229 protein-coding genes, 2 tRNA genes, 2 pseudogenes and 3 other annotated features (2 of these 236 cut by a window edge) are annotated in these 230686 nt (G+C 39.4%); of the genes and pseudogenes, 37 read left to right on the top strand and 196 right to left on the bottom strand.

Going from position 1 to position 230686, the window contains the following annotated elements:
- On the bottom strand, positions 1-802 hold the 5' portion of the coding sequence (locus tag ACYSNU_RS02580) for an MFS transporter (protein WP_461735653.1). The gene continues 482 nt to the left of window position 1, outside the view; the window shows 802 of its 1284 coding nt (coding positions 1-802); it begins with the start codon at positions 800-802; its stop codon lies beyond the left edge, outside the window.
- A gap of 142 nt (positions 803-944) precedes the next feature.
- Here ACYSNU_RS02580 and ACYSNU_RS02575 point away from each other — a divergent pair, with 142 nt between their 5' ends.
- Positions 945-1937 (top strand): AraC family transcriptional regulator, encoded by a 993-nt coding sequence (locus ACYSNU_RS02575; RefSeq protein ID WP_461735652.1) that lies wholly within the window; start codon positions 945-947, stop codon positions 1935-1937.
- Between the two features lie 169 nt (positions 1938-2106).
- Here the strand turns inward: ACYSNU_RS02575 and ACYSNU_RS02570 are convergent, their stop codons facing one another.
- From ACYSNU_RS02570 to ACYSNU_RS02555, 4 genes are all read right to left on the bottom strand, one after another.
- The gene (locus ACYSNU_RS02570; RefSeq protein ID WP_461735651.1) at positions 2107-3528 is read right to left on the bottom strand and encodes an MFS transporter; all 1422 of its coding nucleotides are present in this window, start codon (positions 3526-3528) and stop codon (positions 2107-2109) included.
- Between the two features lie 147 nt (positions 3529-3675).
- Positions 3676-5115 carry a cellulase family glycosylhydrolase gene (locus ACYSNU_RS02565; protein ID WP_461735650.1) on the bottom strand — a complete coding sequence of 480 codons (1440 nt, stop codon included), beginning with the start codon at positions 5113-5115 and terminating at the stop codon, positions 3676-3678.
- Positions 5116-5817: 702 nt separating this feature from the next.
- A complete protein-coding gene (locus tag ACYSNU_RS02560; RefSeq protein ID WP_461735649.1) occupies positions 5818-8292 on the bottom strand; it encodes a glycoside hydrolase family 95 protein in 2475 nt (824 codons plus the stop codon).
- Positions 8293-8657: 365 nt separating this feature from the next.
- Positions 8658-9227, bottom strand: a complete 570-nt coding sequence (locus ACYSNU_RS02555) for a TetR/AcrR family transcriptional regulator (protein ID WP_461735648.1) — start codon at positions 9225-9227, stop codon at positions 8658-8660.
- A gap of 238 nt (positions 9228-9465) precedes the next feature.
- Between ACYSNU_RS02555 and ACYSNU_RS02550 the strand changes: the two genes are divergently transcribed.
- Both ACYSNU_RS02550 and ACYSNU_RS02545 read left to right on the top strand, forming a co-directional pair.
- A complete protein-coding gene (locus ACYSNU_RS02550; protein ID WP_461735647.1) occupies positions 9466-10701 on the top strand; it encodes an aminopeptidase in 1236 nt (411 codons plus the stop codon).
- 203 nt (positions 10702-10904) lie between these two features.
- Positions 10905-12200, top strand: coding sequence for an ISL3 family transposase (locus ACYSNU_RS02545; RefSeq protein ID WP_461735646.1), 1296 nt, complete (start codon positions 10905-10907; stop codon positions 12198-12200).
- A 223-nt stretch (positions 12201-12423) separates the two neighbouring features.
- On the opposite strand, the gene ACYSNU_RS02540 is transcribed toward ACYSNU_RS02545, so the two are convergent.
- A tRNA-Arg gene (locus ACYSNU_RS02540) sits at positions 12424-12495 on the bottom strand.
- 92 nt (positions 12496-12587) lie between these two features.
- Here ACYSNU_RS02540 and ACYSNU_RS02535 point away from each other — a divergent pair.
- A complete protein-coding gene (locus tag ACYSNU_RS02535) occupies positions 12588-13532 on the top strand; it encodes a DUF7916 family protein (RefSeq protein WP_461735645.1) in 945 nt (314 codons plus the stop codon).
- A gap of 133 nt (positions 13533-13665) precedes the next feature.
- On the top strand, positions 13666-13836 hold the full coding sequence (locus ACYSNU_RS02530) for a hypothetical protein (protein WP_265455317.1): 171 nt from the start codon (positions 13666-13668) through the stop codon (positions 13834-13836).
- 228 nt (positions 13837-14064) lie between these two features.
- Here the strand turns inward: ACYSNU_RS02530 and ACYSNU_RS02525 are convergent, their stop codons facing one another.
- The 12 genes from ACYSNU_RS02525 to sfsA form a co-directional block, all read right to left on the bottom strand.
- Positions 14065-15249 (bottom strand): GNAT family N-acetyltransferase, encoded by a 1185-nt coding sequence (locus tag ACYSNU_RS02525; protein WP_461735644.1) that lies wholly within the window; start codon positions 15247-15249, stop codon positions 14065-14067.
- 316 nt (positions 15250-15565) lie between these two features.
- Entirely contained in the window at positions 15566-16936 is a 1371-nt protein-coding gene (locus ACYSNU_RS02520) for a glycoside hydrolase family 1 protein (protein WP_461735643.1), read from the bottom strand.
- A gap of 298 nt (positions 16937-17234) precedes the next feature.
- Positions 17235-17648, bottom strand: coding sequence for a DUF3284 domain-containing protein (locus ACYSNU_RS02515; RefSeq protein ID WP_265455323.1), 414 nt, complete (start codon positions 17646-17648; stop codon positions 17235-17237).
- Positions 17648-17836: a DUF3188 domain-containing protein gene (locus ACYSNU_RS02510; protein WP_461735642.1), complete on the bottom strand. Its 189-nt coding sequence runs from the start codon at positions 17834-17836 to the stop codon at positions 17648-17650. Before ACYSNU_RS02510 ends, ACYSNU_RS02515 begins: the two co-directional genes overlap by 1 nt.
- A 27-nt stretch (positions 17837-17863) precedes the next feature.
- Positions 17864-18085, bottom strand: a complete 222-nt coding sequence (locus ACYSNU_RS02505) for a hypothetical protein (protein WP_461735641.1) — start codon at positions 18083-18085, stop codon at positions 17864-17866.
- 110 nt (positions 18086-18195) lie between these two features.
- Positions 18196-19635, bottom strand: a complete 1440-nt coding sequence (locus tag ACYSNU_RS02500; RefSeq protein ID WP_461735640.1) for a PTS sugar transporter subunit IIC — start codon at positions 19633-19635, stop codon at positions 18196-18198.
- 81 nt (positions 19636-19716) lie between these two features.
- On the bottom strand, positions 19717-20034 hold the full coding sequence (locus ACYSNU_RS02495) for a PTS lactose/cellobiose transporter subunit IIA (protein WP_461735639.1): 318 nt from the start codon (positions 20032-20034) through the stop codon (positions 19717-19719).
- Positions 20035-20055: 21 nt separating this feature from the next.
- Positions 20056-20376, bottom strand: coding sequence for a PTS sugar transporter subunit IIB (locus ACYSNU_RS02490; RefSeq protein WP_265455331.1), 321 nt, complete (start codon positions 20374-20376; stop codon positions 20056-20058).
- Between the two features lie 128 nt (positions 20377-20504).
- A complete protein-coding gene (locus ACYSNU_RS02485; RefSeq protein WP_461735638.1) occupies positions 20505-23225 on the bottom strand; it encodes a sigma 54-interacting transcriptional regulator in 2721 nt (906 codons plus the stop codon).
- Positions 23226-23386: 161 nt separating this feature from the next.
- Positions 23387-24520 carry a DEAD/DEAH box helicase gene (locus ACYSNU_RS02480; RefSeq protein WP_461735637.1) on the bottom strand — a complete coding sequence of 378 codons (1134 nt, stop codon included), beginning with the start codon at positions 24518-24520 and terminating at the stop codon, positions 23387-23389.
- Positions 24521-24581: 61 nt separating this feature from the next.
- The gene (locus ACYSNU_RS02475; protein WP_461735636.1) at positions 24582-25577 is read right to left on the bottom strand and encodes a Gfo/Idh/MocA family protein; all 996 of its coding nucleotides are present in this window, start codon (positions 25575-25577) and stop codon (positions 24582-24584) included.
- A 20-nt stretch (positions 25578-25597) separates the two neighbouring features.
- Positions 25598-26320 (bottom strand): DNA/RNA nuclease SfsA, encoded by a 723-nt coding sequence (gene sfsA / locus ACYSNU_RS02470; protein WP_461735635.1) that lies wholly within the window; start codon positions 26318-26320, stop codon positions 25598-25600.
- 182 nt (positions 26321-26502) lie between these two features.
- Here sfsA and ACYSNU_RS02465 point away from each other — a divergent pair, with 182 nt between their 5' ends.
- Positions 26503-26865: a DUF4828 domain-containing protein gene (locus ACYSNU_RS02465; RefSeq protein WP_461735634.1), complete on the top strand. Its 363-nt coding sequence runs from the start codon at positions 26503-26505 to the stop codon at positions 26863-26865.
- A 140-nt stretch (positions 26866-27005) separates the two neighbouring features.
- Here the strand turns inward: ACYSNU_RS02465 and hisE are convergent, their stop codons facing one another.
- From hisE to gltB, 12 genes are all read right to left on the bottom strand, one after another.
- Entirely contained in the window at positions 27006-27317 is a 312-nt protein-coding gene (hisE, locus tag ACYSNU_RS02460) for a phosphoribosyl-ATP diphosphatase (protein ID WP_461735633.1), read from the bottom strand.
- A 14-nt stretch (positions 27318-27331) separates the two neighbouring features.
- Positions 27332-27655 carry a phosphoribosyl-AMP cyclohydrolase gene (hisI, locus tag ACYSNU_RS02455; protein WP_265455343.1) on the bottom strand — a complete coding sequence of 108 codons (324 nt, stop codon included), beginning with the start codon at positions 27653-27655 and terminating at the stop codon, positions 27332-27334.
- Positions 27652-28407: an imidazole glycerol phosphate synthase subunit HisF gene (hisF, locus tag ACYSNU_RS02450; RefSeq protein ID WP_461735632.1), complete on the bottom strand. Its 756-nt coding sequence runs from the start codon at positions 28405-28407 to the stop codon at positions 27652-27654. Before hisF ends, hisI begins: the two co-directional genes overlap by 4 nt.
- The gene (gene hisA, locus ACYSNU_RS02445) at positions 28397-29116 is read right to left on the bottom strand and encodes a 1-(5-phosphoribosyl)-5-[(5-phosphoribosylamino)methylideneamino]imidazole-4-carboxamide isomerase (RefSeq protein WP_461735631.1); all 720 of its coding nucleotides are present in this window, start codon (positions 29114-29116) and stop codon (positions 28397-28399) included. The genes hisF and hisA overlap by 11 nt, the downstream gene beginning before the upstream one ends.
- Positions 29094-29720, bottom strand: coding sequence for an imidazole glycerol phosphate synthase subunit HisH (gene hisH, locus ACYSNU_RS02440; protein WP_461735630.1), 627 nt, complete (start codon positions 29718-29720; stop codon positions 29094-29096). Before hisH ends, hisA begins: the two co-directional genes overlap by 23 nt.
- Positions 29721-30305 (bottom strand): imidazoleglycerol-phosphate dehydratase HisB, encoded by a 585-nt coding sequence (gene hisB / locus ACYSNU_RS02435; RefSeq protein ID WP_461735629.1) that lies wholly within the window; start codon positions 30303-30305, stop codon positions 29721-29723.
- Entirely contained in the window at positions 30305-31594 is a 1290-nt protein-coding gene (hisD, locus tag ACYSNU_RS02430) for a histidinol dehydrogenase (RefSeq protein ID WP_461735628.1), read from the bottom strand. Before hisD ends, hisB begins: the two co-directional genes overlap by 1 nt.
- Entirely contained in the window at positions 31591-32226 is a 636-nt protein-coding gene (hisG, locus tag ACYSNU_RS02425; RefSeq protein ID WP_461735627.1) for an ATP phosphoribosyltransferase, read from the bottom strand. The genes hisD and hisG overlap by 4 nt, the downstream gene beginning before the upstream one ends.
- Position 32227: 1 nt before the next feature.
- Positions 32228-33403: an ATP phosphoribosyltransferase regulatory subunit gene (locus ACYSNU_RS02420; RefSeq protein ID WP_461735626.1), complete on the bottom strand. Its 1176-nt coding sequence runs from the start codon at positions 33401-33403 to the stop codon at positions 32228-32230.
- Positions 33403-34728, bottom strand: a complete 1326-nt coding sequence (gene hisS / locus ACYSNU_RS02415) for a histidine--tRNA ligase (RefSeq protein WP_461735625.1) — start codon at positions 34726-34728, stop codon at positions 33403-33405. The genes ACYSNU_RS02420 and hisS overlap by 1 nt, the downstream gene beginning before the upstream one ends.
- An 84-nt stretch (positions 34729-34812) precedes the next feature.
- Positions 34813-35051 (bottom strand) — a binding site (T-box leader).
- Between the two features lie 49 nt (positions 35052-35100).
- Positions 35101-36540, bottom strand: coding sequence for a glutamate synthase subunit beta (locus ACYSNU_RS02410; RefSeq protein WP_461735624.1), 1440 nt, complete (start codon positions 36538-36540; stop codon positions 35101-35103).
- A 1-nt stretch (position 36541) separates the two neighbouring features.
- A complete protein-coding gene (gene gltB / locus ACYSNU_RS02405) occupies positions 36542-41053 on the bottom strand; it encodes a glutamate synthase large subunit (RefSeq protein ID WP_461735623.1) in 4512 nt (1503 codons plus the stop codon).
- Positions 41054-41269: 216 nt separating this feature from the next.
- Between gltB and ACYSNU_RS02400 the strand changes: the two genes are divergently transcribed.
- Together ACYSNU_RS02400 and zwf are read left to right on the top strand one after the other, a co-directional pair.
- Entirely contained in the window at positions 41270-41917 is a 648-nt protein-coding gene (locus ACYSNU_RS02400) for a metal-dependent transcriptional regulator (protein WP_461735622.1), read from the top strand.
- A 47-nt stretch (positions 41918-41964) separates the two neighbouring features.
- Positions 41965-43485, top strand: coding sequence for a glucose-6-phosphate dehydrogenase (gene zwf, locus ACYSNU_RS02395; protein WP_461735621.1), 1521 nt, complete (start codon positions 41965-41967; stop codon positions 43483-43485).
- A gap of 262 nt (positions 43486-43747) precedes the next feature.
- On the opposite strand, the gene ileS is transcribed toward zwf, so the two are convergent.
- The 17 genes from ileS to ACYSNU_RS02310 all read right to left on the bottom strand — a co-directional run bounded on the left by ileS (position 43748) and on the right by ACYSNU_RS02310 (position 61860).
- Complete coding sequence (gene ileS / locus ACYSNU_RS02390) at positions 43748-46546, bottom strand: isoleucine--tRNA ligase (RefSeq protein ID WP_461735620.1); 2799 nt, start codon at positions 46544-46546, stop codon at positions 43748-43750.
- 262 nt (positions 46547-46808) lie between these two features.
- Complete coding sequence (locus tag ACYSNU_RS02385; RefSeq protein WP_461735619.1) at positions 46809-47531, bottom strand: DivIVA domain-containing protein; 723 nt, start codon at positions 47529-47531, stop codon at positions 46809-46811.
- An 18-nt stretch (positions 47532-47549) separates the two neighbouring features.
- Positions 47550-48332, bottom strand: a complete 783-nt coding sequence (locus tag ACYSNU_RS02380) for a YlmH family RNA-binding protein (RefSeq protein WP_461735618.1) — start codon at positions 48330-48332, stop codon at positions 47550-47552.
- A gap of 27 nt (positions 48333-48359) precedes the next feature.
- Positions 48360-48632 carry a YggT family protein gene (locus ACYSNU_RS02375; RefSeq protein ID WP_461735617.1) on the bottom strand — a complete coding sequence of 91 codons (273 nt, stop codon included), beginning with the start codon at positions 48630-48632 and terminating at the stop codon, positions 48360-48362.
- 17 nt (positions 48633-48649) lie between these two features.
- A complete protein-coding gene (locus tag ACYSNU_RS02370) occupies positions 48650-49252 on the bottom strand; it encodes a cell division protein SepF (RefSeq protein WP_461735616.1) in 603 nt (200 codons plus the stop codon).
- Between the two features lie 13 nt (positions 49253-49265).
- The gene (locus ACYSNU_RS02365) at positions 49266-49943 is read right to left on the bottom strand and encodes a YggS family pyridoxal phosphate-dependent enzyme (protein WP_461735615.1); all 678 of its coding nucleotides are present in this window, start codon (positions 49941-49943) and stop codon (positions 49266-49268) included.
- Between the two features lie 18 nt (positions 49944-49961).
- Positions 49962-51209, bottom strand: a complete 1248-nt coding sequence (gene ftsZ, locus ACYSNU_RS02360; protein WP_461735614.1) for a cell division protein FtsZ — start codon at positions 51207-51209, stop codon at positions 49962-49964.
- Between the two features lie 21 nt (positions 51210-51230).
- Entirely contained in the window at positions 51231-52580 is a 1350-nt protein-coding gene (gene ftsA / locus ACYSNU_RS02355; protein WP_265455374.1) for a cell division protein FtsA, read from the bottom strand.
- Between the two features lie 168 nt (positions 52581-52748).
- A complete protein-coding gene (locus ACYSNU_RS02350; protein ID WP_461735613.1) occupies positions 52749-53813 on the bottom strand; it encodes a cell division protein FtsQ/DivIB in 1065 nt (354 codons plus the stop codon).
- 17 nt (positions 53814-53830) lie between these two features.
- Positions 53831-54916 carry an undecaprenyldiphospho-muramoylpentapeptide beta-N-acetylglucosaminyltransferase gene (gene murG / locus ACYSNU_RS02345; RefSeq protein WP_461735612.1) on the bottom strand — a complete coding sequence of 362 codons (1086 nt, stop codon included), beginning with the start codon at positions 54914-54916 and terminating at the stop codon, positions 53831-53833.
- Positions 54917-54928: 12 nt separating this feature from the next.
- Positions 54929-56290, bottom strand: coding sequence for a UDP-N-acetylmuramoyl-L-alanine--D-glutamate ligase (murD, locus tag ACYSNU_RS02340; RefSeq protein WP_461735611.1), 1362 nt, complete (start codon positions 56288-56290; stop codon positions 54929-54931).
- A 40-nt stretch (positions 56291-56330) separates the two neighbouring features.
- Positions 56331-57293 (bottom strand): phospho-N-acetylmuramoyl-pentapeptide-transferase, encoded by a 963-nt coding sequence (mraY, locus tag ACYSNU_RS02335; RefSeq protein WP_461735610.1) that lies wholly within the window; start codon positions 57291-57293, stop codon positions 56331-56333.
- Between the two features lie 28 nt (positions 57294-57321).
- On the bottom strand, positions 57322-59499 hold the full coding sequence (locus tag ACYSNU_RS02330; protein ID WP_461735609.1) for a penicillin-binding protein: 2178 nt from the start codon (positions 59497-59499) through the stop codon (positions 57322-57324).
- A gap of 5 nt (positions 59500-59504) precedes the next feature.
- Positions 59505-59933: a cell division protein FtsL gene (gene ftsL / locus ACYSNU_RS02325; RefSeq protein ID WP_461735608.1), complete on the bottom strand. Its 429-nt coding sequence runs from the start codon at positions 59931-59933 to the stop codon at positions 59505-59507.
- Between the two features lies 1 nt (position 59934).
- The gene (rsmH, locus tag ACYSNU_RS02320; RefSeq protein WP_461735607.1) at positions 59935-60897 is read right to left on the bottom strand and encodes a 16S rRNA (cytosine(1402)-N(4))-methyltransferase RsmH; all 963 of its coding nucleotides are present in this window, start codon (positions 60895-60897) and stop codon (positions 59935-59937) included.
- 17 nt (positions 60898-60914) lie between these two features.
- Positions 60915-61346 (bottom strand): division/cell wall cluster transcriptional repressor MraZ, encoded by a 432-nt coding sequence (gene mraZ, locus ACYSNU_RS02315; protein ID WP_461735606.1) that lies wholly within the window; start codon positions 61344-61346, stop codon positions 60915-60917.
- 145 nt (positions 61347-61491) lie between these two features.
- Complete coding sequence (locus ACYSNU_RS02310) at positions 61492-61860, bottom strand: DUF3397 domain-containing protein (RefSeq protein ID WP_461735605.1); 369 nt, start codon at positions 61858-61860, stop codon at positions 61492-61494.
- Positions 61861-62210: 350 nt separating this feature from the next.
- Between ACYSNU_RS02310 and ACYSNU_RS02305 the strand changes: the two genes are divergently transcribed.
- Positions 62211-62327, top strand: a complete 117-nt coding sequence (locus ACYSNU_RS02305) for a DUF4044 domain-containing protein (RefSeq protein ID WP_265455392.1) — start codon at positions 62211-62213, stop codon at positions 62325-62327.
- Between the two features lie 68 nt (positions 62328-62395).
- Here ACYSNU_RS02305 and recN read toward each other — a convergent pair whose 3' ends face one another.
- The 10 genes from recN to ACYSNU_RS02255 all read right to left on the bottom strand — a co-directional run bounded on the left by recN (position 62396) and on the right by ACYSNU_RS02255 (position 71493).
- On the bottom strand, positions 62396-64075 hold the full coding sequence (gene recN / locus ACYSNU_RS02300; RefSeq protein ID WP_461735604.1) for a DNA repair protein RecN: 1680 nt from the start codon (positions 64073-64075) through the stop codon (positions 62396-62398).
- Between the two features lie 27 nt (positions 64076-64102).
- Positions 64103-64552 carry an arginine repressor gene (locus ACYSNU_RS02295; protein ID WP_461735603.1) on the bottom strand — a complete coding sequence of 150 codons (450 nt, stop codon included), beginning with the start codon at positions 64550-64552 and terminating at the stop codon, positions 64103-64105.
- A 394-nt stretch (positions 64553-64946) separates the two neighbouring features.
- Positions 64947-65762 carry a TlyA family RNA methyltransferase gene (locus tag ACYSNU_RS02290; RefSeq protein WP_461735602.1) on the bottom strand — a complete coding sequence of 272 codons (816 nt, stop codon included), beginning with the start codon at positions 65760-65762 and terminating at the stop codon, positions 64947-64949.
- Between the two features lie 12 nt (positions 65763-65774).
- Entirely contained in the window at positions 65775-66662 is an 888-nt protein-coding gene (locus ACYSNU_RS02285) for a polyprenyl synthetase family protein (RefSeq protein WP_461735601.1), read from the bottom strand.
- Positions 66655-66879, bottom strand: a complete 225-nt coding sequence (locus ACYSNU_RS02280; protein ID WP_461735600.1) for an exodeoxyribonuclease VII small subunit — start codon at positions 66877-66879, stop codon at positions 66655-66657. The genes ACYSNU_RS02285 and ACYSNU_RS02280 overlap by 8 nt, the downstream gene beginning before the upstream one ends.
- Positions 66860-68215, bottom strand: coding sequence for an exodeoxyribonuclease VII large subunit (xseA, locus tag ACYSNU_RS02275; RefSeq protein ID WP_461735599.1), 1356 nt, complete (start codon positions 68213-68215; stop codon positions 66860-66862). Before xseA ends, ACYSNU_RS02280 begins: the two co-directional genes overlap by 20 nt.
- 9 nt (positions 68216-68224) lie before the next feature.
- A complete protein-coding gene (locus tag ACYSNU_RS02270) occupies positions 68225-69073 on the bottom strand; it encodes a bifunctional methylenetetrahydrofolate dehydrogenase/methenyltetrahydrofolate cyclohydrolase (RefSeq protein ID WP_461735598.1) in 849 nt (282 codons plus the stop codon).
- Between the two features lie 332 nt (positions 69074-69405).
- Positions 69406-69843 carry a transcription antitermination factor NusB gene (nusB, locus tag ACYSNU_RS02265; RefSeq protein WP_461735597.1) on the bottom strand — a complete coding sequence of 146 codons (438 nt, stop codon included), beginning with the start codon at positions 69841-69843 and terminating at the stop codon, positions 69406-69408.
- The gene (locus ACYSNU_RS02260; protein WP_461735596.1) at positions 69836-70267 is read right to left on the bottom strand and encodes an Asp23/Gls24 family envelope stress response protein; all 432 of its coding nucleotides are present in this window, start codon (positions 70265-70267) and stop codon (positions 69836-69838) included. Before ACYSNU_RS02260 ends, nusB begins: the two co-directional genes overlap by 8 nt.
- A gap of 161 nt (positions 70268-70428) precedes the next feature.
- Positions 70429-71493, bottom strand: coding sequence for a M24 family metallopeptidase (locus ACYSNU_RS02255; RefSeq protein WP_461735595.1), 1065 nt, complete (start codon positions 71491-71493; stop codon positions 70429-70431).
- 197 nt (positions 71494-71690) lie between these two features.
- Between ACYSNU_RS02255 and ACYSNU_RS02250 the strand changes: the two genes are divergently transcribed.
- Positions 71691-71945: a hypothetical protein gene (locus ACYSNU_RS02250; RefSeq protein ID WP_461735594.1), complete on the top strand. Its 255-nt coding sequence runs from the start codon at positions 71691-71693 to the stop codon at positions 71943-71945.
- Between the two features lie 135 nt (positions 71946-72080).
- Here ACYSNU_RS02250 and ACYSNU_RS02245 read toward each other — a convergent pair whose 3' ends face one another.
- The 17 genes and pseudogenes from ACYSNU_RS02245 to ACYSNU_RS02165 form a co-directional block, all read right to left on the bottom strand.
- Positions 72081-72464 carry a DUF956 family protein gene (locus ACYSNU_RS02245; RefSeq protein WP_461735593.1) on the bottom strand — a complete coding sequence of 128 codons (384 nt, stop codon included), beginning with the start codon at positions 72462-72464 and terminating at the stop codon, positions 72081-72083.
- 179 nt (positions 72465-72643) lie between these two features.
- Complete coding sequence (locus tag ACYSNU_RS02240; protein ID WP_461735592.1) at positions 72644-73555, bottom strand: PTS system mannose/fructose/sorbose family transporter subunit IID; 912 nt, start codon at positions 73553-73555, stop codon at positions 72644-72646.
- A gap of 18 nt (positions 73556-73573) precedes the next feature.
- Positions 73574-74389 (bottom strand): PTS mannose/fructose/sorbose transporter subunit IIC, encoded by an 816-nt coding sequence (locus tag ACYSNU_RS02235; RefSeq protein ID WP_461735591.1) that lies wholly within the window; start codon positions 74387-74389, stop codon positions 73574-73576.
- Between the two features lie 27 nt (positions 74390-74416).
- Complete coding sequence (locus ACYSNU_RS02230) at positions 74417-75403, bottom strand: mannose/fructose/sorbose PTS transporter subunit IIA (protein WP_461735590.1); 987 nt, start codon at positions 75401-75403, stop codon at positions 74417-74419.
- Between the two features lie 75 nt (positions 75404-75478).
- Positions 75479-75976, bottom strand: a complete 498-nt coding sequence (locus ACYSNU_RS02225) for a PTS system mannose/fructose/N-acetylgalactosamine-transporter subunit IIB (RefSeq protein ID WP_461735589.1) — start codon at positions 75974-75976, stop codon at positions 75479-75481.
- Between the two features lie 200 nt (positions 75977-76176).
- Positions 76177-79005 carry a sigma-54-dependent transcriptional regulator gene (locus ACYSNU_RS02220; protein ID WP_461735588.1) on the bottom strand — a complete coding sequence of 943 codons (2829 nt, stop codon included), beginning with the start codon at positions 79003-79005 and terminating at the stop codon, positions 76177-76179.
- 331 nt (positions 79006-79336) lie between these two features.
- Complete coding sequence (locus tag ACYSNU_RS02215) at positions 79337-79657, bottom strand: P-II family nitrogen regulator (protein WP_265455426.1); 321 nt, start codon at positions 79655-79657, stop codon at positions 79337-79339.
- Positions 79658-79705: 48 nt separating this feature from the next.
- Complete coding sequence (locus ACYSNU_RS02210; protein WP_461735587.1) at positions 79706-80017, bottom strand: hypothetical protein; 312 nt, start codon at positions 80015-80017, stop codon at positions 79706-79708.
- A 21-nt stretch (positions 80018-80038) separates the two neighbouring features.
- Positions 80039-81604 carry a DUF1538 domain-containing protein gene (locus ACYSNU_RS02205; RefSeq protein WP_461735586.1) on the bottom strand — a complete coding sequence of 522 codons (1566 nt, stop codon included), beginning with the start codon at positions 81602-81604 and terminating at the stop codon, positions 80039-80041.
- A gap of 122 nt (positions 81605-81726) precedes the next feature.
- Positions 81727-82479, bottom strand: a pseudogene (locus tag ACYSNU_RS02200) (nucleotidyltransferase domain-containing protein).
- A 446-nt stretch (positions 82480-82925) separates the two neighbouring features.
- Positions 82926-83126 (bottom strand): DUF805 domain-containing protein, encoded by a 201-nt coding sequence (locus ACYSNU_RS02195; protein ID WP_461735585.1) that lies wholly within the window; start codon positions 83124-83126, stop codon positions 82926-82928.
- 590 nt (positions 83127-83716) lie between these two features.
- Entirely contained in the window at positions 83717-84004 is a 288-nt protein-coding gene (rpmA, locus tag ACYSNU_RS02190; protein WP_265456646.1) for a 50S ribosomal protein L27, read from the bottom strand.
- Between the two features lie 12 nt (positions 84005-84016).
- Positions 84017-84358: a ribosomal-processing cysteine protease Prp gene (locus ACYSNU_RS02185; RefSeq protein WP_461735584.1), complete on the bottom strand. Its 342-nt coding sequence runs from the start codon at positions 84356-84358 to the stop codon at positions 84017-84019.
- Positions 84359-84382: 24 nt separating this feature from the next.
- Complete coding sequence (rplU, locus tag ACYSNU_RS02180) at positions 84383-84691, bottom strand: 50S ribosomal protein L21 (RefSeq protein WP_265455437.1); 309 nt, start codon at positions 84689-84691, stop codon at positions 84383-84385.
- 19 nt (positions 84692-84710) lie between these two features.
- Positions 84711-84785, bottom strand: a sequence feature (ribosomal protein L21 leader region).
- A 94-nt stretch (positions 84786-84879) separates the two neighbouring features.
- Entirely contained in the window at positions 84880-85194 is a 315-nt protein-coding gene (locus ACYSNU_RS02175; protein WP_461735583.1) for a hypothetical protein, read from the bottom strand.
- A 46-nt stretch (positions 85195-85240) separates the two neighbouring features.
- The gene (locus ACYSNU_RS02170) at positions 85241-86254 is read right to left on the bottom strand and encodes a GNAT family N-acetyltransferase (protein WP_461735582.1); all 1014 of its coding nucleotides are present in this window, start codon (positions 86252-86254) and stop codon (positions 85241-85243) included.
- Entirely contained in the window at positions 86238-86588 is a 351-nt protein-coding gene (locus tag ACYSNU_RS02165; protein WP_461735581.1) for a GNAT family N-acetyltransferase, read from the bottom strand. Before ACYSNU_RS02165 ends, ACYSNU_RS02170 begins: the two co-directional genes overlap by 17 nt.
- 459 nt (positions 86589-87047) lie before the next feature.
- On the opposite strand from ACYSNU_RS02165, the gene ACYSNU_RS02160 reads away from it, so the two are divergent.
- Positions 87048-87121: transfer RNA gene (locus tag ACYSNU_RS02160), tRNA-Arg, on the top strand.
- A 366-nt stretch (positions 87122-87487) separates the two neighbouring features.
- Positions 87488-87964: a hypothetical protein gene (locus ACYSNU_RS02155; RefSeq protein ID WP_461735580.1), complete on the top strand. Its 477-nt coding sequence runs from the start codon at positions 87488-87490 to the stop codon at positions 87962-87964.
- A 20-nt stretch (positions 87965-87984) separates the two neighbouring features.
- Here ACYSNU_RS02155 and ACYSNU_RS02150 read toward each other — a convergent pair whose 3' ends face one another.
- Entirely contained in the window at positions 87985-88149 is a 165-nt protein-coding gene (locus ACYSNU_RS02150) for a hypothetical protein (RefSeq protein WP_461735579.1), read from the bottom strand.
- Positions 88150-88205: 56 nt separating this feature from the next.
- Here ACYSNU_RS02150 and ACYSNU_RS02145 point away from each other — a divergent pair, with 56 nt between their 5' ends.
- Entirely contained in the window at positions 88206-88586 is a 381-nt protein-coding gene (locus ACYSNU_RS02145) for a PH domain-containing protein (RefSeq protein ID WP_461735578.1), read from the top strand.
- Positions 88587-88813: 227 nt separating this feature from the next.
- Here ACYSNU_RS02145 and ACYSNU_RS02140 read toward each other — a convergent pair whose 3' ends face one another.
- The 5 genes from ACYSNU_RS02140 to ACYSNU_RS02120 all read right to left on the bottom strand — a co-directional run bounded on the left by ACYSNU_RS02140 (position 88814) and on the right by ACYSNU_RS02120 (position 93673).
- Positions 88814-90337, bottom strand: a complete 1524-nt coding sequence (locus tag ACYSNU_RS02140) for a helix-turn-helix domain-containing protein (protein WP_461735577.1) — start codon at positions 90335-90337, stop codon at positions 88814-88816.
- A gap of 758 nt (positions 90338-91095) precedes the next feature.
- Positions 91096-91701 (bottom strand): C40 family peptidase, encoded by a 606-nt coding sequence (locus tag ACYSNU_RS02135; RefSeq protein WP_461735576.1) that lies wholly within the window; start codon positions 91699-91701, stop codon positions 91096-91098.
- Positions 91702-91933: 232 nt separating this feature from the next.
- Positions 91934-92155, bottom strand: coding sequence for a hypothetical protein (locus ACYSNU_RS02130; RefSeq protein WP_461735575.1), 222 nt, complete (start codon positions 92153-92155; stop codon positions 91934-91936).
- A 5-nt stretch (positions 92156-92160) separates the two neighbouring features.
- The gene (locus ACYSNU_RS02125; protein ID WP_461735574.1) at positions 92161-93300 is read right to left on the bottom strand and encodes a M56 family metallopeptidase; all 1140 of its coding nucleotides are present in this window, start codon (positions 93298-93300) and stop codon (positions 92161-92163) included.
- A gap of 1 nt (position 93301) precedes the next feature.
- Positions 93302-93673 carry a BlaI/MecI/CopY family transcriptional regulator gene (locus ACYSNU_RS02120; protein WP_461735573.1) on the bottom strand — a complete coding sequence of 124 codons (372 nt, stop codon included), beginning with the start codon at positions 93671-93673 and terminating at the stop codon, positions 93302-93304.
- A gap of 239 nt (positions 93674-93912) precedes the next feature.
- Here ACYSNU_RS02120 and ACYSNU_RS02115 point away from each other — a divergent pair, with 239 nt between their 5' ends.
- A complete protein-coding gene (locus ACYSNU_RS02115; protein ID WP_461735572.1) occupies positions 93913-94848 on the top strand; it encodes a GIY-YIG nuclease family protein in 936 nt (311 codons plus the stop codon).
- A gap of 208 nt (positions 94849-95056) precedes the next feature.
- Here ACYSNU_RS02115 and ACYSNU_RS02110 read toward each other — a convergent pair whose 3' ends face one another.
- From ACYSNU_RS02110 to ACYSNU_RS02100, 3 genes are all read right to left on the bottom strand, one after another.
- Complete coding sequence (locus ACYSNU_RS02110; protein ID WP_461735571.1) at positions 95057-95674, bottom strand: hydrolase; 618 nt, start codon at positions 95672-95674, stop codon at positions 95057-95059.
- Positions 95675-96035: 361 nt separating this feature from the next.
- Positions 96036-96587 (bottom strand): DUF3267 domain-containing protein, encoded by a 552-nt coding sequence (locus ACYSNU_RS02105; RefSeq protein WP_461735570.1) that lies wholly within the window; start codon positions 96585-96587, stop codon positions 96036-96038.
- A 155-nt stretch (positions 96588-96742) separates the two neighbouring features.
- Positions 96743-97030, bottom strand: coding sequence for a hypothetical protein (locus ACYSNU_RS02100; protein WP_461735569.1), 288 nt, complete (start codon positions 97028-97030; stop codon positions 96743-96745).
- 831 nt (positions 97031-97861) lie between these two features.
- On the opposite strand from ACYSNU_RS02100, the gene ACYSNU_RS02095 reads away from it, so the two are divergent.
- Positions 97862-99052 carry an amidohydrolase gene (locus tag ACYSNU_RS02095; protein WP_461735568.1) on the top strand — a complete coding sequence of 397 codons (1191 nt, stop codon included), beginning with the start codon at positions 97862-97864 and terminating at the stop codon, positions 99050-99052.
- Between the two features lie 180 nt (positions 99053-99232).
- Here ACYSNU_RS02095 and ACYSNU_RS02090 read toward each other — a convergent pair whose 3' ends face one another.
- Both ACYSNU_RS02090 and ACYSNU_RS02085 read right to left on the bottom strand, forming a co-directional pair.
- Entirely contained in the window at positions 99233-100327 is a 1095-nt protein-coding gene (locus ACYSNU_RS02090) for an ABC transporter permease (RefSeq protein WP_461735567.1), read from the bottom strand.
- Entirely contained in the window at positions 100324-101052 is a 729-nt protein-coding gene (locus tag ACYSNU_RS02085) for an ABC transporter ATP-binding protein (protein WP_461735566.1), read from the bottom strand. Before ACYSNU_RS02085 ends, ACYSNU_RS02090 begins: the two co-directional genes overlap by 4 nt.
- A 379-nt stretch (positions 101053-101431) precedes the next feature.
- On the opposite strand from ACYSNU_RS02085, the gene ACYSNU_RS02080 reads away from it, so the two are divergent.
- A complete protein-coding gene (locus ACYSNU_RS02080) occupies positions 101432-102508 on the top strand; it encodes an NCS2 family permease (protein ID WP_461735565.1) in 1077 nt (358 codons plus the stop codon).
- A gap of 2 nt (positions 102509-102510) precedes the next feature.
- On the top strand, positions 102511-103080 hold the full coding sequence (locus ACYSNU_RS02075; RefSeq protein ID WP_461735564.1) for a phosphoribosyltransferase family protein: 570 nt from the start codon (positions 102511-102513) through the stop codon (positions 103078-103080).
- Between the two features lie 68 nt (positions 103081-103148).
- Here ACYSNU_RS02075 and ACYSNU_RS02070 read toward each other — a convergent pair whose 3' ends face one another.
- From ACYSNU_RS02070 to ACYSNU_RS02015, 12 genes are all read right to left on the bottom strand, one after another.
- The gene (locus ACYSNU_RS02070; RefSeq protein ID WP_461735563.1) at positions 103149-103391 is read right to left on the bottom strand and encodes a hypothetical protein; all 243 of its coding nucleotides are present in this window, start codon (positions 103389-103391) and stop codon (positions 103149-103151) included.
- 169 nt (positions 103392-103560) lie between these two features.
- On the bottom strand, positions 103561-103953 hold the full coding sequence (locus ACYSNU_RS02065; RefSeq protein ID WP_461735562.1) for a PTS sugar transporter subunit IIB: 393 nt from the start codon (positions 103951-103953) through the stop codon (positions 103561-103563).
- Positions 103954-103990: 37 nt separating this feature from the next.
- Positions 103991-104770: an HAD family hydrolase gene (locus ACYSNU_RS02060; RefSeq protein WP_461735561.1), complete on the bottom strand. Its 780-nt coding sequence runs from the start codon at positions 104768-104770 to the stop codon at positions 103991-103993.
- A 54-nt stretch (positions 104771-104824) separates the two neighbouring features.
- Positions 104825-106996 carry a YfhO family protein gene (locus ACYSNU_RS02055; RefSeq protein WP_461735560.1) on the bottom strand — a complete coding sequence of 724 codons (2172 nt, stop codon included), beginning with the start codon at positions 106994-106996 and terminating at the stop codon, positions 104825-104827.
- 590 nt (positions 106997-107586) lie between these two features.
- Complete coding sequence (gene lepB / locus ACYSNU_RS02050) at positions 107587-108459, bottom strand: signal peptidase I (RefSeq protein ID WP_461735559.1); 873 nt, start codon at positions 108457-108459, stop codon at positions 107587-107589.
- Complete coding sequence (locus ACYSNU_RS02045) at positions 108456-109139, bottom strand: hypothetical protein (protein ID WP_461735558.1); 684 nt, start codon at positions 109137-109139, stop codon at positions 108456-108458. The genes lepB and ACYSNU_RS02045 overlap by 4 nt, the downstream gene beginning before the upstream one ends.
- Positions 109140-109172: 33 nt before the next feature.
- Positions 109173-110213, bottom strand: a complete 1041-nt coding sequence (locus ACYSNU_RS02040; RefSeq protein ID WP_461735557.1) for a DUF916 and DUF3324 domain-containing protein — start codon at positions 110211-110213, stop codon at positions 109173-109175.
- A gap of 190 nt (positions 110214-110403) precedes the next feature.
- Positions 110404-111243 (bottom strand): WxL domain-containing protein, encoded by an 840-nt coding sequence (locus tag ACYSNU_RS02035; protein ID WP_461735556.1) that lies wholly within the window; start codon positions 111241-111243, stop codon positions 110404-110406.
- A 69-nt stretch (positions 111244-111312) separates the two neighbouring features.
- A complete protein-coding gene (locus ACYSNU_RS02030) occupies positions 111313-112119 on the bottom strand; it encodes a WxL domain-containing protein (RefSeq protein ID WP_461735555.1) in 807 nt (268 codons plus the stop codon).
- On the bottom strand, positions 112116-112451 hold the full coding sequence (locus ACYSNU_RS02025; RefSeq protein ID WP_461735554.1) for an LPXTG cell wall anchor domain-containing protein: 336 nt from the start codon (positions 112449-112451) through the stop codon (positions 112116-112118). Before ACYSNU_RS02025 ends, ACYSNU_RS02030 begins: the two co-directional genes overlap by 4 nt.
- 14 nt (positions 112452-112465) lie before the next feature.
- Positions 112466-115573 (bottom strand): L-type lectin family protein, encoded by a 3108-nt coding sequence (locus ACYSNU_RS02020; protein ID WP_461735553.1) that lies wholly within the window; start codon positions 115571-115573, stop codon positions 112466-112468.
- Between the two features lie 429 nt (positions 115574-116002).
- Positions 116003-116665, bottom strand: a complete 663-nt coding sequence (locus ACYSNU_RS02015; protein ID WP_461735552.1) for a winged helix-turn-helix domain-containing protein — start codon at positions 116663-116665, stop codon at positions 116003-116005.
- Between the two features lie 750 nt (positions 116666-117415).
- Here ACYSNU_RS02015 and ACYSNU_RS02010 point away from each other — a divergent pair.
- Positions 117416-118705: a helix-turn-helix domain-containing protein gene (locus tag ACYSNU_RS02010; protein WP_461735551.1), complete on the top strand. Its 1290-nt coding sequence runs from the start codon at positions 117416-117418 to the stop codon at positions 118703-118705.
- A gap of 90 nt (positions 118706-118795) precedes the next feature.
- On the opposite strand, the gene ACYSNU_RS02005 is transcribed toward ACYSNU_RS02010, so the two are convergent.
- Positions 118796-120097, bottom strand: a complete 1302-nt coding sequence (locus ACYSNU_RS02005; protein WP_461735550.1) for a helix-turn-helix domain-containing protein — start codon at positions 120095-120097, stop codon at positions 118796-118798.
- Between the two features lie 1059 nt (positions 120098-121156).
- Here ACYSNU_RS02005 and ACYSNU_RS02000 point away from each other — a divergent pair.
- Positions 121157-121600, top strand: a complete 444-nt coding sequence (locus tag ACYSNU_RS02000) for an NUDIX hydrolase (protein ID WP_461735549.1) — start codon at positions 121157-121159, stop codon at positions 121598-121600.
- A gap of 220 nt (positions 121601-121820) precedes the next feature.
- Here ACYSNU_RS02000 and ACYSNU_RS01995 read toward each other — a convergent pair whose 3' ends face one another.
- From ACYSNU_RS01995 to ACYSNU_RS01960, 8 genes and pseudogenes are all read right to left on the bottom strand, one after another.
- Positions 121821-122312: a pyridoxamine 5'-phosphate oxidase family protein gene (locus tag ACYSNU_RS01995; protein ID WP_461735548.1), complete on the bottom strand. Its 492-nt coding sequence runs from the start codon at positions 122310-122312 to the stop codon at positions 121821-121823.
- Between the two features lie 16 nt (positions 122313-122328).
- A complete protein-coding gene (locus ACYSNU_RS01990) occupies positions 122329-122943 on the bottom strand; it encodes a DUF6273 domain-containing protein (protein ID WP_461735547.1) in 615 nt (204 codons plus the stop codon).
- A gap of 63 nt (positions 122944-123006) precedes the next feature.
- Complete coding sequence (locus ACYSNU_RS01985) at positions 123007-123492, bottom strand: effector binding domain-containing protein (RefSeq protein ID WP_461735546.1); 486 nt, start codon at positions 123490-123492, stop codon at positions 123007-123009.
- Between the two features lie 365 nt (positions 123493-123857).
- The gene (locus ACYSNU_RS01980) at positions 123858-124931 is read right to left on the bottom strand and encodes an iron-containing alcohol dehydrogenase family protein (RefSeq protein WP_461735545.1); all 1074 of its coding nucleotides are present in this window, start codon (positions 124929-124931) and stop codon (positions 123858-123860) included.
- On the bottom strand, positions 124900-125871 hold the full coding sequence (locus tag ACYSNU_RS01975; RefSeq protein ID WP_265455484.1) for a bile acid:sodium symporter family protein: 972 nt from the start codon (positions 125869-125871) through the stop codon (positions 124900-124902). The genes ACYSNU_RS01980 and ACYSNU_RS01975 overlap by 32 nt, the downstream gene beginning before the upstream one ends.
- 822 nt (positions 125872-126693) lie before the next feature.
- A complete protein-coding gene (locus tag ACYSNU_RS01970; protein WP_461735544.1) occupies positions 126694-127722 on the bottom strand; it encodes an acyltransferase family protein in 1029 nt (342 codons plus the stop codon).
- Positions 127723-128007: 285 nt separating this feature from the next.
- A pseudogene (locus tag ACYSNU_RS01965) lies at positions 128008-128418 on the bottom strand (HAD hydrolase family protein); the annotation flags it as partial.
- A 54-nt stretch (positions 128419-128472) separates the two neighbouring features.
- A complete protein-coding gene (locus tag ACYSNU_RS01960) occupies positions 128473-128976 on the bottom strand; it encodes a hypothetical protein (protein WP_461735543.1) in 504 nt (167 codons plus the stop codon).
- Between the two features lie 294 nt (positions 128977-129270).
- Between ACYSNU_RS01960 and ACYSNU_RS01955 the strand changes: the two genes are divergently transcribed.
- Positions 129271-129681: a hypothetical protein gene (locus ACYSNU_RS01955; RefSeq protein ID WP_461735542.1), complete on the top strand. Its 411-nt coding sequence runs from the start codon at positions 129271-129273 to the stop codon at positions 129679-129681.
- A gap of 497 nt (positions 129682-130178) precedes the next feature.
- Here the strand turns inward: ACYSNU_RS01955 and ACYSNU_RS01950 are convergent, their stop codons facing one another.
- From ACYSNU_RS01950 to ACYSNU_RS01915, 8 genes are all read right to left on the bottom strand, one after another.
- Positions 130179-130604: a hypothetical protein gene (locus ACYSNU_RS01950; RefSeq protein ID WP_461735541.1), complete on the bottom strand. Its 426-nt coding sequence runs from the start codon at positions 130602-130604 to the stop codon at positions 130179-130181.
- A 9-nt stretch (positions 130605-130613) separates the two neighbouring features.
- Positions 130614-131072 carry a hypothetical protein gene (locus ACYSNU_RS01945; RefSeq protein ID WP_461735540.1) on the bottom strand — a complete coding sequence of 153 codons (459 nt, stop codon included), beginning with the start codon at positions 131070-131072 and terminating at the stop codon, positions 130614-130616.
- A 345-nt stretch (positions 131073-131417) separates the two neighbouring features.
- Positions 131418-132242 carry a helix-turn-helix domain-containing protein gene (locus tag ACYSNU_RS01940; RefSeq protein WP_461735539.1) on the bottom strand — a complete coding sequence of 275 codons (825 nt, stop codon included), beginning with the start codon at positions 132240-132242 and terminating at the stop codon, positions 131418-131420.
- Between the two features lie 4 nt (positions 132243-132246).
- Positions 132247-134229, bottom strand: a complete 1983-nt coding sequence (locus ACYSNU_RS01935; RefSeq protein WP_461735538.1) for a HelD family protein — start codon at positions 134227-134229, stop codon at positions 132247-132249.
- 473 nt (positions 134230-134702) lie between these two features.
- Positions 134703-134939 carry a hypothetical protein gene (locus ACYSNU_RS01930; RefSeq protein ID WP_461735537.1) on the bottom strand — a complete coding sequence of 79 codons (237 nt, stop codon included), beginning with the start codon at positions 134937-134939 and terminating at the stop codon, positions 134703-134705.
- Between the two features lie 371 nt (positions 134940-135310).
- Positions 135311-135763, bottom strand: coding sequence for a hypothetical protein (locus tag ACYSNU_RS01925; protein ID WP_461735536.1), 453 nt, complete (start codon positions 135761-135763; stop codon positions 135311-135313).
- Between the two features lie 531 nt (positions 135764-136294).
- Entirely contained in the window at positions 136295-137764 is a 1470-nt protein-coding gene (lysS, locus tag ACYSNU_RS01920; RefSeq protein ID WP_461735535.1) for a lysine--tRNA ligase, read from the bottom strand.
- Between the two features lie 564 nt (positions 137765-138328).
- Positions 138329-139345, bottom strand: a complete 1017-nt coding sequence (locus ACYSNU_RS01915; RefSeq protein ID WP_461735534.1) for a linear amide C-N hydrolase — start codon at positions 139343-139345, stop codon at positions 138329-138331.
- A 766-nt stretch (positions 139346-140111) separates the two neighbouring features.
- Here ACYSNU_RS01915 and ACYSNU_RS01910 point away from each other — a divergent pair.
- The gene (locus ACYSNU_RS01910) at positions 140112-140252 is read left to right on the top strand and encodes a hypothetical protein (RefSeq protein WP_461735533.1); all 141 of its coding nucleotides are present in this window, start codon (positions 140112-140114) and stop codon (positions 140250-140252) included.
- A 281-nt stretch (positions 140253-140533) separates the two neighbouring features.
- Here the strand turns inward: ACYSNU_RS01910 and ACYSNU_RS01905 are convergent, their stop codons facing one another.
- The 16 genes from ACYSNU_RS01905 to ACYSNU_RS01830 form a co-directional block, all read right to left on the bottom strand.
- Positions 140534-140938, bottom strand: a complete 405-nt coding sequence (locus tag ACYSNU_RS01905; RefSeq protein ID WP_461735532.1) for a VOC family protein — start codon at positions 140936-140938, stop codon at positions 140534-140536.
- Positions 140939-141053: 115 nt separating this feature from the next.
- A complete protein-coding gene (locus ACYSNU_RS01900; protein WP_461735531.1) occupies positions 141054-141506 on the bottom strand; it encodes a GNAT family N-acetyltransferase in 453 nt (150 codons plus the stop codon).
- Between the two features lie 357 nt (positions 141507-141863).
- Complete coding sequence (locus ACYSNU_RS01895) at positions 141864-142700, bottom strand: Cof-type HAD-IIB family hydrolase (protein WP_461735530.1); 837 nt, start codon at positions 142698-142700, stop codon at positions 141864-141866.
- A gap of 96 nt (positions 142701-142796) precedes the next feature.
- Positions 142797-143768, bottom strand: coding sequence for a tagatose-bisphosphate aldolase (gene lacD / locus ACYSNU_RS01890; RefSeq protein WP_461735529.1), 972 nt, complete (start codon positions 143766-143768; stop codon positions 142797-142799).
- 18 nt (positions 143769-143786) lie between these two features.
- Positions 143787-144716: a tagatose-6-phosphate kinase gene (gene lacC / locus ACYSNU_RS01885; protein WP_461735528.1), complete on the bottom strand. Its 930-nt coding sequence runs from the start codon at positions 144714-144716 to the stop codon at positions 143787-143789.
- A 17-nt stretch (positions 144717-144733) separates the two neighbouring features.
- Positions 144734-145249: a galactose-6-phosphate isomerase subunit LacB gene (lacB, locus tag ACYSNU_RS01880; protein WP_461735527.1), complete on the bottom strand. Its 516-nt coding sequence runs from the start codon at positions 145247-145249 to the stop codon at positions 144734-144736.
- Between the two features lie 14 nt (positions 145250-145263).
- The gene (gene lacA / locus ACYSNU_RS01875; RefSeq protein WP_461735526.1) at positions 145264-145692 is read right to left on the bottom strand and encodes a galactose-6-phosphate isomerase subunit LacA; all 429 of its coding nucleotides are present in this window, start codon (positions 145690-145692) and stop codon (positions 145264-145266) included.
- 34 nt (positions 145693-145726) lie between these two features.
- Entirely contained in the window at positions 145727-146503 is a 777-nt protein-coding gene (locus ACYSNU_RS01870; RefSeq protein WP_461735525.1) for a DeoR/GlpR family DNA-binding transcription regulator, read from the bottom strand.
- A gap of 113 nt (positions 146504-146616) precedes the next feature.
- On the bottom strand, positions 146617-148023 hold the full coding sequence (lacG, locus tag ACYSNU_RS01865; RefSeq protein WP_461735524.1) for a 6-phospho-beta-galactosidase: 1407 nt from the start codon (positions 148021-148023) through the stop codon (positions 146617-146619).
- A gap of 16 nt (positions 148024-148039) precedes the next feature.
- Complete coding sequence (locus ACYSNU_RS01860; protein WP_461735523.1) at positions 148040-149734, bottom strand: lactose/cellobiose PTS transporter subunit IIB; 1695 nt, start codon at positions 149732-149734, stop codon at positions 148040-148042.
- A gap of 31 nt (positions 149735-149765) precedes the next feature.
- The gene (locus ACYSNU_RS01855; protein WP_461735522.1) at positions 149766-150083 is read right to left on the bottom strand and encodes a PTS lactose/cellobiose transporter subunit IIA; all 318 of its coding nucleotides are present in this window, start codon (positions 150081-150083) and stop codon (positions 149766-149768) included.
- A 26-nt stretch (positions 150084-150109) separates the two neighbouring features.
- The gene (locus tag ACYSNU_RS01850; RefSeq protein WP_461735521.1) at positions 150110-150943 is read right to left on the bottom strand and encodes a PRD domain-containing protein; all 834 of its coding nucleotides are present in this window, start codon (positions 150941-150943) and stop codon (positions 150110-150112) included.
- A gap of 291 nt (positions 150944-151234) precedes the next feature.
- A complete protein-coding gene (locus ACYSNU_RS01845) occupies positions 151235-152080 on the bottom strand; it encodes an aldo/keto reductase (RefSeq protein ID WP_461735520.1) in 846 nt (281 codons plus the stop codon).
- A gap of 16 nt (positions 152081-152096) precedes the next feature.
- Positions 152097-153443, bottom strand: coding sequence for an MFS transporter (locus tag ACYSNU_RS01840; protein WP_461735519.1), 1347 nt, complete (start codon positions 153441-153443; stop codon positions 152097-152099).
- Positions 153444-153492: 49 nt separating this feature from the next.
- Entirely contained in the window at positions 153493-154338 is an 846-nt protein-coding gene (locus ACYSNU_RS01835; protein ID WP_461735518.1) for an aldo/keto reductase, read from the bottom strand.
- Positions 154339-154409: 71 nt separating this feature from the next.
- The gene (locus tag ACYSNU_RS01830) at positions 154410-155258 is read right to left on the bottom strand and encodes an aldo/keto reductase (protein ID WP_461735517.1); all 849 of its coding nucleotides are present in this window, start codon (positions 155256-155258) and stop codon (positions 154410-154412) included.
- A gap of 126 nt (positions 155259-155384) precedes the next feature.
- On the opposite strand from ACYSNU_RS01830, the gene ACYSNU_RS01825 reads away from it, so the two are divergent.
- From ACYSNU_RS01825 to ACYSNU_RS01815, 3 genes are all read left to right on the top strand, one after another.
- A complete protein-coding gene (locus ACYSNU_RS01825; RefSeq protein ID WP_461735516.1) occupies positions 155385-156278 on the top strand; it encodes a LysR family transcriptional regulator in 894 nt (297 codons plus the stop codon).
- A gap of 79 nt (positions 156279-156357) precedes the next feature.
- A complete protein-coding gene (locus ACYSNU_RS01820; RefSeq protein ID WP_461735515.1) occupies positions 156358-156753 on the top strand; it encodes an AAA family ATPase in 396 nt (131 codons plus the stop codon).
- 10 nt (positions 156754-156763) lie between these two features.
- Entirely contained in the window at positions 156764-156892 is a 129-nt protein-coding gene (locus ACYSNU_RS01815) for a hypothetical protein (RefSeq protein ID WP_461735514.1), read from the top strand.
- A 183-nt stretch (positions 156893-157075) separates the two neighbouring features.
- Here the strand turns inward: ACYSNU_RS01815 and ACYSNU_RS01810 are convergent, their stop codons facing one another.
- The 5 genes from ACYSNU_RS01810 to ACYSNU_RS01790 all read right to left on the bottom strand — a co-directional run bounded on the left by ACYSNU_RS01810 (position 157076) and on the right by ACYSNU_RS01790 (position 162330).
- The gene (locus ACYSNU_RS01810; RefSeq protein WP_461735513.1) at positions 157076-158542 is read right to left on the bottom strand and encodes a hypothetical protein; all 1467 of its coding nucleotides are present in this window, start codon (positions 158540-158542) and stop codon (positions 157076-157078) included.
- On the bottom strand, positions 158539-159081 hold the full coding sequence (locus ACYSNU_RS01805; RefSeq protein WP_461735756.1) for an RNA polymerase sigma factor: 543 nt from the start codon (positions 159079-159081) through the stop codon (positions 158539-158541). Before ACYSNU_RS01805 ends, ACYSNU_RS01810 begins: the two co-directional genes overlap by 4 nt.
- A 351-nt stretch (positions 159082-159432) precedes the next feature.
- Positions 159433-160473, bottom strand: a complete 1041-nt coding sequence (locus tag ACYSNU_RS01800; RefSeq protein WP_461735512.1) for a zinc-binding alcohol dehydrogenase family protein — start codon at positions 160471-160473, stop codon at positions 159433-159435.
- A 134-nt stretch (positions 160474-160607) separates the two neighbouring features.
- Entirely contained in the window at positions 160608-161432 is an 825-nt protein-coding gene (locus ACYSNU_RS01795) for a prenyltransferase/squalene oxidase repeat-containing protein (RefSeq protein WP_461735511.1), read from the bottom strand.
- Between the two features lie 37 nt (positions 161433-161469).
- Entirely contained in the window at positions 161470-162330 is an 861-nt protein-coding gene (locus ACYSNU_RS01790; RefSeq protein WP_461735510.1) for a LysR family transcriptional regulator, read from the bottom strand.
- A 149-nt stretch (positions 162331-162479) separates the two neighbouring features.
- Between ACYSNU_RS01790 and citD the strand changes: the two genes are divergently transcribed.
- The 3 genes from citD to citF are packed head-to-tail and all read left to right on the top strand — an operon-like array spanning position 162480 to position 165220.
- Positions 162480-162776: a citrate lyase acyl carrier protein gene (gene citD, locus ACYSNU_RS01785; RefSeq protein WP_461735509.1), complete on the top strand. Its 297-nt coding sequence runs from the start codon at positions 162480-162482 to the stop codon at positions 162774-162776.
- Positions 162777-163670 carry an aldolase/citrate lyase family protein gene (locus tag ACYSNU_RS01780; protein ID WP_461735508.1) on the top strand — a complete coding sequence of 298 codons (894 nt, stop codon included), beginning with the start codon at positions 162777-162779 and terminating at the stop codon, positions 163668-163670.
- Entirely contained in the window at positions 163667-165220 is a 1554-nt protein-coding gene (citF, locus tag ACYSNU_RS01775) for a citrate lyase subunit alpha (protein WP_461735507.1), read from the top strand. Before ACYSNU_RS01780 ends, citF begins: the two co-directional genes overlap by 4 nt.
- Here citF and ACYSNU_RS01770 read toward each other — a convergent pair.
- The 11 genes from ACYSNU_RS01770 to ACYSNU_RS01720 all read right to left on the bottom strand — a co-directional run bounded on the left by ACYSNU_RS01770 (position 165210) and on the right by ACYSNU_RS01720 (position 173564).
- Positions 165210-165728: a DUF2922 domain-containing protein gene (locus ACYSNU_RS01770; RefSeq protein WP_461735506.1), complete on the bottom strand. Its 519-nt coding sequence runs from the start codon at positions 165726-165728 to the stop codon at positions 165210-165212. The two genes, citF and ACYSNU_RS01770, sit on opposite strands and share 11 nt — an antisense overlap.
- A gap of 136 nt (positions 165729-165864) precedes the next feature.
- Positions 165865-167253 carry a gluconokinase gene (locus ACYSNU_RS01765; RefSeq protein ID WP_461735505.1) on the bottom strand — a complete coding sequence of 463 codons (1389 nt, stop codon included), beginning with the start codon at positions 167251-167253 and terminating at the stop codon, positions 165865-165867.
- 75 nt (positions 167254-167328) lie between these two features.
- On the bottom strand, positions 167329-168747 hold the full coding sequence (locus ACYSNU_RS01760; RefSeq protein ID WP_461735504.1) for a glycoside hydrolase family 1 protein: 1419 nt from the start codon (positions 168745-168747) through the stop codon (positions 167329-167331).
- A gap of 15 nt (positions 168748-168762) precedes the next feature.
- Positions 168763-170058 carry a PTS sugar transporter subunit IIC gene (locus ACYSNU_RS01755; RefSeq protein WP_461735503.1) on the bottom strand — a complete coding sequence of 432 codons (1296 nt, stop codon included), beginning with the start codon at positions 170056-170058 and terminating at the stop codon, positions 168763-168765.
- A gap of 67 nt (positions 170059-170125) precedes the next feature.
- The gene (locus tag ACYSNU_RS01750) at positions 170126-170836 is read right to left on the bottom strand and encodes a FadR/GntR family transcriptional regulator (RefSeq protein ID WP_461735502.1); all 711 of its coding nucleotides are present in this window, start codon (positions 170834-170836) and stop codon (positions 170126-170128) included.
- A gap of 194 nt (positions 170837-171030) precedes the next feature.
- Complete coding sequence (locus tag ACYSNU_RS01745; protein ID WP_461735501.1) at positions 171031-171198, bottom strand: KOW domain-containing RNA-binding protein; 168 nt, start codon at positions 171196-171198, stop codon at positions 171031-171033.
- Positions 171199-171218: 20 nt separating this feature from the next.
- Entirely contained in the window at positions 171219-171578 is a 360-nt protein-coding gene (locus tag ACYSNU_RS01740; protein ID WP_461735500.1) for a hypothetical protein, read from the bottom strand.
- Positions 171571-171780, bottom strand: coding sequence for a helix-turn-helix transcriptional regulator (locus tag ACYSNU_RS01735; RefSeq protein WP_461735499.1), 210 nt, complete (start codon positions 171778-171780; stop codon positions 171571-171573). Before ACYSNU_RS01735 ends, ACYSNU_RS01740 begins: the two co-directional genes overlap by 8 nt.
- Positions 171781-171976: 196 nt before the next feature.
- On the bottom strand, positions 171977-172273 hold the full coding sequence (locus ACYSNU_RS01730) for a hypothetical protein (protein WP_461735498.1): 297 nt from the start codon (positions 172271-172273) through the stop codon (positions 171977-171979).
- Between the two features lie 157 nt (positions 172274-172430).
- Complete coding sequence (locus tag ACYSNU_RS01725) at positions 172431-173042, bottom strand: superoxide dismutase (protein ID WP_265455576.1); 612 nt, start codon at positions 173040-173042, stop codon at positions 172431-172433.
- 87 nt (positions 173043-173129) lie between these two features.
- Complete coding sequence (locus tag ACYSNU_RS01720) at positions 173130-173564, bottom strand: GtrA family protein (RefSeq protein ID WP_461735497.1); 435 nt, start codon at positions 173562-173564, stop codon at positions 173130-173132.
- Positions 173565-173833: 269 nt separating this feature from the next.
- On the opposite strand from ACYSNU_RS01720, the gene ACYSNU_RS01715 reads away from it, so the two are divergent.
- On the top strand, positions 173834-174643 hold the full coding sequence (locus tag ACYSNU_RS01715) for a DUF1189 domain-containing protein (RefSeq protein ID WP_461735496.1): 810 nt from the start codon (positions 173834-173836) through the stop codon (positions 174641-174643).
- A gap of 468 nt (positions 174644-175111) precedes the next feature.
- Positions 175112-176062 (top strand): NAD(P)-dependent oxidoreductase, encoded by a 951-nt coding sequence (locus tag ACYSNU_RS01710; protein ID WP_461735495.1) that lies wholly within the window; start codon positions 175112-175114, stop codon positions 176060-176062.
- Between the two features lie 56 nt (positions 176063-176118).
- Here the strand turns inward: ACYSNU_RS01710 and ACYSNU_RS01705 are convergent, their stop codons facing one another.
- From ACYSNU_RS01705 to ACYSNU_RS01695, 3 genes are all read right to left on the bottom strand, one after another.
- Positions 176119-177072, bottom strand: a complete 954-nt coding sequence (locus ACYSNU_RS01705) for a glycosyltransferase family 2 protein (RefSeq protein ID WP_461735494.1) — start codon at positions 177070-177072, stop codon at positions 176119-176121.
- Positions 177073-177195: 123 nt separating this feature from the next.
- Positions 177196-177486: a HesB/YadR/YfhF family protein gene (locus ACYSNU_RS01700; RefSeq protein WP_461735493.1), complete on the bottom strand. Its 291-nt coding sequence runs from the start codon at positions 177484-177486 to the stop codon at positions 177196-177198.
- Positions 177487-177500: 14 nt separating this feature from the next.
- Positions 177501-178172 (bottom strand): potassium channel family protein, encoded by a 672-nt coding sequence (locus ACYSNU_RS01695; RefSeq protein WP_461735492.1) that lies wholly within the window; start codon positions 178170-178172, stop codon positions 177501-177503.
- A 220-nt stretch (positions 178173-178392) separates the two neighbouring features.
- On the opposite strand from ACYSNU_RS01695, the gene ACYSNU_RS01690 reads away from it, so the two are divergent.
- Together ACYSNU_RS01690 and ACYSNU_RS01685 are read left to right on the top strand one after the other, a co-directional pair.
- Entirely contained in the window at positions 178393-179052 is a 660-nt protein-coding gene (locus tag ACYSNU_RS01690) for a GOLPH3/VPS74 family protein (protein WP_461735491.1), read from the top strand.
- A 254-nt stretch (positions 179053-179306) separates the two neighbouring features.
- Entirely contained in the window at positions 179307-180371 is a 1065-nt protein-coding gene (locus tag ACYSNU_RS01685) for an AbrB family transcriptional regulator (RefSeq protein WP_461735490.1), read from the top strand.
- Positions 180372-180445: 74 nt separating this feature from the next.
- Here ACYSNU_RS01685 and ACYSNU_RS01680 read toward each other — a convergent pair whose 3' ends face one another.
- The 3 genes from ACYSNU_RS01680 to liaF are packed head-to-tail and all read right to left on the bottom strand — an operon-like array spanning position 180446 to position 182879.
- The gene (locus ACYSNU_RS01680; RefSeq protein WP_265455596.1) at positions 180446-181081 is read right to left on the bottom strand and encodes a response regulator; all 636 of its coding nucleotides are present in this window, start codon (positions 181079-181081) and stop codon (positions 180446-180448) included.
- A complete protein-coding gene (locus tag ACYSNU_RS01675) occupies positions 181078-182148 on the bottom strand; it encodes a sensor histidine kinase (protein ID WP_461735489.1) in 1071 nt (356 codons plus the stop codon). The genes ACYSNU_RS01680 and ACYSNU_RS01675 overlap by 4 nt, the downstream gene beginning before the upstream one ends.
- Complete coding sequence (liaF, locus tag ACYSNU_RS01670) at positions 182145-182879, bottom strand: cell wall-active antibiotics response protein LiaF (RefSeq protein ID WP_461735488.1); 735 nt, start codon at positions 182877-182879, stop codon at positions 182145-182147. The genes ACYSNU_RS01675 and liaF overlap by 4 nt, the downstream gene beginning before the upstream one ends.
- 358 nt (positions 182880-183237) lie before the next feature.
- Between liaF and ACYSNU_RS01665 the strand changes: the two genes are divergently transcribed.
- The gene (locus tag ACYSNU_RS01665) at positions 183238-183861 is read left to right on the top strand and encodes a CPBP family intramembrane glutamic endopeptidase (protein ID WP_461735487.1); all 624 of its coding nucleotides are present in this window, start codon (positions 183238-183240) and stop codon (positions 183859-183861) included.
- Positions 183862-183943: 82 nt separating this feature from the next.
- On the opposite strand, the gene greA is transcribed toward ACYSNU_RS01665, so the two are convergent.
- The 18 genes from greA to ACYSNU_RS01575 form a co-directional block, all read right to left on the bottom strand.
- Positions 183944-184423: a transcription elongation factor GreA gene (greA, locus tag ACYSNU_RS01660; protein ID WP_461735486.1), complete on the bottom strand. Its 480-nt coding sequence runs from the start codon at positions 184421-184423 to the stop codon at positions 183944-183946.
- 152 nt (positions 184424-184575) lie between these two features.
- Positions 184576-185772: an endolytic transglycosylase MltG gene (gene mltG / locus ACYSNU_RS01655; protein WP_461735755.1), complete on the bottom strand. Its 1197-nt coding sequence runs from the start codon at positions 185770-185772 to the stop codon at positions 184576-184578.
- 672 nt (positions 185773-186444) lie between these two features.
- Entirely contained in the window at positions 186445-187032 is a 588-nt protein-coding gene (locus ACYSNU_RS01650) for a VanZ family protein (RefSeq protein ID WP_461735485.1), read from the bottom strand.
- 25 nt (positions 187033-187057) lie between these two features.
- The gene (locus ACYSNU_RS01645; protein WP_461735484.1) at positions 187058-188224 is read right to left on the bottom strand and encodes a nucleotide sugar dehydrogenase; all 1167 of its coding nucleotides are present in this window, start codon (positions 188222-188224) and stop codon (positions 187058-187060) included.
- Between the two features lie 71 nt (positions 188225-188295).
- Positions 188296-189717, bottom strand: coding sequence for a flippase (locus tag ACYSNU_RS01640; protein ID WP_461735483.1), 1422 nt, complete (start codon positions 189715-189717; stop codon positions 188296-188298).
- Entirely contained in the window at positions 189710-190309 is a 600-nt protein-coding gene (locus tag ACYSNU_RS01635; protein WP_461735482.1) for an acyltransferase, read from the bottom strand. The genes ACYSNU_RS01640 and ACYSNU_RS01635 overlap by 8 nt, the downstream gene beginning before the upstream one ends.
- Before the next feature lie 38 nt (positions 190310-190347).
- Positions 190348-191592, bottom strand: coding sequence for a rhamnosyltransferase WsaF family glycosyltransferase (locus ACYSNU_RS01630; RefSeq protein WP_461735481.1), 1245 nt, complete (start codon positions 191590-191592; stop codon positions 190348-190350).
- A gap of 9 nt (positions 191593-191601) precedes the next feature.
- Positions 191602-192924 (bottom strand): O-antigen polymerase, encoded by a 1323-nt coding sequence (locus ACYSNU_RS01625; RefSeq protein WP_461735480.1) that lies wholly within the window; start codon positions 192922-192924, stop codon positions 191602-191604.
- 49 nt (positions 192925-192973) lie between these two features.
- Positions 192974-193936 (bottom strand): glycosyltransferase, encoded by a 963-nt coding sequence (locus ACYSNU_RS01620; RefSeq protein WP_461735479.1) that lies wholly within the window; start codon positions 193934-193936, stop codon positions 192974-192976.
- Complete coding sequence (locus ACYSNU_RS01615; RefSeq protein ID WP_461735478.1) at positions 193911-194900, bottom strand: stealth family protein; 990 nt, start codon at positions 194898-194900, stop codon at positions 193911-193913. Before ACYSNU_RS01615 ends, ACYSNU_RS01620 begins: the two co-directional genes overlap by 26 nt.
- Before the next feature lie 6 nt (positions 194901-194906).
- Positions 194907-196214, bottom strand: a complete 1308-nt coding sequence (locus ACYSNU_RS01610; RefSeq protein WP_461735477.1) for a glycosyltransferase — start codon at positions 196212-196214, stop codon at positions 194907-194909.
- Positions 196214-197389: a beta 1-4 rhamnosyltransferase Cps2T gene (cps2T, locus tag ACYSNU_RS01605; RefSeq protein ID WP_461735754.1), complete on the bottom strand. Its 1176-nt coding sequence runs from the start codon at positions 197387-197389 to the stop codon at positions 196214-196216. The genes ACYSNU_RS01610 and cps2T overlap by 1 nt, the downstream gene beginning before the upstream one ends.
- Positions 197390-197398: 9 nt before the next feature.
- Entirely contained in the window at positions 197399-198100 is a 702-nt protein-coding gene (locus tag ACYSNU_RS01600; protein ID WP_461735753.1) for a sugar transferase, read from the bottom strand.
- Positions 198101-198144: 44 nt separating this feature from the next.
- Positions 198145-198846, bottom strand: a complete 702-nt coding sequence (locus tag ACYSNU_RS01595) for a CpsD/CapB family tyrosine-protein kinase (RefSeq protein ID WP_461735476.1) — start codon at positions 198844-198846, stop codon at positions 198145-198147.
- A gap of 9 nt (positions 198847-198855) precedes the next feature.
- Positions 198856-199704: a YveK family protein gene (locus tag ACYSNU_RS01590; RefSeq protein ID WP_461735475.1), complete on the bottom strand. Its 849-nt coding sequence runs from the start codon at positions 199702-199704 to the stop codon at positions 198856-198858.
- 35 nt (positions 199705-199739) lie between these two features.
- Positions 199740-200600 carry a hypothetical protein gene (locus ACYSNU_RS01585; protein ID WP_461735474.1) on the bottom strand — a complete coding sequence of 287 codons (861 nt, stop codon included), beginning with the start codon at positions 200598-200600 and terminating at the stop codon, positions 199740-199742.
- A 316-nt stretch (positions 200601-200916) separates the two neighbouring features.
- Entirely contained in the window at positions 200917-201678 is a 762-nt protein-coding gene (locus ACYSNU_RS01580; RefSeq protein ID WP_461735473.1) for a tyrosine-protein phosphatase, read from the bottom strand.
- Positions 201679-201795: 117 nt separating this feature from the next.
- Positions 201796-202320, bottom strand: coding sequence for a GNAT family N-acetyltransferase (locus ACYSNU_RS01575; protein WP_461735472.1), 525 nt, complete (start codon positions 202318-202320; stop codon positions 201796-201798).
- 186 nt (positions 202321-202506) lie between these two features.
- On the opposite strand from ACYSNU_RS01575, the gene ACYSNU_RS01570 reads away from it, so the two are divergent.
- Positions 202507-203187, top strand: coding sequence for a TVP38/TMEM64 family protein (locus ACYSNU_RS01570; protein ID WP_461735471.1), 681 nt, complete (start codon positions 202507-202509; stop codon positions 203185-203187).
- Positions 203188-203250: 63 nt separating this feature from the next.
- Here ACYSNU_RS01570 and tsaE read toward each other — a convergent pair whose 3' ends face one another.
- The 4 genes from tsaE to ACYSNU_RS01550 all read right to left on the bottom strand — a co-directional run bounded on the left by tsaE (position 203251) and on the right by ACYSNU_RS01550 (position 206376).
- On the bottom strand, positions 203251-203736 hold the full coding sequence (gene tsaE / locus ACYSNU_RS01565) for a tRNA (adenosine(37)-N6)-threonylcarbamoyltransferase complex ATPase subunit type 1 TsaE (RefSeq protein WP_461735752.1): 486 nt from the start codon (positions 203734-203736) through the stop codon (positions 203251-203253).
- A 207-nt stretch (positions 203737-203943) separates the two neighbouring features.
- A complete protein-coding gene (pta, locus tag ACYSNU_RS01560) occupies positions 203944-204924 on the bottom strand; it encodes a phosphate acetyltransferase (protein ID WP_461735470.1) in 981 nt (326 codons plus the stop codon).
- A 148-nt stretch (positions 204925-205072) separates the two neighbouring features.
- The gene (locus ACYSNU_RS01555) at positions 205073-205753 is read right to left on the bottom strand and encodes a uracil-DNA glycosylase (protein WP_461735469.1); all 681 of its coding nucleotides are present in this window, start codon (positions 205751-205753) and stop codon (positions 205073-205075) included.
- Positions 205750-206376 (bottom strand): DUF1361 domain-containing protein, encoded by a 627-nt coding sequence (locus tag ACYSNU_RS01550; RefSeq protein WP_461735468.1) that lies wholly within the window; start codon positions 206374-206376, stop codon positions 205750-205752. The genes ACYSNU_RS01555 and ACYSNU_RS01550 overlap by 4 nt, the downstream gene beginning before the upstream one ends.
- Before the next feature lie 178 nt (positions 206377-206554).
- On the opposite strand from ACYSNU_RS01550, the gene ACYSNU_RS01545 reads away from it, so the two are divergent.
- Positions 206555-207424, top strand: coding sequence for a Cof-type HAD-IIB family hydrolase (locus ACYSNU_RS01545; RefSeq protein ID WP_461735467.1), 870 nt, complete (start codon positions 206555-206557; stop codon positions 207422-207424).
- A 31-nt stretch (positions 207425-207455) separates the two neighbouring features.
- Positions 207456-207974, top strand: a complete 519-nt coding sequence (locus ACYSNU_RS01540; RefSeq protein ID WP_461735466.1) for an LURP-one-related/scramblase family protein — start codon at positions 207456-207458, stop codon at positions 207972-207974.
- 78 nt (positions 207975-208052) lie between these two features.
- Here ACYSNU_RS01540 and ACYSNU_RS01535 read toward each other — a convergent pair whose 3' ends face one another.
- The 6 genes from ACYSNU_RS01535 to ACYSNU_RS01510 all read right to left on the bottom strand — a co-directional run bounded on the left by ACYSNU_RS01535 (position 208053) and on the right by ACYSNU_RS01510 (position 210481).
- Positions 208053-208616 (bottom strand): GNAT family N-acetyltransferase, encoded by a 564-nt coding sequence (locus ACYSNU_RS01535; protein ID WP_461735465.1) that lies wholly within the window; start codon positions 208614-208616, stop codon positions 208053-208055.
- 48 nt (positions 208617-208664) lie between these two features.
- Positions 208665-208841 carry a hypothetical protein gene (locus ACYSNU_RS01530; protein ID WP_461735464.1) on the bottom strand — a complete coding sequence of 59 codons (177 nt, stop codon included), beginning with the start codon at positions 208839-208841 and terminating at the stop codon, positions 208665-208667.
- 33 nt (positions 208842-208874) lie between these two features.
- Positions 208875-209255, bottom strand: a complete 381-nt coding sequence (gene gloA2 / locus ACYSNU_RS01525; RefSeq protein ID WP_461735463.1) for an SMU1112c/YaeR family gloxylase I-like metalloprotein — start codon at positions 209253-209255, stop codon at positions 208875-208877.
- Between the two features lie 217 nt (positions 209256-209472).
- Positions 209473-209685: a DUF2922 domain-containing protein gene (locus tag ACYSNU_RS01520; RefSeq protein ID WP_461735462.1), complete on the bottom strand. Its 213-nt coding sequence runs from the start codon at positions 209683-209685 to the stop codon at positions 209473-209475.
- Between the two features lie 22 nt (positions 209686-209707).
- Complete coding sequence (locus tag ACYSNU_RS01515; protein WP_461735461.1) at positions 209708-209917, bottom strand: hypothetical protein; 210 nt, start codon at positions 209915-209917, stop codon at positions 209708-209710.
- A gap of 84 nt (positions 209918-210001) precedes the next feature.
- Complete coding sequence (locus ACYSNU_RS01510; protein ID WP_461735460.1) at positions 210002-210481, bottom strand: sigma-70 RNA polymerase sigma factor region 4 domain-containing protein; 480 nt, start codon at positions 210479-210481, stop codon at positions 210002-210004.
- 488 nt (positions 210482-210969) lie between these two features.
- Between ACYSNU_RS01510 and ACYSNU_RS01505 the strand changes: the two genes are divergently transcribed.
- Positions 210970-211728, top strand: coding sequence for a hypothetical protein (locus ACYSNU_RS01505; protein WP_461735459.1), 759 nt, complete (start codon positions 210970-210972; stop codon positions 211726-211728).
- Between the two features lie 314 nt (positions 211729-212042).
- Here ACYSNU_RS01505 and ACYSNU_RS01500 read toward each other — a convergent pair whose 3' ends face one another.
- The gene (locus tag ACYSNU_RS01500) at positions 212043-212975 is read right to left on the bottom strand and encodes an LCP family glycopolymer transferase (RefSeq protein WP_461735458.1); all 933 of its coding nucleotides are present in this window, start codon (positions 212973-212975) and stop codon (positions 212043-212045) included.
- Positions 212976-213061: 86 nt separating this feature from the next.
- Positions 213062-214129 carry a dual-specificity RNA methyltransferase RlmN gene (gene rlmN, locus ACYSNU_RS01495; protein ID WP_461735457.1) on the bottom strand — a complete coding sequence of 356 codons (1068 nt, stop codon included), beginning with the start codon at positions 214127-214129 and terminating at the stop codon, positions 213062-213064.
- A 256-nt stretch (positions 214130-214385) separates the two neighbouring features.
- Here rlmN and ACYSNU_RS01490 point away from each other — a divergent pair, with 256 nt between their 5' ends.
- A complete protein-coding gene (locus ACYSNU_RS01490; protein WP_461735456.1) occupies positions 214386-214559 on the top strand; it encodes a hypothetical protein in 174 nt (57 codons plus the stop codon).
- Positions 214560-214618: 59 nt separating this feature from the next.
- On the opposite strand, the gene ACYSNU_RS01485 is transcribed toward ACYSNU_RS01490, so the two are convergent.
- From ACYSNU_RS01485 to thiI, 14 genes are all read right to left on the bottom strand, one after another.
- A complete protein-coding gene (locus tag ACYSNU_RS01485; RefSeq protein WP_461735455.1) occupies positions 214619-216445 on the bottom strand; it encodes an ABC transporter permease in 1827 nt (608 codons plus the stop codon).
- Positions 216435-217184 (bottom strand): ABC transporter ATP-binding protein, encoded by a 750-nt coding sequence (locus ACYSNU_RS01480; protein WP_461735454.1) that lies wholly within the window; start codon positions 217182-217184, stop codon positions 216435-216437. The genes ACYSNU_RS01485 and ACYSNU_RS01480 overlap by 11 nt, the downstream gene beginning before the upstream one ends.
- A gap of 379 nt (positions 217185-217563) precedes the next feature.
- The gene (locus ACYSNU_RS01475; RefSeq protein ID WP_461735453.1) at positions 217564-218577 is read right to left on the bottom strand and encodes an electron transfer flavoprotein subunit alpha/FixB family protein; all 1014 of its coding nucleotides are present in this window, start codon (positions 218575-218577) and stop codon (positions 217564-217566) included.
- Between the two features lie 19 nt (positions 218578-218596).
- Complete coding sequence (locus ACYSNU_RS01470; protein ID WP_461735452.1) at positions 218597-219379, bottom strand: electron transfer flavoprotein subunit beta/FixA family protein; 783 nt, start codon at positions 219377-219379, stop codon at positions 218597-218599.
- A 19-nt stretch (positions 219380-219398) separates the two neighbouring features.
- Positions 219399-220538 carry an acyl-CoA dehydrogenase gene (locus tag ACYSNU_RS01465; protein ID WP_461735451.1) on the bottom strand — a complete coding sequence of 380 codons (1140 nt, stop codon included), beginning with the start codon at positions 220536-220538 and terminating at the stop codon, positions 219399-219401.
- A 650-nt stretch (positions 220539-221188) separates the two neighbouring features.
- The gene (locus tag ACYSNU_RS01460; protein ID WP_461735450.1) at positions 221189-222025 is read right to left on the bottom strand and encodes a hypothetical protein; all 837 of its coding nucleotides are present in this window, start codon (positions 222023-222025) and stop codon (positions 221189-221191) included.
- Positions 222026-222285: 260 nt separating this feature from the next.
- Entirely contained in the window at positions 222286-222486 is a 201-nt protein-coding gene (locus ACYSNU_RS01455) for a cold-shock protein (protein ID WP_071862327.1), read from the bottom strand.
- A 149-nt stretch (positions 222487-222635) separates the two neighbouring features.
- Positions 222636-223343 carry a RadC family protein gene (gene radC / locus ACYSNU_RS01450; RefSeq protein ID WP_461735449.1) on the bottom strand — a complete coding sequence of 236 codons (708 nt, stop codon included), beginning with the start codon at positions 223341-223343 and terminating at the stop codon, positions 222636-222638.
- 55 nt (positions 223344-223398) lie between these two features.
- Complete coding sequence (locus tag ACYSNU_RS01445) at positions 223399-224058, bottom strand: HAD family hydrolase (protein WP_461735448.1); 660 nt, start codon at positions 224056-224058, stop codon at positions 223399-223401.
- The gene (locus ACYSNU_RS01440) at positions 224045-225367 is read right to left on the bottom strand and encodes a bifunctional folylpolyglutamate synthase/dihydrofolate synthase (RefSeq protein ID WP_461735447.1); all 1323 of its coding nucleotides are present in this window, start codon (positions 225365-225367) and stop codon (positions 224045-224047) included. Before ACYSNU_RS01440 ends, ACYSNU_RS01445 begins: the two co-directional genes overlap by 14 nt.
- A 127-nt stretch (positions 225368-225494) precedes the next feature.
- A complete protein-coding gene (locus tag ACYSNU_RS01435; protein WP_461735446.1) occupies positions 225495-228140 on the bottom strand; it encodes a valine--tRNA ligase in 2646 nt (881 codons plus the stop codon).
- A gap of 77 nt (positions 228141-228217) precedes the next feature.
- Positions 228218-228459: a binding site (T-box leader), on the bottom strand.
- 46 nt (positions 228460-228505) lie between these two features.
- Positions 228506-228997 carry a thiol peroxidase gene (locus tag ACYSNU_RS01430; RefSeq protein ID WP_461735445.1) on the bottom strand — a complete coding sequence of 164 codons (492 nt, stop codon included), beginning with the start codon at positions 228995-228997 and terminating at the stop codon, positions 228506-228508.
- Between the two features lie 125 nt (positions 228998-229122).
- Complete coding sequence (locus tag ACYSNU_RS01425; protein ID WP_461735444.1) at positions 229123-229776, bottom strand: redox-sensing transcriptional repressor Rex; 654 nt, start codon at positions 229774-229776, stop codon at positions 229123-229125.
- Positions 229777-230000: 224 nt separating this feature from the next.
- Positions 230001-230686, bottom strand: the 3' portion of a protein-coding gene (gene thiI / locus ACYSNU_RS01420) for a tRNA uracil 4-sulfurtransferase ThiI (RefSeq protein WP_461735443.1). It continues 517 nt past the right edge of the window; the window shows 686 of its 1203 coding nt (coding positions 518-1203); its start codon lies off the right edge, out of view; the stop codon is at positions 230001-230003.

Below are 230686 nucleotides of genomic sequence, written 5' to 3'. Positions count from 1 at the left end.
CCTGTGTCTGAGTTGCCCCAGCATTTGTTAAAGCGTATGTTTGAAATTGTCCCCAAGTATTAGCTAATAAATTCCAACATACATAAAATGTTAAGATAGCAAGGAAAAATCCAAGATAGCGATTGCTTTTACTGAATAGAACTTCTTTGACAGATTGTTTCGGACTGTCTTTAGTCACATTTTTAGCTTGGCGCAGGATACCTTCTTCATGGAAAGCTTTGAATTTTTTGGAAGTTGTCCGCCAAATCCAAGTGATGAGAGAAAAAACTGTCAATATTGCAAAAACAATCCGAGCTCCTAAAACGCCTTCAATTCCAGATAATAAAAATGAACAAATATATGAAATAAAAATCCCAACCTGCCAGAAAATCTGGGTTGAAGAAACTAACCGTGCAGAAACTTGTTCATTTGGCGCATCATGGGAAACAACTGTTAAACTAATCGGCAAATCGGCTCCTGATGCAATCCCCATCACCGTTACTCCGATAAGTAACATAACAAAACTGTTCGAAAAGACACAACAGCCTGCACCAATGGCGTAAAAAAGATTTAACCAATTAAATGATTTGAATAAACCAAACATTTTAGAAATTTTACCAGCAAATAACGAACCAAAGGCAATAGCAAAAGTTAAGACTCCAGAAATAATACCAACCTGGCCAGCTGACAAATCAAGACCTCTTTGCCAAACGGGAATTGTGGCAGATAAGCCAACAATAACTCCTGATCCCAGCATGGAACCTATCCCAGCAGCAGTTGATAGTGGTGCATATTTTTTATAAAGTTTTGTTGAGTTTTCCATTTCGTAAACCCCTTCTTTCTTTGTTGACCTTATATTAACCGTTTTCATAATTTGCGACAATTTCAAAAGTTTAGTAAAATAGTATCAAATCTACAGGTTTCCGAATTAAACCTAATTGAAATACTTCAATGGAGATAAAGAGATGGAAGAATTGAAGCTGTTATTAGAAAAAGAAGATGCGGTTGAAATCTTACAAAGACAAACCGGGAAAAATATCAATGAGATGAATCTAGATTATTCTCATTCGATTGTTCCAGAGATTCCCAATGAGGACTTTTTTAAAAAAAGTAATATTTTTATCAATAAACATCATCGCTATTCCTATACTCCCGCACATACCCATAGCTTTGTAGAGTTTAATTATGTCTACCAAGGTACTTGTCGCCAAATTGTAAATGGCGAGGAGGTCTCATTAGCATCTGGACAGGTAATTTTGATGGACAAAAATATAATTCAGCAGATTGACACTGTTGGTGAGGAAGATTTGATTGTAAATATTCTATTGAATTCAGCTACTTTAACGAATGACGTTCTGGATAACTTGGGAATGCGAGATAGTTTGATTAGTTTGTTCTTTATCGAAGCCAGCCAACAAAACAGCACCCATAATAGTTTTATGGTTTTCGATTTAAATGATCTGCCCATTGCAAAAAAAATTTTAGAGATCCTAATTGAAAAATATTTGATTGCTAAAAATCCGAATCTTGGAACTCTAAATTTCTTGCTTGCTTCTTTTTTGATGGAACTGACTGAAGCAGAAAGTGTTTACATAAACAAACTTTTTCCTGCAAAAAAAAATCAACTTTACCAGATTTTAAATTATCTAAATGAACATTATACTGACACCTCGTTAACGGATTTATCTAAAAAATTTGGTTATAATAAAAACTATTTAAGTAATTTAATTAAGGAAAAAACTGGTAGTAGTTTTCAGGAATTACTAGACACGAAAAGATTAGCCGTAGCTCAAAAATTATTGTCTGAGGGCGACTTAACAATTAGCGAGATCTCTGAAAAACTTGGTTATAAAAGTATCCCCTCTCTTTTCAAATTATTTAAAAACAAGATGGGCATCACGCCAAAAGAATTTCAGCATCATCACTTTAAAAAAAATACAATTGAAGTTAAATCTTAGTAGTAAAAAACAAGCAAAAAAGACAAGCAATTTTTAGCAATTGCTTGTCCAACTTTTTTCTATTTTATTTAACAAAGAAATAATAGATTTCTCCTTTAGAGCAGCACAATAAGCTACTCTCTCCTAACTAAATCAAAAGCAACTATCTGATTTTTTCAAATCAAACTTGTTAATCACTAGTATCCAGCCCCCGCATGCGGCGGCTTTCAGCCGAAATTTCTTGTTCTCTTTTGCGATTAAAGGGATATAAAATCATCGGAATGATGCCCAGCCAAATACAAATCAATGGCAGTATTCCGGTGGCAAAGCGCAGGCCGCGAACTGCTTCTGCTGATTGAACGGCTAAAGTGCCGTCGTAACCGGTGGCTGCCATGACATTTGTATACATAATCATAAACACACTGCTGAGGGCTGTGCCGAACAAAGTAAACATCCCATTAAACAAGCCCGTTTTTCTGATGCCGGTGCGCCACTCATCTTCATCGATAATCAAACTATTCATAATGGCCGTTGATGTGGCAAAGTGAATCGTGCAAATAACCACTAAACCAAAGGCAATTGATACCTGCCACAATTCCGACGCAAAGGTCAGACCTAAATACCCCAAAGTCGCCGGCAACATACCGATGAAAACATTGATTCGTGTGCCGAGGTTTTTGACTGAATAATTACTGACGGGCATAATTCCCAACGCAACCAGATGGGTGACGAAGTTAATAATGGTCGCCTGAGAACCTGTCGCCTGAATAACCGAATCCATATAATACAAATAGGCCGTTGAATAATAACGAAAGGCACTCATCGCAATCACACCGTAAAGCACCGTTGTCAAAAACGGTCGCGTCTTAATAATTTTCCAAGCTTCCGCCACCGTTTTTTTCACACTACTTTTGTCATGATGGAGATTGGCATACATCTCAGGAGTATCCTTTAAACCCCGCAGCGCTAAAACAAAAATAATTGTCTGCACAACTAAGACACCCATTAATATTGGAATAAATAAAGCCCGATTGCCATCACCAATTAGTAATAATGTTGGAATCATGGTCGCCATAAAAGATAACGCATAGGTCAAATAATTTCCGATTGTTCCGATGTCCAAGCGCTCTTCTTTTGATGGGGCGGCTAGTTGCGTATAGGAAGTATAAGCAATCCCATAAGCCGTCGAAGCAGTGTCGAAAAAGAATAGTTCAATGCTAAAGACGATAAAAATGGTCCATTGACTCCATGATGGACTGCTTAAAGCCATAAAAAAGGTCGCCAGCATCATAAAAGGCACAGTCACCTTCATGATATATGCATATTTGCCCCGCTTTGGATTATATGGTTTATGATCCAACCACGAACCAATTAGCGGATCGTTGACGGCATTCCAAATATTATAAAGCACATAAACCCAGCCCACCCACGCAGCACTTAGACCGATTACATCCGTGTAGTATTTGATAAAAACTTGATGAATAATAACTTGACTGACAGATAAAATCGGCGCCGGTAAGGAGAGTTGAAATTTTTTCCAAAAGGAAAGTCCGCTGCTTTTAAACGCAAAAGATTCCTTTAAAATTTGTAGGAGATTAAGTTTTGACTTCATGCTCATTTCCTCCATGTGACATTTGGCGGCAGACACAAAAAAGAGTTTTGAAGAAAGCTAACATAATGAAGGCTTTACTTAAAAGGGCAAAGCTTTTCACTGTGCCCTTTTAAATAAATTTTGCTTTAAAAACTCTTATTTCAACGCTTATAAATTTAGTTCTAGTTCAACTAATTCATCCTCTGAAGCCGTAATCATTAAGCTACCACCAGCGCTGTTGTCATGAGCGTGTAACTCAGCAGTTAAGCCCATTTCTGTAAATAATTCTAAATTAACTTTGCTTAAATCTGGCAGGTAAATAACACTTTCCCCCGCTTTCGCTTGATAGCGCAGAGTGAATTTTTGGTTTTGATAATCGTAGTGATAACGCTCAATTACACCAGCAACCATTTGTGGATACGGCCGGTTTAAGACGGCCGCCGTTGGACTTTCAAAATACCCATGATAATAACTCCAATAAGTATGGCCCCAGAGATAGTTTTCAAAGTATTCGATATGAATTTGACTGATACGTTGAGTTTCCGGATCTTGGAAATATGCCCCCCACTCTCCTAAAACCACAGGAACATTTTGTTCTTTTTGGACTTCACGGTGAACCATCAAAGTATTTTCAATGCGCTCGGTACTATAATTTTCAAAATGCGTAGTGTCGAAAACTAAATCATAGGCATGGGGTGCAAAAACCTCCTGCTGATTGTCTTTAAAGGTTAAAGCACTGGGAATGCCGATATTATTAAAGAAGCTAGTTTCTAAGAAAATTAATTTGCCATCAATCAGTGGCAGCAAAGCCGTCTCCAATTTATCAAAAAAGGGTTGTAAAATATTTTTTTCAAACTCCTGCACAATTGGTGTCAATAAACCCAATGCTTGTTTGTAAATATCTAAGTCAGCCAAAGTGCCCAATAATTCCTGTTTAGCAGCATCATCCAGCCATTTGGCCATCAATTCCTCCGGCGATAATTGGAAACGATGCATAAACAAGCCAATCAGCTGGTCCCGCACCTGCGTTCCTGAAGAACCAGGATAAGGCTCATTCATCAAATCAAATCCGATGACATTTTCTTCATCCTTAAAGAAGTTGGCAACAAATTTCCACATTTCAGTATAGTGATCCTGCAGGCCGATGCCGTCAGCGGCTGGCGCATTTTCCCAAAAATGATCGATGGCCCGATTCAAGCCTTCACTCAGTTGATACGTGTCACTCCATAATTGGCCAGCCACATGGGGAAGGCCATCATCCAACGTGGCCCACAGCGGCGCACCGTCGCCAAATTTTTCACTATACAGATCTTGATGCATATCAATAAAGACATAAATACCAGCATTCTTAGCCCAACGCACCTGCTCTTTTAGCTTTTCTAAATAGACTAAATCAAATTCATTCGGCTTTGGCTCAACTGCTTTCCAAAACAGACCCAAACGAATTAAATTAATCCCATTATTTCCTAATTGTTGGAATAATGCTTCACCGCCAGGCGTGATGTGTCCCAACTCACGATTTTTTTCAACTAGATTTAAGCCATTAAAAATAACTTCTTTTCCACTCTCAGTTAGAAATTTCTGGCCTTTGATTTTAATTTTTTCCATAGTGTCCCTCTTTCTTTCAAAAAAATAGTTCAACAGATAACGCTTTCAATTTTTCGATAAATAAATAACTTTATTAAAAAAATACTATACAAAAATTTTAGCATATTTCCCCAAATAATTACATGATTAATTGCGGATTTTTTGCTAAAACGAAGAATGTTATTTATTTCCTCCCCTTTGAAACAGAAAAAATAAATAACATAATCAATAACTATCTTGATAAAAAAGTATTAGATTTTCTCTAACGGATTCCATTTTTTATTTCAAAGTATTTGATACCGATGGTAATATTCAGTTAATTATTATTTTTGTAGTAGCCAAAGATATTTCTGGTTTTTTAAAAAGCTCTCGGAATTTTGTGAGCTATTTTTTTAAGCTGCTACTAGCTTCAGTAAATTCACTCTGAAGTTTTGTTTGAGTTTGGTAAATTTATCTTTACTTAAGAGCAAATAATAAGGTTTTAAAAGTTGATATTGGAATTTAACTTAAAAAGAATCCCTTCTTATCACGATTCAGTTATCGTCATAAGAAGGGAGCCTCTAAATGTTGAGTAAAATTTCAGTATTATCAAAAACTTTTGAAACTCATCTGAAGGGTTAGCTTAAACTAGTAGCTTCAAATCAGCTACACTATGGCATTCCCAATAAATGCCAACGAAATACAAAACAACCACCTCATGCTTTTAAAGTCAATACTGAAAAGTTACTTTTGCTTTAATACTACTCGATACTTATGCTCCGCTGCCCCTTCAAAAGAAATTGTATCCTGATTAATCCTTTGAAAAGAAAGCTGCTGATTTTTATCATCGTAAACCTTGGCATTGGCTAAATTAGGATAGCGAAGCTTCACCACTTGCTTGATATTTGGTTTGACAGTTGTCTCAATCAAAACTTTTTCCTGCCAAGTCAAACAGATTTCAACATTTCCCCGAGCCAGTAACCCTTTTACGAAACCATCCGACCAAATATCCGGCAATGCCGGTAACAATTGAATAAAGCCTAAATTGCTTTGCATCAGCATTTCTGTCACACCAGCGGTATACCCAAAGTTGCCATCAATTTGAAAGGGAGGATGCGCATCCCATAAATTTGGATAGAGCCCATCTTTAAATAATTTTTGAATCAGCTGGTGTCCCCGATTACCATCTCCGACTCGAGCCCAAGCGTTAATTAGCTGACCCATACCCCAGCCGGTGCTTTCATCCCCTCGATCATTTAGTGAAATAATCGCTGCTTCCAACAATTCTGGTGTCTCTATCGAAATTAAATTCCCCGGAAATAATCCTAATAAATGTGAAAGATGGCGGTGATTTTTTTCGCCAAGACTTCCCAAAGTTGTTTCGTTGTACCATTCCTTAATTTGTCCATCTTGACCGATTTCAATTGGTCTTAGCTGTGCTTGCGTTTTTTGCCAGCCACTAATTTTTTCCGTGTCTTGACCAAGTACTTTTGCTCCAGTGATGATTGCTTGATAAAGCTGCCAGATTAGCGATTGTTCGTAAGTATTTCCTGCTGTAATCGGCCCATGCTCTGGTGAAAATGTCGGCGCGGTTTCTAAGCGACCAGTTTTTGAATCTTTGATTAACAACTGATCGTACAAAGCCACAGATTCCCTCAATAACGGATAAATCTGCTCTCTCAAAAAGTCATCATCCAAAGTATATTCGTAATACTCCCAGACATTTTGCAAAATCCACGGCACTGCTGCCGGTGACCAACCCCAATCAAAGGACCAGCCGGGAGCTGTAAAACCATAAGGCGTATTTTGGGTGTGGGCAGTAAAGCCACTGGTAACGCCAAAATAAATTTCTGCTGAAACTTTGCCCGGCGCCACCAAAGAATTTAAATAATCAATCAACGGATAAGCTGTTTCGACTAAATTTCCGTTGTAGGTTGACCAATAGTTCATCTGCAAATTGACATTCATATGAAAATCAGCGCCCCACGGCACACGTTCAGCATCCCCCACCCGATTTTGCCACACTCCCTGCAAATTCGCCGGCAAGTCGCCCTTTCTAGAAGAGGCGATGGCTAGATAACGACCATATTGATAAAGTAACACTTCCAGCTGTCTTGCTTCAGCATCCGTAGCAAGACCTTCATTATAATTTTTTAGCAGCTGATCTGTCGGTAAAGGAGCAGTTGTCTGCCCCAGCTTTAACTGAACCCGTTCAAATAACTGCTGATAATCCTTCAAGTGGTCTGCTTTAATTTTTTGATACCCTTTTTTGACCGCCGCTGTTAAAATCTTTGCAACCCGTTCGTTAAGTTGTTGGCTAGTTTCTCCGGTTCGATAGTCGGGATAGATATTTTGGTAATCTGTACTAGCTGTGACAAAAATCGTCACGAAAGTTGCCTCTCTGACAGCTAGTGTTTCTCCGTCTTTTACAAAAACTTTTCCATCAGTCTCACCAATTTGCAATTGGCTGTTTAACAGCAGTTGATTATCCTGCAGACTTCCGCTGACAGTTATGTTGTTTCCAAAAACGCTAGTTGAAACTTCCTTACCTAAGTTTTTCTTTAGAATCTTTTCCTCATTATGAATCGGAAAGCGTATATCAAAATTCATTTTTCCGTTTTTAGCTGTGTACTGAAAAGCAATGACGTTATCAGGGTAACTAGCCAAATATTCTCTTGAAAAAGTCCCGCCTTGATAATCAAAAGAAACCGTTGCTAGCCCTTTGGTTAAATCCAATGAGCGAAGATAATTTTCCACCTGCGATTCATCTAGCAGAAAATCAACGTAAATATTTCCCCACGACTGATAAGCGCCATAACCGTTTGCCTCACCAACCAATTGTTGCGCTAGCTCAGCTGCTTGCTCATTTTGATTTGCTTGATACAACTCAATAACTTTTTGATATACAGCTGACATTTTTAGCCCATTTTCAGCAATGGGCTTATTGCCGCCATTATAATTAGGACGCCTCGTACTGGGACCACCATTCCAAAGAGTTTTCTGATTGAAGGTCAGCCGCTCTTGGCTAATCTCTCCATAGATATTAGCACCCATGCTGCTGTTGCCGATTGGCAAAGTAAATTGCTGCCACAAATTGTCTTCTTCAGTCGTATTAAAAGCTCCAGGGGATAAGATTGTCTTACCTTTGGAGGCAGGTTCGGTGTACCACAAAGTCAGGGGATTTAAAGGCTGGCGTTGCATTTCCAGTTTTGTTTTCATAGGCAAACTCCTTAAGAATAGACTTCTGCTTAGAGTCAATAATAAATTCTGAATAACTCAGGTATTTACAAATCATTCACCAAAAATATGATTTCTTGTGACAATCACTTCCTAAAAGCGATTGGATTGGTTATTTTCAAGTTTCCAGATAGACTGGGATTATTAAAAAAACAGCACTGAAATAACAAATATTTGTCATTCAGTACTGTTGATACATCTCATCTGTTTAAAAGATAATTGATAAAGAAACTATTCTTCGTTTGGAGTTGTGTCCATAATGACAGTATCTTATTTTGGTCGAAATCCATCCATTTAAAAGACAAATTACATCCCAAAATAAAGTCAAAAATTATTTCAAACTACACCTAATCCAAATCAATCCGCACATCATCTTTTAAGATATTATCAATTGTCAGTTGCATGAGGCTGATAATCTGCTCATCAGTCGGTTTGATAATCGCCGAAGACATCAATGAGGCAATTCCGGTAGCAACCACCCAACAGCCCATATTTAGAGACTGAATCTGCTCTGGAGAAAGATTTTCATAGCTGGGATCCTTTGAAGCCAACTCAGCAAAAAGACTATTAGAAAATGCCTGCATTTTATTGCCAAAACCTGATTCCTCCAAGTAAAGCGCCCGGTAAAGTTGTTTTTCCCGTTCAGCAAAATGGATGTAATTCAGCGCTAAATCAATCAGCGGCTGACGAGTATGTTCCACCATAAAAACTTCATCCGCCAAATAAGCATAAAGCTGGTCCAATAATGCTTCCTTCAGGTCGTTCATATTTTTAAATTCCAAATAGATTGGTTGGGTCGAACAACCCATCTTAGCAGCAATATTCCTGGCGGTAAAACGTGAGAATCCTTCGGTTGCGACAACTTCGTATGCAGCTTTTAAAATTTGTTCTTTTGTTATTGTTTTCTTGCGGGCCATGATGATTCCTCCCTGTCTGGCGTCGGTAACAACGTTTTCAATCTCTGTTATATTTACATTTTACCACGTTTTATTTAAAGTGCAAAACTCTTTTTAGATAAGCTTTCAATTATGACCATGTAATTTAATTAAACCTTCAATAAGTTATCAAAACAAATGTTTCCAGTGGTAATAATTGTTTTTAGGATTTGCAAATGCTATCATATTTCATGTAATTAAAAATAAGGGGGATATCCTGATGTCAAGTGAATTTCAAGCAGAATTAAAAAAATATGCTCAGCTGATTACCGAAGTCGGTGTAAACGTTGAAAAAGGACATACAATTGTGGTGCAAGCCAGTGTCGACCAAGCACCATTAGTCCGTTTGATTACCGAACATGCCTACAAATTAGGAGCCGCTGAAGTCATTGTCCAATGGAACGATGATTTTATCCAAAAAGAATTTTTAGCCAATGCTGACAGTGAACGTCTGGAAAATATTCCACAATATGTCGTTGACCGCTCAGATGATTGGGTGGCCAAAGGTGCTAGCCGCATCAGCATTGTTTCAGCAAACCCTGATTCATTGGCCGGTGTCGACGCTGACCGTGTGGCTACTTACCAAGCAGCCGCCGGAAAAGCCATGGCGAACCTCAGAAAAGCAACCCAAGCCAATAAAGTCAGCTGGACCGTTGTGGCGGCTGCCGGTAAAGAATGGGCAGCAAAAGTCTTTCCAGATTTAGACTCACCTAAAGAACAAGTTGAAGCCTTGTGGTCAGAAATTTTTAAAACGACCCGCATCGACCAAGCAGATCCTGTTCAAGCTTGGAAGGATCACGATGCCAAATTAGCCTCAAAAGCTGCTGAATTAAATAAAGAACAATTTACTGCGCTGCATTATACTGCTCCGGGGACTGATTTGATTGTTGGCTTGCCAAAAAATCATCTTTGGGAAGGCGCCGGCAGTTTCAATGCCCGCGGCGAAAAATTTATGGCCAATATGCCAACTGAAGAAGTCTTTACCGCTCCTGATGCAAATCGCGTTGATGGCGTTGTTTCCAGCACTAAGCCATTAAGTTATGCTGGCACTACCCTTTTAGGTATGAAATTTACCTTTAAAGATGGCAAAGTTGTTGATTTTTCAGCCGAACAAGGCCAAGAAGTTTTAGCAAAATTATTGGCAATTGACGAAGGCGCCAAACATTTAGGCGAAGTCGCTTTAGTGCCTGACCCTTCACCAATTTCCCAATCTGGTATTACTTTTTACAATACTCTATTCGATGAAAATGCTTCAAATCATTTAGCCTTAGGTTCAGCCTATGCCTTTAGCATCGAAGGCGGCACCGAAATGTCCGAAGAAGAATTAATTGCTGCCGGTTTAAACCGCAGCCACACCCACGTCGACTTCATGATTGGCTCCTCGCAGATGAACATCGACGGCATCAAAGCCGATGGCACCCGCGTACCTGTTTTCAGAAATGGTGATTGGGCGTAAATAAACGCTTTCGATTGCTTAAAAAAGAAAATGCGCTGTCGGATAAAATCCACAGTGCATTTTTTTCGGCTCTATAATTTATGGGACTGATGAATCAAAATTGATTCCTCAGCCCCATTTTTATTTTTAGGTATTAAAAAACATATCGTTCTCTAGTATGATTAAATCACGACAAATAATTAACTGAGAGGACGATATGCTCTATGAATAATTCTATCAAAAAAATGCTTCGGATTACAGATAAACATTTAGAGATTACAGATATTTCTTACGAAACATTAAAGGACAAACAACACATAGTGATCGAAGCGACGCTTTCTCCTCCACCTCATGCTTGTAAAAATTGTGGCTCTTCTGTGACAGATGGTGAAGGTAATATGATTATCGTTAAAAATGGCAAGAAGAAGACAAGGATTCGTTTTGATGAATTCAATCATCTTCCTATGGTCATGCGTTTGAAAAAGCAACGCTATACATGCAAAAATTGCCATAGTCACTGGACCGCACAAAGCTATCTGGTGGCGCCGAGGCATTCCATAGCGAATCATGTAAAGTATAAAATTATCGCTCTATTGGCTGAGGAGGTTTCCTTAACCTTTATCGCTAAGTTTTGTCACGTCTCTTTATCAACTGTTATTCGTATCTTAAAAGAGCTGAAATGCTACTTACCTAATCATTCAAAAAGGCTCCTTCCGCAAGTTCTCATGGTGGATGAATTTCGTTCCCACACCTCGACTGAAGACAAAATGAGTTTCATTTGTGCCGATGGCACAGATGGCAAGTTAGTGGATATTTTATCCACACGCAAGTTGCCACAGCTAACTTCTAATTTTGAAAAATGTGTCAATCCAGAAGAAGTAAACTATTTAGTGACGGACATGAATGCAGCTTACTTCCAGCTCACAAAAAAGGTTTTTCCAAATGCAAAATTAGTCATTGATCGTTTCCATATCGTCAAACATATGAATCAAACATTCCAAGATTTTCGTATTCAATCAATGAAAAAACTAATTGATACAGGTCATAAAGCTGAAGCACAAAAGTTAAAAACAAACCGGCGCGATCTTACAAAAGATAGACAGACAATTAATCATTTTGAATATAAATCTTGGCGTAGTTTTCGTTTGCCTCGGTATCCTTATCTCACAGAGGCAATGATGATTGACCGATTACTTTCCTGTTCACCGTCTCTTAAAGAAGCTTATGAAGCTTTTCATGAACTACAAGATGCCTTTCGAGGCAAGGACCATGAATTGTTTTTCACTTTATTAAAAGGGCTGCCTGAAACATTGGATCAAGAATTCAGGCTAAAACTTCAAAACCTTCTTAACTATGAGGAAGGCATTCGTAACGCCATGATTTATCTCTATTCTAATGGTAAAATCGAGGCAAAGAATACGCATATTAAAACACTGAAACGTGTATCTTATGGATTTAAATCATTTGAGAATATGAAAATAGGAATCTTTATGATGAATCAGTTGATTAAAGTAAAATAACAAAAAATCCAAAGTAGAAAGAGTCTGCTCCCTACTTTGGATTCATTTTAATCGAACTCATCAGTCCTTATTGACAAAGAGCCATTTTTTCTAGAACTTTTGGCTCTTTTAAAGCAATCTCCATTAAAAAGCTGAAAAAAGCTCAATCACTTTATCGTATAAAATATTTGGCACATTTTGTACACAAAAAGCCTTTAAATCAACGTTTAAAGGCTAATTTCTACGTCCCCTGCCGGAATCGAACCAGCAACTAATCCTTAGGAGGGACTTGTTATATCCATTTAACTAAGGGGACAAATACTTTACTATTTTATCTTTGCAAAATGTTTATGTCAAACGCTTTTAAGGTTATAATGATATAGTAATTAAAATTTTGGAGGTTTTAAAATGGTAAAAAGATTAATTAGCGCATTTTCTAGCGAAATCGCTAACATGACAGCAGCTGAGTTGAAACAATCAATTAAAGCTAGTGAAGGCCGGACAATTGCGGTAGAAAATGTTGTCTTGGCTTCACCGGCAGCTGGCGATATTACTAATGCAGAAGTGGTTAGTGCCTATGGAGCCGATTTAATTTTGCTAAACGCCTTTGATTGTTTCCGTCCGATTGTTTTTGGGATGCCTGGCACTACTGTTGAAGGTTCTTTTGCACAATTGATGAATCCAGATGCGGAAGTTGAAAATCCGATTCCTACTTTGAAAAAATTAACGGGTCGACCAATTGGAATCAATCTTGAACCAATTGCTTTTTCAGATCATATGCTAAGCGAACGAATTTCAATTAGCTCTGGTCGAACTAGCTCACCAGAAACAATCCAAAAAGCTGAGGAAATGGGCGTTGATTTCATTTGTTTTACTGGAAATCCTGGAACTGGTGTGACCAATGCAGCGATTGCGGATGCTGTTAAAGTTGCTAAACAACATTTCAGCGGCTTAATTATTGCTGGTAAAATGCATTCGGCCGGCTCAAGTGAACCTGTTGTGACACCCGAAGCTGTTGAAGCTTACGCAAAAGCTGGCGCAGATATTTTATTACTGCCGGCTGTCGGAACAATTCAAGGTTTCACAGAAAAACATTTAATTGAAGCTGTTGAAATTGCGAAAAGCTATGACTTGTTAACGATGACAGCAATCGGAACTAGTCAAGAAAGTGCCCGTCCGGAAACCATTCGTCAGATGGCGATTGTTAATAAAACTTGTGGCGTCGATATCCAACACATCGGGGATGCCGGTTTTGGCGGAATGACTTTACCAGAAAATATTTACGAAATGTCAATTGCTATCCGCGGATTGCGCCATACAATTAATCGTATCGGCCGTTCAGTAAATCGTTAAAATTCTTTAAGAATAGGCAAAAAACTTTTAATCTGACTCTTCAGTTGCTATCATAATTACAAGGACCAAAAAAATTTGAACAGTCTTGCTCCTTCATCACGAGTGAGGTAACTGAAATTAGGAGTGATCGAAGATGAAAAAAACGTCAGAAGAAATCTACGCTAAACGTTTCCATCAGTCAAAAGTCAGTCGCGAGTTAGTTATCAAGGCCGCTCTCAAAAATTTCCACGAAGATCCTGAAAATCAACGTCCCAAAACCAAAATTCGTTATAAATTAACCAAATCAGCTCGACTTTTTGAGTAATTTGCTTTCTTTTAAAACTAAATAGTTCCAAATAAAAAAACGTCGATTTGCCTCAACAGCAGTCGACGTTTTTGATTTTCTCAGAAATTTATAAACAAGAGAAAAAATAGAATATTCCTAGTGATTTTACTGTTTTGTATTAGAGCTTTTAGATTTTGTTTTTACATCTAGTAAAAGCTAAAATTTTTTCAAGCATAAAAACTAATCCCAACTATAAGAAACCCCTGCTTAAAAATAATCCTCCAAAATTGGTTTTTGCGGCAAAATGCGTTGGTCCAAATCAGCTAATAAATCTTCTGGAGCTTGAATTTTCTCGAAAAATTTTAGCTCCTCACCAGAACGAAAACCTAGCATCAATTGCGTCAAACCTTGAATATCACAGGTCAAAGTACTGAGTTCAGCCTGCAGATTGTCAGAAACAATCTGGCAGTCCCCATTAGCAGAAATCGTGATTTGATATTTACCAGTATTCCAAGGAGCGTAGCGATCTTCAGTCAGCTCCAAAATAAAATTTAAGTTCGTTGCCGCCGCTAAAAAAGGATATTCCTCTAAGAAATTAGCTGCATTGACGATTCTACCCATCATTTCTGGTCGAATCGACACCTGCAACGCTGGTTTAGCAAAAAGAAAATTTAAGTTGCTATCACTTTTTCCAGTTTCATAATGAAATTTTTCAAAGGAATCGCGATGACTGCCACAATAATTCGCCAAGCTCCAAAAAGCCGCTGCCGTCAAATATTCCCATTCGATAATCGTGAACTGACCTTCATCAAAACGATAAGCCAGATAGCCTTTAGCTAGGCCCTCTTCATCAAAATAGACCGCATATTGACTATGGTGATGCATCTCAAACTTGTATTGATACCACCAGTCTGCTCTTTTTACTGGGCCCACTTGATTTGCCATAACTGCTTCATAAACATTTTTGATATCAGCCTGAGCCTCTTGAAAATTTAGCCGCTTCACTGTGCCCACTTGATTATTTGCTTTCGGCCAATCTGAACCGGCAATCTCGTAAATTGTTTTTTCAAACAAATACTCATAACCATAACGACGATAAAAGGGATAGGAAAATGGCGCTAAATAAGTTAAAGCCACACCCGCTTGATTCAAGTCATTCAGCATTTTTTCCATCAACTTGTTAATGCCCCCCTGACCACGATATTCTGGATAAGAGGAGACCGTGCCGATACCGGCCATCTTGAACAATTTAGGGCCAATCCAAATATCAAAAGGCGTCGCTTGTAACTGACTGGCCAAAACATCATCGACCAAATGCCCATAATTCCACGAATGCTCAACCAGGCAATCAAAGCGCTGCCGAACTTCCGGTGTATCTGTTGAACGAAACGCATATTTCCCCAGCTCAAACATTTCTCGGTTACGATTTTCAATCAAACCTGTAGTCTCCATAAGTCACCTCGTAAAAATTTTTCTGCTACTTCAGTAATTAAATTCCCTTTTATTCTAACATAAAGCACAATAAGAAGATTCCATACAACAAAAAAGAGCCTATAACGATAGTTACTTAACAGATATTTTCGAATAAATAGCTAGCGCTGCTTACTTCTGGGGTCAAGTAAAGGCTCATGCTTGCCTCCCTATTTGCCTTTTAGCAAGTAGAGCTCGATAAATTTAATCTGTATTTACTAATGTTATAGTCTCTCCTTGAAAACTATTCGAGCTTATTTACAATAGAATTCAATTGTATTACTGCTCTCATAAAAACTTAAAAACCATTATTTTCTGTTAGTTCCTTAAACCACAACCCACTCTTTTTCAAAGAACGAGCAAAATTGTTTTCTAAATCTACTCGATAAAACCCATAACGATTTTTATAGGCATTTAACCATGACCAACAATCAACAAAAGTCCATGTATGGTAACCAAAACAATTACTACCTTCAGTAATTCCTCGATGTAACTCAGCTAAATGTTCCTCCATAAATTCAATTCGATAATCATCTTGTACCATACCATCTTGAATAAATTTTTCTTCACCTTCGACACCCATGCCGTTTTCTGATACATACCATGGAATATTTCCATATTCATTTTTAATTAACATAGCCATATCGTATAATGCTTTGGGATAAATTTCCCATCCTCGATAAGGATTCATTCGGCGTTCTGGCCAAATATATGGTTCAAATAAATCTTCGAGCGAAGTGATTGGATAATTAGGATTACTTGGAGCCTGAACCCGCATCGGTTGATAATAGTTTAATCCAAGAAAATCAACAGGATATTCTTTAATTAGCGTTTTATCCCCTTCTTGAGTTTGTGGTGTCAATCCAGCTGCTTTAATCAAGTCAATTAGCTTGTTAGGTATCTCTCCTAGAACACAAGGATCAATAAAACTTTTAATTGCAATCAAATCTGCATATTCTTTTGCTTGTAAATCTTCAGCACTTTTACTTCTTGCATAAGCGGGAGTGACATTCAAGATAATTCCAATTTCGCCAGTTTTCCCAGACTCACGAAATGCCTTCACCGCTTCAAAATGCGCTAATAAAGTATGATAACCAACTTGAACAGCTTTTTTTATATCGTGAATAGCAGGATAGTGAAACTCTTGCAAATAAGCTGCTTCAATATGAACTAATGGCTCATTAAAGGTTGACCAGCGATGAACTAAATCGCCAAACTCTTCAAAGACTGTTTTTGCATAAAAGCCAAAAGCATTGACAGATTCACGAGTTTCCCAGCCACCTTTTTCCATCAACCACCAAGGCATGTCAAAATGAAACAAATTCATGACAGGTTCAATCCCATTATCTAAAAGACATTGAAAATAGCTTCGATAAAAATCTACAGCTTCTGGATTCAGTGTTTTTCCGTCGGGCAGTAACCGGGCCCATGAAATAGATGTCCGATAAGAATTCATCCCAATGTCTTTCATCCGGCTAACATCTTCTTGATACATATCATAAACATCTGATGTATCCTCTGGCCCAATCTGATTAAAGAATTTTTCGGGAGCCATTTCAAACCATTTATCCCATGTGGTCGGGCTTTTACCATTTTCCGAACCATGTCCCTCTGTTTGTGGCGCAGATGCAGCTGCACCCCATAAAAAATTATCTGGAAATTTTTTCATTTCTGTTCCTCCTCAAATAGTTAAGAATGCTCAGTTGCTTTAATAGTTTGAAAATTATCAAGTTAATTAAGCGAATCAGTCGTATATTCTCTTCAACCTACCGCTTTGTAAAGTAAATCAAATAAAAAAGTGGCTTCATTTGGCTTTTTCAGTACCGTCACGACGGTCTTATTAAAGCTACAAAGGAATCGCCACCAATTCAAAGCTGCATTTTTTCTTATAATGATTAATGGAATAAAAATATACATTGCGTAAAAAACATTTACTAATTTTCATAGCTGCTATCAATAGAGATATTCTAATAAGATTCTTCCATCATTTGTAACATCTTTTTAAAATGACGTTTCTTAAAAAAAGTCATCAGTGATCCTATTAAAAGGTCATTTAAACGTTGGAATAAACCATAAGAGACCATAGATTCTTTATAAACTAGCTGACAGGTTTCATCGTTAACAGGAATAATCGTATATTCTGTAACAAAATCGTTCTTGGTAGTAGATGTTCGAAAGCGATAAATAGAATTTGTTTCAGCTTCTTCAATTTTGATTTTTGCACTAATGTTGCGGGAAAATTTTTTAACATATTCAAAGTCTTTTAATTGCTTTTCGTTCACAATTTTCCCAGTAACTGAATGAATATCATACAACACTGAATCAATAATTTTTTTATAAAAAATATCTGCAGGTATCTTCATTTGTCGTTTGACTTCCATTATTTTTTAGCCCCCTTGGTTTTCTTCTCTTCCTTTTTTTTTCCTTTGAAGTAAAAATAGGCACCAACACACACTAAGGTAATTCCGGTAGTAAGGCTTAAAAAATCATAGCTGGCAGTTATTGGATTCATTGCATACACAATGATTAAAAATCCAATACTACATAAAAACAGTCCATTTTTTAACATTTCGAACACTTCCTTTCCTTTGATCGACTACGCAGGTGTCACCTGAAAGTATAAGACAGAGCCCCAAGGTTGTGCTTTGATTAAAGCCTTAACTGTTTTAGCCGCTGCATCCAAATCGGTTGCTGTAGTTGTAAAAAATAATTTGATACCTTGTTTTTCTTTGTATGTAAAACTCACATCTGCTTCATTATATGCTTCAAGTAACTCAATAATTTTATCCTGTTGCATCGCACTTGCAATTGAAATCATTCGATACACTCCTCTTTTTTATTTATCATCTCATAAAACGGTTAAAATATAAACTAAAAAATGAGACTGCTTCCCCCTCCTACAGAAGCGTTAGCAGTCTCAATCAAGAATTAATCTTCCCCTAAACCTGGATCGATTTTATTCGCAGCAATAACGAATGGTGTGAAGATTAAGAAAGCTACAATCATACAGATAATCGTGACTATTGGTGCACGCCAGTCAGCTCCTGTTGCTAAGAAGGAGAGGAGAACTGGTGGCACTACCCAGACTACCGCCTGTGATACTGGATTCACCCAACCCATGATTGTTGCAAAGTAACCAATACCAGTTGTCACAAGTGGAGCGACAATGAATGGAATGAACATAATTGGATTTAATACAATTGGCAAACCAAACATTACCGGTTCATTGATATTAAAGATACCAGGTCCAATTGATAATTTAGCAACTGTCAAGTAATCAGCCCGTTTTGCAAATAGTAAGATTGCAATCAGCAGCACAATTGTTCCACCAGAACCACCAAACATAGTGTACGCATCGAATGAACCACGCACCCAGTAATATGCTTTGCCGTCTTGAATGGCGTCAATAACAGCAGCAGCACCAGTTTTTCCATTATAACCTTCTTGGAAAATATTAATATTGATTAATTGTGCTTGTCCCCAAATACCTTCTAAAACTGGTGCCATTACGTTGGTACCATGAATTCCGAAGAACCAGAAGATTTGGATAAACAACTGAACTAATACTAATGCACCGAAGCCCTGCGACAGTCCTAGGAACGGCTCCGCAATGTATTTCTGAATTAAATCGATTAATAATTGACCATCAGTAACTAAGCTAACAATATAATTGATGATAGCAACAACATATAAGGCAATTGTCGCAGGTAAAATAGCTGCGAAAGCTGTTGATACAGCTGGTGGTACTTGTTCTGGCATTTTAATCGTAATGTTTGCCAACATCAGTTTACTATAAATAATTGTCGCTAATGCCCCAATAATCATAATAGTAAAGTAACCATTGGCATTCAAGTGGTCAAGTTTTAACCATCCCCACAAGCCAACGCTTAAGCTACTTCCATCAACTGTTGCACCAATTGCAGCATTGTTAATGGCATCTGCAATGTTACTTGGTACATTCACACCAAGATCAGCAGAAAAAGCTGGACCAAAAGAAATCCCTTGAATAAAGGCAGCTAGTGAAACAATCCCCCCAGCTAAATCATTTACTCGATAAGCCCGAGCAAGGTTAAAGCCCCAAGAAAAGGCAAAAATTAACCCGGCAATTGCCAAGGTCCCATTCCAAACAAAACCATTCACTCCAATAATTTGTTTGATGACGGGAATAGCATTTCCGTCATAGCTCGGGTTGAACTGAGTAGGTAAATCACGAATAATTGCGTTGATCATTACGGCAATGGAACCCGCCATTGTTGCTGGCATTGTACCAATAAAAGCATCCCGTAAGGCAACAAGATGTTTTTGTGCACCAATCTTTGCAGCAATCGGTAGGATGTAACGTTCCATCCATGCAGTTAAAGCATCCATGTTTTTTCCTCCTATTTAATTAAATTTATAAAAAGTAAAGTCTCTCCCCAAAAATGAGATTTTACTTAATACCAAAAACACTTATTTGTCGAGACGACGATATAAATCAATAATTTCTTTTGCTAAATCAGTAAAGGCGATGGCTGTCATCAAGTGATCTTGTGAATGAACAGTCAACAGGGTGACTTGCATGTGATTGCCCTGTGCTTCTTGGGTTAGCATGTTTGTTTGTGAATGATGGGCCTGTACTAAGGAAGCTTCCGCATCGACGATTTTTTGGTCTGCTAATTCAAAGTCGCCGGTTTTGGCTGCTTGAATGGCTTCCATTGCATCGCTTTTGGCGTTACCGCCGTACATAATTAAACCCATGATTGCTTCTAAATTTTGTTGATCTTCCACTTGAAAAATTCCTCCAACTATTTACTTGGCCATCAAAGTTTCAGCTTGATCTAAAACTTTTTCGCCATTCATCATGCCGTAATCTGCCATGTTAATGACATCCAATGGAATGCCTTTAGGCGCAAGTTTTTGCTCAAATTGAGCTTTCATGAAGCGGACTTGCGGTCCCAAAAGTAGTACATCAACATTTTTGTTCTCAAGATTGTTGTCGGCTTCTGATGCGGAAACTGCAAAAATTTCTGCATCGACCCCACGAGATTCTGCTGCTTGCTGCATTTTAGTGACTAACAAACTGGTACTCATCCCTGCTGAACAAACTAACATAATCGTTTTCTTTGCCATTCGATTCACTCCCTCTAATTTATTTCTTACACTCTTATACAAAGCAAGAAGCGTGCCAAAAAAAACAAAAGGAGAATGCTTGAATAACAAGCATTCTCCTTTTGTTTTTGTGTGCACACACTAACAAATTACTGCACACTGTAGATTTTATGTGCGTTGTCGTGGGGATTAATTTGATTATTACGGATCATTTGGACAATAAACGCCACTTCATCATCTGGAATAATCACAGAATGACTCTTTTCAACTGGCAATAAACTAGTTTTTAGTAGGTCCATTTCCAAGCGATTCTCTTTAATAAATTTAGACAAATCTTTAAATTTACGGGGTTTCTGGCCTTTTTTCAAACTATTAATCATAAATGCAATATGAATAATAATGCCCGCTGTGACTTCCGGCTCCAATAATGCGTGCAGCTCGGATTCAACATGCTGCAAATTCAGCTGTAATGTTCTGACTAAAGCCGGCAGCATCTCAACTTGATCCAATTCCTTACTCAAGGTCTGGACAATTTTATCTGTTGGAATTTCATCGCTGACCATTCGTTTTAAGACTGCTAATTTATCATCGTTAAAAATATCATAGGCAGAGAAGAAGGGAATGTTTTGGTAATCGACATCCACTGTCCCAGCAATTGCCTTAATTTCGTATTTATCCAGTAAACCGTCAATGTGTTTACGAAACATTCGCTTTTCAATAAACTGCATCTGAATCAATTCGACTTGATTGGTATCAATGACCGGCTCAATACGCTGATAAAGCCGGGCAGCGACCCCTTCACCAGTAAAGCAAGTAACAATAACAGCTTTTTTCTTCGGCTCCATTTCTTCTTCCAGAAATTGTTCTCGGACCATCATTTCAAAGGAGACTTGAATATTTTGATACATGTCTTCTAAGCTGCGACCAGAAATCGCCATTCGCAAGGCTTCTAGGACAATCATTGTACTAGTCATTGAAATCGCCTTAGTCGGAATACCAGTTTCTTCAAAGATTAGGCTACCAAAGGAATTCAATGAACCCATATCCGTTAATAGCAAAATGCCATTGGAAAAATGTTCCTGATTGTTTTTAATATATTTGCTCAGCTGATTGTACATATTTTGGACTTCCATCGTCAGTGGCATATTAAAGGCTTTGCCGGTGGTGGTGCCCAGTAAATCCTGCGCTGTCTCCAACATACTGCTTGCTGTTGTGCTGCCGTGCATTAATAAAATCACGGCGACTGGATTTTCTTTGAAGGGTTGTTTTTCATCCACATCAATGGCTAAAAACATACTCAAGAAACCAATTTCATCAAAAGGAATCTCAATGTCTTCGCTATCTTCAATTAAATTGGATAAATCAATAGCCACCTTGAATTCATTATTGTAGTCTTTACGAATATTATTTAAATCGGGATGGACAATCATATGACCGTCTTTAATCCGCTCTAAGGTGCTTTGCAGGTGTAAGGCCAAAGCAAAACGTGTTTGTTCATTATAATGGCGATTCAAGCGTTCTTCGGCAATGTCATAGAGTTGATTGGTCAAGGCCCAAATATTATCAGGAATTAATTCTTTATGGATGCTGGCCTTAGCCAATTCTTCTACATAAGTTTCAAAGTAAGCATCGACATCTTTAGCAATCAACGCCTCTAAGTCAACTGTCTCAATACCATCTTCCGTCAATGATGAATACTTTTCTTCAATATCATTATAGACCTGCATGTTTCGCTCAGGGTCTTGAGACCAGACCACTTCCGCAGTCCCTGGTTCAAAGGTCAGGTACTGGCTTTTATTTCCAAAGAAACGCTCGACACTTTCGGGAATTTCTTTGATTTTTAACAGGCCTTTTTGAACCTGCAGTGATAAATCTTTTTGGCGAATCGTTAAATCCCGCTCGCCGTGTGTTCGATAATGTAAAAAAGATTTGGCGCAGACTAATTTCAAATCCCGTTTTACCTGACCGATGTTCCCCTCAGCATCATAGAGCATAAAGGCCAAGACGGCATCTTTTTCAACAACAATCCGCTGATTCAGCCGAAAAGCCTCCTGTTTAATAAAGCGAGTGATGATGCTGTAACGCTCATCGATGGAACGACTCGCTAAATTGGGGAGGGTGATAGCCATTGGAATTCGGCGATTAAAGGTTGTCAAAAAACTGTCGGATGATTCAGTCGTCGCTCCAATAATTTGCACAGAAGCCTCGTATGTTTGACTGCTTTCCCCTAAAGGACGGTAAATGCCTTTATCAATGAAGGTAAACAGCATTTCTTGTCCCTCTGGTGGCAAACGATGAATTTCATCTAAAAATAAAATTCCACCATCTGCTGCTGCCATTAATCCGGGGCTGTCCTCACCAGCTCCGGTATAAGCTCCTTTACGAATACCAAAGATATGGCCAAAAAGCAGCTGCGGATTCTGGGCATAGTCAGCACAGTTAAAGGAGATAAAAGGCGCATCTGCCGGTAAAGTTCCTGATTCTACGGCGAATGAGTACATACATTCCGCAAACATCGACTTGCCGGTACCAGTTTCTCCAAAAATAATTGTATGTAACCCCCGCGGCGGATATAATATCGCCGCTTTAGCCTGTTGGATGGAAACTTTTAATGAATCATTTTCTCCAACTAAATTGGTAAACGTCATCTCAGCAGAATTATCGACATGGACCTGAGTCTCTGAATTTAAACTGCTATAGACAACTGGCCGGCCAGAGGATTTTGTAATTTTATGTTCTTTATAAAGATCGCTTAAATAACGACTGGCACTGCTACGGTCAATCTGCAGCAGGTCGGCTAAAGCAGTGGCTGTCAAGCCGGTTGGTTTATCCTGTAAGACCTTTAGAATATCATCTTTTCGTGACTTCATCGAATCCCCCCTATCAGAAAACGATCCCCTTTTATCATAACACAAAGTTATTTTGAATTGTCCTTCCTATTGAGAAATGTAATAAAAAACAACGGTTACTTAAGTTTACGTACTTTTTTTCGTCCTTTATTTTTTTCTTTTTGATTATATTTTGTATTTTTTTAACTTCTTTGCTTATTTTCTGCAGAAGCTTCCTGATGTAAGGCAGCTCCATAAAGAAAAATCTCGTGACCGTCGACACCAACACTTTTTAATAAGCGCTGAAAATCTCTGAAATTACTGTCATGGACAAAGGTAATCACCTGACCTTTTTTCCCCATGCGACCAGTTCGGCCAGCCCGATGTAAATAGCTTTCTTCACTAGTTGGAATATCGTAGTTAATGACTAGGGGCAGATTTTCGATATCTAAGCCCCTAGCGGCTAAATCCGTTGTGAGTAACAAAGTCAGCTGTTGCTTTTTAAAGTTTTCAATGGCGGCTTTCCGCAGTAATTTATTTTGATCGGAGGCTAAAGACGCCACCGGCAGCTGCCGATAAAGGAGTTTTTCTTCGGCATCGCCTAAATCGCTAAGCTCGTTGAAAAAGACTAAGCTCTGCATCTCAGGGACGTTCGCCAGTCGTCTTAATTCTTCGCCTCTTTTTCTGGGAGTGACTTTTAAATAGTAATGTTCCAGCCCACTAGTTGATTGATCATTTTGGCTGACATCAACAATTTGAATAGCTGGTCGCAATTCTTTGACCTCAGGGATTACCTTTTGACCAGTAGCCGAAAAGAAGGCAAATTGGCTTTGCTGGTTGACGGTTTTGATGATCTGTTGGGGCAGCGCTTCGCCTAAAAGCTGATCGGCTTCATCAAAAATCAAGGTTTGAATTTGATGGGCTTTTAATTTTTTTTGCTTGATTAATTCTAACACCCGTCCCGGTGTTCCCACCAAGACTTCTGGCCGTTCTTTAAGCTTTTCAATTTGCCGTTTGACATTGGCACCACCAATTACCGCCTGGGTCTTTAACCCAAGGGCTTCTCCCCACTCTTTAGCTACCTCAAAAACCTGTATGCTTAACTCTTGCGAAGAAGTTAAAATCAATAGCTGCATCCCTTGCCCAGCTGTTACTCTTTGCAGTGTTGGCAATAAATAGGCCAAAGTTTTGCCTGAGCCTGTCGGGGAAATGCCTAAAAGATTTTCGCCGTCTTTTAACGGTTGGTAGGCCTGACTTTGGATGATGGATGGTTCGCTAAAGCCCTTTTGTTGCCAAAGGGCTTGCCATTTTTCTGGTAATTCTGTAATAAAACTCATTTATTTTCCTCGTTCTTACTTTTATAGTTACATCACTTTAGCCCGATAAAATTTTAAACTATTATTTATCCGCATCAAAGGTGATATCGGCTTGCTTTCTTAAAGCATAGATGACTTCGTTGACATTGCGGGCTAATTCAACCCATTCTTGATAGGCTTCACCTAAATCAGGATCGCTAGGATTTTGGATGATTTTTGCAAAATCAGTCGCCTGATCAAACATCGGCATTTTTTCTCCTTGATCAAATAAGACTGTCGTTTTTTTAGTAGCACGATGATAAAACTCCGCTTTTTCAAAGGCGCTAACACCACTTAAAATCAAAGTGCCATCTTCAAAATATATTTCAGAAGGCAAAAAGGAATCCCCAATTTTACCAGTCTGCAATGCGACATCAAAATCTTCATAGCGAAGGACGCCTAGGCCCAAACCATCAACACCCGTCGAAATTTTTTGGGCAAAATAATACTGGCTGCGGGGCATTCCAAACCAGCCTAAAGCAGCATAAACTAAGTACACCCCTAAATCCATGATGGTGCCGCCGGAAAAATGCGGCGAAAAGATATTCGGCTCTTCTCCGTCTAAAACAGCGTCATAGCGGGAAGAATATTTCATATAAGTGAAGCTAGCACCAATCACCTGTTTATCACAAAGGTAATCGACAATTTTTTTAAAGCCAGATTCATGGATATTGCGGGCCGCCTCAAAGAAAAAGACCCGTTTTTGATTGGCCAGCAGAATTATTTCCGCCATCTCATCCGGCGTTGAAAAAGCCGGTTTTTCGACAATCACATTTTTGCCAGCCAGAATAGCTGCCCGTGCCTGTTCAAAATGCAGGCTATTTGGTGAAGCAATATAGACCGTGTCCATGTGTTCAAGTTCAAAAAAAGTTTTTAGATCCGTTGCGATCTCGACATCGCTAAAATCCTCCACAAATTTTTGAGCGGTCTCTAACCTGCGGGAATATACAGCCGTCAATTCGTATTCTCCCGTGGCTAGCGCTGCATTGATAAAGACGCGGGTAATCCAATTAGTACCAATAACACCTAAGTTAATCATCTGAACTTCCTCTTTTCTTTTTAATTAGGATCGATAAATGAAAAATCTAAATCAAAAGGAATGGCTTCCTTTAAAGTCACTTGATTGGGGCTTACCTGACAATTATAAGCCAAAACCTGAACTCCCGCCTCAATTGCTTCGGCGAAGGCATCCCGTAAGGCCGGCTGCATGGCGGTATGAATCGTTGCCACTTTAACCGGCTGAAATTCAACGACAAAAATGACATAGCTAAGATACCCCTCAGCTAAAACAGCCGTCAATTCAGAAACATGTTTCAAGCCTCGTAAGGTCGGGGCATCTGGAAAGGCTGCTACATTAAAATTTTCCAGCGTCACGCCTTTGACTTCAATAAAAAATTTTTCGCCAGCTGCCGTTTCGCCATAAAAATCAAATTTTGAATGCAGATGCTTGACTTCAGGTTTAATCAGATTAATTTTGCCTGTCAGCTGTGGCAAATGAATCTGACCATTTTTTAAACCTTCCGCCACCAATTTATTGGGTAGCTGACTGTCAATATTAATCCAAAAATCAGCCTTTTTCACCGCAATCAAATCATATTTGGTTTTGCGGGCAGGACTATCTTGATAACTAATGGCGACGAGTGCGTCGGCAATTAATAACTCTGTGCCCCGTCCGGTATTTTTCACATGCACAATCACCAGCTCATCTTCTAATAAACACTCAGCAATAAAGCGATTGACCCTGCGGACAAATCGAGCTAAATAAATATTTTGATACTCCATTTTTTCACCTGCTTCTTTAGCATCTTACCATAATTTATGGGCTTTCACTATCGTTTTCAATGGAAGCATAATGCTGCTAAGTAACAGAAACCTTACAATTTTTTTACAGAAAAGAATTCCGCTATCATCTGTGACAGAATCGTGGTACTCTATTTTTGAAAAGGTTAAAAAGGTGGATAACAATGAGAAAAAAATGGCCTCTGGTATTAGGTGCGTCTCTTCTGACCGGCTTGGTTGGTTTGGCAACTTTTCCCAAAAAAGCCCCCAAGACAAAAGATGATGTCTTAAACAGCTATGTTGGTAACTGGCAGTTTAATGATCATCGCAAACAGACCCACAGTTTGAAAATTGAATCGACATTTTCCATCACGATTGATGATAAACTTTTAAAAGCGGTCTTAATTGAATTGACCAAAGAAAAATTAGTCTTACGGGATGAGTATGGTTACCATATCGTTGTTCAGCTTTTAGGTGACGGTCAGGCAACTTTGTATGATGAGGCAGAAGATAGAGTAATTGAGTTGCAACTAGAGAGTAATAAATAAAATTAAAATATCTAAGTTAGTCCCTTTTTAAGACGACCAACTTAGATATTTTTGTGTTTGTTTCTTGCTGACAGATTAAAGAAAAAATCAAAATAACCTCTGCAAAAATTAATGACAATTTTTGCAGAGGTTTAGTTTTTCTATAATTCATCAATTGTCTTACGATCTTCTGTCTTACTCAGCTTTCCTTGACGGCTAGCCAATTCAGCTGAAATATCTGCCATGCTAACCCCTTGATTCACTAGTAAAACCAGCAGGTGATAGATTAAATCAGCTGATTCATACACCAATTCTTCATTATTATTTTTTGCGGCAATAATAACTTCGGTGCTTTCTTCGCCGACTTTTTTTAAGATTTTATCCAAGCCTTTATCGAAAAGGTAATTGGTATAAGAACCATCTTTTGGTTGATTTTTGCGATCTAGTATTTCTTGATATAAATCATCAATCATGTGTGTTGCCCCCTTTAGTTTTCAAAATTAGGACTTTCAATTGGCGTGAAAAAACAGCTGTGAGCGCCGGTATGACAAGCCGGACCAGTTTGATCAACATAAACTAAGAGTGTATCTTGATCACAATCCAAAAACATTTTTTTTACTCGTTGTAAATGTCCGCTAGTCTCGCCTTTCTTCCACAGTTGATTTCTGGAGCGGGAGAAAAACCAAGTATAACCGCTCGCCAAAGTTTTTTGGTAACTTTCCTCATTCATATAAGCCAGCATCAGCACCTCTTGTGTTGTCTCCTCCACAACAATTGCCGGCACTAACCCTTTGGAAAAATCTGGAATCATTTTCGCACCTCCACATGATGTTCTGCTAATAAAGCCTTGACTTCCGGCACCTTAACTTCACCGTAATGGAAGATGCTAGCAGCTAAAGCGGCGGTCACCGGTGTCTTTTCAAAGACCTCTAAAATATCTTGACTGCTACCACAGCCCCCTGAGGCAATCACCGGAACACTCACCGCCTCAGCGATTACTTGGTTCAATGGTAAATCATAGCCCGCTTTCGTGCCATCAGCATCCATACTTGTAAGCAGGATTTCACCTGCACCTAATTCGACAGCTTTTTTGGCCCATTCCAAAGCATCCAAGCCAGTATCCTCACGACCACCCCTAACAAAAACATGCCAGCCGTCACCCACTTTTTTAGCATCGATGGCAACTACAATACATTGATTACCAAATTTTTCAGCCCCGGCAGAAATTAATGCTGGGTTGGCGATGGCTGCGGAATTTAAAGAAATTTTATCAGCGCCGGCCTTTAACATTTTTTGCATATCTTCCACGGAGCGAATACCTCCGCCGACTGTCAAGGGAATAAAAACTTCCGCAGCAGTCCGCTCGACAACCTCCACCATGGTTTTTCTTTCATCGCTGGTGGCGGTAATATCTAAGAAAACTAATTCGTCTGCTCCCTGCTCATTATAAGCTCGGGCCACTTCCACTGGATCACCAACATCCGTTAAATTAACAAAATTGACTCCTTTGACCACTCGTCCGTCTGTAACATCGAGACAAGGAATAATTCGTTTAGCTAACATTTTGCACCTCCAGCATTTCCTCCAAACTGACCTTGCCGCTGTAATAAGCTTTGCCGACAATCGCACCAGCCAAATGTAACTGAGCCAAATCAAACAAGTCCTGTTGACTGGCCACTCCGCCAGAAGCGATAATCTTGACGGCAGGTACAGCCTTTTGCAAAGCTTGATAGTCTGCTAATGTTGGACCGGCTAATGTTCCATCTTTACTAATATCTGTGTAAATTATCGTTTTGACACCCATCGCTGCCATCTCTTTTGCTAAGGTTAGGTAATCAGTTTGACTAACCTCTAGCCAACCGCTTACTGCTACTTTGCCATTTTTGGCGTCGATGCCGACAGCAATTTTTTCTCCGAATAATTCAACAGCTTCCCGCACCAGCTCAGGCTGACTTAAAGCAGCCGAACCGATAATTACCCGACTAACACCCAAAGCCAAATACTCTTCAATTTGAGCTAAAGTGCGGATACCACCGCCAATTTCCACTTGCAGCCCTAAACTCAAAATACCCTTGATAATATCTGCATTGACTGCTCTGCCAGCCAATGCACCGTCTAAGTCGACGACATGAATAAATTGAAAGCCAGCTTTGGCAAAAATTTCGGCTTGAGCTATTGGATCTGGATGAACGACGGTTTTTTGCTCAAAATCACCTTGGACTAAACGGACAGCTTGACCGTCACGAATATCAATTGCGGGTAATACTTGCATGATCAACGACCTCCTTAAAGCCTTTTAATAATGTCATCCCAGCTTCACCACTTTTTTCTGGATGGAATTGGGCCCCATAGACATTGCCCTTTGAAATCACAGCCGGCACTTTTAAGGAATATTGTGCCAGTCCATCAATATATTCTTGTTCGCAGTCAGCATAATAGGAATGGACAAAATAAAAATATTCACCAGCAATTTCTTTAGTCAATGCATTCTCTTGGGTGACCATCAACTGATTCCAGCCCATATGGGGAACCGGAAAAGCTTTTTCCTCTGGAAGCTTTTCACAGATTCCCGGAATAAAACCTAAGCCATCATGATAGCCGTATTCCATGCTGCCTTCTAAAAGCAGCTGCATCCCTAAACAAACACCTAGTAAGGGAATTCCTCTTTCAACCGCTTCATTTAAAACTGAAATCAAATTTCGTTGCTTTAATTGTTCCATCGCTAAAGCATATGCGCCAACTCCCGGTAAGATCAAGCCATCAGCCGCTAAAATATCTGCCGCTTGGTCGCTAATCTGACTTTCTAAACCGATAAAATCTAAGGCCTTCTGCACATTGCGGGTATTGCCCGTATCATAGTCGACAATAATAATCATCTACAACATTCCCTTCGTTGAATTGACGCCTTGAATGTCGGGATTATTGGTAATCGCCTCCCGCAAAGCTCGCCCAGTTGCTTTAAAGAGTGCTTCGATTTTATGATGACTATTTTTCCCGTGTAAAATTTTTAAATGCAAATTCATCTGCAGATTAAAGGCTAAGGCTTGGAAAAATTCTTCTGTCAGCTCGGTGTCAAAAGCACCAAGTTTCGGATTATCAAAGGTAGCGTCGAAAACTAAGAAGGAACGACCGCTTAAATCCACAACAGCTAAGCCTAATGTTTCATCCATCGGTACAAAACTTGAGCCGTAACGATTGATGCCGGCTTTATCACCTAAGGCTTCTCGAAGGCACTGGCCTAAAACAATTCCAACGTCCTCAACAGTGTGATGACTGTCTACCTCTAAATCACCGTCAACAGTCACCTCAAGGGAGATGCGACTGTGGCGAGCAAACAAAGTTAGCATATGGTCAAAAAAGCCGACGCCGGTTTGAATCGAAACCGGCTCTTGTTGGTCTAAGTTTAACGCTAATTTAATTTTAGTTTCATTCGTGTTTCGCATCATTTCTGCTTGGCGCATTAGTTTTCCTCCTCAAATCGAATATCAATCGCCCGGGCGTGGGCCTCAAGACCTTCTTTGCGAGCCAAAGTCGTAATCGCTTTTTGATCTTCCTGCAGCGCTTCTTTTGTATAGTAGGTAAATTGACTGTGTTTAACAAAATCATAGACCCCCAGTGGTGAAAAGAAGCGTGCGGTGCCGCTAGTTGGCAATACATGATTGGTCCCTGCAAAATAATCTCCGACTGGTTCAGAGGCGTACTCTCCTAAAAAGATTGAGCCGGCATTTTTGATAGCACCTAGATAACTCATAGGATCAGTGACCTGAACTTCTAAATGTTCGGGGGCAACAGCATTCATTAATTCAAACATTTCCTCAGTCGTATTGCATAAAACAATCCGGCCAAAATCGCGAATGGCCGCTTCAGCAATCGCCCGCCGTGGCAAAGTTTTTAATTGGGCCGCCACAGCAGCCTCAACTTTTTCACCTAGCTTGACATCATTTGTCACTAAAATCGCTCGGGCCAAGACATCATGTTCCGCCTGAGATAATAAATCAGCAGCAATATAATCTGGATTCGCATTTTCATCGGCAATTACGCCGATTTCAGACGGTCCGGCAATCATATCAATTGCAACTTGCCCATAGACCATTTTTTTGGCTGTCGCAACATAGATATTACCCGGCCCCACAATTTTATCCACTTGAGGAATCGTTTCCGTTCCATAGGCAACAGCGGCTATCGCTTGAGCGCCGCCAACTTGGAAAATCCGATCGACACCGGCAATTTTGGCCGCCGCCAAAATCACTGGCGGAATTCCGTCTTTTCCAGGAGGTGTCACCATGATAATTTCTTTAACCCCGGCAATCTTTGCCGGTAAAACGTTCATCAAAACAGAGGAAGGATAAGCAGCCGTGCCTCCGGGAACATAGACAGCCACTCGCTCTAAAGGAATCACCAATTGTCCACGAATCACACCAACTCGATTGGCATCGACAAAGGGCACTTGTTTTTGCTGCCGATGATAACTGATAATATTATCCTTGGCTGCCTCTAAAGCACTGATGACCTCAGGCTCAACTAAGTCTAAAGCGAAATCCACAGTTTTTGCGGAAATCTCCAGCTCGTCTAATAGAACCTGATCGAATGTTTCGGTAAATTTAACGACAGCAGCATCGCCTGTTTCAGAAACTTCTTTTAAGATTGCTGCCACCTGTTGGTCAATTATCTGTTGTTGATTGTTATTGCTTCTTTGATCCGTTGCCAAATCTTTTAAAATATCTGCCTTGCTGCCCTTTAACCATTTCATAGTGCATTCTCCTTTATTTCTTGACTGATTGTTGCCAGCAATTGAGAAATTTCTGTCCGCTTGCGTTTTAAAGCAGCCCGATTCGCAATCATTCGTGCAGAAATTTCCATGATATCTTCGTAAACCTGCAGACCGTTTTCTCTTAAAGTCGTTCCAGTTTCAACAATATCCACGATAGCATCTGCCAAACCTAAAATCGGCGCAATTTCCACTGAGCCTTCGATGCGGATGATTTCGACATCCTCACCCTTTTTTTGAAAATGCTGGCGGGCAACCGTCGGATATTTAGTAGCAATCATTTTCCGTTTATAATCTTTTAATTCAAAGCCGGCAGTTGATGCGACGGAAAATTTACAGCGGCCAATGCCTAAATCCAACAATTCATAATACTCGCCGGGATGTTCAATTAAAACATCCTTGCCGACAACACCTAAATCAGCTACACCATGGCGGACGTAGGTGGTGACATCCGCTGCCTTGACTAATAAAAAAGTCAGCTCACCAGCAGGGGAAGTAAAGGTCAACTTGCGATTGCTTTCATCAACAAAACTGACGTCGATGCCGGCCTTTTCAAAAAGGGCCAGCGTCTGCTTTTGTAGGCGCCCTTTAGTTAGCGCAATTGTTAAACTCATCTTATTCACCCACCTTAATCAGCTCTTGACCTAATTCAGTAATTACTAAAATTTCCGGAATCTGCCAGCGTTTGGCGTAGGCCTTCGTCTCTGCTAGCGTATCAAACAGAGCTAGCCTGGTTGTTTCTGTTATCAGTTGTTGCGCTTCACAAAAAGTTTCTACTGATGTGAAAATTAAACGATTGACTTGGTCCTGCTTCGGTAAAATACCTAATTCATACTGGGCTTCAATCAATGCATCCAAATTTAAAGCCACGCCGACAGCAGCTGTTGGCTCCATTTCAAATTTTTCCAAGAGGCGATCATAGCGGCCGCCGCTTAAAAAGTCTTCAGCAATTCCAGCACCATAAGCATTGAAAATAATTCCTGTGTAATAATCCTTTTTGGCTACCGTGCCTAAATCGACGGTAATCGGAAACTCCGCTGTCACCTGCGTCAAGTAGCCCGCTAATGTTTGTAAATCAGTTAATAATTGTAAAATCGGCGTCACTCGCGGCAGTAATTTCTGAGCTTTTTCAAGGGTCTCATCAATATCTCCGAAAAGCATTGGTAAAGCTTTGAGAAAAGCGTCGTACTCACTAGGGTGCGCTTCAACAAATTTTGCAACCGTCGAGATATTTTTTTCTGATAAAGCCTGTCTTAAGGCCTGTTTGTCCTCCATTGAAAAGTTCAGCTCCGCTTCAATCACTGGAACGATTGCGGCGTGTCCTAATTCAAAATGCACATGGGGGATTTGCATCGCTTGCATGACACTATAGCTCGCTAATAAACATTCCAGTTCTGCTTTGATTGAAGGATAACCGACAATTTCAATACCGATTTGCGTCAACTCATTGCGCATCCCTTCAAGCTGGCGGCCATCTCTAAAAATTTTGCCGCTATAGGCTAATTGCAGCGGCAGTTGAACCCCCGTTGTTGCAATCACTCGGCCAATCGGTAAAGTCATATCCGGTCGCAGGACTTGGGTGCGGCCTTGGCCATCGTAAAAGCGGTAAAGATTATCTTGATTTGCTACCACATTAAAGACATCCTCAAACTCAATTGATGGTGTTTCTATCCGCTGATAGCCGCGTTTTTTTAAGACTTCCATGATCTCTGCTTCTAAAGCGGCACTGCCGTAAGCTTTTCTAAACAAGCGGTCCCGCATGCCATTTGGTAAAGATTTTTTCCAACTCATCAGTCGGCCCCCTTCAATTTTTCCTGCAAGTAGTTAACAACTGCTGTCTCGGCTATTTCTGCCCTCTCACCTGTGCGCATATCTTTGACTGACACCGTCTGTTTTTCAATTTCATCTTCGCCGATAATCAAACTAAAAGGCACCTTCAAACGGTCGGCATAGCGCATTTTCTTTTTAAAGGCCGTTGCCTCACTATAAAAAATCACCGGCACATTTTGTCCTCTGAGTAGATTAGCTAATTTTAAACCGGCTGAAAAACTATTTTGGTCATAAGGTAAAATAACTGCGGCAACCTTAGTCTGCTGGGAAATATTTAATAATTTATTTTCTAATAATTGATAAAACAATCTGGAGAGACCGATTGAAATGCCAACTCCCGGTAATGGCGTTTTTGAGAAATGACCTAGTAGATTATCATAGCGCCCTCCTGAACAAATACTGCCCAGCTGTGGATACTCATCCAAAAAAGTTTCATAAACCGTCCCAGTGTAATAATCTAGCCCTCTTGTGATGCTCAAATTGAATTGAAAGCGACTTTCCGGCAAGTTTAAATCCTGCAGCACTTGATAAATTTCCTGCAAATTAATCAGGCCAGCTTGAAATTCTTCATTTGCGATAGCCAAATCGCTTAAAGCCGCTAAAACTTCGCTATTGGTCCCTTGAATAGCCAGAAAATCCTGCAGCTGCTTAGCTTGTTCACTGGTCAAGTTTAGTTTCTGCAACTCTGCTGCAAATTCCTCAGAAGAAATTTTGGCTAGTTTATCGATTAGCCGCAAAAGCGGAGTCGGTTCTGCCTGATAACCAATGGCTTTAAAAAAGCCATTTAACAATTTGCGGTCGTTGATTTGGATAGTGAATTCACCAATTTGAAATGCTTCAAAAATTTGATTGATAACCGCCGGAAACTCCCCATCAATGTAAGGATTATTGCTGCCAATCACATCGATATCACATTGATAAAATTCCCGATAACGACCAGCCTGAGCTCGCTCAGCCCGATGAACTTTGGCAATTTGATAACGGCGAAAAGGAAAAATTAAGTTCCCCTGTCGCTCAGCTACATAGCGGGCTAGTGGTAAGGTCAAATCAAAGGGTAGACAGAAATTATTTTTCCCCCGCTGTAATTCATACACCTGCTTGTCCGTTTCACCACCGCCCTTTGCCAAGAGGACATCTTTAAGCTCTAGCTGCGGCGTTTCAATCGGGGTAAAGCCATAAAGTTCATAGGTGTCGCGAATAATCGTCAGCAAATGGTTAAAGGCTAACTGCTCCTCTGGCGAGTATTCTGGAAAACCGCTGGCAATTCTCGGCTGGGTGATTTTCATATCGGCTGCTCCTTTATCTGATTAATTGCTTTTTAAGCTACATAAAAATTTGGAAATAAAAAAAGTCCTCTTGGCAAAAAAAGCCAAGAGGACGAGAATTGGTAAACTCCCGGGGTACCACCTCAGATTCATCTGCACTTCACAGGGCAGATCTCTGCTAGTTAATAACTAGAACATGGGTAACGGCCATCGCCGATTTTTCCTACTACTTTCAGAAAAATAACTCCTAGATGTGTTCGGCTTGATTTAGTACTTCCTTCACAGCTGTCGGAAGCTCTCTTAGACTAAAGAGCAAACTTACTTTTTCTAATCAAAGTTTTATTTTCTCATTCATTTATCATAAATTAACACAAATTTTTGTATCCGTCAAACTTATTGTGCAACCAAAGCTCTTAATTGAGCATCGACATTTTCTGCCGCCAAACGACCTTCTCGAATTGCCCAGATAACTAAACTTGGGCCCCGTTTGGCATCGCCGGCCACAAAAACCCGTTCATTGTTGGTGGTGTAATCATCTAAAATTTCAGAAACCCCAAATTCAGCCAATAAACTATGCTCTGGACCGGTAAAGCCCATCGCCAACAAGACCAAATCAGCCTTCATGCGTTTTTCAGTACCTTCCACCGGTTGGAATTGATTATCGACTTCGACGGTTTCAATGGCAATTAATTGACCCCGTTCCGCTCCTAAAAATTTAGTTGTGGAAGTAGAATAATACGTTAATTGTTCATCTTGAACAAAGTGAGCTTCCGCTTGTCCGTAGCCTTCTTTATCCACCATCGGATATTCAGGCCAAGGATTCGCTGGTGTGCGTTGTTCCGGTAAAATCGGGGTAATTTCCAACTGTTTCACCGACGCTGCTCCTTGACGAATCGCCGAAGCTAGACAGTCGTTTCCGGTATCACCGCCGCCGATTACGACAACATGTTTGCCTTCAAGTTTACGGCTAGTGGCGCCTTTACCATGTTTTAAAACATCTTTTGTTGCTTCTGTCAAATAATCAACAGCAAAGCGAACGCCTTCTAATTCCCGCCCTGGAGCTTTTAAATCACGGGGCACAGATGCGCCGCTAGTGATAATCACCCGGTCAAACTCAGCATATAATTCCTCAGCGGTTTTATCGGTGCCAATTTCAGTGTTGGCAACAAACTTAATGCCGACCTCCATCATCACATCGATACGCCGCTGCACAACGTCTTTATCCAATTTCATATTTGGAATGCCGTACATTAAAAGGCCGCCGAAACGATCTGAGCGTTCAAAGATTGTGACATTATGTCCCAATTGATTCAACCGCCAAGCGGCTGAAAGCCCAGCCGGTCCACTGCCGACAATCGCAATCTGAAAGTCAGTCCGGCTTTCAGGAATCCCTGTTGGACGCACCCAGTCGTTGTCAAAGGCCGTGTCAATGATGAAGCGTTCATTGTCATGAATCGCAACACCAGAGCCGTTCAAGGCCTCGGTACAAGATTTTTCACAGGGGGCGGGACAAACCCGGCCGGTCATTTCGGGAATCGGATTGGTGCGGCTCAGACGTTCCCAAGCCTTTTTGTATTCCCCGCGATAAACTAAATCATTCCACTCAGGAATTAAATTATCATTGGGGCACCCAGAAACTGCCCGCTTGCCACCGTAAAAAACACCGGTATGGCAAAAAGGAATGCCACAGCTCATACAGCGGGCGGCTTGTTCTTGCCGCTCAGTTTCTTCAAGGGGCGTTTGCAATTCTTCCCAGTCGGTAATGCGCTCTTCAACTGGTCGGTAAGGGTTATCCTTGCGGGGATATTTTAAAAATCCAAATGGATCTGCCATTTTAGCCACGCTCCTTCACTGCAGGTTTTGGCGGTGCAACTTGCTCGCCGATGACACTTTCAAAGGCTTTTTCCAATAACGCATCGCCTCTAAGTTTGGTCTTCTTACGTAATTTTTCAGTTACATTGATCATTTCATGGTACTCAGTCGGGTAAACCTTCACAAAATTAGCCTGTTCAGTTTCCCAGTTTTCTAAAATAGTCGTTGCTTTTTTGGAGCCTGTATAATCCCGATGTTTTTCTAACAACTCTTTTAAGATCTTATCATTTCCAGATTCTCCCAATTTAAATAACTCCACCATCTCAGTATTTAACTGCTCTGGGAAATTACCTTCCGGATCGTAGATGTAAGCTACCCCGCCGGACATGCCGGCACCGAAGTTACGGCCAGTGCTTCCTAAGATAACAGCCACACCACCGGTCATATATTCACAACCATGGTCACCGACACCTTCTACGACAACCTCGGCTCCGCTATTTCTGACACAGAAGCGTTCCCCAGCTCGGCCCATGAAATAGGCCTCGCCACGATTGGCACCAAAGCAGGCAACATTGCCGACAATTGGTGATTGTTCGATATCATAAGCAGCATCGCTTGGCGGCAAAATAATTAAACGGCCGCCGCTGAGACCTTTGGCCACATAGTCATTGGCTTCACCAATTAATTTCAGTTCCATTCCCTGAGTGGTAAAGGCCCCAAAACTTTGACCAGCGATTCCGGTATATTCGTATTTAATCAGTCCTGGTGTCACTTGATAATTGCCAAAGCGTTCGGCAATCCAGCCTCCCATACGAGCGCCTACTGTCCGGTTTACATTGTTAATCGGACCAGTTAAAGCAACTTGCTGCTGGTTATCAATCGCCGCTTTAGCAAAAGCATCCAGTTCTTTCCATTGGCGCGGTTCTTTGAAGGGATCATCACATTTCCGTTCAATCGGTAAGGTGCTCCCCAAAATTCTTGAAAAGTCTAAAGATTTCGCTTTTCCCTTGGCGACAAATTTAGGCTTCAAGACTTCCCCATGGCCAATCATTTCATCTACGGTTCTAAAGCCTAGTTCTGCCATGATTTCTCTTAAATCCTCAGCGACAAACATCATTGCATTGACTACATGTTCTGGTTTACCGGCGAAAAATTTCCGCAACGCCGGATTTTGCGTCGCAACACCTACCGGACAAGTATTCAAACTGCATACCCGCATCATTACGCAACCAACTGCTACTAAAGCAAGGGAAGCAAAACTATATTCCTCAGCTCCTAAGATAGCCGCAATCGCCACATCACGACCGGTCATTAATTTGCCGTCGGTTTCTAAGGTCATCCGCTGACGCAGGTTGTTCATAGCAAGTGTTTGATGGGCTTCCGCTAGGCCCATCTCCCATGGTAAGCCAGCATCCCGTACAGAATTACGAGGCGAAGCTCCCGTTCCACCATCGTAACCGGAAATAACGACAACATCTGCACCAGCCTTCACTACGCCGGTGGCAATTGTGCCAACACCGGTGGAGGAAACTAGTTTGACGTTGATTTTGGCATAAGGATTGATGGTTTTTAAGTCATAAATCAGCTGTGCCAAATCTTCAATCGAATAAATATCATGATGAGGTGGTGGTGAAATCAATCGTACACCCGGCGTTGAGCCCCGGATTTCTGCCACCCAAGGAAAGACTTTATTCCCCGGCAGTTGCCCACCTTCACCAGGCTTAGCACCTTGAGCCATTTTAATCTGCAATTCATCAGCACTCATTAGATATTCTGCATTGACCCCAAAACGGCCAGAAGCAACCTGTTTGATGCGGCTATTTAAATTGACGCCATTGGCCTGTGGCTTGAAGCGATTGCGGTTTTCGCCGCCTTCACCGCTGTTGGATTTAGCGCCGATGGAGTTCATCGCTTCAGCGATACATTCGTGGGCCTCTTGGCTAAGGGAGCCAAAACTCATTGCACCGACTTTAAACCGTTTGACAATCATCTCAGCCGGCTCGACCTCAGATAATTTGACTGCTGGCCGATCCGCTGCAAATTCCCACATCGAACGCAAGGTCGTCGGCTGCTTGATTGCTTCGTCATTTAATTCGCGGGCGTATTCTTTGTACAGTTGATAATCGCCTTTACGAATCGCTGTTTGGAAATTATAAATTGTTTTTGGATTAAAGAGATGGTGTTCGCCATCTGCTTTAAATTGGAAGCTGCCGCCAGAAGGCAGGAAATCGTCTTGCTTTTCGCCATAAGCAAAATTATAGCGGGCCAAATATTCAGCTTCAATCTGATTTAACGATAAACCGCCAATTCGACTAGCGGTGCCAGTGAAGAATTTTTCAACAACTTGGCCAGATAGACCGACCGCTTCAAATAATTGGGCACCGTGATAGCCAGCAATTGTCGAAATCCCCATGCGGGACATCACTTTGATGATGCCTTTTTCAGCAGCTTGTCGATAGGTTTCAATTTTATCCGTCATTTTAAAATCTTTAATTGTTGCGTAAGCTCCGTAAGGGTGAATTGCCGACGCACCAAAGCCAATCAACATAGCAAAATGGTGGACCTCGCAGACTTCTGCTGAATCAACGACAATCGAGGCCAGACCTCGTTTGCCTTTTTCCACTAAATAGTTGTGTAAACCAGAGACCGCCAATAAAATCGGCAAAGCCATTTGGCCTTCCTGCGAATTTCGATCCGTCAAAACTAAGATAGTCGCCCCTTCATCGACTTTTTCCTCCGCTTCTTTAAACATACTTTCTAATGCATGTAAAAAGCGGTTATCGTTTTCCTGATAGACGCTATATAAAATCGACTGCTCGACAGCTTTTTGACCTTTTAGCGCAACTTGCTTAATCTTGTCAAAATCAGCCGTTGATAACACTGGGCTTTCAATTTTCAGCTTGTGACAGTTTTTTTTATTATCAACTTTTACATCTGCATCCCGACCTAAGAACATTTCAGTACCGATAACTAATTTTTCCCGAATCGCATCGATAGGAGGATTGGTCACCTGAGCAAATTGTTGTTTGAAATAGGTAAATAAAGACTGCGGTTTTTCACTTAAAACTGCTAAAGGTGAATCAAAGCCCATCGAAATAACCGGCTCTTCGCCTTTTTCTGCCATTGGTATAATTAAAGTGCGGATAATTTCATCTGTGTAGCCGTTTAATTTCCATAAACGTTTTAATTCTTTTTCAGAAAAATCCTTTGCTGCTTCATCTGACACTTCAGCTAAATCTGCTACTGTTAAACGAGTGCTGTCCAACCACTCCCGATATGGATGGGCGGTTGCATACTTCTCTTTAATTTCTTCATTACGGTAAAAGTTACCAGTAGTCGTGTCAACTAAAATCATATTGGCTGGCCCTAATACGCCTTTTTCGACTACCGTAGCCGGTTCTAAATCAACGACGCCAGACTCAGAAGCCACAATAATCATCCGGTCCTTCGTAATTGAATAACGAGACGGACGCAGGCCATTGCGGTCTAAAGTTGCTCCCACCATATCGCCATCTGTAAAACACAAAGCCGCAGGGCCATCCCATGGAGCCATGAAACTTGACGCATATTCATAAAATGCGGCCGTTTCATCAGCTAATTTCGCTTCCGGTGACCAAGCTTCAGGAATCATCATCATTAAAGCCTGGGGAATATCCCGGCCATTGCGATAAAGATATTCTAAACAGTTTTCTAATTTCGCTGAGTCAGAATTTTCTTCATTATAAATTTCAATATGATGGCTGCGCATCCAGTTTTCGGCACCTCTTAGAGTATTAATTTCTCCATTATGAGCTAAAAAGCGAAACGGTTGCGCCCGATCCCAGCTGGGAAAGGTATTCGTTGAAAAACGAGAATGCGTTAAAGCAATGCTGGTTTCCATCGTTTTATCTGATAAGTCCGGGAAAAAGAGCCGCACTTGATAAGCGTGGAGCATGCCTTTATATACAATTGTCTTAGAAGACAAAGAGCAAATTGCCATTTCTTCTGGCGCATAGGTTTTTTCAAGCTTACGCCGCAGTCGGAATAAACGATCCTCAAAAGCGCGGCCCGCTTTGACATCAATCGGCTTTTCGACAAAAATTTGGACAAAGCTTGGCATAACTTTTTGTGCACCTGGTCCACAGTTTTCAAAGACAAACGGAACATCCCGATGCCACAAAACGTGATAGCCAGCCTGTTCAATATCTAAGGTTATGGCCTGTAGCATGTGGTCTTTATGGGTTTCTTCCTGTGGTAAAAAAAGCATGCCCACAGCATAATTGCCTTTTTCAGGCAATTCAACCTGCGCTTTGGCTGCTTGTTTTTGGAAAAAGACATCCGGCAAAGCCATTAAAATACCCGCACCGTCACCAGTATCAGGTTCTGCCCCAGTTCCGCCGCGATGATTCATCCGTTCCAACATAGTTAAAGCATGATCGACTAATTGATGGGAAGCCACACCGTCCATTTGGGCAATAAAACCCATTCCACAGGCATCTTTTTCAAATGAGGGATCATACATTGTTTTTTTAGCTTCCGGCAGTTTTACTTTCATGGACACCAACCCTTTTAAATATTTTGAAAATTCTAATTTTATTTTAATATTCTACCTTGTTTTTCACAGAATTACAATGCATTTGCAAAATAATTTTCATTGAAAGCCCTCTATTACTTTATTTTATTAAAAATAATAGCAGTTTTACTTTCATTAAAATAGTCAAAGAAAGACTTTTTTGATAAAATTAGTCTATTGGAAAGGAAGTTAAGCTACATGACCCCAAATCGCGAAGATTATTTGAAATTATTATTGGAGCTGGGCGGCGACAAACGCAAGATTAACAATAAGCAAATTGTTTCCGGACTGAATGTTTCCGCGGCTTCCGTCAGCGAGATGATTAACAAGCTAGTCAAAGAGGGCTTAGTTGATCATTTTCCTTATCAAGGAGCACAGCTAACTTTCAAAGGTACTCAGTTGGCCAGCAGTTTAATCCGTAAGCATCGCTTATGGGAAGTTTTTTTAGTGGAGCATCTGAATTATCCTTGGAATACGGTCCACGATGATGCTGAAGTCTTAGAGCATGTGACCTCAGATCATTTGGCAAACCACTTGGAGGAATATCTAGAGCATCCTCAATACTGTCCCCACGGCGGAATGATTCCTGCTGCAACAGCCGTAGTCGATGAAAAAGAGCGGCAAACCCTGAAAGATTATCCAATCGGAGCAACGATTCGCATCGCCCGCGTGTTAGACGAACAGGAGCTCTTGGATTATTTAGTTTCAGTTAATATTAAAATTGATGAGCACTTTACCATCAGCGATAAAGCCGCCTTCGAAGGTCCCATCACGCTGGAAAATGAAACCAAAAAAGTCGCCATCAGCTTTAAGGCCGCCAGCACCATTTTTGTTGATCCGCTATAAATAGTTTCCCCAGCGCAACACAATCGCAATCAAAAGGAGTTTTTATGATGAAAAATGATATCCGCGTCTTAATGACGATCTTTGGCGGTACCGGTGATTTAGCCAAACGCAAATTGTACCCTTCTCTTTTTCGCCTTTACAAAAAAGGCGAAATTACTAACCATTTTGCAGTGATTGGCACCGCTAGAAGAGAATGGAGCGATGATTATTATCGGGAAATCGTCAAAGAAACCATTCAAGATTTAAATCCGACAGAGGCTGAAGCAACTGATTTTGCTAGCCACTTTTACTATCAAGCCCATAACGTGACCGATACGCAACATTATGATGCCTTGAAAACACTGGCTGATAAATTGGATGAGACCTATCAGATTGAAGGCAATCGCCTGTACTACTTAGCCATGTCTCCGCAATTTTTCGGGACAATCGTCGAACATTTAAAGAGTCAGCAAATTATTTCTGATCACGGCTTTGACCGTTTGATTATCGAAAAACCTTTTGGCTCAGATTACCAATCGGCTTACCAGCTGAACCAAGAAATTCGGGCAGCCTTTCCAGAACAAGATATTTTCCGGATTGACCACTACCTCGGTAAAGAAATGATTCAAAATATTTCTGCCATCCGTTTTGCCAATAATATTTTTGAGTCCCAATGGAACAATCGTTATATTGACAATGTGCAAATTACTTTTGCTGAGTCATTAGGGGTTGAAGATCGCGGCGGCTATTATGAAAATAGTGGCGCCTTGAAGGACATGGTGCAAAATCATATTCTGCAGGTCGTCTCCTTATTAGCCATGGAGCCACCAGTTGCCTTTTCAGAAAAAGAAATTCGGACTGAAAAAGTCAAAGCCTTAAATGCCATACGCATTTACAATGAAGAAGAAGCGCTGGAAAACTTTGTTCGGGGTCAATACGGTGAAGGGCAATTAGCGAATCAATCTTTTGTCGATTATCGCCATGAGCCAAACGTTAGCCCTGATTCCACGATTGAAACTTTTGTTGCTGGTAAATTTTATATCGATAATTTTCGCTGGTCTGGTGTGCCTTTTTACATTCGTACCGGCAAACGCATGACCGAAAAAGGGACTCGCATCAATATCGTTTTCAAACAAGTGCCAATTAATGTCTTTCGGACTGATTTAGAAGACCACAGCGAAAATAAAGATTTACCGCCAAATGTTTTAACCATTTACATTCAACCGACGGAAGGCTTTTCGATGACTTTAAACGGCAAAGAAATCGGTCAAGGCTTCAATACGATTCCCGTTAAGCTGGATTATCGCAATAGCGCTGAAACGATTGAAAACAGTCCCGAAGCCTATGAAAAATTGATTCTTGATGCCTTAAATGGAGATGGCACCAACTTCTCCCACTGGGATGAAGTGGCTCAATCGTGGCATATTGTCGACGTTATTCGCCACGCTTGGGATCAAGTAACACCAGATTTTCCCAACTATGCAGCTGGAACCATGGGACCACAAGCAGCCTTTGATTTGCTGGAAAAAGACGGCTTCACTTGGAACTGGCAGCCGGATGTCTGGTATCGAGATAGAGATCAATTATAAAAATTAAACGGGCCTGTGACATTAGTCTTTTTAACAGATGAAATCCCGAACTATATTATATTTGCTCCTCGGTCCAGTAGGTCCTCGTCGCAAATTAACAATATTTAGTGATTTTCACTAGATACCGTTCGTAAAGTTCGGCTTTCTTCTAACTAATGTCATAGCCTCTTTTTGTAAACAAAAAGCAAACCACTGGAAAATGATTTCCCAATGGTTTGCTTTTTTAACTTATTCAGAAAAGATTCTTTCAAAGGCTTCTCAATTATTCTTCAAAACCTTCAGCCACGGCTTCAGGATATTCACCCTCTACAATATTGGCACAGTGACCGCAAATGTGTGGTAAATGCTCATGGGAACCAACGTCTTTGCGCATTTGACGACAGCGCTGGCAAACTTCACCATCGGCTTTTTCCACTAGAATTGCGACATCATCGAAGCTCATCGCATTAGCCGGTGCTGTTTCACCTGCTTTAGCAACTTCAAAAAAGTCTGGTGAAATAATCAACAGCTGAGCCAAATCACTATCAACTGCCACTAATAAATCTCTGACTTCTTGATTTGGATAAATAGTTACTTTTGCTTCAAGAGATTTTCCGATTAATTTTTCATTGCGAGCTTCTTCTAAAGCCTTCAAGACCTTATCTCTAAATTCCAAGAAGCTGCTCCAAGTATCCGTCAATTCCGCAGCATTAGCATACTCTTCATAGCCAGGAAATTCAGCTAGTTGGGCGAAGGCTTCTTCTTCATTTTCCAGATAAGACCAGATTTCTTCCGCTGTATGAGGGATGATTGGCGTCATTAATTTAGTTAACGCAACAATTACATCATAGAAAACAGTCTGCATGCAGCGACGTTGGTAATCATCGGCTGCTTCGATATAAACAACATCCTTGGCAAAATCTAAATAGAAGGAAGACAAATCAACTGTTAGGAAATTCATTACTGTCCGATAGATGTGCAGGAAGTTATATTTTTCATAGCCTTCTTCACGAATTTCTTTGATGACTTGGTTTAAACGCACCAGCATATATTTATCGACTGAGCGCAATTCAGCATAAGGCACGCGATTTTCACTCGCCACATAATCAGAAGTATTCGCTAATAAGAAACGCATAGTGTTACGGATTTTCCGATAGACTTCGGAAACTTGATTTAAGATGTCCATTGAGACCCGCACGTCTGATTCATAGTCAACACTGCTGACCCATAAGCGCAGGATATCTGCACCCATTTGTTTAATCACTTTATCAGGAACAATTGTATTGCCTAAAGATTTACTCATCTTGCGACCTTCACCATCTAAAGTAAAGCCTTGTGACAGGACCGCTTTATAAGGTGCAACACCATTGATGGCCACACTAGTCGTAATACTTGAGTTGAACCAGCCACGGTATTGATCAGAGCCTTCAAGATACATATCCGCTGGGAACGTTAATTCTGGACGTTTACGCAGGACTGCTTCATGGGAAGAGCCAGAGTCAAACCAAACATCCATGATATCTTTTTCCTTAGTAAACTCACCATTTGGAGAATGAGGATGAGTGAAGCCTTCTGGTAATAACTCTTTGGCTTCTCTTTCAAACCAAATATTAGATCCAAATTCCGCAAATAGATTGGCCACATGATCGATTGTTTCTGGTGTAATGATGGGTTCACCATCTTCAGCGTAAAAAATCGGCAGCGGCACACCCCAAGCTCTTTGACGGGAGATGACCCAATCGCCACGGTCACGAATCATATTGTATAAACGCGTTTTACCCCACGGGATAATCCAATCAACTTTTTCAACTTCATCCAAAATATTTTGGCGGAATTTATCGATTGAAGCAAACCACTGCGGCGTTGCACGGAAGATAACCGGTTTTTTCGTGCGCCAATCATGGGGATAGCTGTGGACGAAGAAATCAAGTTTTAATAAAGCGCCTTTTTCTTCTAGCCATTCAGTAATAACTGGATTGGCCTTGTCATAAAAGACACCTTCTAAGCCAGGTGCTTCCGCTGTGAAAATTCCTTTATCATCAACTGGCGACAGCACTTCTAAATTATATTTTTTCCCAACAACATAGTCATCTTCACCATGGCCAGGTGCTGTATGAACCAAACCTGTACCAGCGTCTAAAGTAACGTGGTCGCCTAAGATAACTAAAGATTCACGATCATAAAAAGGATGTTGAGCCGTCATATACTCTAGCTCAGTTCCTTTAATTTCTTTTTCTGTGTGTACATTTTCCCAGCCAACAGCTTCTTTAACTGTTTCCACTAGGTCTTTTGCGACAACATATTTTTTGCCGTCTGCAACGACAACACTATAGGTGTAACTTGGATTGACAGCGATACCTTGGTTAGCGGGCAAAGTCCACGGTGTCGTTGTCCAAATAACGAAAGCCGTATCATTATCCAATAATCCTTTGCCGTCTTTCACTTTGAAGGCAACATAGATAGAAGCTGATTTCACATCTTTATATTCGATTTCAGCTTCAGCTAAAGAAGACTCACTTGAAGGTGACCAATAAATTGGTTTTAAGCCTTTGTAGATATAGCCTTTTTCCGCCATTTTTCCGAAAACACGAATTTCAGCTGCTTCGTAGGAAGGATCTAAAGTGATATAAGGATGTTCCCAATCACCAGCAACACCTAAGCGTTTGAAGTCAGCTCTTTGAGTGTCAACTTGCGACAAAGCGTATTCCATACATTTTTGGCGATATTCTGCCATCGTCATTTCTTTACGTTTAATGCCTTTATTGGTTAAAACTTGTTCAATCGGCAGACCATGGGTATCCCAGCCAGGAACGTAAGGTGCTCTAAAGCCTGACATAGATTTCGAGCGGATAATAATATCCTTACTGATTTTATTTAAAGCATGACCAACATGGATATTGCCATTGGCATAGGGCGGGCCATCATGTAAAACAAAAGTCGGTTTACCTTCATTCATTTTTTGACGCATTTCATATACTTTTTTTTCTTCCCAATCCTTCTGCCATTCAGCTTCACGATTTGGTAAATTGCCTCGCATTGGAAAAGCTGTTTTTCCTAAATGCAATGTTTCCTTCATCTTCATGCGTGTTTCGCTCCTTTAAATTCACTAAAAATCTATATAAAAAAACGCCCATCCCTAAAAAGGGACGAACGTATCGTGGTACCACCCAAATTTTAATCCAACTCCTTGGATTATCTTTCGTAACTGGTAACGAAGTCACTCGTATAATCTTACTAATTTCAGATTATAAGTAAATAGAGGATCTACCTAGAAACATTGCCTACCAAACTTTCACCGGCTTTGGTTCGCTATTAAGGATATTTCTGGTTTTCTGTTCTATTTTTTATTCTGGCGCTTGATTGTCATCCGTTGTTGCTTCGTCTTGATTATAACCGTCAAGCGTCTCTTTGACAATAATATCTTCATCAACAACTTCTGCTACAGGCATTTCCTTAGCTGTTGGCATAGCACCAAAGCCAAATTCATCACCAAATAATTCTTTAATCACAGTATGAGAATCCTGTACGTAAGATGAAAATGGTGTCAATAATTGCGTCCATTCTTCACTCTTAACAGTTTGCAACTGTGATTCCAACATCAAACTTAAACGCTGATGGAAAACCCGCGTTTTTTTCTTCAAGTCATCTGTTTCACTAACTAATTCTCGTGCTCTAGCGGTCGCTTCATCAATAATCTGACGAGCTTTTTCCTCAGCCGTGGTAATCAAGTAATTTGACCGTGCCTCAGCATCGCTGACTAATTCATGGGCTTTGTTTTGAGCGTCACCGACGATTACTTCTGATTCTTTATTGGCACTTGATTTCACTTTATCAGCAGTATCTTGTGCTACAATGATTGACTGATTCAAGGCATCCTTTAACTCGTTAAAGTATTCCAACTTTTCTTCCGCATGCTTCAATGTTTTTTCCATCATGCGGTTTTGTGATAGAACCTCTTCATAGTCTTTCACAATTAAATCACGAAAATCATCAACTTCATCTTGACTATAGCCCCGCATTTTGACTGCGAAACTCTTATTTGAAATATCTAATGGACTTAGTGGCATGTTTTTCACCTCTTCTAATTATTTACGCAATACGCCAATCGTAATACGATATTTGTCCTTTTTGGTTTTGTCGCCAATTTCATTTAACTGAATACGGCCAAATCCCCGGACCGATATAATATCCAACAAATCAACCGGAAAATCAGGTTTGAGGGTTTCTCCCCAATTCACTTTGACTTTTCCTGATTCTATCAATTGTTTCGAGCGTTGTCTAGAAATATTGTAGACATTCGAGATAATGACATCTAATCTTAAAGAACTTGCAGTAATTGTCTCAATTGACCACTTATCGATAGACTCCACAAATTGACTGGCATCTAGTTCTTCGAGGCGGACGGAAATATTGCCGACTTTGGTCACTTGACTGACAATAAAATTACTAACTTCTTTGGCAATAAAGACCTGCCATTGTTCGCCGTCGGTAATAATATCACCAAAGGAATCCCGCTGAACACCCGCACCGATTAAACTCCCTAATATTTTGCCGTGGCTTAAGGTTGAAAATTTTTGCGGATAATTAACTTCAAATAATTGGATTTCAAAATCTGCATCCTCAGGCTCATAGTACTCTGGATAAATCATACAGCGGAAACGTTCTGCCTCAGGATAACCACCGTAAAATTTAAATTTTACGTCCTCCTGCTGCTGAACCAAGGTTTCCACAATATAAGCCTGTCTAGGATCAAGAAAATAAGTCAGGTATGGAGAATATTGCAACGAGACCCGCTCAATCCAATCAGCCACAGTATCAATAAAAGGGTGCTCATCTCTGCGAAAATGCTGGTACACATTTGCATTCAAAGACAATCACCCCCTTTTCATATATTTTTATAGCAATCGAACAATTAGCATAACTAATCCTTGGCTCGCCAAATTTAAAATTAGAATTGCTGCTAGAATTGTGAAATCCAAGCCACCAAATCTTAAATTTAAACGATCAAATAGGCTTAAATAAGGTTCGCAAACCCGGGCCAAAAATTTTCCGATGGAGGACTGATAGCCTCCAGGAAACCAAGAAATCAGCGCATAAGCAGCTAAGAGAATTGAATAAATTCTCACCGCATACTGAAAAACTCTAATTATTTCAATTAACACTAACATGGAATTCCTCCTCTAGATTATTCGAAGAAATTCGACTCTGCAAGCGATTGTGCAATGCTTTTGTCTATTTCAACATCCGGTGGTGTGCATAAAAAGATTTCGTCACCAACCCGTTGAATATCACCATCTTGTGCATAGACTGTTCCAGTTAGGAAGTCTACAATTCGGCGTGCTTGGAGTTCCTCGACAGAATAGAAATTAATTAAAACAGATTCGCCGGCGATAATCCGCTTGGCAATTGTCATCGCTTCAGAATAAGCTCTTGGTTCACAAATGGTAATTTTACCGAGATTTTTAGCTGAACCGGTTTTTTTAGTTCCGTTTCCGCCACCGCCACCTCGGTTCGAATTATTGCTAAGTGATACCAATTTAGGAGCTTCCTGTTGCATTTGACGGGATCTTTCAACCTGTTTGTCATCAGATTCCTTCATGGCTTTTTGAATGTTTTCACTAAAACGAGTTTCACGAACAGGATCATTCACTGCTTGGGGCATTTCTACCTGATGTTGTTCTCTGGCTTGGAAACTGCTCTCCTCGTGATTTGACCGAACTTCTTCTTCGTATTCTTCCTCGTCTAACAGTCCAAAAAAATTGGCAAATTTCTTATTAAAAAGTGCCATTGGCCTACCTCCTTCACATCGCACCGAATAACATTCTACCAACACGGATAAACGTTGAACCCTCTTCAATCGCAATTTCGAAATCATTGCTCATTCCCATACTCAATTCACTACAGGGAGCTTGTTCAATCTTTAAATCCTGCACGGTAGATTGTAGTCTTTTTAGTTGTTTAAAAATAACACGTATCTCTGCTTCTGTCGCCGTTAAAGGCGCCATTGTCATCAAACCGATGACCTTGACTTTTTCAAAGGTCCCCAGTTCATTAACAAAGTTCAACACTTCCTCTGGTGAGAAGCCATGCTTACTAGCTTCACCAGAAATATTAACCTCAACGAAACACTTAATTTCTGTCTCAGCCCTTTTTTCAATTTCTTGAGCTAGACGCAAACTGTCCAGGGCATGAAAGTAATCGATTTGATTGATAATATCTTTAACTTTACGCCGCTGCAGATTGCCGATTAAATGCCATTTTACAGCTGTTTGATCTTTTAGGTCATGTTGTTTTTCTAAAAGTTTATCGACACGGTTTTCGGCGAGATTAATGACTCCATTTTCGACTAGCTGGCGCGCTGTAGCAGCATCCACACTTTTGGTCACTGCCACTAAGGTCACGTCACTAGGCTGCCGTTTGGCTTTGACGCTGGCTTCCGCAATTTTCTGATAAACCTCATTCAAATTATCGGAAATCATCGGTCTCAGCCTCCAAAATTATCTTTTACGACGGAAAAATGGTGGTGTTGAAATTTCATCTGAATCGTTGTTGGTATTGGAATCAGGACGACTAAAAGTTTCTAATTCTTTTTTCTCAACGTTTTCAAATGCAGTATCTTCTACTTTTGGACGTAAAGTTTCTTCTTTACGAATATCCCAATCACCAAAAGCGCTTGTTTCTTCTTCGCGAATTGGCGTTGCTTGTTCCATATCTAAGACAGGTTCTTGTCTCACAGAATGGATTTGGCTTTGACGAGCGGAGGCCCGGCCAACCCGACCTTCTTTTTTAGCAGGGTCAATTCCTGTTGCAATAACAGTAACACGAATTTCATCCCCCATGTCTTCATTAATTGACGTTCCTAAAATAATGTTGACGTCACCAGAAGCAGCATTAGCAACAATATCAGAAGCATCTTGAGCTTCAAATAGAGTCATGTCTAATCCGCCAGTGATATTTAACAAGACTTGTTCAGCTCCGTCAATTGAACTTTCAAGTAGAGGCGAAGAAATTGCTCGTTTAGTCGCTTCAACGACCCGTTCTTCTCCGCTGGCAACACCGATACCCATCAAAGCAGTGCCTTGATTTTCCATAACAGTGCGTACATCAGCAAAGTCCAAGTTCACGTAACCAGGTGCTGTGATTAAATCAGAGATACCTTGAACACCTTGGCGTAAAACGTTATCCGCTTCACGGAAAGCTTCCAACATCGGTGTCTTTTTATCAACAACTTCTAATAAGCGGTTGTTTGAGATGATTAATAACGTATCAACGTTTTCTTTTAATTGAGAAATACCTTCTGAAGCATAACGGCCCCGTTTTGGTCCTTCAAAGCTGAAAGGACGAGTTACAATAGCTACAGTTAAAGCGCCAACTTCTTTCGCAATGCGGGCAACGATTGGTGCAGCACCGGTTCCGGTTCCGCCTCCCATACCAGCAGTGATAAAAATCATATCTGCGCCTTCAAGGGCATCTTGAATAGCTTGTTCACTTTCTTCAGCGGCCTTTTGACCAACTTCTGGTTGTGAACCGGCACCTAATCCGCGGGTGAATTTAGGGCCTAATTGAATTAAAGTTTCAGCTTTTGAATTTTTCAAAGCTTGTACATCTGTATTGGCAACGATAAACTCAACACCTTTGACGTTTTCGTCAATCATGCGGTTAACTGCATTGCCGCCGCCACCGCCGACGCCGATAACTTTAATGACTGCGCCGTCGTTTACGGTATTATCGATTGAAAATTCCATTATTCTAGTCCTCCAGTTTTCTTATTCAAAAATATTTGAGAAGAAGTCTTTGATTTTAGTTGTTACTTTTTCGCCTTTTTGATCGCTAGGAGCTTCAGTATTATAAGAAGCTTCAGGTTCATAGTTCGTTTCGTAAGTCGCTTCTGGCACTTGCGGCTGAGCAACAACTTGCGGTTGGGCTGGTTGTGGAGCGACACTTCTTTCCTTGTCGCCTAAAACAGCACTTTTCGCTAAACGATAGACTTCATTTAATCCAGCACTGTATTCGATGATGCTGATTACGTTGGTGAAAACTGGATTTCTTAATCCCATGTGGTTAGGGACATGTAATTTTACATTGGTTTCAAAAATGTCTTGTGCTAAATCAACAACACCTGGTAGGCTAGCTGCTCCACCAGTTAAAATAATTCCGCCAGGTAAGTCCAACGCATCAATTTCAGTCAAGACTGTTTTTGATTTGCGGAAGATTTGTTCTAAACGAGCTTCAATGATTTCAGATAAATATCTTTCATCGATTTTAACTGGTTCAGATTGACCAATCACATCTACTGGAAATTCTTCACTAGCAGATGTCCGTGCTGGATATGCATCGCCGTAATTGATTTTCAAAGCTTCTGCGTTATTGAAGGAGGTATTTAAGACGGTCGAAACATCTTTAGTGACGAATTCGCCACCTTCTTGGTCCACATAAGTGTATTTCAATTGGTTGTCATGCATGACAGCAGTCGTTGTTTGGCCGCCCCCCATGTCGATAACAATTGTACCAAAATCTTTTTCCCCTTCAGATAAAACTGATTCAGTTAAAGATAATGGTGTGATTAACATTTCGTTAATTGTTAAGCCAGCTTTTTCGACACACTTGCGGATGTTGTGAACAATTGTCTTAGGTCCAGTGAAAACTAAACCGTACATTTCTAAACGAACGCCAATCATTCCACGAGGATCTTTGATGCCTTCAAAACCATCTACAGTAAACTCTTGTGGTAAAATTGCCACAATTTGTCTTTCCGGTGGTGTTGAACGAACCATTGCTGCTGAGGCAACGTTCTTCACATCTTCGTCATTAATTTCTTTTGATTCGCTGTTAACAGCAATCATCCCTTGACAGCTTTCAACTTGCAGCTGATTTGCCGGTAAACCGACACTAACACTTTTAATTTGAATGCCAGCCTTTTCTTCTGCCTGTCTCACTGCTCTTTGAATTCCTTGAACAGTTTTTTCAATATCAACGATGATTCCACGATTAATACCTTCAGACTTAGCGTTGCCTACGCCGATGATATTCATTTGATTGTCGATATATTCAGCTACAACAACTTTAACCGATGTCGTTCCGATATCAAGGCCTACGTACATTCCAGATTTTGCCATGATTGGGGTTCCCTCCTAAATCCTTCTCCATTACTAACGGATACAATCTATCCATCATATCACTTGTAATTTTATATATATTCACTGCTTTCAATTTTACCATAAAACTACCCAATTTAGAAAGAAGAAAGTGTGATTTCCCTTGGTTTTTTTTCATTTTAAGAAAATTTACTCTAAGCTCTCACTGCTACTTTCAGTTGAACTGGTTGTACTTTGGTCGGTTCCATAGGGATATGAGAAAATCCCTACCTCCATATCAATCACACCATTTTCTGTCATCTGAGAGGCGACTTGCGGATAATATTGCATCTGTGAAGCAAAGGTTGTATAAGGCACCAACACTTGATTGCCATCAGTCATCGTTAAGGTTAACAACCGCGGATTGTCACTGCTCGGTGTATATTGGATGACCTGAATCAACGCTTGAACATCAGCGGCAATGTCTTGATATCCGGCAATGGTTTCAGTGATAATTGTCTGATCACTAAAATCCTGTAAGACTGGAAAGCCTTCAATCGCATCCGTTGCGGTGTCGGTTAAAACCACACCATTTTCTAGTATTGGATAATACATACCGTCTTGTAATAATACGGCGGCTTCTTGATACTCGCTGACACCGATATTTAAACTAGTTGGTCCGGTTAAAGTAACACTGACGGATTTTATTCGTGGATTATCGGTTTCAACGGCAGCTGTTAATTGCTCTCTGGCAAAAAATTCTTCAAAAATATTCGTGCCGATTGAAAAATTGCTAGAGTCAATAATCGTCTCACTGGCGACAGCAGAATTGCCGCTGACAGTCAAGTTTTGCAATTTGCTAAGTGGCGAAACCAGATAGCTGAGAATAATCAACGGAATACCAAAGACTAAGAGCAGAATAATAATTCTACGGCGTAATACTTTGTTGGTCTGTTCTTTAAGATTAGGCAGAGTCTCCACATAAGACTTGCGGCGTTTTTCTTTTTTAGAACTGTCTAACACTTTTAATTTGGCTTTTTGCTGCTGTTTTTCCTGTTGTTTCGCATCCGCTTCATCGGCGTTTTCTGACGAATTCTCAGATTCTTCAGCTTCAGTTGTTTCCTCTTTTTTATCTTGCCACAGAGGGGTCTCTCCTTGCTGTTGCATATAGGTCAAATTGGCCTGCTGCCAAGGTGATAAATTTTCCTCATCAATCTTTGGTTCTTCATTTTGAGGTGCTTCTGGTGGCTGTTCCGGCTGTTTCTTTTTGACCAAGGTCGTCCCCCCTCTCTTTAAATCATTTCTTTAATCAAATTTTCTAAGCGTGTGCTGGCATCGCTAATGCCCTGTGCTTTCGCTGCTGCAGCCATCGCTTTTTGTTTTTCAGGATGGTCCATGATATCGTCCAATGCTGCTAAGAGCGTTTGAGCATCTAATTGGCTATCAGCAATAATGGTTACCGCCCCGGCTTTTGCTAAGCTTTGGGCATTTTTGGTTTGATGGTCGTTAGTTACATAAGGACTAGGAATCAGTACCGCTGGAATACCTAAGGCGGTAAATTCCGCAATCGAAGTGGCCCCGGCTCTTCCAACTAATAAAGAAGCATTTGCCATGACTTCTGTCATATTTTCAATATAAGGTTGAATACTGACATTGCTGCCTTGTGGCAATGCAGCGATTTCTGCTGATAATTGTTCATAATAACGGGTCCCAGAAGCATACAGCACTTGATAAGCCCGCTTTTTAAGTTCAGGCAAAGCTTGACTAAAGGCCTGATTAATCTTTAAGGCCCCTTGACTGCCGCCAAAAATCAAAACTGTCGGTTGCGCTTCTTTTAAGCCATAAGCAGTAAGTGCATCATTTGGTTGCATGCCTTCGACTTCTTGTCCCCGGGGATTGCCGACTAAAGAAACCTTTTCTGTTGGGAAAAAAGCGGCTGCATCCGGAAAAGCAATAGCAATTTTAGTGACATAGCGACTCAAAAATTTATTAGTAATCCCTGGCACACTATTTTGTTCGTGAATAATCGTCGGAATTTTTAAGCGAGAAGCTGCATAGACAACGGCTCCAGAAACATAGCCACCTGTCCCAAGAACAATATCCGGGCGAAATTCCTTTAAAATTTTTTTTGCTTGATTGATACTTTTCAAAAAGAGCTGTACGGTTTTCAAATTATCTAATGATAGTTTGCGTTTAAAACCTTGAATTTCTAGGGCCACAAAAGGAACCCCAGCGGCTGGGACGATTTCAGTTTCTAAGCCTTTTTTAGCCCCAACATAGAGAAATTCGTTTTCAGGATCTTTTTTCATGTAGTTTACAAAGGCTAGCGCCGGATAAATATGTCCGCCGGTGCCACCGCCTGTCACTAAAATTTTCATGGTATTCCTCGTTTAATTCAAATTTTTGACAGCTTGGATAAATCGGTCGCCCCGCACTTCAAAATTCGGGTACTGATCCCAGCTGGCATTCGCTGGAGACAAGAGAATAGTGTCTCCTTTAGCACTTTCACGAAAGGCCAATGGCACGGCCGTTTCAACATTTTCAGTTTCGATGATGGTTTCAATACCGGCTTCTCGACCAGCTAAGGCTAACTTACTGGCAGTCTCACCGAACACAATCAAAGCTTTGATTCCTTCCAAAGAGGGAATCAGCTCATCAAAATCATTGCCCCGGTCAAGACCGCCGGCTAAAAGAATTAGCTGAGCATTATCAAAGCCGCCTAAAGCCATTTCAGTAGCCAAAATATTCGTTGCCTTTGAATCGTTGAAAAATTTTCGCCCGGCAATTTCACCAACAAACTGGGTTCTGTGGGGTACGCCGGTAAAATTCATTAAAGTTGTTTGAATGGCTTCATTAGACACTTGGCTTAATTTAGCAACAGCCAGCGCCGCCAGTGCATTTTCGACATTATGTTGACCTGGAACACCGAGCTTTTCCGCCGGCATAATTAATTCATCTTGGAAATATAAATGCCCGTCTTTTAAGTAACTTCCCGTTGGCACAATTTTTTCAGTGCTAAAAGGAATAACTTGGGCTTTGGTATGTAAAGCGAGTTCAACAAGTTCCGGCTGATTAAAATTAATCACTAAATAATCGGCCGCTGTCATGTTCTCTTGAATACGCCATTTAGCTTGAAGATAGTCTTCTCGAGTACCATGATAATCTAAATGAGCTTCATAAATATTGGTTATGACTGCAATTGTCGGTTTTAAATCAACAATGCCCATCAGTTGAAAGCTAGATAGCTCAGTTACCATCACGTCTTCTTTTGTCGCTTCTTGGGCGACGCTGCTGGCAGGAAAACCAATATTCCCTGCTAAACGGGCGATACCCTGATTGCGGTCTGCATTTAATAATTGAGCAATCATGGTGGTGGTAGTCGTTTTACCATTGGTCCCTGTGATTCCAATCATCGGACATTCAGCCACCTCATAAGCTAGCTCAACTTCGGTAATCACCGGAATCTCAAGTTCGATAGCTCGAGCCACCAACGGATTATCATAGGGAATCCCAGGATTTTTGACCATCAATGAAAAATCTTCGTCCAGCAGTTCGATTGGATGACTACCAGTAATTACTTTAATGCCTAAAGTTAGTAGGTCTTGGGCTTCGGGATTTTCTTCAAAGGGTTTACCATCATTTACTGTGACAAGGGCCCCCAGCTCATGTAATAATTTTGCGGCACTATAACCGCTTTTGGCCAGTCCTAAAACCAGCACCTTCAAATTTTGATATTTGGTAATCTGCTTCATAAAAAAACTCCTTTGCCGAAAACGAACTCACAAAACTTATTTATAAGACAATCACTAAAGTAATAACTGAAAGAACTAAACTAACTAACCAGAAAATAGTATCAATTTTCCATTCTGACCAACCACTCATTTCAAAATGATGATGGATGGGGGACATTTTAAAGATTCGTTTACCAGTTAATTTAAAGGATGTTACTTGTAGCATGACACTCGCTGTTTCAATCACATAAATTAGACCAACTAACAATAAGGTCCATTCTTGATGCAGTAAGATTGAAACGGCAGCCAAAAGTCCCCCTAAAGCTAAGGAGCCGACGTCCCCCATAAAAATTTTCGCCGGTTTTTTATTATAGAGGAAAAAGCCAATTAGTCCGCCGACTACACAGACGCAGATAATCAGAACATCATATTGTTGTTGGAACCAAGCGATGATTGCATAAGTTCCAAAAGAAATCGTCCCTAAGCCGGAAACTAAACCGTCGATACCATCCGTAAGATTGACGGCATTCGAAAAGCCGACTAACCAAAAAATAATAAATAGACCGTAAATAAGGCCTAAGTGAACTTGCCAGCCAAAGACATTTAAAATATCTGTATTGTTGTCCAAACGGTAGACACCGTAAAAGACTAAACCACCGGCAATCTGACCTATTAATTTTTGACCAGATTTTAAACCGAGATTTCTCTTACGAAAGACCTTGATAAAATCATCAATAAATCCTAAGGCCCCATATAGCACTAGGATAAATAAAAGAATCGCTAACGAAGGTGTCAACTGTTGAAGCCAAATGGCACTGACGATTCCAATAATAATTACGCCAACTAAAAAAACTAATCCCCCCATCGTTGGTGTGCCAGCTTTGACGCTGTGCCACCCGGGGCCATCTCCGCGGATTTCCTGACCGTATTGTTTTGCCCGAAGATAACCAATAAACAGTGGCATAAATGCCACTGTTATCGCAAAGCTACCAGCTAAAGGGATTAAGAATTTTGTCCATTCCATTTGAATTCTCCTAAATCTATTACATTAACTAACCAAGTGTGAAGCTAATGCTGTCTGTATTTATAATTTCATTTGAGGCTACGCTTTGCTCAACACAGCGGCCCTCACCGTTGATGGTTACATCGACGCCAATCAGATTGCCGAAAGCTTCTAGTTCAGCCGCCGTCCAATCCGTCGTATCTGGCATGGCAATATTGCCATCGGTTAATAACATCACCCGTGTGTTAGGGTCGACTGTTTCGCCGGCAGCCACTGATTGCCCAGTCACGGTATCCCCTGTTCCTAAAACAATTGGTGTCACAAATGCTCGGCTTAAAGAAACAGCGGCATCTGCCTTAGCTTGATCTTGGTAATCATCAATCGTCACAGTCGTGTTACTTGTTTCTGTCGATGTCGTTTCAGTACTTAAGATATCCATTGAGCGTTTCATCAAAGGATTGGCAATTTGTGAAAAGGCCGTGCGGTCATAATTTTGTGGTTGTTTCTGGGTCAAATAAAGAACATATTCAGGATCTTCAGAAGGATACATCAAGACAACCGAATAAATATAGTTTGAAGAGCCAGTCAGATAACCGGTACCATCTGTGCTACCAATTTGAGCTGTTCCTGTTTTTGCAGAAATATTATAACCATCCAGTGAATACAAGCCATAAGCTGTTCCGTAATTTTGGCTGGTCACCGTGTCTTGCATATAATTTAAAACTGAGTTGGCGGCATTGGCTGAAAAAGCTTGCCCGGCAACAGTTGGTTCAATAACTGTCGTGTCCCCCGTGTCAGAATTAACAACTTTACTGATAAAGTGCGGTTCTAACATCTGTCCGTCATTGGCAATTCCAGAAAAGATTTTCATCATTTGCAGATTGGTGACAGTCAAAGCTTGACCATAAGCACTCATTGCTGTATCGACAATATTTTCAGTCGGCATCAAGCCAGCACTTTCACCATTTAAACCAGAATAGGTGCTCTCACCAATTCCCATTTGTTCCAAATGGTTACGCCAAGCAGCGCCGCCCATAGCTTGTTCTAGCGTCACCATACCGACGTTACTTGACCAAGATAGGGCTTGCCGCATAGTTAAAGTTCCCATACCTTGAGACCAGTCATTAATTTTAGTATCTTCAATTTGAATGGAACCGGATTGGAAGGTTTGATTTTCATTGAAGACACCTTCATCAATGGCAGAGGCAACCGTCGCTACTTTGATGGTCGAACCAGGCTCATATGCGTCTTCCACCAAGATGTTCCGCCAATTTTCCACGTCACCGATATTTTCCGGGTCGAAACTAGGCCGTTGCGACATTGCTAAAATTTCGCCAGTGTCAGCCTTCATTAAAATAGCTGTCAAATTTTCTGGGTTTGTGGCACTGTACACGGGATCCATTAGAGTTTCTAAGTAACTTTGCAGACGAGAGTCAATCGTAGTGTAAATGTCGGAGCCATCAATCGCTGCGGTTTCTTCAGCTGTGGTCCCTGGTAACGGATTGCCGTAATTATTTTTTTCATAGACCACAGAACCATTTTGTCCAGCCAATAAAGAATTGTAGGCAGACTCAATTCCCATTTGTCCTGTTAATTGAGTGCCGTCATCGCTATTAGCATAACCGATTAAATAGGAAGCAAAATTTCCATTTGGATAGATTCGGTCTGAGGAAGCATCAAAATAAAGCCCGTTAATTCCAGCACTTTCCATCGCTGCTTCAATCGCTTGGCGGGTTTCCAAACTTAGGTTATTGGCTAACGTACCGAACTCCACTTGATAGCGGTCGGCATCTTTTGCATCCTGCAGCAATTCTAGCGCCTCGTTTGTATCGATTCCGATAGTCTGATTTAAAATGGTTGCGATCGTATTAAAATCAGCTTCATGTGCATACAGCTCGTCAGTGCCATTGACATATGTTTCAGACAAAATGGCATAAACTTTAAACGAAGAAGATGTTTCAGCGATTGTATTACCGGAGCGATCGTAAATTGTACCACGGGTAGCTTCCAAAACTTCTGAGCCTTTATAAAGCTCTTCTGTTTTGCTGGCTAAAGAAACGCCAGCAACATGACCGCCGACGACAATATACGAAAGCCGTATCGCAAATAAAAAGAACAATCCAATACTCGTAGTAAAAAGAATAATCCCTACTTTTTTGCGATTGTTCCGCGGGTTTAAATTGCGTTTATCTAAAAATCTTTTCAATCTATTTTTCATTGACTTCATTTAACCTATTTCACAGTCCTTAAATTATTTTCATTGATTGTCAGACCATTAGCTTCTGCAATTGATTTAAGCCGGTCCGAGCGGGAAAGTTCTGTTTTTTGCTGCTCTAATTCAGTCGCTTGACCATTCGTTTCCGTAATAGTCGCTTCAATTGTTGAGATTTGGTTTTCAACTTGGGTCATTTGGCCCTGTAGACGAATCGTCAAAATGGACATGCCCAAGATGCCGACAAGAATAAATCCTAAAATAAATTTCTCCATTTTTGAGAGCCTCTTAAGATGACGAAGGGACGATACCGGCAATTTTTCGGAAATATCGACTGGTTGAACTTCCGTAATCTCAGGAACAGCTGGCGTTTCTGGTACTTCATGTTCTCTGGCAGGTTCTTGCAGCATTTGGTATTGGAAATCTTCTACTTTTTTCGGTTCAGCCATCTTACTGTTCCTTTCTAGATTTTTTTTCGGCCACTCGCAATTTAGCACTGCGGGAGCGATTGTTCTCAGCCAATTCCTCTGCGCTCGGTAAAATCGGCTTACGGGTAATCACCTTGAGCTCTGGTTGTAACTCATCCGGTACCATTGGCAACCCCGGTGGTAAATCCGGCAATGAGCTGTACTCTTTAAACATCGTTTTAACAATGCGGTCTTCTAATGAGTGAAAGGAAATCGCTGAAATCCGGCCAGCTGGACGTAAAAGCGCAATTGCTTGTTCCAGTGAGGTTTCCACAGCTCCTAGTTCATCATTAACGGCAATCCGGACAGCTTGGAAAATCCGTTTTGCTGGATGCCCACCAGTGCGTCTCGCTGCAGCAGGTATTCCTAATTTAATGATGTCCACCAGCTCACTCGTTGTTTCAATCGGTTGCTCTTGTCTGGCCCGTTCAATTTGACGGGCAATTTGTTTGGAGAATTTTTCTTCTCCATAACGGTAAAATATTTTAACTAATTCATGGTAATCATAGGTATTAATAATTTCATAAGCGGTCAATGGATTGCTTTGATCCATCCGCATATCTAATGGTGCATCTTGGTGATAGCTAAAGCCACGTTCAGCTTCATCCAACTGTGGCGAAGAAACGCCTAAGTCGTAGATGACACCATCCACGCCTGTAACGCCTTGTTCAGCAAGTTTATCGGCTAGACTGCGAAAATTACTTTTAATAAAGGTGACCATCTGCCGGTCAACATATTCTTTTAAAAATTCTTGACCATGGTCAATGGCTTTTTGGTCTTGATCAAAGGCATAAAGATGACCCTGATCACTTAATTGAGATAACAGGTACTGGCTGTGCCCGGCGCCACCTAATGTGCAATCTACATAGATGCCATCTGGCTTAATATTTAAATTATCCACCGTTTCCTTTAACATCACGGTATAATGTTGGAAATCCTGCGCCATGACTTGCCTCTTTCTAACTAAAAACCAAAATCACTCATTGTTTCAGCAATCTGATCAAAATTTTCTTCTGCTTCTTTGGCATATGCCTGCCAACGGGTCTCATCCCAAATTTCAATTCGGTCAGAAACACCAATAATCATACAGCCCTTCGTAATAGCGGCGTGTTCCCGTAAACTTTGGGGAATGTTAATCCGCCCCTGCTTATCAATTTCAACCTCGCTGGCTCCGGCATAGAAATAACGGACAAAAGTGCGGGCATCTTTTTTTGATAAGGGCATCTCGTTTAATTTCACTTCAAGTTTGGCCCATTCATTAACGGGATAACCAAATAAACAACCGTCCAGACCCTTGGTTAACACAAAGTTTTCTCCGAGGTCATCACGTAATTTGGCAGGAACAATTAAGCGGCCTTTTGCATCAATATTATGTTGAAATTCACCCATAAGCATTGCAAAAATCCCTCCTGTCCCACTTGATAGTAACAGTCTACCACAATCCCCCACTTTCTACCACCCATAGTAAAAAGTGTTGAGAAATACTTTGACGTTTACTTACTTTTAAAAGACAGAAGTAATTTTTGATTATTTTATCGTTTTAAATATAACGGATAATTGTCAACACAATCAGCGTGATGTACAACACCATCGTGAGTAAAAAGACCAGGCGCCAAAACATTTTAAAGAAACGCCCATACATGATTTCATGGTAGTAATGGGCATGAAATAACGCCACGCCAATGCCTAGAATCAAGACAGCAATCATAAAGTACGGTAAGATCGAATGCCCATAAACAGTTCTAGAAATCTCATGCAACCCAACGAATAAAAAAGGAATTGCCAAATCAGGTGTTTTTAACCCCATTTTCTTTATAAAACGCACGCTTGCTGTCAAAAAATTACTGGCAAAAAGCGCAATTACCGGGAAAATTAACCAAAACATTATCATTGGAGAAAATGACTCCATCACTAAATTCCTTTCTCACATCAAAGTCTTATGACTATTTTTCTGATTGGCAGCTACTTTTTGAGAGTTCTTGGCTAACTTGATGTTTTCTTTGCCATCAAAAATTGTCCAGACTCTCGCCATTTTAGCTATAATAACTATACTGTATTTTCGTTACATAAGTGTTTCATTTTATTTAAAAGTTATTAAGTAATTGACTGAGAGTTAAATTTTTCGCAAAAAGTTTTTATCCAACCTACCTATTATACCTAAAAAACTGCTGTTAGCGATTAAGTTTTTCTAAACTTTCCTTGAAACCTTTGGAAAAAGAGAGTAGAATTTCAAAGACTACTAAAAAAGGATGGAGATTCATGAATAAGAAGAAAAAATCTACTTTCCAAGTGATTACCAAAGTTGTTGTTTGGGCTATGTTGATTCTAACCCTCGGCGGTATCGTCTTCCAAGCGGCCGCGATTATTTTTAACTAAAATTAAAATATCCAACCATTTCGTAACCTTTTGCCGTTACGAATGGTTGGATATTTTTTTCTTTATATTTAATTGCTGTGCCGAGCTTGCCTCAGTAATTCTTTGGCATGTTCCAAGGCCAATTCTGTCACTTCAGAACCAGCTAACATTCGGGCAATCTCAGCCACCCGCTGTTCCTCATCTAATTGTTTGACTCGAGTTTCCGTCCGCTGCCCGATAACTTCTTTATAAATGAAATATTCATTATCGGCTGCTGCTGCAACTTGCGGCAGATGCGTAATGCAGAGAACTTGAGAATTTTGGGCGATTTTATAAATTTTTTCGGCGATTGCCTGGGCAACACGACCGCTGACACCAGTATCCACCTCATCGAAGACAATACTAGTAATGCCCTGCACCTTAGAAAAAATAGTTTTCAAAGCCAGCATCACCCGCGATAGTTCCCCACCAGAGGCCACCCTAACCAAGGGCTTTAAAGGTTCCCCCGGATTAGTCGAAATATAAAATTCGACAATATCAAAGCCATCGCTGTTCAACTCTTTAGCCTTGGTAAAACGAACCTCAAATTGGCTGTTTTCCATGTATAAGCCTTTGAGCTCCTCTAGAATTTCTTTTTCCAAACGCAAGGCCATTTTTTTTCGCTGGTCATGTAATTTTACCGCTTGTTCTGTCACTTTTTGCCATTTAGTCGCCACTTCTTTTTCCAGCTGATCTAAGCGGCCATCGGAGAAAACAGAATCGGATAATTCATCAGAAATTTTTTGATAATAGCTTAAAATTTCGGCGACAGAATTGCCATATTTTCGTTTTAATTGGCGAATCAGTTCTAGCCGCTGCATCACCACTTCCAAGCGCCCTTCATCCAGTTCAAGACCTTCAATAATTCGCGTAATCTCAGAGCTAGCATCCTGTAAAAGATAATAGGCGCTGTGAATATTTTCGCTGATTTGCTGGTATTCTGAATCCAAATCAGCAATTTCGGAAATCTCTTGGCTGGCGGAGCCAACATTGTCCAAAGCCCCCTGCTGTTCATCGGTCAAGCGCTGATAAATTGTCGAAAAAGTATCGACAATCCGCTGAAAATTACTGAGCTTATCTCGCTCCTCTAGCAAGCTTTCTTCTTCACCGACAGCTAGCTCAGCAGCTTCAATTTCTTCTTTTTGGAAGGTCAGCATATCCACCCGCTGCACATAGGATTGCTCATCGGTTTTCAAGCGCTCTAACTCACGGGCTTGCTTGCTGACTTCGTTATAATTATTGTGATAGGTTTCTTTAGCCTCTTGAAAATCTTTGGCCCCGAAGCTATCCAATAAATTTAGATGGCGGTCTGCCCGCATCAATTCTTGGTGATCATTTTGGCCTTGAATATCCACCAAGTATTCTCCCACCCGCCGTAAATTTCCTAAAGTTACAATCCGGCCATTGATCCGGCAAATACTTTTTCCTGTCAAATAGATATCCCGCTGTACGACGAGCTGGTCATCATTTAAATCTAAGCCCAACTCTTCAGCGACTGCTAAAAAGGCTGGCTGCTCTGGAATTTCAAAGAGCCCTTCCAATAAACAGCTCTCACTACCTTCACGGATAAAATCAGAGGAGCTGCGGCTGCCGGCTAATAAGCTCATGGCATCGATGATAATTGATTTACCGGCGCCGGTTTCACCGGTCAATGCCGTCATTCCCTTGTAAAACTGTAGCTGAAGTTGGGAGATTATCGCAAAATTTTTAATGTTTAATTGTAACAGCATCTTTAAAACTCCTTTGCTGGCCTTCTTTTATAGATAGCCAATTAGAAACTCTTGAAGCTCTTGAGCTTGAGCCTCACTACGGGCGATTAACAGTAGCCCGTCATCATCGTTAATTGCGGCAAAAAGTTCTTCAGAGAACTGACTCTGCAGTAACTTGCCTAGAGCGATGGCACTACCAGGAAGTGTCCGTAAATACAGGAGCTTCTCTTGAATGTCAACTGAAATCAAACCATCATTTAATAAGCGATGAAGTTTTTCTGCTGTATTGTCCTGACTTTCTTGGGGCAGACTGTATTGATAGCCGCCTTGAGGTGAGGGCACCTTCACCAGCTTCATTTCCTTAATGTCTCGGGAAATCGTCGCCTGAGTAACAAAAATGTCCTCTTGAGCCAGAATTTCTACAAAATCCTCCTGTTTACGAATCGCCCGCTCATTCAGGAGCTGACTCAGTAATTGTTGGCGGTCTTTTTTTCTCATCTACTCTTCCCTCCAAAAATTGGAATCCCATCATTTTATTTAGCTTACTTTTTTTCATAAAAAAAAGCAATGGCAGCCCTGAAAGCCAAGCAGAAATTTTGTTGAACTTTAAAATTTTCTACTGAAGCCAGTTTTTTTGTTTTGCTACAGAAAAAAACGAACTATCAAAAAGCAGCGCTGGAGCCTGTGAAATTAGTCTTTTTAACAAACGAAATCCCGAACTACATTTTATTTGCTCCTGCGGCCCAGTAGGTCCGAATCGCAAATGAACAATACCTAGTGGATATCACTAGCTGTCATTCGTAAAGTTCGGCTTTGTTCTAACTAATGTCACAGCCTCACACAGCAAGCCTTTTTCAATAGCTCGAAGTTAATTTTCTGAAGCTCAAAAATTTTATTTTTTTGTTAAATCCTGATGGGCAGCAGCTACGACGTCTTCAATCGAAACTTCCGGTGAGATTGAGCCGCTTGCAGCTGATTTTAAATGGACTAAAAATTCAATATTGCCTTCGCCACCGGTAATCGGTGAATAGCTTAAGGCTGCGACTTGATAATTAGCCATTTGAGCAAAGTCCAAAATATCCGTCAACACCTGCTGATGAACTTTTGGATCTTTGATGATGCCGTTTTTGCCAACGGCATCTCGGCCAGCTTCAAATTGCGGTTTAATTAAAGCGACGACTGAACCGCCGGGCTTTAAAATCGTATGCAGCGGCGGCAAAATCAATTTAAGGGAGATAAAAGAGACATCAATACTGGCAAATTCCGGTTGCCCTTCCGTAAATTCTGCCGGTGTCGCATAGCGAAAATTGGTACGTTCCATTACGACCACGCGGGGATCTTGACGAATTTTCCAAGCCAATTGATTATAACCGACATCCAGGGCATAACTTAGTTTGGCGCCATTTTGCAAGGCAACATCTGTAAAGCCACCGGTGGAAGCTCCAATATCCAAAACGATTTTGTCTTTTAAAGAAATTTCAAAAACCTCAAGGGCTTTGGCCAACTTCAGACCGCCACGGGAAACATAAGGTAGTTTTTCTCCTTTAATTTTCAATAAAGTGTCTATTGCAATTTTTTCGCCAGGTTTATCAAGGCGTTCATTTTTTTCAGTGTATACCAAGCCAGCCATCACACCGCGCTTGGCTTTTTCCCGGGTTTCAAAGAGGCCCTGCTCATAGGCGAGGACATCTACACGTTCTTTCTTCATGGTTCCCTCTTTCTAAGCCAATTCAAAACGGTCAATCAACTGCTGTAAAAGATCAGCATTAAATGTTGTTGCATGTTGAATTTCTCTGACCGTCTCTCTTGCTGCGGTTAATTCCTTTTGCAAAGCTTCCTTTGCACCCTCCACACCCAAGAGAGCTGGATAGGTACTTTTAGCTAGCGCTTGGTCGCGACCAACCGTTTTGCCTAAAGCTTCGGTTGTACTAATAACATCCAAGAGATCATCTCTGATTTGAAAAGCTAAACCTAAATGACCGGCAATTTTTCTCAGCAAAGAAACAATCATTGCTGGCTGTTGCGTCAGCAATCCACCAGCCACAATACTGTAGGTAATCAGTGCTCCCGTTTTCCGTTCATGAACCGCCATCAATTCAGACAATGAAAGAGCTTGGTTTTCCCCTTGAATATCGGCAGACTGACCGGCAACCATTCCTTCTGTTCCGGCGGCGGCAGCAAGTTCTTGCACCAGTGTTAAATTTATCGCTGCCGGTAAATCTGCCTGCGCCAATAATTGAAACGCAGCCGTCAACAACCCATCACCAGCCAAAATGGCTAAAGCTTCACCAAAAACTTTATGATTGGTAGCTTGCCCCCGTCGCAGGTCATCGTCATCCATCGCCGGTAAATCATCATGGATTAATGAGTAGGTGTGAATCATTTCAACTGCAGCGGCCGCTTGATAAGCGCCCTGCGTCAGCTCACCTTGAAAACCGGCAGCAATCGTCAAAACAAAGAGGGGGCGAATCCGTTTGCCACCAGCCGCAATTGAATATTCCATCGCTTCTAGCAGCTTTAAATCACTGGTGTGCTGTTTTAAAAAGCTTTGCATCACAGCTTCCACTTCCGGTAGCTGCTCTTTAGAAAATGCAGCTAGACTATTCATTGTCTGCCCCTTCAAATAATTCTTCTTGATTATTGTCAGCCATAACTTTCGTCAAGGTTTTTTCGGCTTTGGTTAACGTATCTTGGCATTGTTTGCTTAATTCCATGCCTTTTTTAAAGGCATTCAAAGCCTCTTCCAGTGGCACGTCCCCTTGTTCCAGCTGGTTGACGATTTTTTCTAATTCAGTTAATGATTCTTCAAATGTCGGATTGGCCATCATCTGTCCTCCTAATGTCTTTTATTGCGGCAGTTGCTTCGCCATCTACATAGTGTATTGTAATTTCGTCGGCTTTCTTTAAATCAGCAGCCCGCCCGATAACTTGATTCTCTTTTGTTGTATAGCTGTAGCCGCGGCCCATAATTTTTAAAGGGCTCAGCAAATCCAGCGACTGAACAGCGTTTGAAAAAGCTTGTTGCTTTTTATCAAAGAGGGCGCTCATGCGGTTTTGTAATTTTTCATCTAGATAGCGCACCTGTTGTTGGGCGGCGGCGACTTTAACCACTGGCGAATTTTGTAAAAGCCGATGAGTTAAATTCACCACTTGGTTATTTGTTTCATTAGTCAGTGTCTGCATGCTGACCAGTAGCTGCTGTTTTAATTGATCCAGTTTTAAAGACTGGGCTTCATACAGACGGTTGGGCTGACGAAACACATAGGAATTGGCTAAACGACGGTAGCGTTCCCCTTTGAACTGCAATTGTTTTGACAAGGCTTGCTCTAAGCGAACTTGCTTTTCTTTAATTTTCAACAATTCTTCATTGAGTACTGGTACGGCCAATTCTGCGGCGGCTGTCGGCGTCGCTGCTCGTACATCCGCGACTAAATCGGCAATCGTCGTATCCGTTTCATGGCCGACAGAAGAAATAATCGGTGTTGCAGCTGCAAAAATTGCCCGCGCAACCCTTTCTTCATTAAAGGGCCACAAATCTTCAATTGAACCGCCACCACGACCGATAATCATCGTGTCAAAATTTCCGAGAGCTTCGACCCGCTGAATATTGCGGACCAGATCATCGGCGGCTTGATTCCCCTGAACTAGCGTTGGAAATAAAACCAGCTGAGCAATCGGGTAGCGCCGCTGAACTGTCGTGATAATATCGCGGATAACCGCCCCGCTAGGACTAGTTAAGACAGCGATTCTTTTTGGAAACCGGGGAAGCAATTTTTTAGGAGCAGAAAATAAACCCTCTTGATTTAATTTTTCCTGCAGCTCAGCTAAGGCTTGATACAAAGCCCCGACGCCATCCGGTTCCATATGCTCAATATAAATTTGGTAATTGCCGCTAGCCTCATACAGAGAAATGCGACCAACAACTAGAACCTTCATGCCTTCTTTTGGCTGAAATTTCAACTTTTGAAAGGCGCCTTTAAACATAATAGCCGAAATTTTCGCCCCGTCGTCCTTCAAGCTAAAGTATTGATGGGCATTGGGCCGCATTCGAAAATTAGAAATTTCCCCCGTCAGATAAACCCGCTCCAAATAAGGATCAGCTTCAAATTTGCGTTTTAAGTATTTTGTTAAGGCGGTAATCGTTAAATATTGATTTTCCATATTTTTTTATTACCCTTGGCTTCTTTTGGCAGCCTCAACGGTTTGATGCATCAACATGGTGATTGTCATCGGGCCAACACCGCCGGGAACTGGTGTAATAAAATCAACGAGGGGTTCGACAGCTGTGAAATCGACATCGCCGACTAGCTTTCCTGCGGCATTGCGATTCATGCCGACATCAATGACTACCGCTCCGGGTTTTATAAATTCTTCAGTGACAAATTCGCCACGGCCGATAGCCACAACTAAAATATCAGCCGTTCTAGCAACTGCTGGCAAATCTTTAGTGCGGGAATGGGTGATTGTCACAGTCGCATTTTTTTCTAATAATAAAATCGACATCGGTTTGCCGACAATATTGCTGCGGCCAATCACGACGGCAGTTTTTCCTTCTAAATCAATATCATAAGCCGCAAACATTTTCATGATGCCGTAAGGAGTGCAGGGAATCATCTCCGCATCCCCGGCTAACAGCTTGCCTAAGTTCATCGGGTGAAAGCCATCCACATCTTTTTTCGGGTCAATTGCTAAAAGTACTTTTTCTTCATCAATGTGTTTTGGTAGTGGCAATTGCACTAAGATGCCGTGGAAAAGAGGGTCTTGGTTATAGGACGCAATTTTTGCTAATAATTCAGCTTCGCTAATTGTTTCCGGTAAGCGTTCGACCTTTGAAAAAATACCAATTTTTTCTGCCGCTCTTTCCTTATTGCGGACATAGACTTGGCTGGCAGAATCCTCCCCGACTAATAACACAACGAGACCCGGCTGCAAACCTGCTTCTTTTAAATTTTCTACCTCAGTTGCTATTTCTGACTGCATTTTTTGTGCGAGTTCTTTTCCATCGATAATTGTTGCCATGTGTATGCCTCCTTCATCTCTTCAATGGTCTATTTTAGCATAGAACCAGTCCTCGGCAAAGGTTGAGCTTGCTTTTTAAGCGACTGGCTTGACTAGTGTTTCTGAAAATTTTTGGAATAGAAAAAAGCCTGTGACATTAGTTAAACAGAATTGAACTTTACCAATAATAGCTAGTAAGGTCCACTAGCTATTATTGAATTAAAACGGAGACCTGTTGCACAGTAGGAGCATGGCCTTTTTTGCCTTGCAACCCCACTGGACTGCAACGACAAAAATATCGTTCAAAATTTCTTCTGTTAAAAAGACTAGTGTCACAGCCTTTCAAAAAATGTTTATTGATCTTTAATCACATTGGACAAAACACCGTTCACAAACTTACGGGATTGGTCGTCACTAAAGGTTTTCGCCAATTCTAGCGCTTCATTCAAAGCAACTGTCGCTGGCACATCCTCCACATAAAGAATTTCAAAAATTGCAATACGTAAAATGATTAAATCCATTTTCGCAATCCGCGAAACCGTCCATTTCGCCTTTAAGTGCTTGGCGATAATCCCATCAATTTCCGCCTGCTTGGCAACAACGCCTTCGACTAATAAATCCAGATAGGCGGGGACAAAGGCATCCTCTTCATCATTTAATAAATCTTGATGATCTAATTCAATCGCATTGTAAATGGCATCTTGTTTGGATAAATCGGCATTAAAATCTAAAGGAAATAATGCCTGCAAAGCTTTTTCACGAATCTCGTGACGGGTTAATTCTTTACTCATGGGTTTCCTCATCTTCATCTGGGAATAAATCAGCTAAATTGGGCTGTTCCGTTTTTTCAGGGATGACTGCTACAACGTGAATATTAACCTCAGCTAATTCCACATCGGTCATAAAGAGCACTTGCTGTTTCACCCGCTCTTGCATGTCCATCGCAATTTTTGGCACGGAAGTCCCGTAGTTTAAATAGCAGTAGATGTCCACGTTAATCGCACCTTCTTCGGTGAAGGTTAAGTAAACGCCCTTACCGTGAGCGGCCCGGCCTAATAGCTCATTGACATTGCTAGCTAGCGTGCCCCGCATGCCGTAGACCCCGTCTACTTTTGAAGCGGCGATGCCGATGATGACTTCTATTACTTCTGGAGCAATCACGATTTCTCCTAATTCATGGTTTACGTCTAACACTAAACTTTTTTCGTCAGCCATAATCAAATCTCCTTTAATCTAATCTTCCCTTGAAATACTTCATGGGTCGCTAGTTAATAAAACAGTTCTCCTAGCTTTACTAAAGTAAAACTTCATTGATAGTGTATCAGAAATTGCAGTCTGACGCTATCTTTAAATCAGTGTCAGGAAATTGTTTTACTCTATAAAATAATCAATTCCTTTGGTGAATGGGTCAAGACTTGATTGCCGTCTTTTGTGATCAACAAATCATCTTCAATCCGCACGCCACCGATACCTGGTAGATAAATTCCGGGTTCATCAGTAATCACATTGCCTGGGACAAAGGCCTTATCTGCTCTAAAGGAAACATTTGGGCCTTCATGAATTTCAAGACCAATTCCATGGCCTGTAGAATGACCAAAGGCTTCGCCATAACCAAATGAAGCGATATGTTCTCTGGCAACAGCATCCAATTGAATCCCAGTGATGCCCGGTTGCGCCACTTCAATCACTTTTAATTGTGCTTCTAGGACAATTTGATAAATTTCTTTTAGCTTGTCACCGGGATTGCCAATTGCAAAAGTCCGGGTCATATCCGATACATATCCTTGATAGTAACAGCCGAAATCCAGCGTAATCAAATCATTTTTTTCAATGATTTTTTCACTGGCTACCCCGTGGGGCATTGCTGAGCGCAGTCCACTGGCAACAATCGTATCAAAGGAAACACTAGTAGCTCCTAAAGAACGCATGTAAAAATCCAATTCATTGGCAACTTGGATTTCTGTCATGCCGGGTTTGATGAAGTCCAAAATATGTTTAAAGCCTTGATCTGCAATATCACAGGCCTTTTGAATTAAAGCCACTTCATCTTCGTCTTTGACTTCCCGCAAATCTTCCATTAAACCTGCGACTGGTACAAGTTCAGCTGAAATAATTTCTTCCAAGACTGAATACTCAGCAAAGCTGACAAAGTTTTCTTCAAAGCCCATGCTATTTAAATTATCTTTGTTGCTCAGATTAGCTACCTCATCAAAAATCGGGCCGCTGTTTTTGACAATATCAAAGCCCGATGCTTGCTTGCCAGCTTGCTCCGTGTAACGAAAATCTGTGACAAAATAAGCATTTTCTAAAGTTATCACTGCTAGACCGGTGGTACCGGTAAAATTTGTAAAGTAGCGCAAATTATAAGGGCTAGTAATTAAAAAGCTGTCTAAGCCCTCCGTTTTCATCATCTGCCGTAATTTTTCAACTCTTAAACTCATGTGATGGCCTCCTCTTAGTTTTTCTAATCTATTATAGCAGAAAAAGACCCAAGTAAAATCTCCCAGCGCTTTTTTCCCTGACTCTTTTAGAAAAATTATGAAGATTTTTTCATTTTTATTTCATGGAGAAAAAGTTTTTTTCCTGCTCGCCTCCGGTAAACTAAATATATCAAGTACATTTAGAGGAGGAGTTCAAAATGGATCGTAAATTGTTGTTGAAATTAGCCGCTGGTGCCGGCACTTTGGTGGGGGCTGGCTTATTATTAGCCACCTTGTTTAGCTACTTAGAATATTATCGTTATGGTTTTTTCATTGATATGGAGGACCGTTTGGAATTATTTTTACCGGCAATTTTAGGGATTATTTTAATTGCTTTCGCTTTGTCACTGCCGGCCCTATTTAAAAAATGGGCCAATACCAATCCAGAAGACAAACACTGGAAAGATTTCTAATCCATTAAGGGTACCACCAACTTATCGGTAAAGCTAACGCTGAACTGGAGGCTTACTAGATAAGTTGTTTAAATAAAAAAGCACAAGCTGGATAATCGAACCCATTTCACAGGTTCAACTAGCTTGTGCTTTTTATTATGATTGCTGTTTTTTACCAAAACGATTTTTTAAGCTGCGGTTTAAGACTTGGAAAAAGCCTAACGAGCGGACCATGTGATCAGCAGGCACATACTCTCTAATTGCCCGTAAGACCTTCTTCGGATCTTTTGAGGCAAAGGTGAATAAACCATTTTGCTTGGTGCGAATAGCATAACGGGGAATCCATTTCCCCTTGAAAATGACTGAAGCGATGACTACATCGACTTCCTCCCAAGGAATTTGGATAAACTTGCGGGAATCCCTTGTATCATAATACTCAAAAGCGTTATCCCCCACCATAATTTTGCCGTAGTTATTCATGCCCATAAAGGATTGTCCATCAATTGTTAAATCAACCTTGGTATTCAATGATTGTACCATCTTCATCGCTCCATTTCTTTTCATTTAGTATAAATGAGCCTGCCGTAAATTTCTAACAAAAGGGACTATCACTTACCTGTAAGTAACACTCCTTAATTTAGAAAAACTGACAGGAGCCAGTTTAAGAATAGCTGCAAAAAACGAACTATTCTTAAACAAAACCTCCCGCAGAAAAATTCTTACATAATGTTTAAAACGTGTAAGCCAACACCGACTACAAATAGACCGATGATGATGATGATTGGAGAAATTTTCTTCTTCAATAACCACATGCACAATAAAGTTAACAGTAAGGCTGCTAATCCAGGAATCAAACTATCTAAGTTGTCTTGTAAAGTTGTGGTTTTCACATCAGATAAAGATAGACCTGAAGAGTATTGTTCAATAGCTGATCTAATTCCTGCTGTACCGCTTGGTAAAGAACTCCAATCAATGAAGGCACCGTCAGATAATTGAACTTGTGAAACAACTGGTGTGAAGGAAACACTTACCCAGCGTTCAACGAGTGAACCTAGGACAAACATCCCTAAAATAGAAGCACCTTTAGTGACTTTTTGTAATAAACCGCCGGATAAATCTTCTGTGATTTTTGAACCAGCTTTGTAGCCAAATTCTTGCGTATACCACATGAAGGCCATCCGAATGATATTCCAAGCCACAAAGAAAATAATTGGGCCTAAAATACTGCCAGATAATGCTAGAGAAGCGCCAAGTGCACCTAACATTGGGCGCACAGTAAACCAGAAAACTGGATCACCAACACCGGCCAAAGGACCCATCATACCGACTTTAACCCCTTGAATTGCCACATCATCAACTGGTGCACCATTGGCCCGTTCTTCCTCCAAAGCCAAAGTTACCCCAAGAATTGGTGAAGCAATATATGGGTGGGTGTTAAAGAATTCCAAGTGACGTTTCAAAGCGGCACTGCGGTCTTCTGTGCTCTTGTATAATTTTTTGATTGCTGGAATCATTGAAAAGGCCCAGCCACCGTTTTGCATCCGTTCATAGTTCCAAGAACCTTGAATGAAGGTTGAACGTAGGAAAACGGAAGTACGATCTTTTTTAGTTAATTCGATTCTTTCTGCCATTTTTTTCTCCTCCGTTTCCTAATAGTCATTCAAGATATCGCCTAAAGGATCGCCAGTGTTTGAACCACCGCCGCCGCCTGTAGAAGAACCTTGGTTTTCTGTAATGTTTAAGTAGATTAAAGCAATCGCTACAGCTAACGCACCAATGGCGATTAGTGTTAATTCGCTGATAGCTGCAATGACAAAACCAATAACGAAGAATGGCCACACTTCACGAGTTGCCATCATGTTGATAACCATGGCATACCCAACAGCTACCACCATACCACCACCGATTGCCATACCATCGGTTAACCAAGCTGGCATTGAATTTAAAAATCCGCTAACTGTTGCAGCTGGGATTAATAATAAAGCGCCAGCAGGTAAAGCAATCCGGATACCTTGCATGATAACGGCAATAATATGCCATCTTTCAATTGCCTTGTAATCACCTTTTTCAGCAGCCGCATCCATAAAGTGAACGATTGGCACAGCCAAAGTCCGTACGATCATAGTTAAGAACAAACCAGCGACAGCCAATGGAATCGCAACGGCAATGGCAGTATCGACACCATTTTCGCCTTGTCCACCTAAAACTAAAATAATTGCTGAAGCAACTGAAGCTAAAGCCGCATCCGGTGCAACTGCCGCACCAATGTTAGCCCAACCTAAAGCGATCATTTGCAATGATCCCCCAAGGATAATACAAGCTGTCAAATTACCAGTAACTAAGCCAATTAATGTACACGCAACTAATGGTTGATGGATTTGGAATTCATCCAAGATACCTTCCATACCAGCTAGAAACGCAACAAGAATGACCAGAATCATTTGAATAATATTTAAATCACCCATGGAATTTCTTACCTCCTAGTTAAACTTTTATTTAGCGTTTGCTAATTCATTTTTAGCTTTTTTCAAAATGTCGTCCATATTGTCTTTGGAATCATTCGGCACTTTGCGGACATCAAATTTGATGCCTTTGCTTTCTAAGGTTTCAAAGGCTTGAACATCTTCGTCACCCATTGATAAAACTTTACTTACAACTACTTTACCGACTGAGTGAGCCATCGAACCGACGTTGACTTCTTTGATGTCAACTCCGCCGTCGACTGCCCGAACAACATCTTCCGGGTTTTCAAACAACAGTAGAGCTTTGGTATTGCCAAAACGAGGATCTTTAGAGATTTCAATCAGTTTTTCGATTGGGATAACATTCGCTTTGACCCCTGGAGGCGCAGCTTGTTCAATCAATTTCTTCCGTAAATCATCTTTTGATACCGCATCAGAGACAACAATAATCCGACTTGGGTTAACTGATTTGGTCCAAGCAGTTGCCACTTGACCATGTAGTAACCGGGAGTCGACCCGCGCTAAAACAATTTTTAATTTGCCATCGCCTAAAACTGTTCCTTCTGGAATTGGACCGCTTCCTTTTGCTTCAGCTGGTGCCATTGCTTCTTTTGGTTCCAACTCTTCAGGGCGAATTCTAACTCCTTCTTTTGCTACAGTTAAGACATGGGCAGCAATTTCTTGAGCAGAAGTCATGCTAAAGCGTGAAGCATAAGCTTCAATCAACATTGGCAAATTCAAACCGGCTACGATAGCCCATTTGTCTTTATGCTCTTCAAACAACGTATTGGCCTGGTTAAACGGTGTGCCTCCCCAAAGATCGACTAAGAACAATACTTCGTCTTCTTCATCGAAGGTAGCAATTGCAGCTTTTAGTTTTGCCTTTAAGTCATCAGGTCCTTCGCTTGGTTGTAAAGTAACAGCCTGCACTTTTTCCTGCTCACCGAAAATCATTGAGCCGGATTGTAAAATGCCGTTAGCGAATTCGCCATGACTGGCAAGGATGATTCCTACCATTTTCTTTCCTCCTACAATTATTTTTTACTGATGCTAATAAATAATAAAAATTAATTCAAATGCCGGCATCAGCAATTAGCTCAGCTTTTCTTTCTTTAACAAATCGGCCAAGCTGACCTTCCAATCTGCGGGAACTTTGCGGATTTCAATATCAATACCTTGAGCTAAAAGATAGTCGAATGCTTTTAAATCGTCATCGTCAATCGAGACAAAATTGGTAATCATTTTTTTGCCGGTGGTAAAACGCATGCCACCGATATTTAATGACGGCAACTCGACGCCTCTTCTGACGATAGCAGCGACATCTTGCGGATTGGTGAAAAGCAGCATGACTTTATGATTGCGAAACAACAAGTTATGGTAAACCTCGACCATTTTGTCGACAGTGATCACATTGGCTTTGACACCAGGCGGCACTGCTTGGCTTAATAAAAACTTTCGCAAATCATCTTTGGCAACTTCATCGCTGACTACTAAAATTCTTTCGACCCCAGTAGTGCGGGACCAAACGGTTGCAACTTGACCGTGAATTAAGCGGTCATCAATCCTCGCAAGACGAATATCCATGCTCATCTTGAAATCCTCTTCAGGTTACTATTAAAAATCTAAAAAATTTCTGGATTTTCAACCTCGCCCTCTTTCCATAAATATATAAAGCAAGTTCCGTGCCGAAATACACTAGCGTAAAAATAACCAAATCAGCATTTCTGACAATACACAAAAAGGATACACTGTTACAGTGTATCCTTTTTGTGTATTGTTTCTCTGTATTATCAGGCTTGATTATTAATAAACTGCAGAACGAAAAATTCTTCCACCTCAGGAAATTCCAGATGAAGACTAGTATTAATTTTTTGCGTCAACTGATGCAGCTTGTCATAGGCTGGATTCTTTTTCATCTCCTGTAAATCATCTTGATTGACCGTCAACGTTTCCTTTAAAATAATTCGTTCAATCGCACCGGCTAAGTGGATGACTAAATTGATATAGGTCGAATAATCCATTGGACGGTCGAAGAAGGCCTTAAAGAGCTCATCGGTAAACTGCCATAAAGGCTCAATAATTTTCTTACCATTAATAAAAGTAAAACTTTCTAGAATATAGTCAACGGCAATTTGTTTAGCCGAGCTTTCCGTCAGCTCAATTTCTTGAATTTGATTTAAATCATTTTCCAGTAAAAGATTTTCCAACAGTAGCTCGACATCTTGATTGATAAAATTCTCTAAAGGCAGAAATGGAGCATTGATTTTAGGGTCAAGAATTCCTGTGACCGCAACAATCTCACTGTTTTTTTGCAGCTCTTGGATTTTTTCTTCCGCAGCCATCACAGAGGTGGTTGCCACTTGAATATTTTTAACCGCTGAGGTCTGCAACGCCTTTTCAATAATTTCCTTAATGCGCTGAGCCGTTCCCTCGCCAGTCGTACAAATCGCCAAAATTACTTTATCCTCAGCGATGACATTTTTTTCTTCATTGGCAGTTGTCAGCTGACCATAGCCTTGAAATTCTTTAAGGGATTCAAATAATTCAGCTAAATCCGTTCCTAAAACTGAAGCTTTGCGTTCGGCTTCCAAGACAAGCGGTGTGGTCACCATGTCTAAGGAACGAACCATGACGCCCGTCTCTTTTCTGATATTATCAGCAAAGGAAGTCAATGAGCCCATGTCCACCAATAATAAAACGCCATTGCCTTCATTGGCGTCGACGACTTTTTGTTTTAATTTTTCATAGGCGACCGTTGGGCTCATATCAAGGGGCATATCGACCGCTTGTAAGCGGTCGGTGCCTAGCAATTTATTGACCACTTGAGCCATACTGCTGGCGGTGCTGATACCGTGGGCGGCAATGACCACGCCAACACGACCGGCACTCTTACGATGTTTTAAGGAAATCAGCAGTACGGTTAAATAATATATTTCATTTTCGGCGACTGTCACCGAAAATTTTTCTTCTATTAGATGATGGATATAAGTAGCTGCCTTCATCTCATTTGGAAAGCCGGCAGCCATCTCCTTAATATTATCATTGGTCACCCGCTGTTCACCCAAGCTCATCTTTCTTAAAAGAGAGCTGATGTGCAGACTAAAGGCATAAATAAAGTTTTGTTGAAAGACTGGACCAAATGTCTTTGTGGCATAGGCTAAAATCTCTTCCGTCAAATCAATCACTTGAGGCTCGACAAAATCCCCCAGCTTATTATCGGATTCAAAGGTGAAGCCGTGATTTTTATAAAATGATTTCAAATGAATATTAATATCTGTCGAAATAAATTGATTGATTACGTCTTGACTCAGCCCGTCCGCTTTTAATAAAGCGGCTTTATCGCCGATAATATCATATAAATTATAAGGTAGCTCATAGGAGTCACTTTGAAAACGCAATGCCGGCTCGTTAGGATCGACCGTCATCTTCGGCTCTAAATATTTAGCCATTTCCGCCAAACGATTACGATCACCGGCTAGTTCGATGAGACCGCTGCGAATATTTTCTGATAAATCCTCGACAGTGATTGTAATTTCCTCGTTGCTCATCTGATTCATAAAAGCCCGGGCACAGACTAGCTGGATATTGGATTTCAATTGACCGATATTGCCATAGGTAACGCTGCCAATCAACGCCTTGACAACATCCTCCATCACACTGATGCGGCGTTGGATGCGGCCAGCTTCAATCGCCATCATAATCCGCACCAAATCAATTTGCTCCTCGGCCGGCCGTTCATAAAACGGCGGCAGCTGAATATTGATGGGGATCCGTCTCACAAAAGTTTCTAATAAAGAAGAAGATGGATCTTCGGTAGTGGCTCCCAAAATTCGCACATCCGCTCGGCGATTTTTGGAATTTTCCCCCAAACGGTTATAGGTGCCATTATCCATAAAATAAAAAATCATTTCCTGACCTTCCGGCGGCAAGCGATGAATTTCATCTAAAAAGAGCATTCCGCCGTCAGCCTGTTCAATAATGCCCTGCTTATCTTCATTGGCGCCGGTAAAGGCCCCTTTGACATAACCAAACAAATGACTCATCAACAATTCGGGATTATTGGCATAATCCGCACAGTTAAAGACAATCAATTCATCCCTTTGGGCAATCACTTCATTGGCTTTCGCAAATTCAAACATCGCATGGGCAAAATGCGTTTTTCCGGACCCCGTCGGACCGGTAATTAAACAATTCAAGCCTTTAGGAGGATATAAAATCGCCGCCTTCGCTTGATCGATTGGATTTTTCATCGAGCCCTTAGAACCCACCAGTCGAGAAAAAATATCCTTCATCGGAGTCTCTTGGCTGCCGACAAATTTTGGCTGAAGCTTGGTTAAATTATTTTCTTTATAGCTAGGCACATATTTTTCGACCTTGGCGGGCGCTGGACCGGCAACTGTCTGTTGATTGCCGCTAAAATAATAACGAACGGGACGTTGATTGGTCTTTCCGATATAGCCATCCCGCACCAATTGATTTAAATCCTTACTACTATTAGTCCGTTGAATTTCTAAGGCCTCAGCCACTTCATTTGTTGTGACGCCGAGATATTGGTTTGTTTGAGGATCTTTTACCGTTTGCTTTTTAACAAAAGCCAACACTTTATCCACTCGTGCCATTTTCCCACCTCCTAAAAACCCTTGTATCGTAGCTGAAATTCCTAATTTCGTCTAGCTTTTTATATCACATCTCCCAAGCCCTTTCAAATATTTCACTTTTTATCAGCAGCCAAATCAGAGAAAAAGGCTGTGCCATTAGTCATTTTAACAGATGAAATCTTGAACTTTATTATCTTTGTCTAAGTGGTCCAAGGTCCTCGAAGAGAAAGTTCCTGCGCTTCAACGGTCCAGTGTTCCTCGTCACAAATTGTCAATCTCTAGTATTTTTACAAGAGACTGTTCGTAAAGTTCAGTTCTGTTTTGACTAATGTCACAGCCTTAGTGTGTTAGTTTAATGCTGGCTAATTCCAATGGCGTCTGTAACCGGGATTGAAAAACAAATGCAATTGGCTTCTGTATTGAAACCGACTTTTTCTTTGACCGCCTGCATGATTTTCTCGCAGGTCTCATCATCCGTTAAAAACAAAATAATTTCCCGCTCAGAATCAATTGTGATTCCCATAAAGACTTGATGGCGAGCCCCTTCTCCGCGAGCATTCAAAATGGTTGCTCCGCCGGCCCCAACCTTACGAGCCACTTCCACCACATCATCAGCGTAACCCGCTGTACAAATGACGTGCAAGGCCTTTTGAATTTTCGTTTCATCAATCATAGTTATTCTCCTATTATCAAGATTTTCAATTTTGTTTAAAAAGAGACCTTAAAAGACAATATTGTCCACCGGTGAAGAAAAAGCAATTCCGGTATTCGGCTGATCGAAATGGCATTCGGAAATTAACAGCTGATAAATCTTTTCCTTTTGATCGTTGCGAATGATACAGTTGATGACAGTCTTTTCTTCCTCCGGCGTCAAGCCCAATAGCATTTCTAAATAGTTTTGACTGACCGTCCCTTGACCATAACTGGTGGTGATAATTGGACAGCGGTTATCCGTCAACAATGTCAACACCCGGTCCTTTTTACGACGGCCGGTGATGATGGTCATCAGCGAAATCTTTTTTGGATTCTTCATCCCAGCTAACCTCCCTGCACTTTAATCTTCAGCAAATTCGTCACTGTCGTCTTCGCCCTCTAAATATTCTTGAATCCGAGCTAATTCATCAGCGGCATCGGCTTTCTCAATTTTTTGACTGCGGCTACTGTAAATAATACCCAAAACCTGCACAGCAATCAACGGCGTTACCGAAATAAACGCAATAATTCCAAAGCCATTGGTCAAAATCGACTGCGCCGTCTCAGGATTACGCATAGCCACCGCTTGCGCTATTCCCAAAGTCAACGGTGTTAAAAAGGCTGAGGTCAAGGCCCCGCCAGTTACCCCGCCAGAATCAAAGGCCAAACTGGTAAATAATTTCGACGTGAATTTCATTAAAATTAAAGCAATGACATACAATGGCAACAAGAAATACATAATTCTGATGCCTGTCAAAATTTTAACAACCGACAAGACAACGGCACAACCAATTCCTAGAGCTAAGGTGATGCGAATGGTCATTTTTTTGATATGACCATTTGTCAATTCCTCCAGCTGATCGCCTAATACGGTCACGGCTGGTTCTGACAAAGTAATCGCCATCCCTAAAAAGAAACTGATAAGTAAAAGCAGCCCTTGATAATACTGGGGCTTTGCAGGGTCTAAAAAAACTTCCCCTATGTATTTGCCGGCAAAAGCAAAACCATAATCAATTCCTGTTAAAAAGATTAATAAACCAAAATAAACGGGAATACTACCAAATAAAATGCGGACAAAGCGTTTTTTAGGCAGTTTAACAATAAATAGTTGAAACGGAATAAAAGCTAAAATCACCGGGAAAAGTGCTAAGGCAACATCCACAATATTCCCTTGTAAAATATCTAAAAACCTGCCTGAGACAACCGGATCATAAGTCTGATCTAATTGCAGTACGCCATTATTTTTCAAATAAATGTACAAGCCATACAGAAAAATTGCAATAATCGGTCCCACCGAAGTAATGCCGATAATCCCAAAGGTTTCATCGTTTGATTTATGGCGGCTCATCGTTTGAGAAACCCCGATACCTAGCGCCAAAATAAATGGCACCGACACATCACCGGTGGTCGCACCACTGGCATCAAAAGCTAAGCCAATAAATTCCTCTGGCACAAATAAAACCATTGCAAAAACAATCGCGTAAAGCAGTAGAAAAACTTTTTTAATATCCCAGTTTTTCATCAAGCGCATCAAGGCAAAGCCAACGGATACCCCCGTTCCTGTACTCGCCAGCCAAACAAACGGCCGAATCCCCACATCATCAATGACCAAGTGTGTCTGCCGCGCCAATACTTCGAGCGCCGGCTCAGCCACTGTCACAACAAAACCAAACACAACCCCAAACAACACAATAATCCATAAATTTTTCAGTTTGATTAAAGACTGCCCGACAATTTTGCCAATCGGTAAAATGCTCGCCTCCAAGCCCACTAAAAATAACGTTTGACCAATAACTACACTGGCATAGCCTACTAATAGCCGCAAATAATCTCCCGCATCATCAAAGGGGGCAATAATCACACAGACAATCATGACAATGATGGCTAGTGGCAGGGATGACAGGATGGTCTCCTTTAGAGTAGTCACTAACTGTTTAATGACCCATCACCTACTTTCTCAATTTTTCACAACACTCTCCTTCTTATTTAAAGTATAACATTATTTTAAAAACGCATTCAAGTTTAATCGTTTGAAGAAAAACGATTAAATCACTGAATAAATTTCAAGAAAGCTGCATTCAGTTGCTGCCAATCAGTTGCAGGCTCCTGCGGTAGTTCTTTAGCCCGCTTTTCCATAGCACTGATTTGTTCTTCAATGTATTCATTTAAGATGGTGACTTTTGGAACCAGCTCCAGCTCATTGACGGCCATTTTTATTTCTAAGAGCTCATCCACTGCCAAGCGTAAATTTTGCGGCAATTCAGCCGCTAATAGTTCACTAAAAGCCATTGGTGGATTGGTATTTTTATCAAGAACCTATTGGCCTGCTAAAATCGGCCGCAAAACATAAAAATATTTCTTAGCCTTCACCAAATCCCCCTTCAAATAATCACGATAATTGGTACTCGCCATGTGCCAGTAATGATACAAGGATTTCTTTTGCGAAAAATAAGCGGGTAACAATTCTTTTAACTGGCTAAATTTTTCATTTTGATAATAGACAATCGGTGAGGCACACCATTCAAATAAGGTCGGATTCGAGCGTTGCAAGAGCTTCAAAGCTTTTTTAATGTCCCAACCATTGATATCCAGCGTCTCATCTAACTGCCACTCAATTACATCCCGCATGTCGTCCAAACGCAGATAGTCTTGTGGTTTGCGCACATACAAAAAGCGCACATCATAATCGCTGTCCGGCGAGGCAAAGCCCCAAGCCCGACTACCCGACTCCACAGCTAAAATAATTTCCACCTGTTCCCGCTCTTCAATCGCTTTTAATTTTTCTAGAATAATTTTATCCATCTCTCCACCCCTTAACTGGCCACATTTTTTATTTTCATACTCCGACTTGATAGACTGAAAAAAATTTTTAACGTTCAACACTTCTGATTAGATTCATATAGTGATTGTACCAAAGATTTTAAAAGTAAGAATTAGTAAAAAGCCAGCCTTCACTTTAAGATGAAGACTGGCAGTTTAATGCGGGAAATTTTATTTTTAACTTTTTTTAAATCACTTTATTTATTCTTACAAACTGGGACTACCTTCGAGAGTTCCAAAGTTTTTCAAAGTAATTGCGAGCCTGTGCTAACAATTTTCCAAACTACTTCGACTGAATCAGCAAAAAATTTGACGAAGTGTGTAGCTTTTGACACAACTAAAAAACACGGTTGAAAATCATCACCCACGGCAATGGCAATCATAACAGCCCACAGCAACCAAAAAAACTTGCGCAAACAACTATTTGACTAAAAAAATGATTGATTGACCGGCCATCTGGTTTCCTCAACACTCGGTAAAAGCATCTGAATAAAGATAATCAACGACCCAATCCTCGGCAATAAATACAGAAGCAGCCACCAATTGCTATGGTCTCGATCATGCAATCTTCTGGCTCTTATCGAAAAATTCGCAATCCAAATAGCAAACATTAAAATCGACAGCCCCATGTAAAAAAACTTGAATACCTAAATGAAAAAAGTTCACTGGCAAATAGATAAACTACAACCACAATAATATTTACGAGTTGCGGCCACCAAAACTGACTTCTTGTCGCTCGTCCCTCCATATTAAACATATTTCTCCAATACTCCTTGTACGCATTTGCCATTTCCTGACTCCCCTTTTTTAATTTAACTATTCCATATAAATATTATTCAGTCAATAAAAATAATTAAAAAAATATTTTTTGAAAAATTTAAATTATCTTATCGGAATTTTTTACTTTAGGTGTAAGGAAAGAGTTGACTTTTTATAATTTCAATTGCTTGGCATTGAATCAGGTTGCTACCGCAAATCTGTAGATTTAACTAGATTCAATCTAGAAAGTTGTTAGAAAAATTTTTAATAACACTTTTAAATAGCTAACTTTTATTAATTTGAAATATAAATGCCGCATTTACAGGTGAATGCTAAAAGATTAGTTAGTTCATGAAAAAGCTAAAATGTTTAGGAGGTTTCAATGCAGTGAATTCAAAAAAGGAACAAATAAAAAAGCCCTATCTCTTGTCATGCAAGAGATAGAACTCTATTTTAAACATTATTGAGCAACTGGATAAACACTCACTTGTTTTTTGTCGCGGCCCTTGCGCTCGAAACGCACAACGCCGTCAACTTTAGCAAATAATGTGTCGTCGCCACCGATACCAACGTTAGCACCAGGGTAAATTCTTGTACCGCGTTGACGGTAAAGGATTGAACCACCAGAAACAGTTTGGCCATCAGCACGTTTCGCACCTAAACGTTTAGATTCTGAATCACGTCCGTTAGATGTAGAACCGCCACCTTTTTTGTGGGCGAATAATTGTAAGTTCATTGTTAATAACATGGTCTGCACCTCCTATTGATTGGTTGTAATAATTTCGACAAAATCTGGATACTCAGCTTCAGTCGCCTGAAGACCTAAGAGCAGATTTTCCAATAAAATCTGAGCAATATTTCTTTGTTCAGCCGTAATATTCTCCACCATTTCGACATGAAGGCAACCACCTTCTGTATCGTTGGTTTCGATTTTCGGCGCAAATCCAGCCAAAGCATCAATACCATTGACTCCACTGATTGCCAGTGCAGATACCGCAGAACAAACGATATCGCTACCGTAAGGACCTGCCTCTGCATGACCAGTTAAAGTAAAAGCTTGAATCCGACCAGAATCACTCCGCATAAAAGTACCCTTGATCATTTACTGGGCCTTCCTTCATCGCTATTAAGCGTTGATTGCGTTGATAACAACTTTTGTGTAAGGTTGACGATGACCTTGTTTGCGGTGAGAATGTTTTTTAGGTTTGTATTTGAAAGTTACGACTTTCTTTTGTTTGCCGTGTTTTTCAACAGTTCCTTCAACAGTTGCACCAGCTACAGTTGGCGCACCAACTTTAGTAGTGTCACCACCGACCAAAATCACTTCATCAAAAACAACTTTTTCGCCAGCTTCAACAGCTAACTTTTCTACGTAGATGGCTTGACCAACTTCAACTTTCAATTGTTTGCCACCAGTTTTAATAATTGCGTACATGCTTAACAGCACCTCCTTAAATTAGACTTAGACTCGCCATCCCAAGTGACAATTGCTTGTGCTTAAGACTTGTTCTGAGCGGTTGTAGCTGTGGAGACCACAATTACAACAGTACAATAGTATCAAAAAAAGAATTCAGCGTCAATGAAAATATATGAAAACTTTTCTAAAAGAAGCGACGGCTCTTTTTAATGTTTAGCAACAATACTTTTGACGGCATCTGCTAAGTCCCGCATAAAAAAAGCGGGATTTTTTTCAAAGGCTGTTACAAAGGAACCCTCAGGCAACGTCAGCTGGTCAAGAGGCTGACCTAAAACATCTTTGATAATGATACTCTCATCTAGCTGGCCCCAGTCAACAGACCAGTAATGGCCTTCTAAGTCACCATCAAACATCGTTTGAACCTCCTCTAATAAAAATTTTAAAATGGCACTTCGGCGACTGGCATCCCCTAAATGTTCTGTATTCCAAGTTTGCCACTGCTGAATTTCTGTTTCGTACATTTTTAAGCCCCCTAGTCGCTGTATTATCCCACGATTGTTTGAAAAATTAAAGGGTAAGGTCTAGCTGCATCGTAACAAATGGATAGTGCCCACCATTGGTTGCTTGTAAATACTCGCCGGTTTTGACAAAACCGACATTTTGATACAACTTCTGGGCCCGTGTATTAAATTCAGCAACAGCCAAGTTGACCCGCTTCACTGCATAATTTTCCTGAATAAAAGCCAAAATCAACTGAAAAAATTCTTTTCCGAAGCCTTGACCAGTTAAAGCGGGCCTCATGCCCAAGCCGAAAATAATTTCATCAGAATTTTCTGCTGGTTCCAAAACGAAATAACCAAACAATTCTCCTGCCTTGATTACTTGATAATAGCTGTCGCCCCGCTGCTTAGCATCCATCATCTCCTCATAATCTTCAGGATCAGCGCTTAAATCATAAAAAGCATACTCTGCTGGATAGTGCCATTGATTGGCAATCATTTCTGCATTGGCCTGCGTCAGCGGGCTAATTTTAAAATCAGCCCTTTCATATAGTACATGCAAATCCTCCCAATGGGATTTTGTCATAAAATACTCATTGGAGCTGAAAGTTTTTTGCAAGCTGGGGGAGCTATAACTGCCGGCTTGTTCAAATTGAAAGCCCAAACCTTCTATTAAGTTTTGCGAGGCCTGATTTTCTGTAAAACAACAGGCATAAACTTTTGTTACCTGTTGTGAAAAAACTTCTGTTAAAACTAGGGCTACCACAGACTTCATAATCCCCCGCCGTTGAAAATCCGGGTGTAAAACAAAACCTAGTTCTTTTATTTGTGGATCATGATCTTCAGAGTCATCATGCACTGTAATATGGCCAATCACCTGCAAGGTTTGCTTTTCTTCAATCGCATAAGTTTGCTGATTGTTCAACAAATTTTGCAGCATCGCTTCTGCCTCCGCCAAAGAGCCAGCATGTCGCCAGCCGGCCGCCTCTCCCAGGCCCGAAATTTTTGTATAAGCATAAAAATCAGCTAAATCTGTTTCCTTAAAGGGGCGTAATTTAACTTGACTAGTTTCCATTTTCATAAGTTGCCTCCTGAATAGTTTGCAAATATTTTTCTCCTGTCATCACATAATCAAACATCTTAAATGTCTGCTGTAATGTTCGCGAAGTGTAGCTACTAGTCCCGGAAAAAGTAAAAGCCAGTTTTCTAATTAAAGCCTCGGAAGCCTCATTGCCTTCAAAATAGCCAGCATAAACTTTTTCAATCCCCTGAGTAAATAAATCTGACAAAACAACCGTCACAGCTTCAAAAATAATTCCCCGCCGCCGATAATCCGGATGCAACACAAAGCCCAATTCTTTTTCCTTAGAATCATTGGCCGCCGACTCATCATGGATTGTCAAATGTCCAATCACTCTACCGTTTTTTTATCCTCAAGGGCATAGGCAAAAGGATTATTGATCAAGCTTGGCAAATCTTCTGCCGCCTCAGCCAAATTTTCTAAATGCCCAAACCTGCTGCTTCTCCCAAGCCTAGTATTCTCGCATATTGATAGAAATCTTCTAAATCTGTTTCTTGAAACCGCCGCAACAAAACTTGTTGTGTCTCCATACTCCTTCACCTCACACCAATCTACATCTAGTGTACTAAATTTTTATCAAAATAGTGGCTTTTTTCAGAAAACATTTTTCTTTTATTGAAAATGAAAAAATTTAGTTAGCTTAATGCTAAATATTTTCCGATAAAATCCTTCATTGACGACAATGTTATTTTGTTGAAAATAAATGTTGAAACACTGCTGCAGTTCTGGTAAAATCATTGATGTTGCTAAAGTAAAAGCAGCTCACAATTGAAACGCCTTTACTTCTGCTGATGTCATAGTAGCTCAGCCGGATAGAGCATCCGCCTTCTAAGCGGACGGTCGGGGGTTCGAATCCCTCCTGTGACGTAATTAGAAAACACGAGAAACATCATAAAGTCTTTAAAACCTTTGCTGTTAAGGGTTTTGGAGACTTTTTTTGTTTGTTTATAATTACTGGAAAATACCTTGAATGCAAAAAGCTTTGCATTTTTTTGCACCATCTTTTGTATTCTATTTAAGAGATAGTTCATTTTATAATTTCTCTGACTTGTCAAATTCTTTAAAAAGCAACTGCTCAACTTTAAAGACTCAAAGATAGTTTATATTGGAAAGCTAAGTCAATACCCATTTCTTCTAACTTAGTACAAGTTTTTTTCATAAGTATTATTAGGCAAAGTAACAATTAGTATTTTCAACAATCTGATATAATATAAATGAAAGGGGATAATTATTATGAAAAAAATTTTAGCAGTTCTTTTTGCTGTAGGTTTGCTTTCTGGATGTTCTGCAGGCAATCGTGATACCACAAGTTCTTCTTCAACAGATTCTGACTCCTCATCTGAAATTTCTGAGTCTACCAGTACCTCTTCAAAAGAACAGGCTTCACAAAACTCTCAATCAAGTTCTACAGGCAGTACTACATCTTCGCTAATCGAAGATGAAACTTCTCAAAGTTCTCAATCTGCCTCAATTGGCACTGATACAAATATAGCAAACGAAGAAGCAGCCAAAGAAACTATCATGAATTATTATGGGTTCAATGACGATATTATACTCACTTTTTGGCAAATGGTTGATGGAGATTATCTTTTCAAAGCACAAAGTGAGTCTATTATTAAAAACGGTGGTACAGGTACTGTTGGTTTTTACCGTGTTTCGTCAACTGGTGAGGTCTATGAAGCTAATTCAGATGGAACTATTATTCAATAATTTTCGCAGATATAAGTGGATTACCAGTAATTTTTTCTCTTTAAAAACAAATCTTGAATACACATTCTATAATTAGCCGCCTGAAATAATTCTTTCAGGCGGTTTTTGATATCAATCACTTCAATATGTGGATAACCCCACCGTCTATCTATCAGATAACCAAACTCACAAAATACAATTGCCATCCCCACACCGCCACTTTATAATGAAAGAGAAAAGAAAATCAGAAAGCAGGTGCTTTATGGGATTATTTGATGGTTTAATGGGCAATGCCACCCAACATGGCAATGAAGCAGTTCAAAAGGAGCTGCAGGATGTCTTGATTCCTCAAGAAAAAGTTGATTTGGCCTTCAAGTTAGTGCGGGATTTAATAGTTTTCACTGACAAACGTTTGATTATTGTGGATAAACAAGGAATGACGGGTAAAAAAGTTGAGTATAAATCGATTCCCTACAAATCAATTTCTCGTTTTTCTGTCGAAACTAGTGGCCATTTTGACTTGGACGCAGAGCTGAAAATTTGGATTTCTAGTGCTGAAGCTCCTTCTGAAAGTGTCCAGTTCCGCAAAGATAAAAATATTGTCGAAATTCAACAGGCGCTTGCTGCTGCCGTGTTGGCTTAATCATCTAAAAAAATTCAAAGCCGTGCAAGTTCCCCTATCAGCGAGGAATTGCACGGCTAATTTTTTTATTAAGCCTCTTATGTTACCCTTCAAAAAATATAAGCTTCACAATTGTTATGTCAAAGTCTCTCCTCATTAGAAAGTCACACACAAAATGGTTGATTTGCGTTGTCGCTTAATTTTACGACACGCCTTGATCTAAAAAACAGACCTCGCAATGCTTCTTTTCAAGCAGTTGGCTGAATATTATACCAATCATGTTTACCGGTTTTAGGTATATGCCGCCGCTTCTCCACTTCAAAACTGAGGGTTGAAATATTTTGCATAGTCGGAATGTCCCGCACCACAATTAACCTATCCTTCGGAACATTCAGCATAAGATAATTTGCCACAAATAAATCGCAATCCGGCAGCTCATTTTTTGCTGAATCGCTTTCCTTCGAAATGTAAAATTCGTTATTTAAAGGAATGATTGTAATTTTAGTATTAAAAATCTGCCAAAAATATTCTGTTAAAGCGTGAATATGGACGGGACCCAAGTTGCTGCAAATCCCCACTTTGATTGCTTGACGATTGCGCTGCAGCATTTCTGGCAACCCCTCCCAAAGAATCATGATTTTGCATAAAAAATCGTCATAGTAAAAAGACAAATCTGGTATGTGATATTTTTTCCCAATCGCTAAAACAAGCGCTGCCAATAGTTCTGAAAATTCCTGAAAATTTATTTCAACTGTTGGTCGAGAAAAATTATTTCGCTGATAAAATATGTAACGGGGATAAGGATAAGTTTTATGTTTTAAATAAGTCGTGATAAACAACTCTTTAAGGCGTTGATAACTACCATCATCGATACTCAATTGTCCCCTTTGCACTAACTCTGAAATAAAATCATCTGCCGCAAACTGGACGCGTTCTTTTTCAGCTGGATTATCCCAGCTAATTTCCTGCCAAAAAACAGTCAGCAGGATGTCCTTCTTAATTGCAGGCAATTCAGCTGCAGAAATTTTTTCCGATTTCTGCTCAAGTTGCTTCAAACAATATTCCAATAGCTGATTAGCTTGAAAATTTTGCAACTGTTTCAAATTTTTTTTAGAGTCAATCAGCTTGCCCTGCTGAATACGAATTAAGGCAACACAGGCGGTAAAGCAGCCTTCATACAGCTCAACATTGTTAAGATTTAACTTGAATTCTTTGTTAAACAGCTTCAAGACTGTAGAAATTTTTTGCTGGTCAAAGGGAAACGGCCATTCCCGAAAACCATAGGCCTCTAAGAAATAATTTTGGAAGAATAAACGCAGTTGCGCCTCATTACTTCCCTTTAATTTAAAAGGATTTTTTTCTAAAATGATTCCAAAATCCCGCAATTTTCGGCTTAGTCGAACTCCCATTCGATATAAACTTGAATTGCTAATGAAAAGACGATCTTCCCAATATTTAGATTTTTTTCCCGGTTCAAAAAAAATCCCTTGTAGCAACTGAAACTCCAGAGAATTTTTTAAAATATCCCCGTAAATAGTTTGAACTGTCTGATTTCCATTTTCCACCACTCGCAAACCCGTTTTGCTATTTAAATCAATCACCAGCACATCTGGCCAGTTTTCTTGAAAATAATCCAAATCGCTGATAATTGTCTTGGTGGAAGTATTGAGCTGGCGGGATAAAGCATCCAAGCTGGTCCGCTGATAAGTGGTGAATAATAAATTTAATAAGGAGATGCGACGGTTCATGGTGGTATTCAAGACTGCTTTCATGGCTAGGCTTCCTTTCTGATTCCTGCATTCGTAAAAAATTTCAAATACTTAAAAGGAACAAATAATTCTTTTTGCAAACTTCTAAATATTTATCCATTTAAAATCGACATTCAGGTAATTATAAATATATTTTGAGTACTTATAAAAAACCATCATTTTATTTACGAATGACTTCACTTTTATTCTTTTTATGGAGAATAAAATAGAAGAAATCTTCTGTCAATCTTGACTAAATCAGCAATCAAAATTCTTGAAAAAACTATCATTGTGTGAATTTTTTCTTTTTTTTAACTCGTATAAGCACTCACTACTTTTTTTTAAAATTCAGATATGGGAGCCTTTTTATTGCTCTAGAAACTTTATAACAATTTATATTATTTATAGGTAGTATTTAGTAAGCCTACTTTTAAATATTTTTTTATCTCAGAAATAAAAAAAGACAACATCGGTCAATTTTCTCTTTTCCGTTAACATTATTGATTGACCCGGCCATCTTTTATTTCGTCAATTGGAGTATTTCCACGAAAATTGTTATTTAAAATTGAAGGTTAGCTTTTAGAAAGATTCCCATCGGTTTTATACACTAAAAAGATTTTGATTAAAAAAACCGCTAAGAAGATTTTCTTCCCTTTATCAGGAAAAAAACTTCTTAGCGGTTTTTCTAATTTTTTGGATTTGACCATAAAAAGCATGGTATTGAGCTAATCTTTTTGCGACAAAATAATTTTAAAGCCATGGGATAATTTTTTCCACAAATTCTACTCGAAATTCTCTCCATGATTATTAAACAGTCTTTTGGCAAATTTCGGTTGAAACTCTTCTAAAGACTCCACAGTGACAACTTGTTTTTTTAGTTGAGCATAAATCACTAGCTCCATGCCAATATAAATGCCTACCCGCAAATCCTTTTCTTTGGTATCGCAAAAAAGCAAATCACCGGGTTGTATAGCGGTTAACGGGATAATCCATCCGCATTTTTTTAGCTGCTTCATTTCTTGCGGCAATTGTATTCCTAAAGACGTGGCGAAAACATATTTCATCAGCCCGCCGCTATCAAACTCTTTGGGCCCACTCGTACCTCTATTATACGGCTTGCCCAGTTGTTGGCCGGCTGTTGCAATTAGCAGCTTTTGTTCAGCTGTTGCTGCTGACAAAATGCAGTCATTTATGCTGGCTGACTTCACTGAACTGACTTGTGGTTGTTCCAAGTTGTATCTAAACCTCTCAGATACTTCTTGTGTCAGCTTTTTATTCACAACTCGTTTAGTGTAGTCTTGAGAAAACATAATTAATTTTGGATGTCCTGAAACTGAATCAGCTAAAAAAACGCTCATGCTTTTTGCTAAATTCCTTCGCCTTTTCATTTCAATCCCCACCTTTTGTTGAATTGTCATCGTTAAATTAGTTCGTGTGATATTTTTTTATTTTAGATATTATTAAATATTTTATCATTGAATTAGTTTTTCAGCAAAGTCATTTTTTGTGAAGGTGGGAATTTTCTTGCTTAAGGGTGGAAAAGAAGATAAAAAAAGACATCCACTTGTTTTGATGTGGATGTCTGAACATTATAATGTCGAATAAATTGAAATCAAAAATTTACACTCTTACCCACTCGCCTAACCACTTTAAAGTAGAATGATTAAATTGACGTTTATGCAAAATGCCGTTAATAAGTTTATATCTCCATTCAATAATTGGTTTAAAGGTGGATATTTGAGAATTATCTATGACAGATTCTGATGCTACGCCAACACTTGGTCCAACAATTAAGGTACTAAAAAGAATGGATGCAACTAGTAAAACTTTCATTTTTTTCATTGGTGTCACCTCGTTTCATCTATAATGGGTAAATCTTTAACTAATGGTTGTTCCAAATCAGTAGCCTCACCTAAATTCTCACCATTGAGAATTAAGTAGTACTTATTCTCATCAGTACGTAAAATATACCCTTCAGAAAAATCTTCCCCTGTAAAAGTTCCGTCGAGATATTCTGAATCCTGGTTATAAGGCTCAAAAACCGTACTAACAAAAAATATCGGCAAGATAAACAGGAGTAACAAAATGGCTCGGTTGGTCTTGCGGACTTCAAAGCCATCCATTAGAAAGCTGACACGCTTTCGCAAAATTGCGCCGGATTCGGAGCTGAAATGGACTACATTGCGCTTTTTGATGGTGCTAGTTTGAGACTTAGTTAAGCTTTTTTTATTGACGGAAACTAATGACTCCACGTAGGAAAAATAATCATCCTCGCAAAGGTTTTTCGTAACCTGCGAGTCCACTCGCATTTCGATGACTAGACTCAATCCCTTACGCAGCAGATACATCGGCGGAAACCACCAATAAATTGCCACTAGCACTTCTAACAGATACTTCAGCAAAATGTCTTTGTTTTTAATGTGCTGCAACTCATGGGTCAAAATAAAATTCTTTTCCTGTCTGGTCAGATTGGGAATATCCGCCAAAATCACTTGCGGATGAAGAATACCAATCGTCACTGCTGAACTGGTGGCGTTGGACACCGAAACGTTAATCCGTTGCCACTTCAAACTGGCTTTTATCTCCTCGTCAATATCATTGAGGGGAATACTATCAGTTTCTAATCGATTGACGTTTTTTGTCAGCAGCAAGTGCTCCTTCAGCAAACGTCCCAATTGAATGACAACCCCAATCACCCAAATACTGCAAAAAATGGTTAATATTGACACTGTCAAACTGCCGATAGTTACTTCATACAAAAGCCATTTGTAAATGGTTGGAAATAGCCAGGTTGATTTGATTGTTATCGCAGTTGGAAATTCAATCGGAATCATCAGCCGCAGAAAAATCATTAAGAAGAGAGTAAAAATAAAATCCACACGAATCTTCTTTAAGCTTTTCTTTGACCATAAAAGATAGAACAGTAGCAGAGTTAAAATCAGCACAAACCCTAATGAGGTTAAAATGGAGGCAACTGATAGCACCATATTATTTTCGGTCCTTCTTAATCAATTTTTTCCTTTCCAAAATTTGTTTTTCTAACTCATTCAGTGACTCCATGTCCTTGGTGGTGTCAATAAAATTGGTCACCAATTTTGACAATGAATCTTGCGACATCTCTTGTGCGATAAATTGCTCCTCACTAATCGTTGGCAGATATTGGCGGGTTAATGCAGTTTTGTTATAGCCGATGCCACCAATCTCCAACAGGTTATTGACAAAAAGCTTTTTGACAACTGCCGCCACCGTATTTTTGTTCAAATCCGGATCCTGCTCAATGACGTCAGCAATTGAAAGCGGTTGATCGGTTCGCCAGAAAACTTCTAGAATTTGGCGCTCCCGCTTCGTCAGCCTATCCATGACTATCAACTCCTTATTACCGTAATACTATTATTATAGCAATATTATTTTACTCTGTCTTGTTATTTCTTTAAATTGAGTAAATTTTTAAGGGGAAACTTCATAAAACTACTCATCTTTATCTGCTAAATTAAAAAATTTACGCTTTTTATCCCTGATTCTCCATTTCTTAAGCACTAGAAATTTTATGCCGAATGCATTAAACTCAATTTACTATTAATTATAAATCAGGTGGACACATGAATCTAAAAGAAAAAGCGCGGCAATTACCGGCTAGACCCGGTGTTTATTTTATGAAGGATAGCCATGATCAGCTTTTATACATCGGCAAAGCGAAACGGCTGAATAAACGAGTAATCAGCTATTTTATTCCCTCGACTCCTCAGTCGAAGAAAAATCAGCGGATGATTTTTCATATCGCTGATTTTAGCTACCAAACTGTCGATACTGAATTAGAGGCGCTATTATTGGAGCAGCAACTGATTGCTAAGCTGCATCCACCATATAATCGTCTAATGAATTATGCCGAGCGTTATCGCTATTTGATTTTTGCTGACCAGCAATTTACTATTTCAAAGGAACCGACAGCAGATGCTTATGGTCCCTTTAGCCAATATAAACGGCTGCCGGAGGTTATTCGGGTGCTGATTGAACTGTATGATTTACCGAGTTCCCGCTGGGGGCTGCCAGCAGCCAGAGAATTACACCAAAAAAGGCAATCTCTCTTACCACAACTTTCTCATGAACTAAAAAATCATGAAATAAAACAGACTTTGCTTGGTGGCGGTGCTGCTTTAGAGAAAATCAGCTACCAGCAAAGTAAGGCATTGGAAATATTAGCATTTGAATGGGCTAAAAGTCTTGAAGAGGATAAAGAAATTTTGCAGAGATTTCAAAAACAAGCTTTGACTCTCCACAAAATTCTAGCTCCTAAACCTAGAATTATTGCCGACGAGATAGATGCTGACACCACAAAGGCTTTTTTAGTTTTTCAAGGAAAACTGTTAGCTGAAAAAAAGCTAGCAACCCAGCAATTCACCACAAACATCGCTGAATTTGAAAATTTCCAACTACCACCAGTGGAGCACTTCATCCCTTTTAACGAGCTCGACAATCGTTTAATTGTTGCCAGCTATTTTGATAGAGTTCAGGGGCTAATTGATGAAGAAAAGTAGTCAAATTCAACAAAAAACATATTATGTTTAGAGGAGTTAAGCTTCACTTACAGCTTTCCTTTTCTAATCATAATATGTTTCTTTTATCTTCAAATCAACACTCACAAATTTGCCTTTCTTTTCAAGCAAGGAGGCAACCTATAAATCCAGTTAAAAAGAATTTACCAAAATTCTTCCAATTCATTTTCCTTGTGAAAAGCTTGGATCTTTACATTCTAAAGAAAAAATCGCCTTCGAACATTAATTTCATAAAGTCAGGAACCGTTGCATCTCTGTTCCAATCCCGTTGCCATTCACAAGCTAATTGGGATAAGCTAGTAAGCTGAGCTCCCGCTTGTTCGACGCGGCGTAAAGCTGCTTCGTGGGCCAATGTTGACGTGCCACCGATGGCATCGACAACTGGATAGACTTCATAGCCTTCTTTCAAGGCATCCAAAGTTGGGAAGGTCAAGCAAGCTTCGGTCCACAATGCGGCAATAATTATTTTTTTGCGGCCGCTATTTTTGACAGCTTCATAAAATTCCTTGTCCTCCCACGCATTAATCGAGGTCCGATCATATGAAACCTCATCTTTTAAGATTTCATTGAGGGGCGCCACAGTATCTGCATCACGGCCAGTCGCCACGTTGACAGTCGATAAAATAATCGGCACATCGTAGGCTTTAGCAAATTTTGCCAAGAGGCCGGCATTTTTCAATAAATCATGGTGATTGATAGAATTGACCGCATTCACTTGGACCGGTTGGTAATCAATAATCAGTACAACTGAATTTTCTGGTGTCAATAAATGGTCTTCCTCGGGATTTCTTCTTGTAAAGCTTGTCATAGTTTTTTTCCTCCTAAAGGTCTGGTATTCTTCTATTATAGAAGCTCTCAGCGTGATTAGAAAATAAAAACCCTTTCTGTTAATTGACGCGAACAAGATAATTGACGAAATTTTATTTAACAGAACTAAAAGTTACATTCTGCTTGAAGGCAAACTAATCAGTTTATGGCAAACTGTCAACTTTATCTTGATGCCATTGCCCATTCTAGCATGGCGCCATAATATTTTTAGTAGATAGGATAAATCAAAAACCTCTTCACTGTTAATTATTTTAAAAATAATTTATCAAGAAACACCCTTCAACTACTGTTTGTTTTTGGAAATTTTTGAATGATTGACCTGTTAATTTCCAGTTTTACCTTTAGCCATTTTCTTTTTGATAGAAGTTAATCCCCACTTCGGTATCCTCCACAAGAGTATTTTGCGGCCTCTTAAGCAAAAGCAGCGCAAAATAAAAATCCCCGGAACAGCCGCCTGCATGAACAGCGGCTACTAAAACGAAAACGGTAGCAGATAATATGTTTAAAAAATACAGTAGGACCAGACAACAGCTGATTATTACAAAAGGCGCTAAAATAATAATTAGAAATTGTATCTTTGTATAATAAGAATTGGGGCTTGTCGCGTAAGCCATGCCATTTTTAAAGCCGAATTTGACTTTTCCCTCTATATTGAAAATTTTGAAAAAGAAGCCATGAATCAATTCATGAATAAAAATTACCAAAAAACTTACGACAACAAACAGAACAAGCCCGACTAGACTGGTTTCTTCACTGCCTGCAAGGGGCTGTATAAAATCTGCCAATACAGCAAAAACGCCAAAAAAAACGATTCCCAAGACGATTGCCGCTACATTCAACCAGACAATCGCCCGCTTATTTTCCATAATATTGATACTTTTAACCAACTTCATTTTTTAATCCCCTTTTTTAAAAATATAAAAACTCACCAGTCGTTGTAAACTTAACTGGTGAGTCTTCTTGATTTTGCTTTAAGCTGCTAAACAGGCTCCTTTATAGGAAGCTGCGCAACAATTTTTTGATTTCATCAAACAATTGAACTAATTTATTAGTTATTGTTGTAATCGCCTAAAATATCTCCCATGCGAAAACCGCTGCTTTCTGAATCAACGCCGCTAACTTCGTCAGTTGCAGTTGATGTTGCAGTTGGTTCAACTGATGCAGCAGGTGCGCTCGTTGTTTTCAAATAAGCTTCTAAGAAGTCATCAAAAGAAGTTACTGCCAATTTTTCCATCATATAATGTCCGACACGTTGCGCCTCGCCGTCTAAGTATGCTTGTTTTTCTGTTTCTAAAGCTTTAATTTTTTCATCAAATTCGTTTAATCTTGTTGCCAAAATAGCCACTTCCTTTTTTCATAGTGTGATTGTTTTCCCTATTATATCAAAAAAACTAGCAAACTCTCATTATTTTTTGATAATTTTTTTTATAGCAGGTAAATCTCTAACAATCAGGGCTATTTTAGACAATAAGAAAAGCTGCCGCAAATGTAAAATATCATCGGTAGGCGTTTATCCTGCTATATCTAAAAAAAAATCATTTTGAAAATGCAAACGCTTGCAAAATTTCGAGAAATAGGTATAATAAAGAGTGTAAGGAACCAAGATTCCCACAATTAGTTTTTAAGTAATTTAGTTTTTGTAAAGTAGTATTGTGAATGCAAATTCTGGAAGAAAAGAGGCTGATTGACACGCACGAAGTAGGTTGCGTGTAAGAGAATTTAGGTTTAAAACATTATGAAAGGCGTGGGGATTTGATCGTTTCCTTACTAACTGAATATGACCTAACAGGTGTTTAAAAAAACAGTTGGAGCAACAATGGACACTCCATCGAGATTTGTATGAGAAGAAAAAACACAAAATCCTGTTAGGTCTCTTTTTTTGCGCTTTTTTAAGATTGGCTCTAATTAAAGAGCTTAATTATGACGCACCGGAAAAATTAATTTCCACGATTCCTCCATTGCTATCTGGACATTTTAAGGAATTTTTCAATTCCTTTGTGCTCAGCTTCTCCTGTTCAACTCCCTCTAATTATCATTCACTGCCCTTTGGCCGCAGCCCTACCTCCACTGTTAAACTCCCATTTTATCCAGCTAACTGGTTATAATTTGTCAGAAATTCTCTATCAGGATAAAATAAGAATGAGTTTAATTAAAAGGGGCGTTTAAAATGACTTTATCAGAGACTATTATGCAGCAATTAGAAAAAGAAGAAGCAAATATCATCGAAACTCGTCGAGTCTTTCACGAATATCCGGAGCTGTCCTTTCAAGAAAAAAGGACTTCGGAAAAAATTAAGGCTTTTTATGAAGGCTTAGAGATGACAGCCCAAAGCTGCGGCACTGGTTTTGGCTTAATCGTTGATATTGACACTGGCAAACCAGGAAAATGTTTGGCTCTACGGGCAGACTTTGATGCGTTGCCAGTTACGGAAGCCAATGGACTGAGTTTTGAATCAAAAATTCCCGGAGTGATGCATGCCTGCGGTCACGATGGGCATACCGCCTATTTGATGCATGTTGCAAAAGTCTTAAATGAAAATAAAGACCAGCTTACAGGAAAAATTCGAATCATTCATCAACCAGCCGAGGAGTTAGCCCCCGGCGGTGCGTTAGCTATGATTCAAGATAATTGTCTGACTGGCGTCGATAATATTTTAGGGTTACATGTCATGTCCACCATGAAAACTGGGACGATCCAATACCATCAAGGGGAAACGCAAACTGGCCGTTCAAATTTTACTCTGACAATTACCGGCTCAGGTGGTCACGCTTCTCAGCCACAGCTTTCCAATGATGCTATTCTAGCCGGCGCCTATTTTGTAAATATGATTCAAAGTATTGTTTCCAGACGCCTCGACCCTTTTTCAATGGGCGTCATCACGATTGGCTCCTTTGATGGCAAAGGTTCCGCCAATGTGATTAACGGCAGCGTCACCTTAAAAGGCGATGTGCGCTATTTTGACAACAACACCAAAGAGCTGATTCAAAAAAATATCACTGAAATCGCAAAAGGTTTAGAAGTCGCCTTTGAAGTCAAAACAGAATTAGACTATAACGACAATTATCCGGTTCTTTATAATGACCCCGATTTCACTGAATATGTTGCAACTACAATATCGAAAGCAAATATTCCAGAAATAACTGACGTGTTGGACTCTGGTAAACAAGACCCTTCTGAAGACTTTGCCTATTATGCTCAACGGGTTCCGGCTAGTTTTATTTATGCCGGCTGCGACGTTAATGACGGCAAGAAGCATCCCCATCACAGTCCAGAATTTCTGATGGATGAAGCCTGCTTAATTGTTGCCGCTAAAGCCGTTGCCGCAGTGGTGGTTGATTATTTAGGGGAGAAATCGTAAATAAATTTTCATTTTAGTCTCAATAATTTTGAACCTATTGCTTTCTAAAACAGCAGCATTACTAAAATAAAAATGATAACCACTTTTTTAACAGAAAGGCATTTTATGCAGGGATTCTGTCAAAAGAGTGGTTATCGTTTTTTTAACCTTTGCTAGTTTACTCAATTAATAACCAAGTAATTAAACTTTTCGGTACCGTTTCATTCCTAAAATATTGATTAGTGTAAAGAGTATGATAAAACCCGTCAAAATAATTAAATCTTGCCAGATATCACTCCAGCCCTGTCCTTTTAGCATAACAGAAGTCAGTGCATCCCCTTCATAAGTCAGCGGAAAGATATAACTGAGACTTTTCACCCAGTTTGCCATTGAATCTAAGGAAATAATCCCAGAAAAGAAAATCTGCGGAATGACCACTATTGGTAGAAACTGCATCATTTGAAATTCTGAGCTGGCGAAGGTGGAAACAAATATTCCTAAGACCAGTGCCACTAACGCCAATAAAATATTGGACACCAGCACCCAGCCAATATTACCTGCAACATCCACCTGCAAAACATAGATTGCAAAAAAGACAATTAGCACAGTCTGGATGATGGCAAATACGCCATAACCTGCTAGATAGCCTAAAACAATTTCACTGCGTTTGACAGGTGTCGCCAAAATTCTTTCCAAAGTTCCAGAAGTTCTCTCCTTTAATAAAGCAATCCCCGATATCAAAAAGACAAAGAAAAAAACAAAAAAACCAATCAAAATTGGAAAAATTTTATCAAAGAAAGTGATGCTACTATCGCCGTAAACATAGGAATTGTCGACGCTGTAATTTGTGACTGAGTATTCTGTTCCCGTTGTAGCAGCAGCTTGCTGCAATTCCTCGGCCATTTCTTTAATCGTGTCTGCGGTCAGAACATTTGCCAGCAGCGCTTTGAGGGCACTCGTCTGGCTTGGATCACTATTCTCATAGACAACTTTAATCGTGGAATTGCTAACACTGATAAAAGCAGCAAGATTATCCGTTGCAACCGTCTGAGAAATATTGGTTGCAGCAGAATAATCTTTTACAGTTACATGGTCAGATTCTTCAAGAGCATCTGTGATGGCTGTCGGCACACTAGCATCCACTCCAATTGTCAGAGTTAGATCATCACCAGAGGTAAATAGCACATTCATCAACGATAAAATCACCAGCGGCGCAATAAACATCAATGCTAGGGTTCGTTTATCCCTGAACATTTCCCGCAAAACTCTAAAGAAAATCGCTTTAAATCGAATCATTTGCTAGGCACCTCTGCTTTCAAAAAAACCTCTTCGATTGTATCAACCTTGATTTGTTTCTTCAATGCTGCAGGACTTCCCCAAGCAAAGACTTTGCCTTCAATGATTAAACCGACTAGGTCACATTTTTCAGCCTCGTCCATAACATGGGTAGTGATAATAATCGAATTTCCTTGAGTAGCTATTGTCCGTAGCTGTTTCCAAATTTCCACCCGTAAACTAGGGTCGATTCCGACAGTCGGCTCGTCTAAAACTAAAAGCTCTGGTTTGGCCAATAGTGAAATTGCTAAAGATAGCCGACGCTTCATACCGCCAGAATAATTTTGCACTTGGATTTTAGCTGCATCTCTTAAATTAACTAAAGCTAAATTTTCTTGAATCGCCGCTGCCAATGCCTTTTTCTTTAATCCCATTAGATTTCCAAAAAATTGTAAATTTTCTTCTCCACTTAAGCTCTCATACAAGGCATCACTTTGTCCCATATAACCAATTTTCGCCAAAATTTTTCGATTTGGCATCGTCACGTCAAATATTTTGGTGGTTCCTCGATCCAATTTTTCCATCCCCATCAGGCATTTAATCGTCGTGGACTTGCCTGCACCACTAGGCCCAATCAGACCTAAAATTTTCCCCTTTTCAATTTCGATTGTGACATCCTCCAACACACGGCGTTTATCAAAACTTTTATAGGCATGCTGCATTTCAGCAATCATCATCTCTGCCATTTGCCAGTCCTCCTTTTAATGGTCAAGCTGTAAATTATCTTGTTCTATTTGGAGTATAGACTTAAACTAATTTATTTCAATTATTTGAAATAGATAATGGACAGAAATCGAAAATTGATTAGTAATGGGTGTTACTACTCATTAAAAAAGATGTCTTGTTGTTTTTAGTCAGCAAGTATTCGATTTGAATAAGCATTGAGTTTAGTATTCTTTTTCAAGACTTTGATTCATCAATAGCAAATTTCGAAAAAGCGAACATTCTTCATTTTCTAAAAACCTATTTCCGATAATAAATAGACAGATTTTTGATAAACCAGTATGATAGTATCGAACAATTATTATTGAAATTTTATTTTCATTCGGATAAAGAGGTGTTTAAGTGACTTTTATTGAAGATTTAATTGCTGCCATTGGGGTTGTCCTAAATGGAATTCCCCAGGGGATTTTAGCAATGACCTTGGGCTTTGCGGTCTTTCCTACCACATTTTCCTTTATTTTTGCTTCCGCTGTGAATGGAATTTTCCATTCAGTTGCGCCGCTTTCCTTTCAAGCGGAATCTTTAGCCATTACCGGCGACATCGGCAAAACTCATAAGGAACGGATTTCGATTATTTTTTTCGGTTCATTGATTATGTTTTTTATCGGAATTTCTGGATTGCTAACACAAATTGTCGACTTTCTCGGGGAAAATATCATTTCTGGGATGATGGCCGGCGTCGGAATTATGTTGGCTAAAATTTCCCTCAATATGGTCAAATCAGACCGGGAAATTGGCCTTGTGTCATTGATAACCGCAGTTTTCATTTATTTATTGACGAAGGATTTAGTTTGGACCATTACGCTTTCAGTTATTTTAGCCACTTTTTATGCTCGAATTAAAACTAAATACAGCGTTGATTTACCGGAGCATGTCACCCAAAGAAAATTTGTTTTTACGAAACCGATAATGAATACAGCGGTGGCTCGTGGCGCTCTTAGTTTGGCGTGTTTGAATATTAGCGCCAATATTTCCTATGGCTTATTAACTGGGCAAATGACTGGCATTGAACCAAATCCAGTCAACTTAAATCTGCTGACAATCACGCAATCAATTGCCGACCTTGGCACCAGCTTACTCGGCGGTGCTCCCGTTGAAGCAGTTATCTCAGCAACCGGTAGTGCACCGAATCCTGTTCTTTCTGGGATTATGATGATGTTGATTATGGCTGTGATTTTATTTAGCGGACTGCTACCAAAAATTGGTAAATTTGTACCCAGCTCGTCCATCTCAGGTTTTTTATTTGTTTTAGGTACCTTCATTGTCTTCCCTGACAATGCTAGCCTAGCTGTTGCCGGCACCGATTCAACAATCGGCGCCATCACCTTATTAATCACCGCTGTTGTCGATCCGTTTTTCGGATTAGTAGCTGGTGCATTTTTCAAAATTATCTTACCAATTTTAGGATTAGGAGTGTAAATATGACGGAGAAAAACTTTTACAACTTAACAGTCGGCCAACTGACACGCCAATTACCTATCGTTCCAATCACAAACGACATGGCGATTGCTTCCTTTGTGTTACTAGGAGATGCAGAGCTGACTCATTATGCAGCAAAATTATTGCTTGAAAAACTACCACAAGATTTTGATTACATTGTGACCTTTGAAAGTAAAGGCATTCCTCTTGCTCAGGAGTTGACTTATTTAGCTGGACAGAAAAAATATTTTGTCCTCAGAAAGAGCATCAAGTCATATATGGAAAATCCGGTCACGCAAAGCGTCAATTCTATCACCACTAAAGAAGAACAGCTGTTAGTTTTAGATGGAGCGGATGCCGCAGAGCTCCAAGGAAAAAAAGTTATTTTATTGGATGATGTTATCAGCACTGGTGCATCCATGCAGGCAGCCGTAGACCTTTTAGCTGCGATTAAGCTTGAAATTATCGGAAAATTTGCAATTTTAGCTGAAGGCGAAGCAGCCGACCGCACAGATTTGACTTACATCACCAAGCTACCGCTATTCGAATACCCATCATTAAAAGAAATCTAATTCCCACAAAAACCCGCTAGAAAATCTTTAGAGATTTTCTAGCGGGTTTTATTAAAATGACATCTACATCAATTATTTATAGGTTGCGTAAAAGACATATACAGCACCCAAAATGCGAATAAAAACATCAGCCCACTTGCCAAATAAACGACAATTCCAAGGACAGGGGCAACTTTTTGGGCTGCCTTTGGCTGGTCGTTGAAGGTATTGCCGGCTATGAGCCGCAGCCATTGGCCTCGCCGAAAATGATAACCGATTGCTGCCAATGAACTAGCAACGGCCAATAGTAAAATTTCTATTAAGATAACCATCGCTACCTCCTCAAACATTTCGAAACAAAGAGAAAAGATTTTCCGTAAACTATGACTAGCTTGGACTAGTATTCCTCACAACTCTTCCAAAAAGACTGACAGAAAGTTATTTTTAGGAAGTAAACCCCAAAAGCCAGACTAAAAGCTAATTTTGTGTGAACTGTTGCTATTATTTAATCTGCAACTTTTTTTGTAGATTGAAAATATCAGCCAAAGCCTTCTCACCATTCATATTGCCAAAGATCTTCATATCAATATCTGCACAGGGGACATCAATCGTTTCCAGTAATTTTTTTAAACTAGGCGTCTTATAGCGAACTTGCGGACACACCAGCACTTGATCTACATAAGGTTTAAACACCGACTCCAGATTATATTTAGTAATTTCCCCTTCTCCGCCGTATGCAATAAGTGTCGGAAATGCAGCCGACAATTGTTCAAAATCCTTGATTACCTCGTGCAAATGACCAAAATGGACAGCTTTAGCGTCAGCCGCCTTTGAAATTTTCTGACAGAACATGCTGGAGGTCATTCCACCAGCGCAGCAAATAAAAATTAGCATGATGTAAACTCCTTAAAAAATCCATGAGTTGAAATATCTAAATCAGGCCATGCTTCACACAATAATTGTAAATACCATCATCAGCTACATGACCAATCACCTCATCAGCGACTGCCTTTAAATCCTCTGAGGCATTATCCATTGCCACACCCCAGCCAACAGCCTCCAGCATTTCAATATCATTATTGCCATCACCAAAAGCTAACGCCTCAGACTTGTCAAAATGATAATAATCCAAAATCTTGTTAATCCCTGAACCTTTTCCGCTGCTCAATGGGATAATGTCAACTGCACGATGCCACCAGGCAACGATTTTGGCCTGATGCGTGTCCGCCATCACCTGAGCATAATCAGCTTTTTCAGACCCCAGCATTACTTGAAAAATTGCTTCATTTTCAGCTACCTCAGCAAAATCCTCCGCCACAATCACCGGTTGATGGGCAAAGGCAAAATATTCAGCCAAATCTGTATCTGTGCCATTCGCAATTGTCCGATCCTTGGTGGCAACTGCCACCGGACGCTGCAACTTTTGAGCATTTTGAATAATCTGCTGCACATCTTCAGTCGGAATCGGATTGCTTAAAATCGTTTCCCTTTGATTAAAACAATAAGAACCGTTAAATGTCAAAAAGGCATCAAACTCCACCTGCTCAAACTGCGGCAAAGCAATCGGACTACGCCCTGTCGCAATACAAATTATGATGCCTCTTTTTTTCAGCTCAATCAACGTCTGCAACATTTTCTCAGAAATCTGTTTTTTCTCCATATCAATCAACGTGCCGTCAATGTCAAAAAAAATAATTTTTATGTTTTCCATGGTTTGCTCCTTTTTTGAAGGGGTTATCACCCTCTTATTATTTATTATTCCCACCTAACTGCGATATTTATTTTTCTGTTTATGCTGGTAAAGCTTTTGGATGATTAAAAAGATTATTGTCAGCGCACATAAAATTAAACCAATTTGAAGCCAGGGATTACGATAAACAAGGCGAACTTCTTGTGAGTCGGATGCTATCGCAACAGACATAAGCATAGTGTCTGTCTTATCTACCTCCGTTTTTTGATTGTCAACATATGCCTGCCAATATTCATGATAGGGAATGCCAATGGCTAGAGATTTATCTGCGAGGTTTTCTGTGTTGAGATGGATATCAACTTGATTTCCCTCGTAAGTCACCCGAGTCGAAGAATCTTCTGAGATAATTTCACTGGCTATTTGATTTACTTTTGCCGGCATGTTCTCTGTCTCATCTGCTATCACTGTATCAGAAACTGTGTAAGCCAGTCCACGATAGCTTAAATTCTCGTAAATATACCAAACTTCATCATTAAAAGAGACTTGCTCTACTAACTGATAATTCGCATCTGCAACAGCTTCATTTGAAAGGTAGTATTTGACCCCAGAAATTGTATTATATCCCACATTTGTCCCAAAACCGAAAGAGCGCCAAGACCAGTTTAAATCGTCACCAATTTGCTTATCCACTAGCTCTTGAGTATTTTGATTTATAATACTGAACCAATATGTTAATCCAAAATAACCATTGAGCATGGCAACATTTTCTGGTCGACCGTTAATAGTAGTTAACGGAGAATTAGCAACACGATACACACCTTCCTCTACCGCCTCAGTTGATACTTGTGAATCCGTAAATGGTGAATCTGTATAAATCTGAAAATCTTGATAAGCAATCAGACTATCCATCCAATTAAAACCTGATTTAGCATATAAACCACGAATATTTACAGAAATATTAACAGCTACTAAAATGACGAGCACCATCTGAACTACAATTGAAACCAGCGCTTTTCTTTTAGTCGCAACGAATCTCTTCTTAGCTAATTTTCTAATTTCTGTTATCACATAGGCAAAAATCCCGCAGAATAGAAGTTGTAACAAGAAATGCCAGCGATCATTTGTCTGCCCAAATCCGTTAAAGAGATAGCCGGTTATCGGCAACAAATATGCTATTACACCTATACATAAAACCACGATGATTTGAAATTTTCTTCTTGTGTTAGGCAAGAAAAACAGAACAATAACTGCGAGAAATTCCAAAAGTAAAACTCCACTTAAATAAGGATGCGACTGATAAAAGGGCTGAGCTAGATAATCTAATAAGTTAAAGTCAAACACCGGCAGATAATTTTGCAGGTTAAATATAATGTCTGGAAGAGACACACTGACCCGCTCACTATTAAAATAACCGACCAATGCCGGTAAAAATATAGGCGCAGCTAAAAATAAGCCCAGTAGATAATAGCCAAGAGCTTTAAAAATGGTCAGAAAAAAATTCTTGAAGGAAGCTTCCATAAATATTAGTCTGATGACTAAATAAACTGCTAACATCAATGAAGCCATAAATAAATAGTAAAAACCACAAAGTCCTCCATAAAAAACTGCTAGGAGAAAAAGCAGCGGCTTGTTTTCTTTTAAAATTTTTTCAATCCCGAGCAAAAGCAAAGGCCCATAGATTACTACAGCCAGCCATTGGGAGTAACTCGTACCTCCAAATATTGAAAAACCTGAAAAAGCATAACATAGGCTAGCTAAAACAGCTGCAAAATAATCCAATTTAAGATAACGAAAATACAGTGAAAGCGAGAGACCCGCCAGCCACATGCGCAAAACAATCATCCCAGAAAACAAAAATGCACTATTGTTTTTAGTCACAAAAATAGCTATGAGATTCAGAGGATCACCAAAACCATAATAGTTTAATGCGCTAATAATGTCCTCGCCCATTCCAATAGAAAGGTCATAACTTGGTAAAATGAACTGCCCATGTAGCAGTCCGCTAAAAAAATTTTGCAAGTATTGTCCGATATAAATAAAAGCCGGATAATATTGCCCTACTCCATCAACATTCCAAATCAACGTCAATTGCTTAGCCAGAACAGGATAATAGCCAATGAGAAAAATTGCTAAAAAGAGCAGCGAATAGATTAGCAACCAAATTTTAAAAGACCTCTGCCGCTGTCTTTTTCTTCCAGATCTGCGATACTGTTGTGAGACTACCTCACCTTGATTGATGTCAACCATTTTTAAAACTACCTTCCAACTGAAAATTACTGCAAAATGAGAATTATTAGTCTAAATCAAAATCAAAAAATTTAGTTTCCAAAAATTAGTATAGCATAGCCTCCATAAATGGTTAAGGAGGCCTCAATTATCTTAACTTTAAAGCATTCCTCAAGAGATTGAATTATTGTACCTGAGTTGAAAAAACATTTCGCCTTTATCTTCAAAGTCATCAGATTTTTTCAAATCCTTTCTATTATAATTACCAATCCTATCTAGTAAATATTTAGCAGACTCAAACCTGCCCAAATCAAAAATTTGCGCCTAAAGCATCAACAGCTTCAAACGCAAATTTCCATTATTTATTTTTTCAACCTATCAAAACTGCCACCCTTATTTCAAACATGCGGCTGAAAATAATTATTCAATTAAAGAAGTCCATAGAAGGCAATTCCTTCATACTCCCAGCCTAAACTTACTAACCGGTTTCCCCTAATTTTTCAGATTCATTAGTGTCGATTACGTGTAAAGTTCATTTGTAAATTTCTGAAAATTAAACTAATTTTGGAAACTTTTTCCTTTAGCTTAGCTAAACTCCTTCACGCCAAAACCTACTTACACATACTATTAAAATTTATCATAAACAGAGTAAAGTCATTAACAGGTAGTAGACGCATTTTAACCACTCCAACAACTTGATCCTTTTCTACAAATCCATATTCTCGACTGTCGATAGCCCATTCTCGATTGTCCCCTAGCACAAAGTAACAGTTTTCAGGTACGAAAGCTTCTCCAGTGATAGTCTGCATTTTGAAGTTCTCTGTATAATTGTATCCTGTTCGTTGAGCTTCGTTAATTAGATCAATTATGTAGTGCTCATTGATAATTTCGCCGTTCACATATAGTACATCGTCAATATATTCAATTCGATCTCCCGGTAAGCCAATCACACGGCGAATTTCCTGACTATTTCGCCGTTCAAAAACGAGTAAATCAAGTCGTTCAATATTTTGAGTCTTTTTTACAATCACTACATCGTTATCCCGTAGAGTAGAAGCCATACTATAACCATTAACATTACTGATAGAAAAGAAGATGAAACTTAGCCCCACTCCCCCAAAAATCATTACTACCAGGACAAGTGAAAAATCTCTTAATTCTAGAAGATATTTTTTTGATTTTTTTTTTTTAAAAAGCCTTTTTAAAAAATATAACTTTTGTTTTCTATTTCTTGCTTTTTTAATTTTTACCTTCCGTTTTTTCGAAGTAACCTTAGAAATATTACCAATCTTTCCTGAAGATTTTTTTTTAGTTTGGTTCTTTTCGGCTAATCGAGAAAGTTGAGTATCATGTTGCCTACGCTTACTTTTCTTTGGTTTCTTTTTATCCAAACCACTACTTAAAATAGAATTTGAAGTCCTTTTAGATGGCCGCTTTTTTGTTCTTTTCAGAGATTTTTCTGGTTTCTGTCTTTGCGTAGTCATTCACCATCACTTGCTCCTTCAGCTTCTAAAACAGACTTGTTCACTTTATAGTAGTCAAAAGCAGTTGTTTCATAGCCGATTGTTCTTTCAATATCGTTTTGAAAATCAGCTACTAAATCAGTATTACCGTAAAAATTATTGACCTCTCGCGTTGCATTCATTCCTAGTTCTGAAAGTGCGGAAAAATAGCGATTTAACGCTCGTTGGCCTTCAACTGTATTTAATGAGCTAGCTTTCCTTGAAGAGTAGCCTGCTAAATTAGTTGCTAAATACCTAATGTTTTGAACAGTTGCCTCCGAAGTTTCCTCCTGCACAGCTGCCTTCTCTAATTCTGATTGAAAATCCCTTAATAAGAAATAAGAACGAACAATTGCATCCTCATCATCTGAACCCAAATTTGTCGATTGATAAAAGTTCGCATATACCGTGCCTGCCCCAATTCCAGATCCAAGAAATAAGAGTAGGATAAAAAAGAGTATGGCTTTTTTTCTCTTAGATTTTGTACTAAGCGTTAATTGCTGCCATCGCTTCCTTTTCTTTTTATTTTTTGGTGGACGCTTAGGTATTTTTTTTAGCTTGCGACTTTGTACGACAATTTGCAACAACGAATAAAGTGAAAAAATAATACTGATAATCGTCGCTGCAAAGCCACCGATAATAATCCATTCTAAGATTGTCATACACACTCTACTCCTGTAGTAAACTTAAATCGTTTATTTTTTCTCTTTTTTAGGGCGCTTCTTTTTAGCAGCTGTTTTCTTTTTACGGTTATTTTTTCTTATCTGTCTAACGACTAAAAAGACTAAAATTACTGCAAGTACAAAGCCACCTACTATCATTGCAATTAACTGCCAATCAAGACCACGTTCTTGCGTCAAACCCACATCCCGTTCATTGAATTGATCAGCCTCTTCAACTGTAATTTCGAAATCTTCTGTAAATTCCCAAGTTTGATCTCCTACATAAACTAGAACATGAGCGGTGTACATGCCAGCCGTCATAGGATCACCACCCATACTTACTGGGTATTCAATAAACGAGTATGGAGCCATCTGCAATGATGTGCTACGTGATTCGTACAATACTTCGCCACTTCCTTGTTGGGAAATTTGCGCTTGTATTGTCATACCACTTACTAGCTTGCCTTTGATATTTGAAAAATTAATAAAGATAGAATTCCGATAATTTGCCTGTCCAGCATAGGCTCCATTCCAAGACATTTCTGGCAGTAATCCGGTAATGTCACTTTCTTGTAGAGAAATAGCCACCACATAAGCATAGCGATTGACCACCACAGCCCCTTCAGCTGTAGAAGTATCTGAATCATCATCAGCCATCGTCAATTGTAAACCGCCTAAAATCACACCTTCAAAACTGGTTTCAGGCATCTGAACATTTATTTCTACATCTTGTGTTTCACCAGGAGCAAGTTCGACTGAGCTAGGTCCTGTGACTAAATCAGTAAAACTAAAAGGAAGTGAATCATCATTTTCTATCTCACTATTGGCGTACTCGACAACACCATTTCGATTGGTTTTAGCACCATTTAATTCCAAATTAACAGTTACTGTTTCTTCTGTAGGATTCGACAAGGTTACGATCAAAGTTTGTTGTTGGCTGGGAGTCATCATCAGGTTGAAGTAGCCGCTGTCAGTGTTGATTTGATTTTCTGGTTCTTGAATCACATAGGTGAAGCCGCCACCTGAGCTGGTAGAAGAATCTGAGGTTGCTTGCCCTGTTTCTGACCAAATCAAGTTAGCTCCAACTGCCAACAAAAAGAATGTTATTACTCTCAATAAAAATTTATATTTATTTTCACCCATCGCTAAAAATCTCCTAGCTTCATGTTTTATGTACAAATCTTTTTTAAAGAAGGACAAGCTGATGAAAAGATTTCCCATCAGCTTGTCAAAACTTCATTACCAGATAACGTCTATATTGATTTTATGGTGCTGTAACTGTTAAATCAGTGTAGCCATTAACAATTGTCCAAGTAATCACAGCTTCGTAATTACCAGTTAACATATTTGCAGATGTTTCAGCAGGAATATTTAAGAATACAGAGTTTCCTGCAGTTGAAGTCGTTACACCAGAATAGTCAGTACTTTGACCATACTCAAGTAAGAATTCTCCACTACCTTCACCTTCAGCGGCACTTGCAACATTTTGAGAAACACCAAGTTCAAGATCAAAGCTGCCCAGCATACCACTAGGAGTAGTAGCTGAAGTATTGCTTGGGTTGGAAACAATCCCGTTAGTATAACTAATTGATGCTGCTTCTAAGGTTTCATTGGTGTTCAAAGTCCCAGCACTATCCACTAAAGTGAATTGTTGAGTTAGTTCTGCAGAAATGGTATAGCCTGCACGATTACCACGGGCATCTTCAAATAGCACAAAGTTTCCACGTTCAGTCTCAACAGGAGTTGTCGAACCAGTTGGCGTTGAAAGTACAGCAATCGAAGCTGCCTCTTTGCGAATATCCCCTCTTTGGCCTGTTGCAATATCACCAAAATCTAATGTTGATACTTGTTTAATACCCAAGTTCCCCGGTGTTGGGTTGATTGGAATTTCTGGAACAGGATCGATAATCCCCGGGATTTCTGGATCGGGTACAACTGGATCTGTTGGATCAATTGTTCCTCCAGTAATTGTTACATTACCTTCACCTGCATATGGAGTTCCTTCTACAGTTGGATCTGATGCTGCTGAAACCGCTGCAGGAAATGCCACGCCTGCCCCAATAACTGCGACCAATGCCGCTGCACTTAACCGTCTTAATTTCATTTTTGTTCCTCCTAAATTTTTGATAGTTTATACAAATGAGGTCCCCCTCAGTTTGCCAAAAATAAGTTTTTATTCCGTTGGTCCGGCAGTCAATGTCCACGTCAAAGTTGTCGTGTATTGAACCGGATATATTTGCGTCGTGTCCGGAACTGATAAGGACACTGCGGAATTGCTGTATACCTGTTTGTTAAAAGTCGAATTCATAACTGGATTTCCAGCAGAATCCGTTAGAGCTGTCAAAGTGTTTTCCTGATTTGACGTGTTTTCACCTGAAGCCCCGAAGGAAATAGTCCAGACACCTGTCCCTTGACCATTTGCTGCCGTCGCAACCGTATAAGCCGTATTCATTTCATTAATGGCCAAAGTGTCACGACTAACTGTCGGCAGATTACTATTACTTGAGCTATTTGCCCAGCCGTTACCAAAGGACAAGACAGCACCTTCCAACTCTTGATTATCTAAATCTTGAATAATCCCACTGGTAAACTGTCTATCTTGAGATAATGTTAACGTCCAGCCTGAAGCATCACTACGGCGGTCGGTCACTTGAATATAGTATCCTCTGGCACTTACCCCTTCCGTATGGAAAAGCTGTGCCAATGATGAGTAAGTCCGATTCGTGCCAGCTGTGCTAGCTGAACCAAAGTTTAAACTTGATACAAAATCAACCCGAAGTTCACCATCTGTTGAAGGCCCTGGACCTGGATCTACATCATTTCCCGGATTCTCAGGATCTACTGGTGTTGTCACACCAGAATCAGTAATTGTCACACTACCTGAGCCAGACCAACTACTTGCTTGTGCAGAAATTCCACCAAGAGAACAACTTGTTACTAGTAATAGGGTGGCCGCTTTAAACAAATATTTCATCTTCATGCGTTTTCCTCCCTTTCTTTTCTTCTTTTATAAAGAAGGAATAAAAGAAGCACTAGTAGTAGACCGCCTCCCAAGAAACTGAAGTTTCGGATTGTCTCTCCTGTTTGCGGCAATTTTCCGCCACCTTGTGTATCTGGTAAAACACCGCTTGAACTTGTACTCGTAGCAACTGAGCTTGAACTGCTAGAAGCTATCGTAGACTCCTCATAAAATGTGATTTCTCCATCATTTGTGACCTGCCCTCCAGCATTCGCTTGAGCAAATAAACCACAACTAAAGCTCCCAACTCCCAACACCAATAGTAAAAGGAGCGTCATTATTTTCTTTTTCATTTCCCCACTCCTTTTTATGGTGTAGCTTCTGGAATTGCCTCAATCGACCAAGTAATCTCACCCGTGAAGGTTCCAATATCCGATATTCGAGCATTAGGATCTGCATTAGCTCCAAGCTTTGCATTAGCTGGGTCTGCAACAAGAATGATGCCAGTTCGTTGAGTAGTAGTGCTCCAAGTGTCAGATAAAGCAAACACTCCAGTTCCTGAAGTTGGGGCTCTATAGACCTCTTGAGCTTGATCATTTAAGATAACCTCATCACTCGGATCTGAACTTAGACCTTTTACATAACGAACAGCTTCACCTAAAACAGAGCCCTCGTCGTTCTCCATTTCAGCTGTTAAAGTTGCTTTTAATACATAGCCATTTTGCACGCCTGAACGAGTATCTGTAATCGTCAATTTTTCGCTTAAATCAGGGTCTTCTACTCTTTGCGACTGACCATTGTATGTCAAACTTCTAAAGTCGATTGTTTTAGGATAAGAACTAATTACTAGTTGTCCCTGAACAGTATATTGAACTGTTACTGCTGCCCCAGTCATATCCACAGCAGTTTCATTACTTGGTGGTGTGATTGACTCATAACCAGCATCCTTTAAATCCTGAACCTTTTCTTGAACAAGAGCATATGTAGGATCAGTCAAGTTTATTTCATCACCAATATAGATATCTGCTTGAATTGTATTTTCACTGCCTGCTCCTATTGTAATCGTGTGACCCGGCATGACAGCACCTGTTTCGTCAACAAATTCTACCGTTAAAACGGCCCTAGAGCCGTAGTACAAATCAATAACTAAGCCATCTTCTGTTGCCGTTCCTAAAATATCACTTAAAGAACCATCTACCCCATCTGTGCTAACGCGATAAAGAGATAGGTTACTACTCGTCATAAGATTTGTTGAAATCTCTGAAATAATTGTTGAGTAATTATATGGATCGTTAGTATTTACATCAAGAACAACTGGATTGATTCCATCAAAGCTTGCATTAGAACTTTCAATTAAAGTTGCATCGAGAGCTTGACCACTGTCATTCAAGAAATTCAGCGTAATATCAGTTTTCACTGTGACAGATACATCAGCAGATGTTGCAGTATAATTAACTGTTCCTCGACTGCCATTGACTTTATTAGTAGCTGTTGAAGTCGCTGTCCCTAATGAAACATCTATCTGCCCCTTACGACTATCAGCCACCACAATTTGGTAGGATAAGGTGAAAGTATTATTGTCTGCTTGACCACCTAACAATTCAATGAGAGTTAAATTGGTCAAATCGGTGTCGGCTGAAAAACTAAAATTATAACCTGTTGTAGTATCGCCAGACCATAATGTATCTGCTAAAGTCTCTGAACCTAACTCTGCACCAGTATTATCTGTAACAGCTAATGCTGTGCTATTTGGTACGAGTTCAAAGCCTTCAGGAATTGAGTCTTGAATTCTACTCAGAATTGAAATTCCAGTCTCTGCTGTTAAATCAAGTGAAACATCAACTGTATCGCCAACTTTTGGATTGTTATCACTGACTGCCTTTACTAAATTAAGCCCATCTGGATAAACTGTTACATTGGTTTCACCAAAGTTATTAGTACTTGAATACGTACTCTGAATCTCAACATCATTAATAAATTCAGTCGTGTCATCACCAACTACAACCTGGTAGGTATACTCAAAATAATCACCTGGCTCAATTACGTTCGTCCCATCAGTAAATGTGAAATTTGTCCCATCCATTGTAGGCGTTGGTGTCGAATAACTAGTTAAATTACTTGTGTAGGTGAATTGGTTATTCCAAGTATTGTTCTCCAAGTCTTCAGTAATCACAGCATTTCTGATTGGAATTGTAGTTCCATCAACACTGTTGTTTTCGACTTTGACCTTGTATTCAAGAATATCTCCTGGTTTAGACTGAGTGTAAGCAGCATAATCTTCATTCGCCACGCTAGTATTTTTAACTTTTCGGTCTACTTCTATTAATGGCTCATTCGGTAATTTGGTAATCATTACGCCATATGGGTTTCCATAATAGTGGTTAGAGCCGGTGAAGCCCCAAGTGACAAATCGTTTTTCGTCTGTCCATTCAGTTGACCAATTGTTATTAGGAAATGACTCTGAGTTAAAGGTATCCTCAATATTTATATTCGACCAAGTTTGAGTGGCATAGGTCGGATAAAGCTCCGTTTGGATATTATTTAAAATAGGGCCCCATGTATAGCTTAGATTACCTGTCGTAATATTTTGATAATCCCCATCCTTTCCATTTGGTGTCCAGCTAATATTGATTTTAACCCACTTATTAAACCAAGCATTTTGCTCTGCTGCGCTACTAGGAGTCAATACTCCGTGATGTTTAAAATTAGCTACAACGTAATTGATTGGGGCCTGTTGACCACCCGGAACATCCTGCCACAAGTCTCCAGTTGTGGCAGTTGTGGCCATGGCAAGATGAGGCCAAGCCAAAGCATTCCCGCCTAAACTATTAACTATCTCGTTATCATAACCAAGACTAGTTCCAATATTATTCCCAGTGTTTAAATAAGTATCCATTTCGACAGCTAGAGCGTTGTAGATCATAGTAGTATCCCCTTGGGCATACGGATAGACCCCAAGACCTCCTCCACGACCACCTACAGCAAGTTCATAAGCTGGATCACGTTGAAGGACAAAAGCTAACCCGTCCGGAACACCAGGAGTGGTCTGACCACTTTCTCCCATAAAGACATAGGCCTCAAACTCAAAAGCATAATTCAGATTTAACTTTTGGTTATACCAGAGTGCTGACTTTTGATCAGCAGCCATCCCGTTATACAAAATCAATACGTTATCACGTTGATTACTGATATAACTATTATTTTTTGTATAGACATTAGTACCGTTATAAATCCCTGGCAATGTGAAGGCATCAGTAATATCGATTCTACTATTGGCAGCTTCCTCAGGCACGGAAGCAGCTGTAAATCTAGATGGCTCTGGACCGTAGGCAGTATAATACTTATTGTCTGGCGAAGGATTAACCACTGTTGCCGCCATAGCGGTAGTGCCATTTGCTATACTAATTAAACCAACAATCACTACAGCTATCAGAAATGGAACCCAGCTTTTTATACTTTTTTTCATTTCATTCACTCTTCCCTCCTATCTTTTTATGTTTCATTCACGAAAAGCATCACACTCCTCAAGAAATTAGCAGCCTGTCAGATAGAATTACAGCTGCTTACCAACAACAACGCCCCCTTTCAATCGAAATTAACCTTATCTCTATCACTAGAGAAATATTTATTTTTAAACATAATTGCTATGTTTAAAACAAGAGGAATCAAGCTTTAAGATGATTTGTAATGTTTAATCTTGCTAACCAAGAATCAACTTTATAAGCTTAGATAGTTTGTTATGAAACCTTTTTTAAAACTACTCCAATAAAATTTAAGAATAAAAACCTCTACAGACCAGCTTTTGAAAAGAAAAATCACTGGTAATAGCAATTTCAGCTCCACTAAAAGCACTTCTATACTGTCAGGCCTCGTTAAGGCTGTTAAAAGCTCAGCCTAGTTTGCTTTAGAAAATACGTTTGGGCCAATCCGGATTGAGGACATAACCTTTCCCCCACTCAACCTGCAGAGCATTTTCATTTAATCCAAAATGTGCCATCTTGTTCTTCAAGCGACTGACTAACTGTGAAAGTTGGGTCAGTGTCGAAGGACTTGTTTCTTTTCCCCAAATGCACTCACTTGCAAAAGTACGGGAAACGGGTTGTCCATTCGCCTCATCTAATAGACCTAACAATTTTCTTTCCTTGGGTGATAAATTATTCACAAAACCTTTCTTAGAAATATCTGTCAGTTGATTTGTTTCTATACTCAAGCTGTGATTAACTAAAATTTCCCTTAGCTCGGTTATAAGCATATCGCTTCTGATGACTTGACTTATGCCTGATTCGCTACCAATCAAATCCTCATGTTCTTCATCCAATACTGTATCAGTGATTCTATATGTACTAATATTCTTGGGAAGATAATCCAGTGACTTCTTAACATCTAAATCGGAAATCGTTTCACTGAACATGACTATTTTAAAAAAAGTTGCAAATAAGTCCGCTTGGTAAAATAGCTGCTTAAATAATACTGATGAACAAAATACTTCATAACCAAGTTTTCGCAATTTTTGTTCTAATTCAGATTCTGCTAAAGTATTGTTTGTAAGAATTGCAATTGGCCCCATCTTTTTTCCTCCTTCCCGTTAAAAATCCCCAAAAAATATTACATAGTGGATTTCACAAAAGTTCTACTGTCTTGTACTACTTCTATAAATGCTTTTTTTAGCATTTAGAACATATGTTTAAACATCCCGGCATCCCCCAAACATAATGAAATTTATAATTTCTACAGATAAAGCAGTTTATGTATTTTTTGAATATAAGAAATCGAACCTTGTAAATCCAATCTCATTTTTCTTTAAAAGTCCTGATATGCCACATTTAACTTTTTTGTAAGAAATTAAAACTACTAATTTTAGAGTCTTTTCCAAAGCTTTTTCGTATTCTTTTTTGATTCAAAATATCTCTTAACTCCAATAAGCTCTATTGAATTTCCATTTTGCAAAAACTTTTTAAAGAATAAAGAACACATATCTATATAATTACTATAAATTTTTTTATAAAAAATATTGAGTTTTGGAAAATGAGAATAAAAATTATAGTTTTCCTAACGAATTTTCTTTTGTTTTTCCAAAAAAAAAAAAAATAAATTTTATTTTTGAATTATTTTTATAATAAAAGGTTGCTTACAAATCACCTTTTTTAGAATAAAAATTTCTCTTCCTATCATTATTTTTAAAGTTGAAACAGCTTGACAAAGCTATTAAATCAGCTTTAAAAAGTTTTCTGTACTTTTTTCAAGGGTATAAATCGACTTAATCTCATCAAATCTTTTGCTCTTTGCTTTTTGATTTTTGATAAAGGGGATGTTTAAAATGTTATCAGAGGCCTTGTTAATAAAGTGGAATAGAGTTTGCATGGGAAAATCGCAGAGTCAAATGGCTAAGGAATTTTTCATTTCACCCTCTTATCTGTCGAAAATTGAGAACTTGGAACAGCCCCCCTCTCAAGAAATTGTTATTAGTCTTTTTGATATTTTAGACCTGAATAATTTAAGAATTGGGTATCAACAAGATAACCAGTCTAAAAGTCTCCAAAAATTTCAAAATGCTCCATTGAATAAGATGCTGTATTATTTCGCTGAATACAAAAAAGAGTGTAAGAACTCGATTGAGCGTCTTACACTGGAGTTAATTCGATTTGATTGTGAGGTCTTCAATAATTCTGTTGATTTTTTACGGCAAAAACATGATTTCCTTAAGACAGCCATTCAGCATCTAGAACACTTAGATGAATCAGAGGAAAGAAATAATCTACTGTTTGTCTTACTGAGATCTTTAATCTACTTAAATGTCCAACTAGAAAACTTCACAACAGCGATAGCAATGATCAAAAAATTAAAGCTTCTTATAGAAACTTTTTTTCCTAAAGAGATTAACGAATTAAACGGACAACTTACAAATCAACTAATGCTACTCTATAATATAGGAAATTATGAGGCAGCTTTCTTTGAATCTGACAAGTTGCTAAACAATCCCCGTTTTATCGAAACTGCCCGGATTGAGTATATTTCTGCCATTTGGATGGTTAAATGTTATTGCGAGGTTCATTATAATTTTTGGAATGCAGCCAAAAGAAGCTTAGCTCAGTTTTTCGCTTTGGAATCTACGGATATGACTATCATCTTCAGTGTTCGGATTCTATCAGTTCAAGTCTATTACAATTTAAATGAAATCCATAAGGCTAAAACTATCGCCATGGATATTTATAATGAATTAATGGTTTTAGCCGACGATAGGGCTTTTATTAGAAGTTTTGGTGAAATTATTTTTGAACTCTGCTTATTCTTCTTATATACCAAACGCATTGATTTATACACAAAACTCTTTGACATTGCCGATTATGAAGTAGTCGCTACAAAACGGTATCCGATTCATTTAGCCTGTAAAATAATTGAACTTTATTACAGCGGTGAATATGATAGAATGATTGATCTGTTTCAAATCTATCGGTCCGAAAATGAGCCTTATCGAAAAGTATCTGCTAAAACAATGATTACTGTTTGCAACTTGGTTTCTGAGTACTATGATTCTGTAAAGCAATACAAAAATGCTGCTGAAGTACGGAAAATAGGCTTAGATTATCAAAAGGGCCTATTGAGATAGCGCAATTCTTTAGAGGGCCAAAAAGTAGTTAAAAAAAAGAAAAAAGTATTAGTAGTTGCTTAAGCTCAACTAAAAACAAATCTCTTTAGCTTACACAAATTGATTAAAACTATCTAATGATAGACGGTAATAGTCCAGACTGAATTTGCGAATTTTTGAAGCCTCTTTATACTTTTTTTCTTGATCATAATAAGCTGCAATCGCATCGCAAAGCGTAGCAATAACGCGGTAAGGTAAAGTGTGTTTTCTTTTTTGAAGCAATGAAAAAGAATACTCCATGGCTTCGTAATCCCCATAGTGATAGCACTTAAATATGTAACAGGCTAATTCAAAAGGATAAATATCTTCAATAACTTTGTCTTTATTTGCTAAAGGATAAATATCTTCAAATAGGTCTTTGCGATTTATTTCTAAAAGAATCATACAATATTCCAAAGAAAAATCTTGAATATTTCGCAAGAAAGCCTCATCTGCTTGATGCTTTAAAATTAATTTATGCACTTCTTCAGATAGCTTATTCGTCTGATCAATATTATCTTTGTAAAAAGCCAACTGTATTTCTAAAATCTTTCCCCAAACAAAATGAACTTCATCTGTCGTCTTGGTTTCCCAAAAGGCCTTGAGACTTTTGGCTGCTTCATCAAAAAAACCATAATATACTTCGCAAACAGCTCTTATTAGCCAGACTGCCGCTAAATATTCTTTTCGAGCTGTCGCAAGATAAACAGAATCTTTGGTTAGCTCCATCGAGCGAAAGAGTGCATGTCGCCGCTTGCGTAAATAATATAAAAGAATAATTCGATTTGTGCTTTGGGCGTACAGCTCATCTTCTTGACTGGGAAATTCTTGCTTAATCAGCTCAACTAGCCGGTCAATATAAGCAACACTAAGATCATATTCTTCAATCAGTGTATAAAAATAAATAAGCGAACGATAGAAAATAAATAATAATTGCTTTTGTTCTTGAGTCGCTTCATTTCGTTCTAAAAAAGTAACACTCTCCTCTAGAAATTTTCTTTTAATCGGAAGATATTTAACCTGATTATTAAATACCTCACAGTCAAACCTCACTAACTCCAAAGCAAGCCGTTCAATAATCTGCTGGAGTTGTTTCACACTCTTCTGATAATAGTCTTCCATCACAGCAATTGATACATAATGCATTTTTTTTATTTGAAACACAAAATTGTCGCTTTCATACTCCAACTTGAAGTAACTGCCCAAATTTAGAAATTCAAAGGCTTGGAGCATAACTTCATAGGAGGGCTTTTGCAGCAAGCGTTCAATCTTTGATAGATAGGATTGTGAGATAAATAACTCGTTAGACAATTGTTTTTGAGAAATATTTCGTGATATTCGCAGCCATTTAATAAGCAGTCCCGCAGCCAACATTTTGCTCCCTCCCCCATAAAAATTCTCAAATAACTTTTCTCCTTTTCTATTTGTAATTTGTAAAACACACGAAAAAATTAGTGAAATTATCTCATTATCCAATTAATTTGTAATAATAAATCTTTGTGAAAAAGACTAGACAAAGTTCCTTTTTTTAATTTATTCATTATTAAACAATACCTAATTTTTTTATTAAATATAACTATTACTTTAGTCTTTTAAATTAGAAAGCACTGATTACTGAAATAATTTCCATCCCTAATCTCATAATACAATAAGATTTTGAATTAATAAAAGTAATTTTATAATTTATTTTGTTATTATAATTTCATTTCATCTGAATCCGACTATTATGATTTAATTAAGTATAATTACTACTTTGCGATTTTCTTATTAGGAATTTTAGCCAGGATTTTTTCTTTACATATTCACAAAGTAGCATTTCTCGCTGAACAAAAAATCAATACTTTGTGAAATCACAAGAGTCAGTTTTTGTTAAAGTGATTGTTAAATGGAATTTTTTCTTTAAGCTCTGTTGAATTTAAACAGGTTTGCATAAATCACTGCAAGTTTCTTCTGTTACCTGTATCGATTTTTTACAATAAAAAACCTTAATAATCGTACTTCACTTCTGATAATTTCCTCAACGCTATAATCTCTGGGAAAATTTATTTTCATGGTAATTTAGTATTAAATATTTGGAATTAGTTGTTAATCAAGATTGATAAAGGGCATTTAATATTAAAAAAGATTTTGGCAAAACTACTGATGCTAGCCAATAAATGTTAAAATAAGTCGAATATTTATTTACTATTGTGGATGGTATAGCTACTAACTGTAACAATTTTTTCGGATAGTGACTCGCTAATCTATTTTGAAAGAGAGTTGCTTACCTATCCTTGCTGGACAGTTTATAACCGAAGACTATTATTTTCCATTGGGATTGCAGATAATTTATTGGCTTTGTTGTATTAGTAATTATGGTAATAAATTTTGGTGAGCTTAACGATAACAAAGAATTCTTTCCGTTGGCTAGAGGAGGAAACAGGAGGACTTAAATTGAAAGTAACAATTTATGATATAAATGAAAAATCCGATAATCAACTTGCTTTTGCAGTGATTATCGCGAAATTTGGCGATAAATATCTCTTTGTTCAACATAAAAATCGCAGCACACTGGAAATACCTGGTGGACATCGAGAGGCGCATGAAAGTATTTTGAACTGCGCCCAGCGTGAGCTTTACGAGGAAACTGGTGCTTTGGATTATTCATTAGAGCCTCTTTTTGTTTATGGCGTGCAAAATGAGGCTCAGGAAGAAGATTTCGGCTTGGTCTTTTTTGCCGAAATTTTGGAGCTTGAATCTCAGCTTCATTTTGAAATATCTAAAGTCTGCTATCTTGATTCAATCCCGAAAAACTGGACTTACCTACAAATCCAACCCATTCTCTTTAACCAATACCTCTCTGAACATGCTAAAAACCACAGACTTGGCAACAGCTAGTCTGTGGTTTTTCAAAAAATAGATTTTAAAGTTGATACTCAATTTAAAATAGTAAACTCCTGTTAGTAAAGTAAATGGTAGTGTTCCAGAAAAACTACCAAATAAACTTTACATTCTAATCCTCTCAAAAAAAATTTCTACAGCCTCACGTCAAAGTTTTCCGGAACCAGACAGATTATCTTTTATACACCCCACTCTTTCCTAGCAATAAAACTTAATCTTAATAAACACCGCCATCTGACATTTCCTGCTGATTGACAAAATCCAGATGATACAATTTTTCCCAGTGATTAATATTTAAGGTGCCTTTGGTTAAGTGGATTGCTAGGAAGCAGCAATTCTCATCGGCTTCATTATTTGCCATATCATACCACTCAGCAAAGGCAGTGCGCAGTTTTGTTCGAATTTCGGCATTCTTTGGATTGAGGACCCAGCCGAGATTTTCCGCCAAGGCATTGGCGGTGAACATTTCCAAATTGCCGGCCACTGAGACTTCTGGGTTGTGGGCAATTTGTTTCATTTTATTGGACTGGGCATGGGTGATAATATAAAATGCGCCATTTTCATAATAGGCGTCCACTGTACGGACAACAGGTCGCGGCTGTTGATTTTCAGCCGGCTCTATGGCAATCGTCGCCAAAGAAATCAGGTTGTCCTTGCCGCCACCAAATTTTTCCTCTAGTAATTGTAAGCCTTCTTCAAATTGATTCATGTTCCTTCCCCCTTTTTTAAGTTAATTTCAGCCACAGAGCTGGTCGTAAACCACCGCTATTGTCATGAGTCTGGGGATGAATTGTGTTGCTGGAATAGTTAAAGGTGCCATTGCCTTGAATCCCAATGCCCCCGTTGCCCCAAATATAGACGGCTGTTCGTTGATTTTTTCCTGGTGAGCGCAGCCACCACCACCAGATATCGCCTTGATACAACGCAGTCCGCAAAGGATTATTAATATCTTTCCTCTGAAACCAGTACCGCTGCTTTTTCGCCGGCTGATATAACAGCCGGCTGCTGTCGCCAAAATATTTTGCGGCGACTTCTTCAATACTCAGTAGGAAAATTTTATCTAATGTAGCCTCGCCCGCATCCGTTTTGTACCATTCATTCGCCGGATTTTCATTTACTACTGGCAGAATTTTTTGACGTTCGTCTGCTGTGAATGTCGTGAAAAACTCATTATTTAGATACTGGCGAATGTCACTGGTTGCCCAGCTAACCTCACCGGCTTGATGATGATAAGGCCGCTGACCAATTATATCTTTGGTAATTAACAGGGCCCGCTTTGGCTCAACAGCTAAAACCTGCCATTGATACGGACCAAAAGGGATGATTGCACCTATTTCCATTTGTTCCCTCTCTTTCTTTCGCTTTCTTGAAACCAGTTATTAGCAAAAGAATTTCATTAAATTTTATTTTTTTAATTTGATGGGAACATAAATTTCCAATTGTGCATAGCCGAGTTGATCCTGCAGCTCAGAAGAAGTTAAGCTGTGGGACAAATCATAATGCCCCTCGTATTCGTTCAGTTCAAAATTGTCACTCTTAGCAATCCATTGCTTAATGGCACCATAGACCGCTTGTTCATCGTCAATATCGTCTAAAATTGCCGTTGCCGCAGCATATAAGCCGCCGGGAAAATCAATTATTTCATAATCTGTTTTCACCTGAAGCTGGTCTGGAAGTGCGTAAAACCAAATTAATGAGTTGTTGCTGCGCTCAAACATCATAAAATCCCGCATAAACCATTTATCTTGGCGCTGCTTATCTAAGGCGGACCACCAGTTATTGAACTTGGTCAGTTGCCCAGCTGGTCCAAAGGGATTCTCGGCTTCTTTTGCATAGCCTGATGAAACCATTTTACATGCGGGAAATTCAATTATTCGGATTGTTTCCATACTTCACACCTCGTATTATTTTCTTTTAGCTTACCAAGAAAAAGCGCTTGTTTCCAATTAATTTCTGACGGAAAAATTAACTAAAAAGATAGCTAGTTGACTGTCTAACTACTAAAAATAACCGAAACTTTTTTCTCACGATAACGCAAAAGGCCCGACCAAATTTCTTCAGTCGGGCTAGGGGGGATTATTGAGTTTTACTTCAATACTTTTTCGAGCTAACTTTATTTTCAGCTTTAAAAACTTTTTTGTAACTATCTCTGACTAACATATTTATTCCACTAATTTTTTAGAGATAAGCTTTTGACATTATTCATTTGTTTGGAGGATGGCTTACTTTCATAAAAATCTTTCAACCAATGAAATTAAGCTGGATAGGTTTCAACATCAATGATGGCTTTTTTAAACATGTCGCGGGTAATTTCATAGGGTACATGCACGATGTCATTCGTGCTCATCGCCTTATCAAGAATTTTATCCAAGTCACAGGAAATATCTAAGCCCATTTCGGTCATTGAAACCGGCAGTTTATTTTCCTCCATAAAGTGGTACACTCTTTGGAAAAGTGCATCCTGATTGTCCATTTTCAACAAAGCTAAAACGCCGTAGCTGACAGAAGCGCCGTGCAGATAGTTTTCCATTTTCTTCAACACGGTGGTGCCGTAATAGAAGGAATGAGCCATTGCGGAATTGTAATCATTGATGACCAAAACGGATACCAAACCAGTCGTGACGATAATATCAGCGACAACCTGTTCTAAAGCAAAGGAAGAAACGTCTTTAGCATTATCCTGCAAGGCTTGTGTGCCGTAAGTCAGCAAACGATCAGTACACATTTTTCCAATTTGGATTCCCAGTGCATCAGTATAGTCCAGTTGATCGCCGCGGGCCGAGAAGGTCGATTCGATTTCTTTTGAAAGGGCGTCGCCAACACCAGCCCACAAATATTCATCTGGAGCTTGGGCAATAATGGTTGTATCAATAAAAGCATGGGTTGGTGGTTTTGATGGGAAGAATAGGCCCTGCATTTCCCCTTCTTCCGTGTACATAACACACACGGCCGTCACCGGTGAACAATTGGAGCCGATTGTCGGGAAGGTGAAAACTGGTTTGCCTGTTTTTTCACCGACCACCTTGACCGTATCACAAACCCGGCCACCGCCGACAGCGAAGACCACATCAGCAGTCTGAACACTGGGATGATTGACTAATTTTTCAACATTTTCATACGTCGAGTTGCCGCCATACCATAAGGTGTCGATGATTTCGATTTCAGTAGTTATTGATTGTTTAATTTTAGTTTCGGCAGCGGCTAATGCTTTTTTGCCGCCAATCATGACCGCTTTGGTTCCATAGCTTTTGACAACCTCGGTCACTTCCTCGTAAGCACCAGCTCCAAGGGTATAATTAGGTAAAAACACGTTTTGATTTTGACTCATATTCTTTTCCTCCTTCATGTTTAGCAGACAAACTGGCCAAGATTGGTCCAGTGATTTGATGAATGACCATGCCAACGGCCGCTGGAATAACTGCCGTCGGGATAGTGGCAAAATGGGCATTTGCCAATGAGATTGCTAAGCCGGTATTCTTCATACCCAGCTGGAACATAATTGATTTCGCTTGTTTGCTGCTGACACCGAGCAAACGACTCACACCATAACCTGCGCCGTAACCGATGAGATTGTGAAGGGTCACCAGCAGAATCACAATCAGACCAGATTGAACAATAACGGCACCATTATTTGAAACTGTGCCGGCTACGATTAGCAAAATGCTAACTGATGACACTAGGACAAACGTTTTGGTAAAGCGTTCAATATGTTTTTCAATTAATTTATGGACAATGACACCTAAGATGATTGGCACCAGCACCATTTGTAAAACGGAAAGCAGCATTTGCATAAATGAAATATTGGTATAACTTCCAGCCAGCACTAATGTTAGTAGCGGTGTAACGACAGTGGCTAATAAAGTCGAGACAGTCGTTAGTGAAACCGTCAGGGCAACATCCCCTTTGCCAATAAAGGTCATCACGTTACTAGCCGTTCCACCTGAAACTGAACCTAATAGAACAAAACCAATAATCAAACCAGAAGAAAGGCCGAAAAGATTTGCCAAACCAAAGGCAACAAGCGGGCTAATTGTAAATTGAAAAATAATTCCTAAAATAAAGGCTTTCGGCTGAATGACAACCATTTTAAATGCGTCTAAATTCAAGGTCATCCCCATGCAAAACATAATAATACTTAGCAAATTTGTCGTTTGTGCGGGTATCCATAAAAATGGTTGGGGAAAAAAGTACGAGACAATCATCAATAAAATCATAATGTAAATCAAGTATTTATTTACAAAGTTTGCTGTAGCGTTCACGATTTTCATATGGTGTAAATTCCTTTCAATTCAGATTGACGACTTTTTATCAGGAGTCTTTGGAAGCACTCGATTAAAAGTTATCGTGAAAGTTGCAGAGAGTCATTAGTTTATTTTCTGTTACACTCAATCGAGTTTCATAATTGAGTATAAAAAAAACATTCCATCAAAGAAGTTGTCTTCTTTTAGATGCAATGTGAACAGGGACTTTTGAATTTAAAAAATCAAAAAGTCCCTACACTAATAATAAAATAATGACCGCCAAGTTTTTGTTTTTCAGCATAATAACCAACCTCCACAATTTGAATTTTCTGAATATTCTTAACTATTTTTATTAATCTTATTAAATATCTTTTGTTTTGTCAACCTTAAATCTAATCTTTTTTTAATTTGTCTGAATTTTCATTTTTCTATTGCAAAATCATTAGAGAAGGAAATGCGGAAATTGAAGAGGAATTATCAGTTTTTTTTAACTAAAAGTTTAAAATTTTGGGGGATGAATTAATTGAAATTTAAGAGGTGCTGATTGAAAAAACTAAACTATGGAATAAGAAAAAATTTTTCATTTTTTCAATAGCCTTATCTTGAAACAACACAAAATGTATTCTAAAAATACTTTACCTAAAGGAAAACTATAAAATCAGCCAACATACTTCAGCAACAGAAAAACTGCAGATATATCTATGGAAAATCTATACCTGTATCGAACTTTTATTATTGAAGAAAGAAGATCCGAAAGATAGGCGCTCAAGACTTCATCAGTCTAATGGGGTTGCAAAGTGTTTGTTAAATGTTTGACATTGCTAAAACAAACGAACAAAAATTGTCTCCTCAGTGTCTACTTGAAAGCTTTAGCAATAGTGATTCATCGGCCTTCATTTCTTTGATTTTGCTATAGGTTTCGACCATTAAAAATGACGCCCCTATACCTAAGATTAAGCGATAAGTTCCAATTTCTGGCTTTGATAAGCCAGTCGTTGTCGCAAAAATATTAAAAAGCTGGATGGGAATCATATGGAAGAAAAAAATCCCCTGCCCGTATTTTTTCAAATAGCAAAAATTGCTCTTCCCACGATAGCTTAGCAACATCAGGAAAAAGAAAAAACCCAGTGGAATCAATGAGAAGAAAAAGTTGACATCTCGTCCTTGATTTGAAAAAACCAACCAGCCTTCTGCTAAAAAGATTAAAACAGATACACCTAAGCCCAGAAAGTTTAGTTTTGTCTTTTGCATAAGCTTTTTATGGTGCTCTGCCAAGTAAAAGCCGATTAAAATAAAGATTCCCGTAAAAAATACCCCATTACGGGTAGTTAAGAAGATAGCAAAATACTTATCCATCACTGTATTCATAATCGTGCCAGTCAAGTAGGCGGAATAAGTCTCGCTGGCTCCGATTACATATAAGACAACTAAACCAAGAAAAGCCTTTAAATAACCCCACCTGTCGATTATCTTTTTAACCACTATAATCCCTACAAAAATCGCAGGAAAATACCAAAGATGATAAAAAACACCTGTATAAGCTAAGCCAACTAGTGCTGCAATTGGATAAAGAAAGAAGGGAAGCTGCAGATATTCCTGCATAAATTGAATCCCTAATGGCAGATAGATAATTGACCAAATCACGTAAAGTCCAACATTTTTTTTGAACCATTTCTTTTGTCCCCATGATTCTTTTTGCGCATAAAAGAACACATTGTTGATAACAAAAAAAGGCACCGCCAGCCTAGCAACCATATTTTTTAGAAAAAAATGGAGCTCATGATTTGCTGTGACGGTGCCAGAATGTACTAGAACGACAAAAAGCGCAAAAATAAACTGTGCTAAATACAGTAATTGAAAATCTTTATTGTGTTTCATTTAGAACGCCCCCATTTCAGATCCCTGCTGATAAATTAAGTTTACAAGATGGGACGTCTGAGTTCATGGGGCTTAAGTTGCACTGCGGGCTCATTAATTAGTCTGGCTAAACTGATCTGAACAACAGACCTTCAATTTATTTTTGTTATTAGCTATTAATCACTCCATTTTGAAAGAACATCATGGAGATTAACTCACTTTCAAGTCTTTTAAAACTTGAGTAGGATAGTTTAATTCTCTCTATACTATCGGCAAATTTTACTCTTGCACAATTTGCAACAACTCTTACGAAATAGGAAATAGTTGATCCAAGGTCACCAAGACACCATCTTCATCATTTGATGGACAGATGTAATCTGCGACAGCTTTGACATTGGCAGCAGCATTTTCCATGGCGTAGCCTCGACCGCAATAAGCCAACATCTCTAGGTCGTTGCCGCCATCACCAAAGGCGGCACATTCTGCTGGCGTGATTCCCCAGCGCTCAATTAACCTTTCCAGTCCAGATGCTTTATGCAGTCCGGGAATGATTAAGTCGATTGAGCCATGACCGCTGCTAGTGGGTACTAACAAGCCCGCTAATTTTTCCTGAAAGAGTTTCAGATAGTCGTCTGTTTTTTCTACGGGAACAGTCGGGGCAAATTTTAAAATCTGATCGTCAACTTCAGCAAAATTATCCACCCATTTCAAACGATATTGGCTTATATGTTATCAAGCAAGTAAGCAAATTGATGCTCACTGAAATTACCGCTATTTTTGCAGTCTCTTTTGATAGTCTGATTTCATCTGTCTACTTGATTCGTATTCTAAATAAAAAAGATTTTTACTTGCCAAACTCTCCGAATCAAGCCCCCGTTCAAGCATTAGCTCACAATGAAGTAGCGAATTATTAACCCAGAAGTAATTGGTTTTTTCTTCAAAGAGATACAATAACAGCTCCCCTTCCTCCGGGGACTCACTTGGAAATTCCAAATGGCCATAGTCTGTTAGACGCTCTGAAAAATAATCATGACTGGCGTCCGTCGGTTTGATTTTAAAAGCGTGAAAAACTAGCGGTTGAATATACAGCGTAATATCATAGCTGGCATTATATTGCTGCGCCTCTAAAAACGATTTGCTGATTTTCTCTAAAGGAAACTCCACAATTTCAAACCTCATTTTTAGATACTCCAATAGCTGCTGACTGCTCTTCATCTGGCCTGCTTGCACCTGTTCTAACAAATAAGCTAGATGTTTATCAGAAGCGGTTGTCATAAAATCCCTCCATTTATTATTATGTTTGAAAACTCCTCAAACAAATAAACTCTTACATTACTTATACTATCATACTCGCTTCCAACGAAAAAAATTACAGTCATTACAGCTATGAAAAAATATATTTTCGCTGTACCAAGTGAATTGGCTATTTCTATCTTACTTTCATTTTTGGTCAAATCAGTCGTTATTGTTTTCTATCTGAAGAAGTGGTTTAATTGAATTAAGCAATATTTTTAAATGAAAAAGACAATACGGGCCTATTTATTCAGCCCATATAAATGAGGTGAGCAAATGAGAAAACTTGTACCTAATGAAAAACTGGATTTGCTGTATTCACTTGTTTTGTTTTTAATTGGCATTATCCTATTGCTGCTTGTAAAATTTATCTACCCAAGTCTCGGCTTTTTCAGTTTTTTCATTTTGATTAATCTGAGCTGCCTGCCATCAGCTTTTCGTCGCAAACGTCAAATTAAAAATATCCAGCAACTGGCAACCAGGCTTGATTTATCATTAGCCGATATTCGCAGCATGGTCAATCTCCAGCGTTATGATTTAACTGATTGGAGTTTCAATGGCTCCTTTGTCTCTGTTCGCAAAATCTATCGCTTAGAATATTTGTTGGAAAAAGAATATCTTTTGACCTTCGGCACAGAATTTGTCTATCAAAAACCAAACCGAAAAATCTCCCAGAAAACTGCGTAATGCAACAGCCAGTTCCGTATTTTTTACGGAACTGGCTGTTTTATTCGGTGTTGAGATAATTTTGGAAAGTGGTGTAGCTGAGTTTAGCTTAGTAATGACGTAATTAGCAGATTGATTAGTTCCTCCGATAATCTGAAGCTAAAAAGCTAGCTCTCAGAAAATTACTTTGACGGAACAAGTTTCTGTCTATGGCAATAGCCATTATTTGCATGCTATTTCTCTTTCCTGCTGCACTATAAATTTGGTCGCAACCTTAAGATGCAGTCTTTCTATTGAATTTACATGCTAGTCTCTCAGCAGGTAAAATTGAACGCGTTTTAAATGAATGGAATTTAGAATTTATCTACTATTTTTTCATTTATTGAACATGAAAAAGTCTGTTTGCTAGAACAAGCTGATAGTGAAAAATTTGATTGTCTTTCTGAGTAGATAAAATCTGTCTTTAATCCACTCAGAAAAATTAGGTGAAATATTGTAAGAAAATAAAGTTCCCGTAACTATTCTAAGATCCAATTAATCTCATCACTGATCCAATCACCTTTTTTCTTAATCGGTTCAAAAGGAATCCAAGATGATTTCATAAATATTTTTTCTGGTTGCCACGCTCCATTAACAAGTTCTTTGCTCCTCAAAAAAGCGATAGCATCTTCACAGTGAGAATTATGCAACAAGCCTTCTTCTTTTAGTAAACTTAATATCTCAATAATATTTGTTCGATAAGGATAAGGATAGAACAACGTTATCAAGTCATTATACAAGTAATTTTCAGAGTCGTCATGAAAGATAACCCTATGTTTCAAAATATAATCTAACCCTTGAGAAATCTTTTTGTCTATTAATGCAGTTGAACCAACTTTCAGGCAATATTCAGAAAGTGCTTTGACTGATTTTACTAATCCGTCATAACAAGGCGTGTTACCCACACAACCAAATCATTGAAATAAATCAACCCCTTGCCATGTAGTGACTTTACCTTTTTCAAATGGCAAATAATTTATTATCCAATCGATCCCTTTTTTAGCCCACTCGTGTTTATTTGCACGCGTAAAAATTAATGTACAAATAGCTTGATGACAAGCAAGAATACCCTTGGAATCTCCCGTTAGAGAGTAGCCATCTGCTGTTGCTGTGTATTGATATAGCGTTTCAAGTAATAGTTGTACCTCGGGCAATCGTTCAAAGTAAGGAATCTCTGAAAGCTCGGCTAACAAAAACTCAATTTTTCGTATACCTGTAAACGTATCTGTTCTAAATTTTGCTGATAGAATTTCTTGAATCAATTTTGAGTTAGCTAATAACGCAAAGATTTCCTGATCGTCTAATTTTTTGTCGGAAGAATCTCGAACAATTTTTTTTAATATGAGTGCAGAATCAAGAGTTTTATTTTCCATTGGCCATTTTTTTCCCTTTTAAAAAGTTTGTTTTCTTTATCCATTATTGTAGCAAAGTAAAATTACCTGTTCCAGTAAACTTGAAAAGTAAAAATTAACCAAACTTAGCTTCTGAGTCTACTAAACCCTGAGTTTAACCACTCAAAAAATCAACCAATTTCAGGAATTACAATTTAATAAAATTGCATTGAGGAAATAGAAGGTAAAGATATGTCACAATTAAAAACCCTTCAAATGTTGAGTTGACCAGCTGATCTATAAAAATGAAAGAAAAGGTGACAGATTTTATGCCTATTCTGGAACATATTAAGTCGTAGACTCGATAAAAATTTTAACTAACTATCTTCATTCAATTTTATATGCAAAGTCTTCGGTGGGATAAGTAAAATTAATAGATTTCTCAATAGGCATAAAATTTAGTTTCAACAATCTTTTTCTGCGGCCAATGTCTAACTTATCTTTTTCGCGAAAACTAGTTGTACTGAGAAAATTACTTGAAAAAATAAAATTTTCTTTAGCAAAATCCAAAAGAAACTTCTCAATCTCCCATCCCCAAAGAGTGGGCAAACTATCTAGTACCTCAACTGAGTTGGCTTTCAAATGGACTACCATAATCCCCACTACTGTATTTTCAAGCCAAGCAACAATAATCTCACCTCTGTCAATTTTTCTTGTAATTACTTTTCTAAATTCCTCCAGCAATAAATAAGGATAGCCATCCTTGATTTGGCTCATGAAGCCAAGAACCGAGTCCAAATGTGTTTTCTGGGGAACTTCAAGGAGCAAGTCCTGCGTTTTGCAGGAGGCAAAATTGTTCAATTGGAAACTATCTAAAATTTCAAAAGGTCTTTGTTTTTCCCTGAACTTTCTTGGTGTGGTTTTAAAAATTTCAGTAAAAGCCTTAGTAAAAGTTCGCTGTTCTTGATAACCATATTTGAGAGAAATATCAATAATTTTATCATCTGTGGCAATCAGATGTTTGCCAGCCTCACTTAAACGTCTCTTTTTCACATAATCGTAAGTAGCAAAGCCAGTCATTTCCTTAAACTCCCGTGCTAAGTAGTATTTCGAATAACAGATTTCTCCAGCAACCTGATCTAAGGACAATTCTTCAAAAAGATTTGCTTCGATAAAGGAAATAGCTGCTGAAATTACCTGATTTTTATTCATCACCCTATCTCCTCCTTATAAGATACAATTCATGCAGTGCTCTGGTGGCAATAACAAATAATTGGTGTTTTCCCAATTCTCCAGAATAATTTTCATCACCTGCATTTACAACAATCACGCTATCAAATTCTAGCCCTTTTGCGAGAATCATAGGGCAAATAATCGTTTTCTCTTCTGTAAAATCATTTGTATCTTCAGTTAGAACCGGAACAGTCACATTTTTACGTTTTAAGTTTTCTTGCAAAAGATAACCTTCCTGTATTGTCTTTGTAATCAACGCTTTTTTTGATGATTTTTGAATCAATTCTAAGATAACTGCTAGTTCATCCTTTTCCGTTGCAACCTCAACTTCAACCGGTTGCTGACCATGTCTCAAGACTGGCTCAATTGTTCGATCACCAATCAATTTCTTGGCATAAGACATGATTTCAAAAGTAGAACGGTAGCTTCTATTTAGTTGTACTATTGGACAATCTCCTAGCAACTGGCTCAGATTTTCTAAGGTTAGTTTAGGAACTGGCGTTAAAATTTGATTTTGATCTCCAATTAATAAAGTAGGACAAGGAATTATCTGGCGAATAAATGAGAGCTGCAACCACGAATAATCCTGCATTTCATCTATAACAAGGTATTTAACCTCCGAATAAGTTGGAGTTCCTTGATAGAAATTATAAAAGTAGCCCAGAGCAAACAAATCAGAAAAGCTATAAGTTCTCACCTTTTTGAAACCTTTGCTTTTCAAAAAAGCCTGATAAAGCTGCTCTGGAGACTTCACAGTTAGCATCTCTTTTAATATTTTCCTCAATTTGCCAGCAGTTGGTTTTTTTGGGGGTTGAAAGGGACGCTTTCGCAAATCTTCCAAAATATCTTCTGCAATCAAACGGATTCGTTCTAAGATTGATTGCTTTTTGTATGCATGATAGCGCTGTAAAAAGAAGTTCTCATCATAGTGATAGTCACCAATTGTTATAGTTTTAGGAGAGACTATTGATTTTTCAAGGAAGGCTATGTACATTTGGATATCCTGCACAACTTCTTTGCTATTTAAGTAAGTGATTCGTAAATCGTTGCTGCTCATCAAAGATTCAGCCTCTGACATTCTTGTTTCAAAGTTTAACATATTTATCTCTTTTTGAATAAATTCATCTATTGTTAATTCTTTAACCGGGCTTTCTCCAAGCTCCGGTAACACTTGAGAAATAAAATTACTGTATACATGGTTTGGCGAAAGAATCAGAATATTTTCGGGTCTTAATCTTTCTCGAAAATGGTAAAGTAAAAAAGCAATCTTATGCAGAGCAATGGAAGTTTTCCCTGAACCAGCTGCCCCCTGAACAATTTGGTTTCTAATTTTTTTATCCCTAATAATCAGACTCTGCTCTTTTTGAATGGTCCCAATGATAGTGGACATCTTTCCACCAGTTTGATTAGCTAGTTCATTTTGCAGCGTTTGATCGAAGATGGTCATCTCAACTTCTAGAGCATATTCGAGACACCCTTTAAAAAATTTAATTTGTCGTTTTTTGCTAATATTTCCTTTTAATAAACCATTGGGTGTTTTAAAAGACGCTTTTCCTATGTCAAAGTCAAAAAAAATGCTAGCAATTGGCGCACGCCAATCATAGATTACAATTTCATTTTGACTATTCGTAAAAGATTGCGCCCCAATATAGATGATTTCAGCCTGTTGCTCTCCTGAAAAAATAAAATCTACTCTGGCAAAGTAAGGATTTTGTACAATTTTTTTCAACTTATTTAGTTGCTTGAAATTTATTTCCTCTGAGGTCTGTTGCTGAGCTAAAATTCTCTGATTAGTAAACCTTTCATGCGGATCAAGCTCCCCTTTATAATCTACCAAATATTGTTGAAACTTTTTTACTCCTTCATTTGTCACAATGTGTTGCTGGGTAATCACTGATTCCATTTCCCCAATTTCTTGTGATATCTTCAGCCAATTCTTTCTCTCTTCCAGAGTAATCTGATCCACAGCACTCATCCTCCTTCTGATAATATTTTTTTGAATACTAAATTTTATCAGAAGTCTATTTAAAAAATTGCATCAATCTTGCTAAAATATACTGCCAAATCTTCATACTAGCATAAAACTAAATTAGTATGTACGGAAACAATGCACTACCACTTTTCTTGTACTTATGGACAATCGATTTCAAAAAAAGAAGTGATATCAATAAAGTCTTTTAAATCTCTGAAATCTGCTATTAGTCCACTAAACCCTAAATTAACCGACCCATACTTTAAAAAAAAGCCCACTAAAACATTGGTTTTAGCGAGCTGTTTATTGTATATAGATTAATTTGTTTTCTCTGCTGAAATACCAAATTGCATCCCACCAGGAACACTAATATTAGTTATAAAATTCTTTTATAAACTCTACTAGTGCCTGCTTATCTTTAATGGTCAACGAATAAATTTTCTTGAGATCAACTAAACTTGAATCCATCACGCTGACTCACCTATATTAATCCATGACAGCTTAGCTAGTCCCGCTTGAGGCCAATCTTGAATTGGATAATACTGTTTCTTTAGTTTTTCAGACTTATTATCATACTTAGTAGTTTTTTTGAAAATATGAAGTATGGCATTGTCTTGTCTGATTAATAATATAGGGCGAATCTTTCCTTTGCCTGAGCTATCTGAATCAGGAACAAAAGCTATTAAAACATCGTTGCTCTTCATTTTTATTTAACCAATCCATGAATTCATCTGCCGTGGTTAATTGTTTTAATAGAAGATAAATACTGGAAATTTCCCACTGCTTGGAAAATTGAAAATAAAATGCTGGCAAAGCTTTTGTGATTCCAAATTATAATTAGACTCAATGACTTAATTATGGAGTCTCCTAAACCCTAAACTAGTAGAGTGCTTAGTTCGCCATTACACTATTCATCAAAAAAATAAACTCCCGCCAAGTTCATCGTTAGGCGGGAGTTTATTGCTCTTTTAAAGCTATCACTAGCAAAATACAAAATGCTTATTATTAATCCTAAAAAGTTTTTCCCAGTGTTTCCTTAATCCTGTAAAAAATCCTCTTTCGTCTACCATGAAAGTTAGTATTTGTGATTGTAGTAAACTCTTACTGCTGTATATAAAATCAAAAGACCAATTAGAACTACAGCTACTGTGTATAAAACTACTTCGCTAAAAAAGCCTGCAACTAATCCAGTGATAGCTAATAGTATCATAAAAATATTAAGGGTAGTTTGGCATGATTTTAGGACAATAATTTCATTCCGTTCATCCTTTTCTTTAACTTGTATTTTTCTCAACATTTCGGGTTTCTTAAGAACGGAGTTATATTTAAGAATAGTGCGGATTGAAGAAATTTCGCCACCAATAAAAAGACCGATTAAGATAGACTTCTCTAGATTATCTATAAACTTCAAGCTACCATAAATCATTAGATTTGCAACAATTACCCCGATAACGATTAGGGCAACTCCAATTGCTTTTGCAAGTTGAATTTGAATCCTTTTTCTAAGCTCCAATTCATATGATGACATAATTTTTCTCCCTCCATTTTTGCTTTACAACTTAAATTATACTATATAAAAAGAATGCTAGAGTATCTTTATCCTATTAGGCAGTAAGAATCAGCCTATCCCAAGTTGCTCACCATGAAAAACCTGGTTCTAGCCATATTCTTTAAGTGTTGCTTTTAACTATATGATGCGTTAACTTATGGTTTTCTGATTTCCCTTCAGCATTAGCTAATATTTATGAATCAGTTTGTCTTTCGAATGTATTACAGGATAGCCCAAAAAACACTAAAAATTTTTTCTAGTGCTTTTTAGGATAGAGTTACTGAAAATTGATTAACCATCTTCAGTTAGGGTAATAAAAGGTAAGGGAAATTAATCACCTTGCGTTTTGCATTTCCTGTTTCGAAGATTAGACAAAACCTCCATTATCCAACCAGATAGCTCTTCATAATTTCAAATCGCTAAGAAAATTAGTCCAGATACGTTGATAAGCCGGCGGTCATTTCTTCTTAAGAGAGGTCAAATCTTTAAGTGCGCTATGAACGTTAGCACTTAGTCTGCTTCCTGTCTCTCAGGCCGCATCAGCGGAAATAAAACAGTGTCTCTTAAATTGCCTGTTCCCGTAATCACTTGAAGCAAGCGGTCAATCCCCATTCGCCAGCCAGAGATTGGCGGCATCCCGTGGCGCATTGCTGTGATATATTCTTGATCCATCACCATCGCTTCTTGGTCGCCGGTGGCATTTAATCTTGCTTGTTCAGTCAGTCTTTTTTCTTGCTCAATTGGGTCGACTAATTCAGAATAGCCATTGATTATTTCAGCACCATTGATTAATAGCTGAAAGCGGTCTGTAATCTGTGGGTTTTCGTCATTTGCCCGAGCTAAAGGTGATAGCTCAAGGGGATGCTCTGTCAAAAATGTCGGCTGAATGATGTGAGGCCGACTCACGCGTTTGTAAAGCAAGTCAATCAGATTTCCTTTTCCCATCTGTTCCACATTTTCCGTTGTATTCAGGTCAATTCCTTTTCGCCTGATTTCTGCCAATAAATCTTGTGACGTTGCAAACTGATTGATGTCAATCCCGCAATCCTTCAATAATAGCTCACGAAAAGTCACAACTGGCCATTCACCATCAAAGGCAATTGTTGTGCCGTTGATAGAAATTTTTGCTTCGCCAAACACTTCGGTCACAACAGCAGTTAGCATTTCCTGCAGGAATTTCATATTATCTTGATAATTATAGTAAGCGCAATAGGCCTCCAACATGGTAAAATCCTGGAGATGAGTAGCATCCATGCCTTCATTTCGAAAACAGCGGGCAAATTCAAATACTTTGGTAAAACCACCAACCACAGCTCTTTTTAAATAAGTTTCCGGAGCAATTCGCAAAAAAACATCAATATCTAAGGCGTTGTGATGGGAGGTAAATGGTTGAGCTAGCGCCCCTGAAGGCTTATTAATTAAGACTGGTGTTTCAATTTCAATGTATTCTTTGTTATCCAAATAATCCCGAATTGCTTTGATGATTTTCGAACGTAGTAAAAATCCTTCTCTGGCTTCTTGATTCATAATCAAATCAAGATATCTTTGTCGATAAATCGCTTCAATATTTTGCAGCCCATGAAATTTCGCCGGTAAAGGCAGCAAGCTCTTTCCTAAAAAAGTGTATTCACTTACACGTAAGGTTTTTTCCCCGGTTTTTGTGGTAAAAATTGATCCTGCTAATCCAATAAAATCTCCAGTGTCTATTACAGCATGGAAATAATTATAGCTTTCTTCGCCAACTTCATCTTTTTTAATTGCGGCCTGCGCTTCACCGTGAATATCGGCAATCTGGAAAAAGGTTAGCTTTCCCATCTTTCGAATAGCGACCACTCTGCCAGCAATTTTCACGTTGGTGGTTCCATCAGCAAGAGAAGCCAACTGGCAAATTTCCTCATTGACTTCATATCTATCTGGAACAGGCTTTTTCAAGCCCTTCACCTTTGCAATTCTGACTTCTTCTAATGATAAATTTACCATGTTGACGCCTCCTTAGATTAAAATAAAAAAGCCTCCATCCTTAAAAGGACGAAAGCTTTAGTTTCGTGTTACCATCTTTTTTCATTTATACCTCACAGTATAAATCTCCACAAGTACAGGCATATTGCCGATACTCTGATGCGATAATAGGCATTCCCATTGCAGCCTCAATACTCAAACAGTATAATCGGTGCACCGCTCCGAGTCTTTTCAGTTAGCTCATTTTGTGCCTTCTTTCAGCAAGCAAAGGCTCTCTGCAACAAAATTTTCGGCAAACATGTTCTCTTCATAGCGTTTATTTTCTTTTGACCATATTCCCACGATGCCTAACAATTGTCAAGCTGAACTTGATTTAAAAAGAAGCAAGTTGCAAATTCGTTTTTACTTTATAGAATTAATGGAGGTTTATAAACCTTAAATCAGCATTGGAGAAATTCAATTGTCTGTTCTGCAAATTTTACCTTTAAAGTGCTAACTCAATTGAGCTAACAAATTTTTTGCCAGTTGCATTCGATTGTTAGCCATTCAGATGAAAATCAGCAACCATTGTTATCTTCCTACAGTCTATAAATAATAAAAATTATTATCCAAGTTTATATCCTTATAAGTGAGGTTCTCTATTGTTGCATCTAAGCTCTTCGCTGTAAAACAAAGGCCCTCAGCACTCTGAACGACCAGTGTTCTGCTTGATAAATCATAACCGGACCAATAGCGCGTATAATCAGATATGGCATCCGTCTCCTTCTGTTTGCCAATTCCTCTTGGAATAATAAACGGGCGAAAAATGGCATAAAGCGTCGTGAGTCCCTTGGTAGAATCAAAAGAATCAATCATATTTGAAAAATAAAAGCTGCGAATAAATCGTGAAGGTGATGTGTAATCGCCGGGCATTCCTAAAAGACCGAAGCCCGTACCATTTTCAATGGGATTCAAAGTCACATCATTTTTGTAATTTTTCTTTGCCACGTTGATATTTTCCAAACCAATATAATTACGAATATTCGTTTTATGGTAATCATATTCAGGGCTATTTGTCATCACACCGATATAGTCATACAGTTTGAACTGCCCATTTAACACGGGTTCTAAAACAATCCCATCACCGGATTCATCCACAAAAGAGTAATGTAACGGATATTGCAGCTCAATCCCATTAAAATTATAAGACTGATTAACCAATGTATAATTAGAATAAGCTTTTCTTATTTCTGCAACCGAGCCGAAATTAGTTAAGATATAAGTTACAAATTCTTCTGCTAGAACCGGAATATTGCCGCTCTCTAAAATCTTGTCTTTTTCACATCTGGTAGCTTCAATTAACACTTGGGTATCCCCAACGAGACCGCATTCATTAATACCGTCATATAAAATTGTCGTATTATTGGTGCCAATTCCTAAAACCGAATACTTACTAACCCAATTTTCCAATTGACTGGCTATCTCGTAGTTTTTAGGAAAAGCAACAACCTTCACATCCCCATTTAACCCAGGGTCCTCACCAAACATCGCTGCATTTAAATCCATCGTTCTTCCAAAGAAGATTTTTCCATCTTCGGCAGTAAGTTTTATACCTGTACACATAATAATCCCTCCATAATTGTGCATTCTTTTTGTTTATTATACTCCATCATTAGTTAAATTATAAAACCATATATTGAAACCAGACTAGCTTTTATATGAGCCGACATTATTTATCGAGCAGAAATCTAATACAAAAATGACAATTATTATTAGGTGATTTATATTGAAGGAGCCCATCAGCGGGGACTGCCGGGTTAGGATGCTAGTTCTTCAACTTTCAGCAACGCTTTAATAATGTTTCCGCCTCACTCTTAGTTGAACTGTATGTGGCCCGTTGTATCTGAGAAAAAATCCTTTTTTTCTGAAGACAAAAAGCGAGCCCATCGGCGGGGACCGATGGGCTAGGATGCTAGTTCAACTTTCATCAATAATAAAACTATTTGCAACCTCACTCCTAGTTGAACTATATACGATTCGATGCTTTTCAGAAAAGGTCCCCTTTTCTGAAGACAAAAAGGAACCCGTCAGCGGGGACCGATGGGCTAGGATGCTAGTTCAACTTTCATCAATAATAAAACTATTTGCAACCTCACTGCTAGTTGAACTGTATGCGTCCCGATGTCCTTCATAAAAACTTTTTTTCTGAATACAAAAGGGAACCCGCCAGCGGGGACTGACGGGCTAGGATGCTAGTTCAACTTTCAACAACATTAAACAATTTTTCCGCCTTACTCTTAGTTGAACTGTATGCGACCCGGCGTACCTGAGAAAAAGTATTTTCCCTCAGGACAAAAGGGAACCCGTCAGCGGGGACTGGCGGGTTAGGATGCTAGTTCAACTTCCATCAACATTAAACAATTTTTCCGCCTCACTCTTAGTTGAACTGTATACGGCCCGTTGCTCTTCAGAAAAGGTTCCCTTTTCTGAAGACAAAAAGGGAGCCCATCGGCGGGGACCGATGGGCTAGGAGTAAAAAATGAAAAAGTGTTTTATTGGGTTTGTTTTATTGGGATGAGTTAATAATAGCCTGTAAATGTGAAGCTTCTATGTCTTTCCTATTGTAAAAGATTGAAAAAATATTGTGAATCTATGAAATCTGTTGTCATCTGTTTTATAAACTGGCTTGTTCTTTCTAAAAAGTCCAAAGTTAGAGGTGTTCAGTTAGGTAATTAGATTGGGTTGTTAGAAATTTCCTTCATTTTGTTAACAGTCTAAAAATAGCTGACCACCTAAATAAGCTCATCAAATTTAAGTTGCTGCTGGATTATCACTATTGACTACCAATTCGATTTTTATGCGATCTGGGTCTTCAAAAAAGGCTGCATAATAATCTTTGCTTTCAGCATATGGATAGCGCTCTGCATATAATTCATTGCTCCCTGCCAAAAGCAGTTTTTGCCGCAGTTCATCAACTACCTGCGGGCTAGCCAAGGAAAAAGCCAAGTGATTTAGACCAATATTTTTTCTGTGATAGCCCTTTTTCACAAACTCTTTTTCAGCCTGTACAAAGACAATATATAGACTGTCCATTTTATAACTAAAGCCATCAGTCCACTCTTGAAAGAGCTGATAGCCTAGCTCTGACAACAGAAAGCTATAAAATTTTTTTGATTTTTCTAAATTGCTCACGTAAATTTCAATGTGATTGATCATCTGACTCACCTCGTGAAAATATTTTTAAAATAATATTTGCAGCATCTTACTATTCTTGCGAACTTTTTAACTCAGTAAACTTTTTTCTGTTACTTTAAATGATTTGATTTACTACTCATAACCCCTTCATCATCTTAATAGTTTCCGTTTGATAGCCAAGCTTTTCATAAAAAGTAACAGCCTTGGAGTTTTTCGAAAACACGTTTAGTCCAATTGCCTTATAATCATTCTCCAAAGCCCATTTTTCTGCCAAACTTATTAGTTTCTGACCTAAGCCTTGGCCTTCTGCCTCTTTGCTGACCACCAGCCGCGAAATATACCCATATTCCTCGCCACTAATCCAATCAACTTCTGCTTGAAGCTGAATAAAACCCAACAATTTCTTCCCATCTTTGATTGTCAAAATTTGACCGGATTCATTTTTTAAGTCTTCTTCCATCATATTGACTTGTTTTAGAATGAATTTTTCCTTGTTCACTCTATTAGGCAGCGGAAAATCAACAAGTCTTACAACAAGATTAATTAGTTCTGCCTTATCTGTAATTTCACTATAGGTCTCAATCTGCATTATTTTCCCTCACAATTTATTTGGATGACTGTTCTTTTGAACACTCACAATTAAAATTTACCTATCTTCTGTAAATGATAGCAAACTTTCAAAATTTTTTCTAAATGAACTCTTCTTAGCCAATAAATTCCACGAGTATTTTCTATATATCAAGGGAATTTATTTCTGTTTCCTTAGCTTTTTGATTATTAATTTGCTAAACCTGGCTTCTGGGAAATTCCTAGCGAGTTTTTTAATCATGCAAAAAAATTCCCACAAATTGGCTTTGATTAGTCAACTTGTAGGAGGTTGCTATTTTATAGTGTTACTTAAATTTGTGATATCTTATTTCATATTGAAAATAGTCGCAAATAGAACTTACTCAATCAAGTCAAAGTGTTTAAAAGCATTATATAATCCGTCCTCGTCGACACTGTCTGTGATAAAGTCAGCCATTTCTTTAATTTCCGGTCCGCCGCTAGCCATGGCAACCCCAACTGCACAATATTCTAGCATGGGAATATCGACTTTCGCGTCACCAAAAGCAAATGTGTCTTTTCGTTCAAGGGACAGATGCTGCAAAATTAAATCAACACCAAAGGCTTTATCAATATCTTGATTGCCCAAATCACCAAACAGAGCAACTTCGCCTTTTCCACCCCATGTTCCGGCCTTTAAATGGGGAAAGTCAGCAGCGGCATCTAGGTAGTCTTGATAACTTTCGAGAATAAAACTGATTTTATTTACATCTCTTCGGTTTAAGTCTGCCTCAAAAATCATTTCCGGAAAAATATCTTTGACCGTGATTTGTTGGACACCTTGTTTCCCTTTGCGCCGGCTATATTCCTGCATAACAGGCTGTCCTCGTTTTGCAAAATTACGACTGGCAAATAAGCCTTCGGTACACTCTAGATAAAATTCGAGTCCTCTTTTTTGCAGCCAGTCAACAATCGCCAAAGAATCTGCTGGAGTCAAGGTTTGTTGGAAAATAACTTCCTCTTGGCTTTCAATATAAGCCCCATTGGCACCGATAATACCATAAAAACCAATATCTAGAATCTCATCGTAAATCTCTGCTTTACTTCGCCCTGTACAAATGTAAACAAAATGTCCACGACTTCGTGCTTGGCGAATTGCAGTTACCGCAGAAGCCGGTAAGTGATTTTCATAATCTACCAGAGTCCCATCCACATCGATAAAAATTACTTTAGGCATAGTATCCTCCATCCTGATTATCCTCTTTGTTTTCATTAAATTATCAGCTTAAGTATTCCAGAAAATAAATCTATCTACATAGAAACCAGATTTAGCCTACATCTTAATGGGTGTTGCAGTTTCTTGTAGGACTTGATTGAGGGATTCAATATTCTTTTTACCTTGTGTTTGCATCCAGTCCTTGGCCGCAGCTTCACCACCAACGACAAATTGCTCCACTCCGTCAGCCCAAGTAGCTCGTCCGCATAAGACGCCGTTAAATGTCGAGTCAGCAGCTTTGGCAAATTTTAAAGTATCTTGGAAAAGTTCTGCCGACACACCAGCACTTAAAAAGATAAACGGCAAGTCGGTTGCTGCACTTTGTTCTTTAAAGTATTGCTGAGCTTCTTTTTGAGAATAGACAGCTTCGTCAGAAAAGCCCTCAACAAAATTCATATTAACTGGCACTTCTACCTTTAATACATCCACTCCGTATCGAGGATGACTGAATTCCTTCATCGCCTCAATCACTTTTCGCGGCTTCACTAGTGCATATTCTTTGGAAGTTGCATCATAAATCTGCGCATCATAGGACACAACCTCTAAGAAAAAGGGGATATCCTCCGCACTACACTCTGAACCAATTCTTTCCATGTAGGCTTTCTTTTGTTCATTGATTTCTGCTGGCTCATCAATATCATAATACAGTAAGAATTTGCATGCATCTCCACCAGCTTCTTTTAAACGCTTGACTGACCATATAGACAAACTATCCGGCAAGCGACCTGGTGTAGTCGCATCATAACCAGTTTTTTCATAGGCTAAAAGTAAGCCAGCCTTAGAATCACGAACAGCTGCCGCTGGCAAGCCATATTCTGGATCTAGTAAAATTGCTGAGGCAAAAGGCGTTAACTCAGCTGAGACGATTTTTTTGAAATCAACAATATCTTGGTCCTCTGCTCCAGTTGCTTTGTATTTTGAAATCATCTTTTTTAAAGCTCCCCGCTGATCGATAGCTAGAGCACTGATTATGCCTTTTTCATCACTTAACTGCTTGACGAAGGCTTTTTTTCCCTCTGTTAAAACCATCTCTTGAATCCCTCCATTTTAAACTTTAATGACTTTTATTTTTTCATATAGGCTCTGATAATTTGTCAGCTGAATCTTGCCTGTTGCGCTTTCCATAGCATTTAACATACCAAAAGCATTGCCTTGCTTTAAGATTGCTTCGTCGCCTGCAGATTTCTCAATAGCGGCAGCTAAACCAGCAATTGTCGCATCTCCCGACCCAACCGGATTAACAACGGCAATTTTAGGTATAACAACTTGATAAAAATTTTCACCATGTTTGGCAAAAGCGCCGTTTGCACCTAGAGATACCACAATCCATTCAACGCCATTAAAAATTGGCAGGTTTAAAAGATTTTTTAATTCCGCTAAATCTCCTGAAACATCTCTAGAAAAAAGCTGGGCTAACTCCTCACGATTTGGCTTAATTAAAAAGGGATTGTGTTGCCCCTCTAAAACTGCTCTAAGGGAAGCGCCTGAGCTATCAAACAATACGGGAGTGTTTGTCTGGTTGGCAATTGCCAACATTTCGACATAAAAGTCAGGCTCTAAACCAAGGGGGAAGCTTCCGGAAATAGTGATTATATCAGCAGTTTGCGCAAGTTTTTGAAATTTTTCTAAGAAAGCTGTCCCTTCATTTGCAGACACTGTGGGCCCGGCTTCTAAAATCTCAGTCTGCTGATTTTCATGCAAAATCGCAATACAGTTGCGGGTTTCTCCAGCGATCTCATAGAACTCTTCCCGGATGCCAGCTAGCTTCAGCTCACTACGAATTTTGTCACCTAGAAAGCCCCCTAATAGCCCTGTAGCTGCAACTTCAACGCCAGCATCTTTTAAAACTCGTGTCACATTGAGGCCTTTGCCACCTGGGGTTTTATGGGTCACAAATGCTCGGTTAACAGTATCGAGTTGCAGATTCAATTGATATGAGATATCAATTGAAGGATTCATGGTAACAGTGACAATCATTTAGCACCCTCTTTTCTTTAATCGTGGTATTCACCACGTTCCCATTTTTCAAGAAATTCATTAAAGAAATCACTATTGAATTGGTCGGGACTAGCTTGTTCAACGTGATCGATTTTAGCTATTAATTTTTTGTTCTCTTCAGTTTCATGGTAGTCCGCCTTGATAAAAGCCTCGATGATGTCACAGATTAAAAATTCACCCGTAATTTTCCCGCCAAAACCAATCACATTTGCATTTAGCTCTTCCTTAGCATAAACCGCAGTAGACATATCTCTAACTAGCGCACTGCGGATTCCGGGAACTTTATTAACAGCATTGTTGATCCCCACACCTGTTCCGCAAATACAGACGCCAAGGTCGGCTTCTCCGTTGACAACTGCCTCACCAACTTTTTTACCATAGATTGGATAGTGGGTCCGCGTAAAATCGTAAGTCCCCATATCCAAAACCTCATAACCTTTTGCTTTTAGAAAATCTGCTACAGCAATTTTCGTGTCTGTCACAATATGATCGCAACCAATCGCAATTTTCATGTATCTCGTCTCCTCTACGCCATTTTATTTAACATATCAACTCTGATTTGATGACGACCACCATCATAATGGGCCTGCAAAAATTCTCTAACGATGTTTCTCGCTAATCCTTCACCGACAATTTCCGCCCCTAAAGTAATCATGCGGGCATTATTGTGTTCCCGCGTCATATAAGCAGAGCGTTCATCTGATACTTCAGCCGCCACCATGCCTTTGATTTTGGTAGCAGCCATAAAGCTACCTGCACCATATGCATCAAAAGCAACACCTAGAGCGTCTTCTTCCTGATTGACTGCCTGCGCAATTGCTACTGTTGATTCTACAAAATCAGCAGCCGGTGTTAAACTAACGTCAACAACTTCAAAACCGGCTGATTCTAAGTCTTCTTTAATAAAATTTTTTAATTTAATTCCTGCTTGGTCTGAACCAATGATTACTTTCATGTTCGTTCCTCCATTAACCTTCATTTGAAGTAGCTTAGTTGATAATTGTCGTATAAGCCTGATACCGCTTTTTCACATCAGCTGAAATCGTATAGTCCGTAAAGAGCATGTCGATTTGATTCAAGTCATAAAAATTATAAAAATCGCTGTAATCAAATTTATTGGCATCCGCCACCAAAATTTTCTGAGCGGCCTTATCCAGAGCCAACTTTTGAATCTCGCCTTCTTCAACGTTAAATGTTGAAACAAATTGCTGATCAATACCATTTACACCGATAAAGGCTTTAGTGATGCCGATTTTTTGAATCATTTCATTAGCTGCTAGACCGACAAAAGCTCCAGTTCTCTTACGATAGCTGCCGCCAATTAGATACAGCTCATATCCTTCTTTATCCTTTAGCAGATTGAAAACCGGTAAACTATTTGTGACAATTCTTAAATTAGCGTGATTTAAATACTCAGTCATCAACTCAATCGTCGTCCCAGGTCCTAAAAATATCGTTTCGTCGGGGCTATCAATTAGTTGCGCTGCTTTCTTTGCGATGTAATGTTTTTCTTCACTGCGGAGATTTTTCTTTTCCAGATGGGAGAGTTCATGATGGTCTGTTCCTGACTCATTGACTTCTCCATAGGTCACACTCTGGGCGTCACCATGAACACGAACTAATTTTTTGCCATGTTCCAGCTCTGTTAAGTCTCGTCTAATTGTCATATCAGAAACTTTTAGTTCCTCTTGGATAGACTTCACAGAAATAGCCCCAAACTGATTTGTTAAATCTACAATTGCCTTTTGGCGTTCACTCTTCAACATCTTCATCACTCCTCAAGATTATGACAGAACAAATTCAAACATCTATCAACATTAAAGAACACCAGAAGGGAAAGTGAGGGGATAGGCTTTTGCTTGTCTATCCCGGCTTAATCCTATTTCATTTTGGTTTCATTTGAAAGTTCTTTCCACCAAGCAGCACTTGCTTTCGGAATTCTTTCTTGCGTTTCAAAGTCAACATAGAAAAGGCCATAGCGTTTATTGTAACCATTCGTCCAAGAGAACATATCCTGCAACGACCAGATAAAGTACCCTTTTACGTTTACACCGACCTCAATAGCTTTTTGAACAGCTGCTAAATGTTGAGCTACATAATCAATCCGCGGCTGATCATCAACTTTGCCATCAACAACTTGATCTTTGTAGCCTAAGCCATTTTCAGTAATATATATAGCTTTGTAGTTTGCATAACGATTTTTGATATAAACTAACATGTCATACAGGCCTTTAGGATAAATGACCCAATCCCAATCTGTGCGAGGAATCTCTGCATTATAGGTTCGTTCAGCGACACCTTTGATTCGAGATACAGCTGTTCCTTTTTCACCAGTTCCATTATGGTGAATATAGCTTTCCCCTTCATATGGTTTCACAAAGTGGCTTTGATAATAGTTCAAGCCAAGGAAGTCATTGTATTTGGCAGCTTTTGCCAATGCGGATAAATCCTCTGCTGTCACTTCTAAAGTTCCATTATTTTTAGCTAGGACATCATTCACCACTAATAAAGTGTCGTTATCGTAGAAGCCTTTGTATAAGGCATCCAGCATAAATTGATTAAAAAGGACATTGCCGCTATTGGCTGCGGCCACGTTTTCCACTGCATCATCAGCAGGGTAATAAGATTCTAAGATATGAACGATACCAATCTCACCACTGTAATCTTGCTCTTTAAAAGCATTGACCACTCTGGCATGAGCCACCATCTGATTGTGCATTGCCTGAACCGCTTTAGGAATATCGTATTTGATATTCGGCGGAAAACTTCCCATGATGTATGCAGCTTGAGCTGTTGAAGCCGGCTCGTTAATCGTAATCCATTTTTTTACCTTATCGCCATATTCAGCAAAACAAAAATTAGCATAATCAACGAATGCATCAATCGTCTTGCGGCTTAACCAATCGCCGCCAGTATGCAGCGGTAAAGGTGTATCAAAGTGGTGTAGCGTCACATAAGGTTCGACACCTTGCTTTAAACATTCATCAATCAAATTGTGATAGAAGGCGACTCCCTTGGGATTTACCTCGCCAGTCCCTTCTGGAAAAATCCGTGACCAGGCGATGGAAATGCGAATCGCATCCACACCAAACTCAGAGGACAACTGCAAATCTTCAGCGTAGCGATTATAAAAATCACTCGCCGGATCTGGTGAAAAGCGGCCATCTTTTTCCAACAAAACATCCCAACAAACTTGCCCTTTGCCATCAACTTTAGTAGAGCCTTCTACTTGATACGCTGCTGTTGCACCACCAAAGACGAATTCTTTCGGTAAGCTTAATTTCATTTATCTTTCCTCCAATTTAATTTTTGGTTTTTCTTTCCTTTATAATTTTTGAAACAAAATTCAATGCTTTTTCAGGATCTCGAGTCAAAGCGATATAGTCAGCCCCTTCTGTAGCAATTGCCTCAATGTTTAATGGATCAGTTTCCTTCTTCAATTCAGGTAAATTTGTTGCTACTTGCGGTGCTAAGACAACTAAATCATAATCTGGGAGCATATCTTGGTGAACACCCCAAGAAGTGGCGGCGGCAGTTACCGCGGCATGATGTTCTTTTGCACCTTTATTTAAAGCATTGGCTAAGAGACCACTAGTACCGCCACCGGCACAAACGACTAAAACGGAAACTTCTTTGTCATCTTCCGTTGGCAATTCATCAATGGCTTCCATTAAATCGCCAGCGGCAACAGCTACTCTACTTGCTCCTGCAATAACTTCCAAATCTTCATTTTTCAGTTCTTCTTCGTATTTTTCTTGGTCATAAGCCTTAAAGAATGGATAGTAGATTAAGACATCGACGACTATCAAGACTACAGCGAGAACAAAGGACATTGGACTGAAGCCTGTTCCCATCACTAATCCGATTGGTCCAGGGAAAGTCCATGGCAAAACATACAAGAAACTGTTCATACCTAAAAAATCAACAAAGGCTTTGAACAACCAGACGTTTGCAATTGGCGCTAAAATAAATGGCACAAAGAATACTGGATTTAACACCAACGGGCCCCCGAAAAGAATCGGTTCATTGACCCCAAAGGAAGTCGGCACGACAGCCGCCTTCCCAACGGCTTTATTCGCCTTGGATTTGGCTAGGAAAATAAACATAAATGGTACGACAAAGGTAGCACCTGTACCACCTAAAGTAGCTACAAAGTATTGCAAACCTGGTGTTAACAAATCAGTGGCTTGACTACCGGCTTGAAATGCGGAAATATTTGCGGCAATGTTGACATAGTAAATTGCCGAAACAGCAGGCTCAACAATCGACGGTCCATGAATTCCGATAGACCAGAAGAACGCCATCGCACCATAAATTACCGCCAGACCAACCCAACCGTCTGCTGCGGTAAATAAAGGTTGGAAAAATTGAATAACCCCTTGTGCAAAATTGACACCGGTTAGATTTCTAAACACTAAATCGAACAACCAAAAGATGATGATGGAAAATCCAAAAGGAATAATATCTTTAAATGCTTGAGAAATATTCGGTGGCACTTCTTCAGGCAAGCGAATAGTAATATTGCGTTTTACACAAAAACGATACACAATACAGGTAACGAAGGCTACAACAAATGCTGCCAATAAACCACTTGAGCCAAGGTAACTGGTGGAAATCCCACCGTCTAATGGATCGGTGGCTAACAGTAAAATCCCACAGATAGCTGCCAGCATCGTGGCAACTGTGCTGATTTGATTGGTTTTCGGCATATCCCGATTAAAGTTCTCCGTCACAGCCTTGGCGGTTGTTGCCGCCACCCCAACGGATAAAAAGCCCATCGTAAAATTATATGGTTTTAAGAGAATGGCTTCCATTGACTCTGACCAGTAAAAATTGAAAATATTAGGTACATAGGCAATCAAAAGAAAAATACTAGAAAATACGACAATCGGCATACAGGCGATAAACCCATTTTTAATACCGCTTAAGTAATTATTTTTGGAAACCTTCTCAAAAAAGGGTTTCCATTTTTCAATTTGCGCAACTAACTTATTCATATTTGGCCCTCCTTAATTTCTTCGCCTCTTTTTATGACTCTGTCCGTTGATACAATTCAATCATGTCGAAAATGATATCCCGCAGTAGTAAAGTCGTCATTAGATGATCTTGTCCATGGACGAAAATAAAGCCAAGCTCCACCTCTTCTCCTCCTGATTCGAGCGCTAACATTTGGGTTTGTGATTCATGAGCCTGTTTCAGCAATTCATCGACTTTAGCCATCACCTCTGTCACGTTTTCGCTATTTCCACTGCGAACCTCCTTCAATAGATTCAATAACTTTGAACGGGCATCCCCTGAATAGGCCACGATTTCAAAGCCTAACATTGCTACTTCTTCTTTATTCATCCTGATTTCCTCCTGTATATGACAATTTAAATGACTCGTTGTATATGAATAGTTAAATAAACTTTTTCATTGCTACTCAGCTCAATTCCCATCTTATTCACAACTGTTTGATAAATTTCCTCTGCTATTTGATATGCTTTAGGATAATTTTTCCGTAATTCTGAATCCATCTTCTGGGTGAACTCATCAATTTCAGAAATATTTTCATCCCGCTCCAAAATGTAGCGGAGATGGATCATCATCCGGTCGTAGAAGTTTTGGTTATGACTATTCCGGGCAATTTGCTCTTTTTCAAAAATTTGTTCGATTAGATCAAGGGTTGTTTGTTTTTTATCGATTTTAGATTCATCATTTTTTTCCGTTTTCCCTTGGGCATTTATAAAATGGAGAGCGATATTTTTTTGCTCTTCAACTGGAAAATCAATCGCCAAACGTTGTTTTAAAATAACTAAGGCATCTTTAGCAATTGCGTATTCAACGGGAAATTGAGCTTCGATTTCCGGTAACAGACTTTTTTGATACTCGCCTTTGATTAAACGCTGATAATTCCAAAAAATATGGTCTGTCAAGGTCACATAAATATATTCTTGGACAGAATAATTATAGTTTTTTATCGCATTATCAATAATCTCATAAGTAGTCGTGATAAAGTCTAACGGGACGTCCTTCAGTAAGGTTGAGAAGTTTTCTTGGGACTCTCGATTTTTTAGAACAAATAAATTTTGAATGATTTCGTCGGCAATTAAGTCCCCTTTCTTTTTTTGAAAAACGATTCCTTTTCCCATTGCTATTGCTTGTTCATCAAACTGATTTCTTACAATAGCTACGTTATTATTTAAGACTTGAATAACACGATACACAGCCACCCCTCCTTTAAAAAATAAAAAAACCGCAAAATGACAGAGAACGCCTCTGAGTCATTTGCGGTTTTTGCCTAATTGAATAGTAACAATCCACTTGATATTTATTATAGGGTTATACTAGCACATGAATTTTTAATTGTAAACCCTTTCTGAATATTTTTTTGTTTTTTTGTTTGATTTTGTTTGAAAAAGATTTATAGATATTCCATCAATAGCTGTCTAATATTCAGCTATCTGCTATTTAAAATAGTCCAGCAATTATAAAAATTGCTGAACTATCTATCCATTTCACTCAAACTGCCCTAAAATATCCAGCATCTTAGGATTATCATGTAATACATCGCCAATTGAAGTCTTTTGATCCATGCCTTTGATTAGAGCCATTTCCTCAGTGGACAAAGTAAAGTCGAAAATATCAAAATTTTCTTGAATCCGTGTCAGATGGCTAGCCTTTGGGATGGCGATGATGTTCCGCTGCATAAACCAGCGCAGGATGACCTGAGCCACCGTTTTATTGTGGGTACTAGCAATTGTTTTCAAAATGGGGCTCTGAAGAATTTCTTCCTTGCCGCGACCTAGAGGACTCCAGGCTTCTAATTGGACGCCGTCTTTAGCCAGCCATTCCTCGGCTTCCCATTGCTGATTCAAAGGATGGGTTTCTCTTTGGACCACCATCGGGGCAATCTGATTGTGCTGTGCTAAGTCCCGCAGGCGGTCGGGATAAAAATTGCTGACCCCGATTGCGCGGATTAAGCCTTCTGCGTACAATTCCTCCATCGCCCGCCAAGCACCATAATAATCATTAAAAGGTTGATGGATTAAATATAAATCTAAATAGTCTAAGCCTAGTTTTTCTAAGGAGAGCTTGAAGGCTTTTTTGGTATTTTCATAGCCGGCATCTTTGTACCACAGCTTAGTTGTGATAAACAGTTCTTCCCGTGGTAAACCGCTTTTTTTCAAGGCGGCGCCCACTTCTTCCTCGTTATAATAACGTGAAGCAGTATCAATCAGCCGATAGCCAACCTTGATTGCATCTAAAACGGCGGCCTCCGCTTCACCAGGTTCGTTCATCAGAAATACGCCAAAGCCCAGTTTAGGTACTTGAACACCATTTCTTAAAGTAATATATTCCATGTTTACTTCCTCCATATTAATTAATTTTTCGACTGCCACGATAGATAATGATCACAGCTGCGGCTAAAGACAAAATCAGCAGCAAGGTACTCAGGATGATTTCCCGATGATAAGTTGCAACGGCACCAGTTATGCCGCTGGATAAAGTTGTAATCAAAGCCAGACCGACTGAACCGCCCATTTGATGGATCGTGTTAACCAGTCCCGAAGCCGAGCCAGCTTGATCTTCAGAAGTTCCGATGACACCAAGGGAGGTCAACGGACTTAAAGTTAACCCTTGGCCAATACCGATGACCACCATTGGTAGGGCAACACCTAATAGATAACTTGTTTGCTCTGTTAAAAATAACGTCATGCCGTAACCTAATACAGATAACACTAAGCCAATGATTAAGATGCGGATGTTCCCATATTTTTCCGTCAAAGCAGCAGTTTGGTAAGAAAAGAAAAAGACAGCTAAGGTAAGCGGAAAAAAGGCAAATCCTGTCAGCAGCGGCGAAAATCCAAAATGATTTTGCAGCAGCTGTGGCGTGTTAAACCAGTAAGTGAAACTGGCGGCTGTAAATAAAAATCTAGCAAGATAAGCGCCACTGCGACGTTTATCATGGAATAAATTCATTGGGACTAAAGGTGAGGCAATCTTATGCTCCACAAAGATAAACACGATTAAAATGACTACGGCGCCGAGAATAATCGGCAGTTGATAAGCCTCCGCAGAAATACCATAAATCAAAGCCGACATGCCTAAGACGGATAGTAAACTGCCAAGCAAATCAATTCTGGCCTTCACGGCATGGCTGCTTTCAATAAACTTTAAACTGGCCAAAATCAAAATAATAGCGATTGGTACATTGATAAAAAAACCATCCCGCCAACTAAAGACACTGGCAAAAAAGCCACCTAAAACGAGACCAATGCTGGCACCGATTCCGGCGGTGGCGCCATAAAGGGCAATCGCCTTAACCCGTCTTTTTCCTTGATAATTATCCAAAATCAAGGCCAAGGTCGCAGGAGCTAAAATGGCTGAGCCGATACCTTGGAAGAAACGAGCAATGATAATTTGAGCAGCCGAACCCGCCATACCAACAAATAATGAGGCAATCGCAAAAATCACCATACCTAAAATAAACATCCGGCGGCGACCAAAAATATCGCCGGCCCGACCGCCAAAGAGCAATAGCCCGCCAAAGGTTAGCGCATAGGCATTGCTGACCCAGGTTAATTGCAGCGGATTTAAATTTAAATCTGCTGCAATTTGCACTGAGCCGGTGAAGACAATCGAGTTATCTAATAAAATCATAAAGTAGCTGACTAAAATAATTGGCAAAATCCAATCAATTTTTCTAACGCTTGTTGTTTCCATAGGTGTCCTTAAACTTCCTTCCAAGGGGTAAATCTGTTTTTTATTTCATTTAGCCGCCAAAGCTGGTCAAAAATTTGACCGTTTCTGGATCATAGTGGGAGAAAAATAGACTTTCCTTTTGATCCAGACTGAAAATCTCTGCCATTTCGCCATCAGTTAAGCCGAAATCAAAGACTGAAAAGTTTTCCGTCATGCGTTCTTGGCTGACAGTTTTGGGAATGACCACCACACCTCGTTGAATCAAATAGCGCAGGGCCACCTGAGCAACTGACTTACCATGATTTCCGCCAATTTCTTTTAAAACAGCATTATTAAAGAAATCATTTTTTCCTTCAGCAAAGGGACCCCATGACTCAATCTGAGTGCCGTATTCCTGCATAATTTCTTGAGCTTGACTTTGCTGATTGAAAACGTGGGTCTCCACCTGGTTGACCATCGGCTTGATGCGACTATAAGTTGCGATATCAATGAAGCGGTCCGGATAAAAATTGCTGACACCAATGGCTTTCAATTTGCCGGCGTCATAGGCTTCTTCCATCGCCCGATAGGTGCCGTAATAATCATTGAAGGGCTGATGAATCAGCATTAAATCCAGATAATCGGTCTGCAGTAAACGCAGCGATTCATCAATCGAAGCTTTGGCCTTTTCGTAACCGCCATTTGTAATCCAAATTTTTGAAGTGATAAAAAATTCCGAACGAGGAAGGCCGCTTTTTTTTACAGCATTGCCGACAGCCGCCTCATTGCCATAGGCTTGGGCGGTATCGATTGAACGGTAGCCGGTTTGAATCGCTTCACTGACAACGCGTTCGCATTCTTCTAAATCGGGAATCTGATAGACGCCAAAACCTAAAATCGGCATTTTCAGACCATTGTTTAATGTTACATGTTCCATAATTATTCCTGCTTTCTGTTTTTTAATTAAGTTGCTTTGGGATATTTCCGATAAAAATTAGTTGCCAATTCTCAACTAATTTTCCACGAGTTCATATTACGGGCAACTTTTGGATTTGTCTTCTCGTTAAATAAACTGTGATTTTGATCCAGTTGCTTTATTTGCATCAACTCGGCTCTGGTCAATTGGAAATCGAAAATTTCGTAATTTTCCTGCAGGTGATTTGGTTTCACTGATTTAGGAATCACGGGTACTCCAGATTGGATTTGCCAGCGCAGAGCAATTTGAGCCGGCGTTTTTTGATATTTTTCGCCTATCTCAAAAAGTAATGGATTGCTGAAGAAACAATTTTTACCTTCTGCTAATGGCGCCCAACTTTGAATCGTAAAACCAAAATTTGCGGCAATTTCCCTTTGCTGCTGCTGTTGAAAAAAAGGATGCAGCTCAATCTGGTTGATGGCCGGCTTCGTTTCTGTGTTCATAAAAAAATCGACCATCCGACTCGGATAGAAATTTGACACCCCAATGGCCCGAATTTTACCAGCGGCATAAAGTTCTTCTAAAGCTCGCCAAGCACCAAAAACATCATTGTAGGGCTGATGGATTAAATATAAATCCAGATAGTCCAAGCCTAGATTATCCAAGCTTTTTTCAAAAGCGGCGCTGGCACGCTGATAGCTGGCATCTTGAATCCAAAGCTTCGATGTAATAAAAAGTTCCTCCCGAGGCAAGCCGCTTTGTGCAATCGCTTGGCCAACTGCGGCTTCATTGCTATAGGCGCTTGCGGTATCAATCAGACGATAACCAAGGTCCAAAGCTGTGCTAACAGCCGCCTCGCATTCCGCCAAGTCAGTCATTTGAAAGGTGCCTAAGCCTAGCAGCGGCATTTCAACGCCATTATTTAATGTTAATTTTTCCATGATGGCCTCCTCAAAATCAGCGTCCTAACCTGATGTGATTTATGATACTCCTTCAGGCTTTGACAGAGAATCTCCAATAAGTTACCATTGTATCAACTAAAAGTTTATGCAAAAGGTGTGATTCTTATGCTGAGTCCAGCAGTCCAAGTCTTTTTGACCGTCGCCAAAGAAGGCAGCTTCAGTAAAGCTGCCCAAAAGCTCTTTATCACCAGTACGGCTGTGATGAAGCAGATAAATAATTTAGAAGCTCAGCTAGGTTTTGCCCTTTTTACTCGGACAAATCAAGGTGTGCTGCTGACCGATGCCGGTGAGAGTCTCAATAAAGACTGCCTCAGCCTGCAAAAAACTGCCAAAGAAGCTCTCCAAAAGGCGCGTAAATTATCCGACACAACAGCGATTATCCGCTTGGGGACTGCCTCGTTGTCACCGGGCAAACCCTTGATTGACCTGTGGAACAGCTCTTATGGTAACTTTCCCGACTTCCAGCTCAACGTGGTTCCCTTCAATGAAAATCACACGCAGATTCTTACTGTTCTAGATAATTTAGGCACTGACTTTGATTTATTTGTTTCCCCCTGTGATGCCAAAAGCTGGCTAGAACACGCCAATTTTCTACAATTGGGCAACTATTCAGTTGAAATGGCGCTGCCGCGAAATCATCCCTTGGCTAGCAAAAAAATGCTGGAGCCCACAGACTTCAGCGGCAAAACGATTATTATTTTTAAAGAAGGCGAGTCCGACACTTTGGACCAAGTTCGCCGCTTATTACAGGAAAAAAATACTAATATCACGATTGAGAGCACTGACTTTTACGACATCGACACCTTCAATTACTGCATCAAAAATAATTATTCCCTTTTGACCTTAGATGGCTGGCAGGACATCCATCCCGCTTTTAAAACCGTTCCAGTCAAATGGAACTTCCAGATTCCTTATGGCATTTTGTATGCAAAACAGCCAGCACCCTTAGTTGAAGATTTTATTGAAATTGTGACGGCGATTCAGACTTCGCAGCCTTAGGGAGATACAAAAACTCATGCTGCCCTAAATTTCAAATATTAAAGCTAATAAATAATATCTTATCTCAAAAGGAGACCTTATGATTATTTGGATAAACGGTGCATTTGGCGCTGGCAAAACCACAATGGCGGAGCTTTTAGTAGAAAAGCTCGAAAATGCTTATTTATATGATCCTGAAAATGTCGGTGATTTTCTGCGAAAAAATTTGCCAAAAGAGCTGCAAAAGGCTGACTTTCAAGATTATCCTGAGTGGCGTCAGTGGAATGTTCAGATGCTGAAAAAAATCTATCAGGAGTATAGCGGAGATATCGTCGTGCCCATGACGGTGCATCGGCCGCAAATTTTTGCCGAGCTGATTGGTGAACTGCGGCAAAACGAGATTCCCTTGTGTCATCTCCAATTAGAGGTCAGTCAAGAAACCGTTTTGGCCCGCTTGCAAGAGCGTAACCCCGAGCTAATTGCTTTGGGGAGTTAGCAAATTAGACATGATTCTAAATGATTTTCAAGCTTTCCCGCTTTCAGAAAAAATAGACAATAACGACCGTGATAAAGAGGTGGTTATTTTGGAAATGTTGGAAAAGATTCAGGAGTATCGCCAAGGTGAAAATCTCTAACTGTGTCTTACAACACAGCAAACGCAAAAAAACTGGGAAAAGCCAGCTTTGTACCGACTTCAAAAATCTAACTTTTGGGTCGGTACATTTTTTTCGCTAACTCTCACCAGTCGTTTTAATACTCATTCAAAAATTGACACTCATTTTTTACCTAATCTTCTTTTTCTTCTTCCTTCAATTTCCTTATTCAAACAACTTTACCCGTTCCAGCTCGGCTTCATAACCTTCTTCATAACTATAGGTCGTTCCATCTAAGAATAAATCCTCCATATCACTAGCGGGAACCAAGTAGCCAACTTCAAAGGTGACTGCTTCTTGCCCGGCAATAGTACCAATATTGTAATACCCCTTACCCTCACCGTGATTGCTGAGATAGACGAGGTCACTAGAGTTGCGATAGCCAATATCCGCATATTGCTGTTCCCAATCAAAGAGATATTTAGGCTGATAAAAACCATTTACTGCTGTTAAGATTGAAGCATTGGCTTGAAAATAAAAATCAGGAAAAGCCTCTGGACTCAAATTTTTCAAGGTAACATTTAGCTTAACTAGCTTCATCTGGTCTTGGGTTTGAGTGGCCACTGTATCTAAAGTATCTTTCCCATCACCACGATTATACAAAGTATCTGTGTATGTCAAAAAATTACCTGCTTCATCAACTAAGCCCTGTTCCTTCAATCGCTCAAAGAACTCCTGCACAGACCAGTCACTATCAGCATTTTCAACCTCAAATAAATTGTCACTAACCGTCACATCATTGACTGTCAAGGCAAAATCCGTCTCATCATCAAGCTGCTGACTCAAGTTAAAATGTTGTTCTTCGCCAACTTTTTTAATCAAATTGCTGTCCGTTGGTATGCGCCAAGGTGCTTCGTTGCTGCTCATTTCTGTATCAGAAGTCGTCGCTGTCTCTTCTTCAAAATCTGAAATCAGATAAAAATCTGAGGCGGGGTCATCACCAGCAGGAACTAAATCGAGATTGCGAATAAATTTCAGCAGCTCCGATTCTGGAATATCTTTGCCAATGAACAATTGCAGCACATATCCTTCCTCCTCAAAAAGAACAAAGGCCGTTCGATCAAGACTGTTTGAGGCTTCATTAGCTTTTTTATGAATCAGCCAAACTTTGCGACCCGCTAGCGTCATTTCTTCAGCTGAATCGGTATAAAAAGTCTCCAAGTCCGTCTGCCCTTCATCAATTTGCAGCAACAAGGTGGAAATAGTCGCATCAGTAGCATCTGGATTGTAAAATTTCGCCGGAACTTCTCCTTCATTCTGGGGGATTGGTTGCAAGCCTTCCGGTAAATAATTTACTTCTAAGCGATATTTATGTTCTTGTTTTTTTTCCTGATTGGTAATTGAAATCAAGCTACTATAATTATGTTGTGAAAAGTATGTTTGCCAAACTTTACTGGCCCCATACATTGTTCCAGGAATAATAAAAAAACTAGCTAGCGCAGCAGCGACTGTCAAATTCCGCTTAGAATAACGAATTTTATCTAGCCAAGTAAGCTTTTCACCAGCCAATAAAACCTGTCGCTGGATATTTTTTTCGCTATTAGTATCAAATTGATGGCCCATCATAGCGATAAATTGATCTAGATTTTCATCGGATAGGCGGCTTAAAGGTATTTCTTCATAAGCTTTCATTTATTTAGACCTCCTTGGGCTAATAATAAAAATTCCATCTCTTTACGAATTTTCTTCTTGCCTTGGTACAGACGATTTTTGACTTCCTTCAAATCCATACCCATATTTTCAGCAATCACTTTCGGTTTTAATTCATAAAAAAACCGCTGCAGACAAATTTCCTTTGTCGGCTCATCAATTAATAACAGGGCTTCAAAAAAGATATCCCAAATATCCGCATTTTCCTTTTCCGCCTCCGGTAAATCCTCTAATGGAAAATCGGTGATTTTTTCAAATAGGCGTTTGTTTTGCTTGAGCTTGTTTAAGCTCATACTTTTGGTTAATAGCGCTAGGTAATTCTTTAAAGAGCCTTTTTTCGGATTGTAATTACTTTGATTTTGCCAATAGCGTAAAAAGACATCACTTACTAATTCCTCGACGTCTTCTTTGCTAGCATGACGGCCTAAAATTGATAATGCTACCGCATATAACAATTTAGAATATTCTTGAATCAAGTCTGCTAATTCGACATCCTTTGTCGCAGCAATCTCTTCTTTCATCAACCTGCCATCCCCCCTTCGCCTATATATACAGAGAAATTTTCAAAAAGACTTAGCTTATGCCAAATTTTTTCAATTTTATTTTAGTCCTTCTTCGCCAATGTGGATAGTCTTTACAAATAATAATATCTGCTACACTCGTTCAAATAAAAATAGAAATAGCAGAGTACTTTGACAGCCTGTTTACAAATAAAAAATCAAGCATCCTCCCTCTTCGAAATAGAAACGAAGAAAGGTTAGATACTCGATTTTAAGTTTATTTTTTGTGAATTAGAAAGTTAGCTTACCTAAAAAGTTGATTAGCTTCTTTTTACTCCGGCAAAACTGGTCACTGACCTCATCTAAAATCTTTTATACGCCATTAAACGGACCGCTGACGACCACTTTTCCCAGCATATGACCGGTTTCCACATCTTTCGTTGCTCGTTTTAAATTTGCAGCGTTAATTCCATTGTCATAGACTTTGTTGACAGTCGACTGCAGTTCGCCTTGCTCGGCCAAATCGGCAATTAAAGCTAGGGCGGCACCTTGAGAGTCCAGCAAATAATTATGATCGGTTTTGGCAAACATGTATTCCCAATCGAAACTCACGGACAGATTTTTCCAGGCGCTCAGATCAAGCGCTTGCGTCACGCCGACAATCGTACCAACGTGACCAAAGGGCCGAATCAAAGGGGTAATTTGTTCAAGATAGCCGGTAATATCAAATAAAACCGCAATATAATCAACTTTGTCAACGCCTAATTCCTGCAGGCTTTGGGCCAAATCCTGATGATAATCAAGGGGCTGGTCAGCACCAAATTTTTGCAGCCAAGGAAAATTTTTCTGACTTGCTGTGGCATAGACTTCCAGTCCGGCCCATTTTGCCAGCTGATTTAAAAGCGAACCGACGCCACCGGCTCCATTAATCACCAGAATTTTTTTGCCGGAATTGGCATTTTTGGCTGGAATCAAGCCGAATTTATCAAAAAGCAGTTCATAAGCTGTCAATGAGGTCAAAGGCAATGCAGCTGCTGCTTCATTACTTAAATTTACCGGGGCTAAGGCGGCAATTCGTTCATCGACTAGTTGAAAGGCTTGATTGCTCCCAGCTCGTGTAGTAGTCCCCGCATAAAAAACCCGCTGACCTACTTTAAACTTTTCGACTTGGTTGCCGATTGCTGCGACTTCGCCAACGGCATCAAAACCCAAAAACCGCAGATGCTGGCTTTTTGTGGTCGTTTGCCGCAATTTTGTATCGACAGGATTCACCGAAAGCGCCTGCACCTTGACTAAAATGTCCCGCGGTTTTGGCGTCGGAACTTCAACTTTTACATCAATAAAACTGTCCTTTTCATCAATCGGCAGGCCTTCATAAAAGCCGATTGCTGACATCATTTTTTTCTCTGGCATAATCTTTGCCTCCTTCTACAGCTAAATTATGGAGCAAAGCAGCCAAAATGAAAATAATTTTGCCTTTTAAACAGCAAACTATTCAATTCAGCAGCTAGAAGGCCTGTCTGAAAACAGAAAAAGGTTATTTTCAGCTACAGCCCTAGATTCTCTAAAATCTGCTGATAACGCTTGGTGGCCAGTTCGCTCACCTGGCCTTTTTTACAAAATTCCAGTTTATTTAATTTTGGTGAATGCCGCTCCACTACAATTTTTCCGTCTTGCGTTTTGCTTTGTAAATAAGCAAAAGCTTCTAAAAAGCGGGCATCTGTTTGGGCTGTTGGATAATGGGACAACACGTAGACATATTGAAATAAATTGTAATCAGCAAAGGGATATTCCACTTGTTTAAACAGTTTGCCAATTCCATAATGGCAAGGACTGATCGGCGTTTTAATTTCCCAATGCTTTAACAAAAATGCCACTGCTGCAGCTGCTTGCGGATTTTCGCTAAATTTTTCTCGGTGTAAAAAGGCATGCAAGACTAAAAGGGTGGTCAATGGCGTTGAAAACTCTGTTTCAGGTCCCCGGCCATAACTATATTTATTGCATTTCCAACCGCCATCAGATTCTTGTGTTTCCAAAAAATAGCTAAAGGTTTTATCTAGTCGGAAATCCTGCGCCTGTCCCAACTGGCACAAACTCAGTAAACCTAAAGCTGTATAACAAGGGTAAATGCCGCCCTTTGGATACAGTTTGAAACGGCCATCTTCTTTTAAGACTGAAAACAACAGTTCCACACTTTCTTGAATGACAGGCTCTGAAACTGGAACCCCTAACTCCACTAAATATGTTGGGGCGATAACTGCATTTAAGGGACTGCCCTTCAACAGGCGCAAATCAGGAGTGGTCCAATAATCAAAATCAAACTGGTTTTTATAGCTGAGAATCCATTCAATATCTGCTTGATAGGTGTGCATGTTTTGCCTCCTTTAGATTTCTATTTGGCTATCCTCATTACTTTAATTTTTCCTCCACCACTTCTTTAAATAACCGAGCCGGAGCAATTTCCAAGGCCCTCTCTTTGTGCATCAAATAAGTGCGGCGGATAAAAGAGCTACCATCTTTAAAAGCAATCTCCTTTTTATAACCTTCATAATTGACTAACGTAATCTCTGGAACAATCGCCCAGCCCAACCCTTGATGGACAAACTCAACACAGGAATTAGCGTTGTCCACCAGAATATTTTCACTGGATAAGGTCAGTAAATCATTTTCAATCAGCCAGCGATTAACCTCTTCTTGAAAATAAAAATCACTTTTACGGGAGATAAACGGCCGCTTGCGCAATTCTTCAAAGGACAATTCCTCTTGACTGATAAGATAAATGCGGTCTTCTGCAATCAATTGCCGCTGAAAATTTCCGCCAAATTCGCCCCGGATAATCGCAATATCAATCTCATCAGCCACTAATTTTTGATAAATGGTGCGGCTGTAATCCGCTGTGATATTTAATTTGACCAGCGGGTTTTGTTGATGAAAAACCGCCACTAGCTTGGGTAGTTCGTACTGGGAAAAATTAATCGAACAGCCGAGATTCAGGCTGCCCCGCACGCCATTTTCAGCAAATTGCAGCTGATCCTTCAGCCTATTCAACAGACGTTGGATTTGGATGGCGGTAGTCAAAACTTCTTCGCCTTCCGCTGTAAAGCTAACACCGTTTTTTGACCGCAAAAATAATCTAACGCCCAGCTTCGTCTCTAATAGTGACAGGCGTTTTGATAACGACGACTGGTTGATAAATAACAATTGGGCCGCCTGCGTAATATTGCGGGTCTGCTGCAGTGCCAACAGCATCTCAATATCTTTTTCATCCATCTCTCTCAACTCCTTTAAACACTCTTTATTTTCATATTTTACCATAACTGTCATTCCTTTTACGCATAGATACAATGCTTTTTTTACCTTTTATTCTTATGCTGAAATCGGTTACTTTTAAAGGGTAGAAATTTTAGAGGAGGCAGCATATGAAAATCGAAAAAGCAGCAATTGCCGGCACTTTGGAATCCAGTGACGTCCAAGTTACCATCACCCCGAGTCAAGCCGGCAACCAATTTTTAATTGAGAGCAGTGTCATGAGTCAATACGGGAATCAAATTACCGCTTTGGCTCAAAAGGTAACGGAAAATTTGGAGATGGAAAATGCCCAGATTAAAATCGTCGATAAAGGAGCTTTGGATTGCACGATTAAAGCTCGGATTGAAACCGCCTATTTCCGCAGTATCGGCAAAAATAAAAATATCGCTTGGAAGGAGCTGATTTAAATGGCAGAAAAAATTAGACGTTCGATGATCTTCTTAAATGCGCAACGGGCGACTTTGGTCAAAGACGCCTTTGTCTATCAGCCGGACTGCGTGATTTTTGATTTGGAGGATGCCGTGGCGGAAAAGGAAAAAGATTCCGCTCGCATTCAGTTATTTAATACTTTGCGGGATATCGACTATCAGGGAGTGGAGCGCTGGGTGCGGATTAATGCGCTGGATTCTGATTTATTCGAAGAAGATATTCGGGCAGCTGTCGCCGGCGGAGCAGAAGGCATTCGCCTACCAAAAACCGAGACTGCCGCAGATGTTCAATTAGTCGAGAAACTCGTGGCAGCAGCCGAAAAAGAATTTAACGTACCAGTCGGACACACCATGCTGATGGCGGCGTTAGAATCGCCGCTTGCCATCATCAATGCTTACGAGATTGCCAAAAGCAGCGAGCGTTTGATGGGCATTGCTTTGAGTGGCGGCGATTTCACCCGCACGATGCATTCCAAACGAACGATTGCCGGTCAAGAACTATTCGTGGCCCGCTCCCAAATGCTAATGGCAGCCCGGGCAGCTGGCGTGATGGCTTTTGATACGGTGTATACGGATATTGATAATCCGGAGGGCTTTGTCGAGGAAGTCAACTTTATTAAAGACCTTGGCTTTGACGGCAAGTCGCTAATTAGTCCTAAGCAAATCAGCGTCACCCATGCAGCCTTTACGCCAGATGCTGCTGAAGTCTATCACGCTGAGCATGTGATTCAGGCAATTGAAGATAATAAAGAAGCCGGTATTGGTGTTTTAATTGTCGACGGCAAAATGGTCGATATCGCCCACGTTGAAGGGGCTCAAAGAATTTTGAAACTGGCAAAAGCTGCCGGCACCTATAAGGGGGAATTAGTGTGATTAATCAATTAGGTCGTGAGATTCCAGATAAATATTTAACTGATGGTCGAGAAGTTTTTCAAGGGCAATATTACCGTGATGGCTATGAGTTCACAAAGAGTGCCCCCACCGTTAAAGCTCACGTTAAACCGCAAGAAAGCAAATTAATCGCTTCTATCCGTGAAGCTGTCATCGCCGCTGGTCTTAAAGATGGCATGACAATTTCCTTTCACCACCACCTGCGTAATGGGGATTATGTTGTCAATCTGGTGATGAAGGAAATTCACGCATTGGGAATCAAGGATTTGTTAGTCTGTGCTTCTAGCTTAAATACCGCACATAATTATTTAGTGCCTTGTATCGAGGATGGCACGGTCACTGGCATTTCTACCAGCGGGATTCGTGATGAAATCGGCGAAACAGTTTCTGCCGGCAAATTAAAAAATCCGGCAATTATCCGGACCCACGGCGGTCGAGCTCGGGCAATCGAAGACGGTTCCGTTAAAATTGATGTCGCCTTCTTGGCTGCCCCAACCAGCGATAAATGGGGCAACGCCAGCGGAAAAGGCGGAAAATCTGATACCGGTGTTCTTTCTTATGTTGACGGTGATGCCCGCTATGCTGATAAAGTGGTCATCATCACAGACACTCTAGTTCCCGCACCAAATTTCCCTGCCAGCATCAAAGGGATTGATGTTGATTATGTGGTGGAGGTCGATTCAATCGGTGATGCGTCAAAAATTGCCACCGGCGTGCTGCGCCTAACCACGGACACTAGAGAACTAATGCTCGCTGAAAATGCTGCGAAATGTATGTATCACTCCGGCTTATTCAAAGACGGCTTCTCCTTTCAAACTGGTGGCGGCGGACCTTCTCTAGCGACCACGACCTTTTTGAAGGAATTTATGGACAAAGCCAATGTCAGATGCGGCTGGGCCATGGGGGGCATCACTGAACCTATCGTCAATTTATACCGTGACGGCTACATCAACACCTTATTAGACGATCAAGCCTTTGATTTGGCTTCGGTCGCTTCGGCCCATAGCGACCCGCGGCATTTTGAAATTTCCGCTTCCCAATATGCCAATCCTTTTAACAAAGGAGCCTTTGTTAATCAGCTAGACTTTGTCATCTTAGGCGCTTTAGAAGTCGATATTGATTTCAACGTCAATGTTGTCCAAGGCTCCACTGGTATCCTTCAAGGAGCCCCCGGCGGTCATACCGATACTGCTGCCGGTTCAAAAATTGCGATCATTGTGGCGCCGTTGATTCGCAGCCGGCTAGCAACTGTCCGCAATCATGTGACCTCTGTGACGACACCAGGAGAAAGTATTGATATCGTCGTCACCGATTATGGCGTTGCGGTAAATCCTGCCCGTCAAGATTTACTGGAAGCCTTTAAAGATACCGATATTCCGCTAAAAACTATTGAAGAATTGCGGGACTTGGCCTATCAGTATGCCGGAGAACCAGAAGATATCGAATTTGACGACCAAGTTGTCGCCTTGATTGAATATCGCGACGGCACTTTGATTGACGTTGTTAGAAAACCCAAGAACTTTAATAAATAATCCGCTGATTGAGGTTGCTAAAACTGCGGGAATTCCGCAGTTTCAGCCGCCTCAGTTTTTTTGTTGAAACGTGTTTAACAGTCTCTTTTAGAGAATACAAGAATCTTTGAAAGAACCTTTTCGAGAGACTTTTTGTTTCCTTATTAAGCTCGATAAATTTTAAATTAAACTCAGATTGCTCTATCGATGATACTCCTGCTGGCTCTACAACTACCTCAGCCTGCAGCTGTTCTTTCACCAGCTGCTCTGTTTGAGCAACCGCCGTTTTTTCCTTTAGAGGGCGGCTATTCCCATCATCAAAAATTGTAGTAATCCGTTTCTCAACATATTTTGCCCCAACAATTTCTGTGTAAAGCTGCACGCCATTGCGCTCAAATAGCTTTAAAGCAATAATCTCCTCCATCGCCCTGCGTACTGCTTCAGCGGATAAATTCTGATGACAACACTCCACCACAATCCGTTTGCGGCTGCCGTCAGCATTTTTAAATAATAGATGTAGTTTGCGCATGTTCTCGGCTCCCCTTTTTATGAAAATAGCTTGTCATAATAGATACAACCTGAGGGAGGGAAAAATCAACAGATGAGGTGAAAAAAATAAAAAAACTGCCGAGAAAAAATCTCAGCAGCTTATCTGTATTACTTAATTAATAAATAAAGTAATTGGCAAACAACTTTTCATACTCTTGGTGCCGTGTTTCATCCGGTACAAAATAATTTTCTTGAACCTCAGGCGTTAAGTCTTCGGTCTGATGCAAATAATATAAGCCAAAAATTGGTTCATTTTTTTCCGTCAAATAACAAGTCGCACCTAAGACATCCGCTGTCATCTGTGAAAGCTCAGCGGTTTGGAAAAAACCGCCGTTAACGGTAATTTCAATCATTTCTCCAAGACTTTCCTGCAATGTTCGAATGTTCATCAGAACACCCTCTGTCACGGCCCGAACAAAGTCAGCCTTATGATGCTGACTCGTAATTTTCTGAAAACTAGCCGTTTGATCCATATCCCATAAAGGGGCCCGCTCGCCATTCAGATAAGGGGCAAAACGCAGACCTTTAGCGCCAATTGGTGAAGCTGCTAATGCTGTTGGCAGCCCTTGATAAAAGTGGGCAGTTTCTTCAAATAAAATATCGCTGGCCCAAGCTAAGACATTGCCACCGTTGTTTGACGGTGCGCCGGTTACATATAGTTCGTGATGCAAGTAATAACAAAAATTTTGCCGGATTGGATCAAGGCGGGGACTGGTTCGCAACTTCCGCAAAGCCGCACTAGTCCCAATGGTTAAACTATTTGGAATGCCACTGGTTTTAAAGCCAGCATAGGTGGCCAGGCTGCCGTCACTGGCACCAATCATGATTTGACAATCCGTTGGCAATGAAAAGTCAGTCGCAGTTTCAGCCAAAATCGGGAACAACTCGGTAGTGTCCGTCAGCGGTGCTAATTGCTTTTCTGATAAATTTAGAAAATCTAAAATTTCTGCATCCCAACTTAAGGAATTTAGATTGAGTAGACCTGTCGCTGAGGCCGTGGCCAAGTCTAGCCGCCATTGACCAGTGAACAGCTGCATCAAACACTCTTTGAGTCCATACCATGACATATTTTGTGGGTAAGTCCCCTGCTCATTAAAGTACATAATCTTAGCAAAGGGCGTCATCGGATGAATTGGTGTGCCGGTTTTTAAATAAAACTGGCGGGCAGTATCACTGCCTTTAAATTCTTTGATTGTATCTTTAGCTTGAGCATCTGACCAAAGGAAAATATTCTCGGAAGAGTCATTTTCATAAGGGAATAAACTGTGCATCGCCACACTAAAGCCAATTGTTTTTATCCGCTGTCGCAGCTCATCTGGAATAGCCGCAATCCCTGCTTTTAGCTCCTGATAAAGCTCACTGCGTTTTTGAAAACGAGCAGCCCCCACTTGATAAGTTTTTGACAGCTGCAAAGTTTCCCAGACAAGCTGACCGTTGTCAATTAAACCAAATTTAATGGCGGTGGTACCGATGTCGATACCTAAAAAGAGTGTTTGATTTTGCATGATAATCCCATCCTTGTTCCTGTAAAAATTGCAAAAAGGCTGAACTGTGCCAGAGCCAGAGTTCAGCCTTTTTGCCTATTTATATTCCTGTTCGTCTGCCACTTCAAATTGGCGAGTCTCGATAATTGATTTATACCACAGTCCCGATTTTTTCATGGAACGGGTGCGCTCTTCATTTAGCTCAATTCGCACCAGACCATAGCGATTTTTGAAGGCATTCATCGGAGAAACACAATCGGTAAAGGCCCAAAGCATATAGCCTTCACAGTTAGCTCCTTCTTCGACGGCTTTAATTAAATAGCGTAAGTGCTGGCTGATAAAATCAATGCGATAGCTATCCTGCACCATCCCAGTTTCATCTTGATACTGCTCTTCATTCTCCCGGCCCATGCCATTTTCAGTAATCAGCCAAGGGATATTGCCATAATTATTTTTCAAATAAAGGGCCATATCATACATCACCTGCGGATAAATTTCCCAACCACGGGAATTATTCATCTGTTTACCAGGCAAATCGAAGGTGTCATAGAAAATTTCTGGATGGAAAGGTGTCTCAGCATTGGGTGCGTATTTTGGTGAACGAACTCGTTTAGAATAATACTGGTTCACCCCTAAAAAGTCCAATGTATTTTCCTTAATAGTCGCCAAATCTTCAGCAGCTGTTTCAATCCAAACCCCATGAGCTTGACAAATATCAATCAATTCCTGTGGAAAAATTCCTTTAATCATTGGTGTAAAGAAAATTTGATTAAAAAATAAATCATACATAGCAGCCGCTTTTTGGTCAGCCTCGGAGCTAGAACGGGCATAAACCATCTCAGGATTTAAAACACAGCCAATCCGGCCACCTTGATTTAATTCGTAGTAGATTTCAACAGCCTTGGCACTAGCTAAAACTTTATGATAATTCCACAGCAACCACTTCTGCGTGTTTTGCTCGTGAGGCCAGCGAATCGCATCTAAATAAATGCGGGTCTGCGGCACAATCGGTTCGTTAAAGGTAAACCACTGTTTGACCCGGTCGCCAAAACGTTCAAAGGCGATTTTGGCATAGCCGGCATATAAATCAACGACTTTTCGCGAAGACCAGCCATCGTATTTATCAGATAAGACTGCTGGTACCTCGTAATGCTCCAAGCACAGCATTGGTTCTACACCCGCTGCTAATAGCGCATCAATCACATCACTGATGTGCTGGGCGTAGTCCTCATCGACAATTAATTGTTCGTGATCAGTGAAAAAGCGGGCCCAATTGATGGAGGTCCGATAATGAGTCAGCTTGATTTCCTTCATCAAGTCAACGTCATCTTGATATTTTTCCATAAAATTGGTAGCAACTGCTGGGCCATAGCCATTGTGCCAAACAAATTTTTCATTTTTATACCAACAATCTAAATAAGAATCCTGGTTTTCCTTTTTACCAATCCAGCCTTCAGTTTGCCAAGCGGATGAAGCGGCTCCAATAATAAAATTTTCAGGGATTGTGATTTTCATAAAGCTCTCCTTTGATTAACGACTTTCTTTATTAGAAATCTTAACGAATGGTAGATAAATCAAAATAGCGACGACAATACAGATTGCCTGGGTGATGACCGCACCGATATCACCAGCAGTTGCCAAGTAGGCATTTACGATTGGCGGCATTGGCCATGGCACCATCACAACGGCTTTTGCAGCAAATCCTAATGAAGTTGCAAAGTAACCGATTGTCCCAGTTACTAAAGGCGTGATGATGAAAGGAATCGCCAAAATCGGGTTCAACATAATCGGCATTCCGAAAATCACTGGTTCATTAATATTAAAGATACCAGGAGCCAGAGATAACTTGGTAATTTCCCGCATGTCATCTCGTTTACCTACTAGTAAAATAGCAACCAACAGACCAATGGTAACACCGGAACCACCCATACTCATATACATATCCCAAAACGGCATCGTGATAATGTTAGGAATTTCTCTGCCCGCTTCAAAAGCCTCTGTATTGACGGCAATCGCAGCTAACAGCAACGGTTCACGGATTGGTTTAACCATCTGATTACCATGAATCCCAATCACCCAAAAAACTTGAGCAACCAGCATTAAAATTAAAATTCCCGGTAAACCTTGTACAACACTTTCTAAAGGTCGTTGAACAATATTATAAATAATATCATAAGCATACTGACCAGTGATTGCTTTAATAGCAAAACCCGCACTGGCAATTACTGCTACTGTAATAATTGTGGGAAATAGCGCCGAGAAACTAGCAGATACATTACTAGGTACTGTGTCCGGCATTTTAATTTTCAAGCCGTCACGTTTTCCTAACCAGCTATATAATTCAACTGAGACAATTGCAACAAACATGCCTAAAAATAACCCTTTAGTATCAGTGTATTGTTTAGCTAACACGTTTTCCACTAAAACTGTCGTATCATTATTGACTAGCTCATAGGTGGTGGGATTAACGGATAAATAAGACATCACTGCTAAAATCCCCGGAAATACCCCGCTGATTTTATTGAGCTTAGCTAACTCAATCCCTATTAGAAATACAGCATATATAGTTAAAAAGCTCAGTGTTACATAACTCACTGCTGATGCAATCGGTTTCAATTCCTCTAAAAACCGCAAGGCATTAATTTGAGCTAAGCCATTGTCAGCATCAAAAACCATCGCTGAGAATAATGTCCCAAAAGCTCCCGTAATAATTACTGGAATTAATGCAGAGAATGCATTTTTAATGACCATGATGTAGCGCAGATTATTAATCTTGTTTGCAAAACTTCCTAGCACATCGGTTAGTTTGTCCATAAAACCACTCATTCTTTCTCCTCCTCAAAATAAAAAAGTCATCTGATGTATTTCAATATAAAATACATCAGATGACTTGTCAACTTTTTTTAAAGCGTTTTCTATTTTTTTTTATTATCTTGCGAAACTCCTTGCGGTTAGTGGCCATATGGACTGTCATTGTATCGAAGGCTTCCAGCTGATCATGGTTAGCAATCGCCTCAACAATATCTGAATGCAGAGCAATAGTTTCAATCTTTAACCGTTCGACATTGTAACTCTTATTGAAGAGGGCAATCGACTCATTAATTACTGGAATAATGTGCGTCAAGCCAACATTTCCGCTAGCCTCAGCAATCGTCGTATGCAATTCAATGTCCAATTGAATGTGGTCATCCGTTCCTTCTAAAAAAGAAATTTCAATTTCATCCTTCAAATAGGTGATTCGCTCGATTTGTTTAGCGGAGGCATTTTGAGCGGCTAAGGCGGCCATTTTCGGCTCCAACAAGTAACGCAACTCAAATAAATCTAAAATCATCTTATCTTGGTCTTTAATCAAAGAAAAGCCTAGAGGATCTGTTGCGATGCCCCGCTTATCACTAATAAAAGTCCCTGACCCTTGGCGGACTTCTAAAATATTACGGGAAACAAGCACACGAACTGCTTCCCGTAAAGTGCTGCGCCCAACATCTAGCTCTTGGGATAACTGGTACTCATTGGGAAGTTTATTGCCAATCTTCAAATCATGGGTTTTGATAAAAGCAATAATTTTATCTGTTGTCTGCTCAACCAAAGTTTTCGTAGCTTCCACTTGCATGCCCCTTTCAAAATTCATCTGATGTATATGCTTTCATTCTAATTACTTTTTGCATTTTTTTCAAGTCAAAAAATAGCAACTTCTTTTGTTCTATAAAAACATCTGATGATATTGGAGGACAATTTTTAGCATCAGCAACGGATATCAGTAATAAATTCTTTCCATAAGTATTATCGAGAGTGTTCTTCTCACTTCTCCCACAACCGCAAATCCACCTCAGCAAAATACAACTGCTGACTGCCGGTAAAACGAACCAAAACTTGTTCTTTTTCATCATAGAAAACGACAACACCATAGATTCCCTTAAATGGTCCATCCAAGGGAGTGACGCCATCGCCAATTTTAAATTGTTTCATATTATTTTTCCTGCTTTCTTTTACATTTTTTTATCTAGAATAAATAGAGAGCTGATGCGGGTGCCAATCAGTAGATATGGCGTTACGATGCCCATAAAATAGAGAAATTGAAAAAGACTTTCCTTTTGAAAGGCTAGTTCAAAAAAACTAATGCGTTTGAAGAAACCAAAATCTGAACACAGCAAGACAATTAAGACAAAGGTTGCCAAGATAGACGCTGCACCATAAGTAATCTGATTGCCTTTACTGACAATCAACTGCCAGCGTTCATCATTTTGATAAACACGGCGCTTTCTGAGTTCAAATAGCACAGTGCCGAAAGCCGCAAGTCCTAAAATTAGCAAGCCAAAAATATTGAGTAACTCAAGCACATCATTCATCTTCTTCCATCTCCTGACTAAACACCTCTGTGATTGGCACCGCAAAGACTTTGGCTAAAGTAAAGGCCAAGTCCAAGGAAGGCGTGTATTTGTATTTCTCAATCGAAATGACCGCCTGTCGCGATATACCAGCCCGCTTGGCTAAATCAGATTGCGTCCAATCTCTCTCAGCCCGTAAAACTTTCAAACGGTTTTTTATCATAACTCCGTCTCCTTTAGTAACAGCTACTAAACATATTGTAATCACTTAGTTACATTTAGTCAATAAGGAAAGACAAAAAATATTCAGCCGCACATCTAGTCTTGGCTGAATACTAAAAAAATTCTATTTATTTTTGGCAAATTGACAGGTGATTTTAAATTTGACTATTCAAACGGCTTTATAAAATTCTCAGCACCTACACTCCTGTATATTTAGCAAAATATAAAACTCCTAACGCAGGTTCAAGGGTAAAACGGTCCAATGTCGTTTGCGTAGCTGAATCAACTGGCGGGTTTTCAACTTCATAGATGATTTCCCCGTTCTCAAGAAATTCCACCGGCGAGACATCGCTGGTTATCGCGATTAGCGGATGGCCGGAAAAAAATAAATGCGTGCGTAAGGCTGCTTCGGTTGAGATATGCAGCAGAAAAAAAACCGCAATCACTATGCCCAAGCCCCAGCCTAAAATAAGATTTATCTTCTTTGCTTTCATTTGCTCCCCCCATAAATTAAGCCCTTTCAAAATAGTATAATTCATTTTTGTCTCGACGTGGAAAAGTTACGAGAAAAATTGTTGTTCTTTAAAAATTTTTACAAAAAATCCCGCCACTCTTTTTACAGATGGCGGGAAAAATCGTATTAATTAAGCTTTAGATAGTTGCTTCTTCAAAGTTTTTATTTACTTGATCCCAGTTGATAACTTCCCAGAAAGCTGCGATGTAATCAGGGCGTACGTTTTTGTATTTCAAGTAGTAAGCATGTTCCCAAACATCAAGACCAATCACTGGTGTTTTACCATCAGTTAATGGAGAATCTTGGTTGCCTGTTGAGGTAATTTCTAATTTGCCGTTGTTGACTACTAGCCAAGCCCAGCCTGAACCGAAACGACCAGTTGCCGCAGTTTTGAAGGCTTCTTTGAATTTTTCAAAATCGCCAAATGCATCATTGATAGCATCAGCAATTGGGCCAGTTGGCTTGCCGCCAGCATTTGGTCCCATAATTTTCCAGAAGAAGCTATGGTTAGCGTGACCGCCGCCGTTGTTGCGCACAGCTCCACGAATATCTTCAGGGACTTCATTTAAGTTCGTTACTAATTCTTCAACAGTTTGTTCGCCAAGTTCTGGATATTTTTCAATTGCTGCATTCAAATTAGTCACATAAGTGTTGTGGTGTTTGTCATGATGCAAATGCATAGTTTCAACATCGATATAAGGTTCCAAAGCATCATAAGCGTAAGGTAATTCTGGTAAAGTGTAAGCCATTTTAAAGTCCTCCTCAAATTTTAAGTACAAGATAAGAGTACCATTCACTTGTGAAATCTTCAAAAGATATGCTTCCTTATTTTCCCGCTATTCTTCTGTTGTTTTTTTAAAAATGAACAATTTACTGAAGGCATAATTGGCAACCACAACCAGCACTTGGGATACCAGCTTGCCAACAAAGACATTCCATTTGAAAACGTCAACAATCACATACAAGGAACCGTTATCTATTCCTAATGATAAAATCCGGTAAAACATAAATTTCAGCCATTCCCAGACCAGCTGACCGACAGTCTCGCTCTTTGTTTGGAAGACAAAAATTTTATTGGTGACAAAAGCAAAGAGGACCGAGATAAACCAGGCGATTGTATTCGCCACAATATAATGATGCAAAAAAGCGTTGGCGATAAAAAAGACGCCCATATTGACCACTGTCGTTGCGCCACCAAAAAATAAATAGGATAAAATTTCCCAGTAGCCTTTATCCTCTAAGATTTTTTTCCATTTTTTAAAAAATTCCATAACCTGCTCCTTCAAAAAGTTCTCCTATCTATCTTAAAATAAAAATGTCTAGAATACTAGTCATCCCCGCCACAAATCTGTTCATAGTCAATTCATTGAAAAAAGTCATAATAAAAAACGTGTCCGCCGAATTCTCCAGCAAATCGTGGGTTTATTGAGGCAACTAGTCGTCAATAAAAAACAATCTTCAAGAAAAAATGGGACTTACCTTGTGTTTAGGGCCGCTCTTCGATAAAATACAAACTAGACAGATTAAGAAAGGAACCATCATGACAAACTGGAAATTATTTTTAGCTTCTTTTTATCAATTCGACCAATTGCAGGCTGCCCGCAAAATTCCTTTTTGGAAAACGATTCTCTATGCCTTGTTTTTAGGGGTGATTTTAGCACTGCCGATTGCCCAAGGGGTCTTCTCCTTTGTTGGTGACATTCAAACCGACGGGACCCAGATTGCCGCTGAGATTCCTGATTTTCATTTTGAAAACGGCGAAATCGTCACCGATGATACTGACGGCTTCATTTATCAAACCGATACAATTGTCTTTACCTTTGACCCTGAAGGCCAGCGCACGCCGCAGGAAATTTCAAGTGATCTGGTGGGAAACTTGTTCAGTATCGGCTTTTCTAAAAATGAGCTGATTATCGCCTTTGCCAATTCTGATATGATTTCGGCCGTCTTTGGCTCCAATATTTTTGAAATTCCTTATGATAATGAAACTCTAGCGCAACTGACCGGTGCTGATATCCGCCAGATGCTGACAGAAACCCAGCTGCCTTTTTGGATGGAAGCCCTAGTCTTTTTATTTTTACTCTATCCTGTTTGGCTGAGTCTGATGTTCACCCTACTCTTTGGAGGCATCACCTGCTTTTTATTCAGCACACTGCGGCGGATTCGCTTAACCTTCTTTGAAACCTTAAAAATTTCCGTCTATAGCGCAACGGTGCCGATTATTTTATCTGCACTGATTTCCTTCTTTTTACCAAGCTTTGATGTTTCATTATTTACAATGCTTTTGACCCTCTTCATCTTTTCAAGAGCTACCAAATCATTGGCGCCCAAGCCACCTGTTATCAAATAAAGATAAAATCCGTTAGTTTTCAGCCCTCCATCCACTTGGAAGAGCTGAGAGTTAACGGTTTTTTTTTGCCAAGTTTTTCAAGAGTGTTGAGGGCATTGGGGTGGTACAAACTTTTTCTTTCTATAATCTCTAGCCGATTCATTAGCCTTTCTTTTTGCTAAACAAAGCAAGGTTGAATGGTTTAAATTTTGAAGGCAACTTCTTATAAAGTAGTTTCTTATTAATCAATTTTTTATTACGCAATTTTTTCCTAAGCAATTTCTTCCAAAAAAGGATTTTCTAAAAATTGTAATTTGCTAAACCAATGAGTCTTTCACTCCACAAAAAGAACCACTCTTTCACTGACAGCTTTTTTATATAGTCAATCATTCAGCCTTTCTCCCCACTAAACAGTGAGATTTTTTGCTGAAAAAGGTTGCCTTTGCTACAATGTAACTAGCAAAATTTACACAGAAAGAGGTTTGCTTTATGACACAGCCAATTATTTATGCATCACGAAACTTTAAAGACGAGTTTTTAGATCAAATCAAGACGATTGCCCCAGACTATCGTTTCCAAACTGAGCTAGCGCCAGAGGACATCGCAAATGTTGAAATCACCATCGGTTGGGATAAAAAGCTCGCTCCAGAGTTACTAGCCAACAACCGTTTAAAATGGGTCCAAGCAATTTCAGCCGGTGTCGATTATCTGCCCCTTAAAGACTATCAAAAAAATAATATCCTGCTTTCAAATTCCAGCGGCATCCATGCCACGGCGATTACTGAGCATATTATCGGTGTTTTATTGGCCTATTACCGGGATTTGCTGACGATTGCGCAACATCAGGAAAATACGCTGTGGCAGCATCGCAACGAGCTGACAGTCGGTCAATTAGCCGAGAAAAAAATGCTGATTGTCGGTACCGGTCATATCGGTCAAAAAACGGCTCAAGCAGCCGGCGCTCTCGGTGTTCAAGTCTATGGCGTGAACACCACTGGACATCAAGTAGATGGCTTCTTTGAAACTTACACCTTTAAAAATTTAAACAAAGTCGCACAGGGCATGGATATTATCGTCAACATTCTGCCTTTAACAGCAGAAACGACGGCTATTTATGATAGTACCTTCTTTAGCGGACTGCATCCTGACAGTATTTTTATCAATGTTGGCCGCGGTCCTTCCGTTGTCGAAGATGATTTAGCGACAGCTTTAGAAACAGGCGAATTGGCCTTCGCCGCTCTGGATGTCTTCAAGACTGAGCCATTACCAGCAGATAGCATTTTATGGCAGACAAAAAATCTGCTAATTACCCCTCACATGTCTGGTGAATTAGTCGGCTTCCAAAAGAAATTTATGAAAATTTTCTTAGCCAATTTGAAATCCTATGTCGCCGATGGAAAATTAGTGAAAAATGAAGTGAGTCTGGATAAGGGGTATTAAAAAGACAATAACAAAAAAGCTAGGCTGCACAGTTAAATGCACAGCCTAGCTTTTTTTTAGTCAACTATTTCTTCCTCAACCCGTACCTTCTCCTCAGTCTCCTTGACAATATAAACCGGGCGATTTTTCGTTTCTAAAAAAATCTTGCCGATGTACTTGCCGATAATTCCTAGAGACATCAGCTGCAAGCCACCGACAAAAAGGAAAATAGAGACCATTGATGGCCAGCCGCTAGTCGGATCCCCATAGAAAAACGTCCGAAAAATAATAATCAGCATGGCAATTCCTGAGCCGAGACAGGAGAAAAAGCCCATAAAAGAAGCAATATTCAAAGGCATATCAGAAAAATTAATAATGCCGTCAATTGAATAATTCAACAAAGACCAAAACGACCAAGAAGTATCACCGGCAACCCGTTCACGATTTTCATAGGAAAGGTATTCGGTTTTAAAGCCCACCCAGCTGAAGAGCCCTTTAGAAAAGCGGTTGTATTCCCGCAGCTCTAAAATAGCGTCCACCATTTGACGGGTCATCAGGCGAAAGTCGCGAGCGCCGTCCACCATCTCTGCTTGACCGATTTTATTGATGATTTTATAAAACATGCGGGCAAAGAAGCTGCGGATGGCTGGCTCGCCTTCCCGGTCAGCTCGCCGGGTACCGACACAATCTAAATCAGGATCGGCTGCTAGCATGGCAATCATTTGTGGCAGTAATTCTGGTGGATCTTGTAAGTCGGCATCCATCACCGTCACTAATTGGCCCCGGGTCGCTTCTAAGCCGGCTAAAAGGCCGGCTTCTTTGCCAAAATTGCGGGAAAACGAGATATAGCGGACCTTGTGATCCTGCTGAGCTAATTCCCGCAGAACGCCAAGGGTGTTATCCTTTGAGCCGTCATTGACAAAAATATATTCAAACTCATCCTCCACCAGTTGCTGAACTTTTTCCATCTCAGCATAAAATAATGGAATTGACTCTTCTTCATTATAACAAGGCACTACAATTGATAGCATAGTTGATAAAATCCTCCAAAAATTCCTTTAAACGTACTAATTCTAAAGTTATTGTAATATAACTGGCGCCAAAAAGAAACAAGCGCCGGCTTTTTTAAGCTGCGCTTGTGAATACTTCAATATTTATTCGCTGAAAGTATAATTTGGTTCCTCTAATTTTTCATCATAATCCACCAGTAAATCATAATTGGCAAAGAACCAAGCATCCGTTTCTTCTACGAAAAATAAAATACCATCGATGGTTTCCGAATAAATTGGTGCTACCGGCTGGTCAACTGACATCCCAACGGAAAAGCCTTCATGGACATTCGTTGCTCCGTAAACTTTTCCATAAAAATGCACACCGCTGCCTGCTGGAAAGGTCAGCTCCTTTTTAAACCACGCCAACGCTTGATCTGTTACAGTAATTTTCACAATTAGCCCACCTTTTATTGATTCATCTTCTCATCTAAATATTCTACATCATCTGTCTCCCCAATTACCAATAAATTGTCTGCCTGCTGCACAATTTCATCAGCAGCCGGTGAGACCACGACTTGACCATTTTTGCGGCGAATAGCCACGACAGTCAAGCCAAAATGCTGACGGAAGTTCAGCTCCATCAATGACTTATTGTAGAATTTTTCATTTTCGACATGGATTTCAGCCAAGGTGAATTTATCAGAGAGCTCCAGATAATCCAAAATATTTTTAGAAACCAGCTGATGGGCAATTCGTTCCCCCATGTCCCGCTCTGGATGAACAACTTTATCGGCGCCGATTTTTTCCAGCACCCGCGCGTGATAATCATTAACCGCTTTGGCTAACACATTCGGTACTCCCAGCTCTTTGACCATCAAAGTTGCCAAAATGCTGGCCTGAATATCTTCACCAATCGCCACTACAACACAGTCAAAATTACGAATCCCCAAAGAACGCAGCGTCATCTCGTCTTGCGCATTGGCGACAACCGCATGGGTCGCAATATTCATATATTCATTTACCCGATCTTCACTGCTATCAATCGCCAGCACTTCCATGCCCGCCTCAATCAAAGTCCGACAAATACTGCCACCAAAACGACCTAATCCAATAATCGCAAAGTTCTGCTTCGTGCTCATCCTTCTGCCTCATTTCCTAAAATAGCTTCATAAGGAAGTATATCAAAGGGGGCCTAAAAAAACTAGCCGGCTGAAAGGAAACTTAACAGTCTAATCTGTTAAAAATCAAAGGAAAACTCCTCATCTAATCAACTGCCATTTTTTAAGGCTCTTTGACAAATGAATAGCTTTTGATAGACTTTAATTAAGACATGATTCTAAAAAAATGGAGGAAAATACAATGGGAAAAAGTTTTACACAAGATTATTTTTTATGCTCGTTAAATCCTAAAGGCGCCGCTGAATTGGTTAACAGCGACGAAGGAGCGGCTATTTTGTTTGCCAGCGCCATATTAGAGTTGCAATTTGCTGGAATCATCGAGTTGGACAACAAAAAAAGATTTGTCGTCGGAAAGGAGCTTCCTCCTCAACTAAACTATCTGCAACCGGTCTATGATTTTATTAAAGATAACAAACCCAAAAAAATTGAAAGCTTAGGCGAAGACTTCTATTTCAATGATAAGCTGCCAAAAGCCCTATTTACATCAGTCGGAGAGTCTTTAGTTCAATTAGGCGCTGCAACCGAGAAACCCAATCAAGGCCTGTTTAAAAATAAGACCTATATACTGCCGGAAGAAAAGACGGTCATTGCGATTATCGAAAAGATTCGGGTAGAACTATTGGAAGATGGCAAAATTACCGATGAAGTTGTGATACTATCGGCCCTTTTAGAAAAAAATTCGCTAATTAGAAAGTATTTTTCTAAATACGAGCGTGACTTAATCAAACAGCGCTTAAAGGAAATTCGCAAGTCAGATTCCTATCAGCTGATAACCAAGCTGTTGGATGCTATGGATTCATGGATTGCCATCTTCACAACTACCTTTATTACCATGACCTGATAAAAGCTAAAAATTAGGACTTTAATGATTGAAACAGCAGTCATCAAAGTCCTATTTTCTCTAAAGCTACAGAAAAAAGTGTTCTTTTGTTGTCTTTTTTTATCCAAGATAATGAGAACCTTTAGCTAAAAGTTCGATTTTCTTTGCTACAAAGCCATTTTGGTGATTTTTGACTGTGGCTCCCTTGAAATTTTCTTCACAATTATTCTAGAAAATTTGCTACAATCTAGTTAAAAAAGACAGGCGGTAACTCCGTGTTTAAAACTATTCTTCTCACCTTTATCGTGGCCTTGATCAGTGCTAAAATTGCCCAGCGGTTAAAATTGCCAGCTCCATTTATGACCGGCAGCATGATTGGTGTGGCTCTTTACTCTGTTTTTGTCCATGATTTATTTATGCCCAGTTATTTTAAGACCTTTGCGCAAATTGTCAGCGGGGCTTATATCGGCCAGCAGATTTCTAAACGGGACCTGCAGACCTTCCCCAAAATGGCCAAACCGATTCTCTTTTTACTGCTGCTATTTACGATTAATACCTTTGCAATGGGCTTTTTATTTTTCAAATTGTTTGATTTTGACTTGATTACCAGCCTGCTTTCCTGTTTACCAGGGGGCATTATGGATGTTTCCCTTATCAGTATCGACATGGGGGCCAAATCAGAAATTGTCGCCACGATGCAGCTGATTCGTTTAGTGGGAATGTTATTAATTCTACCTTATTGGATAGAGTTTTTAATCAAAAAGCTCAATAAAAATCAAGACCCGCCCGTTGAAGTTGCCGAACCCAAATTGGAAAAAACTTTGAATCACGGCACTAATTCAGCTTTGGCGAATAATCTGTTGATTCTCGTGGTGGCAGCGATTGGCGGACTAATTGGTGTCTTTTTACAAATTCCAGTTGGCGCCTTGAGCTTGTCGTTAGTCTTTTCTATCGGTATCAAGCTCTTAAAAAATACAGCGCCGCTATCCAAGCATCTTCGTTTTTTTGCGCAATTGATTGCTGGTTCGATTATCGGCAGTACGATTACCAGAGACAGCATTTTAAATATGGGTAGTTTGATTTTACCGGCGATTATTTTACTCTCCAGTTATCTAGTGATCAATGTGATTTTTGGTGTGACCATTTCCCGCCGCAAGCTGTTGGATTTCCGTTCCGCCCTCTTTGCCTCATCACCAGCCGGAGCGACTGATATTTCCTTGATTGCCGGTGATTTAGGTGGCGATATGACAAAAATCGCCTTAGTTCAAATTAGTCGTACCCTATATACAGTTATTTTTCTACCGCAATTTATCCGCATTGTCGTGGCCTTTGTCAGTTAAAATTTCAAACAAAATAAAACTGCCAGCACAGTTCTGCTTCATTTTTGAAGACAGTCACTGTGCTGACAGTTTTTTTATGATTTAACTAAGCCGTGTTTAAAGGCATAAATTGCCGCTTGCGTGCGGTCCTCAACTTCCAATTTGGAAAGAATATTGGAGACGTGAGTCTTCACCGTTTTTAAGGTAATAAATAACTCATCGGCGATCTCTTGATTGCTCATCCCTTGGGTAATCAGCATCAAAATTTCAACCTCTCGATTGGTTAAATCCTCATGCAACACCGGCTCATTTTTCCGGCTGAGGCGCTCCATCATCTTGGTGGTAACTTCTGGCTCTAAAACCCGTTCCCCCCGCTGTGTTGCTCGAATCGCTTCGGCAATTTCACTTGCCGTTGAGGTTTTCAATAAATAGCCCGCCGCTCCCGCTTCAATCGCCGGATAAACCTTTTCGTCATCAATAAAACTTGTGACGATAATAATTTTGGCTTCTGGCCATTCCTTTAAAATTAATTTAGTGGACTCAATGCCGTCCATTTCGTCCATCACTAAATCCATTAAAATCACATCCGGTCGCAACTCCAAGGCCAATTCATAGCCTTGTCGACCATTTTCTGCTTCTCCTACCACTTCAATATCGCTTTGAATCGACAGGTATGACGACACGCCTAAACGCACCATCTCATGATCATCCACCAGCATTACACGAATCATGCAGATTCCTCCTCTAAAATTGGAACCTTGATTTCAACGCTGGTTCCTTGATTTTTAAAACTGATTATCTTGACGGTCCCGCCGACACCAGCGACCCGTTCACGAATATTATTCAACCCATAACTGCCGGCCCGGTTTTCGGTGACATCGAAGCCGACACCATCATCCACCACCCGCAACAAGACATTCGGGCCAATTCGATGCAGATAGACTTCCAATTCCTTGGCTTTGGAATGCCGCAAAGTATTTGATAATAGCTCCTGCACCACTCTAAACAATTGATCTTCAATGTTCGCTGACAATTTGACTTCCTCAGCATCCCACTTCAACTCAATTTGAATTTTCGTCTGCAATTCCTTCAGCAGCTGCTCAATCCCCTGCTTCAAGCTCTTGCCCTCAAGACTGACCGGCCGCAGATGCAACAAGAGCGCCCGCATTTCCGATTGAGAAGCATTGATGATGGACGTCACTGTATCCAGTTGCTTACGCAAAGGTGCCAGATTTTCATCCTGATTGGCGATTTCATTTAAGGCCGACAATAACATCATCGCCGCAAATAATTGCTGAGAAACGGAATCATGGAGCTCCCGTGCCAAACGATGGCGCTCCTGCTCCAAGATTTCCTCTTTGGTACTGCCATCCACTAGTTGCGGCAGACTGTTTAAAGCCTGCAGCTCCCGGGAAATTTCCACTAATTTTTCTTGAATCCGCAGAACATCTCGGTTCATCTCATTCAAATAAATATTATTAGAATAGTCAATTTCCTCGGTTAATTTAGGATTATCATAATTGCCATTGGCTAATAAACGCAATTTTTCTTCAATCGCTTTACTACCAGAGCGCTGCAGCCAATTAACAATAAAATAAGTCAGCAGGCCCAACACGGCAGCAATGACCACCAGATACACTAGGTAGGGGATAAAGAAGATTTTTTGAGTGACCAGTTCCACCCACCAATGAGTGGTGCCGCTCGCGTAAAAAAAAGTAAAAAGAATAAACAGGAATAACACAAAGTAGGCAAGCATGGCATACAATGCAATCAAAAGGCGACCAGGTTTTTGCATCATACGCGGATCACCTCTAAGTCACCTACCAACGTGTTAGTCAAAATCTTCAAACGGCGGGGATTTTGGTCGTAATCGCCGCTATACAGAGTCACTGTTTCATTCTTCAAAGCATCCTGAGTATTTTCAAATTCGATTTGACCATAGAGGGCCGAGTGCTGCAATTGAATGCCCACCCCCAAAGGTACTAAAATCCGAGTCCGGCCAAAGCCTTTACGAATAATGACAATACTGTCGTCTTTCGGTAACAATGTATTGCCCAAATCGACAATCGTATCACCAGCCAGCAGATTCAAGTTGATGTCATTCCATTCATAAACATCATCACCAATCCGTTCACTACCCAGCCACTGCATTTTTTCTTTTTGCTTATCATGCTGCTGCGGCTCCGTCGTCTTCACGATAATCATCTGCTTTTTGCGCCAGAAGGAATTTTTCGTGATATCAACCCCAGAAATTTCAATGCCCTTTAAGCCGATATACAATACCGCTAAAATCACCATTATCCAAAAAGCTGGCGAACTCGCCATGCCTAAGAAAATCATAAATAAACCAAAAATCAATTCAAAACTTTGGAAATTTCCCCGGCCCCGCTTGCGTTTGCGCAAACCTAAATAGACACAAAATATTCCAAAGGCTAATAACAATAACAGCGCCGGATTGGTCAACACCTGATAGACGCCAAATAAAAATAGTAAGATTTCAACTACAATAAAAAAACGTAGTGAGCCCATGCAATTGCCCCCTTCTTCCGTGATTCTATATCTATCTTAAAGCTTTTCAGCTCCATTTACATTGGACCTAAGACCTAATTGTTAACTATAGCAGTTTTGAAAAAATCAGTAAATAACTTTTGGAGATATTTTGAAAAATTATTACGTAAAAATTCTCTTCAAATTCTTTTTATCATTAAAAAATTAAGATAGTCCGTCATCGAAGTTTTCCCCGCCTTTTTCCATCCGCAAAAACCAAAATTTCCTCAGACGAAATCAACGAACAATTTCGTCACCTTGTTACCTATCATTTTTAAATTTGTTATCTATAGGATTATAATTACTGCATAAAAAAGGTTTTATGGGAAGGATAATCACTATGGTTAAAAACAAAAATGCTGTCGCTCTGATCTTGGTTACCATTGCAGTCGCTGTTTCCTATTTGTTGTTACACTTGACTGGTTTGAGCACTAACATATTGACAATTCTCGGGAGCGGTTGGAATGCTGTTTTAGCTGGATTAGCTGGCTACTTTTTACTGAAGAAGCTCTTTACCAACCAATTCAAGCACTTTAGCTTAAAAACCAGCCTATGGGGAGTTCCATTAACCCTAATAGTCGGTCTTGGCTTTGGTTTGTTCTATTCAACACTTTTTGGAAGTATTACTCAAAATACAATTGAAAACAACTTTCAGCCAATGATTTTATTAACACAAGTACCCTTGATGATTATGGGAGAAGAAATCATCAGCACTAATCTTTTACTAGCATTAAAAAAACTTGGCCTCTCCTTTACAGTTGCTTCAATTATTGTAAGTATTCTGTTTGCTTTCTGGCACGTCACCGCCTATGGACTGCATCCGTTACAGTTATTATTTACCTTAGCTCCCGTGCGTTTTTTGCTTAATTACCTCTGGCATAAATCCAATAGCATCTGGGTCAGCTGGCTCTGCCATTATCTTTACGATGCTGTAACTTTGCTACTTCCGCTTTTGGGAAGATAGGAAACATACTACAAAAAACCACGCTGTCGCAATCCCCTTTTCAAGGAATTGCAGCAGCGTGGTTTTTATCTTTTAAATTAAATCAAATCATTTCAACCTTAGTAATTTTCACTTGCATGTCGCCGCCGGGTGTGGCGATGGCTACGACATCATCCACTTCTTTGCCAAGCAAGGCTTGGGCAATTGGTGAATCATTTGAGATACGACCAGCAAATGGGTCGGCTTCGGCACTGCCGACGATGGTGTATTCTTCTTCTTCGCCGTCAGGCATTTCGATAAAGGTCACCGTTTTACCGATAGAGACCTCATCGCTATTCACATTGTTATTGTCAATGATTTCAGCAAAACGCAGCATTGTTTCAATTGTGGTGATGCGGCCTTCAACAAAGGCTTGCTCATCTTTTGCTGATTCGTACTCTGAGTTTTCAGAAAGGTCACCGAAACTGCGAGCCACTTTGATACGTTCGATGATTTCTCCCCGTTTTACTGTTTTTAAATTTTCTAATTCTTCTTCTAACTTGGCTTTACCATCAAGTGTCATTGGATAAACTTTATCCGCCATACTAATCTTCCCCTTTTTTTCTTCCATCTATTATAGTCTTGATTTAATTTAATTGTTATTGATTGGTCTATTTCTCGGGTTAAATCGAAAGCAACCCCTTGCAGAGAAAAATCACTCCACAAAAGGTTACCATGACTTAGAATAATTGTAAACTAGTTATTCACATATTCCTCAACTAGTTGTTGATGCTCTTCATATGTTTCTGCGAAATAGACATCTCCTGTATCAACGTCAGCGACAAAGTAGTAATAATCATTTGGCGTCGGATTCAAGGTCGCCTCAATCGAAGCCAAACCTGGCGAATCAAACGGCCCTGGTCCATAACCAGTATTGGTATAGAGATTATAAGGTGAATCCACTTCTAAATCGTCGTAAGTGACAACTTCCTTGTGCACACCTAACGCATACAAAATCGAAATATCTGATTGCAACGCCATGCCAGCATTAATCCGGTTAATAAAGACTTGCGCAATATTCGCCCGATCTTCAGCCGTCACACCTTCCCGCTCAACCAATGAAGCAAGCGTTAAGAATTGCTGCACAGTGTAGCCTTGATTTTGAATACTTTCAAAATAAGGACTCAAGGTATCATACATCGCCGCCACCATTTGATCTGCTAAGCCTTCAGCAGTCGTCGTGTCTGCGTAAAAATCATAAGTCGCTGGGAATAAATAACCCTCTAAGCGATATCTCACACCCTCCGCCTCGCTCGCGCTCGTCAGCATTTGCGGATACAGCGCTAAAACTTTTTGGAAATAGGCATCGTCGTTCATCAAAGCTAAGAAGTCATCAGCGGTAATCGCACCCTCCGTTGAGGTTTCGATAATATCGGCAATGCTGGCGATATCATTGCCCTCCGGAATAACGATCTTAGCATCAGCAATCGCCTGCGGCTCAGCCGTCCCACCAGCCTGCAGCAACGTCGAAATCTCATCCAGCGTCATGTCAGGCGACATTTGGTAATAGCCCGACTGGAAGCCGTCCACATTATTAAATTTTGTCCAGTAATTGAAGACTAGCCCACTGACAATCACATTGTCATTTTCCAAAATCTCACCAATCTCTTTATTCGAAGACCCGCTTGGAATATTGACCTGCACTAGCTGTGAATCTTCAGCATCCCGCGGCTCCAAAGCCCCTTGAACAAAATTGTAGAAGGTCACACCTAAAATCGTTCCCAAGACAACCAGCGTTGCCACCACAATTAAAACAATCCGCCGCACAACTTTTCGTTCCTTCTTGCGGGTTTCAAATTTTCTTTGACGAGGCGGTAGCTCGGCAATCTCTTCTAGAGTCGGCTCTGAATCTTCCTTTTTAGTCTCGTGAATATCCTGCGACCGTGAGCCCACGCTGGAATAATCAATATCCTCAAGACTTGGCGTTGGCTGCTCGTTAACTGGCGGCAGCGGCCCTTCTGTGGTATCAGAAAAATCATTAGACTCTCGCCAACTAGGCGTGCCCGCTTCTGGCGAAGTTGGCGTATTTTCTAGATTACTGTCAACCGAATTCGTATCATTGGATTCAACATTTGTTGATTGTGTCCGCTCATTGGTTTCATTCCTCGGCGCAATCGGCTCGTCCATCCCTAGCGGCGTGGCATCATCAAAAATTCGCCGGGAAAACCGTGTCTCCCGTGCCCGCTCTTCATCCGTTTTTGCCCCGCCATTATCAGCACTATTATTACTGTCAGTCCCACCATTTAGGGACTGCATAATTTTGTCTTTAAAGGATTCCTCTGGTTTTTTATTATTATCGTCAGCCAAAGTTTTTCCTCCTTCATTTCATTCATTTAGTCATGCTTTCAGCCATTTCACAAAATAAAAAAGATGGCTAGCATCTCCTCGCTTCAGTGTTTTCTATAAAACAACACACTGCCTCACTATCATAACTCCTACAATTATACATGAAAGCCCCTCAAAAGAAAACCTGAAATCAAGGATTCCCCCACAAGTCAAGCCCCTGTAATGATTGCAAAATTGGTGCAATAAAAGAGCCGTCCAAACTTTTCTTTAGACCAGCTCTTAAATCGTTTGTTTGAATTTTTTAATTAGAAATTTTGCTGAAAGATAGCCGATAGTCGTCCCGATAAAGTTCAGCAGAATATCGCTAATCGCAAAAGTTCCCAGATAAAACACATATTGGATTGTCTCAACCCCAAAAATTGTCAGCAGCGCCGTCACAACATACTGCCAACTATTCGTCCCCAACCCATAAATCATCCCCAGCGGAATCAGAAACACAATGTTTAGGACTGCCTCAGAAAGCACTCGGTCATCCGCCTGAATAAAATCAAAAGGATTTAAAGACAGCGCCTGATAAGCTGTCGCTTTAGCAAATAACATGATGAACAATAAGAATAAATAAGTGCTAATTACCAAATACAAAAAGACCATTGAAATTTTCTTTAACTGATATTGAATGAAAAATAGCCACATCGCCAAAAAAAGAAACAAAAATAGAACCTGATAGGTATATTCAAAACGCTCCACTGCCCTCAGTAACCGGGGATAATGTGCGACCGTCGGCATCACGATAAAACGAATCAGAACATACGAAACAAACGCAAAAACGAAGGCTGATAGCGTAAATGAAAAAACGTTTTTCTTCATTTACTATTCACCTCCGTTTAGTCGTTTAATTTTCGTTAAAAATATCTCGGGTATAAACTTTCTCCTTCACATCTGCCAATTCAGGCTCAAAGCGATTCGAGACAATCACATCCGACATTTCTTTAAATTCTGCTAAATCTTTAATTACCTTCGAATTATAAAAATCATCGGCATCCAAAGTCGGTTCATACACGACGACCTCAATCCCTTTCGCCTTAATCCGCTTCATAATCCCCTGTATCGAAGAGTAGCGGAAATTATCCGAATGAGCCTTCATCGTCAAACGATAAATTCCAACTCTCTTAGGATTCCTTGCTAATATCTGCTCAGCGATAAAGTCTTTTCTCGTAGTATTAGCCTCAACAATTGCACCAATCAAATTATTTGGAACCTTATCATAATTAGCCCGCAGTTGCTTGGTATCCTTTGGCAAGCAGTAACCACCATAGCCAAAAGATGGGTTATTGTAATGAGTACCGATCCGCGGATCAAGCCCAACACCTTCAATAATCTGTTTACTATTCAGACCACGGGACTCCGCATAAGTGTCTAGCTCATTAAAGTAGGCTACTCTCAGTGCTAGATAAGTATTGGAAAATAACTTAATGGCTTCTGCTTCGGTTGAGTGAGTTAACAACACTTCCACATCTTCTTTGCGGGCGTTCTCTTTAAACATATCCGCAATTTCCTGTCCACGCTCAGAACATTCACCTACGATAATTCGAGATGGGTATAAATTATCATATAGTGCCTTGCCTTCCCGCAAAAATTCAGGAGAGAAGATGATATTTTCTGTCTGATATTTTTCTTTGATACTTTCAACATAGCCCACTGGAACAGTTGACTTAATGATAAAAACAGCATCAGGTCGAATTGCCAATGCTTGTTCAATGACATTTTCCACTGTAGAGGTATCAAAATAATTTTTCTTCTCATCATAATCTGTCGGTGTTGCAATAATCAGATAGTCGCCAAATAAAACGGCTTTTTCAAAGTCATTGGTGAACTCGGCATGCAAATCATCTCGTTCTAAAAACTCATGAACTTCCTGATCTTCAAGCGGTGAAACCCCTTTTTGCAGCATCAAGATTTTTTCTGGAACAATATCATACGCCATTACTGCTTCTTTTTGTGACAAGAGTAATGAGTTAGCCAGCCCGACATAGCCGAGGCCAAATGTAGAGATTTTCATGAGTACGCCTTCTTTGATTGTTTTATAGATAAAAAGCTAACGAAGTGTTATCCAAGTAGTAAATAAAAAAGCTATTTTTTTATTTTTAAATCAACCCAATAAAATCCAATCAAGGTTGCACTATATGCAACAATGCTAACGGAAACGGAAATTATTAAGGACCAAAAATTATTATCTATCTTAAGATTGACAATTGTGCAAACAATCCCAATCAAAATACTACCCACAAGAGGTGCTTTAAATGAACCCATAATTATTTTGAAATCGAAAATATCTTTAGCAAAATATATTGAAAAACAAAAAACTACTAATTCAGCTAAAACTGTTGCTATTGCTGCTCCGTTAAAATCAAGAAACGGAATAAGAGTAATATTCAGAATAAAGTTAACAACTGCTCCAGCTACGGTTGCAATTAAAATTTTTTTTTCACGTCTATGGGGTAAAAGGATTCCAACTGTAATAAAGCTTGCAAAAATTGATAAGATAATTGCAAAACTAAGAATTCTAAGTGATGTAAAACCACTTGTATAACTATCACCTGCAATAAAATATGTTATTTGATAGCTCATAAAATATAACCCCACCGTAGCGGGAACAACTAAGATTGCTAAAAATCTAAATACAGTTAATATTAGCTTTTGATATTCTTCCTGTCTCCCCTGTCTTAGATAAAGTGAAGCTCTTGGGAGTATTACGACAACAGTAGCATTCAATAATTGTTTAATAATTGTATAAATTCTAACGGACACATTGTATAATCCAACAGATTGATTGTCTTTTAAGATACCTAATAGAGTAATTCCAGAATTTGCATATATCGTTATCGCAAGAGTGTTAAAAAAAAGAATACCCATCGGTTTTATATGTTCTTTAAAATTTTTAACTATAACCAGTTTTAGGTGTATATATTTTCTAGAGTAGAAAAAACCAAAGATATTAGCTCCCCCACTAGCTAAAACACTTATCCAAGCATAAGTCACATAATCATTTGGAGTTTTCACAAATATAAACATCATTATTAATGCTACAAATTGAACTATTATACTTCTTAATGTAACATATGCAAAATCTTCATAAATTGTATACAGCCACTCAACACCTATAGTAGTAAAAAAGATTGTCAAGCTTTGAATAAGAACCAAGACCTTATAGTCTCTCAAATTTTGAAACAGAAGTAATGCTATTATTAGTAATATATATGAGAAAATTGTTGTGAAAACATTTATGCTAAACACTTCATCGGCAAAAACACTCAATCTCTTTTTATCTTCCCTTAAAGAACTGCCTTCTCTCACGGCATAATTTGAAATGCCTAATGCAGCTATTAAAGCAAAATAACTTACTACTGAATTAGAAAAAGTAAACTTCCCATAATTTTCAACTTGTAGAACTCTTGATATATAAGGAAAAGTCACTAATGGAAATGCTATTGCACAAAATTGCCTAATCGTATTTAAAAGAGCATTCGCTGCTAAAGATTTAGATTTAAACATTAATCTCATCCTTTTCATCCACATCGATATACTTTATAATTCTAGCTGGATTTCCACCAACAACACAATATGCAGGAACATCTTTAGTAACTACTGCACCAGCAGCAATAATCGAACATCTCCCGATGTTTACGTTTGGCAGTATTGTAACATTTTCACATAACCAACATTTTTCACCAATAATTACTGGACCTTTACTATATAATTTCCTATCACTAGGAGCTATTTCAGTTTCGTCTCTAGAACTATTTCCATGAGCATGATCTGTAATAAAAACATTACTACCCAATAATACGTCATCAGATATTACGATATTGTTAATAGCGCCAATATGACATTTTGAATTTATTTTGACGTTATTTCCAATCTGAAGTTTTGGTGAAAGTTTTTGATTTTTATATTCCCCCCAAGCTTCAATACGACAACTTGGACCAGCATAAAAATTATCACCAATAGTAATGAACTCTCCTCCAAAAACTGAAAAATTTTCTAAGATCCTAGGTTTTTCACCAATTGAAGATATTTTATTAGATTCTTGAATTGATACTAATTTATTTATTTTATTGATAATCCTACTGATTATTTTAATCAAATTACCGCTCCTCATCAGAGACATATTTTAAGTAAAAACTAATATACCTTCTTTAACGTGTTGATAATTTCTGAAAACTGTGAGTCAGTATCTAAATAGCTCTTCATACTCTCTTGAGCATAATTATTAGTTTCACTCTTCTTAATTGCCTGATTGATAGCGTCAGCAATATTTTCAAAATCTGATTTTTCAACAGAAATTATTTTAGAACTAAATGAAGTTAAGTCTTTGCATACAAAAGAATTAGTAACTGTATATAATCCAAATGTTGCCATCTCTAAAGGGGGATAGCTAGGATGTGGCGATGCCATTAGCGAAATACCAACCTTGCTAGTTAGCAAATACTCTGAATAAGATTCTAAGGAGAGCTTTCCTTTAGATATAAGTTTAAATCCATTGGACAGTTTAATATCTCGATGATTTGCACCTAACGAAATAAAATTCCAACTGTTGTCTGGTCGATATTTTTCAATAAAGAGATTGATTGAATTTACAGCCAATCCAAAACAATTCCTGTCCTCAAATGGCCTCCCGTACAATAGAATATTTTTTTTTCTTTTTGGCATATTGTCATTTTTTTTATTATTAAGAATGGTCTGCATAGACAAATTTAAAACAGGTGAAAAATGATAACTCTCCGAAAAGTGATAGCCTAATAACTCAAAATAATCTTTTAGTGACTGAGAATTGAATATTGCTATTACATTTTTATCACGATATGTTGAATCGACCAACATAAATTCAGAAGACCAGTTAAAAAAACCAGGCTCGTAGTCTTGGATAAAATATATTGATTTTTTAAAATCAACAAAATTATCTTTTTGAAATTCGTATAAGTCATCAAATATAAATTTAGTTCTCCACGAAGTAAATATAAAGATTTCATTTTCTCTTACTTGAAGACTATTTTCTTTTCGCCATTCAGGATCAATAGCAGAAAGAATAGTTTTTCCATTTAAGTTTTTCGAGTCTGTCTTAAGTTCAGTAATATCAAACTCAGGATATTCTTCAGATAAAGAACTATCTAATGGGATATCTGAAATTAAAATCCTTTTCTCGCACTTTAAATTATCAGCAAACTGACTAAAGAACTTTACAGCCGTACTTATACCACCAAAAACATATTTTTTGTTTATTTTTGGCAAAACTAGTGTAACTCTAAATTTATCAGAGTCAACGCTAGATTTCTCAAAAGAAACTTTTTTTAAATATGAATAATCTAGTGAATTATACTTGTTTCTTTTCTTTGTAATTAAACGATTTACAGACTTAATTATTTCCATTTGAATCTCCTAATTGACCATATTTTCATTAGCACCCATTTTTTTACTATAGTTCCTTAAAACCAATATGACACAAATACCAATATAAAAATAAGCCACAACATTACCTAAACCAACAAAGGGAAACGATGCTAAAAAACAAACTAGCCCTTTATCGAAATTAGAATAGTAACTGCTAGACATTACTGATATATTTTTAAAAATTACATAAACGAACACACCGTATAAAATTAAGTACCCAACAATTCCTATATCAAAAACTGTTTTCAATAATTCATTATCTAAAGAATATAGTGTTGAAACATTGGTAACCCATGCAGTGAAATTCATTCCAAAAAGAATTTTTAACGGTGATAAGGGTATTGTTGATATAAAATATCTCAAGCCTTCAATTCTACTTACAACAGAAGATAGATTCATCCCAAAATTATCAAAAACATTCAAATAATCAAGTGGGAAACTAACAACAAAAAAAGTAAATAAACTCTGACATATTGTAAAAATAATGATTGCCATTTTAACTAAGAAAAATTTTTTCTTGGTTAAAAGGTAATATATTATCAGAACTACAATTGTTGCTAAGTATATTATCCTAGTTAAAGTCATATAGACAACCACTAACGAAAAGATTACAAGAAGAATTTTTTTTGTCTTCTTAATATTACTGAATAATGATATAGAACAAAGTAACAATGCAAACATTCCCAATGTGAGCCCACTATCAGTTAATCCAAACGCTCTAACCTGTGCACCAAAAGTAAGATATGCATCTCGATTGCTGCTAACACCATTTAAATAAAAGACAGGGTTTAAATAGTACTCACCATTAAAAGTTGTTGGAACAATTGGTATATTTAAAACGTATTGAATAAATCCTATTACACATTGAATTAGGGAGAAAGAAAAGACAGTTTTTGTAATAACTTCGCTTGAAAAAAAATTTACTCTCACACTCATCACAACGAGAAGAATTAGCAAAGATAAATATCCTGTAACATTTATAAAAAAACCAGTTGTAACGCTAACAGTATCAACATTAATAAAGCTATTTAGTAAAAACAAAAAGAAGGTAGCAATAAACAACATGGTCGGTATTAAATAAATTCTTAAATTCTTAAATTTCATGGATAGATAAAAGCTTATAATAAATAAAAAAATTAAAATTATAGATATTCGAGATTGATCTAACAAAAGAAAAGAAGGGCTATTCAAAAGCAAATACACTTCTAAACCCATTCTTTTTGACATCTGCATTAACAAAAGAAAAATTGTAATAAATGAAAAAAATTTATGCTTTTGATTTGATTCACCATTCTTATAATCGATAGTCAAGTTATCTTCCCCTAAATAATTTAAAGTTTAAAATACAAATGCGAGTCGCTCAATTTGTTTTTACCAGCAAAACTCCATCTGCAATAAACGATTTTATAGATGGATATAACCCGATTCTTTTTAGATTGTATATCCAGCTCCTGATGCTCTTGTTTTGCAAATAATTAACTCTTACTTTGCTGTTTTTAATATAACACCCAATTTCAATTTTTTTATACTCAATGTTTTTCTTTTGTACTACTTCTATAAAATCGTAATAAACTCTGTACAGATTTATACCTTGTATTCTCTTCTCTATACTGGAAATCCTCCTGCTTGTAATGTCTAAGGCAACATTTTCACCAGTATACCTTCTCAATGTAAGAATTTTATCAGTTATATAAAAACCATTCATTAAACAAGCAATATAGCAAATTACCCAATCATGAGTTGGAAAATCAATTTGTTGATCTTTCAATTTATTAAGTATCGCAACTACGGGAGTAGCTTTGAATGCTAAGCTCATTCCAGGATAATTTACCTTTTTGATAAATTTATGAAGCCCAATCTGCTCTAATTTTTTTTCGTATCCTTGCCCATTACGATTTATAATATTCCCTTGATTGTCGATAATTTGAGTGTTGCTATGTATTGCCAATATTTGATCATGATTAAAAATTTTAACCATTTCTGATGTCTTATTTGGCAACCAAATATCGTCTTGATCACAAGTAAAAATAATCCTTCCAGAGCATCTATTAATACCATCTAGAAAATTATTAATATATCCCATATTTTCATCTCTAAAAATCATTTTCACAGCTATTCCTTTTTTTACAAATAAATCTTTATTACTTTCTATGATATTCTGAGTACTATCTTGTGAATTATCATCAACAAAAACTACTTCATCAATTTTCTTAGTTTGAGCTAAAATTGAGTCAATTTGTTCTTGTAAGTATTTCTCGCCGTTATATGTCGCTAAAACTACAGACAAGTTAACAATTTCATTTTTCAAATCCACATTTTTCATAATATTTGTTACTTAGCTCCTTTAAAATGAGAGATTTAGTTTTTTCAAAATCTAATATTGAATCATTATCATTTAAACAAATAATCTTATGTTCTCCACTTGAGATGTCCTTCAATACCTCCGGCAACTCAACCTCAAGATTATAATACTTACCAAAATTCGATGTACGAGGCACAAACTCACCTTTACAAATTTGCCAATATCTTACTAGCCAATGACTTATATCAGATTTAGTTCTAAACTTATTTTTTGAGGTTTCTATTACTTTTTTATTTTCAAGTTCTAATACTTCTTTATAAGTTGATTTTTTATAAGAAATAGGTATATGATCATCATAAAATCCTAAGATTCTGCTCCATGGAATTGTTAAAAAATTTTTTGTCAACTGTTTCCCATATTTGATATTAAAAAATTTTGTGAAGTTTTTTAATATTACATCATTTTTTGAAAAATATTCGTTAATAATCTCAACATTATTCAGCACTATGGAATCAATACTATTAATTTTTGGAATTATTGGGCTAAATATCCCAAAATCTCTAGGTAGATTTTTTTTAAAAAAATCTGTTTTTTTTACAGGAGCATTTATTATCATATCATCGTTGAAACTAACAAAATATTCGGATAAAGATTCTATATTTCCAAAATTCAACTCAATCACATTTGAATTAAAAGTTGGTAAAAATTCGGAATCTATAAAATCAATATGTTTTACTACCTGTAATTTATCATAGTCTATATTTAACCACTCAGGTAAATGTCCTTCAGTCACAAAATAGACTTTATTTACCCAAGGAGAATTTTTCTCAACCGATCGGAACCAATATTTCAAAAAATCCCAGTCCCTGTAACGAGATTCCGTGTTAATTGATTTTTGATATCCACGAGAGTATTTTTCTTTTTTTTTAAGCCAAATCTTATCATTACTATCCACCCAGGTAACAATGAAATCAATTTTTTCCACTTCTTATCAATCCCTAACTCGTTTTAGTCTTTTATAATAGTTTTTAATTTCCAGCATATGCGTAGTAATTGATTTTATCTTTGCTATTTCTTTTTCATTTTCTATTTTAGAAAGTCTCAAAGGAATATCATCAATATTTTCAAATCGAAACGACTCAGTTAGCAAATCCTTGCTTCCCACATTTGTACTTACCAATACTGCGGTTCCATAATTTAATGATTCTAATACAATAAAACCAAAAGTTTCTTTCCACATACTCGGTACAATTAACAAATCAATATTACTAAAAATCTCTCTTACATTTTTATTATTAAAACGTCCATGTTGATAAATACCTTCTAGATTTTCATTTGGAACATAACCATAAGTATGAAACTCATAATTATTAGGTAGTAAATCAACTATTTTCAAAAATTCTTCAAAACCTTTATATTCCTTGTCAGGTCCTATGTACCCAATCTTACACTTGTTACCATCCGGTTTCAGTATATTTTCAATAATAATATTCTTGTCTTTGATATCTGATTTTGTAATTGAAATCACTTGACTTAGAGCGGGCACTTCTATATTTTTTTTGAAAACAATTTCTGCTAGTGAGCTATTGAAATGAAAGGCAGTAATCAAAGAAAAAATAGATTTATAATATTTTTTAAGCTCTAAAAAATTCTCTTTTTCTGAATCATCAAGCGATGCTTCGGAAAATTTTTCTTTCATTTCTATACTCATTTTTTTTCTTTGTCTTACTCTTCTCATTACCCATCTAATAGATTTATAAAATGGTGTCTGAAATAGTCTTAATTTAGATGTGGACATAGCAGTTCTCGATACCTTTAGCCAGTTCTCAACAGTGTTATCCTCATCATAAGAACTCCCTTTAAAAAAAAAAGTAGGTTCTGGAAACAATCCATAATAATCGTGGGTTGTATAAATAATAGGAATATCTAACTCTTTTGCACTTTTAAAAAACTCTATATGAATCCCCATAAGAGTATGAACATGAATAACCTCTGGTCTTATTTCTCTTAAAAAATTTTTGTAAACTTCAGTAGAAATAGTTTTCATAAAATCATTGGGTGTTTTAATACCTCCAAATAAAGCTAAAGGCAGACTATTAACAAGTTCATATTTTTTTAAATGAGTATCTTCCTTTTTTTTTATAGACGTCTTATCAGATAGCAAATTTATTCTTCCAGGGTACAATACATAGATATCATCTCCATCTAAGCACTGGGCCTCCATTAAATCACTACTGTACCTTATAAGACCTCCAGTTCTAATTGGACTAAATCCTAAAGTATAGTGTAATATGCGCATTAGAACCTCCTACTAAAAAGTTCCTCGTATTCTTTAATAATTTTTCCCCAAGTAAACGCAGATAGTATTCTCTCCTTTGATGCTAAAGAGTACTCCTCAAAAATTTCATTTGAGAATTTCTCTACTTGATTTATTACATAGTCTAGTTGATTTTTTTTCCAATAGACCGCACTATTTAATCCAACTTCTCGATTAAATCCAACATCCAGTAATAAATTCAAATTAGTTGATGCTAAAGCCTCAAGCAATGAAGGATTCGTACCACCTACTTCATGTCCATGAATATAGGCAAATGCGTTTTCTCTAACGTACTTTAACAAATCTTGATCATAAACTGTACCGACAAATTTTATTCTTGGGTCCAAATCAAATTGTGTTTCACGCTTCAGTTTTTCATAAAACTTGTTTCGTTCAACATTAGTAATTAAAACAAGGTCCTTCTCAGACTTTGATTGCATAAATTCCTTAATCATTACTTCAAAATTATTTTCAGGAACAAAGCGGCCCACAACTAAGTAATAATTCTTCTCGCTAATCTTTTTTTCAGTGAACCACTTTCTCACAACTGAATTATCTTTGGTGAATATCGATTGACCTGTTTCTGTTCCATAGGCAATGTAAGTTGTTTTGGGATGATAATCTTGATAGTTAGCTTGAACATATTTTTCTATATTTTTGCTATCGCAGATTAATAGGTCCGCATATTTAACCATTAAACCTTCCGAATGCTTCCAATAATGCCTTACAGGGTAACTCCATTTAGCTCGCATCCATTCGTGACCATCAGGATTAACAAATAGTCGCCCATCAATTTTTTTTATTCTTTTTTCAAAAAAACCGATGAATGGGCCAATTCTACAGGCCAAGACATAAAAAATTGGTTGAATATCCCTGTTCTTCTTGGCTAATTCAATTGCATAATTTAAAGCTGCAATATCATAATATATTGCTCTAGCTGGTCCTATATTAGGCACGTCAATATTAAAGCACTTTGCGCTATTATACTCAAAGTGCTTATCAGTAATCCCTGATTTTAAAGAATTTTCAGACATGCAAGCGACATGATACTGAATACCTTTGCTTTGTCTATATTCTGTAAGCTTTTCAACAAATGTTTCAAAGCCACCATATTTTGCAGGTATCCCTTTTGATCCAATAATATAAATGTGTTTCAAATTATTCACTTAATATGCCCCGTTTTTTCCGAAAAGAATAGTAATTGTTTTCAAAATAATTTTAATGTCATTGGAAATTGATTGCGTTTGAACATATTCAATATCCCACTCAACCATTTGATTAAAATGTACATCATTACGGCCTCTAACTTGCCATAAACCAGTACATCCTGGTTTAACAAGTAGTCGCTGCGTATCATATGGAGTGTATTCTTTCACTTCGCGAGGAAGCGGTGGCCTAGGACCAACTAAACTCATATCACCATGAATTACATTTACGAACTGGGGTAATTCATCAATGCTAGTCTTACGAATTATTTTTCCAATTTTAGTCACTCGCGGATCTTCTTTAGCTTTAAACATGGCACCTTCAATTTCATTCAAATGAGCAACTTCAGCCAATTTCGCCTCAGCATCTACACACATTGAACGTATTTTGTACATTTTGAAAGTTTTACCATTCTTTCCAACACGGGTTTGGGAAAATAAGAATGGTCCGGTGGGTTCTTCCTTCTTCATCATTATCCAAACAACTAAGAGAATAGGCAAAGATAATATCAAACCAACACTACCACCTACAATATCCATTGCTCGTTTCACAAATAGGAAAAAGAAGTGCTGATTTGTATCTTCAGCATCCATTAATTTGACAGTTGTTTTAATATGCTCAGGATTCAAAAACGTTTCTTCCTTTGAAGTATTTCTACCCATTTCCACCATTCATCATCCCCGTTAATTTTTTTTAAAACAAATATCTAATTTCCGTAGTAATAGTAATATCCCTTATCACTAGCATCCTTAGAGCCGTTATACACAACTCCAAGCACATGTGCTTTGGTTAATTCAAGTAATTCTTTGGCCTTCATCACAGCATCTTTTCTAGTAACATCTTCGCGTACTACTAAGATAGTTCCGTCAGCTTTTGATGATACAATCTGAGCGTCCGTTACGGTAACAACAGGTGGCATATCGAAAATGATAATGTCATACAGACGACTTAATTCATCCATTACAACATCAAACCTTACAGAACCTAATAGCTCTGAAGGATTTGGCGGTTTAATCCCACTAGTTACTACAAACAAGTTAGGAACATGAGTAGCATTCACAACATCACTAACTTGCGTTTCTGTACTTAGAATCGTGCTCAGTCCACGATTATTCGTTAACCCAAATGATTTATGAACAGTTGGTTTACGCATATCTGCATCAACCAATAAAGTTCTTTGACCAGAATTCGCAAAAACAACTGCTAAGTTAGCTGATGTTGTTGATTTCCCCTCTCCAGGTCCAGACGAGGTGATAACAATTGTCTTAATTCGCTTATCTGCAGAAGAAGAAAATTGAATATTCGTTCTGATTGTCCGATATTGTTCAGTAATTGGCGAACTCTGATCTACCATACTAATCAAGCTTACTGCAGAAGTTTCTTGTTCTTTATTATGCTTTTTTGCCATGATATCCTCCTACACCCGTCGCCGTGTTCTTCTTGAGATTTCTTCATTGATATTTTCGGAGCTTGAGCTCTGAGTTTGTGGAGTACCAGGTTGAATTGCTGGTCCAGCACTTGTTTCAGTTGCTTGATTAATTGTTGTCGCTTTTTTAATAGAAGAATTTAATTCTTTGGCAGCCATATTAGGTACTACACCTAATACTGTAAAACCAAGAGTTTCAGTAACAAAACGATCATCTTTAACAGTGCGGTCCAATAGTTCAAATAAGAAGGCTAAGCCAATACCTACTATGAAGCCAAGAACAATTCCAATAGCTAAGTTTAAGGTGTTATTTGGAGAAACAGGAGACATTTCCGCTTGTGCTGAGGAAATAATCGAAATCTGATCAATTGTATTATTCAAAACCTCTGCAGCAGTTGTTTGGAAAATATTTGAAGTGACATTCGCAATATTTTGTGACATCACTGGATCGTCGGTTAAGGCTTGAATATAGAACATCAAGGAATTGTCAGTATTTTGCACAACTGAGATGGCTTCTCTTAAATCTGATGTCGATAAATCATACCCATATTCTTCAGATAAAGATTGTTGCACAGCATCAATCACTCGGTCACTAGTGATTAACTCAGTATAAGTATTAATCATTTGTAAATTCGTATTGACATCATTGACAGTGGTAGTGCCTGAAGCATTCTGTGGTAGCGTCACGATAATTTGCGATCGTGAACTGTATTCTGGTGTAATTACAAAGAAGGTTACTACACTGGCAAGCCCTAACCCGACAAAGGTCAAGGTGATAATCAATGCCAGACGTTTTTTTAAAATGTTAAATATTTCCCTTAAACTAATTGTCTCTTCCATCTTATCTCTCTCTCTTGTATGAATTGCATACTAAATTAATAATTATAAGTCGTTCCGTAATCTGTTGAGCTGGAGCTAGTGCCATAGCCACTATCAGACGAACTACTTGAAGAACTGCTGCTCGAACTTGAGCTTCCGCCCAGTAGACTTAATAAAGTAGCTAGCTGAGCTTCTAACTCGCCACGAATATTAGTGTTAGCAACATTGCCGATACTGCTTTGTAACGAATAGTAATTATCATAATCGGCATCGTTGATTAAAGCACCATCAGCCATTAAATTATTGAACTCTGCTCGAATAGTATCCACTGTTGTGACTTGTTCAGATACATGGTTAAGATATGCATTGGCTAATTCTTTCCAAGCGCCATCTTCAAAGTTGGCAACTTCTGCTTGGACAACAGCAACTTCATCGGCGGTTAAATCATCCCGCATTACTGTGCCCTCAGCATAATTTACCCAATCACTTGGAGCGACTGAGAAAAGAGCGTTGATGGAGTCTTGCATCCGCACTTTGTCTAAAGCTTGTTGCGATAAAGCCAGCAAAGCTGTTTTTTGGTTGGCAATATCTTGTAATGAGCTTGGCAGGTCACTATCAGAAATATCAAAGTCGGAACTTGAGGTTAAAATTTGATTTAGTTGGGTGATGCCTTGATTAATAGTATCAGTTGTAACACCCGCTGTTATAAATTGCTGATTTTCATCGGTAAAGTAGCCGTTGACTGTGGCAGTTAAGGCAGCGATGGTTGCGACACTTTCATCTGCACTGCTTTCAGCATGTTCTACCCTTGCTTGATTAATTCGGCTGGCATAGCTGCGGTACCCAATAAAACAAGTTCCCACTGAAGCTATAATAATGACCCCTACTAAGACCGTTCTCAGAAAGGACGACTTCATTCACTTCACTCCTACAAAAATTATTTTTTTTTGAAAATGAAACTATTATTTCATCCATTTTCATTTTTCTTAAGTTAATTTCATGTTATCCACCCATATCCACAGGCATACCATAACAATTCTACTTTGGCGAAAAACCTTTGTCAATGTAAATCGGATTTAAAAAACTTCAGAAAAACAATTGCTCTTTATATAAAATAGGTTTTTTGAAGTAAAAAATAGCAATTATGACTAATTCCTTAGTTTCCACGGGATTATTCAGTGGATTCTGCTGATAAGCAGAATCTTAATTTTTTTTAAGCTCAGCTATTACTTTTTAAAACCAGCTAAGACTTTTCTTAACTTTCTTAATTTCCGGAATCTCGACTGGATCGCCATTTACCAAATTTCGGGTGATATCCATCATCTCATCGACCTTTTCTTGGCCATAACGCTTGCCAATTTCCTCATAAGCCTCCTGCAAATAAAAATTGCGGCGGTTAATCCCATGAGCATCTGAAGCAACCATATGCAAAAGGTTGCGGTCCATCATGTCAAGTGCAGTTTTCTTAATGGATTTTCCAAATTTTCCGACAATACTTGGGGCGGTCAGCTGAGTCAGCACTCCCATTTCAATAAAAGGTTCTAACCGGGTGATGTCTTCTCTGAATCCAGCGTTCCGTTCTGGATGTACAATCACTGGGACTTTTCCGCGACTCAGGAGTTCATAGAAAACTTCTTCGGCGTAATTAGGGATTTCTGATGAAGGAAATTCAATCAGAATATATGTATTGTCCAAATCGGTGAATAAAATCTCACCCTTATTGATGGCTGGCAGTAAATCGCCAAACAACCGCACTTCCTGACCTTCCATCAAAGTAATCTCAATCTGGTTGTCATCAAAAACTTCTTGTAGCTCGCCAACTTTGCGAATAATATCAGTAGCGTAGTTCAGATAGACACCATTGTGGTGATGGGGGGTGCATAGAATATGGGTGATTCCCTGGCTGACTGCTTTGCGACCCATGTCGAGACTGTCTTGAATCGTTTGGGCGCCATCGTCAACATCCGGCAAGATATGACAATGTAAATCAATCATGCTGCATCTCTCCTCAAGCTTTTCTTGTATTTAATAGGTATGTTTTTTTCAATCTGCTCTACATTATACACCAAAACACTGGTGCTTGCAGTGGATTTTTAAAAACATAACACATTTTCAATCAATCATTTTGCTCATCAGCCAGACATCTAAGAATGTGCCTTCTACTGTAACCGCTCCCCTTTCCATCACAGCCTCTCGTTGAAAGCCGAAATTTTGATAGAGGTTGACAGCCCGTTGATTACGGGCTTGAACGGTTAATTCCAAGCGCCGGGTTATTTCAGTTTCTTGGGCCCAGAAAATTAATTCCTCTAATAAGGCTGTTCCCAAACCAATTCCCCAAAATTCTTTTAAAATGCTGATACCGATTTCGCCGATGTGGGCAATCTTCGGCGAGCTATCACTGTGAATGGAAGCCAAGCCGACGATGGCTTCGTTGGCTAGTGCCACAAACAAGACATTATTCTCGCTTTGGTAAATGGCGGCCAGCTGTAAAGCTTCTTGTTCTTCGGTTAAATTCAAGCCGGTTTCATCCATCACGAGAAAATCGGTTTCGCCACCGATTTTTTTACTGAGGGTTAAAATTGCTGCTGCATCTTCCGGTACAGCCTCTCTGATGGTGATTTCAATTTCTTCTGCCATGTTCTGCCTCCAAATGTGTTAATAATTTATTTTAGCTCAAGGGAATAATTTGGTAAACTGAGGAAAAGGATTTTTATTTAAATAGCAGGCACATTTTTTCAACTTCTTATTTATATAACAAATTTGGTCATGTAGAGTAAGCTTATAATGAAATTTGCGAAGGCTTACATAGAAAAGGGGTACACTGTGAAACATAAAAAACGCTGGCTGATAATTCTCGGCCTTTTACTTATTTTAGGGTTAGGCTTTTTGATTGTACGGGACAATCATCAGGCGCTTGTTCATTTGCTTCATCCGCAAATTTCTTCAAAGGAATTGCTGGCGGATTTTCGAGCCCATCGGTTTGGAGATGGTTTTGTGCTGATTGCCTTAATTATGGTGATGTGTGCTGTACCGGGGGTGCCGAATTCTGTTGTCTGTATTTTTGCGGGAGTCTGTTATGGTCCGCTATGGGGCTTGGCAATTAACTTGGTTGGCAATGTCGGCGGCAATTTACTCAGCACGCTGGTGACTAAAAAATTTGGCGTCTCTAAAGATACTCAGAAAATTGCCCATATTATGGAGGATATTTCTAATTTTAAATATCCTTTGGTTGGAGTGACCATTGGCTACATGGTGCCCTTTATCCCCTCTTTTTTAGTGAATTATACTGCGGCTCATTTAAAATTTAGATTTCCTGCACTGCTGGCAGCTATTGTCTTAGGCTGTTTGCCTAGTTCTTATCTCTATGCCTTTGGTGGAGATGCGATTTTTAATGGTTCCCATGAAAAAGCTATTGCAGCGATTGCCGCTGTGCTTTTATTGGTTTTACTGTATGGTTTTATTCGCCGGCGCCATCGCCAAGCGCCGAAAACTAAAAAAAGCTGAGACATATGAAGCGCCCCTCAAAGGTTAGGCTTAAAACTAACTTTTGAGGGGCGCTATTTTTACTTAATCCGCCGACAGCAATTCTGATTTTTTAATTTTAGCAAAAATTCTTTTTTCAAAGTCGTGGCTTTTTGCGCCGTTACTTTGAAAATCAATTTGCCGTTGATTTTCGTTGTGCTCATTTTTTTCGATAATTAATTCAAGGTAATCCTCTGGCAAGCTATCCTCTAAAAGCGTGCCCCACTCAATGACCGATAAACCCTCGCCTTCAAAATATTCATCTAAGCCAAGATCATCTGTTTGTCCCATGAGGCGATAGACGTCCATATGATAAAGTGGCAGGCGGCCGTTTTCATATTCGCGAATAATGGTGTAAGTCGGACTTTTTATCATCTGGGAGATGCCTAAGCCCTTGGCGATTCCTTTGGTCAGGGTTGTCTTGCCAGCGCCTAAATCACCGGTCAACACCAAATTGTCACCGGCTGCAGCGACTTGGCCGATAATTTCCGCTAATTTTTCAGTGTCTTCTAAATTTTTAAGCAGCATAATTTTCTCCTTAGCGCATCCAATTTTTCCTAGCATAGCACGGATTGACCGAAAAAATAAACTACTTTCTTTTCGCAAAAAAAGCTGCGGACTAATTTCAACAGCCAATTAAGGAAAAGAACGGTTTTTTCGTGACAGGTTTGCCTACAAAATTACCGATTTCACTTAAATTGGTGCAAATTAGCTCGCAGCTAACCAATTTGGCCTTTTTTAGTCCAAAAGTGTTTGAGTTGCAGTGATAATTGCCAGTTTATAAACGTCTTCTTCGTTCGCTCCCCGAGATAAATCGGAAACTGGTTTATTTAAGCCTTGCAAAATTGGTCCGATTGCTTCAAAGCCGCCGAAACGTTGAGCGATTTTATAGCCGATGTTGCCTGATTGTAAATCTGGGAAAACAAAGACAGTTGCTTGGCCGGCCACTTCAGAATTTGGTGCCTTTAAAGCCGCTACTGAAGGGACATAAGAGGCGTCAAATTGTAATTCGCCGTCAGCTTTTAAATCAGGAGCCATTTCATGGACTAATTTAGTTGCTTCAATCACTTTATCAACTTCTGGTGATTTTGCTGAACCCTTTGTTGAGAAGCTAAGTAAAGCAACTTTAGGGTCGATGTCAAACAAGGCCGCTGTTTTAGCAGAATCCACTGCGATTTCAGCCAACTCTTGTGCATTTGGATTAATATTGATACCGCAGTCAGAGAAAATGTATTTTTCTTGGTCACGGCCACGAACCATTAGCATTGCGCCACTCGTACGGCTGATACCAGGTTTTGTTTTAATAATTTGTAAGGCAGGACGTACTGTTTCACCCGTTGAATGAATGATTCCGCTGACCATGCCATCAGTAATGCCCATGTATGTCAACATCGTACCAAAGTAATTGACGTCTTTTAAAATCTTTTCAGCGTCTTCTTTGGTCACTTTACCTTTACGGCGTTCGACAAAGGACTCAACCATTTCGTCCCAACGATCAAATTTATCTGGGTCAATGATGGTAAATCTTTCCGTTTTCAATCCACGGTCATGAGCGGCTGCAACGATTTCTTCTTTGTTACCGATTAAAACCGGTTCCAATAATTCCTCAGCGTATAAACGCGCTACAGCGCCCAAGATACGCGGATCAGTTGCTTCTGGAAAAACGATTTTAATGTTACGGTCTGCGATTTTTTGTTTCATACTTTCAAAAAGTTCCACGGGATTTCCCTCCACACAATTTATAATTACCCACATATACTAACACAAATTGAATACAGTTTCCAGAACTGTGTTAGCTATCTTAACTGAATTTTTTCAAGATTTCACGAAAAAAATTTTGTTTTTATTGTAACAGACAAGAATAATTTTAAACAGAAGCCGGTAGCCGCCAATCAATTGGTGTTTCTCCTAGAGCAATCAGTGCTTGATTAGCTTTTGAAAAGGGTTTAGAGCCGAAAAACCCACGATAAGCCGACAGCGGACTAGGATGCGGCGCCATCAGGATAATATGGCGGTTGCCGTCAATCATCTTGGCTTTTTCCTGAGCCGGTTTACCCCACAAAATAAAAACAATTGGCTGCTTTCGTTCATTTAGTTTTTCAATGATGGCATTGGTCAGCTCTTCCCAGCCGTGATTTCGATGAGAATTGGCTTGACCGTTTCTCACTGTCAAAACGGTGTTCAATAAAAGCACGCCTTGTTTGGCCCAAGCAACTAAATTACCATGCTTAACTGGCTCAATACCTAAATCATTCTGCAGCTCCTTGTAAATATTAACTAACGAAGGCGGGATTTTAACTCCCAGCTGTACAGAAAAGGCTAAGCCATGGGCCTGATTCGGTCCATGATAAGGATCTTGCCCTAGCATCACGACTTTGACCTTTTCATAGGGCGTCAGCTCCAAGGCTTCATAGATGTGATACATATCCGGATAAATCGTCTGACTCTGATATTCCTGTTTCAAAAATTGTCGCAGCTGCTGGTAGTATGGTTTTTGAAATTCCTCGGCTAAAATTTCCTGCCAGCTATTCTCAATAATTGTTTTCATTTTTCCTCCTTCTCTGCTATGTAGCTTGGGTCCTGTAATATTTTGCGGCTCAATAAAAGACAGCTGACTAACACTAGCTGATACAGGGTGAACAATCCAATAAATTCAATTTTTTTCAGACTCCAGGTTAAAAAGATTATGTCCAATACCCGCAGTGGATCTGTTAGAAAATAAATCGAATGCAGCCGTGGTGCAAAACGGCCGGCATACATGGCCAGTGCGGATAAAATACAAATGGTCACTACAAAAATTGGTCGAAAATATTTCCCCAGTGAAAAGCGCTCTTGGTAAAATTTGGCCAGCAGCAGCATTTGCGTGAAGCCCCAGCTTAAAAAGGCCACTACTACAATGGCCAACAATAAAATTTGACCCCAGCCGAATAAATTTTCTTGGCTGACCCGAGTGGCATTGTCATAGAGCTGATATAAATCCGTGTGAACGATGTCCGTGCCTAAATAAGGGATGTTGGGGAAAAACAGCAGCCAAAATGCTGAGGCCCCTAAAAGCAGAAATTTATTTTTCAACTTAGGTATTTGAAATGCTATTTCTATGGGAATGTAGGCCAAAAAGCCATTTAATACTAAAAAGTCAAAGGGGGTGTCATAGGTGATTGCGATTAACAAGACCACCATTCCCCGAATTAGCCAGCGATAAATAGGTTTTCCTCCTCAAAATTTCTCAAGTTTTATTATGCCAGTTCTGCTGGGAAATTTCTACTTGGAAGTTGATGAGATTCTCGGTAAATAACAAGAAAACTCACGAAAAATATGATAAACTGGATTGGTGGAAGGTTGGTGTAAAATGATAAAATTAATCGCCTCAGATATGGATGGCACTATACTAAATACGCAAATGCTGATTTCAGAAGAAAATGCACAGGCTGTAAAGGATGCCCAAGCACAGGGCATTGAGTTTATGGTGGCGACTGGTCGCAATCGCCAAGAAGCTCTATCAGCACTGGATGACGCTGGGATTCACTGCGCTATGATTTGTTTAAATGGCGCTCAGGTCTTCGATAAAGAAGGCAACATCCTCTTTAATGCGACGATTTCAAAGGAAGAAACCTTAAAAGTTCTCGATGTTTTAGATCAGGCCGGTATCTATTACGAAGTTGCCACCAATAACGGTGTTTATTCAGAAAATCAGACCAAACGAATCGAAAGCTTTGTCGCAATGATTACAAGCCATTTAGAACATATCACCTATAAAATGGCCGTGGCGATGGCTTCAGCTAATTTAAAGCTACTGTCGATTCATTACGTGGACAGTATCCGAGAAGAATTGAAAAATCCGGATATCGAAGTCTTAAAGGTTATCTGTTTTTCTATTGAAGGCGGCAAAATTTTAGAACCTGTCGGGGAAAAAGTTTCCGCATTAGGCAGCGTTGTCGTGACTTCTTCAGGCTTTAATAATATCGAAATCAATCACAAGGATGCCCAAAAAGGGATTGCTTTGCGACATGTCGCCAAAGACCGGGGCATTGACTTAGACGATGTGATGGCCATCGGTGATAATTTCAATGATGTCAGTATGCTGCAGATTGCTGGTGTCAGCTTTGCCATGGGCAATGCTGAACCGGGAGTCAAAAATTTTGCAAAATATGAAACAGACACCAATTTAGAAAATGGTGTCGGCAAAGCAATTAAACGGGCGATTGCCGAAAATTTGTAAGCTGTAATTGGGTTGTTGAGGAGGTGTCATAGTGGCAGAATATTTTATTCAAGAGCGGCAGTTGAGTAGCGTGACCCGCACCATCGTCAAAGACGAAGCTGGAAAATCGCTTTTTCTTTTAGTAGGACGCTGGGGCACTCGCGGCGATGCCCTCTCCTTATATACGATGAATGGTGAATTAGTCGCCAGCATCAAACAAGTCGGCCTAACCTTTGGCACCCGCTTTGAACTCTATTCCCATTTTAAAAAGGTCGGCACGATGCAAAAAATCTTTAACTGGCCGGGGGATTTTTATTATATCCGCCAGCTCCATTGGACGGCTCAGGGAAATATTTACAATCATCAGTATAAAATCCATCATTTCAATAAAAAAATTATGACGATGGATAAAGCTTCAATGCTGACGGGCGATTATTATGTCTTAGATATCCCGGATACCAGAGATGCGCCGGTCTGTATCTGTGTTGCAGCGGTGTTGGATTATTGGCTCTATAATCGCAAAAAAACTTTAAGTCCAAGCAACAACAGTTTTGTCTGGGCATTGGACTAAACAAAAAAAACGATTTTTCACCCCTCCGCATTTTAAAAATTCGGAAGGAAATGAAAAATCGTTTTTTCTATTTAGAAATTATAGTTCTTTTTGCATGTGCTCATAAAGATGACCGCTTAAAATTTTCTCCCCCACCACTTTAAAGCCTTGGCGGGTGTATAATTTTTTGGCAAGGGGATTGCCGGTGTCCACGCTGAGTCCGATAATTTTTTTATCGGCTTTATGGGCTAATTGCGGCAAAGCACTCAATAACGACGAGCCAATGCCATGACCTTGAAAACGAGGATTGACAGCAATCGAATCTAAATACCACTCATTCGGGAAGGTTTCTTTTTCAATAAATAGCTGCTGGTCGCTGGGAACCTTGTAGGCTGGCAGTAGCTTTTGAAAGGCTTGGTCAATCTGATCTTCCTGATCGTCGCCATAGCCAAAGGAAACTCCGGCGACTTGGCCATCAATTTCATCGACTAAGCCATTCCCGTATGCATAACGATAAGTGGCATCCTCCATCGCCTCCAGCATAATTTCTTTGGTCAAATCAGCTCCCTGTTCTTTGACAAAGTCTAGTTCCATATCTTTAAAAATAATCATCAACAGGTCAACAATTGCTGGTCCGTCTTCTCTTTTAGCAAAACGAATCATAGTTTATCTACTCCTTCTCACTAAGTTAGCTTCAGGCGCTAGCTTTTGCTAGTTTTCGCTTTCGATTTTTTGGGTAACAAAATAGCCGTTGCTTGGTTTGCGGTCAGCTATCTCATGACAATAAGGGCATTCAATAATCTCATTGTCCACTTTATGTTCTACCACATGGGTTACCTCATAAAAATTAAAGGTGTGACCACAGTGGGGGCAAATCATCTTATCCATTTTCTTCACTTCCCTCTGATTTTCTTCTGGAAATTATTCATGCAGTTCTAAAGGCAGTCCGTCTGGATCAAAGAAGAAGGTCATCTTTTCACCGGTGAAATCATCTATCCGCACCGGCTCGCACACAATACCTTTTTCAGCTAGTTCAGCAATCACTGACTCAATATCACTGACTTTAAAGGCTAAGTGCCGCAACCCTTTTGCCTCTGGATAATTCGGTCGCGGTGGCGCAGCTTTGATTCCAAAAATTTCTAGCTCACTGCTGCCCAGCTTTAAATCTAATTTGTAATCATCCCGTTCTGCCCGATAATTTTCCCGCAGCACCTCAAAGCCCAACAAGTCGACATAGAAATGACGGGCCCGCTGGTAATCACCGACGATAATTGCCACATGATGAATCGTTTCTAACTTCATCAGACACCAACCTTTCTTAGCTAGTTTACCGTAAAATGAAAATTTTTGCTTGTTAGAAAGCCAAAAATTCTCAGGAAATTAAAAAAATTTCAGAAATAATACAGCGAAAACGAGCTTTATCTTCTAGATAACACAAAAAGACTGCAATCAGGCGGCCAGCTGGTTTATCCATCTCCAGCTGACCGCTTGTTGCAGTCTAAAGTGTGTCAGTCACTTTTTAGAAAATGACTGTTTCAATTGTTTCGACATATTTGGCGCTATCAGGTGCAACAAAAAGCTGTTCACGGTTTTTCTCAAAAATCCCCAGCTCGCAAATGCCGCTCATCGCTTGGCGAACTGCTTCTTCTGTCAAGCTTTCAGAAGCTAGCGTAGGTCTTAAGGTATGTTTTTTACCGGCTTCGTTTAAGAAGGTTAAATGTAATTTTTTCATGGTCTTGCTCCTTTTCTTTTAATTAAATCGGTTCATAGCGGGTGACTTCTGTTTTCAAAGTGCCTAAATAGGTTGTGTCCTCCGGCGAAATCTGATGCATAATCTCGCCAAGTTTTTGAATCGCTTCAGGGTCAGGATTTAAAACGACGTCGTTAAAGTGCTGCTTAGTAATTTTTTCACTGCCAAAGGGTGTCAGCTCAATCGATAATTTGGTACTTTCCAGTGTTGCCATAATAGTGGCCTCCTAAATTTTTTTGGTAAGTTCGCGCGATGACTTACACTATATACACAACTTCAGAACCGAAAAAATCAACACCTAAGCTAAAATTTTTTTCAATTTGCGACAGATTTTTATTTTCAAGCGACTGACCACCGTGGTACTCACCTGCCAAAATGCTGCAATTTCTCTTTGGGAATACCCCGCCAACCGCAATTCAATATAAATCCGCTCCCTTTCCGTAAAAGCCGTCTTCAAAGTCAACACATCCTTCAGCTCACAAATTTCTTCAAAGGACCAGCCGGTGGTCTCCTCGTATTCCGTCAAACTTTTTTCCCTTAGCTGGCGCCGCCAATGATTGCGTCGCAGCGTCTGAATATCCCAAGTAAAGCGCTGAAATAAAAAGCCCTGCCACTGTTCAAAGTCTTTTTCAGGATTGGCTTGTAACCAGTCGTATAGATTTAGTCGCAAAATTTGCAGATAGTCATCATACTCAGGATGTGTTTCAAAAATTAACAGGCGGCTTAAGATGCCCTTTAACATTTTTTCGGCCTGCAACAAGGTTTGATTGTAATCCATTTTCTATTGCTCCTCTATTTTTTTAATCAACCGGTTGTTGACGCCAGTATAGCGGAACGACAATTCCCCATCGGCTTGAAATCAGTCCAAAAAGGGGGAATGTTGAAGTTCTCCTGAAAATTCCGTAAATTTCCAGACTAATTCCAAAAAAGATTTGAAAAGAATTTATTTCTGAAAATCGCTGTTCTCGCAAATCGATTTTCAATCTATTAAAATTGTTATAGATTAATTAATCACCTTCAATCAATTGAATGAGATGGCCAATCATTTGAAAAAGGAAGCTAGCGCATAGGTTAAAACAACAGCTAAGACTCAACAGAATGTCTGCTGAAAAGAAAAAACCAGTAACTTTTAATTTCTCAAGGGAAAGTTTAAAACATTACGAACTCGGATAATTATCAAAATCAAAACTGGATTTATGAAAACTGGATTTATGAAAACTGCACTAGGTAAAACATGCCACAGACTTTAGGATGGAGGAAAAAAATATGGATAAATCAACCGATACTTCTAATCAAAATGAAAAAACCGGCAGCCAAAGTTTCCAGCAGCTCAACGCCCTTTTGAAGAAGGGCTATTCCATCGCAGAAGCCGCTTCACAGGCGGCAAAAGGTTTGATTCCCAGCACAATCAGTCCGATTGACAATCGTATTTTGGCCATTTTGCCACTTCATCAGGCCAAGCGACAAAAGCAGTCCTTAATCGTCTCAGACGGCTGTGTCAAACTGATTTTAGAATCCCCTAAAAATTGCTTGGACAAATTACTTTTTTATCAACTGGGGGTCAAGGAACCGCAAGCCTTTTTCGCCAGCTTTAGAAACTTCATCGGTAATTGCCGCTACAAACTCCCTTGCGCTACAGTCAACTTCACCTTATTTTCTATTGAATCCGTCGAAAATGGCGCCTGGCTGAACATCAGCACAATTAAAGACATCCAATACCAAGAAAAAGGTGCCCAGATTCAATTGCTGGATGGCTCGATTCTGCCAATTTTCACCTGCAAGCGCTCCTTAAGCAATCAATTGAAATTGGCGTATCAATGTGCCTTTATCATTAAGCTGAATTTCAGCATTCTACTGCAAATAACCGATGTGCCCAGCATTAATGAGCTACTGAACGTTCCGGTTAATGATTTTAATAAAAAAATTCTCGATGACATTGGGAATACCGACTGGCCCCGCAGCTGGGAGTTCTCCCAGTGTTATCAAGAAAATGTCTTCAGTGCCCGTTTGAAAAAAGAACGTTAAGAGTAATAGATTTTTATTTTAAACTTGTTGGTAGGCTTTGCTATGTAGCACCGTGTTAGATTTTGCAGTCTCTTACGATTCAGACTCTACTGACAATCACCTAGATTTCTTAAACCTGATTTAGCAGAATTAAAAGTACACAAAAAAACGAGCTGCAACATCAGCCAGTTTGCAACAATTAGTCAGGCAGCTCAAGCCAGTAAAATGGCTCGAAAACTAATAATTGCAATGCTGATGTTACTGCTCGTTTTTATTTTATAGTTGAGTAGCTAATCTAAGTTTATCCTTATTTTGCTAAATCAAGCGTTAGAAGATTACTCTGTAATCCCTAATTGTTCGTCGGCAATTGCTTTGACCCGCGCGATTTCTTCAGCAGAAACGCTTTGGTAAGAAACACCGTCTTGCATAAAGCCGGTTCCTTGTAATTGATCGCCGACAATATTCGTGAAACTATTGCGATAATTCAAGGCAATTGACGTCATTTCATCAAAGGTAAAGTCGGTTGTCATATTGCTAGAAATCGCATTTAAAATGCTTTGATATTCCGTCACACCAGACAGGCTCAATACTTTTTGAGCAATCGCTGCGATAACTTTTCTTTGCCGTTCTTGACGGCCATAATTACCATTTGGATCATCGTAACGCATTCTAGAATATTTCAAAGCGTCTTCGCCATTCAAGTTGATGGTACCAATGCTAAAGTTGGTGCCTTCATAATCAAAGGTGAAGGAATTGTTCACAGTAATGCCGCCAACCGCGTCTACCAATTCTTCTAATCCAGCCATGTTAATCGTGATGTAATGATCGACTGGCACACTCAATAGATTTTCAACAGTGTCCATCGCCATCGCCACTCCACCATAGGCATAGGCAGCATTTAATTTTTCAGTGGTGCCATGACCCACGATTTCCGTGTAGGTGTCCCGTTCAAGGGAAATCATCGTCGTTTGACCTAATTGCGGATTGACAGTTGCCAAAATCATCGTATCAGACCGACCTTGTTCATCGCGACCTAATGCGCCTGTATCAATTCCTAATAAGAGGACTGAGAAGGGCTCTTGTTCTGAAATTTCAGCTGTCGTACCAGTTTCTTCCCGCAAAGTGGTGCTCCGCTCTGCACTTGCATAAGTGTCATTCGCAGAACTTTTTACATCATAATATATTTTTGCAGCCACTCCGACAACACCAATAAAGGCTACTAGTAATACGCCAAAAACCCCTAAGATTACTTTCTTCTTCGTAGACATTCCTTCGACTCACTTTCCCTGTTACTAATTATAATTAATAAGTATACTGTAGTTTTCCCACAAAATCATTTCTTTTTTTGAAAAGACTACTTTGCAGCAACTTTTTTCAGCTGTTTGCTACGCAATTGTCCGCAGGCTGCATCAATGTCAGTGCCGTGTTCTTTACGAATCACACAGTTGACGCCGTTTTTCTTAAGAACATCATAAAATTTTAAAACATCCGCCTTCTCACTGCGGGAATATTGATCGTGCTCGCTGACTGGATTGTAAGGAATCAAATTAACATAGGCGAGCTTTTTCTTATCCTTCAATAAATCCGCCAGTTGTTGAGCGTGTTCAGGTCGGTCGTTGACATTATTTAGCATAATATATTCAAAGGTGATGCGACGATTCGTTTTTTCAATATACTCATCGATTGCTGCCATCAATTTTTCAATCGGGAAGCTGCGATTGATACGCATAATAGAAGTCCGCAACTCGTTATTCGGCGCATGTAAAGAAATCGCCAAGTTTACCTGTAGGCCATTTTCAGCGAACTCTTTGATTTTGTGGGCCAAGCCGCTGGTAGAAACAGTGATGTGGCGGGCCCCGATTGCCAAGCCTTTAGCATCATTGATGGTATGCAGAAAATCAATTAGATTATTGTAATTGTCAAAGGGTTCACCGATGCCCATGACAACGACATGGGACACCCGTTCCTCTTGGCCCCGCTCATCAAAATAGTGTTGAACCTGCATGATTTGAGCGACGATTTCACCGGCGGTCAAGTCCCGCTGCTTTTTCAAAAGACCACTAGCACAAAACGTACAGCCGATATTGCAGCCGACCTGTGTGGTGACACAGACAGACAAGCCGTATTCTTGTCGCATCAGTACGGTTTCAATCATTAATTTGTCCGGCAATTCAAATAAATATTTTACCGTGCCGTCATTTGATTCTTGGACAATCAATTGCTTTAACGGATTGATAACAAAAGCTGCCTCTAATTTTTCAATCAAGGCATGGGACAGGTTGGTCATCTCGCTAAATTGGTCTACCCGTTTTAAATAAAGCCATTCCCAAACTTGGGTGGCCCGAAATTTCTTTTCCCCCTGCTCTTCAAACCAGGTGATTAATGCTTCTTTATCTAATCCATAAATCGATGTTTTTTCCAAAATATTGCCTCTTTCTCAGAATTCCTCTGTTCAATCTCCTCTGCTACTATATAAAAATAAAACTAGAAAAGCAACCTGCTGCAAAAAATTTAAACTTCTGTTTATTTCTGAAAAAGGCTTGATAAATAGCTCTTAATCAGCTTTTTAAAGATTCCCGCAATCAAAAAAATAGACAACGTAAACTTTTATTGTCAACTTTTTTTAAATACGCTGAAACCCGCCTTTTGTTGGTATACTTAATGCAGGAGGTGGCAAAATGAAAAATAATTTGGTGGCCGCGTTGGCGAAATTTGATTTATTTGGTAAAGACTCCAGTACAATTGTCCTGATGGGAGTATTTTTAGTTCTGCTCTTTTTTGTCATAAAGTTTGCCGTTCGAGAAGGGATTAACAGCTCGCAATTGGTGAAGAAAAATCAAGAAAAAGATTAAAAACTGCAGGAAGTCACAGGCCAAGCTAAGAAACTTGGCTGTTGCTTCCCGCAGTTTTTTTAGGCGGTTACTTGACGATAAACTTTATTAAAGTAGAAGATGCGGGCAATTAAGTAATAAATCACTTGAATAAGCACAAACACACCTAAAACTTCCCAACCCGCCAGCTGCATATCCATGTTAAAGACATGATACATCGCCGTGAGGGCCACCGCTCCGTGAATCACCGAGACAATAATCGGCGTGAAAAAGAGGATGCCGACCTGTTGATAAATCATTTTTTTCAATTCTTTTTTCGATAAACCTAGCTTGTAAATCATCCGGAATTTTTCCACATCGACATCCATATCACTATACAGACGGAAATAAAGGAAGCTACCAGCTGAAACAAAGAAGACAATTCCGATGAAGATACCGACAAATAGAATTGGTGCGTATCCGTCTAAAGTTGTTTGTCGTAGGAAGGTTTTCGGTTGTGTATCGGCAAACTCAGCGAAGATTTTCTTACCGGTCGCAACTAGGGCATCATAATCTGTACCAGGGGCCACCCAATTTGTCGATTGGTATTCTGTCATCTCGCTAGTATTAACAGAATCTGGTACTAGGTAGTAATTACTGAAAGCAGAGACAACTTGCGTTTGCTCTGTCCCTTTCACTGTGTAATCCGTGCCATTGATGCTAACAGAACTTGGAGCCTCGCCAGTTGCAAAATTCGTGCTGGATAAAGCTAAAACTTCACCATCAGCTAAACTTAGTTCTGGCAAATCAGCTAAGTTTGCCAATTGATTGTATTCAGAAACTGTCATGTATTGATTGCCGCTGTTTGCATCTAAAAAGTAATGAACAGTTGTTGAGTCAACCGAAATATTATCTTCGGCAAACAATTGATTCACCTGCGCCACTTCTTGGTCTAATTCCGCAGAAGGGGTGTTGTACACTGTGACTTCATAAGGATTCAAATCCATTTGACCTACTAATAATTCCTGCAGACCATATAAAGTCCCAATGGCCGCAAAAGCTACCGTTGTAATAACGGAAACTAAGAAGAAGGAACGGGCATTGTCTTTCATTCTAAATGACAGATCTGAAAAGACAATCATATTCGTTTTTTTCCAAAATAACTTTTGGCGCTTTTTCAAGGATTCAATCAAGCCAACACTAAATTGGTTAAAGAATAAACTCGTCCCAACGATGACGACAAAAATCACTGGTATCATCACGATTGGCACCATTTGTCCGGGGACTAAAATCGCGACTGCATAGCCGCCGCCAATTAAAATCACTGATAAAATAGCTTTTAGTAATGAAGGCTTGATAACTCCTTTACCAAATTCACCGGCTTTTAATAATTCCTGTAAAGATAATTTTGGCAGGCGGAATTGAATGAAAAAGGAAATCGCTAAAAATAAAATAAAGAAGGACACAATAGTAATTAAAATGGCCTGTGTTGGAAAATAAAAACCAAAGTCAACGTGGACTAAAAATTTAGAAATCCATAAAATAACTTGCGAAAAGCCAATCCCAAAGATGCTACCGAAAATTGTCGCAAAAAAACCAATCACGAGATTTTCAATAAACACCATTTTGCGCAGCTGCTTGGGACTCATCCCTTGTATCATTAGCACGCCAAATTCTTTTTTTCGGGATTGCAAGAAGACATCCATTGAATACAGCACGAATAAAAAGGCAAAGCCGTAAATAATCACTGCAGCAGCGGTCATGCCCGTCTGTACGCTGGAATTCAGCCCATCTGACAAAGAGGGATGTTGCGCAAAAACATTAAAGGTAAAAAAGACCATTACAGAAAACATTGTGCTTAAAAAGTAGGCCATGTAAAGATGGCGATTGCGAATGGTATTGCGGATGACTAATTGATTAAAACTCATTGTCGACACCCTCAATTCTGGCTAGCTCGGTGATAATCCGGTCATAAAAGCGCCCTTGATTGCCATCATTATGCATTTCATCAACAAGTTCTCCATCTTTAATGAAGACAATCCGTTGACAAAAGCTAGCGGCCAAAGGATCATGAGTAACCATCAAGATGGTGGCTTGTTCTTCTTGGTTTAATTGGCGCAATAGGCCCATAACATCCCGCGAAGATTTTGTATCCAAATTACCCGTTGGTTCATCGGCCAACAATAATTCTGGATGATGAATCATCGCTCTGGCGACGGCCACCCGTTGCGCTTGACCACCAGAAATTTCACCGATTCTTTTTGGTAATAATGTTTCAATGCCTAAGCGGGGAGCTAAATCCCGCACTTGTTTTTTCATGCGGCTGACTTTTTCACCGTCTAGAGTCAGCGGTAAAACAATATTTTCTTCCACTGTTAAGGTTGGCATTAAATTAAAACTTTGGAAAACAAAGCCTAATTCTTTACGGCGAAACTTGGCAATTTCTTCTTGATTTAAAGTATTTGGGTTCTTCCCATTTAGCATGATGCTGCCGCTAGTCGGCTGATCGATAGTCGCCAAAAGGTTTAAGAAAGTTGTCTTCCCACTTCCTGAAGGTCCCATGATTCCGATAAATTCACCATCTTCAACCGTCAGATTAATGCCCTTTAAAGCTTCATATTGTAATTCATTGCCATATACTTTTCTAAGATTCTCAACTTGTAACATCGTCATTACTCCCTTATGTATCATTCTCATTGTTTGTTAGAAACTGTTAGCCGCTTCTTTTCAAAACAAGGTCAGTATTTCATCCATCGCCTACTATACTCGTTTCAAAAAAATTAGACCATGTAATTTTATTACTTTTCTCTTACAATTTTGCAAGAACTTCAAATTGTCTTTCTAACAAGCCTTCTGGGAAAACTATACGGCTGGCTGACCTTAATTTCATGGGAATAAAGTTTGACTGACGCCTCAGACTTTAGTTGTAGACAAATTGTTTAGTTATTTATAAGCTGCTAGAGAGCAAAAAAAGAGCCCAGTCCCCACTAGGCTCTTTTGCGACACAAAGGTCATTTATAATTGTGCTTTTTCATTTTCTTAAACTTTATCCTTCAGTATCCCGTTTGGCTTTAATTTCTTTAGTCAATAATGGAACAATTTTGGTGGCATCGCCAACGACACCAAAGTCAGCAACATCAAAAATTGGTGCAGACTCATCTTTATTGATGGCAATGATAATATCACTTTCCTCCATGCCGGCAACGTGCTGAATTGCACCTGAAATACCGCTGGCAATATAAAGATTTGGCCGAACAGTCTTACCGGTTTGCCCAACTTGCCGATCTTTTTCCTCCCAGCCGGCATCAACCGCTGCCCGTGAAGCTGAAACCGTGCCGCCTAAAACATCAGCTAATTCTTCTAGCAGCTTGAAGTTATCAACGCTGCCCATGCCTCGGCCACCGGAAACCAACACGTCAACATCCATGATGTCCACCCGTTCAGTTTCTTTTTTAATGACTTCTAAAATTTCAACATTTTGATAATTAGCTAGATTAGGCACGCCGTATTTCACCACTTGGCAATCAGGGTTTGCCATTTTTTCAGCCTGCTTCATGACACCGGGACGAACTGTCGCCATTTGCGGGCGATGATTTGGACAGAGAATCGTCGCCATCACATTGCCGCCGAATGCTGGCCGAGTCATTAATAAATTATTGGTTTTTTCCTGCACCTCTAAACGCGTACAGTCAGCTGTTAGTCCAGTGCTGCAGCGAGCTGCTACCCGAGGAGCTAAATCCCGACCGATTGCTGTCGCACCATATAAGACAACATCTGGTTTGTATTCATTGACGACTTCTGCCATCGAATGGGTATAAGGTTCTGTCATGTACGTTTCTAACGCGGGATCTTCAACGACAATCACTTTATCAGCGCCGTGAGTGGCTAATTTATCCACGAGGGCTTCCAAATGATTTCCCAAAACGACCGCCGTGACTTCCGTATTTAAAGTGGCGGCTAACTTTTTGCCTTCACCGAGTAATTCATAGCTGACCCGAGCAATCTCGCCGTCCACCTGTTCAACAAAAACTAAAACGCCTTTATAATCTTTCATATCCATTTTCTCACCTCCGAATGATTTAAATGATGTATTTGGTTGCTAGTTTATCCATCAGCCATTCCACAGACTCCGCCACATCAAGATTGACTACAGTGCCGGCGCCTTTAGCTTCTTTATCATAAGATTTAAAGACGCGTGTTTTAGAGCCTTTCAAGCCGATTTGATCATCGGCTAAATCTAAATCAGCCTTGGTTAAAATGTGAATTTCTTTAGCGTAAGCATCAATAATTCCCCCTGGCGTCATATAGCGGGGCGCATTTAATTCAGAAAGCGCCGTAATCAGACAAGGCAGCTTAGCTTTTATCAGATGATAGCGGTCTTCAAATTGGCGCTTAACGATGATGCTATCTTCTTCCATTTTAATATCTTCAGCGTAACTAATATTGGCAAGGCCGAGGTGTTCAGCAATTTGTGGGCCAACTTGAGCTGTGTCCCCGTCAATCGCCTGCCGACCAGTAATAATCAAGTCATAGCCGCCGATTTTTTTAATTGCTGAGGCAATCGTATTACTGGTAGCGTAAGTATCCGCACCACCAAAGGCCCGATCAGAAATCAAATAGGCTTCATCTGCCCCCATTGCCAAGGCTTCCCGCAAAGCAACGTCTGCCTGCATGGGTCCCATGGTCACAACAGTGACGGTTGCGCCAAATTGATCTTTTAAGCGCAGAGCTGCTTCCAAGCCGGCCTTATCATCAGGATTAATAATGGTCGGCACGCCTTTACGAATTAGAGTGCCTGTTTCAGGATCAAATTTTACTTCCGTTGTATCGGGAACTTGTTTTATACATACAAAAATATTCATCGAATCATTTCCTCCTGTCTTATCGTAACATTGCGCCGGAAATAACCATCCGCTGCACTTCACTGGTACCTTCATAAATTTCGGTAATCTTCGCATCCCGCATCATCCGTTCCACCGGATAATCACGAATGTAACCGTAACCGCCGTGCAATTGAACACATTTCGTCGTCACAGACATCGCCGTTTCAGAAGCAAATAATTTTGCAATAGCAGCTTCTTCAGAGAAGGATTTTTGATGTTCCTTGGCATAGGCTGCCTTATAAACTAACAGCCGTGCTGCTTCAATTTGGGCTTTCATATCAGCTAATTGGAACTGAGTGTTTTGGAAAGCTGCAATACTACGGCCAAACTGCTTACGCTCTTTAACATAAGCTACCGTTTCATCCAAGGCGCCTTGGGCAATCCCTAACGCTTGGGCGGCGATTCCAATGCGGCCGCCATCCAAAGTTCCCATCGCTACGCCAAAACCTTTTCCTTCTGGACGCAAACGATTTTCCTTCGGCACGATACAATTTTCAAAGACTAATTCAGTTGTCGATGAACCACGAATCCCCATTTTTTGTTCCTTTTTCCCAATGGAGAAACCAGGAAAGTCTTTTTCAACGATAAAAGCAGAGATACCACGATTGCCTTTACTCTTATCCGTCATGGCAAAAATAATATAAATATCAGCGACTCCGCCATTTGTAATAAAAATTTTAGTACCATTTAAGACATAGTGATCGTTGACTAAGACAGCCTTTGTTTGCTGACCAGCTGAATCTGTACCAGCTCCCGGTTCAGTTAAACCGAAGGCGCCTAATTTTTCACCTTTAGCCAGAGGAATCAAATATTTTTCTTTTTGAGCAGCAGTGCCGTATTTACTGATGGGTTCGCAACACAAAGAAGTATGTGCAGAAACAATAACTCCGGTAGTCCCGCAGACCCGGCTCAACTCTTCCACACACATAGCGTAGGCTAAAGTATTAGCTCCTTCTCCGCCAAACTCTTTATCGATGGGAATGCCCATAAAGCCCGCTTTGGCCAGTTTAACAACTGTTTCCGCTGGGAACCGTTCATTCTCATCAATCTCATGGGCTAGCGGTTTAACTTCTGCTTCGGCAAAATCCCGAAACAATTGTCGCATCATGATCTGTTCATTACTCAATTCAAAATCCACACTAATTCCTCCCTAAGTCTAAATTTTTCAAAAAGCCAATTCCATTGCATCTTAAAGCATATTTCAAACTACAGAAGAATTCTGCAGTAATACCCAATTTTCAAAGAGAAGTTGTTTTCTTCTTTGATTTTCACACACTAAAAATTTTACTATGTGATAAAAAACACAATATCGTGATTTCGGCAAAAATACAATCTTTGACAGCAAAAAAAGCGCTTACTATTTATTATAAAAACCATAACGGAATTTTATAGCTTTATAATATAGAAGAAACTCGCTGTAAAAATCTTTGTGTGACTCAATTAGTTACTCGTGAATTCAACCTTGTCATTTTGAAAGATTCCTGACAATTCCAACAAAAATGCCATTCATTATCAAAATGAAAGGAATTTTTTTCTAGTTTAGTTTAAAAATAAACTACTTACACGAGTAATTGAAATGACCCATGGGTTTATTATAACATTCTTCACTGCTGTTTTTCCAAAAAAATTATATTGTCAAGTTTTTTGATTTAGCTAAGAAGTTTATAGAAAAAAAGACGATAGCACAACGTACCGACCCCCAAAAGTTAGACCAAAAATCTAACTTCTGAAGGTCGGTATTTTATGACTAAATATAGTTTTGAGTTCAAACTTAAAATCAATCCTTGATTACTTCACTTGATACCAGCCTACGCCTTCATCTTGCCAGCCGATTGCAATCAAGCCATCTCTTTCTGTAGCAGAGGTAGTATAAAAATGTGCGCCAGTCAGACTATAAGGATTATAGAGACGATAGACAGGTGCATCTGATGGTTTGGAGGTATAAAAAGCAGTTCCTTCAGCAACCCAACCAATTTGTGACAAATCAGAAACCTCTTTGGCTGAACTAGTGTAAAAATGGTTGCCCGTATAAGGATTGTACAAACGATATACTTCATATGGTGACATTGCCACACCACTCATAGTACCTTCCCCGTGCCACCCGAGAGAAATCAGAAAATCATTTTCTGTTTTTCCAGCTGTGTACAAGTGTTCACCTGAGTGAGGATTGTAGAGACGATAAATATTTTTTTCTTGATAATTTACATACAATTCTAAGATTGGCTGCACATCTTTTTGCACGAATGTAGCCTCTGGAAATTTATCTGAGAGCTGTTCCATCGTGGTATTAGACAATTCAACTTGGTAGCTGAAGCTGGCTGCTCCTTCATCGATAGCGTAAAACGCCACTTCTGTATCAGCATAATTAAGCGTTTCAGGAGTCAAATTAGTAAAACTTATTTCAGCCTCCACTGGAATATCATATAAGTTCTCAATTTGATAGTTTAAAGTATATTCCCCTCCAACCCAGAGCGTCATCTCAGAGACAGTAAAGGAGACTGTCGGGGTAATATCAATAACTTCCTCAGCTTGGACAGCTTGAGGAGCAACACCAATAAAAATAATTCCTAAAATCCCCAATAATGATCCGCCGAATACTTTAATTCCCAATAATTTTTTCTTCATCTTTTCCGCTTCCTTCCACTTTCGGATATTTTTTTATTAATACACATAAAATATATATTGAAAGCATTTAAAACAAAAGGAGATTTTGTAACCTTAATGTAACCTTAATGTAACTTTAGAAATATTAATGCGTTTTCAAAATCTTAAAACTAATAAAAAACAGTTTGAAATTTTACTGATTATCCGTCTTTTTTGGGGGAAATTTGCTAACGCAAAAAAACCTCCGAGGAAAACTCCTCAGAGGTTAAAATTTTTAGAAATTAAGCTTTGTTAACGTTAGTAGCTTGAGGGCCACGATCTGATTCTTCAACGTCAAAAGTAACTGCTTGACCTTCTTCTAGAGTTTTGAAGCCGTCACCTTGGATAGCTGAAAAGTGAACAAATACGTCACTTCCGTCTTCGCGAGTGATAAACCCAAAGCCTTTTTCTGCGTTAAACCATTTAACTGTACCGTTTTCCATCTTGATGAACCTCCTTGTGATTAATCACAAATATAATATTGTAACATTTGCTCTTCTTACACAAGAGGTGCAACAATTGTCAACTACCTAGAGCTTAAATAAGACAAACAAATTTACAAGAACAATTTTACTATTATTAGGTCTTTTTTTCAAGTGCCTTGATTTATTTTTTGCCAGAACCCCTCCTCCCGCAGACTAATATAAGATTTTTCGCCGGTGATAATATGGTCCAGCACTTCAATGCCCAGCATCTCGCCGCATTTGATGAGGCGGGCGGTAAAATCTAAATCATTGCTAGAAGGAGTCGGGTTGCCGGAAGGATGATTATGGGTAATTAAAATGCGGGCCGCTGAACAGCGGACCCCAAAGCGGAAAATCTCTCTCGGGTGCGCAATGGACTGATTCAACGATCCGATAAAAATCGTTTTTTTGATAATGATTTCATTTTTCGTATTGAGATACAGCGCCCGCAAGTGTTCTTGGTGCCAATCTTTTTGCTGCAAAATTAATTGCTGCGCCAAGTCATAACTGGAGGTCACTCGGCCAATCTTAGGTTGTTGCGCCTGCTGAATGCGCCAGCCTAGTTCCAGAACAGCCTTTAACTCTAAGGCTTTAATTTGGCCAATGCCTTTAACTGTTTTTAATTCCTGCAGTGTGGCCTGCTTGATTTCATAAAGGCTGGAAAAATGCTGCAACAAGGCACCGGCCAATTCCATAACATTTTGGCTGGCATAGCCGGTCCGCAAAACGATTGCTAGCAATTCTTGATCTGACAAAGCCTTTTCCCCGAAATTCAAGAGGCGTTCCCGTGGCAAAGAGTCCGCCGGCATTTCCCTTAGTAATAATTTTTCCTTCATAAAAAAACTCCTTTGCGTTTTCATTTAAAAATACGCAAAAGAGTTTTTCTTTCAATTAATCGCCAAAATAATCCGGCACTTTTTCCAAAGAATCCAGCACATGCAGCGTCTTCGCCAGCAAATCATCAGTCGGCACTAATAAATCGGGTACCATGATTACTGGAATACCCGCTTTATGAGCGGCAAGCACGCCATTTTGGGAATCTTCTAGGACAAGGGTTTCCTCTTTGGCAGTGTTTAATCGCTTCACTGCCACTTCAAAAATCTCTGGGTCGGGCTTGGCCCGCTTGACGTCTTCAGAGGAAACGATGTCGATAAATTCATCTTTTAATTCAGCATTCTCCAACAGCAATTCAATCACATGCCGCTGATTGCTAGAGGCAACAATTTTAGGAATTTTTCGTTCATTTAAATAGTCCATTAATTGATGAACACCAGGTTTCAGTGCCGCTTCGCCTTTTTCAAACATCCGCAAAACTTCCGCATGGGACTCGTTGATAAATTTATCAACGGCTTCTGTTCCTTTATCTGCGTAAATTTGATGATAATTTTCCCAGACTTCCTCATCAGAGACCCCTAAAAAATCTAAGTAGACCTCTTTACTATAGGCAAAGCCCAAATCATCGGCAACTTTTTGCGTTGCTTTATAATAGAGCATCTCCGTATCAAAAATTAGCCCATCCATATCAAAAATTACACCACTAAGCTTTTTCATCTGCTCCTCCTAATTCTAATAATAATTCCCGCACCTGCGAAATAAAATACAGCGAACCGGTGACTAACAGCAATTGATTGTCTTCAAAATTTTCTAGAATTTCCGCCAAGCCGAATTGCCATAAAGAAACAATCGTCAACTGCTCATCCACCTCATTGGCGTAATCCTTCAGCTCCAATGAACGAGGATAATTAAAGGTGGTCAAATAAATTTCCACATTGGGCAGTTGCTTCAACAAGCTTAGCATACCATGAATTTCCTTTGTAGCGACGGCAGAAAACAAAATTTTTATTTGATAGCTGCCAAATTCCCGTTGCAAATTGTCCACTAAGCGCTTGACGGCATGTTCATTGTGGGCACCGTCTAAAATAATCAGCGGATTTTCACTCAAACGCTCCATCCGCCCAGGCCATTGAGCTTGCCAAAGGCCTTTTGTCACAAATTTACTTTGAAAATTCTGCTTGGTTAAACGGCAGTATTGATAAAATAATTCAATCGCCATCCCTGCATTTTCACTTTGATGCTGACCAATCATCGAGACCCGCAGCTTCGGAATCTTGCCAGCTTCATTGCTGAAATTAAAAACCTCGCCCCATTCTTCATCGGGATGCAGATAGTCGACAAAGTATTCTTGATCAAAACGATAGATGGGCGCCTTTTTATCAGCGGCCTCAGCCTCGATAACCGCTAGCGGGATGCTTTCAATATTGCCGGTAACTACCGGAATGCCGGCTTTAATAATGCCAGCTTTTTGAGCGGCAATCTCCGCTAACGTCTCGCCAAGAATCTCCATGTGATCTAAACCAATCGTCGTGATTCCAGTCAATAAGGGATGCACGACATTGGTTGAGTCCAACAATCCGCCGAGGCCGACTTCAATGATTGCAACATCCACTTTTTCTTGCAGAAAATAATCAAAGGCCATCCCCGTCAATGTCTCAAATTCGGTGATACCGGCAATCGCTTCTTCTTGATCCATTTCTGCCACAATCGGCTGATAACGGGTCACTAATTCTATGATAGCTTCATCAGGAATGCCTACGCCGTTAATGGCAATTCGTTCGTTAAAGGTTTCAATGTATGGTGACGTAAAGGTACCGACAGTCAAACCTAATTCCTCCAACATACAACGCAGATAGGTTACCGTTGAGCCCTTGCCGTTCGTCCCGGCAATGTGGATTGTCGGAACCTTCAGTTCAGGATGATTTATTTTTTCCAGCAGAGCGGTGACTCGTTCTAAGCCCGGTCTCGAGCCAAAAGGCAGACGGCTGTGAATCCAGTCAATTGCCTCAGCAACAGTTAATGACATTTTCTTTCCCCTCTCCAGATAGCTTCCCCGCTTATTATAGCAAAAGTTTTCCTTAATGATGTACCAGATGCTATCGAATCTCAGTAAAAAACTGCCGACAGAAAATTTCCATCGACAGTTTTTTGCTTTAACTAATCGTCCGCAGATTTTCAATCCGTTCGCGAACGGTTGCTTGTTTATCTAAATAATCTTTTTCTTTAGCTTTTTCACCGGCAACCACATCGTCTGGGGCATTCGCGACAAAGCGTTCATTAGATAATTTTCCTTGAACCCGTTTGACTTCGCCATCTAGCTTGGCCAATTCTTTTTCTAGCCGCTGAATCTCTTCTTCAATGTTAATCAAGCCTGCCAGCGGTAGATAAATTTCAGCGCCGGTTAAAATCGCTGACATCGCCAATTCCGGAGCAATTAAATCGCCGCTGATTTGCAGCTCATCAGGATTACAGAAACGTTCAATATAGTTGGTATTTTCAACTAAGAATTTACCAATTGCTGGATCAGTTGCCTTAATCAAAAGGGTAATTGGTTTTGATAACGGCGTGTTAACTTCTGCCCGAATATTTCTAACAGAACGAATAAGTTCCGTCAAAACAGCCATGCCCTTAGCCGCATCTTCATCGTCAAATTCTGGTCGAACCACTGGATAGTCCGCAACGACTAATGAACTGCCAGCATGGGGAATCTTACTCCAAATTTCTTCTGTAACAAAAGGCATTATTGGATGCAACAGGCGTAAAATCTGATCCAATGTGTAAACTAAAATACTCTTGTTGGTCTTTTTAGAGGCTTCATCATCCCCGTATAGAACTTCTTTACTCATCTCAATATACCAGTCACAAAAATCATCCCAGATGAAGTTGTACAGCTGGCGACCAGCTTCACCAAATTCAAAGCGGTCAAAAAGGTCAGTGACTTTGGCGATCGTTTCATTTAAGCGGGTTAAAATCCAGCGGTCCGCCACCGTTTTTTCTCCAGTCAAATCAATATCTTCAATTGTCATGCCCTCAACGTTCATGATGACAAAACGTGAGGCGTTCCAAATTTTATTGATGAAATTCCACGCTGCATCCATTTTTTCATAGCTGAAACGCACGTCCTGACCGGGAGCAGAGCCATTGGATAAGAACCAACGCAGAGCATCAGCGCCATATTTTTCAATAACATCCATCGGGTCAATCCCATTGCCTAATGATTTGCTCATCTTGCGGCCTTGTTCATCGCGAATTAAGCCGTGAATCAAAACATTTTCAAAGGGACGCTCTTCAGTAAATTCCAAACTTTGGAAAATCATCCGGCTCACCCAGAAGAAAATAATGTCATAGCCCGTCACTAAAGTGTTGGTTGGGAAATAACGTTTGAAGTCTTCATTATCTACATCAGGCCAACCCATTGTTGAAAATGGCCATAGAGCCGAAGAAAACCAAGTATCTAAAACATCAGGGTCCTGCTGCCAATTTTCACTATCCGCCGGCGCTTCCATGCCAACATACATCTCACCAGTTTCTTTATGGTACCAAGCTGGAATTTGATGGCCCCACCACAGCTGCCGCGAAATTACCCAATCATGAACATTTTCCATCCACCGTAGGAAAGTTTGATTAAACCGTGGCGGAAAGAAATCAACAGCATTGTCAGTTGCTTGATTTTCAATTGCTTTTTCAGACAATGGTGCCATTTTTACAAACCATTGCGTTGACAAACGCGGTTCCACTACTACGCCGGTTCGTTCAGAATGACCGACACTGTGATTCATTTTTTCAATTTTAACTAACCGACCCAGCTCTTCTAAATCTTTAACAATCAGTTTGCGGGCTGCAAAGCGATCCATGCCGGCATATTTGCCAGCCAACTCATTCATCGAGCCGTCTTCATTCATCACATTAACCCGCGGCAAATCATGGCGATTGCCGACTTCAAAGTCATTGGGATCATGAGCCGGGGTAATTTTTACAACGCCGGTTCCAAAGTCCATGTCCACGTACTCATCGGCAATGATGGGGATTTCTTTTTCCATCAGAGGCAAGATTACCGTTTTACCGATTAAATTTTGATAGCGTTCATCATCTGGATGAACCGCCACAGCAGTATCACCAAGCATTGTTTCTGGGCGAGTCGTCACAATTTCAACGGCGCCGCTGCCATCCGCCAATGGATAGGTCATGTGATAAAAGGCACCTTCAATATCTTTATGGATAACTTCAATATCTGAAAGAGCGGTGCGGGCTTGTGGATCCCAATTGATAATGTATTCCCCACGATAAATTAAATCTTTTTCGTATAATTTTACGAAAACTGTGCGAACCGCCTTTGATAAGCCTTCATCTAAAGTGAAACGCTCCCGAGAATAATCTAACGACAAGCCCAATTTGGCCCACTGTTCACGGATATGGCTAGCATACTCGCCCTTCCATTCCCAAACCTGGTCAATAAATTTTTCACGGCCTAAATCATAGCGGGAAATCCCCTGCTCTCTTAATTTTTCTTCGACCTTCGCCTGTGTTGCAATACCGGCATGGTCCATGCCCGGTAGCCAAAGCGTATCAAAGCCCTGCATCCGTTTTTGGCGAATAATCATGTCCTGCAAAGTCGTATCCCAAGCGTGACCTAAATGCAGCTTGCCAGTAACATTGGGGGGTGGAATAACAATTGAATAAGGCTTGGCCTTAGCATCGCCACTAGGCTTAAATAAGTCCTGCTCCAACCATTTTTTATAACGCCCAGCTTCTACTTCAAGGGGATTGTACTTTGTCGATAAATTATTTTCTTCCGTCATAACAAAAGTCTCCTTTTTATTTTTTTCAACACAGCCGCTTTTTTGGAAAAACAAAAAAGCCCTAAGATGCCGAAACACCTTAGGACGTAAGTTGATTGATTACGCGGTACCACCTAAATTGCAGAAAATTCTGCCTCTCAAACGTGAGGTAACGGTCACGATTCGTTTTGCTTTACTCCCTGCAGCCAAGTCTCAGCTTCAAGCTTTCAAGCAAAAAACTCCCAAGCTACCTTCACCAACCTTTTGTGAAAATGTTCCACCAATCATTTTCTCTCTCTGACAAAAGCCGTTGGTTACTCCTCTTGTTCTAAGTCTTGCCTCATTCTACAATGTTAAAAAATCAAAGTCAAACAGAATCTGAAAAATTACAGCAATTCTTCTGCTGCCTGCAAAGCTGCTTGATAATCAGGCTCTTGAGTTTGCTCGACAACTAATTCACGGTACCGTAAAACACCAGTCGTATCCACCACAAAAATTGAACGGACTAAACGGCCGCTGTCTGGCACAAATAAACCATAGGCATTCCCAAAGACAGAATTATCATCATGTAAAATTGTTAAATCCAAGCCTTCAGCAGCACACCAATTAGCCTGCTCTTCTTTAGTATTATTAGAAATTGTCACAAAGTTCAAGGCCGGATGCTCTCCAGCGGCTTTGGTAAACTGGCGGGTCTGGATAGCGCAGACTCTTGTATCAATATCCGGCACAACGCTAATAATTAAAGGCTTATCCAATAAATCTTTTAATTGCCAGCTTTGGTCCTGACTATCAGCTAACTGAAAATCCGGTACCTTTTGCCCCACTTCCGGTTGACTTCCGACTACCTCATGAACCTCACCACGTCTTGTAATTTGCATAAATTCTCCTTTTCTAACTTCTTTTTTATTTTAAGGTTAAAGCATTACCTGCTCAAATATCCTGCAGAAAAAATTTCCTGTTAAATTTATTATAGGAGAACCACCGATGATTGCAAAAAAACTGCCTAGAGGGAAGGCAGTTTTTGAAAACTATTATCAAAATAAATCAAGGTCTGCAGCTCGGTGGTCAAATCAATGTACTGCATCGTCACATAATCAGGGACGTTCACTCGATCTGGAGCAAAATTTAAAATCGCTGTGATGCCGGCAGCCACCATTTGGTCAACGGCTTCTTGGGAAAACTGGCTGGGCACAGTAGAAATGGCCAGCTTAATATTTTCAGCCGTACAAATATCCGCTAAGTCTGCCATCCCATAAACTTTAACCCCATCAATCTCTTGCCCAATCAAATCGGGATTGTTATCAAAAATGCAGACAATATTTAAATTTTCGTTGCGGCGAAAATTATTATTAACTAGCGCCCGCCCTAAATTTCCACAGCCGACTAGGGCAATTCGCTTTTCTTCCTGAGTAGCTAGCAAACCGCTAAAAACTTCAATCAAATAGGCCACATCATAACCGTACCCGCTGCGTCCTAATTCCCCTAAATAAGAAAAATCCCGACGAATTGTCGCTGACGGCACTTTAGTAACCTCACTGAAGTCCTTCGATTTGATGCGACTGACTCCTGAATCACTGAGCATTTTTAAATAACGTAAATAGACAGGCATGCGGCGAGCTGTCGCTTTAGGTAATACCTTTTCTTTATTTACTCCCATCACTCAAATCACCTTCCAAAGACTTTGTTAAACGCTTCACATGAATAGTTTAGCACAGAATATCTTTGATAAAAAGAAAAATTTTCTCATAATAAAAACAGAATCGTTTAATTATTACATATTTTGTGAAAAAAGTGACAGCAAAAAACAGCTGAGTCGTTATGAATCAGCTGTTTAAAATTTTACTTCTATTAATGTTTTTTTGATTGAGAGCTGCTAGAAAATTATAAGAAATCAGCGAACTCCGTTGTTTCCTGTTGAGCTGAAATTTTTTCCACTTTGATGCCGGCAAAAGCTCGAGTTAATAAGCCTTCGACATCGAGTCGCTCTTCATATTGATGAACTTTATCAATATTAGGCCGCGTCTTTGGCTGTGGCGGTGCAAAAATCGTGCAGCAGTCTTCAAAGGGCTGCACAGATAATTCAAAGGTCTCAATTTGTTCGGCAATTTCAATAATTTCCAGCTTATCCATCGTGATGACCGGCCGGATAATTGGCGTAGCCGAAACTTCATTGATGGCGACCATGCTGTGTAAAGTTTGCGAAGCCACTTGGCCTAGAGACTCGCCGTTAATAATTACTAAACCTTTGCGGGCCTCCCGAATCATATCCGTTAAGCGCAGCATCATTCTTCTGGTGATTGTCATCCAGTACCCCTGTGGCAGGCTGCGTTTAATTTCTTCTTGAATCTCAGTAAAAGGCACTTCAATAAACTGAATGTCGCCACCGAACGCCACTAATTTTTGTGTCAGGTCTTTGGCTTTTTGCAAGGCTTGCTCGCTTGTATAGGGCGGGCTAGCAAAATGAACGGCTTCAATCTCAACGCCGCGTTTCATCGCCAGATAGCCAGCTACCGGTGAATCAATCCCGCCAGAAAGCATTAGCATTCCACGACCGCTAGTTCCCACGG

This window comes from Enterococcus sp. LJL120, from assembly GCF_054871765.1.
The sequence above is the reverse complement of the archived record's forward strand: the minus strand, read 5'-3'. Positions and strand labels throughout refer to the sequence as shown.

Bases quoted from the DNA above. Each gene is read 5' to 3' on its own strand.
- ACYSNU_RS02575 (WP_461735652.1), top strand. From the start codon at position 945: ATGGAAGAATTGAAGCTGTTATTAGAAAAAGAAGATGCGGTTGAAATC.
- ACYSNU_RS02570 (WP_461735651.1), bottom strand. From the start codon at position 3,528: ATGAAGTCAAAACTTAATCTCCTACAAATTTTAAAGGAATCTTTTGCG.
- ACYSNU_RS02565 (WP_461735650.1), bottom strand. From the start codon at position 5,115: ATGGAAAAAATTAAAATCAAAGGCCAGAAATTTCTAACTGAGAGTGGA.
- ACYSNU_RS02560 (WP_461735649.1), bottom strand. From the start codon at position 8,292: ATGAAAACAAAACTGGAAATGCAACGCCAGCCTTTAAATCCCCTGACT.
- ACYSNU_RS02555 (WP_461735648.1), bottom strand. From the start codon at position 9,227: ATGGCCCGCAAGAAAACAATAACAAAAGAACAAATTTTAAAAGCTGCA.
- ACYSNU_RS02550 (WP_461735647.1), top strand. From the start codon at position 9,466: ATGTCAAGTGAATTTCAAGCAGAATTAAAAAAATATGCTCAGCTGATT.
- ACYSNU_RS02545 (WP_461735646.1), top strand. From the start codon at position 10,905: ATGAATAATTCTATCAAAAAAATGCTTCGGATTACAGATAAACATTTA.
- ACYSNU_RS02535 (WP_461735645.1), top strand. From the start codon at position 12,588: ATGGTAAAAAGATTAATTAGCGCATTTTCTAGCGAAATCGCTAACATG.
- ACYSNU_RS02530 (WP_265455317.1), top strand. From the start codon at position 13,666: ATGAAAAAAACGTCAGAAGAAATCTACGCTAAACGTTTCCATCAGTCA.
- ACYSNU_RS02525 (WP_461735644.1), bottom strand. From the start codon at position 15,249: ATGGAGACTACAGGTTTGATTGAAAATCGTAACCGAGAAATGTTTGAG.
- ACYSNU_RS02520 (WP_461735643.1), bottom strand. From the start codon at position 16,936: ATGAAAAAATTTCCAGATAATTTTTTATGGGGTGCAGCTGCATCTGCG.
- ACYSNU_RS02515 (WP_265455323.1), bottom strand. From the start codon at position 17,648: ATGGAAGTCAAACGACAAATGAAGATACCTGCAGATATTTTTTATAAA.
- ACYSNU_RS02510 (WP_461735642.1), bottom strand. From the start codon at position 17,836: ATGTTAAAAAATGGACTGTTTTTATGTAGTATTGGATTTTTAATCATT.
- ACYSNU_RS02505 (WP_461735641.1), bottom strand. From the start codon at position 18,085: ATGATTTCAATTGCAAGTGCGATGCAACAGGATAAAATTATTGAGTTA.
- ACYSNU_RS02500 (WP_461735640.1), bottom strand. From the start codon at position 19,635: ATGGATGCTTTAACTGCATGGATGGAACGTTACATCCTACCGATTGCT.
- ACYSNU_RS02490 (WP_265455331.1), bottom strand. From the start codon at position 20,376: ATGGCAAAGAAAACGATTATGTTAGTTTGTTCAGCAGGGATGAGTACC.
- ACYSNU_RS02485 (WP_461735638.1), bottom strand. From the start codon at position 23,225: ATGAAGTCACGAAAAGATGATATTCTAAAGGTCTTACAGGATAAACCA.
- ACYSNU_RS02480 (WP_461735637.1), bottom strand. From the start codon at position 24,520: ATGAGTTTTATTACAGAATTACCAGAAAAATGGCAAGCCCTTTGGCAA.
- ACYSNU_RS02475 (WP_461735636.1), bottom strand. From the start codon at position 25,577: ATGATTAACTTAGGTGTTATTGGTACTAATTGGATTACCCGCGTCTTT.
- sfsA (WP_461735635.1), bottom strand. From the start codon at position 26,320: ATGGAGTATCAAAATATTTATTTAGCTCGATTTGTCCGCAGGGTCAAT.
- ACYSNU_RS02465 (WP_461735634.1), top strand. From the start codon at position 26,503: ATGAGAAAAAAATGGCCTCTGGTATTAGGTGCGTCTCTTCTGACCGGC.
- hisE (WP_461735633.1), bottom strand. From the start codon at position 27,317: ATGATTGATGATTTATATCAAGAAATACTAGATCGCAAAAATCAACCA.
- hisI (WP_265455343.1), bottom strand. From the start codon at position 27,655: ATGATTCCAGATTTTTCCAAAGGGTTAGTGCCGGCAATTGTTGTGGAG.
- hisF (WP_461735632.1), bottom strand. From the start codon at position 28,407: ATGTTAGCTAAACGAATTATTCCTTGTCTCGATGTTACAGACGGACGA.
- hisA (WP_461735631.1), bottom strand. From the start codon at position 29,116: ATGCAAGTATTACCCGCAATTGATATTCGTGACGGTCAAGCTGTCCGT.
- hisH (WP_461735630.1), bottom strand. From the start codon at position 29,720: ATGATTATTATTGTCGACTATGATACGGGCAATACCCGCAATGTGCAG.
- hisB (WP_461735629.1), bottom strand. From the start codon at position 30,305: ATGCGCCAAGCAGAAATGATGCGAAACACGAATGAAACTAAAATTAAA.
- hisD (WP_461735628.1), bottom strand. From the start codon at position 31,594: ATGAAATGGTTAAAGGGCAGCAAGGCAGATATTTTAAAAGATTTGGCA.
- hisG (WP_461735627.1), bottom strand. From the start codon at position 32,226: ATGAGTTTAACAATTGCGCTAACTAAAGGGCGCCTACAAAAGCAGACG.
- ACYSNU_RS02420 (WP_461735626.1), bottom strand. From the start codon at position 33,403: ATGAGTTGGAAAAAATCTTTACCAAATGGCATGCGGGACCGCTTGTTT.
- hisS (WP_461735625.1), bottom strand. From the start codon at position 34,728: ATGAAAATCACCCAGCCGAGAATTGCCAGCGGTTTTCCAGAATACTCG.
- ACYSNU_RS02410 (WP_461735624.1), bottom strand. From the start codon at position 36,540: ATGGCAGATCCATTTGGATTTTTAAAATATCCCCGCAAGGATAACCCT.
- gltB (WP_461735623.1), bottom strand. From the start codon at position 41,053: ATGAAAGTAAAACTGCCGGAAGCTAAAAAAACAATGTATGATCCCTCA.
- ACYSNU_RS02400 (WP_461735622.1), top strand. From the start codon at position 41,270: ATGACCCCAAATCGCGAAGATTATTTGAAATTATTATTGGAGCTGGGC.
- zwf (WP_461735621.1), top strand. From the start codon at position 41,965: ATGAAAAATGATATCCGCGTCTTAATGACGATCTTTGGCGGTACCGGT.
- ileS (WP_461735620.1), bottom strand. From the start codon at position 46,546: ATGAAGATGAAGGAAACATTGCATTTAGGAAAAACAGCTTTTCCAATG.
- ACYSNU_RS02385 (WP_461735619.1), bottom strand. From the start codon at position 47,531: ATGCCACTAAGTCCATTAGATATTTCAAATAAGAGTTTCGCAGTCAAA.
- ACYSNU_RS02375 (WP_461735617.1), bottom strand. From the start codon at position 48,632: ATGTTAGTGTTAATTGAAATAATTAGAGTTTTTCAGTATGCGGTGAGA.
- ACYSNU_RS02370 (WP_461735616.1), bottom strand. From the start codon at position 49,252: ATGGCACTTTTTAATAAGAAATTTGCCAATTTTTTTGGACTGTTAGAC.
- ACYSNU_RS02365 (WP_461735615.1), bottom strand. From the start codon at position 49,943: ATGATTTCCGATAATTTGAATGAGGTTTATCAGAAAATTGCGGAAGCC.
- ftsZ (WP_461735614.1), bottom strand. From the start codon at position 51,209: ATGGAATTTTCAATCGATAATACCGTAAACGACGGCGCAGTCATTAAA.
- ftsA (WP_265455374.1), bottom strand. From the start codon at position 52,580: ATGGCAAAATCTGGAATGTACGTAGGCCTTGATATCGGAACGACATCG.
- murG (WP_461735612.1), bottom strand. From the start codon at position 54,916: ATGAAAATTTTAGTGACAGGCGGTGGCACCGGCGGACATATTTATCCG.
- murD (WP_461735611.1), bottom strand. From the start codon at position 56,290: ATGAAGCAGATTACCAAATATCAAAATTTGAAGGTGCTGGTTTTAGGA.
- mraY (WP_461735610.1), bottom strand. From the start codon at position 57,293: ATGGAATGGACAAAATTCTTAATCCCTTTAGCTGGTAGCTTTGCGATA.
- ACYSNU_RS02330 (WP_461735609.1), bottom strand. From the start codon at position 59,499: ATGAAGTCAATGAAAAATAGATTGAAAAGATTTTTAGATAAACGCAAT.
- ftsL (WP_461735608.1), bottom strand. From the start codon at position 59,933: ATGGCTGAACCGAAAAAAGTAGAAGATTTCCAATACCAAATGCTGCAA.
- rsmH (WP_461735607.1), bottom strand. From the start codon at position 60,897: ATGGCGCAGGATTTCCAACATTATACCGTGATGTTAAAGGAAACGGTG.
- mraZ (WP_461735606.1), bottom strand. From the start codon at position 61,346: ATGCTTATGGGTGAATTTCAACATAATATTGATGCAAAAGGCCGCTTA.
- ACYSNU_RS02310 (WP_461735605.1), bottom strand. From the start codon at position 61,860: ATGGAGTCATTTTCTCCAATGATAATGTTTTGGTTAATTTTCCCGGTA.
- ACYSNU_RS02305 (WP_265455392.1), top strand. From the start codon at position 62,211: ATGAATAAGAAGAAAAAATCTACTTTCCAAGTGATTACCAAAGTTGTT.
- recN (WP_461735604.1), bottom strand. From the start codon at position 64,075: ATGCTGTTACAATTAAACATTAAAAATTTTGCGATAATCTCCCAACTT.
- ACYSNU_RS02295 (WP_461735603.1), bottom strand. From the start codon at position 64,552: ATGAGAAAAAAAGACCGCCAACAATTACTGAGTCAGCTCCTGAATGAG.
- ACYSNU_RS02290 (WP_461735602.1), bottom strand. From the start codon at position 65,762: ATGAAGAAAGAACGTGTAGATGTCCTCGCCTATGAGCAGGGCCTCTTT.
- ACYSNU_RS02285 (WP_461735601.1), bottom strand. From the start codon at position 66,662: ATGAATAGTCTAGCTGCATTTTCTAAAGAGCAGCTACCGGAAGTGGAA.
- ACYSNU_RS02280 (WP_461735600.1), bottom strand. From the start codon at position 66,879: ATGGCCAATCCGACATTTGAAGAATCATTAACTGAATTAGAAAAAATC.
- xseA (WP_461735599.1), bottom strand. From the start codon at position 68,215: ATGGAAAATCAATATTTAACGATTACCGCCTTAACAAAATACTTAAAA.
- ACYSNU_RS02270 (WP_461735598.1), bottom strand. From the start codon at position 69,073: ATGGCAACAATTATCGATGGAAAAGAACTCGCACAAAAAATGCAGTCA.
- nusB (WP_461735597.1), bottom strand. From the start codon at position 69,843: ATGAGTAAAGAATTAACCCGTCACGAGATTCGTGAAAAAGCTTTGCAG.
- ACYSNU_RS02260 (WP_461735596.1), bottom strand. From the start codon at position 70,267: ATGGCTGACGAAAAAAGTTTAGTGTTAGACGTAAACCATGAATTAGGA.
- ACYSNU_RS02255 (WP_461735595.1), bottom strand. From the start codon at position 71,493: ATGAGTTTAAGAGTTGAAAAATTACGGCAGATGATGAAAACGGAGGGC.
- ACYSNU_RS02250 (WP_461735594.1), top strand. From the start codon at position 71,691: ATGGATCGTAAATTGTTGTTGAAATTAGCCGCTGGTGCCGGCACTTTG.
- ACYSNU_RS02245 (WP_461735593.1), bottom strand. From the start codon at position 72,464: ATGGTACAATCATTGAATACCAAGGTTGATTTAACAATTGATGGACAA.
- ACYSNU_RS02240 (WP_461735592.1), bottom strand. From the start codon at position 73,555: ATGGCAGAAAGAATCGAATTAACTAAAAAAGATCGTACTTCCGTTTTC.
- ACYSNU_RS02235 (WP_461735591.1), bottom strand. From the start codon at position 74,389: ATGGGTGATTTAAATATTATTCAAATGATTCTGGTCATTCTTGTTGCG.
- ACYSNU_RS02230 (WP_461735590.1), bottom strand. From the start codon at position 75,403: ATGGTAGGAATCATCCTTGCCAGTCATGGCGAATTCGCTAACGGCATT.
- ACYSNU_RS02225 (WP_461735589.1), bottom strand. From the start codon at position 75,976: ATGAGCATGGATATTCGTCTTGCGAGGATTGATGACCGCTTAATTCAC.
- ACYSNU_RS02220 (WP_461735588.1), bottom strand. From the start codon at position 79,005: ATGGCACGAGTGGATAAAGTGTTGGCTTTTGTTAAAAAGCAAACGGTA.
- ACYSNU_RS02215 (WP_265455426.1), bottom strand. From the start codon at position 79,657: ATGATTGATGAAACGAAAATTCAAAAGGCCTTGCACGTCATTTGTACA.
- ACYSNU_RS02210 (WP_461735587.1), bottom strand. From the start codon at position 80,017: ATGAAGAATCCAAAAAAGATTTCGCTGATGACCATCATCACCGGCCGT.
- ACYSNU_RS02195 (WP_461735585.1), bottom strand. From the start codon at position 83,126: ATGGGGCTGTCGATTTTAATGTTTGCTATTTGGATTGCGAATTTTTCG.
- rpmA (WP_265456646.1), bottom strand. From the start codon at position 84,004: ATGTTATTAACAATGAACTTACAATTATTCGCCCACAAAAAAGGTGGC.
- ACYSNU_RS02185 (WP_461735584.1), bottom strand. From the start codon at position 84,358: ATGATCAAGGGTACTTTTATGCGGAGTGATTCTGGTCGGATTCAAGCT.
- rplU (WP_265455437.1), bottom strand. From the start codon at position 84,691: ATGTACGCAATTATTAAAACTGGTGGCAAACAATTGAAAGTTGAAGTT.
- ACYSNU_RS02175 (WP_461735583.1), bottom strand. From the start codon at position 85,194: ATGTACGAAACAGAAATTCAGCAGTGGCAAACTTGGAATACAGAACAT.
- ACYSNU_RS02170 (WP_461735582.1), bottom strand. From the start codon at position 86,254: ATGAAAATGGAAACTAGTCAAGTTAAATTACGCCCCTTTAAGGAAACA.
- ACYSNU_RS02155 (WP_461735580.1), top strand. From the start codon at position 87,488: ATGAAAAAAATTTTAGCAGTTCTTTTTGCTGTAGGTTTGCTTTCTGGA.
- ACYSNU_RS02150 (WP_461735579.1), bottom strand. From the start codon at position 88,149: ATGGCAATTGTATTTTGTGAGTTTGGTTATCTGATAGATAGACGGTGG.
- ACYSNU_RS02145 (WP_461735578.1), top strand. From the start codon at position 88,206: ATGGGATTATTTGATGGTTTAATGGGCAATGCCACCCAACATGGCAAT.
- ACYSNU_RS02140 (WP_461735577.1), bottom strand. From the start codon at position 90,337: ATGAAAGCAGTCTTGAATACCACCATGAACCGTCGCATCTCCTTATTA.
- ACYSNU_RS02135 (WP_461735576.1), bottom strand. From the start codon at position 91,701: ATGAAAAGGCGAAGGAATTTAGCAAAAAGCATGAGCGTTTTTTTAGCT.
- ACYSNU_RS02130 (WP_461735575.1), bottom strand. From the start codon at position 92,155: ATGAAAAAAATGAAAGTTTTACTAGTTGCATCCATTCTTTTTAGTACC.
- ACYSNU_RS02125 (WP_461735574.1), bottom strand. From the start codon at position 93,300: ATGGTGCTATCAGTTGCCTCCATTTTAACCTCATTAGGGTTTGTGCTG.
- ACYSNU_RS02120 (WP_461735573.1), bottom strand. From the start codon at position 93,673: ATGGATAGGCTGACGAAGCGGGAGCGCCAAATTCTAGAAGTTTTCTGG.
- ACYSNU_RS02115 (WP_461735572.1), top strand. From the start codon at position 93,913: ATGAATCTAAAAGAAAAAGCGCGGCAATTACCGGCTAGACCCGGTGTT.
- ACYSNU_RS02110 (WP_461735571.1), bottom strand. From the start codon at position 95,674: ATGACAAGCTTTACAAGAAGAAATCCCGAGGAAGACCATTTATTGACA.
- ACYSNU_RS02105 (WP_461735570.1), bottom strand. From the start codon at position 96,587: ATGAAGTTGGTTAAAAGTATCAATATTATGGAAAATAAGCGGGCGATT.
- ACYSNU_RS02095 (WP_461735568.1), top strand. From the start codon at position 97,862: ATGACTTTATCAGAGACTATTATGCAGCAATTAGAAAAAGAAGAAGCA.
- ACYSNU_RS02090 (WP_461735567.1), bottom strand. From the start codon at position 100,327: ATGATTCGATTTAAAGCGATTTTCTTTAGAGTTTTGCGGGAAATGTTC.
- ACYSNU_RS02085 (WP_461735566.1), bottom strand. From the start codon at position 101,052: ATGGCAGAGATGATGATTGCTGAAATGCAGCATGCCTATAAAAGTTTT.
- ACYSNU_RS02075 (WP_461735564.1), top strand. From the start codon at position 102,511: ATGACGGAGAAAAACTTTTACAACTTAACAGTCGGCCAACTGACACGC.
- ACYSNU_RS02070 (WP_461735563.1), bottom strand. From the start codon at position 103,391: ATGGTTATCTTAATAGAAATTTTACTATTGGCCGTTGCTAGTTCATTG.
- ACYSNU_RS02065 (WP_461735562.1), bottom strand. From the start codon at position 103,953: ATGCTAATTTTTATTTGCTGCGCTGGTGGAATGACCTCCAGCATGTTC.
- ACYSNU_RS02060 (WP_461735561.1), bottom strand. From the start codon at position 104,770: ATGGAAAACATAAAAATTATTTTTTTTGACATTGACGGCACGTTGATT.
- ACYSNU_RS02055 (WP_461735560.1), bottom strand. From the start codon at position 106,996: ATGGTTGACATCAATCAAGGTGAGGTAGTCTCACAACAGTATCGCAGA.
- lepB (WP_461735559.1), bottom strand. From the start codon at position 108,459: ATGACTACGCAAAGACAGAAACCAGAAAAATCTCTGAAAAGAACAAAA.
- ACYSNU_RS02045 (WP_461735558.1), bottom strand. From the start codon at position 109,139: ATGACAATCTTAGAATGGATTATTATCGGTGGCTTTGCAGCGACGATT.
- ACYSNU_RS02035 (WP_461735556.1), bottom strand. From the start codon at position 111,243: ATGAAATTAAGACGGTTAAGTGCAGCGGCATTGGTCGCAGTTATTGGG.
- ACYSNU_RS02030 (WP_461735555.1), bottom strand. From the start codon at position 112,119: ATGAAGATGAAATATTTGTTTAAAGCGGCCACCCTATTACTAGTAACA.
- ACYSNU_RS02025 (WP_461735554.1), bottom strand. From the start codon at position 112,451: ATGAAAAAGAAAATAATGACGCTCCTTTTACTATTGGTGTTGGGAGTT.
- ACYSNU_RS02015 (WP_461735552.1), bottom strand. From the start codon at position 116,665: ATGGGGCCAATTGCAATTCTTACAAACAATACTTTAGCAGAATCTGAA.
- ACYSNU_RS02010 (WP_461735551.1), top strand. From the start codon at position 117,416: ATGTTATCAGAGGCCTTGTTAATAAAGTGGAATAGAGTTTGCATGGGA.
- ACYSNU_RS02005 (WP_461735550.1), bottom strand. From the start codon at position 120,097: ATGTTGGCTGCGGGACTGCTTATTAAATGGCTGCGAATATCACGAAAT.
- ACYSNU_RS01995 (WP_461735548.1), bottom strand. From the start codon at position 122,312: ATGAATCAATTTGAAGAAGGCTTACAATTACTAGAGGAAAAATTTGGT.
- ACYSNU_RS01990 (WP_461735547.1), bottom strand. From the start codon at position 122,943: ATGGAAATAGGTGCAATCATCCCTTTTGGTCCGTATCAATGGCAGGTT.
- ACYSNU_RS01985 (WP_461735546.1), bottom strand. From the start codon at position 123,492: ATGGAAACAATCCGAATAATTGAATTTCCCGCATGTAAAATGGTTTCA.
- ACYSNU_RS01980 (WP_461735545.1), bottom strand. From the start codon at position 124,931: ATGAGTCAAAATCAAAACGTGTTTTTACCTAATTATACCCTTGGAGCT.
- ACYSNU_RS01975 (WP_265455484.1), bottom strand. From the start codon at position 125,871: ATGAAAATCGTGAACGCTACAGCAAACTTTGTAAATAAATACTTGATT.
- ACYSNU_RS01970 (WP_461735544.1), bottom strand. From the start codon at position 127,722: ATGAAACACAATAAAGATTTTCAATTACTGTATTTAGCACAGTTTATT.
- ACYSNU_RS01960 (WP_461735543.1), bottom strand. From the start codon at position 128,976: ATGACAACCGCTTCTGATAAACATCTAGCTTATTTGTTAGAACAGGTG.
- ACYSNU_RS01955 (WP_461735542.1), top strand. From the start codon at position 129,271: ATGAGAAAACTTGTACCTAATGAAAAACTGGATTTGCTGTATTCACTT.
- ACYSNU_RS01945 (WP_461735540.1), bottom strand. From the start codon at position 131,072: ATGGAAAATAAAACTCTTGATTCTGCACTCATATTAAAAAAAATTGTT.
- ACYSNU_RS01940 (WP_461735539.1), bottom strand. From the start codon at position 132,242: ATGAATAAAAATCAGGTAATTTCAGCAGCTATTTCCTTTATCGAAGCA.
- ACYSNU_RS01930 (WP_461735537.1), bottom strand. From the start codon at position 134,939: ATGAAGAGCAACGATGTTTTAATAGCTTTTGTTCCTGATTCAGATAGC.
- ACYSNU_RS01925 (WP_461735536.1), bottom strand. From the start codon at position 135,763: ATGTCATCATATGAATTGGAGCTTAGAAAAAGGATTCAAATTCAACTT.
- lysS (WP_461735535.1), bottom strand. From the start codon at position 137,764: ATGGTAAATTTATCATTAGAAGAAGTCAGAATTGCAAAGGTGAAGGGC.
- ACYSNU_RS01915 (WP_461735534.1), bottom strand. From the start codon at position 139,345: ATGTGTACAGGTATAAAACTTACTGCCGAAGATGGAAAAATCTTCTTT.
- ACYSNU_RS01910 (WP_461735533.1), top strand. From the start codon at position 140,112: ATGCTAGTTCAACTTCCATCAACATTAAACAATTTTTCCGCCTCACTC.
- ACYSNU_RS01905 (WP_461735532.1), bottom strand. From the start codon at position 140,938: ATGATCAATCACATTGAAATTTACGTGAGCAATTTAGAAAAATCAAAA.
- ACYSNU_RS01900 (WP_461735531.1), bottom strand. From the start codon at position 141,506: ATGCAGATTGAGACCTATAGTGAAATTACAGATAAGGCAGAACTAATT.
- ACYSNU_RS01895 (WP_461735530.1), bottom strand. From the start codon at position 142,700: ATGCCTAAAGTAATTTTTATCGATGTGGATGGGACTCTGGTAGATTAT.
- lacD (WP_461735529.1), bottom strand. From the start codon at position 143,768: ATGGTTTTAACAGAGGGAAAAAAAGCCTTCGTCAAGCAGTTAAGTGAT.
- lacC (WP_461735528.1), bottom strand. From the start codon at position 144,716: ATGATTGTCACTGTTACCATGAATCCTTCAATTGATATCTCATATCAA.
- lacB (WP_461735527.1), bottom strand. From the start codon at position 145,249: ATGAAAATTGCGATTGGTTGCGATCATATTGTGACAGACACGAAAATT.
- lacA (WP_461735526.1), bottom strand. From the start codon at position 145,692: ATGAAAGTAATCATTGGTTCAGACCAAGCAGGAATTAAATTAAAAAAT.
- ACYSNU_RS01870 (WP_461735525.1), bottom strand. From the start codon at position 146,503: ATGTTGAAGAGTGAACGCCAAAAGGCAATTGTAGATTTAACAAATCAG.
- lacG (WP_461735524.1), bottom strand. From the start codon at position 148,023: ATGAAATTAAGCTTACCGAAAGAATTCGTCTTTGGTGGTGCAACAGCA.
- ACYSNU_RS01860 (WP_461735523.1), bottom strand. From the start codon at position 149,734: ATGAATAAGTTAGTTGCGCAAATTGAAAAATGGAAACCCTTTTTTGAG.
- ACYSNU_RS01855 (WP_461735522.1), bottom strand. From the start codon at position 150,083: ATGAATAAAGAAGAAGTAGCAATGTTAGGCTTTGAAATCGTGGCCTAT.
- ACYSNU_RS01845 (WP_461735520.1), bottom strand. From the start codon at position 152,080: ATGGAATATATTACTTTAAGAAATGGTGTTCAAGTACCTAAACTGGGC.
- ACYSNU_RS01840 (WP_461735519.1), bottom strand. From the start codon at position 153,443: ATGGAAACAACAAGCGTTAGAAAAATTGATTGGATTTTGCCAATTATT.
- ACYSNU_RS01835 (WP_461735518.1), bottom strand. From the start codon at position 154,338: ATGGAACATGTAACATTAAACAATGGTCTGAAAATGCCGATTTTAGGT.
- ACYSNU_RS01830 (WP_461735517.1), bottom strand. From the start codon at position 155,258: ATGGAAAAATTAACATTAAATAATGGCGTTGAAATGCCGCTGCTAGGC.
- ACYSNU_RS01825 (WP_461735516.1), top strand. From the start codon at position 155,385: ATGCTGAGTCCAGCAGTCCAAGTCTTTTTGACCGTCGCCAAAGAAGGC.
- ACYSNU_RS01820 (WP_461735515.1), top strand. From the start codon at position 156,358: ATGATTATTTGGATAAACGGTGCATTTGGCGCTGGCAAAACCACAATG.
- ACYSNU_RS01815 (WP_461735514.1), top strand. From the start codon at position 156,764: ATGATTCTAAATGATTTTCAAGCTTTCCCGCTTTCAGAAAAAATAGAC.
- ACYSNU_RS01810 (WP_461735513.1), bottom strand. From the start codon at position 158,542: ATGAAAGCTTATGAAGAAATACCTTTAAGCCGCCTATCCGATGAAAAT.
- ACYSNU_RS01805 (WP_461735756.1), bottom strand. From the start codon at position 159,081: ATGAAAGAAGAGATTGCTGCGACAAAGGATGTCGAATTAGCAGACTTG.
- ACYSNU_RS01800 (WP_461735512.1), bottom strand. From the start codon at position 160,473: ATGCCAGAGAAAAAAATGATGTCAGCAATCGGCTTTTATGAAGGCCTG.
- ACYSNU_RS01795 (WP_461735511.1), bottom strand. From the start codon at position 161,432: ATGCACACCTATCAAGCAGATATTGAATGGATTCTCAGCTATAAAAAC.
- ACYSNU_RS01790 (WP_461735510.1), bottom strand. From the start codon at position 162,330: ATGGATGAAAAAGATATTGAGATGCTGTTGGCACTGCAGCAGACCCGC.
- citD (WP_461735509.1), top strand. From the start codon at position 162,480: ATGAAAATCGAAAAAGCAGCAATTGCCGGCACTTTGGAATCCAGTGAC.
- ACYSNU_RS01780 (WP_461735508.1), top strand. From the start codon at position 162,777: ATGGCAGAAAAAATTAGACGTTCGATGATCTTCTTAAATGCGCAACGG.
- ACYSNU_RS01770 (WP_461735506.1), bottom strand. From the start codon at position 165,728: ATGCGCAAACTACATCTATTATTTAAAAATGCTGACGGCAGCCGCAAA.
- ACYSNU_RS01765 (WP_461735505.1), bottom strand. From the start codon at position 167,253: ATGCAAAATCAAACACTCTTTTTAGGTATCGACATCGGTACCACCGCC.
- ACYSNU_RS01760 (WP_461735504.1), bottom strand. From the start codon at position 168,747: ATGAAAATCACAATCCCTGAAAATTTTATTATTGGAGCCGCTTCATCC.
- ACYSNU_RS01755 (WP_461735503.1), bottom strand. From the start codon at position 170,058: ATGAGTGGTTTTATGGACAAACTAACCGATGTGCTAGGAAGTTTTGCA.
- ACYSNU_RS01745 (WP_461735501.1), bottom strand. From the start codon at position 171,198: ATGAAACAATTTAAAATTGGCGATGGCGTCACTCCCTTGGATGGACCA.
- ACYSNU_RS01740 (WP_461735500.1), bottom strand. From the start codon at position 171,578: ATGAATGATGTGCTTGAGTTACTCAATATTTTTGGCTTGCTAATTTTA.
- ACYSNU_RS01735 (WP_461735499.1), bottom strand. From the start codon at position 171,780: ATGATAAAAAACCGTTTGAAAGTTTTACGGGCTGAGAGAGATTGGACG.
- ACYSNU_RS01730 (WP_461735498.1), bottom strand. From the start codon at position 172,273: ATGAAAGCAAAGAAGATAAATCTTATTTTAGGCTGGGGCTTGGGCATA.
- ACYSNU_RS01725 (WP_265455576.1), bottom strand. From the start codon at position 173,042: ATGGCTTACACTTTACCAGAATTACCTTACGCTTATGATGCTTTGGAA.
- ACYSNU_RS01720 (WP_461735497.1), bottom strand. From the start codon at position 173,564: ATGGAATTTTTTAAAAAATGGAAAAAAATCTTAGAGGATAAAGGCTAC.
- ACYSNU_RS01715 (WP_461735496.1), top strand. From the start codon at position 173,834: ATGACAAACTGGAAATTATTTTTAGCTTCTTTTTATCAATTCGACCAA.
- ACYSNU_RS01710 (WP_461735495.1), top strand. From the start codon at position 175,112: ATGACACAGCCAATTATTTATGCATCACGAAACTTTAAAGACGAGTTT.
- ACYSNU_RS01705 (WP_461735494.1), bottom strand. From the start codon at position 177,072: ATGCTATCAATTGTAGTGCCTTGTTATAATGAAGAAGAGTCAATTCCA.
- ACYSNU_RS01695 (WP_461735492.1), bottom strand. From the start codon at position 178,172: ATGAGCACGAAGCAGAACTTTGCGATTATTGGATTAGGTCGTTTTGGT.
- ACYSNU_RS01690 (WP_461735491.1), top strand. From the start codon at position 178,393: ATGGGAAAAAGTTTTACACAAGATTATTTTTTATGCTCGTTAAATCCT.
- ACYSNU_RS01680 (WP_265455596.1), bottom strand. From the start codon at position 181,081: ATGATTCGTGTAATGCTGGTGGATGATCATGAGATGGTGCGTTTAGGC.
- ACYSNU_RS01675 (WP_461735489.1), bottom strand. From the start codon at position 182,148: ATGATGCAAAAACCTGGTCGCCTTTTGATTGCATTGTATGCCATGCTT.
- liaF (WP_461735488.1), bottom strand. From the start codon at position 182,879: ATGGGCTCACTACGTTTTTTTATTGTAGTTGAAATCTTACTATTTTTA.
- ACYSNU_RS01665 (WP_461735487.1), top strand. From the start codon at position 183,238: ATGGTTAAAAACAAAAATGCTGTCGCTCTGATCTTGGTTACCATTGCA.
- greA (WP_461735486.1), bottom strand. From the start codon at position 184,423: ATGGCGGATAAAGTTTATCCAATGACACTTGATGGTAAAGCCAAGTTA.
- ACYSNU_RS01650 (WP_461735485.1), bottom strand. From the start codon at position 187,032: ATGAAGAAAAACGTTTTTTCATTTACGCTATCAGCCTTCGTTTTTGCG.
- ACYSNU_RS01645 (WP_461735484.1), bottom strand. From the start codon at position 188,224: ATGAAAATCTCTACATTTGGCCTCGGCTATGTCGGGCTGGCTAACTCA.
- ACYSNU_RS01640 (WP_461735483.1), bottom strand. From the start codon at position 189,717: ATGTTTAAATCTAAATCTTTAGCAGCGAATGCTCTTTTAAATACGATT.
- ACYSNU_RS01630 (WP_461735481.1), bottom strand. From the start codon at position 191,592: ATGGAAATAATTAAGTCTGTAAATCGTTTAATTACAAAGAAAAGAAAC.
- ACYSNU_RS01620 (WP_461735479.1), bottom strand. From the start codon at position 193,936: ATGAAAAATGTGGATTTGAAAAATGAAATTGTTAACTTGTCTGTAGTT.
- ACYSNU_RS01610 (WP_461735477.1), bottom strand. From the start codon at position 196,214: ATGCGCATATTACACTATACTTTAGGATTTAGTCCAATTAGAACTGGA.
- ACYSNU_RS01600 (WP_461735753.1), bottom strand. From the start codon at position 198,100: ATGGGTAGAAATACTTCAAAGGAAGAAACGTTTTTGAATCCTGAGCAT.
- ACYSNU_RS01595 (WP_461735476.1), bottom strand. From the start codon at position 198,846: ATGGCAAAAAAGCATAATAAAGAACAAGAAACTTCTGCAGTAAGCTTG.
- ACYSNU_RS01590 (WP_461735475.1), bottom strand. From the start codon at position 199,704: ATGGAAGAGACAATTAGTTTAAGGGAAATATTTAACATTTTAAAAAAA.
- ACYSNU_RS01585 (WP_461735474.1), bottom strand. From the start codon at position 200,600: ATGAAGTCGTCCTTTCTGAGAACGGTCTTAGTAGGGGTCATTATTATA.
- ACYSNU_RS01580 (WP_461735473.1), bottom strand. From the start codon at position 201,678: ATGATTGATTTACATTGTCATATCTTGCCGGATGTTGACGATGGCGCC.
- ACYSNU_RS01575 (WP_461735472.1), bottom strand. From the start codon at position 202,320: ATGGCAGAAGAAATTGAAATCACCATCAGAGAGGCTGTACCGGAAGAT.
- ACYSNU_RS01555 (WP_461735469.1), bottom strand. From the start codon at position 205,753: ATGAAAACAATTATTGAGAATAGCTGGCAGGAAATTTTAGCCGAGGAA.
- ACYSNU_RS01545 (WP_461735467.1), top strand. From the start codon at position 206,555: ATGATAAAATTAATCGCCTCAGATATGGATGGCACTATACTAAATACG.
- ACYSNU_RS01535 (WP_461735465.1), bottom strand. From the start codon at position 208,616: ATGATTCGTTTTGCTAAAAGAGAAGACGGACCAGCAATTGTTGACCTG.
- ACYSNU_RS01530 (WP_461735464.1), bottom strand. From the start codon at position 208,841: ATGGATAAGATGATTTGCCCCCACTGTGGTCACACCTTTAATTTTTAT.
- gloA2 (WP_461735463.1), bottom strand. From the start codon at position 209,255: ATGAAGTTAGAAACGATTCATCATGTGGCAATTATCGTCGGTGATTAC.
- ACYSNU_RS01520 (WP_461735462.1), bottom strand. From the start codon at position 209,685: ATGAAAAAATTACATTTAACCTTCTTAAACGAAGCCGGTAAAAAACAT.
- ACYSNU_RS01515 (WP_461735461.1), bottom strand. From the start codon at position 209,917: ATGGCAACACTGGAAAGTACCAAATTATCGATTGAGCTGACACCCTTT.
- ACYSNU_RS01510 (WP_461735460.1), bottom strand. From the start codon at position 210,481: ATGGATTACAATCAAACCTTGTTGCAGGCCGAAAAAATGTTAAAGGGC.
- ACYSNU_RS01505 (WP_461735459.1), top strand. From the start codon at position 210,970: ATGGATAAATCAACCGATACTTCTAATCAAAATGAAAAAACCGGCAGC.
- ACYSNU_RS01500 (WP_461735458.1), bottom strand. From the start codon at position 212,975: ATGTCTACGAAGAAGAAAGTAATCTTAGGGGTTTTTGGCGTATTACTA.
- ACYSNU_RS01490 (WP_461735456.1), top strand. From the start codon at position 214,386: ATGAAAAATAATTTGGTGGCCGCGTTGGCGAAATTTGATTTATTTGGT.
- ACYSNU_RS01485 (WP_461735455.1), bottom strand. From the start codon at position 216,445: ATGAGTTTTAATCAATTAGTCATCCGCAATACCATTCGCAATCGCCAT.
- ACYSNU_RS01480 (WP_461735454.1), bottom strand. From the start codon at position 217,184: ATGTTACAAGTTGAGAATCTTAGAAAAGTATATGGCAATGAATTACAA.
- ACYSNU_RS01475 (WP_461735453.1), bottom strand. From the start codon at position 218,577: ATGGATATGAAAGATTATAAAGGCGTTTTAGTTTTTGTTGAACAGGTG.
- ACYSNU_RS01470 (WP_461735452.1), bottom strand. From the start codon at position 219,379: ATGAATATTTTTGTATGTATAAAACAAGTTCCCGATACAACGGAAGTA.
- ACYSNU_RS01460 (WP_461735450.1), bottom strand. From the start codon at position 222,025: ATGAAGAAAAAATTATTGGGAATTAAAGTATTCGGCGGATCATTATTG.
- ACYSNU_RS01455 (WP_071862327.1), bottom strand. From the start codon at position 222,486: ATGGAAAACGGTACAGTTAAATGGTTTAACGCAGAAAAAGGCTTTGGG.
- radC (WP_461735449.1), bottom strand. From the start codon at position 223,343: ATGAAGGAAAAATTATTACTAAGGGAAATGCCGGCGGACTCTTTGCCA.
- ACYSNU_RS01445 (WP_461735448.1), bottom strand. From the start codon at position 224,058: ATGAAAAAGCTTAGTGGTGTAATTTTTGATATGGATGGGCTAATTTTT.
- ACYSNU_RS01440 (WP_461735447.1), bottom strand. From the start codon at position 225,367: ATGTCATTAACTGTTGCTGAGGCAATTGACTGGATTCACAGCCGTCTG.
- ACYSNU_RS01435 (WP_461735446.1), bottom strand. From the start codon at position 228,140: ATGACGGAAGAAAATAATTTATCGACAAAGTACAATCCCCTTGAAGTA.
- ACYSNU_RS01430 (WP_461735445.1), bottom strand. From the start codon at position 228,997: ATGCAAATTACAAGACGTGGTGAGGTTCATGAGGTAGTCGGAAGTCAA.
- ACYSNU_RS01425 (WP_461735444.1), bottom strand. From the start codon at position 229,776: ATGGGAGTAAATAAAGAAAAGGTATTACCTAAAGCGACAGCTCGCCGC.